The 230686-nt window shown below is 62.0% G+C and carries 191 protein-coding genes, 4 pseudogenes and 1 riboswitch (2 of these 196 running past the window's edge); of the genes and pseudogenes, 96 read left to right on the plus strand and 99 right to left on the minus strand.

From position 1 onward, the window contains the following. From betA to ACY8D3_RS17545, 4 genes are all read left to right on the plus strand, one after another. Positions 1 to 808, plus strand: the 3' portion of a protein-coding gene (gene betA, locus ACY8D3_RS17530) for a choline dehydrogenase (RefSeq protein WP_462380091.1). Its footprint begins 896 nt before the window's first position; the window shows 808 of its 1704 coding nt (coding positions 897-1704); its start codon lies beyond the left edge, outside the window; it ends in the stop codon at positions 806 to 808. Between the two features lie 108 nt (positions 809 to 916). Further along, positions 917 to 2332: a multidrug transporter subunit MdtD gene (gene mdtD / locus ACY8D3_RS17535; protein WP_462380092.1), complete on the plus strand. Its 1416-nt coding sequence runs from the start codon at positions 917 to 919 to the stop codon at positions 2330 to 2332. A 172-nt stretch (positions 2333 to 2504) separates the two neighbouring features. Continuing rightward, the gene (gene yccS / locus ACY8D3_RS17540; RefSeq protein ID WP_462380093.1) at positions 2505 to 4715 is read left to right on the plus strand and encodes a YccS family putative transporter; all 2211 of its coding nucleotides are present in this window, start codon (positions 2505 to 2507) and stop codon (positions 4713 to 4715) included. A 127-nt stretch (positions 4716 to 4842) separates the two neighbouring features. Next, positions 4843 to 6087 (plus strand): GGDEF domain-containing response regulator, encoded by a 1245-nt coding sequence (locus ACY8D3_RS17545; RefSeq protein ID WP_462380094.1) that lies wholly within the window; start codon positions 4843 to 4845, stop codon positions 6085 to 6087. A 30-nt stretch (positions 6088 to 6117) separates the two neighbouring features. Here ACY8D3_RS17545 and ACY8D3_RS17550 read toward each other — a convergent pair whose 3' ends face one another. From ACY8D3_RS17550 to ACY8D3_RS17610, 13 genes are all read right to left on the minus strand, one after another. Continuing rightward, entirely contained in the window at positions 6118 to 6477 is a 360-nt protein-coding gene (locus ACY8D3_RS17550) for a hypothetical protein (RefSeq protein ID WP_462380095.1), read from the minus strand. A gap of 289 nt (positions 6478 to 6766) precedes the next feature. Then, entirely contained in the window at positions 6767 to 7831 is a 1065-nt protein-coding gene (gene fba / locus ACY8D3_RS17555) for a class II fructose-bisphosphate aldolase (RefSeq protein WP_462380096.1), read from the minus strand. A 112-nt stretch (positions 7832 to 7943) separates the two neighbouring features. Further along, a complete protein-coding gene (locus tag ACY8D3_RS17560) occupies positions 7944 to 8270 on the minus strand; it encodes an MliC family protein (protein WP_462380097.1) in 327 nt (108 codons plus the stop codon). Between the two features lie 29 nt (positions 8271 to 8299). Next, complete coding sequence (locus ACY8D3_RS17565) at positions 8300 to 8485, minus strand: hypothetical protein (protein ID WP_462380098.1); 186 nt, start codon at positions 8483 to 8485, stop codon at positions 8300 to 8302. Between the two features lie 72 nt (positions 8486 to 8557). Beyond that, positions 8558 to 9718, minus strand: coding sequence for a phosphoglycerate kinase (locus tag ACY8D3_RS17570; RefSeq protein ID WP_462380099.1), 1161 nt, complete (start codon positions 9716 to 9718; stop codon positions 8558 to 8560). 23 nt (positions 9719 to 9741) lie between these two features. Continuing rightward, positions 9742 to 10785 carry a glyceraldehyde 3-phosphate dehydrogenase NAD-binding domain-containing protein gene (locus tag ACY8D3_RS17575; RefSeq protein ID WP_462380100.1) on the minus strand — a complete coding sequence of 348 codons (1044 nt, stop codon included), beginning with the start codon at positions 10783 to 10785 and terminating at the stop codon, positions 9742 to 9744. A 90-nt stretch (positions 10786 to 10875) separates the two neighbouring features. Then, a complete protein-coding gene (locus tag ACY8D3_RS17580; RefSeq protein ID WP_462380101.1) occupies positions 10876 to 11922 on the minus strand; it encodes an ABC transporter substrate-binding protein in 1047 nt (348 codons plus the stop codon). Positions 11923 to 11960: 38 nt separating this feature from the next. Beyond that, positions 11961 to 13082, minus strand: coding sequence for an NAD(P)/FAD-dependent oxidoreductase (locus ACY8D3_RS17585; RefSeq protein ID WP_462380102.1), 1122 nt, complete (start codon positions 13080 to 13082; stop codon positions 11961 to 11963). Next, a complete protein-coding gene (locus ACY8D3_RS17590; protein WP_462380103.1) occupies positions 13079 to 14440 on the minus strand; it encodes an FAD/NAD(P)-dependent oxidoreductase in 1362 nt (453 codons plus the stop codon). Before ACY8D3_RS17590 ends, ACY8D3_RS17585 begins: the two co-directional genes overlap by 4 nt. Beyond that, on the minus strand, positions 14437 to 14727 hold the full coding sequence (locus tag ACY8D3_RS17595; RefSeq protein WP_462380104.1) for a (2Fe-2S)-binding protein: 291 nt from the start codon (positions 14725 to 14727) through the stop codon (positions 14437 to 14439). The genes ACY8D3_RS17590 and ACY8D3_RS17595 overlap by 4 nt, the downstream gene beginning before the upstream one ends. A gap of 7 nt (positions 14728 to 14734) precedes the next feature. Then, complete coding sequence (locus tag ACY8D3_RS17600; protein WP_462380105.1) at positions 14735 to 15529, minus strand: ABC transporter permease; 795 nt, start codon at positions 15527 to 15529, stop codon at positions 14735 to 14737. A gap of 4 nt (positions 15530 to 15533) precedes the next feature. Beyond that, positions 15534 to 16382: an ABC transporter permease gene (locus ACY8D3_RS17605; protein ID WP_462380106.1), complete on the minus strand. Its 849-nt coding sequence runs from the start codon at positions 16380 to 16382 to the stop codon at positions 15534 to 15536. Next, complete coding sequence (locus tag ACY8D3_RS17610) at positions 16379 to 17401, minus strand: ABC transporter ATP-binding protein (RefSeq protein ID WP_462380107.1); 1023 nt, start codon at positions 17399 to 17401, stop codon at positions 16379 to 16381. Before ACY8D3_RS17610 ends, ACY8D3_RS17605 begins: the two co-directional genes overlap by 4 nt. Positions 17402 to 17640: 239 nt before the next feature. On the opposite strand from ACY8D3_RS17610, the gene ACY8D3_RS17615 reads away from it, so the two are divergent. Beyond that, positions 17641 to 18471 carry an IclR family transcriptional regulator gene (locus ACY8D3_RS17615; RefSeq protein ID WP_462380108.1) on the plus strand — a complete coding sequence of 277 codons (831 nt, stop codon included), beginning with the start codon at positions 17641 to 17643 and terminating at the stop codon, positions 18469 to 18471. Between the two features lie 41 nt (positions 18472 to 18512). Here ACY8D3_RS17615 and tkt read toward each other — a convergent pair whose 3' ends face one another. Beyond that, positions 18513 to 20510, minus strand: a complete 1998-nt coding sequence (tkt, locus tag ACY8D3_RS17620) for a transketolase (RefSeq protein ID WP_462380109.1) — start codon at positions 20508 to 20510, stop codon at positions 18513 to 18515. 193 nt (positions 20511 to 20703) lie between these two features. Between tkt and ACY8D3_RS17625 the strand changes: the two genes are divergently transcribed. The 3 genes and pseudogenes from ACY8D3_RS17625 to ligB form a co-directional block, all read left to right on the plus strand. Beyond that, positions 20704 to 21702: an ArsR/SmtB family transcription factor gene (locus ACY8D3_RS17625; protein ID WP_462380110.1), complete on the plus strand. Its 999-nt coding sequence runs from the start codon at positions 20704 to 20706 to the stop codon at positions 21700 to 21702. 13 nt (positions 21703 to 21715) lie between these two features. Next, complete coding sequence (metK, locus tag ACY8D3_RS17630; protein WP_462380111.1) at positions 21716 to 22906, plus strand: methionine adenosyltransferase; 1191 nt, start codon at positions 21716 to 21718, stop codon at positions 22904 to 22906. Positions 22907 to 23007: 101 nt separating this feature from the next. After that, positions 23008 to 24681, plus strand: a pseudogene (ligB, locus tag ACY8D3_RS17635) (NAD-dependent DNA ligase LigB); the annotation flags it as partial. A gap of 70 nt (positions 24682 to 24751) precedes the next feature. Here ligB and ACY8D3_RS17640 read toward each other — a convergent pair. Further along, entirely contained in the window at positions 24752 to 25141 is a 390-nt protein-coding gene (locus tag ACY8D3_RS17640) for an acyl-CoA thioesterase (protein WP_462380112.1), read from the minus strand. Positions 25142 to 25334: 193 nt separating this feature from the next. Beyond that, positions 25335 to 25419, plus strand: a riboswitch (S-adenosyl-L-homocysteine riboswitch). Positions 25420 to 25442: 23 nt separating this feature from the next. On the opposite strand from ACY8D3_RS17640, the gene ahcY reads away from it, so the two are divergent. Together ahcY and metF are read left to right on the plus strand one after the other, a co-directional pair. Beyond that, positions 25443 to 26852: an adenosylhomocysteinase gene (ahcY, locus tag ACY8D3_RS17645; protein ID WP_462380113.1), complete on the plus strand. Its 1410-nt coding sequence runs from the start codon at positions 25443 to 25445 to the stop codon at positions 26850 to 26852. 69 nt (positions 26853 to 26921) lie between these two features. Continuing rightward, a complete protein-coding gene (gene metF, locus ACY8D3_RS17650) occupies positions 26922 to 27770 on the plus strand; it encodes a methylenetetrahydrofolate reductase [NAD(P)H] (protein WP_462380114.1) in 849 nt (282 codons plus the stop codon). Positions 27771 to 27824: 54 nt separating this feature from the next. Here the strand turns inward: metF and ACY8D3_RS17655 are convergent, their stop codons facing one another. From ACY8D3_RS17655 to ACY8D3_RS17690, 8 genes are all read right to left on the minus strand, one after another. Further along, on the minus strand, positions 27825 to 28445 hold the full coding sequence (locus ACY8D3_RS17655) for a TetR family transcriptional regulator C-terminal domain-containing protein (RefSeq protein ID WP_462380115.1): 621 nt from the start codon (positions 28443 to 28445) through the stop codon (positions 27825 to 27827). A gap of 196 nt (positions 28446 to 28641) precedes the next feature. Next, positions 28642 to 29898, minus strand: a complete 1257-nt coding sequence (locus tag ACY8D3_RS17660; protein WP_462380116.1) for a NupC/NupG family nucleoside CNT transporter — start codon at positions 29896 to 29898, stop codon at positions 28642 to 28644. A 27-nt stretch (positions 29899 to 29925) separates the two neighbouring features. Further along, positions 29926 to 30342 carry a cytidine deaminase gene (locus ACY8D3_RS17665; RefSeq protein ID WP_462380117.1) on the minus strand — a complete coding sequence of 139 codons (417 nt, stop codon included), beginning with the start codon at positions 30340 to 30342 and terminating at the stop codon, positions 29926 to 29928. A gap of 1 nt (position 30343) precedes the next feature. Beyond that, a complete protein-coding gene (locus ACY8D3_RS17670; protein WP_462380118.1) occupies positions 30344 to 32047 on the minus strand; it encodes a bifunctional metallophosphatase/5'-nucleotidase in 1704 nt (567 codons plus the stop codon). Between the two features lie 17 nt (positions 32048 to 32064). Continuing rightward, positions 32065 to 32712: a MotA/TolQ/ExbB proton channel family protein gene (locus tag ACY8D3_RS17675; RefSeq protein ID WP_462380119.1), complete on the minus strand. Its 648-nt coding sequence runs from the start codon at positions 32710 to 32712 to the stop codon at positions 32065 to 32067. A 54-nt stretch (positions 32713 to 32766) separates the two neighbouring features. Beyond that, positions 32767 to 35073 carry a TonB-dependent receptor family protein gene (locus tag ACY8D3_RS17680; RefSeq protein WP_462380120.1) on the minus strand — a complete coding sequence of 769 codons (2307 nt, stop codon included), beginning with the start codon at positions 35071 to 35073 and terminating at the stop codon, positions 32767 to 32769. 38 nt (positions 35074 to 35111) lie between these two features. Then, positions 35112 to 35957, minus strand: coding sequence for an energy transducer TonB family protein (locus ACY8D3_RS17685; protein ID WP_462380121.1), 846 nt, complete (start codon positions 35955 to 35957; stop codon positions 35112 to 35114). A 5-nt stretch (positions 35958 to 35962) separates the two neighbouring features. Further along, positions 35963 to 36370, minus strand: coding sequence for an ExbD/TolR family protein (locus ACY8D3_RS17690; RefSeq protein ID WP_462380122.1), 408 nt, complete (start codon positions 36368 to 36370; stop codon positions 35963 to 35965). A gap of 346 nt (positions 36371 to 36716) precedes the next feature. Between ACY8D3_RS17690 and aphA the strand changes: the two genes are divergently transcribed. After that, complete coding sequence (aphA, locus tag ACY8D3_RS17695) at positions 36717 to 37376, plus strand: acid phosphatase AphA (RefSeq protein WP_462380123.1); 660 nt, start codon at positions 36717 to 36719, stop codon at positions 37374 to 37376. Between the two features lie 216 nt (positions 37377 to 37592). Then, positions 37593 to 39449, plus strand: a complete 1857-nt coding sequence (locus ACY8D3_RS17700; RefSeq protein WP_462380124.1) for a DEAD/DEAH box helicase — start codon at positions 37593 to 37595, stop codon at positions 39447 to 39449. A gap of 176 nt (positions 39450 to 39625) precedes the next feature. On the opposite strand, the gene ACY8D3_RS17705 is transcribed toward ACY8D3_RS17700, so the two are convergent. The 3 genes from ACY8D3_RS17705 to ACY8D3_RS17715 are packed head-to-tail and all read right to left on the minus strand — an operon-like array spanning position 39626 to position 45353. After that, on the minus strand, positions 39626 to 41062 hold the full coding sequence (locus ACY8D3_RS17705; protein WP_462380125.1) for an efflux transporter outer membrane subunit: 1437 nt from the start codon (positions 41060 to 41062) through the stop codon (positions 39626 to 39628). Beyond that, a complete protein-coding gene (locus tag ACY8D3_RS17710) occupies positions 41059 to 44196 on the minus strand; it encodes an efflux RND transporter permease subunit (protein ID WP_462380126.1) in 3138 nt (1045 codons plus the stop codon). The genes ACY8D3_RS17705 and ACY8D3_RS17710 overlap by 4 nt, the downstream gene beginning before the upstream one ends. Positions 44197 to 44210: 14 nt before the next feature. After that, positions 44211 to 45353, minus strand: a complete 1143-nt coding sequence (locus tag ACY8D3_RS17715) for an efflux RND transporter periplasmic adaptor subunit (protein WP_462380127.1) — start codon at positions 45351 to 45353, stop codon at positions 44211 to 44213. A gap of 190 nt (positions 45354 to 45543) precedes the next feature. Here ACY8D3_RS17715 and ACY8D3_RS17720 point away from each other — a divergent pair, with 190 nt between their 5' ends. Further along, positions 45544 to 46185, plus strand: a complete 642-nt coding sequence (locus ACY8D3_RS17720; protein WP_462380128.1) for a TetR family transcriptional regulator — start codon at positions 45544 to 45546, stop codon at positions 46183 to 46185. Between the two features lie 56 nt (positions 46186 to 46241). Here the strand turns inward: ACY8D3_RS17720 and ACY8D3_RS17725 are convergent, their stop codons facing one another. Both ACY8D3_RS17725 and ACY8D3_RS17730 read right to left on the minus strand, forming a co-directional pair. Next, the gene (locus tag ACY8D3_RS17725) at positions 46242 to 46817 is read right to left on the minus strand and encodes a YceI family protein (protein WP_462380129.1); all 576 of its coding nucleotides are present in this window, start codon (positions 46815 to 46817) and stop codon (positions 46242 to 46244) included. Positions 46818 to 46854: 37 nt separating this feature from the next. Then, positions 46855 to 47400, minus strand: coding sequence for a cytochrome b (locus ACY8D3_RS17730; RefSeq protein WP_462380130.1), 546 nt, complete (start codon positions 47398 to 47400; stop codon positions 46855 to 46857). Between the two features lie 169 nt (positions 47401 to 47569). On the opposite strand from ACY8D3_RS17730, the gene ACY8D3_RS17735 reads away from it, so the two are divergent. From ACY8D3_RS17735 to ACY8D3_RS17765, 7 genes are all read left to right on the plus strand, one after another. Continuing rightward, positions 47570 to 48976, plus strand: coding sequence for an adenosylmethionine--8-amino-7-oxononanoate transaminase (locus ACY8D3_RS17735; RefSeq protein WP_462380131.1), 1407 nt, complete (start codon positions 47570 to 47572; stop codon positions 48974 to 48976). A 39-nt stretch (positions 48977 to 49015) separates the two neighbouring features. Further along, positions 49016 to 49735, plus strand: a complete 720-nt coding sequence (locus ACY8D3_RS17740) for a 16S rRNA (uracil(1498)-N(3))-methyltransferase (RefSeq protein ID WP_462380132.1) — start codon at positions 49016 to 49018, stop codon at positions 49733 to 49735. Between the two features lie 138 nt (positions 49736 to 49873). Then, positions 49874 to 50866, plus strand: a complete 993-nt coding sequence (locus tag ACY8D3_RS17745) for an SDR family oxidoreductase (protein WP_462380133.1) — start codon at positions 49874 to 49876, stop codon at positions 50864 to 50866. A gap of 205 nt (positions 50867 to 51071) precedes the next feature. After that, on the plus strand, positions 51072 to 51587 hold the full coding sequence (locus tag ACY8D3_RS17750) for a sigma-70 family RNA polymerase sigma factor (protein WP_462380134.1): 516 nt from the start codon (positions 51072 to 51074) through the stop codon (positions 51585 to 51587). After that, the gene (locus ACY8D3_RS17755; protein WP_462380135.1) at positions 51584 to 52510 is read left to right on the plus strand and encodes a DUF4880 domain-containing protein; all 927 of its coding nucleotides are present in this window, start codon (positions 51584 to 51586) and stop codon (positions 52508 to 52510) included. The genes ACY8D3_RS17750 and ACY8D3_RS17755 overlap by 4 nt, the downstream gene beginning before the upstream one ends. A 69-nt stretch (positions 52511 to 52579) precedes the next feature. Then, the gene (gene metC, locus ACY8D3_RS17760; protein ID WP_462380136.1) at positions 52580 to 53746 is read left to right on the plus strand and encodes a cystathionine beta-lyase; all 1167 of its coding nucleotides are present in this window, start codon (positions 52580 to 52582) and stop codon (positions 53744 to 53746) included. 574 nt (positions 53747 to 54320) lie between these two features. After that, positions 54321 to 56795 (plus strand): TonB-dependent siderophore receptor, encoded by a 2475-nt coding sequence (locus ACY8D3_RS17765; protein WP_462380137.1) that lies wholly within the window; start codon positions 54321 to 54323, stop codon positions 56793 to 56795. Positions 56796 to 57187: 392 nt separating this feature from the next. Here ACY8D3_RS17765 and ACY8D3_RS17770 read toward each other — a convergent pair whose 3' ends face one another. The 4 genes from ACY8D3_RS17770 to dadA all read right to left on the minus strand — a co-directional run bounded on the left by ACY8D3_RS17770 (position 57188) and on the right by dadA (position 60624). After that, positions 57188 to 57736, minus strand: coding sequence for a cupin domain-containing protein (locus tag ACY8D3_RS17770; RefSeq protein WP_462380138.1), 549 nt, complete (start codon positions 57734 to 57736; stop codon positions 57188 to 57190). Between the two features lie 82 nt (positions 57737 to 57818). After that, positions 57819 to 58895 (minus strand): alanine racemase, encoded by a 1077-nt coding sequence (gene alr / locus ACY8D3_RS17775; protein ID WP_462380139.1) that lies wholly within the window; start codon positions 58893 to 58895, stop codon positions 57819 to 57821. A 102-nt stretch (positions 58896 to 58997) separates the two neighbouring features. Further along, complete coding sequence (locus tag ACY8D3_RS17780) at positions 58998 to 59348, minus strand: RidA family protein (protein ID WP_462380140.1); 351 nt, start codon at positions 59346 to 59348, stop codon at positions 58998 to 59000. Then, positions 59323 to 60624: a D-amino acid dehydrogenase gene (dadA, locus tag ACY8D3_RS17785; protein ID WP_462380141.1), complete on the minus strand. Its 1302-nt coding sequence runs from the start codon at positions 60622 to 60624 to the stop codon at positions 59323 to 59325. The genes ACY8D3_RS17780 and dadA overlap by 26 nt, the downstream gene beginning before the upstream one ends. Positions 60625 to 60774: 150 nt before the next feature. Here dadA and dadR point away from each other — a divergent pair, with 150 nt between their 5' ends. Together dadR and ACY8D3_RS17795 are read left to right on the plus strand one after the other, a co-directional pair. Next, positions 60775 to 61263 (plus strand): transcriptional regulator DadR, encoded by a 489-nt coding sequence (gene dadR / locus ACY8D3_RS17790; protein ID WP_462380142.1) that lies wholly within the window; start codon positions 60775 to 60777, stop codon positions 61261 to 61263. 88 nt (positions 61264 to 61351) lie between these two features. Continuing rightward, on the plus strand, positions 61352 to 62656 hold the full coding sequence (locus tag ACY8D3_RS17795) for an NAD(P)/FAD-dependent oxidoreductase (protein ID WP_462380143.1): 1305 nt from the start codon (positions 61352 to 61354) through the stop codon (positions 62654 to 62656). A 4-nt stretch (positions 62657 to 62660) separates the two neighbouring features. Here the strand turns inward: ACY8D3_RS17795 and ACY8D3_RS17800 are convergent, their stop codons facing one another. Continuing rightward, the gene (locus ACY8D3_RS17800) at positions 62661 to 63557 is read right to left on the minus strand and encodes a DMT family transporter (protein WP_462380144.1); all 897 of its coding nucleotides are present in this window, start codon (positions 63555 to 63557) and stop codon (positions 62661 to 62663) included. A 132-nt stretch (positions 63558 to 63689) separates the two neighbouring features. Here ACY8D3_RS17800 and ACY8D3_RS17805 point away from each other — a divergent pair, with 132 nt between their 5' ends. Further along, positions 63690 to 64565 (plus strand): helix-turn-helix domain-containing protein, encoded by an 876-nt coding sequence (locus ACY8D3_RS17805; RefSeq protein ID WP_462380145.1) that lies wholly within the window; start codon positions 63690 to 63692, stop codon positions 64563 to 64565. A 14-nt stretch (positions 64566 to 64579) separates the two neighbouring features. Here ACY8D3_RS17805 and ACY8D3_RS17810 read toward each other — a convergent pair whose 3' ends face one another. Continuing rightward, on the minus strand, positions 64580 to 64837 hold the full coding sequence (locus ACY8D3_RS17810) for a DUF1127 domain-containing protein (RefSeq protein WP_462380146.1): 258 nt from the start codon (positions 64835 to 64837) through the stop codon (positions 64580 to 64582). A 173-nt stretch (positions 64838 to 65010) separates the two neighbouring features. Here ACY8D3_RS17810 and ACY8D3_RS17815 point away from each other — a divergent pair, with 173 nt between their 5' ends. The 4 genes from ACY8D3_RS17815 to gloA all read left to right on the plus strand — a co-directional run bounded on the left by ACY8D3_RS17815 (position 65011) and on the right by gloA (position 69168). Beyond that, positions 65011 to 66432: an aminotransferase-like domain-containing protein gene (locus tag ACY8D3_RS17815; protein WP_462380147.1), complete on the plus strand. Its 1422-nt coding sequence runs from the start codon at positions 65011 to 65013 to the stop codon at positions 66430 to 66432. A gap of 110 nt (positions 66433 to 66542) precedes the next feature. Continuing rightward, complete coding sequence (locus ACY8D3_RS17820) at positions 66543 to 68075, plus strand: phospholipase D family protein (protein WP_462384425.1); 1533 nt, start codon at positions 66543 to 66545, stop codon at positions 68073 to 68075. 25 nt (positions 68076 to 68100) lie between these two features. Continuing rightward, on the plus strand, positions 68101 to 68562 hold the full coding sequence (locus tag ACY8D3_RS17825) for a metallophosphoesterase family protein (RefSeq protein ID WP_462384427.1): 462 nt from the start codon (positions 68101 to 68103) through the stop codon (positions 68560 to 68562). Between the two features lie 78 nt (positions 68563 to 68640). Beyond that, on the plus strand, positions 68641 to 69168 hold the full coding sequence (gloA, locus tag ACY8D3_RS17830) for a lactoylglutathione lyase (RefSeq protein ID WP_462380148.1): 528 nt from the start codon (positions 68641 to 68643) through the stop codon (positions 69166 to 69168). Between the two features lie 83 nt (positions 69169 to 69251). On the opposite strand, the gene ACY8D3_RS17835 is transcribed toward gloA, so the two are convergent. Continuing rightward, positions 69252 to 69800: a dihydrofolate reductase gene (locus tag ACY8D3_RS17835; RefSeq protein WP_462380149.1), complete on the minus strand. Its 549-nt coding sequence runs from the start codon at positions 69798 to 69800 to the stop codon at positions 69252 to 69254. A gap of 118 nt (positions 69801 to 69918) precedes the next feature. Here ACY8D3_RS17835 and ACY8D3_RS17840 point away from each other — a divergent pair, with 118 nt between their 5' ends. The 4 genes from ACY8D3_RS17840 to ACY8D3_RS17855 all read left to right on the plus strand — a co-directional run bounded on the left by ACY8D3_RS17840 (position 69919) and on the right by ACY8D3_RS17855 (position 73981). Further along, on the plus strand, positions 69919 to 71307 hold the full coding sequence (locus ACY8D3_RS17840) for a DUF2868 domain-containing protein (RefSeq protein ID WP_462380150.1): 1389 nt from the start codon (positions 69919 to 69921) through the stop codon (positions 71305 to 71307). 45 nt (positions 71308 to 71352) lie between these two features. Next, positions 71353 to 72732, plus strand: a complete 1380-nt coding sequence (locus ACY8D3_RS17845) for a GTPase/DUF3482 domain-containing protein (RefSeq protein ID WP_462380151.1) — start codon at positions 71353 to 71355, stop codon at positions 72730 to 72732. 55 nt (positions 72733 to 72787) lie between these two features. Beyond that, positions 72788 to 73453, plus strand: coding sequence for a bifunctional nicotinamidase/pyrazinamidase (gene pncA, locus ACY8D3_RS17850; protein ID WP_462380152.1), 666 nt, complete (start codon positions 72788 to 72790; stop codon positions 73451 to 73453). A gap of 111 nt (positions 73454 to 73564) precedes the next feature. Next, positions 73565 to 73981: a response regulator gene (locus ACY8D3_RS17855; protein WP_462380153.1), complete on the plus strand. Its 417-nt coding sequence runs from the start codon at positions 73565 to 73567 to the stop codon at positions 73979 to 73981. A 1082-nt stretch (positions 73982 to 75063) separates the two neighbouring features. Here ACY8D3_RS17855 and ACY8D3_RS17860 read toward each other — a convergent pair. The 3 genes from ACY8D3_RS17860 to ACY8D3_RS17870 form a co-directional block, all read right to left on the minus strand. Further along, on the minus strand, positions 75064 to 75858 hold the full coding sequence (locus ACY8D3_RS17860) for a thymidylate synthase (protein WP_462380154.1): 795 nt from the start codon (positions 75856 to 75858) through the stop codon (positions 75064 to 75066). Between the two features lie 74 nt (positions 75859 to 75932). Beyond that, on the minus strand, positions 75933 to 76748 hold the full coding sequence (gene lgt, locus ACY8D3_RS17865) for a prolipoprotein diacylglyceryl transferase (RefSeq protein WP_462380155.1): 816 nt from the start codon (positions 76746 to 76748) through the stop codon (positions 75933 to 75935). Between the two features lie 9 nt (positions 76749 to 76757). After that, positions 76758 to 77540 (minus strand): sulfite exporter TauE/SafE family protein, encoded by a 783-nt coding sequence (locus ACY8D3_RS17870; protein ID WP_462380156.1) that lies wholly within the window; start codon positions 77538 to 77540, stop codon positions 76758 to 76760. Between the two features lie 157 nt (positions 77541 to 77697). On the opposite strand from ACY8D3_RS17870, the gene ACY8D3_RS17875 reads away from it, so the two are divergent. Further along, a complete protein-coding gene (locus tag ACY8D3_RS17875; RefSeq protein ID WP_462380157.1) occupies positions 77698 to 78447 on the plus strand; it encodes an NRDE family protein in 750 nt (249 codons plus the stop codon). Positions 78448 to 78480: 33 nt separating this feature from the next. Here the strand turns inward: ACY8D3_RS17875 and ptsP are convergent, their stop codons facing one another. Further along, positions 78481 to 80760: a phosphoenolpyruvate--protein phosphotransferase gene (gene ptsP / locus ACY8D3_RS17880; protein WP_462380158.1), complete on the minus strand. Its 2280-nt coding sequence runs from the start codon at positions 80758 to 80760 to the stop codon at positions 78481 to 78483. A 9-nt stretch (positions 80761 to 80769) separates the two neighbouring features. Then, the gene (locus ACY8D3_RS17885) at positions 80770 to 81249 is read right to left on the minus strand and encodes an RNA pyrophosphohydrolase (RefSeq protein WP_462380159.1); all 480 of its coding nucleotides are present in this window, start codon (positions 81247 to 81249) and stop codon (positions 80770 to 80772) included. A gap of 169 nt (positions 81250 to 81418) precedes the next feature. On the opposite strand from ACY8D3_RS17885, the gene ACY8D3_RS17890 reads away from it, so the two are divergent. Both ACY8D3_RS17890 and ACY8D3_RS17895 read left to right on the plus strand, forming a co-directional pair. After that, on the plus strand, positions 81419 to 82075 hold the full coding sequence (locus ACY8D3_RS17890; RefSeq protein WP_462380160.1) for a histidinol-phosphatase: 657 nt from the start codon (positions 81419 to 81421) through the stop codon (positions 82073 to 82075). Positions 82076 to 82158: 83 nt separating this feature from the next. Continuing rightward, complete coding sequence (locus tag ACY8D3_RS17895; RefSeq protein ID WP_462384429.1) at positions 82159 to 83286, plus strand: MFS transporter; 1128 nt, start codon at positions 82159 to 82161, stop codon at positions 83284 to 83286. Positions 83287 to 83299: 13 nt separating this feature from the next. Here ACY8D3_RS17895 and ACY8D3_RS17900 read toward each other — a convergent pair whose 3' ends face one another. Continuing rightward, positions 83300 to 83827 carry an SgcJ/EcaC family oxidoreductase gene (locus ACY8D3_RS17900; RefSeq protein ID WP_462380161.1) on the minus strand — a complete coding sequence of 176 codons (528 nt, stop codon included), beginning with the start codon at positions 83825 to 83827 and terminating at the stop codon, positions 83300 to 83302. A gap of 156 nt (positions 83828 to 83983) precedes the next feature. On the opposite strand from ACY8D3_RS17900, the gene ACY8D3_RS17905 reads away from it, so the two are divergent. The 4 genes from ACY8D3_RS17905 to ACY8D3_RS17920 are packed head-to-tail and all read left to right on the plus strand — an operon-like array spanning position 83984 to position 88636. Beyond that, positions 83984 to 85171 carry a GAF domain-containing sensor histidine kinase gene (locus ACY8D3_RS17905; protein ID WP_462380162.1) on the plus strand — a complete coding sequence of 396 codons (1188 nt, stop codon included), beginning with the start codon at positions 83984 to 83986 and terminating at the stop codon, positions 85169 to 85171. Then, positions 85168 to 85845 carry a response regulator gene (locus ACY8D3_RS17910; protein ID WP_462380163.1) on the plus strand — a complete coding sequence of 226 codons (678 nt, stop codon included), beginning with the start codon at positions 85168 to 85170 and terminating at the stop codon, positions 85843 to 85845. The genes ACY8D3_RS17905 and ACY8D3_RS17910 overlap by 4 nt, the downstream gene beginning before the upstream one ends. Further along, positions 85842 to 88166 carry an ATP-binding protein gene (locus tag ACY8D3_RS17915; RefSeq protein ID WP_462380164.1) on the plus strand — a complete coding sequence of 775 codons (2325 nt, stop codon included), beginning with the start codon at positions 85842 to 85844 and terminating at the stop codon, positions 88164 to 88166. Before ACY8D3_RS17910 ends, ACY8D3_RS17915 begins: the two co-directional genes overlap by 4 nt. Next, positions 88163 to 88636 (plus strand): response regulator, encoded by a 474-nt coding sequence (locus tag ACY8D3_RS17920; RefSeq protein ID WP_462380165.1) that lies wholly within the window; start codon positions 88163 to 88165, stop codon positions 88634 to 88636. Before ACY8D3_RS17915 ends, ACY8D3_RS17920 begins: the two co-directional genes overlap by 4 nt. Positions 88637 to 88716: 80 nt before the next feature. Here ACY8D3_RS17920 and ilvA read toward each other — a convergent pair whose 3' ends face one another. Continuing rightward, entirely contained in the window at positions 88717 to 90231 is a 1515-nt protein-coding gene (ilvA, locus tag ACY8D3_RS17925; protein ID WP_462380166.1) for a threonine ammonia-lyase, biosynthetic, read from the minus strand. A gap of 187 nt (positions 90232 to 90418) precedes the next feature. Here ilvA and ACY8D3_RS17930 point away from each other — a divergent pair, with 187 nt between their 5' ends. After that, positions 90419 to 91153: an SDR family NAD(P)-dependent oxidoreductase gene (locus ACY8D3_RS17930; RefSeq protein WP_462380167.1), complete on the plus strand. Its 735-nt coding sequence runs from the start codon at positions 90419 to 90421 to the stop codon at positions 91151 to 91153. 863 nt (positions 91154 to 92016) lie between these two features. Here ACY8D3_RS17930 and garD read toward each other — a convergent pair. The 3 genes from garD to kdgD form a co-directional block, all read right to left on the minus strand. Next, entirely contained in the window at positions 92017 to 93573 is a 1557-nt protein-coding gene (gene garD, locus ACY8D3_RS17935) for a galactarate dehydratase (RefSeq protein WP_462380168.1), read from the minus strand. A gap of 259 nt (positions 93574 to 93832) precedes the next feature. Next, positions 93833 to 94876 carry a LacI family DNA-binding transcriptional regulator gene (locus tag ACY8D3_RS17940; RefSeq protein WP_462380169.1) on the minus strand — a complete coding sequence of 348 codons (1044 nt, stop codon included), beginning with the start codon at positions 94874 to 94876 and terminating at the stop codon, positions 93833 to 93835. Positions 94877 to 95038: 162 nt separating this feature from the next. Next, positions 95039 to 95950: a 5-dehydro-4-deoxyglucarate dehydratase gene (gene kdgD, locus ACY8D3_RS17945; protein WP_462380170.1), complete on the minus strand. Its 912-nt coding sequence runs from the start codon at positions 95948 to 95950 to the stop codon at positions 95039 to 95041. A 293-nt stretch (positions 95951 to 96243) separates the two neighbouring features. Here kdgD and ACY8D3_RS17950 point away from each other — a divergent pair, with 293 nt between their 5' ends. The 6 genes from ACY8D3_RS17950 (at position 96244) to ACY8D3_RS17975 (ending at position 101887) form a co-directional block, all read left to right on the plus strand. After that, positions 96244 to 97065: an NAD-dependent epimerase/dehydratase family protein gene (locus ACY8D3_RS17950; RefSeq protein ID WP_462380171.1), complete on the plus strand. Its 822-nt coding sequence runs from the start codon at positions 96244 to 96246 to the stop codon at positions 97063 to 97065. Between the two features lie 45 nt (positions 97066 to 97110). After that, positions 97111 to 97989 carry an SMP-30/gluconolactonase/LRE family protein gene (locus ACY8D3_RS17955; protein WP_462380172.1) on the plus strand — a complete coding sequence of 293 codons (879 nt, stop codon included), beginning with the start codon at positions 97111 to 97113 and terminating at the stop codon, positions 97987 to 97989. 54 nt (positions 97990 to 98043) lie between these two features. Further along, complete coding sequence (locus tag ACY8D3_RS17960) at positions 98044 to 99015, plus strand: TRAP transporter substrate-binding protein (RefSeq protein WP_462380173.1); 972 nt, start codon at positions 98044 to 98046, stop codon at positions 99013 to 99015. Between the two features lie 52 nt (positions 99016 to 99067). Then, complete coding sequence (locus tag ACY8D3_RS17965; RefSeq protein WP_462380174.1) at positions 99068 to 99592, plus strand: TRAP transporter small permease; 525 nt, start codon at positions 99068 to 99070, stop codon at positions 99590 to 99592. Then, positions 99593 to 100873: a TRAP transporter large permease gene (locus ACY8D3_RS17970; protein ID WP_462380175.1), complete on the plus strand. Its 1281-nt coding sequence runs from the start codon at positions 99593 to 99595 to the stop codon at positions 100871 to 100873. A 105-nt stretch (positions 100874 to 100978) separates the two neighbouring features. Continuing rightward, positions 100979 to 101887 (plus strand): DMT family transporter, encoded by a 909-nt coding sequence (locus ACY8D3_RS17975; RefSeq protein ID WP_462380176.1) that lies wholly within the window; start codon positions 100979 to 100981, stop codon positions 101885 to 101887. A 38-nt stretch (positions 101888 to 101925) separates the two neighbouring features. Here ACY8D3_RS17975 and ACY8D3_RS17980 read toward each other — a convergent pair whose 3' ends face one another. Then, positions 101926 to 102687 carry a FadR/GntR family transcriptional regulator gene (locus ACY8D3_RS17980; RefSeq protein ID WP_462380177.1) on the minus strand — a complete coding sequence of 254 codons (762 nt, stop codon included), beginning with the start codon at positions 102685 to 102687 and terminating at the stop codon, positions 101926 to 101928. Between the two features lie 170 nt (positions 102688 to 102857). On the opposite strand from ACY8D3_RS17980, the gene rpiA reads away from it, so the two are divergent. Continuing rightward, the gene (gene rpiA / locus ACY8D3_RS17985; protein ID WP_462380178.1) at positions 102858 to 103532 is read left to right on the plus strand and encodes a ribose-5-phosphate isomerase RpiA; all 675 of its coding nucleotides are present in this window, start codon (positions 102858 to 102860) and stop codon (positions 103530 to 103532) included. Positions 103533 to 103580: 48 nt separating this feature from the next. Here the strand turns inward: rpiA and ACY8D3_RS17990 are convergent, their stop codons facing one another. The 3 genes from ACY8D3_RS17990 to ACY8D3_RS18000 all read right to left on the minus strand — a co-directional run bounded on the left by ACY8D3_RS17990 (position 103581) and on the right by ACY8D3_RS18000 (position 106795). Then, entirely contained in the window at positions 103581 to 104507 is a 927-nt protein-coding gene (locus ACY8D3_RS17990) for an SdiA-regulated domain-containing protein (protein WP_462380179.1), read from the minus strand. A gap of 149 nt (positions 104508 to 104656) precedes the next feature. Next, positions 104657 to 105322, minus strand: a complete 666-nt coding sequence (locus ACY8D3_RS17995; RefSeq protein WP_462380180.1) for a fumarylacetoacetate hydrolase family protein — start codon at positions 105320 to 105322, stop codon at positions 104657 to 104659. Between the two features lie 81 nt (positions 105323 to 105403). Then, complete coding sequence (locus ACY8D3_RS18000; RefSeq protein ID WP_462380181.1) at positions 105404 to 106795, minus strand: FAD-binding oxidoreductase; 1392 nt, start codon at positions 106793 to 106795, stop codon at positions 105404 to 105406. Between the two features lie 173 nt (positions 106796 to 106968). Between ACY8D3_RS18000 and serA the strand changes: the two genes are divergently transcribed. Beyond that, the gene (serA, locus tag ACY8D3_RS18005) at positions 106969 to 108198 is read left to right on the plus strand and encodes a phosphoglycerate dehydrogenase (RefSeq protein ID WP_462380182.1); all 1230 of its coding nucleotides are present in this window, start codon (positions 106969 to 106971) and stop codon (positions 108196 to 108198) included. A gap of 267 nt (positions 108199 to 108465) precedes the next feature. Here serA and ACY8D3_RS18010 read toward each other — a convergent pair whose 3' ends face one another. Together ACY8D3_RS18010 and ACY8D3_RS18015 are read right to left on the minus strand one after the other, a co-directional pair. Further along, positions 108466 to 108789, minus strand: a complete 324-nt coding sequence (locus tag ACY8D3_RS18010) for a DUF2218 domain-containing protein (RefSeq protein ID WP_462380183.1) — start codon at positions 108787 to 108789, stop codon at positions 108466 to 108468. A 63-nt stretch (positions 108790 to 108852) separates the two neighbouring features. Further along, positions 108853 to 111021, minus strand: coding sequence for a TonB-dependent siderophore receptor (locus tag ACY8D3_RS18015; protein WP_462384431.1), 2169 nt, complete (start codon positions 111019 to 111021; stop codon positions 108853 to 108855). Between the two features lie 193 nt (positions 111022 to 111214). Between ACY8D3_RS18015 and ACY8D3_RS18020 the strand changes: the two genes are divergently transcribed. Continuing rightward, positions 111215 to 112192, plus strand: a complete 978-nt coding sequence (locus ACY8D3_RS18020) for a helix-turn-helix transcriptional regulator (RefSeq protein ID WP_462380184.1) — start codon at positions 111215 to 111217, stop codon at positions 112190 to 112192. A gap of 94 nt (positions 112193 to 112286) precedes the next feature. Here ACY8D3_RS18020 and ppk1 read toward each other — a convergent pair whose 3' ends face one another. Together ppk1 and hemB are read right to left on the minus strand one after the other, a co-directional pair. Next, positions 112287 to 114476 carry a polyphosphate kinase 1 gene (gene ppk1, locus ACY8D3_RS18025; RefSeq protein ID WP_462380185.1) on the minus strand — a complete coding sequence of 730 codons (2190 nt, stop codon included), beginning with the start codon at positions 114474 to 114476 and terminating at the stop codon, positions 112287 to 112289. A 179-nt stretch (positions 114477 to 114655) separates the two neighbouring features. Next, positions 114656 to 115669 carry a porphobilinogen synthase gene (hemB, locus tag ACY8D3_RS18030; protein ID WP_462380186.1) on the minus strand — a complete coding sequence of 338 codons (1014 nt, stop codon included), beginning with the start codon at positions 115667 to 115669 and terminating at the stop codon, positions 114656 to 114658. Positions 115670 to 115903: 234 nt separating this feature from the next. On the opposite strand from hemB, the gene ACY8D3_RS18035 reads away from it, so the two are divergent. Both ACY8D3_RS18035 and elbB read left to right on the plus strand, forming a co-directional pair. Further along, a complete protein-coding gene (locus ACY8D3_RS18035) occupies positions 115904 to 116458 on the plus strand; it encodes a DedA family protein (RefSeq protein ID WP_462380187.1) in 555 nt (184 codons plus the stop codon). A 38-nt stretch (positions 116459 to 116496) separates the two neighbouring features. Next, the gene (elbB, locus tag ACY8D3_RS18040) at positions 116497 to 117150 is read left to right on the plus strand and encodes an isoprenoid biosynthesis glyoxalase ElbB (protein ID WP_462380188.1); all 654 of its coding nucleotides are present in this window, start codon (positions 116497 to 116499) and stop codon (positions 117148 to 117150) included. A 63-nt stretch (positions 117151 to 117213) separates the two neighbouring features. Here elbB and ACY8D3_RS18045 read toward each other — a convergent pair whose 3' ends face one another. The 4 genes from ACY8D3_RS18045 to ACY8D3_RS18060 are packed head-to-tail and all read right to left on the minus strand — an operon-like array spanning position 117214 to position 120773. Next, positions 117214 to 117663, minus strand: a complete 450-nt coding sequence (locus ACY8D3_RS18045; protein WP_462380189.1) for a YaiI/YqxD family protein — start codon at positions 117661 to 117663, stop codon at positions 117214 to 117216. Between the two features lies 1 nt (position 117664). Further along, complete coding sequence (locus ACY8D3_RS18050; protein WP_462380190.1) at positions 117665 to 118297, minus strand: LysE family transporter; 633 nt, start codon at positions 118295 to 118297, stop codon at positions 117665 to 117667. A gap of 14 nt (positions 118298 to 118311) precedes the next feature. Further along, the gene (locus ACY8D3_RS18055; RefSeq protein ID WP_462380191.1) at positions 118312 to 118854 is read right to left on the minus strand and encodes a mechanosensitive ion channel domain-containing protein; all 543 of its coding nucleotides are present in this window, start codon (positions 118852 to 118854) and stop codon (positions 118312 to 118314) included. Beyond that, on the minus strand, positions 118854 to 120773 hold the full coding sequence (locus ACY8D3_RS18060; protein ID WP_462380192.1) for an ATP-binding cassette domain-containing protein: 1920 nt from the start codon (positions 120771 to 120773) through the stop codon (positions 118854 to 118856). The genes ACY8D3_RS18055 and ACY8D3_RS18060 overlap by 1 nt, the downstream gene beginning before the upstream one ends. An 80-nt stretch (positions 120774 to 120853) precedes the next feature. Here ACY8D3_RS18060 and ACY8D3_RS18065 point away from each other — a divergent pair, with 80 nt between their 5' ends. Further along, complete coding sequence (locus ACY8D3_RS18065) at positions 120854 to 121306, plus strand: TIGR02444 family protein (RefSeq protein ID WP_462380193.1); 453 nt, start codon at positions 120854 to 120856, stop codon at positions 121304 to 121306. Positions 121307 to 121474: 168 nt separating this feature from the next. Here ACY8D3_RS18065 and ACY8D3_RS18070 read toward each other — a convergent pair whose 3' ends face one another. The 9 genes and pseudogenes from ACY8D3_RS18070 to ACY8D3_RS18110 form a co-directional block, all read right to left on the minus strand. Then, positions 121475 to 122509, minus strand: coding sequence for an AlgP family protein (locus tag ACY8D3_RS18070; protein ID WP_462380194.1), 1035 nt, complete (start codon positions 122507 to 122509; stop codon positions 121475 to 121477). Between the two features lie 152 nt (positions 122510 to 122661). Further along, complete coding sequence (gene rsd, locus ACY8D3_RS18075) at positions 122662 to 123147, minus strand: sigma D regulator (protein WP_462380195.1); 486 nt, start codon at positions 123145 to 123147, stop codon at positions 122662 to 122664. Between the two features lie 240 nt (positions 123148 to 123387). Beyond that, on the minus strand, positions 123388 to 123879 hold the full coding sequence (locus tag ACY8D3_RS18080; RefSeq protein WP_462380196.1) for a disulfide bond formation protein B: 492 nt from the start codon (positions 123877 to 123879) through the stop codon (positions 123388 to 123390). 141 nt (positions 123880 to 124020) lie between these two features. Continuing rightward, positions 124021 to 125259 (minus strand): heme biosynthesis HemY N-terminal domain-containing protein, encoded by a 1239-nt coding sequence (locus ACY8D3_RS18085; RefSeq protein ID WP_462380197.1) that lies wholly within the window; start codon positions 125257 to 125259, stop codon positions 124021 to 124023. Further along, positions 125256 to 126461 carry a uroporphyrinogen-III C-methyltransferase gene (locus ACY8D3_RS18090; protein WP_462380198.1) on the minus strand — a complete coding sequence of 402 codons (1206 nt, stop codon included), beginning with the start codon at positions 126459 to 126461 and terminating at the stop codon, positions 125256 to 125258. Before ACY8D3_RS18090 ends, ACY8D3_RS18085 begins: the two co-directional genes overlap by 4 nt. Positions 126462 to 126472: 11 nt before the next feature. Further along, positions 126473 to 127240, minus strand: coding sequence for a uroporphyrinogen-III synthase (locus ACY8D3_RS18095; protein ID WP_462380199.1), 768 nt, complete (start codon positions 127238 to 127240; stop codon positions 126473 to 126475). After that, on the minus strand, positions 127237 to 128175 hold the full coding sequence (gene hemC / locus ACY8D3_RS18100) for a hydroxymethylbilane synthase (RefSeq protein ID WP_462380200.1): 939 nt from the start codon (positions 128173 to 128175) through the stop codon (positions 127237 to 127239). The genes ACY8D3_RS18095 and hemC overlap by 4 nt, the downstream gene beginning before the upstream one ends. A gap of 136 nt (positions 128176 to 128311) precedes the next feature. Further along, positions 128312 to 129058, minus strand: a complete 747-nt coding sequence (locus ACY8D3_RS18105; RefSeq protein WP_462380201.1) for a LytR/AlgR family response regulator transcription factor — start codon at positions 129056 to 129058, stop codon at positions 128312 to 128314. Continuing rightward, positions 129055 to 130142 (minus strand): annotated as a pseudogene (locus ACY8D3_RS18110) (sensor histidine kinase). The gene ACY8D3_RS18105 and the pseudogene ACY8D3_RS18110 overlap by 4 nt, the downstream one beginning before the upstream one ends. A gap of 396 nt (positions 130143 to 130538) precedes the next feature. Between ACY8D3_RS18110 and ACY8D3_RS18115 the strand changes: the two are divergent. Genes ACY8D3_RS18115 through ACY8D3_RS18130 form a run of 4 tightly spaced genes read left to right on the plus strand, consistent with a single transcriptional unit; the run spans position 130539 to position 134933 of the window. Beyond that, positions 130539 to 131345 (plus strand): PP2C family protein-serine/threonine phosphatase, encoded by an 807-nt coding sequence (locus ACY8D3_RS18115; RefSeq protein WP_462380202.1) that lies wholly within the window; start codon positions 130539 to 130541, stop codon positions 131343 to 131345. Then, a complete protein-coding gene (locus tag ACY8D3_RS18120; RefSeq protein WP_462380203.1) occupies positions 131342 to 133066 on the plus strand; it encodes a serine/threonine-protein kinase in 1725 nt (574 codons plus the stop codon). The genes ACY8D3_RS18115 and ACY8D3_RS18120 overlap by 4 nt, the downstream gene beginning before the upstream one ends. Before the next feature lie 15 nt (positions 133067 to 133081). Further along, positions 133082 to 133936: an FHA domain-containing protein gene (locus ACY8D3_RS18125; protein WP_462380204.1), complete on the plus strand. Its 855-nt coding sequence runs from the start codon at positions 133082 to 133084 to the stop codon at positions 133934 to 133936. Between the two features lie 31 nt (positions 133937 to 133967). Beyond that, entirely contained in the window at positions 133968 to 134933 is a 966-nt protein-coding gene (locus tag ACY8D3_RS18130; protein WP_462380205.1) for a ribonuclease Z, read from the plus strand. 13 nt (positions 134934 to 134946) lie between these two features. Here the strand turns inward: ACY8D3_RS18130 and ACY8D3_RS18135 are convergent, their stop codons facing one another. From ACY8D3_RS18135 to ACY8D3_RS18165, 7 genes and pseudogenes are all read right to left on the minus strand, one after another. Next, a complete protein-coding gene (locus ACY8D3_RS18135; protein ID WP_462384433.1) occupies positions 134947 to 135810 on the minus strand; it encodes a methyl-accepting chemotaxis protein in 864 nt (287 codons plus the stop codon). Then, a pseudogene (locus ACY8D3_RS18140) lies at positions 135802 to 136938 on the minus strand (methyl-accepting chemotaxis protein); the annotation flags it as partial. The pseudogene ACY8D3_RS18140 and the gene ACY8D3_RS18135, both read right to left, overlap by 9 nt. A 212-nt stretch (positions 136939 to 137150) precedes the next feature. After that, positions 137151 to 137930 (minus strand): transporter substrate-binding domain-containing protein, encoded by a 780-nt coding sequence (locus ACY8D3_RS18145; protein WP_462380206.1) that lies wholly within the window; start codon positions 137928 to 137930, stop codon positions 137151 to 137153. Between the two features lie 201 nt (positions 137931 to 138131). After that, entirely contained in the window at positions 138132 to 138785 is a 654-nt protein-coding gene (locus tag ACY8D3_RS18150) for a hypothetical protein (protein WP_462380207.1), read from the minus strand. A gap of 571 nt (positions 138786 to 139356) precedes the next feature. Beyond that, positions 139357 to 142431: an efflux RND transporter permease subunit gene (locus tag ACY8D3_RS18155; RefSeq protein WP_462380208.1), complete on the minus strand. Its 3075-nt coding sequence runs from the start codon at positions 142429 to 142431 to the stop codon at positions 139357 to 139359. Next, the gene (locus ACY8D3_RS18160; protein ID WP_462380209.1) at positions 142428 to 143519 is read right to left on the minus strand and encodes an efflux RND transporter periplasmic adaptor subunit; all 1092 of its coding nucleotides are present in this window, start codon (positions 143517 to 143519) and stop codon (positions 142428 to 142430) included. Before ACY8D3_RS18160 ends, ACY8D3_RS18155 begins: the two co-directional genes overlap by 4 nt. Further along, positions 143516 to 144592 carry an efflux RND transporter periplasmic adaptor subunit gene (locus ACY8D3_RS18165; protein ID WP_462380210.1) on the minus strand — a complete coding sequence of 359 codons (1077 nt, stop codon included), beginning with the start codon at positions 144590 to 144592 and terminating at the stop codon, positions 143516 to 143518. The genes ACY8D3_RS18160 and ACY8D3_RS18165 overlap by 4 nt, the downstream gene beginning before the upstream one ends. Positions 144593 to 145082: 490 nt before the next feature. On the opposite strand from ACY8D3_RS18165, the gene putA reads away from it, so the two are divergent. Further along, positions 145083 to 149027, plus strand: a complete 3945-nt coding sequence (gene putA / locus ACY8D3_RS18170; RefSeq protein ID WP_462380211.1) for a trifunctional transcriptional regulator/proline dehydrogenase/L-glutamate gamma-semialdehyde dehydrogenase — start codon at positions 145083 to 145085, stop codon at positions 149025 to 149027. A 282-nt stretch (positions 149028 to 149309) separates the two neighbouring features. On the opposite strand, the gene ACY8D3_RS18175 is transcribed toward putA, so the two are convergent. After that, on the minus strand, positions 149310 to 149792 hold the full coding sequence (locus ACY8D3_RS18175; protein ID WP_462380212.1) for an N-acetyltransferase family protein: 483 nt from the start codon (positions 149790 to 149792) through the stop codon (positions 149310 to 149312). A 130-nt stretch (positions 149793 to 149922) separates the two neighbouring features. On the opposite strand from ACY8D3_RS18175, the gene ACY8D3_RS18180 reads away from it, so the two are divergent. Next, entirely contained in the window at positions 149923 to 152358 is a 2436-nt protein-coding gene (locus tag ACY8D3_RS18180) for a mechanosensitive ion channel family protein (RefSeq protein ID WP_462380213.1), read from the plus strand. A 167-nt stretch (positions 152359 to 152525) separates the two neighbouring features. Here the strand turns inward: ACY8D3_RS18180 and ACY8D3_RS18185 are convergent, their stop codons facing one another. Beyond that, positions 152526 to 153074, minus strand: a complete 549-nt coding sequence (locus ACY8D3_RS18185) for a gamma carbonic anhydrase family protein (protein ID WP_462380214.1) — start codon at positions 153072 to 153074, stop codon at positions 152526 to 152528. Positions 153075 to 153200: 126 nt separating this feature from the next. Between ACY8D3_RS18185 and prlC the strand changes: the two genes are divergently transcribed. Continuing rightward, a complete protein-coding gene (gene prlC / locus ACY8D3_RS18190; protein ID WP_462380215.1) occupies positions 153201 to 155249 on the plus strand; it encodes an oligopeptidase A in 2049 nt (682 codons plus the stop codon). Continuing rightward, positions 155246 to 155539 carry a YheV family putative zinc ribbon protein gene (locus ACY8D3_RS18195; protein WP_462380216.1) on the plus strand — a complete coding sequence of 98 codons (294 nt, stop codon included), beginning with the start codon at positions 155246 to 155248 and terminating at the stop codon, positions 155537 to 155539. The genes prlC and ACY8D3_RS18195 overlap by 4 nt, the downstream gene beginning before the upstream one ends. Before the next feature lie 481 nt (positions 155540 to 156020). On the opposite strand, the gene ACY8D3_RS18200 is transcribed toward ACY8D3_RS18195, so the two are convergent. Beyond that, positions 156021 to 156554, minus strand: a complete 534-nt coding sequence (locus tag ACY8D3_RS18200; protein WP_462380217.1) for a DUF4946 domain-containing protein — start codon at positions 156552 to 156554, stop codon at positions 156021 to 156023. Between the two features lie 98 nt (positions 156555 to 156652). Further along, positions 156653 to 157444 carry an AraC family transcriptional regulator gene (locus tag ACY8D3_RS18205; RefSeq protein WP_462384435.1) on the minus strand — a complete coding sequence of 264 codons (792 nt, stop codon included), beginning with the start codon at positions 157442 to 157444 and terminating at the stop codon, positions 156653 to 156655. A gap of 76 nt (positions 157445 to 157520) precedes the next feature. On the opposite strand from ACY8D3_RS18205, the gene ACY8D3_RS18210 reads away from it, so the two are divergent. The 4 genes from ACY8D3_RS18210 to ACY8D3_RS18225 all read left to right on the plus strand — a co-directional run bounded on the left by ACY8D3_RS18210 (position 157521) and on the right by ACY8D3_RS18225 (position 162542). Next, entirely contained in the window at positions 157521 to 158519 is a 999-nt protein-coding gene (locus ACY8D3_RS18210) for a bile acid:sodium symporter family protein (protein WP_462380218.1), read from the plus strand. Between the two features lie 193 nt (positions 158520 to 158712). Then, positions 158713 to 159777: a PA0069 family radical SAM protein gene (locus ACY8D3_RS18215; RefSeq protein ID WP_462380219.1), complete on the plus strand. Its 1065-nt coding sequence runs from the start codon at positions 158713 to 158715 to the stop codon at positions 159775 to 159777. A 360-nt stretch (positions 159778 to 160137) separates the two neighbouring features. Further along, positions 160138 to 161091 (plus strand): 2-hydroxyacid dehydrogenase, encoded by a 954-nt coding sequence (locus tag ACY8D3_RS18220; protein WP_462380221.1) that lies wholly within the window; start codon positions 160138 to 160140, stop codon positions 161089 to 161091. 89 nt (positions 161092 to 161180) lie between these two features. Next, positions 161181 to 162542: an erythromycin esterase family protein gene (locus tag ACY8D3_RS18225; protein WP_462380223.1), complete on the plus strand. Its 1362-nt coding sequence runs from the start codon at positions 161181 to 161183 to the stop codon at positions 162540 to 162542. A 42-nt stretch (positions 162543 to 162584) separates the two neighbouring features. On the opposite strand, the gene ACY8D3_RS18230 is transcribed toward ACY8D3_RS18225, so the two are convergent. Then, positions 162585 to 163850 (minus strand): cation:proton antiporter, encoded by a 1266-nt coding sequence (locus ACY8D3_RS18230; RefSeq protein ID WP_462380225.1) that lies wholly within the window; start codon positions 163848 to 163850, stop codon positions 162585 to 162587. Between the two features lie 365 nt (positions 163851 to 164215). On the opposite strand from ACY8D3_RS18230, the gene ACY8D3_RS18235 reads away from it, so the two are divergent. The 4 genes from ACY8D3_RS18235 to ACY8D3_RS18250 are packed head-to-tail and all read left to right on the plus strand — an operon-like array spanning position 164216 to position 168957. Next, positions 164216 to 165754, plus strand: a complete 1539-nt coding sequence (locus tag ACY8D3_RS18235; RefSeq protein ID WP_462380227.1) for an MBOAT family O-acyltransferase — start codon at positions 164216 to 164218, stop codon at positions 165752 to 165754. 20 nt (positions 165755 to 165774) lie between these two features. Beyond that, on the plus strand, positions 165775 to 167682 hold the full coding sequence (locus ACY8D3_RS18240) for an HAD-IIIC family phosphatase (protein WP_462380229.1): 1908 nt from the start codon (positions 165775 to 165777) through the stop codon (positions 167680 to 167682). Beyond that, positions 167679 to 167930: an acyl carrier protein gene (locus ACY8D3_RS18245; RefSeq protein WP_462380230.1), complete on the plus strand. Its 252-nt coding sequence runs from the start codon at positions 167679 to 167681 to the stop codon at positions 167928 to 167930. Before ACY8D3_RS18240 ends, ACY8D3_RS18245 begins: the two co-directional genes overlap by 4 nt. A gap of 1 nt (position 167931) precedes the next feature. Continuing rightward, the gene (locus ACY8D3_RS18250; protein ID WP_462380231.1) at positions 167932 to 168957 is read left to right on the plus strand and encodes a hypothetical protein; all 1026 of its coding nucleotides are present in this window, start codon (positions 167932 to 167934) and stop codon (positions 168955 to 168957) included. Positions 168958 to 168974: 17 nt separating this feature from the next. On the opposite strand, the gene ACY8D3_RS18255 is transcribed toward ACY8D3_RS18250, so the two are convergent. The 3 genes from ACY8D3_RS18255 to ACY8D3_RS18265 all read right to left on the minus strand — a co-directional run bounded on the left by ACY8D3_RS18255 (position 168975) and on the right by ACY8D3_RS18265 (position 171851). After that, complete coding sequence (locus ACY8D3_RS18255; protein WP_462380232.1) at positions 168975 to 170186, minus strand: N-acetylmuramoyl-L-alanine amidase; 1212 nt, start codon at positions 170184 to 170186, stop codon at positions 168975 to 168977. 158 nt (positions 170187 to 170344) lie between these two features. After that, positions 170345 to 171187 (minus strand): glutathione-dependent disulfide-bond oxidoreductase, encoded by an 843-nt coding sequence (gene yghU / locus ACY8D3_RS18260; protein WP_462380234.1) that lies wholly within the window; start codon positions 171185 to 171187, stop codon positions 170345 to 170347. Positions 171188 to 171350: 163 nt separating this feature from the next. Then, positions 171351 to 171851 (minus strand): DUF2938 family protein, encoded by a 501-nt coding sequence (locus tag ACY8D3_RS18265; RefSeq protein WP_462380236.1) that lies wholly within the window; start codon positions 171849 to 171851, stop codon positions 171351 to 171353. A gap of 79 nt (positions 171852 to 171930) precedes the next feature. Between ACY8D3_RS18265 and ACY8D3_RS18270 the strand changes: the two genes are divergently transcribed. The 6 genes from ACY8D3_RS18270 to ACY8D3_RS18295 all read left to right on the plus strand — a co-directional run bounded on the left by ACY8D3_RS18270 (position 171931) and on the right by ACY8D3_RS18295 (position 177363). After that, complete coding sequence (locus ACY8D3_RS18270; RefSeq protein ID WP_462380238.1) at positions 171931 to 172380, plus strand: helix-turn-helix domain-containing protein; 450 nt, start codon at positions 171931 to 171933, stop codon at positions 172378 to 172380. A 20-nt stretch (positions 172381 to 172400) separates the two neighbouring features. Beyond that, positions 172401 to 172739: a hypothetical protein gene (locus ACY8D3_RS18275; RefSeq protein WP_462380240.1), complete on the plus strand. Its 339-nt coding sequence runs from the start codon at positions 172401 to 172403 to the stop codon at positions 172737 to 172739. 2 nt (positions 172740 to 172741) lie between these two features. Continuing rightward, positions 172742 to 172924: a DUF1289 domain-containing protein gene (locus tag ACY8D3_RS18280; protein ID WP_462380241.1), complete on the plus strand. Its 183-nt coding sequence runs from the start codon at positions 172742 to 172744 to the stop codon at positions 172922 to 172924. 475 nt (positions 172925 to 173399) lie between these two features. Continuing rightward, on the plus strand, positions 173400 to 175811 hold the full coding sequence (locus ACY8D3_RS18285; protein ID WP_462380242.1) for a glucose/quinate/shikimate family membrane-bound PQQ-dependent dehydrogenase: 2412 nt from the start codon (positions 173400 to 173402) through the stop codon (positions 175809 to 175811). Between the two features lie 205 nt (positions 175812 to 176016). Then, positions 176017 to 176550: a GNAT family N-acetyltransferase gene (locus tag ACY8D3_RS18290; RefSeq protein ID WP_462380244.1), complete on the plus strand. Its 534-nt coding sequence runs from the start codon at positions 176017 to 176019 to the stop codon at positions 176548 to 176550. An 81-nt stretch (positions 176551 to 176631) separates the two neighbouring features. Beyond that, on the plus strand, positions 176632 to 177363 hold the full coding sequence (locus tag ACY8D3_RS18295) for an SDR family NAD(P)-dependent oxidoreductase (RefSeq protein ID WP_462380246.1): 732 nt from the start codon (positions 176632 to 176634) through the stop codon (positions 177361 to 177363). A gap of 187 nt (positions 177364 to 177550) precedes the next feature. On the opposite strand, the gene ACY8D3_RS18300 is transcribed toward ACY8D3_RS18295, so the two are convergent. Beyond that, positions 177551 to 178084, minus strand: a complete 534-nt coding sequence (locus ACY8D3_RS18300) for a DUF421 domain-containing protein (protein ID WP_462384437.1) — start codon at positions 178082 to 178084, stop codon at positions 177551 to 177553. 483 nt (positions 178085 to 178567) lie between these two features. Here ACY8D3_RS18300 and ACY8D3_RS18305 point away from each other — a divergent pair, with 483 nt between their 5' ends. Further along, entirely contained in the window at positions 178568 to 178972 is a 405-nt protein-coding gene (locus ACY8D3_RS18305; RefSeq protein WP_462380248.1) for a hypothetical protein, read from the plus strand. A gap of 251 nt (positions 178973 to 179223) precedes the next feature. Here the strand turns inward: ACY8D3_RS18305 and trpA are convergent, their stop codons facing one another. Both trpA and trpB read right to left on the minus strand, forming a co-directional pair. Continuing rightward, positions 179224 to 180033 carry a tryptophan synthase subunit alpha gene (trpA, locus tag ACY8D3_RS18310; protein WP_462380250.1) on the minus strand — a complete coding sequence of 270 codons (810 nt, stop codon included), beginning with the start codon at positions 180031 to 180033 and terminating at the stop codon, positions 179224 to 179226. Beyond that, on the minus strand, positions 180030 to 181262 hold the full coding sequence (trpB, locus tag ACY8D3_RS18315) for a tryptophan synthase subunit beta (protein WP_462380251.1): 1233 nt from the start codon (positions 181260 to 181262) through the stop codon (positions 180030 to 180032). The genes trpA and trpB overlap by 4 nt, the downstream gene beginning before the upstream one ends. 121 nt (positions 181263 to 181383) lie before the next feature. Between trpB and ACY8D3_RS18320 the strand changes: the two genes are divergently transcribed. The 9 genes from ACY8D3_RS18320 (at position 181384) to ACY8D3_RS18360 (ending at position 190219) form a co-directional block, all read left to right on the plus strand. Further along, entirely contained in the window at positions 181384 to 182049 is a 666-nt protein-coding gene (locus ACY8D3_RS18320) for a DUF3592 domain-containing protein (RefSeq protein ID WP_462380253.1), read from the plus strand. 2 nt (positions 182050 to 182051) lie between these two features. Further along, a complete protein-coding gene (locus ACY8D3_RS18325; RefSeq protein WP_462380254.1) occupies positions 182052 to 182933 on the plus strand; it encodes a LysR family transcriptional regulator in 882 nt (293 codons plus the stop codon). Positions 182934 to 183202: 269 nt separating this feature from the next. Continuing rightward, complete coding sequence (locus ACY8D3_RS18330; protein WP_462380255.1) at positions 183203 to 184984, plus strand: ABC transporter ATP-binding protein; 1782 nt, start codon at positions 183203 to 183205, stop codon at positions 184982 to 184984. Continuing rightward, complete coding sequence (locus ACY8D3_RS18335) at positions 184981 to 185196, plus strand: KTSC domain-containing protein (RefSeq protein ID WP_462380256.1); 216 nt, start codon at positions 184981 to 184983, stop codon at positions 185194 to 185196. The genes ACY8D3_RS18330 and ACY8D3_RS18335 overlap by 4 nt, the downstream gene beginning before the upstream one ends. Before the next feature lie 907 nt (positions 185197 to 186103). Then, positions 186104 to 186532: a YbaN family protein gene (locus ACY8D3_RS18340; protein WP_462380257.1), complete on the plus strand. Its 429-nt coding sequence runs from the start codon at positions 186104 to 186106 to the stop codon at positions 186530 to 186532. A 60-nt stretch (positions 186533 to 186592) separates the two neighbouring features. After that, positions 186593 to 187027, plus strand: a complete 435-nt coding sequence (locus tag ACY8D3_RS18345; protein ID WP_462380258.1) for a MarR family winged helix-turn-helix transcriptional regulator — start codon at positions 186593 to 186595, stop codon at positions 187025 to 187027. A gap of 121 nt (positions 187028 to 187148) precedes the next feature. Continuing rightward, positions 187149 to 188456: an acyltransferase family protein gene (locus tag ACY8D3_RS18350; RefSeq protein ID WP_462380259.1), complete on the plus strand. Its 1308-nt coding sequence runs from the start codon at positions 187149 to 187151 to the stop codon at positions 188454 to 188456. Positions 188457 to 188546: 90 nt separating this feature from the next. Further along, a complete protein-coding gene (locus ACY8D3_RS18355) occupies positions 188547 to 189068 on the plus strand; it encodes a gamma carbonic anhydrase family protein (RefSeq protein ID WP_462380260.1) in 522 nt (173 codons plus the stop codon). 8 nt (positions 189069 to 189076) lie between these two features. Next, the gene (locus tag ACY8D3_RS18360; protein WP_462384438.1) at positions 189077 to 190219 is read left to right on the plus strand and encodes a glycerate kinase; all 1143 of its coding nucleotides are present in this window, start codon (positions 189077 to 189079) and stop codon (positions 190217 to 190219) included. Between the two features lie 17 nt (positions 190220 to 190236). Here ACY8D3_RS18360 and ACY8D3_RS18365 read toward each other — a convergent pair whose 3' ends face one another. The 5 genes from ACY8D3_RS18365 to gudD form a co-directional block, all read right to left on the minus strand. Then, on the minus strand, positions 190237 to 191178 hold the full coding sequence (locus ACY8D3_RS18365) for a 2-hydroxyacid dehydrogenase (protein WP_462380261.1): 942 nt from the start codon (positions 191176 to 191178) through the stop codon (positions 190237 to 190239). A gap of 21 nt (positions 191179 to 191199) precedes the next feature. Further along, positions 191200 to 192702, minus strand: a complete 1503-nt coding sequence (locus tag ACY8D3_RS18370; protein WP_462380262.1) for a tripartite tricarboxylate transporter permease — start codon at positions 192700 to 192702, stop codon at positions 191200 to 191202. Positions 192703 to 192713: 11 nt separating this feature from the next. Next, complete coding sequence (locus ACY8D3_RS18375; protein WP_462380263.1) at positions 192714 to 193211, minus strand: tripartite tricarboxylate transporter TctB family protein; 498 nt, start codon at positions 193209 to 193211, stop codon at positions 192714 to 192716. Between the two features lie 46 nt (positions 193212 to 193257). Further along, positions 193258 to 194223, minus strand: a complete 966-nt coding sequence (locus ACY8D3_RS18380; protein WP_462380264.1) for a Bug family tripartite tricarboxylate transporter substrate binding protein — start codon at positions 194221 to 194223, stop codon at positions 193258 to 193260. A 696-nt stretch (positions 194224 to 194919) separates the two neighbouring features. Continuing rightward, a complete protein-coding gene (gene gudD / locus ACY8D3_RS18385; protein ID WP_462380265.1) occupies positions 194920 to 196260 on the minus strand; it encodes a glucarate dehydratase in 1341 nt (446 codons plus the stop codon). Positions 196261 to 196634: 374 nt separating this feature from the next. Here gudD and ACY8D3_RS18390 point away from each other — a divergent pair, with 374 nt between their 5' ends. The 5 genes and pseudogenes from ACY8D3_RS18390 to ACY8D3_RS18410 all read left to right on the plus strand — a co-directional run bounded on the left by ACY8D3_RS18390 (position 196635) and on the right by ACY8D3_RS18410 (position 201986). Then, entirely contained in the window at positions 196635 to 197351 is a 717-nt protein-coding gene (locus ACY8D3_RS18390) for a FadR/GntR family transcriptional regulator (RefSeq protein ID WP_462380266.1), read from the plus strand. Next, positions 197348 to 197835, plus strand: a pseudogene (locus ACY8D3_RS18395) (class I SAM-dependent methyltransferase). Before ACY8D3_RS18390 ends, ACY8D3_RS18395 begins: the two are co-directional and overlap by 4 nt. A gap of 204 nt (positions 197836 to 198039) precedes the next feature. Next, positions 198040 to 199533 (plus strand): OmpA family protein, encoded by a 1494-nt coding sequence (locus tag ACY8D3_RS18400; protein ID WP_462380267.1) that lies wholly within the window; start codon positions 198040 to 198042, stop codon positions 199531 to 199533. A 15-nt stretch (positions 199534 to 199548) separates the two neighbouring features. Next, positions 199549 to 201147: a hypothetical protein gene (locus ACY8D3_RS18405; protein WP_462380268.1), complete on the plus strand. Its 1599-nt coding sequence runs from the start codon at positions 199549 to 199551 to the stop codon at positions 201145 to 201147. Next, positions 201144 to 201986, plus strand: a complete 843-nt coding sequence (locus ACY8D3_RS18410) for a hypothetical protein (protein WP_462380269.1) — start codon at positions 201144 to 201146, stop codon at positions 201984 to 201986. The genes ACY8D3_RS18405 and ACY8D3_RS18410 overlap by 4 nt, the downstream gene beginning before the upstream one ends. 390 nt (positions 201987 to 202376) lie before the next feature. Here the strand turns inward: ACY8D3_RS18410 and recD are convergent, their stop codons facing one another. The 3 genes from recD to recC all read right to left on the minus strand — a co-directional run bounded on the left by recD (position 202377) and on the right by recC (position 211084). Beyond that, positions 202377 to 204209: an exodeoxyribonuclease V subunit alpha gene (recD, locus tag ACY8D3_RS18415; protein ID WP_462384440.1), complete on the minus strand. Its 1833-nt coding sequence runs from the start codon at positions 204207 to 204209 to the stop codon at positions 202377 to 202379. Positions 204210 to 204216: 7 nt separating this feature from the next. Continuing rightward, on the minus strand, positions 204217 to 207762 hold the full coding sequence (gene recB, locus ACY8D3_RS18420; RefSeq protein ID WP_462380270.1) for an exodeoxyribonuclease V subunit beta: 3546 nt from the start codon (positions 207760 to 207762) through the stop codon (positions 204217 to 204219). A gap of 67 nt (positions 207763 to 207829) precedes the next feature. Continuing rightward, on the minus strand, positions 207830 to 211084 hold the full coding sequence (gene recC / locus ACY8D3_RS18425) for an exodeoxyribonuclease V subunit gamma (protein WP_462380271.1): 3255 nt from the start codon (positions 211082 to 211084) through the stop codon (positions 207830 to 207832). A 251-nt stretch (positions 211085 to 211335) separates the two neighbouring features. Here recC and ACY8D3_RS18430 point away from each other — a divergent pair, with 251 nt between their 5' ends. Together ACY8D3_RS18430 and ACY8D3_RS18435 are read left to right on the plus strand one after the other, a co-directional pair. Then, on the plus strand, positions 211336 to 213003 hold the full coding sequence (locus ACY8D3_RS18430; protein WP_462380272.1) for a Na/Pi cotransporter family protein: 1668 nt from the start codon (positions 211336 to 211338) through the stop codon (positions 213001 to 213003). Positions 213004 to 213218: 215 nt separating this feature from the next. Continuing rightward, a complete protein-coding gene (locus tag ACY8D3_RS18435; protein ID WP_462380273.1) occupies positions 213219 to 215432 on the plus strand; it encodes a putative bifunctional diguanylate cyclase/phosphodiesterase in 2214 nt (737 codons plus the stop codon). Position 215433: 1 nt separating this feature from the next. Here ACY8D3_RS18435 and ACY8D3_RS18440 read toward each other — a convergent pair whose 3' ends face one another. From ACY8D3_RS18440 to ACY8D3_RS18450, 3 genes are all read right to left on the minus strand, one after another. Continuing rightward, a complete protein-coding gene (locus tag ACY8D3_RS18440; protein ID WP_462380274.1) occupies positions 215434 to 216660 on the minus strand; it encodes a nucleoside recognition domain-containing protein in 1227 nt (408 codons plus the stop codon). Between the two features lie 480 nt (positions 216661 to 217140). Then, positions 217141 to 217302, minus strand: coding sequence for a DUF1328 domain-containing protein (locus ACY8D3_RS18445; RefSeq protein ID WP_462380275.1), 162 nt, complete (start codon positions 217300 to 217302; stop codon positions 217141 to 217143). Positions 217303 to 217550: 248 nt separating this feature from the next. Continuing rightward, complete coding sequence (locus tag ACY8D3_RS18450; protein ID WP_462380276.1) at positions 217551 to 217817, minus strand: hypothetical protein; 267 nt, start codon at positions 217815 to 217817, stop codon at positions 217551 to 217553. Positions 217818 to 218340: 523 nt separating this feature from the next. Between ACY8D3_RS18450 and algB the strand changes: the two genes are divergently transcribed. Both algB and ACY8D3_RS18460 read left to right on the plus strand, forming a co-directional pair. Further along, on the plus strand, positions 218341 to 219687 hold the full coding sequence (gene algB / locus ACY8D3_RS18455; RefSeq protein WP_462380277.1) for a sigma-54-dependent response regulator transcription factor AlgB: 1347 nt from the start codon (positions 218341 to 218343) through the stop codon (positions 219685 to 219687). After that, positions 219684 to 221483, plus strand: coding sequence for an ATP-binding protein (locus tag ACY8D3_RS18460; protein ID WP_462380278.1), 1800 nt, complete (start codon positions 219684 to 219686; stop codon positions 221481 to 221483). Before algB ends, ACY8D3_RS18460 begins: the two co-directional genes overlap by 4 nt. A gap of 53 nt (positions 221484 to 221536) precedes the next feature. Here ACY8D3_RS18460 and ACY8D3_RS18465 read toward each other — a convergent pair whose 3' ends face one another. Continuing rightward, positions 221537 to 222322: an N-acetylmuramoyl-L-alanine amidase gene (locus tag ACY8D3_RS18465; RefSeq protein ID WP_462380279.1), complete on the minus strand. Its 786-nt coding sequence runs from the start codon at positions 222320 to 222322 to the stop codon at positions 221537 to 221539. Positions 222323 to 222607: 285 nt separating this feature from the next. Here ACY8D3_RS18465 and ACY8D3_RS18470 point away from each other — a divergent pair, with 285 nt between their 5' ends. Further along, positions 222608 to 224026 (plus strand): DASH family cryptochrome, encoded by a 1419-nt coding sequence (locus tag ACY8D3_RS18470; protein WP_462380280.1) that lies wholly within the window; start codon positions 222608 to 222610, stop codon positions 224024 to 224026. Here the strand turns inward: ACY8D3_RS18470 and ACY8D3_RS18475 are convergent. Genes ACY8D3_RS18475 through ACY8D3_RS18485 form a run of 3 tightly spaced genes read right to left on the minus strand, consistent with a single transcriptional unit; the run spans position 224023 to position 227386 of the window. Further along, entirely contained in the window at positions 224023 to 225867 is a 1845-nt protein-coding gene (locus ACY8D3_RS18475; RefSeq protein WP_462380281.1) for a GGDEF domain-containing protein, read from the minus strand. The genes ACY8D3_RS18470 and ACY8D3_RS18475 overlap by 4 nt on opposite strands. A gap of 10 nt (positions 225868 to 225877) precedes the next feature. After that, a complete protein-coding gene (locus ACY8D3_RS18480; RefSeq protein WP_462380282.1) occupies positions 225878 to 226741 on the minus strand; it encodes an endonuclease/exonuclease/phosphatase family protein in 864 nt (287 codons plus the stop codon). Between the two features lie 15 nt (positions 226742 to 226756). After that, positions 226757 to 227386 (minus strand): thiol:disulfide interchange protein DsbA/DsbL, encoded by a 630-nt coding sequence (locus ACY8D3_RS18485; RefSeq protein WP_462380283.1) that lies wholly within the window; start codon positions 227384 to 227386, stop codon positions 226757 to 226759. Positions 227387 to 227602: 216 nt separating this feature from the next. Between ACY8D3_RS18485 and yihA the strand changes: the two genes are divergently transcribed. From yihA to ACY8D3_RS18500, 3 genes are all read left to right on the plus strand, one after another. After that, positions 227603 to 228229 (plus strand): ribosome biogenesis GTP-binding protein YihA/YsxC, encoded by a 627-nt coding sequence (gene yihA / locus ACY8D3_RS18490; RefSeq protein WP_462380284.1) that lies wholly within the window; start codon positions 227603 to 227605, stop codon positions 228227 to 228229. 562 nt (positions 228230 to 228791) lie between these two features. After that, the gene (locus tag ACY8D3_RS18495) at positions 228792 to 230222 is read left to right on the plus strand and encodes a glycoside hydrolase family 5 protein (RefSeq protein WP_462380285.1); all 1431 of its coding nucleotides are present in this window, start codon (positions 228792 to 228794) and stop codon (positions 230220 to 230222) included. A 439-nt stretch (positions 230223 to 230661) separates the two neighbouring features. Continuing rightward, on the plus strand, positions 230662 to 230686 hold the start of the coding sequence (locus ACY8D3_RS18500) for a carbonic anhydrase (RefSeq protein WP_462384442.1). 671 nt of this gene lie beyond the right edge of the window; 25 of the gene's 696 nt are visible here — the first part of the coding sequence; the start codon lies at positions 230662 to 230664; the stop codon falls past the right edge of the window.

Here is a 230686-nt window from a genome sequence, read left to right on the forward strand (position 1 = left end):
CCTGGAGATGTATCTCCAATACGCCTGCACGCAACCTGTATCGCTGTACCCTGCGCTCAAGATGCTCAATCAGCCAGGCATCGGCGCCCAGTGGCTGCTTGCCGGCACCGGCGTCGGCGCCAGCAACCAGTTCGAAGCAGGCGGCTTCATCCGGACCCGTCCCGAATTCGAGTGGCCGAATATCCAATTCCACTTCCTGCCGGTCGCCATCAACTACAACGGCAGCAACGCGGTGAAGGAGCATGGTTTCCAGGCGCACGTCGGCTCGATGCGTTCACCCAGCCGCGGCCGCGTGCATTTGAAGTCACTGGATCCACGCCAGCACCCAAGCATCCTGTTCAATTACATGTCGCATGAGCAGGACTGGCAGGAATTCCGTGATGCAATCCGGATCACCCGCGAAATCATGCACCAGCCGGCGCTCGACCCGTATCGCGGCGGCGAATTGAGCCCAAGCCTCGATTGCAGGACAGACGCTCAGCTTGATGCGTTCGTCCGCGAACATGCCGAAACGGCATTCCATCCCTCCTGCTCCTGCAAGATGGGAACAGACGACATGGCGGTGGTGGACGGCCAAGGCCGCGTCCATGGCATGGACGGCTTGCGTGTGGTCGATGCGTCGATCATGCCGGAGATCATCACCGGCAACCTCAACGCAACAACCATCATGATTGCGGAGAAGATCGCCGACCGCATCCGCGGCAAGGACGCGCTGCCGCGTAGCAACGCGCCTTACTACAAGGCAAACGGCGCACCGGTCCGCGGCACGCCTCTTCGTGGTGAGGATGCCCTTCGCACAGCGTCGTGATGAAAACGGCCGGGCCTTACCTGTGAGGCTCGGCCGTTTGATTTTGGCTGCGACGATTCGTCGCGAAAGGAGTCCAATGGGGGTTCCCGCAGCCATAACGTCCGACTGATGCCTATCGCGCTCGATCCCCGCACCGCCCGCCTCCTTCCCTGGCTAGTCGCGATCGCGTTCTTCATGCAATCGCTGGATGCCACGATTCTCAACACCGCGCTGCCCGCCATGGCCAGCGACCTCAATGAAAACCCCCTGCGCATGCAGGCGGTCATCATCGCGTACATGCTGACCGTGGCCCTGTTGATCCCAGCGTCGGGCTGGATTGCCGACCGCTTCGGTACCCGCAACGTGTTCTTCGGCGCGATCGTTGCGTTCTCGCTGGGTTCGCTGTTCTGCGCGGTCGCCCAGAGCTTCGACATGCTGATCGCGGGACGGATCATCCAGGGGCTGGGTGGCGCACTGATGATGCCGGTCGGCCGTCTGGTGGTGCTGCGCACTTACCCGCGGCACGAGCTGGTGCGAATCATGAGCTTTATCACCATGCCCGGTCTCGTCGGACCGCTGGTTGGGCCTTCGTTGGGCGGGTGGCTGGTCGAGTACGCCTCGTGGCACTGGATTTTCCTGATCAACCTGCCGGTTGGCCTGATTGGCTGCCTGGCCGTGCGGCGCTACCTGCCGGACCTACGTGGTCCTGAATCGTCTCGTTTCGATCGCTTTGGCTTCATTCTTTTCAGTGCCGCCATGGCCATGATCAGCCTGGCACTCGAAGGGCTAGGCCACCAGACGATGTCGCCGGTACGCATGACCATCCTGTTGCTGGCCGGCCTTGGCTGCATGGCCGCTTACTGGCTCCGCGCGGCACGACATGACCACCCGCTGTTCAGCCCAGGCCTGTTCCAGACCCGTACGTTCGCCGTCGGGATCCTCGGTAATCTCTTCGCGCGTCTGGGTAGCGGTGCGCTGCCGTTCATGGTGCCGCTACTCTTGCAGCTCGGCCTTGGCCATTCCCCTGCCAGCGCCGGCATGAGCATGATTCCCCTCGCACTCGCGGCGATGGCCATGAAGCCATTCGCCAAGCCCCTGATCGACCGCTTCGGCTACCGCCGTATCCTCACGGGCAACACGATCCTGTTGGGCATCCTCATCGCCAGCCTGGCGCTGGTCGGGTTTGGTTTGCCGTACGAATGGCTGCTGGTGCAACTGGCATTGCTGGGCGCCGTGAACTCGCTCCAGTTTACCGCCATGAACACGGTGACGCTCATCGATCTGCGCGACACCAACGCCAGCAGCGGCAACAGCCTCTTGGCGGTCGTGGTGCAGATCGCCATGAGCTTTGGCGTTGCGACGGCCGCTGCCCTGCTCGGCGGATTTGGCGAAGATCCGGGCCGCCCGGTGCTCGAAGCGTTCCAGCTGACACTGCTGTGCATCGGTGGGCTAACGGTCTTCGCATCAATCATCTTCCTGCAGCTACATCCGGTCGACGGTGGGCCGACGAGCCGGATAGACGAACGCAATGAGGTCGAGGGTTAGTGGCAGCAGGCATGTCATCTGCCTCGACTAAACTGCCCGGCAACGGTCACACCCGTTCGCAGGCTTCGGCCTCGACAAGATGTGCCCAATGCCCTGGTAAAAGCGTCTTTTGCCCAGACGACGCTATCCGCTTTGGGTATGCTGACCCCGTTGTATCGCAAGACAGGCCCGCATGAGCAAGACAGCAGCATTCGGCAAAACGCTCCGTGACCTGTGGGCACGGGAAAAATTCGCCTATGGCATCAGGGTGTTCCTGGCACTATCGGGCGCCATGGCGCTCGGCTGGCACCTGGACCGTCTCGCACTGGTCATCCCGCTGTTCCTCGGCATCATCGCCAGCGCCCTGGCTGAGACCGACGACAATTGGCGCGGCCGTGTGCAGGCCCTCCTCGTCACCCTCGTCTGCTTCGCCATCGCTGCCTTTTCGGTCCAGCTCCTCTTCCCCTATCCATGGCTGTTCGTCACAGGGCTCGCGATCTCCACCTTCGGCCTGACCATGCTCGGCGCTGTGGGCGAGCGCTACAATACCGTCGCCTACGGCACGCTGATCCTCTCCGTCTACACGATGATCGGGGTCGAGCATCGCGCCGAAACACAGGACAGCATTTGGCGCGAGCCGTTGCTTCTGCTCAGCGGGGCCGCCTGGTACGGGTTGCTTTCGGTCATCTGGTCCGCGCTTTTCGCGCACAAGCCCGTGCAGCATGCCCTCGCTGAACTGTTCCAAGAGCTCGGCACCTATCTGCGGCTGAAATCCGAATTGTTCGAGCCGCTGCGTCAGATGGATATCGAAGGTCGCCGCCTGGCGCTGGCCCAGCAGAACGGCAAGGTTGTAAGGGCGCTGAACAAGACCAAGGAAATTATCCTCAATCGCCTCGGCAATAGCCGCGACGGCACCAAGGTCAAGCGCTACCTTCGGCTCTACTTCATTGCGCAGGACATCCACGAGCGCGCCAGTTCGTCTCACTACAACTATGGGCAACTGACGGAAACCTTCTTCCACAGCGATATCCTGTTCCGGGCCCAGCGGCTGCTCAACCAACAGGGCCGCGCCTGCCAGGCGCTCGGCGTGGCCATCCAGACGCGCCAACCCTTCGAGCATAATCAAAGCGGCCAGGCCCTCGCCGACCTCCAGGCCTCGCTCGCCTTTCTACGAGAGCAGAGCAACCCCGCTTGGCGACGCCTACTGCGCTCGCTCGATGCCCTGGCAATGAACCTGAACACGCTCGACCAGAACCTGGCCAGTGCGCGCAATCCCGATGCGATGATCGATCAGCAAGACTCCAGCCTGCTTGACCGCTCCCCGCAGAACCTCAAGGAAGTGTTCGACCGCATCAAGCTAAACCTGACCCCAACGTCCCTGGTGTTTCGCCACGGCGTACGGCTCACCATTGCGCTCACGGCCGGCTATGGCGTCCTGCACTGGATCCACCCCGTACACGGCTACTGGATCCTCCTGACCACCGTTTTCGTCTGCCGTCCGAACTATGGCGCCACGCGCATCAGGCTAGGCCAGCGCATCATCGGTACCATCATTGGCCTCCTGGTCGGATGGGCGCTCATCACCCTCTTCCCAGACGCGCTACTGCAATGCCTCTTCGCGGTTGCCGCGGGCGTGGTGTTCTTCACCAACCGCGTGGATCGCTACACCCTGGCGACCGCCGCCATCACGCTCATGGTCCTGCTCTGCTTCAACCAGGTGAGCGATGGGTACGGCCTGATCTGGCCGCGCCTCGTCGATACCGTGATTGGTACGCTGATCGCGGGCCTTGCGGTCTTCCTGATCCTTCCGGACTGGCAGGGCCGACGCTTGAACGTGATGCTGGCCAACACCCTGTCGACCAATGCGCGGTACCTCGAAGCGGTGATGGCGCAGTACGATTCGGGCAAGCGCGACGACCTGGCCTATCGCCTGGCGCGACGTAACGCGCACAACGCGGATGCCGCCCTGTCCAACTCGCTTTCGAACATGCTGATGGAGCCTGGACACTTCCGCCGCGATGCGGACGCCGGCTTCCGTTTCCTCGTGCTGTCGCACACGCTGCTGGGCTACCTGTCGGCGCTCGGCGCCCACCGCGATGCACTGCCGGACGACGACGGCAGTGACGAGCTGATCGCGCGCGCCAGCACGTTCATCCTCAAAACACTCGACGAAATCGCAAACGGCCTGCGGAACGAGGCCACCATTGCCGTGCACAGTGACACCGAGGAAACGCTTGCCCTCGAACTCGAGCAGATGGCCGACGAGCTCCCCGAGAACCATCGCCTCGTGCGCACGCAGCTGGCGTTGATCTTGCGCCAGTTGGGGCCACTCCGTACGCTTGGGGTACTCTTGCAGAAAAAACAACCGAGTATCCGCGTTCCCAAGAACCTCCCGGCGCCTTGATCGCCACGTAACGCAAACACCCCTGCAGATTGGCAGGGGCTAGCCGATACACCGGAAGCGGGCCGACCTGCTTCGTATCATCTGCCCCCATATCCCGCCAGCCCACGGGCGCCTACGGAGTCATGCGGTGCGACACATTCTGGTTGTGGAAGACAGCCCTCTCGTCCTGAAGATACTAGGGCACATGTTTCGCCAGGAGCCCGGGCTTGAACCTGTGTTTTGCGCCTCCTACGGCGAAGCCGAGATCCTGTTGGACGCATCAGCGGAGCTGTTCTCCGCCGCTATTGTCGACCTTAACCTACCCGACGCGCCCAACGGCGAAGTCGTCGATTTAGTGCTCCAGCGCAACCTGCCGTGTGTCGTGCTTTCTGGCTCCTATGACGAGCACCGTCGCGATGCGTTGTTGGCGAAAGGCGTGGTGGACTACGTGCTCAAGGAAAGCCAGCACTCGTATGAATATGCCTTCCGCCTGCTGCACCGGCTCGAGAGCAATCGCACTGTTCGCATTCTCGTCGCGGAAGATTCGGAATCGACACGTAACCTGATCCGCCGCGTCCTGGCACCGCAGCGGTTTCAGATCATCGAAGCGCGAGATGGCAACGAAGCGCTGGAGATCCTGAAGGCGCAGCCGGACATCGACCTGCTTCTCGTTGACCACAGCATGCCTGGCATCTCGGGATTCGAGCTGGTCAAGCTGTTGCGCCAAAAGATGCGCCGCAATGACCTGATCATCCTCGGCCTGTCGGCCGATACGCGTGGAACCCTGAGCGCGCAATTCATCAAGCAGGGCGCGGATGATTTCCTACGCAAGCCCTTCTGCTCCGAGGAGCTCAATTGCCGTGTCATCTCTACCCTCGAACGCAGGGACATGATGCGCGCACTACGCCGCGCCGCGCAGTACGACTCGCTGACTGACTTGTATAACCGCCGCGCCTTCTACGAGCACTGCAATCGCCTCCTGCGTGATGCGAAGCGCGAAGGGCAGCGTGTCAGCCTCAGCATGTTGGATATGGATCTGTTCAAGGCCATCAACGACCAGTTCGGCCATGCAAGCGGCGATTCCGCACTGGTCGCGTTTGCGACCGCCCTGCGCCAGGCCTTCCCGAATGAAGTGATCGGGCGGCTAGGCGGCGAGGAATTCGCCATGCTCAGCCTGCAGTCGGGCAAGGATATCGCTGCGGCGCTGGACGGCTTGCGCAGGCACTGTGCGACGCTGCATTACGCAAACGAGGCGCCGCCACTGTCGTTCAGTGCGGGCGTTCAGGAGGACCAGGCGGAGGATTTGGAAGGACTGTTATATCAAGCGGACCGCTACCTGTATCAGGCCAAGCATCAAGGCCGTGGCCAAACGGTCTACGGCGGGTCCGCCTGAAGGCATGCCCCCGGTCGGGGGCATCGAAGCTTACTGCTGATTCTGCGTGCCGGTACCAGTACCTGTGCCAGGCGCTGGTGTAGTCGGCGTGTTCAAGTCGCCGCCTTCGGGTGCAGCGCCGCTGCCGGAGCCGGCCGGCGCATTGGGTGCCGGTGTCGCAGGCTCGGTCGGTGCGGTCGTGCCAGTACCGCCGGTACCCGTGCCGCCCGTACCCGTACCTGGAGCGGCAGGCTGCTGGGTCTCAGGCGCTGACGGTGCAGGGGTTGGCGCAGGCTGGGTGGCCTGATCGGTCGTGGTCGAGTTAGCGGGGGCCTGTGGCTCGTCCGGCCCGCCACAGGCTGCCAGTGAAAGCGCCAGTACGGGCGGAAGCAGTAGGGCGTGAATACGCATATGGGGTCTCCTCGTTTAGCTGGGCCGGCCTTCAGGCCGGAGTGCGGGTTTTCGCCCACTTGTGGTTGACCCGGTCACCTCCGCGAAAGTGCCCCGCGCAGCGAGACGCACATCTTGATTGTGTGTCCGGAGGTGTTCCTCTCATCGCCCGTACCCTACGCTGACCCAAACGCAGCGAACTTGCATCAGCGCACGCCAGGCCGGGCCTCCAACCTTGCGTAGCCTCATTCAAAAGCCGCCGGCCACACATAAAAAAACCCGCCGAAGCGGGTTTTTTGGTTCAACGCGATCAGTTGATCTTCGGATCGAGCTCGCCGCTGGCATAACGCTGGAACATCGCTTCGAGGGAGATCGGCTTGATCTTCGAAGCGTTGCCTGCAGTACCGAATGCCTCGTAGCGTGCAATGCAGACATCACGCATTGCGGTGACCGTCTTGGCCAGGTATTTACGCGGGTCGAACTCGCTGCGGTTCTTCGCCATGAATTCACGGATGGCGCCCGTGGAGGCCAGACGCAGGTCGGTATCGATGTTCACCTTGCGGACACCATACTTGATGCCTTCAACGATCTCTTCGACCGGCACGCCGTAGGTTTCCTTGATGTCGCCACCGTACTCATTGATGATTTTCAGCCATTCCTGCGGCACGCTCGAGGAACCGTGCATGACCAGATGGGTATCCGGGATGCGCTGGTGGATTTCCTTGATGCGCTGGATGGACAGCGTGTCCCCTGTCGGTGGCTTGGTGAACTTGTAGGCACCGTGGCTGGTACCGATGGCAATTGCCAGGGCGTCCACCTTGGTGGCCTTGACGAACTGAGCAGCCTCTTCCGGATCAGTCAGCAGCTGGCTGTGGTCCAGCGTACCTTCCGCACCTACGCCGTCTTCTTCACCGGCCATGCCGGTTTCGAGGCTACCGAGGCAGCCCAGTTCACCTTCTACCGAAACACCGCAGGCGTGCGCGAAGGCGACAGTCTGCTGGGTGACGCGTACGTTGTAGTCATAGTCGGACGGTGTCTTGCCGTCTTCACGCAGCGAGCCGTCCATCATGACCGAGGAGAAGCCAAGCTGGATGGAGCGCTGGCAGATGTCGGGGCTGGTGCCGTGATCCTGGTGCATGACGACCGGGATGTGCGGGAATTCTTCGACCGCGGCGAGAATGAGGTGGCGCAGGAACGGCGCGCCTGCGTATTTGCGGGCACCAGCCGAAGCCTGGACGATCACCGGCGAGTCGGTCTTATCGGCCGCTTCCATGATCGCGCGCATCTGCTCGAGGTTATTAACGTTGAAAGCCGGCACGCCGTAGCCGAATTCGGCGGCGTGGTCGAGCATCTGGCGCATGCTGATGAGTGCCATGGGGTCTCCTCTCCCGAATGGAGTCGTTAAGCGTCAAAGCCTGCCGTGTGGGCAGGCTGTATTCAAGTGTTCTTGTGTTAAACCGTTCGCTCGGCCTGGATGACGCGTCGCCTCATGGCGCTTCGCATCCACGGCCGACCATTGCATCGTTGGCAACCCAGTACACGAATCCCTGGTCACCCTGCGACTGGAAGGCGAGCATGCCGTCGCTATAGAAAACGCCGGAGGCGGCAGGTTCCTGACGCAGGCGATAGATCTCGTCGCGGCCTTCAAGCTTCACCTCGACGATCTCATGGTCGGCATCGGCAAACCGCCAGGCGACATCGCCCTGGCCGTCACATACCCAACGTACCCACTCCCCTTCCTCAGGAAACGTTTCACTCTGCCCGGCACAGCCTGCCAACAGGGCAAACGCTAGCAGGGCAATCGTCGATTTCATGCGTACTCCCAACAAGGACGGGGTATCCGTCAGCAACCCTGCCCACCGGTGGGCCAGGTGCGGTCACCCGTGCTCAACGCTTCGACCCGCTCCGAGTTTTGCGCGGTGGGGGCCATGGGCGGTGGCGGCGAAAACGCCTGGCAGGCCTCGTTCGACCCACCGCCGGCACAGCCAGCGAGCGTCAAGGTAACCAGAACAGCGGCAAATATACGCATGGCACGGTCCTCGATGACAGGTTGGTCCTGCCCGTTGGACCGTGCCGGTTCGCACGGGGTGCCCTAACGGGCTCAGCGGCTGCGGGTTTCCAGGATTTCCACCGCAGGCAATACCTTGCCTTCGACGAATTCCAGGAATGCACCACCGCCCGTGGAGATATAGGAAACGCGATCCGCGACACCATATTTGTCGATCGCCGCCAGTGTGTCGCCGCCACCCGCGATGGAGAAGGCCGGACTGTCCGCGATGGCCAGTGCCAGCGCCTTGGTGCCCTCGCCGAACTGGTCGAACTCGAATACACCGACCGGGCCATTCCACAGAATGGTCTTCGACGACTTCAGCAATTCGGCAAACTGAGCTGCCGTTTGTGGGCCGATATCGAGAATCATGTCGTCTTCGGCTACGTCGCCTACGGCTTTGACGGTCGCTTCGGCATCTTCCGCAAACGCCTTGGCCACGACCACATCAACGGGCAGAGGCACGTTCACCTTGGCGGCAATGGCCTTGGCGGTGTCGACCAGGTCGGCCTCATACAGTGACTTGCCGACGTTGTAGCCGGCCGCAGCCAGGAAGGTGTTGGCGATGCCACCACCGACAATCAGCTGGTCGCACAGCTGGCTCAGGCTATTGAGCACATCGAGCTTAGTAGAGACCTTGGAGCCTGCGACGATCGCAGCAAGTGGGCGCTCGGGCTGGTTAAGCGCCTTGCCCAGCGCGTCCAGCTCGGCTGCCAGCAGCGGGCCGGCGGCTGCGACCTTGGCGAACTTCGCTGCACCGTGGGTCGAACCCTGCGCGCGGTGGGCGGTGCCGAAGGCATCCATTACGAAGACGTCGCACAGCGCGGCGTACTGCTGCGCAAGCTCATCGGTGTTCTTCTTTTCGCCCTTGTTGAAGCGCACGTTCTCCAGCAGGACGACCTGACCAGGCTCGACCTTCACGCCATCGAGATAATCCTTCACCAGCGGTACGTCGCGGCCCAGGGCCTTGGACAGGTAGTCCGCAACGGGCTTGAGGCTGTCTTCTTCGCTGTAGACGCCCTCTTCCGGACGGCCCAGATGCGAGCAGACCAGTACCGCAGCGCCCTTCTCGAGTGCCAGCTTGATCGTAGGCAGCGAGGCGACGATGCGCGCGTCGCTCTTCACTTCGCCATTCTTGACGGGCACGTTGAGGTCCTCTCGGATCAGCACACGCTTCCCGGCGAGGTCGAGGTCGGTCATCTTCAAAATGGTCATGCGATCAGTCCTTTGCAAAGGAATTATTGTGAATCAGCGATGGCGAGGAGATGGTCCGCGACATCGAGCATGCGGTTGGCGAACCCCCATTCGTTGTCGAACCAGGCCAGCAGGTTTACCAGGCGAGGGCCTGATACGCGGGTCTGACTGCCATCGACAATGGCCGAATGCGGGTCATGGTTGAAGTCGCAACTGGCGTGCGGCAGCTCGGTGTAGGCCAGCAATCCCTGCAACGGGCCTTGTTCGGATGCGTCGCGCAGCATCCGGTTGATCGCGTCGGCCGTCACATCGGCCGCCATCTGCAGGGTGATGTCGAGGCAGGACACGTTGACCGTCGGCACACGAATCGCTTTGGCCTGTATTCGACCGCTAAGTTCCGGCAGGAGGCGCTCAATCCCGCGTGCCAGGCCGGTCGATACCGGGATCATCGATTGAAATGCCGAGCGCGTGCGACGCAGGTCAGCGTCGTGGAATGCATCGATCACCGGCTGATCGTTCATCGCCGAGTGAATCGTTGTGATGGACACATATTCCAGACCGATCTTCCGATGGAGCAGATCCAGCAGCGGCACGCTGCAATTCGTGGTGCAGGATGCCGCTGACACCAGGCGCTCGCGGCCTGTCAGCCTGTTATCGTTGATACCTTTCACGACGGTGGCGTCGATGTCCGCTTCGCTCGCCATGGGTTGGGATAACAGGAGCCGCGGCACGCCTGCCGCAAGAAACCGTTCCGCCTCGGCGCGCGTGGAATAGGCGCCGGAACACTCGAGCACCAGATCCACGTCCAGCGCTGCCCAGTCGATTGCCTCAGGCTGGCTTTCGCGCAGGACGGCCAAACGGCGCCCGTTCACTTCCAGCATCGCGCCATCGGCGCGCACCCGTCCCGGAAAACGCCCATGCGTAGAGTCGAATTGTGTCAGATACTCGATGGAGGCCATGTCCGCCAGATCATTGAGCGCAACGACCTCGAAGCCAGGCGGCGCCACCCGCTCATGCCAGGCGCGCAGCACGCAACGCCCGATCCGGCCATAACCGTTGAGCGCAACGCGATAGGGGCGTAAAGCCATAGAGCCGGTTCCCATCGTTCGATAGCAGCCGAATGCCGGCCGCGAGGGCCGGCAATTATGCGACGAAGCGTACGAAAATGGGAGGCGACATCAACGCTCGATAGTGCGATTCCACCGAGCGTTCCACTCAGGGCGAGCCTGGTTGATCTGGTCCCAGTCGATGACGATTGCGCTCTTTTGGTACTCCGCCATTGCCTCAACTTGCCCGCGTGTCTTGTCCGTCGTTGGCGTGTCCGGGTTGGAGGGGATCTGGTCGCCGTATTCCAGCGCCGCGGCCTGCGCCTCAGGAGATAGCAGGTAAGCGGCGAGCTTCTGGGCGAGGGATGGCGCCGTATTGTTGGCAATCACGCACTCGGCCACGTTCAGCACCACTGCGCCCTCTTTTGGCTGTGCATATTCAACGGGGACGCCGCGCATCTTTAACGCAGTGACTTGAGTCGGGGTGAGGGGAAACAGGGCGGCCTCGTTCGTTTGCACCATTTCAGAAATCTTCGCGGAACTGGGAATGTACTCCAGCACGTTCGGGCCAATTTCCTTCGGCCAGGCCTTGAATGCGGGCTCGACGTCCGCTTCGGTCCCCCCCTTGATCCGGTTATAGGCAAGGAATCCGTGAAGACCGAAACTGGAAGACGGCATCGACTGGAATACCAGCTTGTCTTCGTACTTGGGATCAGCCATATCCATCCACGATGTGGGCGGTGCCCAGCCCTCGGCTTCAAACATCTTCGTGTTGTAGGCAAGCCCTGTAACACCAATGCTTACGGCCGCTGCTTGGTCCTTGATCAGCGCCTTTTCGGGAATTCGCGAGAGCGGTTCACTTTTTTCCAGCGGCGCGCAGAGGCCCATGGAAATGGCGCGATACATCACCCCGTCATCGAGGAACATGACGTGCATCTGCGGATTGTCCTTGGCCGCCTGCACCTTCGCGAGGATATCCGCGGACGTGCCCGGCACTATTACGACCTTTACATCATTAGCCTTCTCGAAGGCCGGCAGTACCTGATCGGCATACAGCCGTTCCATGGTCCCGCCATTCATGCCCAGGTACAGCGTGCTTGCCGCGAACGCGGCGCCAGCTTGCGTAAGAACGGCGAGGCCGGCGAGACCGGTCAGTGCGGTGCGTTTAACGTTCCTCATGAAACGATCTTCCCTTGCTGATGGACGAAAGTGCCGCGTTAGGCGGCGGCTGGCTGAAACCGTTGAATCGAGAATGGTCCGATGGGTGTGTCAGTGCGGCCTGCGCAGACAAGATCGGCAAGAACTTCGCCAACCGCCGGGCCAATCTGGAAGCCACCGCCTGCAAAGCCGAAACCATGCAATAGCCTTCGACGTTTCCCGCTGAAACCGATGATGGGTTGCCGGTCTGGTAAGTAGCCTTCTGTTCCGCTCCAGGTCCTGATCACATGAGCGCCCTTGAGCATCGGGAATAGCGCGGCGGCGTCTCTCAACAAGGTGGTCAGAGTTTGCTGGCCAACACGCGCTCGACTATCGTCCAGTGCGAAACCCTGGCCTCCCCCGATGACACAGTTGCCGCGCGCGACCTGACGGGCATATATACCGCCGCCCTCTACACCGGTGCTCGCCGTCATGAAAACGGGCATGGGCTCGGTCACCAGCATGGCGGGATGGCCAGCGTGCATCGGCACCGGTTCGCCATATTGAGCGGCCAGTGAGGTCGCCCACGCGCCGGCGCAGTTAAGCAGCCAGCCGCTACGAATTTCTATCCCGGAACCAGTAGTGACTCGAAAGCCGTCGCCGTCATCGTCCACGTGCGCGACTGGCATCTGTTCGTGCACTATCGCACCATGACGACGGGCAGCGGCTGCGAATGCCGGAGACACCAAACGCGGGTTTGCATGGCCATCGCCGGGGCAGAGCGACGCACCGACTGCGGCGTCGCCCACCCATGGGAAACGTCGGCGTACGTCCTCGCGCGACAACAATTCCAGCTCCAGGCCGAAGCCCTGCGTCTCTTCTGCATAGCGTTCCAGCGATGCCATGTCCGCTTCACTACGTGCAAGCTTCAAATGGCCCGAACGAACGAACTCGCCATCGATGCCGATATGGCCGGGCAGATCATTCCAGACCTTGTACGCCCGCTGCGACAGCGGCAGCTGGGTCAGCGGGCGCCCCTGCCGGCGAACCCCGCCGAAGTTCACACCACTGGAGCGCGAGCCACAGAAATCCCGCTCCAACAGCACGACACCAACCCCACGTTTTCTCAGCGCGAGGGCAGCCGACGTTCCGACGATGCCGCCGCCTACGATGACGACGTCGGTATCGTGTACAGCGCTCATTCGTCGCACTCCATGCAAAACGGAATCGGCTTTATAGGGGCCTGCCCGCGCAGCCGGCCCACTTCATCGATCCGGCGACCACTCTCGCTGGCAATGATCTCGGCGGCGGCCGCGCCACACATTCGGCCCTGACAACGTCCCATCCCGACGCGGCAAAGCGCCTTGGCACGATTGATATCGATTGCACCATCCCTTACGACGGCACGAAGCTGCCCGACACTGATTTCTTCACAGCGGCACAGCATCAAGTCATCGAGTGCCTCGGCGGCCCATTGCTCGGGGAACGGGAATGCCCGCTCAAGGCCCTGGCGAAAGCGGCCGACGCGCGCCAACCCATGCTCAAGCGCCGCCACCCGGCCGGCATCGACCCTTTCACCGGCATCTTCGAGAAGCGCCAACGCGGCACGCTCGCCAGCCATTTCCGCTGCATCCGCGCCCATGACCCCAGCGCCGTCGCCTGCCAGGTAGACGTTTGCGGTACTGCTGCGGCCGGCCGGATCACGAAGCGGCAACCAGGCGCGATTGAGCGCACTCCACTCGAACTCGCACCCGAGGAGATCCGCCAGTTGCGTCTCGCTGCGCAGCGCATAGCCAAAGCCGAGGGCCGTACAGGGTGTACGGTGTTCGACGCCGTCGCGTACCCAACGCACGGCACCCACCTGCCGCTCACCCTGAACATCAAGTAACCGCGCCTTTTGTTCGACGGCTATGCCGCGGGCAAGCAACCAACTGCGGTAGTACAGACCTTTGGCCAAAGTAGCAGGCTGTTCGAGCATGCTGCCCACCGCAATGGTTTGCTGCATGAGGCTTGCATGGTCGAGAACGGCGGCGACGCGCGCGCCAGCCTTCGCATATTGATAGGCAACCAGATACAACAGTGGACCAGTACCTGCGAAGACGACCGGATCGCCAATCGCACATCCCTGAAACTTCAACGCGATCTGCGCAGCGCCCAGGGTGTACACGCCCGGCAAGGTCCAGCCTGGAACAGGCAGTACACGGTCGGTTGCGCCTGTCGCGATGATCAGACAGTCATACGCCACGCGCTCAAGGTGGCCATTGCACATGACATCAAGCGTGCCGTCTCCAGCGTTCCAGACGAGACTGTTCGGCCGGTAGTCGATTGAGCTCGACAACGCATCCGCGCAGCGATGCAGGGCTGTGGCTTTGCCGGCCTCGAAACCATAGAGCGCCTTAGCGGGGCGGGTAAATTCGGCAGGCGGCCTCCGATAGATCTGGCCTCCGGACCGAGCGGCTTCGTCCAGTAAGACCGGAACCCTTCCGTGGCGTACGAGCGTTTCAGCAGCGCGAACCCCAGCAGGCCCTGCACCAACCACAACAATTCGTGTTGCGTTCATAGATGGCGTCCAGGTTCGCGAACCACTTTCATGCCTGGCTCTACGAATGTTGCGCATGCCCGAAGGCGTCGGCCATCCGCAAGCCGCACCCAGCAATCCTGACAGGCGCCCATCAGGCAGAACCCTGCCCGAGGCTCAGCGCTGAAATCGCTGCCTCGCAAGGCCTCTGCCTGGCAGAGTACGGCTGTCAGTACCGTATCGCCCTTCAAGGCAGTGACCGGCTTGCCGTCGAGTTCGAATGCAACCTGGGGTCTGTCCCGCTCGGCCAGACGCTTCAACTGTGCCATGCCCACCTCACTGCTTGCCGACCAGCACCCGGTCCAGGCCGTAGACCCGGTCAAGTACGATCATTGTGGCTGCCGTCAATGCGATGACGAGCGCGGACACCGCAGCCATCATGGGATCGATCGATTCGGTCGCATACACATACATGCGCACCGGTAGCGTCTGGGTAGCAGGCGAGGTGACGAAGATCGACAGCGTCACCTCGTCGAAGCTATTGATGAAGGCCAACAGCCAGCCACCGGCTACCCCTGGCAGGATCATTGGGAGCGTGACCCGTAGGAACAGAGAGACGCGTCCCGCACCGAGCGACTCTGCCGCCTGCTCTGCACTTCGATCCATGCCCACCGCCGCGGCCAGCACAAGCCGCAGCACATACGGCGTGATAACCACCGTGTGGGCAAGGATCAACCAGCCGAAGCTACCCGTCACCCCTATCAGCGCGAACAGGCGGAGCATGGCGACGCCCAAAACGAGATGCGGAATGATGATCGGCGATAGAAAAAGCGCGTTAAGAAAATCACGGCCAGGAAAATACAAACGCGTAATGGCAAGCGCCGCCGGCACGGCGATAACCGTAGCGAGCGTTGCCGATGCGAAGGCCAGCGTCAGGCTGTTGTAGAACGCATCGATGAAATCAGCCCGTTCGAAAACTGCTCTGAACCAGCGCAGCGAAAATTCGGATGTAGGCAGGCTAAGCGTGTTCTCGGGCGTAAACGCAACCAGGCATACCACTACCATTGGCGCTAGCATGAACACGACGACGAGCCCGTGGAACGCCAGTGCGAGTGGACCGTTTCTGGACATAGGATTACCCCAGCGCCTTCTTGTATCGCCGCTCTAACAAGCGGTTCCATGACAGCATCACGATCAGATTGAGTACGAGCAGAAGAACGGCAATGGTCGCTCCCAGCGGCCAGTTCAATTCAGCTAGGTATTGGTCGTACACAAGCGTCGCAACCATTTTCAGCCGCCTGCCTCCGAGCAAGCCGGGGATGGCGAAAGAGCTGGCCGACAGGCCGAAGACGATCAGACTGCCGGAGAGCACGCCCGGCATGATCTGAGGCAATACGACCTTGCGCATGACCGTGGCCTGGCTCGCGCCGAGTGACAGCGCGGCCTGCTCGGCCAACGGATCGAGCCGCTGCAGAGATGTCCAGACTGGAATGACCATGAAGGGAAGCATGACGTGCACGAGCGCTATTACGACCGCGAACGGTGTGTAGAGCAGCTTCACGGGTTCGGCTCCAAGCGCTTGGAGCGCCTGATTGACCAACCCGTCGGCACCCAGAAGCAGGCTCCAGCCGAACGCGCGCACCACCACGGAGATCAGGAGTGGCGTCAAAATCAGGATCAGGAAGATCGAACGCCAAGGCGCGCCCATACGACTGAGGATGTACGCCTCGGGCACGCCGATTAGCACGCACAATAGTGTTGTCAGTGCGCTGATCCAAAGCGTCCGAAAGAAGATTTCAAGGAAGAATGGATCGCCGAACACCTCGGCGTAATGGCCAAGTGTGTATGCATCTGCGTCCACGCCCGTGTTGTAGTCGAACACGTTGAAGGACAGCACCAGTGTCAGCCCCAGCGGGATGATCAGTAGGCCTACGAACAGCGCAAACGCCGGCCCAGTCAGCAGATAGCCGCGATGCCAGTTCACGCGCGGGCCTCCTGCTCCAGGGGTCTCAGCAAATCGCCCGACCAGGTCAGTCCGACCCTTGACCCGTCGGGTAACGGCTCGCCGCCCTCGTTGGGTCTCACCACCGTGATTTGACCGAGAGGGGTATCCACCCGATACATCCATTGGCTACCCAGAAAGAAACGCGTCCGGATTTCCCCGTCGATTATTCCCTCTCCTGAGCGCGTTATCTGAATCTTCTCGGGGCGCAGGCTCAGCTGGCGCTCGCCCTCTCCCACCGCACACAACGACTGATTACCTGACGCATCCCGCTTGCTTTCAACGAGGTTTGCCTTGCCGACGAAGTCGGAAATGAAGCGCGTACGCGGATGCTCATAGAGGCGGTATGGCTCGTCGATCTGCGTGATGCGCCCAGCCTCCATGACAACCACTCTGTCGCTGATCGACAGTGCTTCCGATTGGTCGTGGGTCACCATGAGCGTGGTGATACCAACCTCACGTTGAATACGCCTGATCTCGAACTGCATTTCTTCGCGCAGATTGGCATCAAGGTTGGAGAGTGGTTCATCCAACAGGAGTACAGGCGGTCGAATTACTAATGCACGTGCCAGAGCAACTCGCTGGCGCTGCCCTCCCGACAGCTCACGCGGATAGCGATCGGCATGAGCGCCCAGTCGGACCAAGTCGAGGGTTTGCTGGACGCGTTGTTCCCGCTCGGCGCGTGCGACCTTGCGCATCAGCAGGCCAAACGCAACGTTGTCCGAGACCGTCATGTGAGGAAAGAGCGCATAGCTTTGGAATACGACGCCCAAGCCTCTTGAACTGGGCTTGGCATGGGTAATGTCGCGTCCGTCGAGCACAATCCGGCCTTCGGACACTTCTACGAAACCCGCGATCATCTGCAGCGTGGTCGTCTTGCCGCAGCCGGAAGGACCGAGCAAGGAAACGAACTCGCCCTTCTCTACGGCCAGATGAGTGCCCATGACGGCCGCCACGCCACCGTATCGCTTGGTGAGTCCTTCCAGGGATAGAAACGCCATTTCTGCATCCACCTCCGATCATCGGACGCGCCGAGGGCGCGACGGTTAGGGCAGTTTCGAAAAGGCAAAGCCATCGACTCTTCTGGTCGCTGGGCAGGACAGGCGGTGGATTTGTTATTCGAGTGGCCCGATGGACAGCAGAGTAGGCACACGCCTACGATGATCTCAACGCTAAATTTCACGTGGCGTTGTGTTTTTCATATTTATTTCGTCAGATGAAATTCGGAGCGCCTCTTCTAGTGACAGATTCCGCTGAAAGAAATAATGAAGCGACTTCGTCAGGACCTATTTCACGGGCTTTTAGCGTAATAAAAGCGCTGGCAGACACAACCGAAGGGGAAAAGGTGTCTCGGCTTGCCGAGCGTATCGGCCTTTCGCAGCCCACGGTTCATCGTCTGTTGCAGCAGCTGATCGAAGAAGGCATGGTCGAACAGGATGGACGCAGCAAACGTTATCGCCTTAGCCTCGAGCTTTTTGCGCTGGCTGCCAAGGCAGGGAATATCACCAACCTGCGCGATCTTGTCCGCCCGACACTGCTGCGGTTGTCAGCGTCATTGAATGATTCGTTGTTTCTGTTGGCCCGTAGCGGCTTTGACGCCATCTGCCTGGATCGCAGCGAAGGGCCTTTCCCGATTCGGACTTTTACGGGCGACATTGGCGGGCGAGTGGCGTTAGGTGTAGGACAGGGCAGCGTTGCGATACTGGCTTTTCTTCCAGAGGACGAACGCGAAGCGGTCATCCGCTACAACCTTCCTCGGCTGCGCGAGCTGCATCTGTACGATGAGGTGATGTTGAGGTCCGAAATCAACAAGGTCCGCGAACAGGGGTTCGCCTGTCGCAACACCGGCTTGCTGCAGGGCATGGCCGGTGCGGCTGTGCCAATCCTTGATCGCAACGGACACTCAGTCGCAGCGCTCAGCGTAGCGACCATCAGCGATCGGCTCGGTCCGGATCGTATGCCGACCGTCATCGAGTTGCTGAAAAGGGAAGCCAATGCGCTCACGCCGCGGATCAATCCATTTGACCCTTTGCTAAGGCGTCCCACGCGGATTTTCGGCCAAGCAGAATAAACAAAGCCGCCCGAAGGCGGCTTTGTTCTACGCGCGCAGGATCAGTCTTCCAGCAGTTCGTCAGCCACCGAGAGGATGTTCTCGACGGTGAAACCGAAGTGCTCGAACAACTGAGCCGCCGGTGCCGATTCGCCATAGGTGGTCATGCCGATGACGCGGCCTTCCAGGCCGACGTACTTGTACCAGAAGTCGGCGTGGCCGGCTTCGATCGCGATGCGGGCAGACACTTCCACCGGTAGGACCTTCTGCTTGTAGGCGGCGTCCTGCTGGTCGAATACGTTGGTCGAAGGCATCGACACGACGCGCACGCTCACGCCCTTCTCGATGAGCTTGTCGTAGGCCTGGATGGCCAGACCGACTTCTGAACCTGTGGCGATCAGGATGAGCTCAGGCTCGCCGACGCAATCCTTGAGAATGTAGCCGCCGTGAGCGATGGCTGCTTCGGTCTCGTGGTCGCGCAGGTTGTGCGGCAGGTTCTGACGGGAGAAGACCAGCGCGCTCGGGCCGTCCTTGCGCTCGATCGCGTGTTTCCACGCCACGGCTGCTTCGACGGCGTCAGCTGGACGCCAAGTGTCCAGGTTCGGCGTGTAACGCAGGCTGGCCAACTGCTCGACCGGTTGGTGCGTCGGGCCGTCTTCGCCAAGGCCGATGGAGTCATGCGTGTAGACGTGCAGGACGCGCAGCTTCATGAGCGCGGACATACGCACCGCGTTACGAGCGTATTCCATGAACATCAGGAAAGTCGCGCCATACGGTACGAAGCCGCCATGCAGGGCAATGCCGTTCATGATGGCCGTCATGCCGAACTCACGAACGCCGTAGTACATGTAATTGCCGGAAGCGTCTTCCTCTACAACCGGCTTGCAGCCTTTCCACAGGGTCAGGTTCGAACCGGCGAGGTCGGCCGAGCCGCCGAGCAGTTCGGGCAGCAGCGGGCCGAACGCATTCAGGCAGTTCTGGCTGGCCTTGCGGCTGGCGATGGTTTCGCCCTTTTCCGCAACGGCGCGGATGAATTCGGAGGCTTTTACCGCGAAATCATCCGGCAGTTCGCCCGCCATGCGGCGCTTGAATTCATCTGCCAGGCCGGGATGGTCAGCTTCATACGCGGCGAAGCGCTTGTTCCAATCGTTCTCGGCCACAGCGCCCTTGTCGCGGCAATCCCACTCGGCATAGATGTCTGCCGGGATTTCGAACGGGCCATGCGCCCAGTTCAGCTGCTTGCGAGTGGCCTCGACCTCATCCAGGCCCAGCGCGGCGCCGTGGCTTTCTTCCTTGCCCTGCTTGTTGGGCGAGCCGTAGCCGATGATGGTCTTGCAGCAGATGAGAGTCGGATGGTCACTCTTCTTGGCTGTCTCGATCGCCATGTGGATCTCATCGGCGTCATGGCCATCGACGTTACGGATGACCTGCCAGCCGTAGGACTCGAAGCGCGCCGGGGTGTCGTCGGTAAACCAGCCGTGGACTTCACCGTCGATGGAGATGCCGTTGTCATCGTAGAAGGCGATGAGCTTGCTCAGGCCAAGGGTGCCGGCCAGCGAGCAGACTTCGTGAGAGATGCCTTCCATCATGCAGCCGTCACCCATGAACACATAGGTGAAGTGATCGACGACGGTGTGGCCGTCACGGTTGAACTGGGCCGCCATGATCTTTTCAGCGACCGCCATACCGACGGCATTGGCGATACCCTGGCCGAGCGGGCCAGTGGTGGTCTCGACACCTGGGGCGTAACCGTACTCGGGATGGCCTGGGGTCTTGCTGTGCAGCTGGCGGAAGTTCTTGAGATCGTCGATCGACAGATCGTAGCCAGTCAGGTGCAGCAGCGAGTAGATGAGCATCGAGCCATGGCCGTTCGACAGTACGAAGCGGTCACGGTCGGCCCACTGCGGGTTTGTCGGGCTGTGCTTGAGGTAATCGCGCCAGAGTACTTCGGCGATGTCGGCCATGCCCATGGGCGCGCCGGGGTGGCCGCTATTGGCTTTCTGCACAGCATCCATGCTGAGGGCGCGGATGGCATTGGCGCGTTCGCGACGGCTGGGCATCGAAAAAGTCTCCTGCGGGGTACGGCATAGATAGAAAGGGCTGCTATTTTCGCCCAGGCCGGAAGCGGTAGCAAATACTCAATTACAGTCGGCATACGCGTCAGATGCGCGCAGGCTGCGGCCCGTGCCAATATCAAAACATTTTGATATTGAGATTGCCCGAAGCGAAACCGCCGTCTAGACTTCATTTCCCATGAACATGCGCGTTTCCTTAACCCGAAAAGACGCTGCTGAAACCCTCTCTGCCTTGTGCAAAGCCGGGGGCGATCCTTTGCGTCTCAATGTGTTACGGGCGCTGGCGAACGACTCGTTCGGCGTGCTGGAGCTGTCGCAGATTTTCGCCACCGGGCAATCGGGGATGAGTCATCACCTCAAGGTGCTCTCCCAGGCCGGCCTCGTGGCAACGCGTCGAGAAGGCAATGCCATTTTCTACCGTCGCGCCCTCCCCCGGGTCGACCAGCCCGGTAGCGCATTGCACACGGCCCTGCTCGATGAGGTCGACGGTCTCGAGCTTACGGCCAGCATCAGGGCCGGCATCGCTGCGGTGCAGGAACAGCGCGCCGCCGCCAGCCGCGAATTCTTCGCGCGCATGGCTGCAAAGTTCCAGGCACAACAGGATCTGATCGCCGGTCTGCCTCAGTACGGAGACAGCGTGTTGACGCTGCTAGACAACCTGCCTTGGGCGGAGCGTGCCACGGCGCTAGAGGTCGGCCCGGGGGACGGCGGATTTCTACCTGCGCTGGCCAAGCGATTCAGCGCAGTGACGGGGCTGGACAACAACCCGGCCATGCTCGAACTGGCGCGGCAACGGTGCCTGGAGCAGGGGCTGGACAATGTCGCGCTCAAGCTGGCCGACGCGCTCAATGATGAGGAGACGGCGGCAGACTGCGTCGTCGTGAACATGGTCCTTCATCATTTCGATCAACCCGAAGCAGCCGTTCAGCGGCTGGCAAGACTCGTGGCACCTGGCGGCGGTCTGCTGGTCACTGAACTGTGCAGCCACGATCAGGCATGGGCCCGCGAAGCATGCGGCGATGTCTGGCTGGGCTTCGAGCAGGATGACCTGGCCCAGTGGGCCGGTGCGGCCGGGCTCACACCTGGCGAAAGTCTCTACCTTGGTTTACGCAACGGTTTTCAGATTCAGGTTCGGCACTTCGCCAAGCCTGCCGAAGACCGCCTCACCCACCGGTAATAGGAACCGATAGATGAGCGAATACTCCCTGTTTACGTCCGAGTCCGTCTCCGAAGGGCACCCGGACAAGATTGCCGACCAGATCTCCGATGCAGTGCTGGACGCCATCATCACGCAGGACAAGCACGCCCGCGTGGCGGTCGAGACGCTCGTCAAGACGGGTGTGGCCATCATCGCCGGCGAAGTGACCACCAGCGCCTGGGTCGATCTCGAGCAGATCGTCCGCGACGTGATCTGTGACATTGGCTACACCAGCTCGGATTTCGGCTTTGACGGCGCCACTTGCGGTGTCATGAACATCATCGGCAAGCAGTCTCCCGACATCAACCAGGGCGTCGATCGCGCCAAGCCTGAAGATCAGGGCGCTGGCGACCAGGGCCTGATGTTTGGCTATGCCAGCAACGAGACTGACGTGCTCATGCCCGCGCCGATCCGCTTCTCGCATGCGATGGTCGAACGTCAGGCCGAAGCGCGAAAATCTGGCCTGCTGCCATGGCTGCGTCCGGACGCCAAGTCTCAAGTGACCTGCCGTTATGACGGCGGCAAGGTTGTAGGTATCGACGCGGTGGTGCTCTCCACCCAGCACAATCCGGACGTCAAATACAGCGACCTGCGCGAAGCCGTCATGGAGCTGATCGTCAAACATGTCCTGCCGGCCGAACTGCTGCACAAGGACACGCAGTTCCATATCAACCCGACCGGGCAGTTCATCATTGGCGGCCCCGTCGGTGACTGCGGGCTGACCGGCCGCAAGATCATCGTCGACTCCTACGGCGGCATGGCCCGCCATGGTGGTGGCGCGTTCTCGGGCAAGGATCCGTCCAAGGTTGACCGATCAGCTGCGTACGCAGGGCGTTACGTGGCGAAAAACATCGTCGCGGCTGGCCTCGCCGAGCGCTGTGAGATCCAGGTCTCCTACGCGATTGGGGTTGCCCAACCCACGTCGATCTCGATCAACACGTTCGGCACCGGTAAGATTAGCGACGAACGCATCGTGCAGCTGGTTCGCCAGCATTTCGACTTGCGACCCTACGCCATCACGACCATGCTTGATCTGCTGCACCCGATGTATCGGGCAACCGCGGCGTACGGCCACTTTGGTCGTACCCCGGAGCACCTCACGGTCGGCGATGACAGCTTCACAAGCTTTACTTGGGAGCGCACCGACAAGGTCGAGGCCCTCCGCGCTGACGCCGGTCTCTGACGAATTGATTCGGCCGGATTGGCCGAAGCGTGACCGCTGCCCGGAAGGCGCTACCGGACAGCGGCATGATGCGCAAAACAAACAACGACTGGAGAGCACGGATGCTCTACTCTCTTCGCTGGATCACGCTACTGGGCCTGATGGTGGCCGGCTCGCTATCAGCTGCCGATTGCCCATCGTTCAGTACTGCGCGCATCGAGCTATCCGCGCTTACCGAACAGCTGATCCTCTGGGACGATGCCTATCATCGACAGGGGACCGGCATCGTCGATGACGAGATCTACGACCAGGCGCGTGCCGATGCCGAGCATCTCCAAGCCTGCCTTGAACAACCCTTCGCGCTGCCAGCCCCACTTGAAACCTCGGCGGGCCCCGTCAAGCATCCGATTCCGCAAACGGGCCTGAACAAGGCTCGTAACAGCGGGGACGTCGCGGTGTGGATGAATAACCGCGACGACCTCTGGGTGCAGCCCAAGGTCGACGGTGTTGCCATCACTCTGGAATACGCCCACGGGCAGTTGATTCGCGCTGTCAGCCGAGGCGACGGCGAAACCGGACAGGACTGGACGGACAAGGCCCGCAACGTACCTGCAATTCCCAACGAACTAAACGACGACTCGCCTCGCCTCGTACTGCAAGGGGAGCTGTATTGGCGCTACGACGGGCATATCCAGGCCGACATGGGTGGCCGGCGGGCACGCTCCCAGGTGGCCGGACTCATGGCTCAGAACGCGCCCGCAGCGGAAGAACTCGCGAAGCTCGGGCTGTTCGTCTGGGATTGGCCGGAGGGCCCGGCGACGCAGGAAGCGCGTCTGGAAAAACTGTCACGTCTCGGCTTCCAGGAGAGCGTGGCACTGACCCAACGCATCAAGACACTCCAGGACATCGCCCATTGGCGCGAGCGCTGGTACCGCCAGCCGCTTCCCTTCGCAACGGACGGCATCGTGATTCGCCAGGCCGAGCGCCCGCCGGCCAGCCGTTGGCGCGCCGAGGCGCCCCACTGGGCCATTGCCTGGAAATATCCCTACTCAAAGGCGCTCGCGGAAGTCGAGAACATCGAATTCAACGTTGGACGAAGTGGGCGCATCACGCCGATCCTCAAGGTGAAACCCGTTGTCATCGATGATCGACGCATCGAGAGTGTAAGCCTGGGTTCGCTTCGTCGCTGGCAGGAACTCGACATCCAGCCGGGCGACCGGGTCGCTGTTGCCCTCGCCGGCCTGACGATCCCGCAGCTCGAAAGCGTCGTGCTGAAGCACCCCGGCCGCAACCCCATTCGTGCGCCGGAGCCGGGGACCTACCACGAGCTGAGTTGCTGGCAGCTCACACCGGGCTGCGAAAGCCAGTTCCTCGCACGGCTCGAGTGGCTAGGCGGCAAGCGCGGCCTGGACTTGAACGGCGTCGGGCCGGGCACGTGGAAGATGCTCATCCGTGCAGGCTCCGTAAACGACCTGCTGGACTGGCTGGAGCTACGTCCGGATGCGCTAATGACTATCCCTGGCTTCGAACGCTTCCGCTCCGAAGCATTCGTCGTCCAGGCGCAGAAGGCTCGTACTAAATCGTTCCAGACCTGGCTCCGCGCCCTGGGGCTGCCACCGACCGGCTCTGCCGAGCTGGGCGATGACTGGGATACCCTAGCCAACCGCTCTCTGGCGGATTGGCGCGCACAACCAGGTGTGGGACCCAAGCGGGCCGAGGCGCTCTATGCGTTCTTCAGGCATCCCGACGTCCTCGCTGTCAAAGAGCGCCTGGTCGGTCTGAACGTGAAAGGCTTCGGTGTGCGTGCGCATCACATGCGACGTCGAGCCACTGCCTGGCAGCCGTCGAAGGTCGACGAAGCCGCCGTCACTCCCTGAATTGATCCTCGATGTAGGTGATCTGCGTCTTGCCGTGCGCCGCGGGCTGGCCGTCTTCGCCCATGTTCACAAAGACCATCTTGTCGATCGTCAGGATGCTCTTGCGGGTGATCTTGTTCCGCACCTCGCAGCGCATGGTGATGGAGGTGCGTCCAAAATCGGTCGCGGTGATTCCAAGCTCAATGATGTCGCCCTGCCGGGCCGAACTCACGAAATTGATCTCGGAAATGAGCTTGGTCACGACACGCTGGCTGCCGAGCTGCACGATGGCGTAGATGGCCGCCTCTTCATCGATCCACTTCAGCAGGCTGCCGCCGAAAAGCGTGCCGTTTGGATTGAGGTCTTCGGGCTTCACCCACTTGCGGGTATGGAAATTCATGGGGCCTCCTTGAATAGCCAATCGTTGCGTTACATCTACATCCTGCGCCGGCTCGCTTCAATTGTCTCGTGAAGCATCTCAATAACCGTCATAGACGCCCGTCGGAACGACAGAATTACTTTGGTGCCCGCTTGGACCAAGCTATACTTCGACACGTTTCACATGGCCGGCGCAGTCCGGGCATGCCCGCCACCCGAGCGAGGGGCGCTGCAGCAGGCAATGACCTGTCAGGCTCGATCGGGGCGTTTCCCAGAACGCATCAACGGCGCCCATTCGCACATTACGAATGGAGACTCATTGCATGAGCGCTGTCATCACGCCTGCCGAATTCAACGACTTTAAAGTCGCCGACATCTCCCTGGCCGACTGGGGCCGCCGCGAGATCATCATCGCCGAATCCGAAATGCCGGCACTGATGGGTCTGCGCCGCAAATACGCGGGCGAGCAGCCCCTCAGGGGCGCGAAGATTCTCGGCTGTATCCACATGACCATCCAGACCGCCGTTCTCATCGAGACACTGGTCGCGCTGGGCGCCGAAGTGCGCTGGTCGAGCTGCAATATCTTCTCTACCCAGGATCAGGCCGCCGCAGCCATCGCCGCTGCCGGCATCCCTGTCTTCGCCTGGAAAGGCGAGACCGAGGAAGAGTACGAATGGTGTATCGAGCAGACCATCCTCAAGGACGGCCAGCCCTGGGATGCGAACATGATCCTGGACGACGGCGGTGACCTCACCCAGATCGTGCATGACAAGTACCCGCAAATGCTCGACCGCATCCACGGCATCACCGAAGAGACCACCACCGGCGTTCACCGCCTGCAGGAAATGCTGCGCGGCGGCACGCTGAAGGTGCCTGCCATCAACGTCAACGACTCGGTCACCAAGAGCAAGAACGACAACAAGTACGGCTGCCGTCACAGCCTGAACGATGCAATCAAGCGTGCTACCGACCACCTGTTGTCCGGCAAGCAGGCGCTGGTCATTGGCTACGGCGACGTGGGCAAGGGCTCGGCTGCCTCGCTGCGTCAGGAAGGCATGATCGTCAAGGTATCCGAAGTCGACCCGATCTGTGCCATGCAGGCCTGCATGGACGGCTACGAGCTGGTTTCGCCCTACAAGGACGGCATCAATGACGGTACCGACGCGTGCATCGATACCGCACTGCTCGGCAAGATCGACCTCATCGTCACCACTACCGGCAATGCGAACGTGTGCGACGCCGGCATGCTGAAAGCCCTGAAAAAGCGTGCGGTCGTGTGCAACATCGGTCACTTCGACAACGAGATCGATACGGCCTACACCCGCAAGAACTGGCACTGGGAAGAGGTCAAGCCGCAGGTCCACAAGATCCACCGCACCGGCAAGGACAACTTCGACCCGTCGAACGACGATTACCTCATCCTGCTCGCCGAGGGCCGCCTGGTGAACCTTGGCAACGCCACGGGCCACCCGAGCCGAATCATGGACGGCTCCTTTGCCAACCAGGTGCTCGCGCAGATCCACCTGTTCCAGGAGAAGTTCGCCGACCTGCCCGTTGCCGAGAAGACAGCCAACGTCACCGTCATGGTTCTGCCGAAGAAGCTCGACGAGGAAGTAGCCGCCGAGATGGTGAAAGGCTTCGGTGGCGTGCTCACTCGCATGACACCCGAGCAGGCTCGCTACATCGGCGTTGAAGTCGAAGGCCCGTTCAAGCCTGACAGCTACCGGTACTAATCGCGGCCGACGCACGCCGGGCAGGTTCATCCGCCCGGCATGCGCAGCCGATATGCGTGGTAAATGCACATGACATCGAACAATCCGCCGATCAGCTTCGAGTTCTTCCCGACCAAGACCGAGGCCGGGCATGAAAAGCTGATGGGCGTCGCGCGCCAGTTGGCCGAGCGCGGCCCCGAATTCTTTTCCTGCACCTATGGTGCGGGCGGCTCGACCCGAGACCGCACGCTCAATACCGTGCTGCAACTTGACGGTGAGGTGAGCGTCCCGACGGCCCCTCACCTCTCCTGCGTAGGCGACAGCAAGGCCGAACTGTTGGAATTGCTGGAGCTGTATCGGAGCAAGGGCATCCGCCGTATCGTCGCCCTGCGTGGCGACCTGCCGTCCGGCATGGGCCTGTCCAGCGGTGAACTGCGTTATGCGAACGAGCTGGTCGCCTTCATTCGCGAATCCACTGGCGATCACTTCCATATCGAAGTAGCCGCCTACCCGGAAACGCACCCGCAGGCGCGCAGCTTCGAGCATGACCTGGCGAACTTCATCAAGAAGGCCCAGGCCGGCGCCGACAGCGCGATCACACAGTACTTCTTCAACGCCGACAGCTACTTCTACTTCGCTGAGCGGGTACACAAGGCAGGCGTGGACATTCCGATCCTGCCTGGGATCATGCCCATCACGAACTACAGCAAGTTGGCGCGCTTCTCCGATGCATGCGGTGCCGAGATCCCCCGCTGGCTGCGCAAGCAGCTCGAAGCCTATGGCGACGATATCGCGAGCATCCAGGCGTTTGGCGAGCAGGTCATCACCGAGATGTGTGAGCGACTGATCCAGGGCGGCGTCCCGGGTCTGCACTTCTACACACTCAACCAGGCCGACCCCTGTCTGGCCATCTGCAACAATCTCAGCCTGGGCCGATAAGCGCCTCGGCTTGCTTCGACCGATCGACAAAACGTCGGTCGAAGCGCTCCTTCATCAGGGCGCCAGCCCGATTCCGCGCAAAATGACCGCCGTCACGGTTTGTACAGAGTGCTCGAACTGCTCGTCCGAAAGCGGGTGGCCGTCATTCAAGGACGTGACCTGGTGTTCAAAGTCCGCGTAATGCTGGGTAGACGCCCAGATCATGTAGAGCAAGGCCGAGGGCTCAACCGGCAGAATGCGCTTGTCCTCCACCCACTGGCGGATCTTGGCGATCTTTGTTTTCGCGCCTGCACCCAGATTTTCATCGAGTCGATCATGGAAGAGCGGCGCGCCGTGCATCATCTCGCCGGCCCATAACCGCGAGCCGTAGGGTCGGGTCCGGGAATGATTCATCTTCTCCCGAATATAACTGGTCAGCACGACGCCCGGGTCATCGAAGTAATGAAAGCAGGCGCCTTCCTTCTCCCAGAGCGCCAGCAGGTTGACCAGCACTTCACGGTACAGCTCTTCCTTCGTGGTGAAGTAGTAGTGAAGGTTCGAGCGAGGAAGGCCGACATGAGCGGCAATGTCCGCCATGGAAGTACCGGCATAGCCCTGCTCGGCAAAGACACGCTCGGCGGCGAGCAGGATCTTTTCGACATTCTTGCGACGAATCTCAATCTTGTGATTTGCCATATCCTGCCCCTGGCGCCCGCTTGAGTGACTGCCTGCCTATCCCACCGTACGCATGTCTACGCTGCAATACCGCAACGCACCGCATCGTCGGTACGCTCAGAAGACGCGCTTGCCCTCGATGGCGTCACGCGCCGCGCAAAGGGAGCTCGCTGGCTACCGACCACACGGCGAGTGCCGCCGCAAAAGCATCTCGGCGTTACAACGAAATGAACAGGCCGGCAAGCGCTGCGCTCATCAAGTTCGATAACGTACCGGCCGCAACCGCTTTCAGGCCAAGGCGCGCCACATCTGGGCGCCTCGAGGGTGCCATGCCGCCCAGACCACCGAGCATGATGCCGATCGACGCCAGGTTGGCGAATCCGCAAAGTGCGAACGTGATGATGACCTGAGCCCCTGCTGAAAGCGCCGCTGCGTCGGTACTGCCTGCCGCCGCCTGGGTGGCGGATGCGAAGTCCACGAAGGCGACGAATTCATTAAGGACCAGTTTTTCACCGATGAACCCGCCCGCCAGAATCGCCTCCTCCCACGGCACGCCGATCACGAAGGCCAACGGGGCAAACACATACCCCAACAGCCGCTGCATACTGAGGTCAGGGTAACCGGCCCAGGCTCCAGCCCATGCCAACACACCATTCACGAGCGCAATCAACGCAATGAACACCAGCAGCATGGCCCCGATGTTAAGCGCCAACTGCAAGCCACTCGACGCGCCCAATGCAGCGGCGTCGAGCACATTCGCCGGTTTGTCGGCCAGCCCGGCTGAGACCGCTTCGCCGGGTTCACTGGGGCGCTCGGTCTCCGGCTCGATCAACTTCGCCATCAGCAGCCCACCGGGCGCAGCCATGAAGCTCGCAGCGATCAGGTACTTGAGCTCGATGCCCAGGCTGGCATAGCCGATCAAGGTCGACCCGGCGACCGAGGCCATACCGCCGACCATCACGGCGAAGAGTTCCGAGCGGGTAAGCGTCGGCAGGTAGGGCCGGATGACCATCGGTGCTTCGCTTTGCCCGACGAAAATGTTCGCCGCAGCTGCCATGGACTCGGTTCGGCTGGTTCCGAGCAATCCGCGCAGTGCTCCGCCGATCACCCGTATAAGCCAGGTCATGATGTGCAGGTAATAGAGCACGGCGATGAAGGCACTGAAGAACACGATCAGGGGCAGCACTTGAATCGCGAAAACGAAGCCGCCACCCCCGAAGACTTCATACATGTGGTCACCGGCCAGACCGCCGAACAGAAAGGCGATGCCCTCCCGCCCGTAGTCCTGCAGGCACGCCACCGAAGCGGACAACCCACCTAAGACGCGCTGGCCCCAGGGGACATAAAGCACGAAGAGCCCGAGCGCCGCCTGAAGCACGAACGCGCCGATGACGGTCCGCAACCGGATGGCCCGAAGATCCCTGGACAGTGCCATGGCAAGCAGCAATAGCACCACAACGCCGATACAGCCCATTCGACGACTCCATACGTATGGCGTTGGTCAGCCTGGCAGGTGAAAAGCCCCGGGGAGCAAATCCGTCACCGACCATCGCCGGCTGGCCGTCGGGTCATACCCAAGACAGTACACCGGACAGTGGGGATGCATGAGTTCGGCCATCACCTGGCGGCACGCCCCGCAGGGCGAGATGACCGGGACATTTGGCGCGTACACCAGCATGGCGCGCAGCGCTGTTCGGTCGACGCCCTGACTGAGCGCTGAAAACAACGCGCTGCGTTCCGCGCAATTGGTCAGCCCGAAGGATGCATTCTCGACATTGCACCCGGCGACGATGCGACCATCATCCACCAGCAAGGCCGCGCCGACCGGGAAGGCCGAGTGCGGGCACCAGGCCCGCGCTGCAGCCGATTTCGCCACGCTCACCATTTCGTCATGAGTCGCCTGAGGCAGGCCGAGCACTTCAGCGCGTCCCGCTCGCCGTGCCGCTTACACGGCGTATACGTCCATCCGCCTGGGCGCGGCCCGCCGGTTTCCCGGCCTGATCACTCGCCTGAAGGTAGGTGATCAATGCTTCCAGGTCATTCAGTCCCGTATCCAGACGATTGCTTCCCTCGGTAAGGACCGTGAGACCGTCGCCCCCATCGGCCATGAAGGAGTTCACAGTGACGCGGTAGGAGGCATCGTCGCGTATCGGCGCGCCGTTCAGCATGACGCTTCCAGGCATGACACGCTGCCCTTCCGGACGTGCCGGATCCCAGCGATAGCGAAGGCTGGCCGATGGTTGCAGCGGATTGAAGCTATCTCCGCGCCATTGCTGCTCGAGCAATGCGCGCAATTGCTTGCCGGTAAGCGTGACGAGCGTCAGCCCATTGTTGAACGGCTGTATTCCAGCCACTTGCGCGTACGTAACCTCGCGCTGTCCTGGCTCAAGTACGATCCCGTCCCGTATGCCGCCCGCATTCATGAATGCGACCTGCGCCCCAAGCGGCTGTGTCGCGGCGAGTTGAGCGTCGGCTATGAGATTGCCCATTGGGGATTCGCCATCAGCGTTCACCTGCCGACTGACTTCGGTCGCGCCCAGACGCGCCACCGGCTTGCGTAACATGGCCTGGCTACGCTCCGCGACCTTCTCGGCCAAGGCTGCTACCGCTGGGTCAGCGGGATAGCGTGCCGGATCCACCACCACGTTTTCCGCTTCGACCGCGAGGAGCTGTTCGCCATTCGGATCCACGAGAAGCTTCACGTGTGTCATCAATCGGCCGTGGGCGCCGGCCTGGGTAACCAGTACATCACCCACCTGGCACAGGTAGCGTTGATGGCTGTGAGCGCTGAGCAGTACCTTGATGTGCGGGTCCAGCCGCTGGGCGATAGTGGCGATCTCGCCGCGCAGGTCGGTACACGGCGGCTGCTCGGTTGTTTCCGGCGTTGTTCCGCCCTGATGGACGACCGCAACGATCGCCTGAACGCCCTGTGCCAGCAGCGCTGGGACCTGGGCATTGATGGCCTCGGCTTCGTCGAGCGTTCTCATGCCGGTCATTGCGTCCCGCGAGACCATGGTGTCGACGCTTTCAAGCACGGCACCGACGAACCCAACCTTGACGCCGTGCACTTGCTCGACGTGATAGGCCGGAAAGAGCGGCTTGCCCGTCTGGCTGTCCACCAGGTTGGCGGCGAGGTACGGGAACTTGATGCCGGCATAGTTGGGTTCGAATTGGCACGCCTTGTCCGGGCGCGGCGAATCGCAGCCGCCTTCGATTTGCCGCATGAACTCGGCTCGGCCCATGTCCAGCTCGTGGTTGCCCACGGCTGATAGGCGCATGCCCATCATGTCCATGGCGCGAAGCGAAGGCTCGTCCGCCCACATGGATGAAATCGGCGGGCTGCCGCCTACGAGATCGCCGACGCCTACGAACAACAGCTCAGGGTCCTGTTTCCGCATTTCGGCCAGCAAGCCGCTGATGGCGGCGATCCCACCGGCCTTCATTTTCTGCGGCTGACCACTCGCGTCGAGGTAGGTCAGGTTGCCGGACTCGATGTAGCCATGGAAATCATTGAGCGCGACGATGTTGACCTCGACAGGCTCGTGGGTCCGGTGCTGGCTGCAGCCAGCAAGGAGGACAGCGGCGAGCAGCGTCAGGCGGCTCAACGGGCGGAGATGCGGCATGGCGTCGGTCGTCCTTGTCAGTGCGAGGGTTGCAGTGCACCCGGCGCGGTCGATGCCGCCACTGGCGCGTTTGAGGTGGCCCCCATGCCGGCGCGCAGCACCAGCATCTTCAGATAATCATTGATCAGCTCCAGTCGATCCTGGAGATGGCTATTGCAGACCAAGCCCACCAGGGCGATCGCGATACCGAGGCCGGTCGCATAAAGCGCCGTACCGATGCCGCGGGATACTTCGCCTGGGTCGGAGACGCCCGCATCCGCCAACGCCTTGAACGTATCGATAATGCCCAGAATCGTCCCGAGCAGGCCCAGCAACGGGGCGCCCGCCACGACGGTTTCCAGAATCCACAGCCCATGGGCCAGCTTGCCCCGCATCGAAATGTAGATCGCCTGCCCCAGGTCCTCCAGTTCATTGTGCGACGTCACGTGCTTGCGGCCGTCGAGCAGCTGACCAACCAGAGAAAGCGGCAGGCTATCGCGCTTGCGCACGGCCTCGGGTAACTCCTCTACCGAGCGAACGCGGCGGTGCATGGCGGCCTCCAGGGCGCGCGCATTGCGCAGGGTGTAGCCGAAGAAAATGGCACGCTCGATCACCACGAAGGCAGCTACCGCAGCAGCGGCATACATGATGAAGAAGGTGATGTCGTGCAGCAGGTCCATGTTCATGGGTCAACCTCGTCGAACGCGAAGAAACGGGGCCGGCAGGCCGGCCCCTCAGGCTCAGAAAGATGCTTCAAGCGATACGGCGACCGTGCGCTCTTCGCCGATGGTGTAGTACGGTGTGCTGGCACTGGCAAAGGCGCCGCCTGGGCCGTCATAGCGCTGCGAATTGAACTGAATGGTTCTTACCCCGGACAGATACTCGCGGTCGAACAGGTTGTTCACCGAAAGGCGGACCGTGGCGCTCTTCATCAGATCGCCGGACACGGGCAGGCGATAGCCCAGATTTAGGTCAACCAGTGTGTAGTGCGGAATGGACTCGTCGTTGGTGAGGTCGCCGAACTGGTTGTCGACGAACTTGCCGACGACATTTCCGTAATAACGGCCGTTGTCGTAGCCCAGGCTCAGGTTGAACAGGTTCTTGGGAACGCCCGTGATCTGTTTGCCCTTGGTGGGTAGGTTTACACCCGAATAGAGGGTGTCATTCTGTTGTTCGGCTTCGGTGTACGTGTAGGAGGCGTAATAGTTGAAGTTGTGAGGCAGCAGCCCGCTCCACTCCAACTCCACACCCCGGTTCTCCACGCTACCGACGTTCAACATCTCGTATTGGCCGTCCAGGTTCCGGCTCGAGACCTGGCGGTTGGTGTACTTGAGGTAGAACAGGGTCGCGCTGAGCGCCATGTCCTCACCATTGAAGCGCCAGCCCAACTCATGGTTCCAGGTCATCTCCGGATCGAGGCTGAGTGAATCGCCCCCGTTGTACAGGGCATAGTTCGGCGGGGTCCGCATGTTCCGGCTCAGGCTATAGAACACCTGCTGATCAGGGTTGAGCTGGTAACGGGCGCTGAAGCTGGGCAGAAGTTCGTTGTAATCCTTGCTTCGCTTCACCGGCGCGTCGTAGAGGCTCCCACGATTGTTGCCCTTGCGCTCGGTATGCTGATAAGCCAGACCACCAGTCAGCGTCAGATCCGGCGTGGCGTACCACGTATCCTGGATGAACAGCTTGTGCACTGGCGTGACCGTAAAGTAGTTACGCCCCTGCACAACGGCGCCATTGGCATCACGAACCTGATCGGAACCATGGTAATCAGCCCAGAGTTCAACAGGCGCCGCATCGGCCTTAAGCGGTATGAACGGCTGTGTCTGGCGCTGACGGGCACGCTCGTACCAGTAACCCACGTCGACTGTATGCTCGTCGTTCAGATTCCAGCTCAGGCGGGTATTGATACCGGGACGCCACGTCTCGGTCCAGGACGGCCGGTAGTAATAACCGCTGACCGGATTGCCGTCGCCCCTATAACCGTTGAAAGAATTCAGGTTGCCCAGGTCGTACACGCCACCGGCGTTGGAAGTACCGCTATTGAGCGATGCGGCGTTATTCGGGGCCCCGTAGCTGCCACCACTCGCCCAGTAGTAATACGGGGCTACCGTGAGCTGAAGATCGTCCCGCAGCTGGAAACGACTCGTTATGGCTGCTGAGAAATTCTCGAACGGGTTTCTTGAGGTCTTGTAACTTGCAGCTGAAAGGACAGGTTGCCCATCGAACGTACCGAACGCTGGCGCATCCGGGTAATCGAAACGGTGATTGGCTGAGAATTGTTCTTTACTGGCAGAGGTGTAGTTGTAATTTTCCTGCTTGTGATACTTGAAAATGCCATTGATGCTGTTGGCTTCGCCAAACTTGAACAAGCTGTTCAGTTCGACCTTTTCCGCATCCAGATCGCCCTTGCCTTTCCACTTGTCGCTCTGCGTCTTCGACGCCGAAATGTAGTTGCTCAGGCCATTGTGCTCGCCTGTGTTCAACCGTACGAAGGTCTTGCTCAGGCTGTTGCTGCCAAGCGTCTGCTTTGCGAAGACGCCAAAATCCTCGGTCGGGCGCATTGAAACTAGACCGATACTCCCGCCGCTTGCGCCGATGTTTGGCGCGTCGATGTCGGACCCGCCTTGGGTAACGAAGATTTCCTGCAGGTTTTCCGCATCGCCCAAGAGGTTCGGGTAGGACTCATAACTGCCCGAGTCGTTGATGGGGATGCCGTCCATGGTCATGCCGATCTGGTTTGCGCTCATACCGCGCATGGTGAAGTTGAAACCGGACAACCCGGACGCGTCATCGCTTGAGACGTTGATCCCAGGCGTATAGCGAAGCTTGTCGATACCGTTGCCGGTAGGGTTCATCTTTTCCAGCGCTTCCTTGGTCACGGTCGACCGCGCCCGCGGCGCTTCTTCGTGGACCATCCGGCCATTGCCTAGCGTCTGGCCGGTGACGTTCACATTCCCGACATCGGCGGTTTCCTGCGCAAGCCCTGCAGCCGTCCAGCTGCCGCAACCGGCGGCCAGCAGCATTACGAACATCCTGTTAAGCGTCATGTCGCCAGTTTCCTCTTGGATTTAGTGAAGGCAGATCTCTAAATGTCTTCCAGGCTGTAAACGAACGTCGCACTGAACCGGTACCGGTCGCTGCCTGCAAAGGCCTCCGCCGGGAAGGGCGCTACGCGCTCGATGCGTCGCAGACTGGTTTGCGCCGCACGGGTGAGCAGCATGTTCTTGGCCTTGGTCTCGATGCCGGAGTCCAGAACACGGCCACTTCTGTCCACGAGCAGCCAAACGACGACATTTCCTGTTGGCCGCTGAAGGGACGCTTCCCGCCCTCGCGGGTACTGCTTGTACTTGTCCAGTTCCGCTCGCAACGCCGTCAGGTACCGGGCTTCCGTGGCCGCGCCGTCGACCTTGGGCTTCGGCGCCGCCGGGGGTGCCTTTACCGGCTCTGCCGGCTTCGCCACTGGAGGTGACGCTGGCGCAGGTGCCGGCTGCGGCTTGGGCGGCGCGGGTTTGGGCGGAGCCGGTTTCGGCGGCACAGGCTTAGGCGCTACCGGCTTGACGGGCTCGGGTTTAGGTTTGGGTGGTTCTGGCTGAGGTTTCGGCGGTTCCGGAAGCTCAACGATCGGCTCCGGATCAGGCTCAGGCGGCGGTGGTTCCGGCTCTGGTTCGGGCTCTGGCTCAGGCTCTGGTTCGGGCTCTGGCTCAGGCTCTGGCTCAGGCTCAGGCTCAGGCTCAGGCTCAGGGACAATCTCCGGCTCGGGCTCCGGTGGGAGCAGATCCTCGGGATCGAGCAACGCAATCTCGACGGTACTCTCGTCGTAGCGCGGATCGATCTTCAGATCCGTTTTCATCGCGCTTTGTATGGCGACCGCGAGCAGGCACACCGCGGGCACGCAAGCGACTACTTTTCGGGAACGAAGCAGGAAGCTCATGACGTTCAGAGCTTGCGGGTGGCAATTGAAACGGAGGAAAACCCACTGCCCTTCAGCAGGTCCATGACAGCCACAAGCCGTCTAACTTCGACGCCTTCGTCACTGTTGAGAATGACAACCAGCTTTTCGCCGTTCTGCTCAAGGCCCTTGAGTCGGTCGACTAACACGTCCTGCTGAACGTCTGCGCCGTCGAGCTGCAAACGATCTTCCGTACCGAGCGTAATGATGGCTTTGTTCTGCGGCTTCAATTGTTGGGCGGTCGCTGCGCTCGGCAGCTGCGTCTTGATTCCCAGGGCCGGGATGACGTTCAGGCTGATCAAGACGAAAAACACCAGCAGGAACATCATCACGTCGATCATCGGAATGATTTCGATGTGGACGCGTTTCTTCTTTGGTTCATCCCAGGCACGCATGGCAGCTCTCCAGCAGTCGCAGCGACCCGCTTGTGCGGGCTCATCTGCCTTCGGAACGAGCGATCTTTAGCATTCCTGTCCCGAAAGGCAGGATCACGGTGCCAGCGTGATATGACGCTTTGGTTATGCGTACATGACAGAATGAATTCACTCGCAACAGGTCGAACGGCCTTCTCAAAGACCGGAAGAGGCGACGCCTTGAGTGTCTGCGGGCCTATAGGCAACTTCGATCAAGGGTGTTCTGCAAACTGTCACATCTGTCAGCTTTCATGGTCGGCCGCTGCTTGTGCCGGTGCCAACTGGATCGGCACTAGCGTATCCCGTGCTTACTGACAGGAACGTCCCCATGCGCGTACGTGCGTTGCCTCGACTGCTGATCTATATCGCTCTCTCATTCGCCAGCGCGGGGAGCTGGGCCCAGGCCTTGCCTGTCCAGGAACCCGAGATTCGCTGGATCGACATGATGGCACTGGAAGCGAGCCTTACCGACCAGCCACCCATGGCCGTCGGCTTCGATATCGATGACACCGTCCTGTTTTCAAGCCCGTGTTTCTACTACGGGAAGCAAAAGTATTCGCCTGGCACCAATGACTACCTGCGTAATGACGCCTTCTGGCAGGAACTCAACGCCGGATGCGACCGCTACTCGATGCCAAAGGACGTCGCGCGCCAGCTGATCAGCCTCCACCAGGCGCGCGGGGACAGCCTGTACTTCATCACGGCACGGCCGGAAACGACGGATGAGCAGGTCACCGAACTGGTGCAGAAGGCGTTCGCCATCACCGACATGCACCCGGTCGTCTTCACGGGCAGCTCGGACAAGACCGCCGCGATCCGCGAGACCCATCTCGCCATCTACTATGGGGACTCCGACTCGGACGTTCGCTCGGCCCTCAATGCCGGAGCCCGACCCATTCGCGTGATGCGGGCACACAACTCCACCAACAGGCCGATGCCCGTCAACGGCTCGCTGGGTGAAGAGGTGTTGGTCGGGTCGGAGTACTAGACCACAAAAGGTTTTGCGTTAAACGAACTGCCGTGTAATCCTGCAGTCGTATGACTGCGGGATATCTTTGGATATACTCCGCACTTCCGCCAGACTTGCGTCCGGATGCCGGCTCCTTCAGCCCGCAGGACCGGACGGGATCGCACCCTCAGCGTGCGATTCAAGCCAGGCTTCTATCCCTATTGGGCTTCGCCCATACATAAGACAGGATTGCCCATGTCCTTCGCATCCCTCGGTCTCTCCGAGGCTTTGGTCCGCGCCGTCGAGGCCGCGGGCTACACCGAACCCACTCCGGTGCAACAGCGGGCCGTTCCCGCCGTGTTGCAAGGCCGCGACCTGATGGTTGCTGCCCAGACGGGTACCGGCAAGACCGGCGGTTTCGCCCTTCCAGTGCTGGAACGCCTTTTCCCGGGCGGTGCACCTTCCGCCACGCATTCGTATACCGAAAGACAACCGCGAGTTCTCGTGTTGACGCCCACACGTGAGCTTGCTGCGCAGGTCCATGACAGCTTCAAGCTTTATGCACGGGACCTGCCCCTGCACAGCGCCTGCATCTTTGGCGGTGTTGGCATGAATCCCCAGATCAAGGCGATCGCCAAGGGCCTCGACGTACTCGTCGCCTGCCCAGGCCGCCTGCTCGACCTTGTTGGGCAAAATGCAGTCGACCTGTCCGGCGTCGAAGTACTCGTGCTCGACGAAGCCGACCGGATGCTCGACATGGGCTTCATTCACGACGTGAAGAAGGTCCTGGCGAAGCTTCCAGCCAAGCGCCAGAACCTGCTGTTCTCGGCAACGTTCTCGAAGGACATCACCGACCTCGCGAACAAGCTGCTGCACGAGCCCGAGCGCATCGAAGTGACGCCACCGAATACCACGGTCGAGCGTATCGAGCAGCGGGTCTTCCGCCTGCCGGCCAACCAGAAGCGCGCCCTGCTCGCTCACCTGGTCACCATGGGCGCCTGGGAACAGGTGCTGGTGTTCACCCGTACCAAGCACGGCGCAAACCGTCTGGCCGAGTACCTGAACAAGCAAAGCCTGCCCGCAGCCGCCATCCACGGCAACAAGAGCCAGAACGCTCGCACCAAGGCGCTGGCCGACTTCAAGGTCAACAGCATTCGCGTACTCGTGGCGACCGACATCGCCGCGCGTGGCCTGGACATCGATCAACTGCCCCACGTCGTCAACTTCGAGCTGCCCAATGTCGAGGAAGACTATGTCCACCGTATCGGTCGTACCGGCCGTGCCGGTCGCAGCGGTGAAGCCATCTCGCTTGTCGCGCCGGATGAAGAGAAACTGCTCAAGGCCATCGAGCGCCTGACCCGCCAGCAGATCCCCGCTGGCGACATGCAGGGCTTCGACGTCAGCAAGCTGGAAGTCGAGGCGCCCGAACAGCGCGAGCCTCGCGAACCACGGCAACCGCGTGGCGAGCGTAAGCCGCGTCAGCCCAAGAAAGCCGCTACACCCGAACAACGCGCGCAGCCAGCCGAAGCTGGAGCCACAACGGACGAGAACAAGCCGGAGCGCTCGCGCCGCCGCCGCAACCGTCGTCGCGGCAAAGGCGCCGAAGGTAGCGATGCTGCTGTCGCACCGAAGGCCCCCAAGGCTGCATCGGCTCCAGCGAACCGGGACCCGGAAGAGTTTCTGGATGACGAGTACGACAATTTCGGCAACCGCGCCGACTATGTCAGCCCGAACCAGAACACGGGGCGCCAGGGTCGAGGCGGCCCGAAGCCCGGCCGCAACGGCGCGAGCGGTCGTCCTGCCGCAGGTGGTCGCAACAATGCAGGCCCCAACGCAGGCGCGGGCACCGGTGCACCACGTGGTGGAAAGTCCAAGCCCCGCAACCCGTCGTCGCGTAACGGTGGCGGCAATGGGCAGGGTCGCGGCCAACGCCGTGCGGATACGCCAATGCGTGACACGTTTGCACGCGAGGCGCAGCCCCAGGAACGCCCCCAGCGTCAGCCGCTGATCGTCCGCAAGGGCGAACGCCTGCCGTCGCTCGAGCAGCTCGATACGCTTTCCACGGAGCGCAAACGCACCGAAAAACCAGCCCTGCTAACGCGTAATCGCTAAAGCATCCGGCTAGTGAAAAGGCCTGTATCGTTGGATACGGGCCTTTTTTATGAATGCCGATAAAGCGCCACTGCCCATACACGTTGGCAGCCGGTGAACGATTGCCCCCCGGGGGTATCGAGCGGCCAAAAAAAGCCCGACACGAAGTCGGGCTTTTTTTACAATGACATGAGCGGTTACGCGCCCGGAGAAGCAGCCGGAGGCGTCTGCTGTTGAGCGTCCCACCCGCCGCCCAAGGCGCGGAAGAGATCGATCTCGCTCGTCAGCTGGCTCAACCTGTCAGTGATGAGCTGCTGGCGTGCATCGAACAACTCGCGCTGCGCATCGAGCAGGACGAGATAACTGTCCACACCCGTACGGTAGCGGCGGTCCGCAAGATCATAATAGCCTTCGGTGCTCTCGACGAGATCCCGCTGGGCTTGTACCTGATCGACGTAGGTACGCCTCGCAGCGAGCCCATCCGAAACCTCCTGGAAAGCCCCCTGAATCGTGCGCTCGTACTCAGCCACGCGTACGTCCTTCTGCAGTTCAGCGTAACTCAACTCAGCCCTGAGTCGGCCTGCCGTGAAAATCGGCAAGCTGATCTGCGGCGAGAATGTCCAATACCCCGATCCACCATCGAACAGCCCGGATAGCTGGCTGCTTGCCGTACCGGCCGCTGCCGTCAGGCTGATGTTGGGGAAGAACGCCGCCCTCGCCGCGCCGATGTTGGCATTGGCCGCACGTAGCTGAAACTCGGCCTGCTGGATGTCAGGACGTTGCGTAAGCACGTTCGACGGCAGCCCGACCGGCAGCTGTGCGAGCTGCTGCGCGCCGAGGTCACGCTGGCGCAACAACGTCGGCGGCACGCTCTGACCCAGCAGCGTGTTGAGCGCGTTCTGATCCTGAGCAACCTGCCGCGTATAGCGTGCGACCGAGGCGCGGGCACGGTTGACTGCGGTTTGTGCCTGTCGTAGCTCCAACGCAGTGGCAACGCCGACGTCGTAGCTGCGCTGGGTGATGCCGAGGCTGTTTTCGTAGGTTTCCAGCGTGTCACGGCTCAGCCCCAGCAGAGCCTGATCGGCCTGCCACGTCAGGTAGGCGGTGGCCACACTTGAAACGAGGCTCACTTGCGTCGCCCGCTGCGCCGCCTCGGTAGCGAAGTACTGCTGCAGTGCCTGCTCGCTCAAGCTGCGCAGGCGACCGAACAGGTCGGCCTCCCACGATACGCCTAGCGTCGCACTGTACTGGCCGGTCGTCCGCGGTTCACCCGTGATACCGAGATCTCCCGGGGTGCGGGTGCGTGTACCAGCGCCATCTGCGCTAATCGAAGGCAACACCTGTGCACGCTGCACGCGATAAAGCGCCTGATACGACTGCACATTCAGCGCCGCGGCCCGAAGATCGCGGTTGTTCTGCAGTGCGACATCGATCAATTGCTGCAACGCCGGATCTTGGAAGAAGTCGCGCCAGCCAATCAGGCGTGCATCGCTGGGGGCCTGGGCGACCGGTGCATATGCCTCGCCCTGAGGCCAGGCGTCCGGCACCGGCGCTTCGGGACGTTGGTAATCAGGGATCATCGAGCAGCCACTGATGGCGGCGCTCAGACCCAACGCTATGAGTGACTTCCTCACGATGCCTTCTCCTCGTCGCCTTCGGCGGCCGGGCGCTTACGCTGGAACAGCGAGCTGACCATTACGTAGAACAACGGAATCCAGAAAATTGCCAGTACCAGGGCGGAGAGCATGCCGCCAATTACGCCGGTACCGATCGCATGCTTACTGCCTGCACCGGCACCGCTGGAAACGGCCAGCGGTACCACGCCGAGGATGAACGCCAGGGACGTCATCACGATCGGGCGAAGACGCATACGGCAGGCTTCCAGAGCGGCATCGAAGTACGACATGCCCGCCTCGTACTGCGCCTTGGCAAACTCGACGATCAGGATCGCGTTACGTGCTGAGAGACCAATAGTGGTCAACAGACCCACCTGGAAGAACACGTCGTTGGACAGGCCGCGCCCCCACGTCGCCAGTACCGCACCCAGAATGCCCAGAGGCACGACCAGCATGACCGAGAATGGAATCGACCAGCTCTCGTAGAGCGCTGCAAGACACAGGAACACGATCAGCAGCGAGATGGCATAGAGCGCTGGCGCTTGCGAGCCCGACAGGCGTTCCTCATAGGACAGGCCTGTCCATGAGTAACCCACCCCTGGCGGCAATTGCGAAGCAATGCGCTCGACTTCCGCCATCGCCTCACCCGAGCTGTGGCCGGGCGCTGCCTGGCCCAACAGCTCCTGGGCTCCTACACCGTTATAGCGCGCCAGCTTCGGCGAACCGTATGTCCACTCACCCGTGGCGAACGCATTCATGGGGACCATTTCGCCAACATTGTTGCGTACGTACCACTTGCCCAGGTCCTCCGGATTCATCCGCGCCGAAGCCTGACCCTGCAGGTACACCCGCTTGACGCGGCCCCGGTCGATGAAGTCATTGACGTAGGAACCGCCCCAGGCAATCGATAGGGTGCTGTTGATATCGGTGAGCGACACACCATGGGCCTGCGCCTTCTCGTCATCGATGATGAGCTGGAACTGCGGCTCGTCATTCAGGCCGTTCGGACGCGTACCCGTAATCACCGAGCTTTGAGAAGCCATGCCCAGGAACTGGTTACGCGCCTGCATCATCGTCTCGTGGCCCACGCCTGCGCGATCCTCAAGGAACAGATTAAAGCCCGTCGCGTTACCCAGCTCCATCACCGCAGGCGGAGCGAAGGCAAACACCATCGCATCCCGGAACGAGAAGAAGTGCTGCTGCGCGCGCTGCGCCAGGGCAAACACACCCTGCTCATCGGTGGTGCGATCGCCCCAGGGCTTGAGCATGATGAACGCCATACCCGAACTCTGACCCCGGCCGGCGAAGTTGAAGCCGGTCACGGTGAAGACCGAGTTCACGGTGTCTTTTTCTTCCGTCAGCAGGTATTCACGCATCTGATCGACGACCTGCTGCGTACGGTTGGCAGACGAACCGGCCGGCGTCTGTACCTGGGCGAACAGAACGCCCTGATCCTCTTCCGGCAGGAAGGAGGTTGGTACACGGGTGAAGGCCCAGGCCATGATGCCCACGATGACAAGGTACATGAGTACGAAGGTTACGCGGCGGCCCAGCACGTAGCGGACGCCACCCAGATAACGCTGTGACAGGTTGTCGAATGTACGGTTGAACCAGCCGAAGAAGCCACGCTTGTTCTCGTGGTGCTCGCTGTCGATAGGCTTGAGCATCGTGGCGCAGAGCGCTGGCGTGAAGATGAGCGCCATGATCACAGAGAGGGCCATCGCCGAAACGATGGTGATCGAAAACTGGCGATAGATCACACCCACGGAACCGCCGAAGAATGCCATCGGCAGCAATACCGCCGAAAGCACCACGCCGATACCAACCAGCGCGCCCTGGATCTGCCCCATGGAACGCTTGGTCGCTTCCTTGGGCCCCAGCCCTTCTTCACGCATGACCCGCTCGACGTTCTCCACGACCACGATCGCATCGTCCACGAGCAGGCCAATCGCCAGAATCATGGCGAACATGGTGAGGGTATTGATGCTGTAGCCAAACGCCAGGAGGATGCCGAAGGTTCCAAGTAGTACGACCGGTACCGCCAACGTCGGGATCAGCGTCGCACGCAGGTTCTGCAGGAACAGGAACATGACCAGGAAGACGAGCACGAAGGCTTCGAGCAGGGTGTGGACCACCCCTTCGATCGAAGCCGAGATCACCGGCGTCGTGTCGTAGGGGAAGACCGCTTCAACGCCCGGCGGGAAGAATGGCTTGAGCTCATCGACCGTGGCGCGGACTGCTTCCGCGGTGTCGAGCGCGTTCGCACCCGTTGCCAGACGCACCGCAATCCCCGAAGCCGGATTGCCGTTGTACTGGGCGCTGATGCTGTAGTTTTCGGCGCCGAGTTCGACGCGTGCAACGTCACGCAGCAGAACGCGCGAGCCGTCGGTGTTCACGCGCAGCTGGATCTTCTCGAACTGCTCAGGGGTTTGCAGACGCGTTTTGCCAATGATGGTGGCGTTCAGCTGCTGGCCCTGCACCGAAGGCAGACCGCCCAGCTGACCAGACGATACCTGGACGTTCTGCGCCTCGATGGCGCTGCGTACGTCGGTTGGGGTCATCTGGAAGTTGTTGAGCTTGTCCGGGTCCAGCCAGATCCGCATGGAATACTGAGCACCGAAGACCTGGAAGTCACCCACCCCCTGCGTACGGGAGATCGGGTCCTGCATGTTCGACACGATGTAGTCGGACAGGTCGAAGTTGGTCATCGCCCCATCAGTCGAAACCAGGCCAACCACCATCAGGAAGTTCTGCTGGAACTTGTTGACCCGCAGGCCCTGCTGCTGGACTTCCTGGGGCAACAGCGACATCGCCGCCTGGAGCTTGTTCTGCACCTGGACCTGCGCGATGTCAGGATTCGCGGCCTGATCGAAGGTCACGATGATCCGCATGCTGCCGTCGGAGTTGCTCTCCGAGCTGATGTAGCGAAGGTGGTCGATTCCATTGAGCTGCTGCTCAATGACCTGTACGACCGTATCCTGGACCGTCTGCGCCGATGCACCCGGATAGCTGACCTGAATGGATACCGCCGGCGGTGCGATGCTCGGATATTGGTTGACCGGAAGCTTGAGAATGGCGAGACCACCCGCAAGCATGATGATCAGCGCGATCACCCACGCGAAGATCGGCCTATCGATGAAGAATCTCGACATGTTCGTCTATCCCCTCAACCTTGCGGCTTTGCCGCAGCAGGTTGATTGACATTGGTAGCCTCGGACACAGTGACCTTGGCGCCGGGCTGAACGTATTGCAGGCCCTCCGTGATCACGCGATCGCCGGGTTTCAGGCCATCGCTGATCAGCCAGCGGTTACCGACCGCACGGTCGGTCTTCACGGTTCTCAGCTCGACCTCGTCGTTGGCATTGACCACCATCGCGGTGGCTTCGCCCTTCTGGTTACGCGTGATGCCCTGTTGCGGCACGAGCAGAGCCTCCTGGCGCACACCGGCCTGCAGTTCGGCGCGCACAAACATCCCTGGCAGCAGGACACGATCCGGGTTCGGGAACACGGCCCGCAGGATTACCGAGCCCGTGCTTTCTTCGACGGAAACTTCCGAGAATTCCAGCGTACCTTCGGGGCCATAGTTCGTACCGTCAGCCAGCACCAGCTTCACCTTGGCGCTGTTTTCGCCTGCACGCTCCAGGCGCCCTGCATCAAGGTCGCGACGCAGCGCCAGCAGGTCGGTGACCGACTGGCTCACGTCGACGTAGATCGGGTCGAGTTGCTGGATGGTCGCCATGGCCTGGGCCTGCCCGACGCTGACCAGTGCACCTTCAGTAACAGCCGAGCGGCCGATACGGCCGGCGATGGGCGCCATGACCTTCGTGTAGCGAACATTGATCTGCGCCTGGTCAAGGTCAGCCTTGGCCTGCAGGTAGGCGGCTTGCGCCTCGTCGAACTGCTGACGGCTTACGGCGCGGTCGGATACCAGCTGCTTGTAGCGTTGAGCGAGGGACTGGGCCGACGCAAGCGTCGCCTTGGCGCTGCTCAGTGTGGCCTGGTAGGTCGAGTCGTCGATCTGGTAGAGCTGCTGCCCGGCCTTCACCTCGGTGCCTTCCTTGAACAGCCGCTTCTCGATGATGCCGTTCACCTGAGGACGCACTTCTGCCATGCGGAATGCTGCGGTGCGCCCGGGCAACTCGGTCGTCAGCTCGAAGGGCTCGGCCTTGAGGGTCACGACGCCGACTTTAGGCGCAGGCGCTGCGCCTTGCTGTTGTTGGGGGGCCTCCTCCTGCTGGCCGCAGCCTGACAGGGAAAGAGCGAGAACGACAGCGGACACCAGTGCTATGGAAGCTGGCTTGATCGACATGGTTGACCTCGTTGAGACGAACTGAGCTGGGCGCGAAGGCGGGTGCTTGCGGAACGACCAGCGGACAGGGACGGCAGATTGACGCGAAAATATACTTACATGCATGATTGTTTGTAAACGCACTCGCGTTGCAAATATAGAACGACGTGTTGAACCCATCGAGTTCCGGCTCGATGCATTGAGTACTGCCATGGCCCGACGCACCAAAGAAGAAGCCCAGGAAACCCGCTCGCAGATCGTCGACGCTGCCGAGCAGTGTTTTCATGACAAGGGCGTTTCCCGTACTACGATGGCAGACATCGCCTCTGCCGCCGGGGTCACACGCGGTGCAATCTATTGGCACTTCGAGAACAAGACCGACGTCTTTCAGGCCATGCTCGATCGTCTGACGCAACCGCTCGAGCCGTTAGGGGAGGCAAGTCGAAACGAAGCCGAGCCGGACCCTCTCGGACGAATGCGCGAACTGCTGATGAAGCTATTCCATGATGTCGTCCATGACCTCAAGGCTCGGCGTATCCATGAGATCATCGCGCACAAGTGTGAATTGACCGATGAGCTCGGTGACCTTCGAAGCCAGATGGAAAACGAACGTCGGGAATGTGACCGGGAAATCGAAGCATCGTTGCGCAATGCGGTCAACAAGGGACAGTTACCTGATGACCTGAACATCCCGGTCGCTGCGTTTTGCCTGCACGGCTGCATCAGCGGCATGCTTGATCAGTGGGTGCTCATCCCGGATGCGTTTGATCTGGACCGATACGGCGCCCAGCTGGTGGACAGTTGTCTGGACATGCTCCGCCTAAGTCCTGCCCTTCGCCTGGCCAGACCCTGAACGCGCCGCCATGAAAAAAACCGGCCATAGGGCCGGTTTTTTCGTTTCCGTCTGGCTTACTTGCGCACGCCTTCAAAGGAAATGATGAGCTCCACTTCCTGCGATGCAGGGCCCAGGTCCTTCTCGATGTTGAAGTCCTTGAGCTTGAGGGTGGTAGTCCCTTCGAAACCCGCACGATGACCGCCCCACGGATCGCTGCCCTCGCCGATCAGCTTGGCGTTGATCACGACCGGCTTGGTCACACCGTTGAGGGTCAGGTCACCTGTTACGTCCGCAGTGCCTTCGCCGGTCGACTTGACCGCCGTCGACGTGAAGGTCGCGGTCGGGTTCTTGTCAGCGTTGAGGAAGTCGGCACTGCGGATGTGCTTGTCGCGCTCTGCATGGTTGGTGTCCACGCTGGCCGTGCGCAGGTTGACCGTGATCTTGCTGGCTTCAGGCTGCTTCTCGTCGAAGCTGAAGGTGCCATCGAAATCCTTGAAGGTGCCATACAGCCAGCTGTAGCCCAGGTGGCTGATCTTGAAGTTGACGAATGCGTGCTGGCCTTCCTTGTCGATCACGTAGTCGGCTGCCATCGCCTGACCGGCGAGCAGTGCGGAACCCAGGGCAAGTGCAGCGAGCGATTTCTTGAGCATGGTTTCTCCTCTGTCGGAAGCGCAGCTTCCTGGTGGTTCAGCGACCGAGCATGCGCACAAGCGTGCGGTCGCGATCAATGAAATGGTGCTTGATGGCCGCCAAGCCATGGGCGACCGCGAAAATCACGAGCCCCCAGGCAAGGTAGCGGTGGATGACGCCTGCGAGATCAGCTTGCGAGGCACCCTGGCTGACTGCGGCCGGAATGGTGAACCAGCCAAAGACCGATACGCCGACGCCATCTGCTGTGGAAATGAAATACCCGGCGAACATGACAGCCAGCAGCCCGAGATAAAGCAGCAGATGACCAGCCTTCGACGCGCGCCGGGTCATTACGCCGTGCGTTGCCAGTGCATTGGGTGCCGGACTGATATGGCGCCAGGCGAGCCGCGCTACCGTGAGGACCAGCAGCAGCATGCCAATGCTTTTGTGGATATCCGGTGCGCGGTGGTACCAGGTGTCGTAGTAGCCCAGACCTACCATCCAGTAACCCAGCGCGAAGAGCCCGAAAACGGTCAGCGCGGTTACCCAATGGAAGAGAATGGAGACAGTGCCATACCGGTCGGTGTTGTTACGCCAATGCATCGCAGCGTTCCCAAATTTCGATGCACTAAGCGTAGCCGTTAACCGATCGAAATAAAGAACAAAAATTCGCTATGAAACATCGATTTCCTGGATAGATTCGAGCCGCTCATACACCGCGGGAAACGGGCTGCTCTGCTACCCTGTCGCGCCCTGCCGTGCGGAGACCGCCATGAGCCAAAACGCCGACTGGATGCGACGCGACTTGAACGTGCTCTGGCATCCATGCACCCAGATGAAGGATCACGAACGCCTTCCGCTGATTCCGATCCGCCGCGGCGAGGGTGTCTGGCTTGAAGACTTCGATGGCAAGCGTTACCTGGACGCAGTCAGCTCATGGTGGGTCAACGTGTTCGGCCACGCCAACCCACTCATCAACGGTCGCATCCGTGACCAGCTGGACCAGCTCGAGCACGTCATGCTGGCGGGATTCAGCCATGCACCGGTCGTAGAGCTATCCGAGCGTCTCGTCGCCATTACGCCGACGGGGCTGGATCGTGTCTTCTACGCGGACAACGGCTCGTCGGGTATCGAAGTCGCGCTGAAGATGAGCCATCACTACTGGCTCAACAGTGGCAAGCCCGCCAAACGCCGCTTCATTACGCTCACCAACAGCTATCACGGTGAGACGGTCGCCGCCATGTCGGTCGGCGACGTCTCGCTGTTCACCGAAACCTACCGGGCGCTGTTGCTCGATTGCATCAAGGTACCGAGCCCGGACTGCTACCTGCGAGGCGAAGGGGAAAGCTGGGAGCAACACTCTCGGAAGATGTTCGAGCACATGGAGCAAGCCCTTGCCGAGCACGCCCACGAGACGGCAGCTGTCATTGTCGAACCCCTCATCCAGGGCGCGGGTGGCATGCGGATGTACCACCCCATCTACCTGACCCTGCTCCGAGAGGCATGCGACCGGTATGGCGTTCACCTCATCCACGATGAGATCGCGGTAGGTTTTGGCCGCACCGGCACGATGTTCGCGTGCGAGCAGGCCGGGATCACGCCGGACTTCCTGATCCTGTCCAAGGCCCTCACCGGCGGCTACCTGCCGATGGCCGCAGTGCTGACTACCGACACCATCTATCAGGCGTTCTACGACGAATACGAGACCCTGCGAGCATTCCTTCACTCGCACACCTATACCGGCAACCCGCTGGCCTGCGCCGCGGCGCTCGCGACCTTGGACATCTTCGAACAGGACAACGTGATCGAAGCCAACAAGGCACTTGCAGAGCGGATGCACGGCGCGACTGCGCACCTGGTCGATCACCCTCACGTGGCCGAAGTGCGGCAGACCGGGATGGCGCTCGCCATCGAAATGGTCAGTGACAAGGTCAGCCGCCAGCCGTATGCCTGGCAGGAACGCCGGGGCCTCGCGGTCTACCAGCATGCGTTGTCCCGCGGCGCGCTGCTGCGTCCATTGGGCAATGTGGTGTATTTTCTGCCGCCCTACGTGATTACGCCCGAGCAGATCGACTTCCTTGCCGAGGTCGCGACCGAAGGCATCGATATCGCAACGCGTCCGCGCGCGACGGTCAGCGTTACAACCGACTTCCATCCCGACCACCGCGATCCGGGTTAAGGCTGAGCCTTCCCATTCGCCAACCGTGACAGATCGACCATGCGCCTATCCCGCTTCTTCATCGACGCCCCGCTTTCACTTGGCGATGCCGCGCTGCCCGAGGCATCCGCGCATTACATAGGCCGCGTTCTGCGGCTGACCGTCGGCGACCCGGTACAACTCTTCGATGGAAGCGGTGACGAGTTTCAAGGGACTTTGAAAGAGGTTGGCAAGAAACACGTGATTGCCGAGCTGACCGAGCAGGTGCCCGGCTTGGAGGAGTCTCCTCTGAGAATCCATCTGGGCCAGGGGCTGTCACGCGGCGAACGCATGGATTGGGCAATCCAGAAAGCGACCGAACTGGGCGTTAGTGAGATCACACCCATCGTTTCTGACCGCTGCGAAGTTCGGTTGAAGGACGAGCGCGCCGAAAAGCGCCTGCAACACTGGCGGCAGGTAGCGATCAGCGCCTGCGAGCAGTGCGGACGCTCTCGAGTGCCGACGCTCCATTCCCCTGTCACGCTTGCCGAGTGGGCAGACGCTGTCGAGGCCGACCTCAAACTCGTACTACACCCTGTCGCCACGCCACTGACCGCGCATCCCCGTCCTTCGCAGCTTGCCTTCCTGATCGGCCCTGAAGGGGGCCTGACCGACGCCGAGGTAGCGCTGGCAGGCAGTAGCGGGTTTCTTCCCGCACGCCTCGGGCCTCGCGTGCTGCGCACCGAGACCGCGCCGGTCGTCGCATTGAGTGTCGCGCAACAGCTCTGGGGCGATTTCTAGCCCAAGCGCTGCACTGCCTGGCGAACCCAAGCGGCGGTGCTGCCGCCGGTCATTCCGGTAAATCGCCGCCACAATCCGACATGAACCGTCCGGATACGCCCGCGTTCCTAAAGCTAGTGCTTATTGAAGGAGCGTCTCATGTCACAACCCAAACCGACTGTCGTCATCACTGGCGCCACCGCGGGCGTCGGCCGCGCTACGGCTCGCCATTTTGCTCGTCGTGGCTACCAGATCGGCTTGATCGCCCGAAATGCGCGTGGACTGGACGAGACCGCTGCCGAACTTGAAGCGATGGGCGCCCGCGTGCAGAAGTGCTCGGTGGACGTATCCGACGCCGAAGCGGTTGAGCAGGCCGCAGACGCGATCGAGGCGGCACTCGGCCCTATCGATGTGTGGATAAACTCGGCGATGAATACGGTGCTCGCGCCGGTTCACGAAACCACTGCACAAGAGTATCGCCGTGTCAGTGAGGTCACCTACCTGGGGGCCGTTCACGGCACCCAGGCGGCCTTACGGCGCATGCGTGAGCGCAACCGCGGCACCATCGTCCAGGTCGGCTCAGCATTGGCGTATCGCTCGATCCCGTTGCAGTCGGCCTACTGCGCGAGCAAGGCTGCACTGCGGGGGTTCACGGATTCCCTGCGAAGCGAGCTGATTCACGATGAGAGCCCCATCCGCCTCACGATGGTCCACTTGCCGGGCCACAACACCCCGCAATTCGACTGGGCGCGCAACAAGCTCCCTTACAAGGCACAGCCGGTAGAACCCATCTATCAGCCGGAAGTAGCGGCCCGTGCAATCTACGATGCAGCACGCCGTGCACCCCGTGAGATCTGGCTTGGAAGCGCCACGCTGCAAACCATCCTCGGCAACTATGTCGCGCCGGGCCTCATGGACCGTCTGCTGGCTCGCAAGGCCTATGAGGGCCAGATGACGGAGCGGCCCGAGGCGGCCGACCGCCCGGATTACCTCGATGAGCCCGTGCCTGGCAAGCACCGCTGCCATGGGCGTTTCGACGCGTATGCGAAGGACCGCGCCATATCCGTTGATGCCAACAAAGTGGTGCCTACACTCATCGCGGGTGCTGGTATGGCGTTCTGGTTGGCGGGCCTGTTGATTCGTCGCCGCTGATCATTTAGGCGACCAGCGATCTGGCGGCCAGCGTCTGCAGCTGGCCGCCACGCCTTCACTCCCCTCCCCCCGCCTATCACCGCCAGGCAGCCCCGCCTCGCATCGCGTTCATGACACACCTTGGAATCGCGCCTGATAATACTTATCATTGGCGTTCAACTTCGATCGTCTACTCCCGAGCGATTTCCAATCAAGGCCGACTGTCATGCCCAGCCACGCCGTACTACAGCCCGACATTGGTCAGCTCTATGTGCAGCATCATGGCTGGCTGAGCCACTGGCTGCGGCGCCAGTTGGGCTGTACGGACCATGCCGCCGATCTGGCACAGGATACCTTCCTGCGACTGATGACCCGCGGCTGCGATACCTCGACACTGCGTGAGCCCCGTGCCTACCTGCACACCATTGCCAAGGGCCTGTTGGTCAATCACTGGCGCCGACGTGATGTCGAGCGTGCTTATCTCGAGGCGCTGGCCGCGATCCCTGAAGCCTGCGCGCCATCGCCGGAGGCACGGCTTTCGATCATCGAAACGCTGGTACGTATCGACCACATGCTCGCCGGCCTGCCGGACAAGGTGCGCCAGGCCTTCCTGCTTTCTCAACTCGACGGGCTGACGTATGCGGTCATTGCCGAACGGCTGGGTGTCTCGGAGCGGATGGTGAAGAAGTACATGGCGCGCGCGATGTTCGAATGCCTTCTCGTCGTGGATGACGGCGCGTGAGCGACGACCACCGCGTTCTGCGCGAAGCCGCACAATGGTTCGCGCTTTTGGCGTCCGGGCAATCCAGCGAAGGTGATCGCGATGCCTGGCAACGCTGGCTAGCCAAACCGGACCACGCGCAGGCCTGGCAGCGTGTGGAACAGATCAGTGGGCAGATGCGGCACCTGGCAGGCGGCAATACCGAGGCGGCCAACCGCGCCTTGAGCCGACAAGGAACAGGCCGCCGACACGCAATCAAGGCGCTAGGCGTGATGCTGGGTGGCGGTGCGCTGGCCTTGTCCACGGGTGGCGACCTGTTCTGGCAACGTCTGCAGGCCGATGCGCGCACCGCCGTTGGCGAGATGCGCCATCTGGAACTGCCCGGCGGGCTTAGCGCTTGGCTTAATAGCGACTCGGCGGTCGCTTTTCCGAACGAACACACGGTTCGGTTGTTGCGAGGCGAGGTGGCGCTGCAAACGACGGAGGCGGCTCCGCCATTATCGCTAAAGACTGCGGCTGGCCAGATGACCTTGGCCCCTGGTAGCCGCTGCTCATTGCGCGAACTGCCCCATGACAGCCTGCAGCTAAGCGTCTATCAGGGCAGCGCCAGGCTGGATCCGCCCCACCCGGAGATTATCAATGCCGGCAGGGGCGCTCGCATTGCTGCGAGCCGTGTCGAAGCACGGTTTGCGGCCGACATGGCACGTGAAGCCTGGATCAACGGCACGTTACTCGCCGAAGATCGCGCGCTCGGGGACGTCTTGGAGGACGTTGCCCGGTATCGCCACGGGTACCTGGGCTATGATCCCGACGTCGCTGCCCTGCGCGTGGTCGGTGCATTTCCATTGAAGGATACCGACTTGATCCTGGATGCACTGGCGGCAACCTTGCCCGTCCGGATCCATCGACTCCTGCCCTGGTGGGTATCCGTCAAGCCGGCCTGATGCGGACGGTGGGCAAGCCCCCGGCGTATTTTCCGCTAGCATGTCCCTGACAACCGACAGGAACTGCTCATGCCGAACGAGCGCAAACCTCACACCGACACCCGTATCGTCCACGCCGGACGCGATCTCGACAGCGGCGCCGGGCGGCCCGTCAATCCACCGGTGGTGCGCTGGAGCAGCGTACTGTTCGACGATCTGGACCACATGCGGAAAACCGAGGCGCAGGGCCAACTGAGCTACGGCGCCAACGGCAACCCAACCGCCCAGGCACTCGAAGCCTTTGTCACCGAACTCGAAGGCGGCCATGGGACACGCCTCTACGCCACGGGCTTGGCAGCCATCGCGCAGATGTTCCAAGCCTACCTGCGGCCAGGCGATCATGTGCTTATCACGGACGCCGTCTACGGCCCGGTACGTCGCCTGGCACGGGACTTTCTGGAGCCATTCGGCATCGAGTACAGCTTCTTCTCGACAGACGGCGCTGACGTCGAAGCGCGCCTGCAGCCCAAGACCCGCATGGTGTACGCCGAGGTTCCCGGGTCATTGGCCTATGAGATGTGCGACTTGCCCGCGCTATCAGCGCTGTGCAAGGCCCGCAATATTCTGCTGGCCGTCGACAATACCTGGGGTTCGGGCGTGATCTACCGCCCGCTTCAGCTGGGCGCCGACATTTCCGTTATGGCGCTCACGAAGTACATCGCCGGCCACTCCGACGTCATGATGGGCAGCGTAACGACGACCGCACATTGCTGGGAGCCGCTGGCTCGCATGAATACCGCCGTCGGCAACACGGTGAGCCCGGACGACGCGTACCTCGTACTGCGGGGCGCGCGCACCCTGCGTGCCCGCCTCGCGCTGCACCAGCAAAACGCGTTGAAGGTGGCGACGTGGCTACAGGGCCGCCCGGAAGTACTGCGTGTGCTCCATCCTGCCCTGCTCGATGATCCGGGCCATGCCCTATGGAAACGTGACTGCACTGGGGCGAATGGGCTGTTGAGTTTCGAGTTCAAGCAGCGCGATAACGCAATAATCGATCGCTTCGTTGCGGCGCTGACCCTGTTCGGCGTGGGCTATTCCTGGGGTGGTTACGAAAGTCTGGTCAGCGTCGTGACCACCCGCGGAACCCGCACCGTAGCGGACTGGAGCCAAACCGGACCGATGATCCGCCTACACATCGGGCTCGAAGATCCGGATGACCTGATCCACGACTTGGAACGGGCGTTCGCCGCGATCTGATCTCATCTGAATCCACGGTGGACTGCAAGGTATCTGTAGGGTGGAATCCCGAAGGGCTTCCACATTTGCCTCGAATGGCACGATCAAGATGGTTCGGCTCGGCGCCGGCAGCGCGTACCCTCGGGAACGTCGCCTATACCGGCTGACTACAGTTCCGGTGCAGGCCATTCGGTGGGTTACGCTTCGCTAACCCACCCTACGAGGCTGCGATCTGACCCATCTGAATCCACCGTGGGCCGCAAGGCTTCTGTAGGGTGGAATCCCGAAGGGCTTCCACCGTTTACCTCGAATGGCACGATCATGATGTTTCGGCTCGACGCCGGCAGCGCGTACCCTCGCGACCATCGCCTATACCTGCTGACTACAGTTCCGACGCCGACCATCCGGTGGGTTACGGTTCGCTAACCCGCCCTCCGTGACTGATCATCCCTTGATCCACGGTGGGCTGAGGCCCACCAGCCGGACGCCGGCGACACGGCTGGGATGCCGGGCGAAAAAATTCCGACTCTCGGGTTCCCCTTTTCATGTCTCGCTTGGCAATAGAGCAATCACTCCGATTGCCAAGGGAATTCCCATGCGTCGTATCCCCGTCCGCGCCCATGCACGCCATCATCTGACACGCGCCATTCGCGCCGCGCTCGTTGCGTTACCCTTCAGCGCTGTCAGCCTCACAGCGCTGGCTCAGGCGACACTGCCCTCTCAGCAGACCAGCGTCCGCGCCTACGACATTCCGGCGGGCCCGCTACCGGCCGCCCTGACTCGATTCGCGGCGGAATCCGGCGTGATGCTGTCGAGCCCGGCCACCCTAACGGCCGGCCAGCAGACAGCCGGCCTGGCGGGGGAATACAGCGTCACGGAAGGATTCGCGCGCCTGCTACAGGGCAGCGGCCTGCAGGCTATACGTACCGAGGGCGGCACGTGGACCGTGATCGAAGCGCCCGTCGCCCAGGACGCCGGCATGGAACTCGGACCGCTCTATGTCCAGGGTTCGCTGGGCAACGCACTGGGGTCGATGGAAGGTTTCAACGCCACGCACAGCAGCGTCGCCACCAAGACCAGCAAGGAAATCGCCAAGACCACGCAAAGCGTGTCGGTGGTTACGCGGGAGCAGATCGACCGACAAGGTTCTGAGACCGTCGCCGAAGCACTGCGCTACACACCCGGCGTATTGACGAATCCCTACGGCCACACCCAGCGCTACGATTACCTGGCACTGCGTGGCATCAATGATGGCTCGGTCGATAACATCATCATCGACGGACTGAAATCCATGGGCGATCCAGGTTCGTTCTCGACCCTGCAGATCGACCCGTTCTTCCTCGAACGTATCGACGTGCTTAAGGGCCCCTCCTCCGTGCTGTACGGCCGTAGCAACCCGGGCGGGCTGGCAGCGCTGACCACCAAGCGGCCCGAATTCGAAGCCAAGGGGCGCCTAGATGCGTCCTACGGCAGCAATGACACGAAAAATCTGGGTCTGGACTACACCGCACCCATCAACGACAACATCGCCTATCGACTGGTCGGCGTTGCCGAGGACGGTGACAGCCAAACGGACGGCGTGAAACAGACCCGCTACGCCGTGATGCCCAGCGTCACGCTGAATCTGAGCGACGACACGCAGCTCAACGTTTACGCCTACCTGCAACACGACCCCAACGGCGGCTATCACGGTAGCCTTCCGGCCTCGGGCACGATAGACAAGCGCAACGGCAAGCGGCTGTCGCAAAGCTTCTTCGAGGGCGAGAAAAGCATCGAGAACTTCAGCCGCACCCAGCAGATGGTGGGCTATGATTTCGAACATCGCTTCAATGACGTCTGGAGTGCGCGGCAGAACTTCCGCTATCTGGATGCGGAAACCGAGCTCGATCAGATCTGGCAAAGCGGTTATGTCGGGGACAGCAATGTGCTGCGCCGTGGTTACAGTGGCGGCGATGAAAAACTGCACGCCTGGATCGTCGACAACATGTTGCAGGCTGAATTCGAGACCGGCGCGGCCTCGCACACCGTGGTCATGGGTGTGGACTACCAGTATTCGAAGAACCGCATCCACAACAATTCGGACTACGCGACCATCGCCGGCCTGGATATCTTCAACCCGGTCTACGGCAACGTCGACCTCTCCAACGTGGCCCCGTCGGCAGACGCGCTACGCCGCCAGAAGCAGGCCGGCGTCTATCTACAAGATCTGGTCGAGGTCGATCGCTGGAATTTCTCCGCCGGTCTGCGCCAGGACTGGTACGACGTCTCCATTGACGACAATATCGTCGGCAAGGACGCAAACCGGGGCGAGAAGCTGAGCGGGCACCTCGGTGCGCTCTATACCTTCGATAACGGCATCGCCCCGTACATCAGCTATTCGACATCCTTCAACCCCACATCGAACTACTCCAGCGGCGCGCAAATCCTGGCACCAACCACCGGCAAGCAGTGGGAAGCCGGCGTTAAGTTCCAGCCCAACGGCACCGACGACCTTTATACCGTCTCGGTCTTCGACCTGACGCTGCAGAACCTGTACGCCAAGGAAAACGATCTCTCCACAAGTTCGTTCTACAAGGGTGTCGGTGAAGTGCGTTCGCGCGGCGTCGAACTCGAAGCGCGGGTCGACGTGACCGATGCGCTCCGACTGATCGGCAGCTATACGTGGAATGATGTCGAATACAGCAAGTCTTACTTCGCCTATGACGTTTCCGGAAACGTCGTCGACGCGAAAGGCAATACGCCCTACCAGACGCCAGAGCACATGGGCAGTGTCTGGGCGGACTACCGCTTCGATGACGGCCCTCTCGCTGGCTTTGGTGTCGGTCTCGGTGCCCGTTATGTCGGCAGCAGCTACGGCAACGATGCGCATGACTTCAAGGTGCCGTCCTACACGCTCTTCGACGCTGCGGTCAGCTACGACCTCGGCCGAGTCGGTCTGAAGGACACGACGATCCGCGTCAACGCGAACAACCTCACCGACAAGTACTACGTGGCGTCCTGCTACTCGGCGACCGCGTGCTACCTGGGCGCCGAGCGCAACGTCACGGCGACGGTGAGCCATTCGTTCTAAAGCGAGGGGCAGACGGAAAGGTGGATAAGCCGCAGGCGTGATCCACTGTTCACCGTTGTGGTCCATCGTTTGCGAATCCGTTCTTGAGTTCGTTCAGAACCGTAGAGCGGATTAGCCGCAGCCCTGCAGGGTGGGTTAGCAACGCGTACCCCACTGCAAGGATCGGCACCGCAAAGGCGAACCTCTGCCAAGCGTAAGGTGGTGCGGGCAACACCAGCACGGCTGGGCCTTCCCGTCGTGCTGGGTATCGGTTCGAGGTAAACGGTGGAAGCCCTTCGGGATTCCACCCGACGGTGCTGAAGCGGGTCAGCTGTAGGGTGGGTTAGCAACGCGTAACCCACCGCAACGATCGGCATCGCAAAGGAGGTTACTTAGGCCCGAAGGCGCCGATGTCAGAAATTCGCAGGCGTCGTGGCGCTGATCAGGCGGGCGGGGACATCGAAGGGGTTGCGAAACCGATGCGGCTGGTTGCTCTCGAAGTAATACCCGTCGCCCTTCTCCAGGATGTACACCTCACCGGCAACCGTCAGCTCCAGGCGGCCCTCGGTGACCATCCCCGCTTCCTGCCCTTCATGATTGAGCATTTCATCACCGGTGTCGGCACCTGGCGGGTACGTTTCGTCCAGAAAGGCGAACGCCCGGCTAGGATGCGCCTTCCCCACAAGCTTCATGGTAACCGTGCCGCTAGAGATATCGATCAGGTCGGTCGAGCGATAAACGACCTGAGGCTGGGTCTCCTGCTCCACATCCAGCGAAAAGAACTCGACCAGCGACATGGGAATGCCAGCCAGTACCTTCTTGAGCGAGCTCACGGAGGGGCTGACGCTGTTCTTTTCGATCATGGAAATCGTGCTGTTGGTTACGCCAGCACGCTTGGCGAGTTCACGCTGGGAAAGCCCTTTGAGCTTGCGAATGGCCTGCAGCCGAACACCTACGTCCAATAGCGGAGTCCCTCGGGGAGATGCAAATCAAGGAGCGGCGTATCATGGCACAGTGTTCAAGATTTTCAACACGACAGGCGTATCAGTCGTCGCCCTGATACGTGACCTGCACCCGCTTGAGATTGCAGAAAATCTCGTAGGGAATCGTCTCCGCCGCCTCCGCCACTGCGCTTGCGGGAACGTTGCGCCCCCAGAGCTCCACCGTCGAGCCCACACCGGCTCCGGGATGATCGGTCAGATCCACCGTCAGCATGTCCATGGACACCCGGCCAATCAACCGGCCGGGACGGCCATCGACGAACACTGGAGTGCCGGTTGGGGCATGGCGGGGATAACCATCCGCGTAGCCCATGGCAACGATGCCAACGCGCGTTGGCTTATCCGTGACGAAGCGCGCTCCATACCCCACAGGCTCACCCGCTGGCAGGTCTCGAATCGCGATGATCCGGGACTCGACCGTCATCACTGGCTGCAACCGGGCGGCGGCGGCTTGTGGCGCATCGAACGGTGTTGCCCCATAGAGCATGAGGCCCGGGCGGACCCAGTCGCTGGGGACGGTTGGCCATCCCAGGACAGCGGGTGAATTTCTGAGGCTTACTTCGCCTGGCAATCCGGCGCGAGCAGCCTCGAACGTAGCCAGTTGTTCGTCGGTACGCAGGCAATCCAACTCGTCCGCGCGGCTGAAGTGGGTCATCAGCACGATGTCACGGACCTTGCCGCTGCCGTTCAGTCGATCCCATACGTCGCGGTATTCGGCCGGATGGAAACCGACACGGTGCATACCGGAATCCACTTTCAGCCAGACGCGGATGGGCGTCTCGATGGCGGCACGCTCGATCGCCTCGACCTGCCAGGGCGCATGCACGACGATCCAGAGATCATGTGCCATGACCAATCGAAGTTCGTCGGCTTCGAAGATGCCTTCCAGCAACAGGATCGGTCGGGTAATGCCTGCTTCGCGCAGTTCGAGCGCCTCTTCGATCGCCGCCACCGCGAACCCATCCGCCTCGTCACCCAGCGCTTTCGCGCACCTGACAGCGCCATGGCCATAGGCATTCGCCTTCACGACGGCGAGCGCTTTCGCGCCACTCAGTTCACGGGCCAGACGATAGTTATGACGGAGCGCTTGGAGGTCGATAAGGGCGCGAGCGGGACGCATGGGGATTCTCGAACGTGAAGAAAAGGAAGGATAAGCGCAAAGCGCCCGGCAATGCCGGACGGCTTCTCCTACAGGGGCAGGCAGCCTGCCCCAGGGTCAGAGTCAGGGCAGGGCCGCGATGACGGTCATCTCGACCAGAACGTCAGGCGAGTACAGCTTGGCTTCGACGCACGCGCGCGCCGGGGACTTGCCCGCCGGCACCCAGGCATCCCAGACCTTGTTCATACCGTCGCGGTCATCGATGTCTTTCAGAAAGATCGTGATCGAGAGAATGCGTGTCTTGTCGGTCCCTGCTTCGGCCAGGAAGGCGTCGATGCTGTCGAGCGTAGCCTTCGTCTGGGCCTCGATGCCTTCGCTGTGATTCTCATCGAGCTGGCCGGCCAGATAGACGGTGCCGTTGTGGATAACGATTTCGCTCAGGCGCGGCTCAGTTCGCAGGCGCTGTATGGACATGCGGTTTCAACTCCTTGGTGGTGCCATATCGGGAAATATCCAGGCCTTCAGCGCTGATCTGAGGACGCTTCCGGGCAATGACGTCCGCCAGGAAACGACCCGAACCGCAGGCCATGGTCCAGCCAAGCGTACCGTGTCCGGTGTTCAGATACAGGTTCTTGAACGGTGTGGCGCCCACGATTGGCGTTCCATCCGGCGTCGCTGGGCGCAGTCCGGTCCAGAACGTCGCCTGGGAAAGGTCGCCGCCCTGGCCGTACAGGTCATTGGTAATCATCTCCAGCGTTTCACGCCGCTCGGGATTCAGAGACAGATCGTAGCCGGAAATCTCAGCCATGCCGCCCACCCGAATTCGCTGATCAAAGCGGGTAATGGCTACCTTGTAGGTCTCATCCAGAATAGTCGAACGCGGCGCCATGTCGGGATTCACGATCGGCACCGTCAGCGAATAGCCTTTGAGCGGATAGACCGGAGCGCGAATGCCCAGCGGCTTGAGCAACTCCGGACTGTAGCTGCCCAGCGCCAGTACATAGCGGTCCGCCTTTTCCAGGGTCCCGTCGATCCAGACACCGTCGATGCGGTCACCCGAGAACGCGAGGCGCTGGATGTTCTGCTCGAAACGAAATTCGACGCCCAATGCACGTGCCATCTCAGCGAGCCGTGTGGTGAACATCTGGCAGTCGCCGGTCTGGTCGTTGGGAAGGCGCAGCGCGCCGGCAAGCTTGTGCCGGACATGCGCGAGCGCAGGCTCGACGCGAGCGATACCGTCCCGATCGAGCAGCTCATAAGGCACCCCCGAGCGCTCCAGCACAGCGGTGTCCTTCGCCGCGGCGTCCACCTGCGCCTGCGTGCGGAACAGCTGCGTCGTTCCCAGCTGCCGGCCTTCGTAGCCGATACCGGTTTCGGCACGCAGTTCATCCAGGCAATCACGGCTGTATTCGGAAAGCCGAACCATGCGTTCCTTGTTCACGGCGTAGCGCGACGCCGTGCAGTTGCGCAGCATTTGAACCATCCACAGGTACTGATCCAGGTCCGCGGTCGGCTTGATGGCCAGCGGCGCGTGCTTGCGCTGCAGCATCCATTTCAATGCCTTGAGCGGCACGCCTGGGGCCGCCCATGGCGAGGCGTATCCGGGGGAAACCTGCCCCGCATTGGCAAAACTGGTTTCCAGCGCCACGCCAGGCTGGCGATCGACGACTACTACCTCAAAGCCGGCACGAGCCAGGTAGTACGCACTTACGGTGCCGATTACACCGCTGCCAAGGACCATCACACGCATCGATCGACTCCCACGACAGGTTATGTCGGATTTGGGGGTTGAATAGCAAAGTTATGGCTAGTGTAAAAAAGGCAACGCAGTGCTTTCGTTCGTATGTATGCGTATATTCGGGAGAATCTCTCGACTCAGACGCCTTTCTTGGAGACGCTCATGCGCACCCAGCATCAAAGCAAGCGTGAACTGGACCGGATCGACCGCAATATTCTGCGCATCCTTCAACAGGACGGGCGGATCTCCTTCACCGAACTGGGCGAACGCGTGGGCCTGTCCACAACGCCCTGCACCGAGCGGGTCCGGCGCCTGGAGCGCGAGGGCATCATCATGGGTTACCACGCGCGCCTGAATCCGCAGCAGCTCAAGGCAAGCCTGCTGGTCTTCGTCGAGATCAGCCTGGACTACAAGTCCGGCGACACCTTCGAAGAATTTCGCCGCGCGGTATTGAAGCTTCCTCACGTGCTGGAATGTCACCTGGTATCGGGCGACTTCGACTACCTGGTGAAAGCACGAATCAACGAGATGACCAGCTACCGCAAGCTGCTTGGCGACATCCTGCTCAAGCTGCCGCACGTCCGCGAATCCAAGAGCTACATCGTCATGGAAGAGGTGAAGGAATCCCTCACGCTGCCCGTTCCGGATTGAGCGCCGCCCTGGCACGCCGGTTGGCAAAGCCTGTGCCCGCGCCGTATGCTCGCGACGCCTACACCCCGCTCTTTTCAGGATTTCGATCATGAACGCCCGCGTCCAGACGCCTGCACGCCACGCGCCTTCCTATTACGCTGCCACCGCGAACCGCACCCTCGAGTGCCCCGCCCTGCAGGGCGACGTGACAGCTGACGTCTGCGTCGTCGGCGGTGGATTTTCCGGCCTGAATAGCGCCATCGAGCTCGCCCAGCGCGGGCTTTCGGTGGTGTTGCTGGAGGCACACGCCATCGGCTGGGGCGCCAGCGGCCGCAATGGCGGGCAGCTCATTCGCGGCGTGGGCCATGATGTTGAACAGTTCCGTGGGCAGATCGGCGACGACGGCGTACGCACCCTCAAACTCATGGGCTTCGAGGCGGTGGATATCGTCCGCGAGCGCGTCGAAACCCACGGCATCGATTGTGACCTGACCTGGGGTTACTGCGATCTCGCCAACAAACCCAAGCACCTGGATGGCTTCCGCGAGGACTACGAAGAGCTGCGCACCCTCGGGTACAAGCACCCGCTGCGGATGCTCGATGCCAACGAGCTGCGTGAAGTCATCGGCAGCGACCGCTATGTCGGTGGCATGGTCGACATGGGCTCCGGGCACCTGCACCCGTTGAACCTGGCACTCGGCGAGGCGGCGCTGGCTCAGTCGTTGGGCGTGCGCATTCACGAGCAATCGGCGGTGACGCGTATCGAATATGGAGCGAAGGTCGCCGTGCACACGTCAACCGGCGTGGTGCGTGCAGACACGCTCGTCCTCGGATGCAACGCGTACCTGGGCGACCTGCAACCCGAGCTGGGCGGAAAGGTGCTGCCGGCGGGCAGCTATGTGATAGCGACCGAACCGCTGAGCGAAGCGCAGGCACACGCATTACTCCCATCCAACATGGCCGTCTGTGATCAGCGCGTCGCATTGGACTATTTCCGCCTCTCCGCCGACCGACGTCTCCTGTTCGGTGGCGCCTGCCATTATTCCGGGCGGGATCCCAAGGACATCGCGGCCTATATGCGCCCGAAGATGCTGGCGGTATTTCCGAGCCTGTCGAACGGTCGCATCGACTACCAATGGGGCGGCATGATCGGTATTGGTGCGAATCGCCTGCCGCAGATTGGCCGCCTCCGCGAGCATCCGAACGTTTACTACGCCCAGGCCTACGCCGGACATGGTGTCAACGCCACCCACCTGGCCGGAAAGCTTCTGGCCGAGGCGATTACAGGCCAGCAATCCGGCCGCTTCGACCTCTTCGCCAAGGTTCCTCACCCGACCTTCCCGGGCGGCCGCCACTTCCGTTCGCCGCTACTCGCACTCGGCATGCTCTGGCACCGGCTCAAGGAGTTGCTCTGAGCCCTCAGCCGCGCGCAGGCAAGGGCACCGAAGAGCGGGGCTTGTAGAAGACCAATACGTTCCCGAGCATCACCAGTAGCAGCCCGATCAGTGCAGGCGGAGTCCACTGGTAACCCTCGACAAGGGCGGAAACGTTCAGGGCCACGACGGGGAAAAGCACCGTGCAGTAAGCGGCCCGCTCCGCTCCAATGCGTCCGACCAGCGTCAGGTAGGCGGTGAAGCCAATCACCGAGCCCGGAATGGCCAGGTACACCAGGGACCCCAGGTAACGCGCACTCCAGTCGATCTGCAGGTCGGCACCTCGGACGAGGCTGATAATGGCCAGAAGCACAGCACCGTAGAGCATCCCCCAGGCATTGGTGGAAAGCGGTCGCAAGCCCCGGGACTGCTGCAGGCTCGATAGCATGTTGCCGAACGAGAAGGACAGGGTCCCGCCGAGCGCCAGCAGAAAGCCGTAAAGCGTCTCGGCACGAAACGCCGGTCCACTCAGTTCTGGCCAGAACAGTAAAACCAACCCAGCCATGCCGAAGGCGCTTCCTCCGATGACCGTCGCTGCGATACGACGTCCGAAGAACAACCGCGCGTTGAAGGCATTCCAGACCACAGCTGTCGAGAAGATTACCGCGATGAGACCGCTGGACACCCATTGACTGGCTACATAGAAGCAGATGAAGTTCAGACAGAACAGACAGGCGCCCTGGGCCAGGCAGATGAAATGGCCGCGTCGATCCATGGGTTGCAGTGCGCCACGGATCAGCAGAAATGCGAACAGCACGATGGCCGCCAGTGCAAATCGATAGGCGATGGACACGGTGAGATCGACCACTCCAACCTGCCATTTGATGGCGATCCAGGTCGTACCCCAGATCAGCACGGTCACGAGATAAAGCGATAGGTTCATGAAGCGTCTCCGGTGAGAGAAGACAGTCTTCACCGGGACATCATCGCAGCGCTTGCAGGATCTTGCGCACATTGTCGTCGACAGGCTGGCAAACCGGTTCGGTCACGCTAGAGTGGCCACAGAGGTGCAGCCATGTCCGCCATTGAATCCCTTCAGATCTATTCCGCAATGAGCCAATCGCCGAACGCTCGCGTGGAGCAGCTTGCCGACCTGGGCGACGGTCTGCACGCGGTGCTGTGGACCAACCACGACGATGCCCGTGACTACCACGCGCCGAGCCACCACACCCTTTCATGCTACATCGATGACGGGCGCGGCACGTTCAGACGCGAAGCACCGACACAGAAAGGTGCGCCGGACAAGCTGTGCATCATGCCCGCCGGGCACTCCTCGTCCTGGATCGTGAATGGCCGCATCCGCCTGATGCACCTTTACTTCAGTCAGGAGCGCTTCGCGATGGGCAGCGTCAGGTTGCTCGATCAGGAGCCGCGCGAATTGCAATTGCGCGAAGGGACCTTCGTCGAGGACTCGCGCCAGGCGCAGCGCTTCCGCCAGTTGCTGAGCCTGCGCTGGAGTGAGCCAGGTGAGCGTGTGCTGACCAGCACCCTGGCCCACGAGATTGTCGATCAATTGTTGCTCACCCAAGTCAGACGAGCGCAGGCGCCGAGCGTGCGCGGTGGCCTTAGCCCGGCCGTCCGCCGACGCCTGCTCGACTTCATCGAACAGCATCTGGATGCGCCACTCACCCTGGGGGACCTCGCTGCGGTGGCTGCGCTTTCCGAATTTCACTTCGCGCGGATGTTCCGGGCAAGTGTCGGACTACCGCCCCACCGTTACGTGCTCGCCCGGCGTCTGGCACGTGCCAGCGAGGGGCTTCGCAAGCAGGATCTCTCCCTGAGTGACGTGGCGCTTGCCTGCGGCTTTGCGAGTGCTAGCCATTTCGCCAATCGCTTCCGCGCAGCCTTCGGTGTCACCCCGACGCAGTATCGCGCCGCGTTTCGCAGCTGATTCAGCACGCACGGTCAACGCAGCAGCCGCCAAAAAGGGCGGTAGGCCTCTTCCAGTGCCTGCTGGCGAGTCAGCCCTACATCCTTGAGCACCGCTTCGTCCAGCGTGCGCAAGGCGCGCCGGGTCGTCCAGCGCAACCAGAAGCGTTGCCAGATCGACACGGATGACCGAGTGGCGCTGGGTGCGCGCTGTGTGATGGGCTGAAGGCGTGCCGGAGCGGTCTGCTCGCGGCGCTCGAATGTCTGGAGATAGGCCTGATTGAGGTCGCTCATGGGTCGGTCCTTGCGTTTATCGACGGTCCTGACCATGATCGTCCTCCATACAGATTCGACACAGACTCAAGCATTCTTTTTAATTGCCATACAGATAGCGTGATTCACGATCTGAATGGCTTTTTTATGCGACATCTGTATGGTTCCTCCTCTCTTTTACAGACCATCGTTCCATGACCCGTTATCAGGCACTGGCCGACACACTGGCCGTTCGCATCCAGCAGGGGCTGTATCGCCCCGGTGATCGTCTGCCCTCGGTTCGCGCCCTGAGCATCGAGCATGGGGTCAGCCTCAGCACCGTCCAGCAGGCCTATCGCGTGCTGGAGGACCGCGCTTTGGCGCTGCCGCGGCCGAAGTCCGGCTACTATGTCCCGCCTGAGCGGCCCCTACCGGATTTGCCCCGCGTCATGCGCGGCGCGCAGCGGCCGGTGGAGGTGTCCCAATGGGAGCAAGTGCTCGAGTTGATGAGCGAAGAGCCAAGCGAACTGACCACACAGTTCGGCCGCGGCCGGCCCGACATCGACGGCCCGACGCTCAAACCCCTCATGCGCGCGCTTTCACGCTACGGTCGCCATCAGCACCTGAGCGGGCTCACCTACGGAAGCATCCAGGGTAACGCGGCATTGCGTGAGCAGATTTCGCGACTCCTTCTGGACTCGGGCGCGCAGGTGCCGGCGGAGGAGCTGATCATCACCAACGGCTGCCACGAGGCGCTGTCGACGGCCATCCGCGCGCTGTGCCTGCCGGGCGACGTGGTGGCGGTGGACTCCCCGGCGTTCCATGGGGTAATGCAGGCGTTGAAAGGTTTCGGCCTCAAGGCGCTCGAACTGCCAACCGACCCCATGGAAGGCATCAACCTCGACGCACTGGAGATGGCGCTCGAACAGTGGCCAATCAAGGTTCTCCAGCTCACGCCCAGCTGCAACAACCCGCTGGGCTACATCATGCCGGACCACAAGAAACGCGCCCTGTTGTCGCTGGCGCAGCGCTACGACCTTGCGATCATCGAGGACGACGTCTATGGCGATCTCGCCTACCGCTACCCTCGGCCGCGCACCATCAGGTCCTTCGACGAGGACGGCCGCGTCCTGCTGTGCAGTTCGTTCTCCAAGACCCTGGCGCCGGGCCTGCGCACTGGCTGGATCGCGCCGGGTCGGTATTACGACAAGGTGCTTCACATGAAGTACATGGGCAGCGGCCCCAGCGCCACCCTGCCGCAACTGGCGCTGACCGAATTCATCGATGGCGGGCATTTCGAGCCGCACCTGCGCCGGATGCGCCAGCAATACCAGCACAGTCGCGACCAGATGATCGGCTGGGTAACCCGCTACTTTCCAGAAGGCGCCAAGGCGAGTCGCCCCGAGGGCAGCTTCATGCTGTGGATCGAGCTGGACGAGCACTTCGACGCCTTGCGACTGAACCGCGAGCTGCGTCCACGAGGCATCCAGGTTGCACCCGGCAATATCTTCTCGGCAGCTGGCAAATACCGGAATTGTCTGCGCATGAGCTACGCCGCCCGACCGACCCCCGCGCTTGAGTCTGCAGTGCGTACAGTCGGGGAAACAGCGTCGCGGCTATTGGCTGAAATCGAATGAAACCGAAGCGGCCTGCTCGTCTGAAGCGCATCGCTGAATTTGCTGCGAGCGGCGGCGTCCAAGGTCCGATCCCCTTCCCTGGAGCAGGTATCTTGCCCGCACTCTGGTTGATGTTGGTGCTGGTTTTGCTCGGTGGCTGCAGCAGCGTCCAGCCCGTCGAACCCTCGCATGCCTTGCCTTCGGAGGGCACCTGGCTCGGCGACCGCGTACGCGAAGGGGCCGCTGAGCATATGAAGGGCTACTCCGGCGTGCGCCTGCTGGCAGACAGCACCGAGGCGTTCACCGCTCGTGCCGAGCTTGCCCGCCATGCCCAACACAGTCTCGACCTTCAGTACTACATCGTTCACGACGGGCTCAGCACCCGCAACCTCATAGAAGAAGTGCTCGCCGCAGCAGACCGCGGCGTGCGCGTGCGGATCCTGCTCGACGACACATCCGCCGATGGCCAGGACGCCGAGATCGCGCTGTTCGCGGCGCACCGGAACATTTCGGTGCGAGTCTTCAATCCGCTGCATCTGGGTCGTATCAGCGGCATGACGCGATCGCTCGGCCGCCTGTTGAACCTGAATCTGCAGCACAGGCGCATGCACAACAAGCTGTGGCTGGCCGACAGCGCAGTCGCCATTGTGGGCGGGCGCAACATCGGCGATGAGTACTTCGATGCCGAACCCCAGCTCAATTTCACGGACCTGGACCTGCTCGGCGCTGGGCCCGTTGCCAAGGACCTTGCCCAAAGCTTCGACGAATACTGGAACAGCTCCCTGAGCCTGCCAATCAAGCAGTTCGTCTGGCGCCGGCCGACCAAGAAGGAATTGCGCGAGAGCCGGTCCCTGCTCGAGGCGTCGCTTCAGGAGTCGCGCCGTGCAGACCCCGAGCTGTTCGAACGCCTCACCCATTACCGCGTCGAGCCAAAGCTGGCCACCTGGATGCAGGAGTTGATGTGGGTGCCTGCGCTCGCGCTATGGGATGCCCCTGCGAAGGTTCTTGCCAGCGACGAACCGGATCCACAACTGCTGCTCGCCACCCGACTTGCGGGGGAGATGGAAGAGGTCGAGCACGAACTCATGCTCGTCTCGGCCTATTTCGTGCCGACCCAGGCCGGCGTTGATTACCTGACGCGGCGCGCCGACGAAGGTGTCGCCATCAGCCTGCTGACCAACTCGCTGGAGGCCACCGATGTTCCCGCGGTGCATGGCGGGTATGCACCCTACCGTGCCGAGCTGCTCGCCCATGGGGTGAAGCTGTTCGAGTTGCGGCGCCAGGCCGAGCAGGAAGTGTCGTACAGCTATACCGGCGACTCCGAATCCTCGTTGCACACCAAGGCCGCGATCCTGGATCGGCAGAAGGTCTTCATCGGCTCGTTCAACTTCGATCCACGCTCGATGCTGTGGAACACCGAGGTCGGCGTGCTGGTGGACAGCAAGGCTCTCGCCGAGCAGGTGCGCAACCTGACACTCGAAGGTATGTCGCCAGCCTTGAGCTACCAGGTGCATCTGGACACCGACAAAAACGGCCGCGAGCGCCTGGTCTGGTGGACCGAAGAGCACGGCAAACCCTATCGCCTTACGCGCGAGCCCGGTGGGCTCTGGCGACATTTCAACGCCTGGATCTCACGGGCAATCGGCCTCGAACGCATGCTTTGATGGAGGCTCAATGAGTACCAATCGGATGACGGTTGGCGTAATCGCCGACACCCATGGCCTGATGCGCCCGGAGGCGATCGAGGCCCTGGACGGCAGCGACCACATCTTCCACGCCGGCGACATCGGTTCGCCTGAGATTCTTGATGCCCTCCGCAGCCTGGCGCCGCTCTGCGTGATCCGCGGCAACAACGATGACAAACCCTGGGCGGCCGACCTGCCTGACGCGCTCACGGTTGATCTGGCCGGCGTGCGGCTCCATATGCTGCACGACCGCAAGGAGCTCGATCGCTACCCGGCACCGGCAGGCACACAGGTCATCATTGCCGGGCACTCGCACAAGCCGCTGCTCGAATGGCGAGGCGACACCTTCCACCTCAACCCGGGCGCTGCGGGGCGCCGTCGCTTTCGCCTGCCGATCACCGTAGCCCGCCTGCTGATCGACGATGGCCGAATCGAGGCCGAGCACATCGATCTGCTCCCAACGTGATTCGCCGGGCAGCCGTCGACGGGAACCCTTAGAATGCCCCCCGCTCGAACCTTTACATCTGAAATCGGAGACATCGCCATGACCCTGGACGAACTGAACGCATTGCCTGGCGTGACCGGTGAACCGGAAGCCTTCACCCAGGATTACGTCTTCAACCACACCATGATCCGCGTGAAGGACATCGAGAAATCACTGGATTTCTACACCCGCGTGCTGGGCTTCACCCTGCTTGAGGTCAGCCGTCACCCGGACGCCGAGTTCGACCTGTACTTCCTCGCCCTGATCAAGGACAAGACCCAGATTCCGCTGGACGCCACCGAACGTCACCAGTGGCGCAAGTCGATCCCGGGCCTCGTCGAGCTGACCTACAACTACGGGACTGAAAAGGACCCTGAGTTCAGCTACCACAGCGGTAACAGCGACCCGCGCGGTTTCGGTCACCTGTGCGTCTCGGTCCCTGACATCAAGGCTGCGTGCGAGCGCTTCGAACAGCTGGGCGTGGACTTCCAGAAGCGCCTGACCGATGGCCGCATGCGCAGCATCGCATTCATCAAGGATCCGGACGGCTACTGGGTAGAAATCATCCAGTTCACCGAAGTGGAATGATCAACCAGCCGTCATAGGACGGTAGGAACGAAAAAGGCAGGCAACCCGTTGGGGTTGGCCTGCCTTTTTTTCGCCTTTGAGATTCAGCGCGCCCAGCGTTCGAATCGATAGGCCGGCCGGCCGTCCTCTGCTGGATGTTCCGCCTCGACCTTGCGCTGCCACCCCGACTCATCGAAAGCCGGGAACCAGGCATCCCCTTCGGGCGCCAGATCGACGCGGGTCAGGTAGAGCCGGTCCGCCAGCGGCAGCGCCTGCTCGTACAGCTGGGCCCCACCGATCAGCATCACTTCATCGACGCCTTGTTCTGCCGCCCATTCATCCGCGCGCGCACGGGCGTCCTCGACCGTCTGAAAGACCTCGGCGCCTTCGAGCGTGAGCCTCTGTTGACGGCTGACCACAAGATTCAATCGGCCGGGCAAGGGCCTGCCGAGCGAGTCCCAGGTCTTGCGCCCCATGATGATGGGCTTGCCCAGCGTCTTGGCCTTGAAGTAGCGCAGATCCTCTGGCAAGCGCCAGGGCAGTTGGTTGTCACGGCCGATGACGCGATTGCTCGCGACGGCCGCAATGAGAGCGAGGGGAAGTCGTGGTGTAGTCATGGCAGAAGGATATAGCAGCCTGGAATTGCGGGCCATGCGCGCATGATCGATCGGCTAGCGCTTTTTCGGGTCAGATGGGTATGGCGCACGGGGCTTTGCAGCGTAGCGCAGCGCCTGCGATGCTTCTGCCACTTCACCGTTTCCGAGATCCTGCGTGTCCGACCCCCTACCCTCGCATTCCATTCTCGACCGTATCTGGCTGACCGAAGCCGTGCGGCTTCGTGAGGAACACACCGGCCCACTCGAAGACAGCGAGGCCAATCGCCACGCCAACGCGCTGGGCGGCGATCTTGCCGAACGGATCGAACGCCGCGCGCGCTTTCTCGCCGAACGAGACGGCCAGGCCCAGGCGCTTCAGCATTGGCGCCAGGGCGCGCATCTGGCGCTCATCGCGTTGGCGTTGTTCGCCCTCGTTGCCGGCGCAGGCCTCGCCTGGTCAGCACTTGGCGACGGTGCGCGTCCCGTGAATGTGTTCTGGTCACTGGGTAGCTTGCTGGGCTTGCATGCGTTGACCCTGGCTGGCTGGTTGATCGGCTTCGCCGTCATGGGTGACAGTGGCGGCGCACTGGGCCGAACGTGGCTGTGGCTGAGCGGCAAGCTCGCCCGTGATGCCCAGGCGGTCCACATGGCGCCGGCGCTCATGCATACGCTTGGGCAACGCCGCCTGACTCGCTGGGGCCTTGGGGCGCTGGTCAACGGATTCTGGACGCTACTGCTGTTGGCCAGCCTGGCTGGCCTGTTGCTACAGTTCTCCGCGCGCCGCTACGGCTTCGTCTGGGAGACCACGCTTCTGGGCAGCGACACGTTCGTCGCGCTTACCCAGGCCCTTGGCTGGCTACCGGCGCAGATCGGTTTTCCTGTACCCGATATCGACGCCATACGCGCCAGTGGTGGCGAGATGGTTGCGGATGAAGGCGTTCGCCAGGCATGGGCCGGCTGGCTGGTCGGCGTACTGGTGGTCTACGGATTGGCGCCACGAGCGTTGCTGGCACTGCTTTGCATCGTGAGGTGGCGAAACGGCGTCTCCCGTTTGCGGCTGGATCTCGACGCACCGGGCTATCGTCTGCTGCGTGACCGTTTACAACCTTCGAGCGAGCGACTGGGTGTTTCGGATGACGCACCGGACGCCTTGCATGCCGCGCGCGCGGGCTCGCGAATAGGCGCCGCCGAAGGTGCGGTCATCGTCGGCATCGAGCTTGACGACGCGCACGCCTGGCCACCGCGCTTGCCGCCCAATGTCGTGGATGCCGGCATCCTGGACACCCGGGAACAGCGCCGCCAGCTGCTTGACGGGCTCTCGCGGCGGCCACCGGCTCGTCTGGCCATCGCCTGCGATCCACGCCGCTCACCCGACCGCGGCACTTTGGGCCTGATTGCAGAGCTTTCCCGGACAGCAGCCAATACGCACGTCTGGCTCGCGCTGCCCGAAGGCGTGCCAGCGGATCCCGCGCGGCTACTGGACTGGGAGCAGCGGCTTGCTGAGCTCGGCCTCCCCTATTCTCACGCATTGGCAGAAGCGTGGCTGGAGAACGTCAATGAGTGAGCACCTGGCCCATAGGCTCACAAGCCCCATTGTTCGGAGGCAATCATGAGTTCGCGCCGCCCTCTGAAACTTGCCGTGGTAGGTCATACGAATGTTGGTAAGACCTCCCTGCTGCGTACCTTGACCCGTGACACTGGCTTCGGCGAAGTATCACACCGCGCCAGCACAACGCGACACGTAGAAGGTGCGAGGCTCTCCGTCGATGGCGAGGCGATGCTCGAACTGTACGACACACCAGGCCTCGAGGATGCCATCGCCCTGCTCGACTATCTCGAGCGGCTGGAGGCCCCCGGCGAGCGCCTGGACGGGCCGGCGCGTATCGCACGGTTTCTCGACAGCAGCGAAGCACGGCAACGTTTCGAGCAGGAAGCCAAGGTTCTGCGCCAGCTGCTGGCATCCGACGCAGGGCTCTATGTCATCGACGCGCGCGAGCCGGTGCTTGCGAAATATCGGGATGAGCTGGAAGTCCTGGCCAGTTGCGGCAAGCCGCTGTTGCCGGTGCTCAATTTCGTTGCCGCCGAGACCCGCGAAGCCGAATGGCGCGATGCCATGGCCCGCCTCGGTTTGCATGCGCTTGTACGTTTCGACAGCGTGGCACCGCCGCTCGACGGTGAACGGCGCTTGTACGAGAGCCTGGCGTTACTCATCGAGACAGCGCGGCCCCAGCTCGAACGCCTGATCGTCGACCACGAAGCGCAGGCGGCCACCCGGCTGCGGGAAGGCCAACGACTGATCGCGGAGCTGTTGATCGATGCAGCCGCCTGCCGGCGCAGTGTAGCGACCGAGGCCGAGCAGGAGCGCGCCGCAATCGGTGCTCTGCGTGACGCCGTGCGCCAGCGTGAACAACGCTGCGTGGAAGCCCTGCTGCGGCTCTACGCGTTCAGACTGGACGATGCGTCGGCTGAGGACCTGCCCCTGTTGAACGGTCGCTGGGGTGATGACCTGTTCAATCCAGAGACGCTACGACAGCTGGGCGTTCAGGTGGGCGGCGGTTTCGCGGCGGGCGCAGCGGCGGGTGCGGGCATCGACCTCATGGTCGGCGGCCTGACCCTGGGTGCAGCCACTGTACTCGGCGCGCTGGCGGGCGGTGGCGCCCAGACAGCACGCCTTTATGGAAGCCGATTGCTCGGCAAACTGCGCGGCGAACGTGAGTTGACGGTGGATGATGCGGTCATTCGCCTGCTCGCCGTGCGCCAGCGCCAGCTTCTGGAGGCACTGGTCGCGCGAGGCCATGCGGCGGTACAGCGGCTGAAGCTCGAGGAGCCCGGCGAAGATCGGTGGCGGGAGGGCAAGATGCCAGAGGCAGTCCGTAGGGCGCGCGCGCACCCGGAATGGTCTTCACTCAATCCCGGCGCTCGCCTGGAGCACAGCGAACGTCGCGAGCAGATCATCGAGCTGGCGCAAGCCCTTGCCGCGGACACGTGATTGGCCCAGGTTCGTAGACACCCCAACCCATGCATCTATCGTCAGGGAGCGCGCCATGAATCCACGTTTCACCCGGTCTTCGACCGCGCTGGTCATCATCGACATGCAGTATGACTTCATGCCCGGCGGCGCACTCGCCGTCCCGGACGGGGACGCCATTCTGCCAACGGTGAACGCACTGGCTGCCGAATTCACGCATGTCGTGCTGACTCAGGACTGGCATCCGCAGAGGCATGTGTCCTTTGCGAGCGAGCACCCCCGCAAACAACCTTTCGAGCGGATCGCGCTGCCGTACGGCGACCAGACGCTCTGGCCGGACCACTGTATTCAGGGCAGCGAAGGCGCGGCGCTGCACCGTGATCTCCACGTTCCGCACGCTCAGCTCGTGATCCGAAAGGGTTATAACCCGCAGATTGACAGCTACTCGGCTTTTCTCGAGGCCGACCGCACCACGCCCACCGGGCTTACTGGCTATCTGCACGAGCGGGGTATCGAGACGGTCTACTTGTGTGGGCTGGCGCTGGATTTCTGTGTTGCATGGTCAGCGCTGGACGCCCGTGCGAGAGGCTTCAACACCTGTGTCGTCGAGGATGCTTGCCGAGCCATTGATCTTGCAGGCTCTGTTGAAGCGGCACGGCACGATATGCGCAACGCCGGTGTCCAACTGATACACAGCGATACGCTCCTACCCCCTACCCGTCACGCTAGGCCGCGCGACTGAGGTATTCATGGCGAATGGCACCATTCGTCGGCCGGCACGCCTGGCTACAGAATTTAGGTATGGGCGCGTCCCTCCAACCCAAGACGTGGAAAGATTAGAAAGGACTTGTACATGCTGACGACCTCCTCGACCGCCTCCGGCAACCGCACTGCGCCCTCGGTGCTGGTTGTGGACGACGAACCGGTCATTCGCGAATTCGTATGCGAGATCCTAGAAGGGGAAGGCATGACGGCGGTGCCCATGGACAATGCGGATTCCGCTGCGGCCTATCTGGGCGAACATGTCGAAGATATTGATGTGCTGATCACGGATATCCGTATGCCGGGCTCGATGGACGGTGCCCAGCTGGCCAATCTGGTGGCTGAAAAGTATCCGCAGATCCCGATCATCGTGATGTCCGGTTACGAGACGCCCGCCACCGCCAGCATTCGCTACAAGGTTCGCTTCCTACCGAAGCCGTGGTCGATTGGCCAACTGCTCGATTCTGTATCGGGCGTCGCGTACTCGGCCGTACCCAGCAGCAACTGACCTAAACCGCCTCGCAAGGCTTCGTCCACGACGGAGCCGCCTGCCTTGGGCATCTATGCGCCCGGATTTGCTACGGGTGCGGCTTCAATGGTGGAACGGCTATGCTCACGGTCCCTTCCTGCATTCAGGCGTGACGTACACCACGCATCAGCCTGCCGGAATCCATCGCCTACTCGATCTCATGACCAAGCCGTAGTTTCATGGAGTGGCGTGATCACGGCGCGCCTTCTTCGATGGCAACGGTTCCGAGGCACCTCGAATATGCCGCAATTGCCACATAAAAGTTTCCATAGGGACGATGGGAAACCGCGCAAACACGTGCGCTGAACAAGGCGGCACGGTTCGTAGCGAAGCTGTATGGAAGGAAGGAGAAACAGCTTTTTTGATCGCCACCCAAGGTGGCCCACCAGGTCCGCAGATCGTAGAAACAAAAAAGGGGGAAGCCTAAGCTTCCCCCTTTCTCTTCGTCACTATCGACGTCTCGCCGGCCATTTGTTCTTGTTGTTGCCGACCCTCCCATTCGGGAGTCAGTAGTTAACGGATTTGTTTGAACGCTGAACCCTTCATTCCGACTTGCCTGAGCTGCTCTTAGCAGTCTTGTTCTTTGCCAAGGTCGTGGGGAGAACCCCTCGAAGTGAACATCTCCAAATAGATCAGTTAGCTGCGTCTCCGCCTGTTGTCTTTATTATGCTGGAGCCGTTTCGTCTCGTTCTTATTGTCGTTTGCTGCTTGTTTTTGTTGTTGTGCTCGTAATAAAGCAGACGCCGTGCCAACTTTAATAAATACTTATTTTTCAGTAACTTAGAAAAACATCGATTACCCGAGCCCCATAAGATGTTGCGGGGTTGTTACCGTGATACCCGGCTATTGTTACGTTCTATGAGCCGATAGAGCGTTTAAGCGATACCGGTAACGCGCCGCTCTACCCAGCCGGTTTGAGGCAGGCGCAAAAGGAGGAGGTCGGATGCGTTGAACGCTGGCGGGCGGTCCGGCAAGTGGACATGAAGGTAGCGGCAGGAAAGGTGCAGCGGAGATGACCGATGCGCCAAGCCAGCGCATCGGTCCATCAGCAGGAAGGGACGTTAGACGGCGACAGGGGCCTTGATGTGGGGATGGGCTTCGTAACCCACGAGTTCGAAATCCTCGTAGGTGAACGCGAACAGATCTTTCACCGCTGGATTGAGCTTCATCGTAGGCAGTGGCAGCGGCTCGCGGGTGAGCTGAAGGTCGGTCTGTTCGATGTGGTTGGCGTACAGATGGCAATCACCGCCTGTCCAGATGAACTCGCCAGGCTGCAAGTCGCACACTTGGGCAACCATCAGCGTCAGCAACGCGTAGCTGGCGATGTTGAACGGTACGCCTAGGAAGATATCAGCCGAGCGTTGGTACAACTGACAGCTCAAACGGCCGTCGGCCACATAGAACTGGAACAGTGCATGACAAGGAGGCAGCGCCATCTCATCCACCAACGCAGGGTTCCACGCCGAGACAATTAGTCGTCGCGAATCCGGGTTGCGCCGAATCGCCTCCAACAGTCCGGTTATCTGGTCGATGCTTTCGCCGTTCGGTGCAGGCCAGGACCGCCACTGGTAACCGTAGACGGGTCCCAGGTCACCATTTTCATCCGCCCACTCATCCCAGATCGAAACACCGTTTTCCTTGAGGTAACGGATGTTGGTGTCACCTTTGAGAAACCACAGCAGCTCATGGATGATCGAGCGGACGTGACACTTCTTGGTGGTAACGAGCGGGAAGCCATCGGCCAGATTGAATCGCATCTGGTGGCCGAACACGCTGTAGGTGCCCGTGCCGGTTCGATCGGACTTGAACGTGCCCTGCTCGCGCACCAGGCGCATGAGGTCGAGGTATTGTTTCATCGATAAGCTCAACAGAATTCTGGAGGCATGGTAGGGAGGCGCCGCGCTTCACTCAAATCGCGGCGCCGACCGGTTCACTGGGGTTCCGAGACGCGCAGGTAAACACCACGCTTGTAGGCGTACGCCATCATGCCCAGGCCGATGAGGACCATCGGGATGCACAGGATCTGGCCCATGGTCACCCAGCCGAAGGCGAGGTAGCCAAGCTGCGCGTCCGGCACGCGGACGAATTCGACGATGAACCGGAAGATGCCGTAGCACACGGCAAACAGCCCGGTGACTGCCATGGTCGGGCGCGGTTTGCGAGAGTAGAACCAAAGGATGACGAACAGCGCGACACCTTCCAGCGCGAATTGATACAGCTGCGAGGGGTGACGCGGCAGCTGCTGGGGGTCACTGAACGGCGGGAAGATCATTGCCCATGGCAGATCGGTCGGCTTACCCCAAAGCTCAGCATTGATGAAGTTGCCAATCCGCCCGGCACCCAGGCCGATCGGAACGAGCGGCGCGATGAAATCCATCAGCTCGAAGAAGCTCTTGCCGTTACGTCGGGCGAACCACCATGTAGTCAGCAGCACCCCGATCATGCCACCGTGGAAGGACATCCCCCCTTTCCAGATCTCCAGAATCAGGGCGGGGTTGCCGAGGTAGGCCGGCAAGTCATAGAACAGCACGTAACCCAGGCGCCCGCCAACGATGACCCCAAGCGCCACCCAGAATACGAGGTCCGACAGCTTCTCCTTGGACCATTCGGGTGCGAATCTGGGCAGACGCCGCGAAGCCAACCACCACGCGCCACCGATGCCAATCAGGTACATCAGGCCGTACCAATGGATTTTCAGCGGCCCGATGGCTAACGCGACGGGGTCGATCTGCGGATAAGGCAGCATGATGAATCCTCAAATCAGGAAATTGAGCCCTACTGCGAACAGCAGCAAGGCAAAGAGACGCTTGAGCAGGCGCGGTGACAAGCGGTGCGCCAGCCGGGCACCAAAACGGGCAAAGAACATGCTCGTGATGGCAATGCCTGCCAAGGCGGGCAAATAGACGAAACCCAGGCTGTACTCGGGCAGCTGCGGGTTATGCCAGCCGACCGCGATAAAAGACAGCGCACCGGAAATGGCGATCGGCAGGCCACATGCCGAGGACGTAGCGACGGCGTGCGCCATGGGAAGACTCCGCCAGGCGAGGAACGGGACGGTCAGTGAGCCCCCGCCGATCCCGAAGATCGCCGACGCCCAGCCGATGACGGTTCCCGCGCCTATGAGCCCAGGTTTTCCGGGCACGTCTCGGCTGGCTTTGGGTTTGAAATCCAGCACCATCTGCAGGCTCATGCATAGTGCGAATACGCCGATGATCTTCTGCAGCAGCGGCCCCTGTATCTTCGAAGCCGTCAGGGCGCCAAGCGCACTGCCGATCACAATGCCGACCGTCATCCACAGGACCAGCGGCCAGCGCACGCCGCCGCGCCTGTGATGTTCACGGATCGCATTGATGGAGGTGAAGACAATGGTGGCGAGCGAAGTGCCGACAGCCAGCTGCGTCAGGATTTCCGGCGCGAACCCGTGTGCCGTGAAACCAAAGATCAGGACTGGAACGATGATGAGCCCACCGCCGACGCCGAAAAGACCGGCAAGCACGCCAGCGCAGGCGCCCAGCACCAGGTAGGTAAGAAACTCCATGGACCGGTCCGCAGAAAAAGCAGGATTCTAGCGAACTTCGAGGCGCAGCGGCACGCCCACCAGGCGTTCGTTCAGCTCGCCGTATGCCAGCGCTAACGATTGCGCAAGGCCGAACCTGTTACCGTCTGGACTTGTACTCGAATGGAGGAATCGCACCGTGTGCCTGATCGTATTCGCCTGGCAGCTCGATGCCGCACGACCGCTGGTGGTCGCTGCCAACCGAGACGAGTTTCATGCGCGCCCCGCGCGCCCGTTCGGTGCCTGGCCGGACCTGCCCAACATTCACGCCGGGCGCGACCTGGAGGCGGGCGGTACATGGATGGGCATCGGTAGCGGCGGTCGCTTCGCCGCACTGACCAATATCCGTGATCCATTACAGCCTGTCGGCACGCGTTCGCGCGGCGAGCTGGCCTCGGCGTATCTGGCTGGCGCAAGGAGCCCGGACGCCTATCTCGAGGGCGTAGCCAGCCGCCTCGACGACTACTCCGGTTTCAATCTACTGGTCGGTGACCGGGAGTCGCTCTGGCACCTCAACGCGCAAACCGGTACGCCACACAAGCTTGCCCCCGGCGTGTACGGCGTTTCGAACGCAGACCTGGACACCCCATGGCCGAAGCTTGCACGCAGCAAGTCAGCGTTCAAGGATGCCTGGCGGATGGAATCGACCGATGCTCTGTTCGCACTGCTAGCGGATCGAACCGTTCCGCCTGATGAAGCGCTTCCAAAGACGGGCGTGTCATTGCAACTCGAACGCTTGGTGGGCAGCACCTTCATCGTAAGCCCTGACTACGGGACGCGCGTAAGCACTGTGGTAGAACGCCATGCCGACGGCACCTGCCATGTGGAGGAGCGACGATTCGATAGGGAAGGCAAAACGGCGGGTATCGTCACCTGGGTCGGGCGCTAGGCGCCGCGCCCTTGGATGGCCTGATGTGAATGATCAGGCCTGGCCGCTGCCGCCAGCGTTGATCACACGTCCAAGCCCCATGTTGCGCAACGCCAATGTCAGTGCGCTATGGATAACCTGCGGGTTGTCGATGGTCATGAGCTGCTCAAGCAGCACACGCGCCTTCGACAGGCTCACCTGACGCAACATCCACTTCACTTTCGGCAGGTTGGTGGCGTTCATCGACAGGCTGTCGAATCCCATCGCCATCAGCAGCACGGCCGCCGCCGGGTCACCGGCCATCTCCCCGCAAATGCTCACCGGCTTGCCTTCGGCGTGTGCGCCCTGGACGACCAGCCGGAGGGCGTGAAGCACCGCCGGATGGAGGAAATCGTAGAGGTCTGCGACGCGCGGGTTATTACGGTCTACGGCCAGCAGATACTGCGTCAGGTCATTCGACCCCACGGACACAAAATCAACCTGGCTCGCCAATTCGCGGATCTGATAAACCGCTGCGGGTATCTCGACCATCATGCCTACAGGCGGCATCGGGATATCGACGCCCTCGTCTCGAACCTCACCCCACGCGCGGTGGATAAGGTGCAGCGCCTCTTCCAATTCGTGTGTGCCGGAAATCATTGGCAGCAGGATACGGAGGTTGTCGTAGCCTTCGCTGGCCTTGAGCATCGCCCGTACCTGGACGAGGAAGATCTCAGGGTGGTCCAGCGTCACGCGGATACCGCGCCACCCGAGGAAAGGGTTCTCTTCCTTGATGGGGAAGTAGGACAGCGCCTTGTCGCCACCGACATCCAGGGTACGCATCGTGACCGGCAGCGGATGGAATGCGGCCAGCTGCTCGCGGTAGATCGCCAGCTGCTCCTTCTCACTCGGGAAACGCTCCCGGGTCATGAAGGGGACTTCCGTCCGATACAGCCCGACCCCTTCAGCGCCTCGCTCCTGGGCCCGGGCCACATCGGCGAGCAGCCCGGTGTTGACCCACAGCGGCATCCGATGCCCATCGAGGGTCTCGCATGGCAAGGCACGCAGCGCATCCAGGCCGCGGTTGAGCTGACGCTCCTCCTCGACCATGTCACCGTATTGCCGACGCAGCAGCTCACTCGGGTTGGTGAAGATTTCGCCGTGATAGCCGTCGACGATGAGGTCGATGCCGTCGATCTTCGAGTAGGGCAAGTCCACGGCACCCATGACCGTCGGGATGCCCATGGCACGCGCGAGAATGGCGACGTGAGAGTTACTCGAGCCCAGCACGGACACCAGACCGACCAGCTTGCCTTCCGGGACTTCGCCCAGCATGGTCGGCGACAGCTCTTCGCTGACGAGAATGGTGTTGTCAGGGTAGGTCAGCGCCGTCTGGTGTGCCTGCTGCAACTGGGAAAGCAGGCGGCGGCCGATGTCCCGGATGTCCGATGCCCGCTCCCGCAGGTAGGCATCGTCCATGAGCTCGAAACGTTTGACGTGCTCGGTAACCACCTGGCGCAACGCGCCCTGGGCCCATTGGCCGCCCTTGATGATCTTGGTGACCTCACCGGCGAGCGACGCATCGTCAAGCATCATCAGGTAGACATCGAACAGCGCGCGCTCTTCGGGGCGGAGCTGGGTCTCCAGCTTCGAGGACAGCAGACGCATATCGGCGCGCACGCCTTCGAGTGCCTTTTGGAATCGAGCCAGTTCCGCGTCGATGTCCGTAACGTGGCGATCCGGCACCACTTCCAGATCCGCAGGCGGCAGAACGACCAGTGCCGTACCGACCGCCGCACCGGGCGAGCCCGGAACACCCACGAAACGCGCCTCGGAAATACCCTTGCCCTGCCGGCCCAGGCCGCGAATGGTACCTGTCGCCTCGGCGTGGGCAATCACGCCGGCGAGCTGTGCGCTCATCGTCACCAGGAAGGCTTCTTCACCTTCATCGAACTGGCGACGCTCCTTTTGCTGGACGACCAGAACACCCATCACGCGGCGGTGGTGGATAATCGGTGCACCCAGAAAGGAGGCATAGCGCTCTTCACCGGTTTCGGCGAAATAGCGATAACGGGGATGGCTGGCGGCGTCTTCGAGGTTGAGCGGCTCCTCGCGTGTGCCGACGAGACCGACAAGGCCCTCGCTCGGGGCCATGCTCACACGGCCGATCGAACGCTTGTTGAGGCCGTCGGTGGCCATGAGGACGAAGCGGCCCGTTTCCGGGTCCAGCAGGTAGACGGAGCAGACCTGGCTGCCCATCGCCTCCTTGATGCGCTGCACGATGATGCCCAGCGCCGAGGTAAGGTCCTTGGCGGAGTTAACTTCCTGGACGATCTTGCGCAGCGTACTCAGCATGCTCGGGTCTCAGTTCGCTACGGGGAGGCGAGGCGCCAGCTCCTTCAGCGCGCGACGGTAAACCTCGCGCTTGAAGGTAACGACCTGCCCGAGAGGGTACCAGTAGCTGACCCAGCGCCAGCCATCGAATTCAGGTTTGCCGGTCACATCCATGCGAACGCGCTGCTCGTCACCGACGAGCTTGAGCAGAAACCACTTCTGCTTCTGACCGATGCAAAGCGGTTGGCTATGGGTTCTGACCAGGCGCTGCGGGAGCCGATACCTGAGCCAGCCCCGGGTGCACGCCAGGATACGAACGTCACTGGCTTCGAGGCCAACTTCTTCGTTGAGCTCGCGGTAAAGGGCTTCTTCGGGAGACTCACGGTCGTGAATGCCGCCTTGCGGGAATTGCCAGGCGTCCTGGTTGATCCGGCGTGCCCACATCACCTGGCCCATGTCATTGGCGAGGATAATGCCCACGTTCGGACGGAAACCATCAGCATCGATCACGGCGCTCCCCCCTCGTAAACGCATGTTTCCGCATTGTTCCACAACAGTCGCGACACCGGCAAACCCGCTTGCGGGCCCGATGGGCAGGCTGCTCGAAAGGCGTTACGCTAACCGATTTCCACCCTTCGTTCCGCCTTTTATTTCGTTCATCTATCGGGAGTACCGAACCGTGCCATTGGCGATCTTTGATCTCGACAACACGCTGCTTGGAGGCGACAGCGACCACGCCTGGGGCGATTGGCTCTGCGAGCGCGGCATTCTGGACAGCGTCACCTACAAGACCCGCAATGACGCGTTCTACCAGGACTACCTCGCCGGCCAGCTCAATATCGAGGAGTACCTCAACTTCACGCTGGACATCCTGACACGCCACGATCGCGCCCAGCTCGACGCCTGGCATAAGGAATTCATGGCCGAATGCATCGAACCCATCATCCTGGCCAAAGGTGAAGCCCTGGTCGCCAAGCACCGCGATGCGGGCGACAAGCTGGTGATCATTACCGCCACGAACCGCTTCGTTACCGGGCCGATCGCGAAACGCCTGGGTATCGACACATTGATCGCCACCGAATGCGAAATGGATGGCGAGCGCTACACCGGTCGCATGACTGACATACCGTGCCTGAAGGAAGGCAAGGTCACCCGCCTGGCGCGGTGGATGGCCGAGCATGGCGAAACGCTCGAAGGCAGTTACTTCTACAGCGACTCGCACAATGACCTCCCGCTATTGGAAAAAGTCACTCACCCGTTTGCCGTGGACCCGGACGAAAAACTCCGGGCCGAGGCCGAAAAGCGCGGCTGGCCTGTCATCAGCCTGCGCGATTGAACGCCGCGCCGAAGGTCGAGAACCGAAACCGGGCGGTCATTGTTGTCGCCCTGGCCACGGGGCTTGCCCTGCTGGGCGACTCGATGCTCTACATCGCCCTGCCCGTCTATTGGCAGGAAGTGGGGCTCGACTCCCTCTGGCAAGTCGGCGCACTGCTCGCAGTCAACCGCTTCGTCCGCCTGCCCATCAATCCACTGATCGGCAGGCTTTACCATCGCATAACGCTTCGCACGGGCCTCTTGATCGCGGTCATCCTCGGTGCGATCAGCACACTGGGCTATGGCTTCGCGCAAGGCTTCATCGCCTGGCTGATCCTTCGCTCCATATGGGGCGTCGCCTGGTCACTGTTTCGTATCGGCGGGCTGGCGGCCGTGGTGCGCTGCGCCGACGAGGGTGAGCGCGGACGGGTAATGGGCCTGTATAACGGGCTCTATCGGTTGGGTAGCCTGGTCGGCATGCTCGTGGGCGGGGTTCTGGTAGTTGTGTGGGGCCTGCCTGCGCTGGCGTGGGCGTTCGGCATACTCACGCTTTTCGGTGTTCCGTTGATCCTGCTCGGATTCAGGCTCCCGCCGGCAACGGATGCACCCGCGCCGACATCGACGCACACCATTACACGACGCACCCCGATGTCACAGTGGCCGATCCTCCTCACCGGCGTCGGCATCTCACTACTCATCCCGGGCGTATTCACGTCGACCTTCAGTGCGCTCATCGCCCACCAGTACGGCACGACACTGGACCTGATTGGCTTCGTGATCGGCGCAACAGCCCTTTCCGGCATGCTGCAAGCCATACGCTGGATATGGGAACCCTGGCTGGGCACGCTGTTCGGGCACTGGTCGGACGGCCCGATAGGACGCCGCCCCTACCTCATCGTCGCGCTTCTGGTAGGCGCCGCCAGCTTTGCACCCATGGCGATGGGTATGCCGCTCGGGCTCTGGCTTGTCTGCACGCTGGTCCTGCTGCTGGCCTCAACTGCGCTGACCACACTCGCCGACGCCGCAGCCGCCGACACGGCGCGGCATGTGGGTGCCATTGGCTTCATGACACGCTACTCCATAGGGCAGGATCTCGGCGCAGCAGCGGGGCCAATTCTCGCCTACTTCCTCCTCCATCAGACGGGAGGGTTCGGGCTGCTCTATGGTGGCGGTAGCCTCCTGCTGCTCGGGTTGGGCGGCTATTGGTTGAGCCGCCCAGCCACGCCTCGCTGAGCTATAGCGGGGCTTATCGAGCCGCTTGCGCCTGCGCCGGAAGGACCTCAGGCATCGCGGAGGAATGGTGGTTGAGAATCCGCCATTCGCCGCCGGCACGTGAATACAGGAACGTGTAGCGCGCCTGGACGCTCTGGGCAGGCCCATCCGCTGGGGTGAGGTGGAAGGTATAGACGCCACTGTCGAGCGCGACGTCCGGCCCGAGCCTGCGGATTTCACGGTAGTTGATCTCGCCAACCGGCTTCAGCGGCAGGAAGTGATCGAAGTAGTCTTGGATCTCGGCGTTCGTCGTACGGACGCGGTTGGACACCGTGGGTTGAAGGACCGCATTACCGCTGTAGAGCGCCGCCACTTTCGCGGAATCTCCGGTCTGCAGTGCCTTGTTCCACTCATCGAACAGGGCGGCAATTTCGCGGTCTTGGGCATTGCTCGGTGCCTCGGCAACTTCGTCATAAATAAAGGGACTGGCCGGCTGGTCGGCAGAGGCCACTGGCAAAGCAAGCGCAAACAGTAGGCCGAGGGCAAGGGTGGGTTTTTTCATGGCATCGCTTTCCATACAGGTGACATCGGTACTGTGCCGCCCCCTGGATCGCGCGCCATCGGCCAAGTGGCGATACCCGCCTATGCCGATCGGCAGATAGGGCGCCTGTCCTTAAACCCGTTTTAATGAACCCCACCCTGCGCCTACGATTGGACCATGCCGTTATCTCAGCCACCCGAAAATGCGCTCGCACTGCGTAATCAATATCGCCAATGGGAAAGCCGCGCAGCCCGGCTGAGCCTGCTGGTCGACACCGGCCGGGAGCTGCCGTCCTTGCCTCCCGATGCCATGTGCGCTCAGGTCATGCGGCGGGCAGCCGCATTCTGCGCGATGGACCGAGGTGCCGTGCTGCGATGGGATGGGCATGGGCGGGACAGGCAAGTCGTTGCGCACTTCGGCCCGACCTCGCCTGATGCATGGCTGGCAGCCCTTAGCCCCGATATCAGTGCCATACGTGAGGCATGCTGCGCCCAGCGGGCCGACGCCGCGTTACCCGTATTGCTCCAGCTTCCGCTGAGCGGTGCGACGGGTGAGCCATTCGGGGTCGTACTGGTCGCAAGCCACGAGCCGATCAATCCGCCGGACGCAGAGGACCTCGAATCACTTCGTCTCCTGGCCACCGTACTGGCGACCCATTTGGAAAACGAGCGCCTCCAGGGCGATTTGCGAGCCCGGGAGCGGACCATGTCCGAACTGGTCCACCGATTGATGGCAGCGCAGGAAGATGAGCGCAGACGCGTCGCTTACGATCTGCACGACGGCGTTGCCCAAACCCTTGCCGGCCTTCACCAACATCTGCAGGGATACGCCGGCCGTTACCCCCCACAATCCACCGCCCAAGGCGAGGCGCTCAATGCCATTCTTGGATTGGCCCAGCGCTGCGTTCGGGAAACGCGACAGGCAATCGCGGGGCTGCGTCCACAATCGCTCGATGATTTTGGATTGGCTCATGCGCTCGACCGTGAAGCGGACCGCCTGCGGGAGGCTGGATTGCGCGTGACCTGGGAGAATCTATCGGATGCCCGCCTGCTCCCAGACGCGGAAATCACCCTTTTTCGAATCGCTCAGGAGGCCATCAACAACGTGCTCAAACATGCCGGCCCATGCCATGTCCGCTTGAGCCTGGCCATTGATGAAACCGACGTTGCGCTGCGCGTGCAGGACGACGGCCATGGCTTCGATTACCAAACCTCTACAGCGGCCTCCGGCGGCCATCGGTTAGGCCTTGCAGCCATGCGTGAACGCGCCACCCTGCTCGGCGGCAGCGTCGCCTGCCAGAGCGAGCCAGGACGTGGGACGCGCCTCGTTGCCCGACTACCGCTGACCAGACCGGAGACGCCATGACCCCACTCCGATTGGTCCTCGCCGATGACCATGAAGTCACCCGCGCCGGCTTCATCTCGATGCTCGAAGGCTGCGATGCGTTCGAAGTGATAGGCCAGGCGCCAGACGGCGATACTGCCCTGCGACTCTGCGAGTCCCTGAACCCTGACATCGCCATCATCGATATCCGTATGCCCGGCACGAACGGGCTCGGCGTGGCGCGTCTGCTGCAGCAACGCCAGCCGACGCTCAAGGTGGTGATGTTCACGATGTATGACAGCCCTGAACATCTGGAAGCCGCGATTGCCGCCGGCGCCGTAGGCTATCTGCTCAAGGATGCGACACGCGAGGAAGTGATCAGTGCGCTACAGCGCGTTGCCGCAGGCGAAGAGGCCCTGAACAGTGCAGTCAGCGCCCGTTTGCTGCGTCGCATCGCCGACCGGACCAGCAGCGGTGCGCCACCAAGCGCGGCGCTGACCAACCGGGAGCGGCAGGTGCTAGGCCTGGTCGCTGGCGGGTTCAGCAACCGTGAGATCGGCGAGAAGCTGGGCATCGCCGCCGGCACCGTCAAGGCACATGTGGAAAGGCTTATCGGCAAGCTCGGTGTCGCCGACCGTACTCAGGCAGCCGTTCGCGGCATTGCCCTCGGCCTGGTTGCGCCGCCGGATGCGGCCTGGCCGGAGCCGCCCGTGTGAAGCACAGACTCCATGAGCGCTGGGCGGACCTTCCCTTGCGTGGCAAGGCGCTGGTGGTCATTTCACTGCCACTGGTCATCCTGCTGCTGTCGCTGGTGTTGATCTATAGCACCGAGCGCCAGAGCGCCCAGGCCGAGGCCGACGTCCGTCGCGTACTCAAGGTCCAGGGTGATATCCAGGCCGTTCAAACCTCGCTGGCTGAAAGCGCCGCCAGTGTCCGAGGCTATCTACTGACCCGCCGTGACGACTTCCTGCCAAGTTACCTCGCCTCCATCCCGCACATACAAGCCGCGCTCGAGCGGCTCGACAAGAACATCCGCGACGCGGATGTGCGTAGTCACCTGGAGCGGATCCGCCCACTGATCGACCACAAGCTCGATGGCCTGGCCGTGCTCAGGGAAGGCGACATGCAGCAGGATCCGGAGCGGCTGACAGCGATCCTGATCGAGAACAAGCAGACGCTCGATGAGCTGCGGCGCGAGATCGCCGACATGCGTATCCGGGAAGACGCGCTGCTTGCCGAGCGCACCTCACAGGCCGCCGACCGGCGCCAGCAGTTGCTGCTCGCAACGATGCTTGCAGCGTTCTGCGGGCTGGTGGGCGCAATCGTCGCCGTCCTTTTGCTCTCGCGCGGGATCGTCAGCCGGGTGCATCTCGTTCAACGCAATGCGCGGCACCTGGCATTGGGCAAACCGCTGGAGCCTCGCCAGCCCGGTCATGACGAGATCGGCCGGCTCAGCGCCAGCCTGGAGGAAGCCAGCGAACGGCTTGCACAACGCGAGCGCGCCCTGCGCGACAACGAAGAGCGGCTGCGCCTGATCATCGAAGGGGTGCGTGATTACGGGATCTTCGCACTTGATACGGATGGCCGCGTGACGAGCTGGAATGCCGGAGCCGAGCGTATCAAAGGCTATAGCGAGCATGAAATCATCGGGCGTCATTTCTCGCTGTTCTACCCGCCCGAGGAATGCCCCGAGCATCCTCGCAATGCCCTGGACATGGCCGCGGAGAAAGGCCGGTATGAAGAGGAAGGTTGGCGGCAGCGCCGAGATGGCACACGGTTCTGGGCGAACGTGCTGATCACCGCACAGTACGATGCCAGCGGCACGCTGCGCGGCTTTTCCAAGATTACCCGCGACATCACCGATCGACGGGCGGCGGAGATCGAACTTCAGGCTGCACGTGAGGACGCTGAGAAGGCCAGCCAGGCGAAGAGCGAGTTCCTGTCACGCATGAGCCATGAATTGCGTACGCCGCTCAATGCCATCCTCGGCTTTGCACAGCTGCTCGACCTGGAGTCGCCGCGGCCGCAGGTCACGCACATCCTGCGCGCAGGTGAACACCTTTTGAACCTGATCAACGAGGTACTGGACATCGCGCGCATCGAGGCCGGCCGCCTACCGATTTCGTTGGAAGTGATCGACCTTCAGGCAATGCTCCACGAGGCGATGACGCTGATTTCCCCCCTGGCTAACGAAGCCAATATCACCTTGGCGCCATTGCCTGACGTACCGGAGGTCACGGGCGTCTGTGCTGACCGCCAGCGGCTGATCCAGGTACTGCTGAATCTGCTGTCCAACGCGGTGAAGTACAACCGGCCCGGCGGCGCCGTGCGGATTGAAGTGGCGCACCGTGGAAGTCGTGTCGAAGTGGCCGTGACCGATACCGGGCCGGGGATCAGCCAAGCCAGCATGGAGCGACTCTTCACGCCATTCGAACGCCTGGACGCGGACCCGTGTATCGAAGGCACCGGCCTGGGACTGGCCCTCAGCCGAAGCCTGCTCCAGGCCATGGATGGACAGTTGACCGCCTCCAGCGAGCCGGGCGTCGGCAGCCGCTTCAGCTTTACGCTGCCTGCAATGCCACTCCAGGCGCGCCCGGCAGACGCTGGGCCCAGGACCGTTCTTCCAATCGGTTCGTTGCCGGCTCCATCGTCCAGGCACGCTGAACGACGTGTACTGTGCATCGAGGACAACCTCGCCAGCCTTTCGCTCATTGAAACCCTCGTCCAGCGACGCGACGGCATCCACCTGCTGTCCAGCATGCAGGGCCAGCTGGGGCTGGATCTTGCGCGTAAGCACCGTCCTCATCTCATACTGCTCGACGCCCAGCTGCCCGATATGCCTGGCATCCAGCTACTGCAGCGCCTGAAGGCAGACGCCGCCACGCGTCATATTCCAGTTCTGGTGATTACGACGGACGCCTGCCCTACGCCTGACCGCGCGCTGCTCGAGGCAGGCGCCGAGGCCACCCTCACCAAACCCCTTCGCGTCCCGGCGTTCCTGGCGCTTCTGGACCATCATCTGCCGGAGCCTGCATGACACACGACTTCCGCATCCTCGTGATTGACGATCAGCGTCCTAACCTGGAACTGGTCGAGCAACTGCTCGCCCGGGAAGGACTGACTAACGTCCTAAGCAGCACCCAGCCCACCAAAGCACTCAGCCTGTACAACGGCTTCGAACCGGACCTGGTGATCCTTGACCTGCACATGCCCGAATTCGATGGCTTCGCCCTGCTCGAGCAGCTCAATCGGCGTATTCCGCCTACGGACTACGTGCCCATTCTGGTGCTTACGGCGGACGTGACGCGGGAAACGCGGTTGCGCGCCCTGGCGCTTGGCGCGAAGGACTTCATCAGCAAACCGCTCGACGCACTCGAGACGATGCTACGGATCTGGAATCTGCTGGAGACACGGGCGCTCTACAAGGCCCTGCGAAGTCGATTATCGACGGATGATCTGGAAGCGATCCTGCTGCCGCTGGCAGCGCAGCGGGCCGGTAATTACTGATACGCCCCATGCCATGACGCCGCGAGAGACGGGGCAGGCAGCGGCAGAGGGCCGTTTGCCACACCCCGCTGCGTCTGCGCTTATGCCAAGAACAGTCGGTAGGCCGGATTGTTCGTCTCGTCCCAGTAGGGATAGCCAATCTGCTCCAGCGCCATGGGTACGAGATGGCGCTCCTCTTCGGGCACCTGCATACCGGCAACCACGCGACCATCGGCCGAACCGTGGTTGCGGTAATGGAACATGGTGATGTTCCAACGGCCACCGAGCTTGGTCAGGAAGTTGAACAATGCACCCGGCCGCTCCGGGAATTCGAAACGCAGCACCATTTCTTCGCTGACCGCCTCGGAATGCCCCCCGACCATATGGCGGATGTGCAGCTTGGCCAGCTCATTGTCCGTGAGGTCCAACACTGGAAAGCCCTGCTCCCGCAGGTTGGCCACCAGGGTATCGCGCGGATCGTTTTCCGGATGCGTCTGCACCCCCACGAAGATGTGGGCCTCGCGATCGGTGTGGTAGCGGTAGTTGAATTCGGTGATCTGGCGCTTGCCGATGGCTTCGCAGAACGCCTTGAAGCTGCCTGGCCGCTCCGGAATGGTCACCGCGATAATCGCTTCGCGCTTTTCACCAAGCTCCGCCCGCTCGGCGACATGGCGCAGCCTGTCGAAGTTGACGTTCGCCCCCGAGTCGATGCCGACCAGCACCTGGCCGGTCACCCCTTCACGCTCGACGTACCGCTTGATGCCGGCAACTGCCAATGCACCGGCCGGCTCGGTGATCGAGCGGGTATCGTCATAGATGTCCTTGATCGCCGCGCAGATTTCATCGCTGCTGACAGTGATCACCTCATCCACATAATGGCGGCACAGCTCGAACGTATGCTGGCCGATCTGCGCGACCGCTACACCGTCTGCGAACAATCCCACTGATGGCAACACCACCCGCTCACCGGCTGCCATCGCCTGCTGCAGGCAATTGGAGTCGTCCGGCTCGACACCGATGACCTTGGTCTCAGGGTGCAGGTATTTGACGTACGCTGCAATACCGGCAATCAGACCACCACCCCCGACGGGGACGAACACCGCATCGATGGGCCCCTGGTGCTGACGGAGAATTTCCATCGCGACAGTGCCCTGCCCGGCGATGACATGGGGGTCGTCGTAGGGATGGATATAGACGAGGCCCTTCTCCTCGACCAGCTTGAGCGAGTGCGCCAGCGCCTCGGGAAACGCATCGCCGTGCAGCACGACCTTACCGCCGCGCGAGCGTACGCCCTGTACCTTGAGCTCCGGCGTGGTACGCGGCATGACGATGGTGGCTTTCACGCCCATTTGGCGAGCAGCGAGCGCAAGGCCCTGGGCATGGTTGCCGGCCGAAGCGGTCACCACACCCCGCGCCAGCTCTTCCGGGCTGAGCTGCGCCAGCTTGTTGTAGGCGCCACGGACCTTGAACGAAAAGACCGGCTGGAGATCCTCGCGCTTGAGCAGAATCTCGTTGCGCAGCCGCTCCGAGAGCTGACGCGCTGGCTGCAGCGGGGTTTCCACGGCGACATCGTAGACGCGCGAGGTGAGGATCTTCTTCACGTACTGTTCGAGCATGGCAGGCACTGCGGTTCGGTCGAATGGGGTCAGCGAGTGTAACGCCCCAAGCGTTGAGCGGCCACGGCAATGGGCCTACCAAACCGGCAATCGTCCGAACGCCTGTCGGCGGCTGGATCGGCGTGGTCGCACCGACCTTGGTTACGTGTAGATTGGTGGGAGGTCGTTCGCAGCCGAGGGCACATGCATGCAACAAAAGAAGAAGATCTTGCTGACGGGCGCGAGCCGCGGGATTGGTCATGCAACGGTAAAGCACTTCAACGCGGCCGGGTGGCAGGTCTTCACCGCATCCCGTCACGATTGGGTAGCCGAATGCCCGTGGGCAGAAGGGTTGCTGAACCATATCCACCTGGATCTGGAAGATATCGACCAAGTGGAAGCAACCCTGCCTTTGATCCGCGAAAAGATCGGCGGCCGGCTGGATGCGCTGGTGAACAATGCCGGTATGTCGCCCAAGGACGAGAATGGCGAAAGGATGGGCGTGCTCAAGAGCGACTATGCCACCTGGGTCAGCGTCTTCAACGTCAACCTGTTCTCGACCGCCCTGCTCGCCCGCGGGTTGTTCGACGAACTCAAGCTGGCGGGCGGTAGCATCATCAACGTGACGTCGATTGCGGGCTCCCGTGTTCATCCGTTTGCCGGTAGCGCCTATGCCGCCTCCAAAGCCGCACTCTCGGCGCTGACACGAGAAATGGCACACGAATTTGGCTGCCACGGCATACGCGTGAACGCGATCGCCCCGGGCGAGATCGACACCTCCATTCTTTCCAGCGGCACGGAACAGATCGTCGAGCGGGACATCCCGATGCATCGGCTCGGCAAGCCGGAGGAAGTGGCGTCGCTGGTTTATTTCCTGTGCAACTCAGGCGCGTCGTATGTGAATGGGGCGGAGGTTCATGTGAACGGCGGGCAGCACGTTTAGGCGGATGGAGCTCGAACGGTGAGGCAGGCTACAGTCCGCCAAAGGCTATGCCTGGACGCGAAGTCCATCTGTCACCGGGTTGGTTGGGCGTCTGGGCTTCGGACCTTACGGCCGTGAACAACCGTAGATCCGTAGGGTGGAATCCCCGAAGGGCTTTCACGGTTTACCTCGGGCAATACGCACCTCGGGGCGAGTGCCTGACCATAACGGCGTTGCCTGTACGACTGTTGAGCGCACGACGAGAGCTACCCGCTTCGGCACCAATCGCTCGGTGGGTTACGCGTCGCTAACCTACCCTTCAATGCTAAGAGCGGCAATGAAGAGTCTCTGCCGTTTTCACCCTGGAGCCGCGCAAGTACAGACGCCGCGTAATGGGGCCCTGTCAGGAGGCTGAGCGTAGGCGTTGCGTAGACGGTTGAGCGGCATGGATGCCGCGAGAGCGACGACGGGCCAGGACGGCCCGTGGGCGCGGGCCCTCGGAGCGGCGGTGAAGCGAAGGAACCCGAAACGAAGCAACGCGCAGTGCAGGGCCGTATGTCGGGGCGGCCTTCTTTTGGGTTAGGTTTTCTTGGCCGCTCAAGAAAAGGTAACTCGGCCGTAAGGGCCGAAATCCGAGCGTCCAAGCGACGCGGTAATGGATAGGCTTCAGCCCCGGAACCAGCGCCATCCGAGGACGAAGCCCACCTTACGATCTACAGCGACACCGAAGTTTCACCTGAGCCATAGCAAAGTAGAAGCCTTCGGGCTTCCGCCCTACCCAAGGCGCGCCCCTCGGCGCAAAACACCCGCGCGCCCCACCCGCCCTACAGCCCACGTCGGCACGGGACCTCGGTGGGCTAAACCCCACCCTCACCGCTAACCGATCACGTCACCGGCGCCGGATTGAACAGCGTCAAATCGTTATGCAGCCGATGCTTCTCAGCCCACGTCTGCTTCCGCCCACTCGCGACATCGAGATAAAGCTGGAATATCTCCCAGCCCAACTCATCCAGCGACAACCGCCCCGACGTCACCCGGCCCGCATCGACGTCAATGAGGTCCGGCCAGCGTTCGGCCAGCTGCGTACGCGTCGCAACCTTGATTACCGGCACCATCGACAGGCCATACGGCGTACCCCGGCCTGTGGTGAAGATGTGCAGATTCATGCCCGCAGCCAGCTGCAAGGTGCCGCAGATGAAATCGCTGGCCGGCGTTGCACAGTAGTACAGCCCCTTCCCGCGCACCCGCTCTCCAGGCGCGACCACACCGGCGATCGGGCTGGAGCCGGATTTCGCGATCGACCCCATCGCCTTCTCGACGATGTTGTTCAGCCCACCTTTCTTGTTGCCAGGCGTCGTGTTGGCGCTGCGGTCAGCACGGCCACGATCGAGATAGCGGTCGTACCAGTCCATTTCGCGGACGAGTGCTTCGGCCACGTCCTTGTTCGCAGCGCGCGGCGTCAGCAGATGGATGCCATCGCGCACCTCGGTGTTTTCCGAAAACATCACGGTCGCACCCGCGCGCACCAGCAGATCCGCGGCGATGCCGAGCGCAGGGTTGGCCGTAACGCCCGAGAAGGCGTCACTGCCGCCACACTGCATGCCAACGACCAGCTCGGACGCCGGGCATGTCTCGCGGCGCCGCTCATTGAGCACCTTCAGCCGCGCCTCGATCATCTCCATGATCTGCTCGACCATCCCAACGAAACCCGTATTGGAATCCTGCAGGCGGAACAGCCAGTCTTCCTCGTCCATGCCACTGGTGAGTTCATCACCCGGCATCAACTGACTCGCTTGCAACTTCTCGCAGCCCAAGCTGATGACCAGCGCCTGGCCGCCCAGGTTGGGGTTACGGCTGATGTTGTGCAAGGTGCGAATCGGAACCACGGCATCCGGTGCGTTGATCGCGACGCCACAGCCATAGCTGTGGGTCAGCGCGATCACATCATCGACGTTCGGGTATTTCGGCAGGATTTCCTTACGTACACGCTCGACGCAATGGTCAAGCACGCCGGTCACGCATTGAACGGTGGTGGTTACCCCCAGGATGTTGCGCGTGCCGACCGAGCCGTCCGGGTTGCGGAAGCCTTCGAAGGTATACCCTTCGAGCGGTTCGGGTGTCGGCGCCTTGAGCGTCGCCATGGGCAGATCGTCGAGTGCGGGTGCATCCGGAATGTTGATCAGCTGCTCGGTGACCCAGACGCCACGCGGGATGGGCTTCAGTGCATAGCCGATCACCGTGCCGTAGCGCACCACGGCGCCGCCTTCGGCAATATCAACCAGCGAGACCTTGTGGCTCTGCGGCACGGCTTCCAATGTAACCAGCCCGTCCGGGAATTGCCCGCCCGCCGACACGCCCTGCTCATTCACCACGATGGCGACGTTGTCGTCTGGATGAAGCCGGATGTAACGGGGTGAATCCTGGTGTTCGATCAACTGCATGAGTGTGTTCCTTTTTGTTATCGCATCAGGCTGAAGCGGGTGCGCCTGCCGGTGTAGACGGCGTACGCAATACGGGCAGGATGACAATGGATCCACTGTTCACGTTGCCGTCCTTCTTATGTGGCGGAGCATCAAGGTTCGATGATTGCGCAATCAATCAGATCTAAATCTTGGCTGCTCATGTAACTCAACACGGCGAGCTTACTCTGATTGCGCAATCATTCAAGATCGCTCTGACGAAAACCCTTGCACAGCCTGTTCAGGTGGTCGAGCGGTCGATAATGTGAAAACCGGTGTCATGGCGCAGCGGCACGGATGACGTGGCGTCACCGTTGAAACGCTGCAGCAGGGCCTCTGCGACAAGCGTTCCCACCCGAGTGCCGTCGACGCTGACCGTCGATAGGGGTGGATGAACATGCGCAGCCGCGGACAGATCGCCGAAGCCAAGGATGGCCAGCGAATCCGGGACGGCAATGCCGCGGCTCGCCGCCTCTGCCAATGCACCCTGCGCAACGGTATCGGAGCTACAAACGATCGCGTCGGGCTCGGCACCGCTGTCAAGCAACTGACGCAGGCCATCGCGGCCGCTCAGCAGTGTCGCGGGCGCCTTGAGCGTAGCAAAAGGGACTTCCTTGGCGCCGCGCGCGTGCAATTGATCGACGACCGCCCTGCCCCGCCGCAACGCACGCGCATCGTCCACAGAGATCACGGCAATGCGACGGTAGCCCTTGTCGACCAGATGGTCTGCCATGGCCTGTCCAACCTGCTCGTGCGAAAAGCCCACCTGCATATCAATTGGCTGGCTACTGAGGTCCCATGCTTCCACAACGGGAATTCCGGCCTGAACAAGGCGTTCTCGGCTTTGCTCGGTATGCAGCGTACCGGTGAGGACGATGCCGTCCGGCCTTCGCCCCAGGACAGCGCCCAGCAAACGCTCTTCCTGTTCGGCCGAGTAGCCTGTCAGGCCGATCATGCTCTGGTAGCCCGCCAGGGTAAGGCGGTCCATGAGTGCCTGAACGGTATCGGCAAAGATCGAGTGCGCAATGGTGGGTACGAAGATGGCAACCAGCCGACTACGGTTGGACGCGAGCCCACCGGCCAGCATGTTCGGAACGTAACCGGTGATCCGCACCGCCTCCAGCACCTTTTTCCGAGCTGCCTCGCTGACAATCTCGGGACGATGGAGCGCGCGCGATACGGTGATGGGCGACACCCCAGCAACCTTGGCGACATCGATGAGCGTAGGGCTGCCGGTAACGCCACGATCGACAGGCAGACTGGATTTGCCGGATTTCTTTGCCATGTGGGCCGCTGGGTCGGTAAGAGAACCTCATCTTACCGGCCCAACCGACCTCATGCAGCCATCCCGGGAAGGCGCGTCCTCCGCGGAAGGAGGATCAGCAGGAAGGGCTGCGCGAACACATCATCCGCCTCACCGGCACGGCAAGGCGGATGCGCGATTCGCTTACTGCGGGCCGAGCTTCTTCATCAGGTCGTGCAGCATCTCGACTTCTTCACCGGTCAGGTCGACCAGCGGGGCGCGGACCGGACCTGCGTCGTAGCCAGCCAGCTTGGCGCCAGCCTTGACGATGCTGACTGCGTAGCCGCCGCGACGATTGCGGATATCCAGGTATGGCAGGAAGAAATCATCGATCAGGCGGCCGACAGTTTCGTGATCTTCGGCTGCAATGGCCTTGTAGAAGTCAATCGCCGTCTTCGGGATGAAGTTGAAGACTGCAGACGAGTAAACCGGCACGCCCATGGCCTTGTAGGCAGCGGCGTAGACTTCGGCAGTCGGCAGGCCGCCGAGGTAGGTCAGGCGCTCGCCCAGGCGGCGGCGGATGGCAACCATCGGCTCGATCTCACCAACGCCGTCCTTGAAGCCGATCAGGTTCGGGCAACGCTCGGCCAGGATTTCCAGGCTCTCGGGCGTCAGGCGGCAGACGTTACGGTTGTAGACGACCACACCGAACTTGACCGACTTACAAACGGCCTCGATGTGCGCAACCAGGCCTTCCTGGCAGGTTTCGGTCAGGTAGTGCGGCAGCAGCAGGATACCAGCGGCGCCCTGACGCTCGGCTTCCTGAGCGAAGGCGATCGCCGTGCGGGTCGGACCGCCTGCGCCGGCAAGGATCGGAACCTGACCACGGCAGGTATCGACCGCGACGCGGACGATGTCAGAGAATTCCTTTTGCTCGAGCGAGAAGTATTCGCCCGTGCCACCTGCAGCGAACAGCGCGCTTGCGCCGTAGGGTGCCAGCCAATCCAGGCGACGCTTGTAACCTTCGGCGTTGAAATCGCCGTTCGCGTCGAAGTCAGTGACCGGGAAGGACAGCAGGCCAGAGGAGAGGATGGACTTCAGTTCTTGTGGGCTCATTGTTAGAAGACCTTATACAGGTGAGTGAACGACGACGTAGTTATACGTCATCGTACAACTACATAGCAAACCGTTTTTCTGCGCATGCCCGGTTTCCACTTCCGCATTCGACTAAAGTCGAAGTTATCGCGCGAAGGTAGAGTATTTCTGGCGTGTAGCGCAGCGCCAACAACCATTCAGCTGGCGCAATTGCTGCCAACGGCCCGGCTTATTGACATGGTATCCCCTCCGCAGACACTATTCCACAACGTCATACGACGACATATAACAAGCAAAACAATCGAGGAATGTTCATGGCCAATAGCGAGAACAGCGTCGTCTTCGAGCGGCTCCTGCTCACCGGCGCGGCCGGTGGGCTGGGCAAAGTGCTCCGAGAAGCCTTGCGTCCCTACGCGCGCGTCCTTCGCCTTTCCGACATCGCCGGTATGGCGCCAGCCGAAGGGCCACACGAAGAAGTGGTCACGTGCGACCTGGCCGACAAGGCCGCAGTCGATGCACTTGTCGAAGGCGTGGACGCCATCCTGCACTTCGGCGGCGTTTCCGTCGAACGCCCCTTCGAAGAAATTCTCGGGCCAAACATCTGCGGCACCTTCCATATCTATGAAGCGGCTCGTCGCCATGGCGTCAAGCGCGTTGTCTTCGCCAGCTCCAATCACGTCATAGGCTTCTACAAGCAGACCGAAACGCTCGATGCGAACTCGCCGCGTCGTCCCGACGGTTACTACGGCCTGTCCAAGTCGTACGGTGAAGATCTGGCCAGCTTCTACTTCGATCGCTACGGCATCGAGACTGTCAGCATCCGCATCGGCTCGTCGTTCCCCGAGCCAAAGAACCGCCGGATGATGCGTACCTTCCTGAGCTATCGCGACTTGACCGAATTGCTGCGCTGCTCCCTGACCGCCCCTAATGTTGGCCACACGGTCGTGTACGGCATGTCTGACAACGACGGGGTATGGTGGGACAACCATCTGGCAGCACACCTCGGTTTCAAGGCGCAAGACAGCTCACGTCCATTCAAGGACAAGATCGAAGCCCAGCCGCCACTGGCGCCGGACGATCCCAACGCCATCTACCAGGGCGGTGCCTTTACCGCCGAAGGCCCGTTCGAGAGCTGATCCCAGCCACCCGCGATCCATAAAAACACGAACAAGGACGCACGCATGCAAGCCGAACTCATCCTCGATGCGCGCAACGGCACGGGCGAAAGCCCGGTGTGGGAACCACGTGAAGGTGCGCTTTACTGGGTCGACATTCCTGCAGGCCGCCTACATCGTTGGAAACATGGCGTGCACGACACCTGGCAGGCCGATGAAATGCTCGCCTGCATCGCCCGTCACGCAAACGGGGGCTGGATCGCGGGGATGCAGTCCGGCCTGTTTCATCTTGCACCCAAAGCGGACGGCACGCTTGCCCACTCCCGCCTGGCTCAGGTCGAGCATGCCAAGGCTGAGATGCGCTTCAATGATGGTCGATGCGATCGCCAAGGTCGCTTCTGGGCCGGGACGATGCACACCGACATGGGCGCAGGGCACAGGGTTGGAAAGGTCTATCGCCACGTACACGGAGACGAAGCGCTCCCGTCGCAATTGGAAGATTTCATCGTACCGAACGGCCTGGCCTTCAGCCCGGACGGCAAAATCATGTACCTGTCCGACTCCCACCCCAGCGTGCAAATGATCTGGGCATTCGATTACGACACCGACACCGGCACGCCGCACAACCGCCGCGTATTCGTGGATATGAATGCCCACCCCGGCCGCCCTGATGGCGCAGCCATCGACGAAGATGGCTGCTACTGGATCTGTGGCAACGACGCCGGCCTGATACACCGTTTCACACCAGACGGCCGCCTCGACCGTTCACTCGAGGTGCCAGTGAAGAAACCCGCCATGTGCGCCTTTGGCGGCGCGGGTCTCGATACGCTTTTTGTTACTTCGATACGCCCCGGTGGGGATCTTTCCGATCAGCCCCTCGCCGGTGGCGTATTTGCTCTGAAGCCTGGAGTGCGTGGCCTGGAGGAGCCTTCTTTCATCGCCTAGCGCTAAAAAAATCGCGACACGGAAACACACAACAACAACACTGGAGAGCTCCTTATGTTTCTCAAACGCACACTATTGGCCGCGCTACCCCTGGCATTCAGCCTTGCTGCGTCGGTCCACGCTGCAACGACCCTGAAAGTCGCCGAGATTCACCCGGCCGGGTACCCAACCGTGGTCGCCATGGAGAACATGGCGAAGAAGCTGCAGGAAGCCACCAACGGCGAGATCACCTATCGCATGTTCGCAGGCGGCGTCCTGGGTTCGGAGAAGGAAGTGGTCGAGCAGACCCAGCTTGGGGCCGTACAGCTCACCCGCGTCAGCCTGGGCTCAGTAGGCCCGGTCGTTCCGGACACCAACGTCTTCAACATGCCGTTCGTGTTCCGTGACGTCGACCATATGCGCAAGGTCATCGACGGCGAGATCGGCCAGGAAATCCTCGACAAGATCACCAACTCGCAGTTCAACATGGTCGGGCTGGCATGGATGGAAGCCGGCAGCCGCTCGATCTACACCAAGAAGCCTGTCCGCAAGATCGAAGACCTCAAGGGCATGAAGATCCGCGTGATCGGCAACCCGCTGTTCATCGACACCCTCAACGCCATGGGCGCCAACGGCGTGGCCATGAGCACCGGTGAAATCTTCAGCGCCCTGCAGACCGGCGTGATCGACGGTGCGGAGAACAACTCCCCGACACTGCTCGAGCACAACCACTACCAGGTCGCGAAGTACTACACCCAGACCCACCACCTGATCCTCCCCGAGCCGCTGATGATGTCCAAGACCACTTGGGAGTCGCTGACGCCCGAGCAACAGCAGCTGGTGAAGAAATTCGCCCGTGAAGCGCAGATGGAAGAGCGCAAGCTGTGGGAAGAGAAGGAAAAAGCGAGCGACGAGAAGCTCAAGGCTGCCGGTGTCGAGTACATCGAAGTCGATACCAAGCCCTTCTACGACGCTACCGCTCCGGTCCGCGAGAAGTACGGCGCACCCTACGCCGACCTGATCAAGCGCATCGAAGCCGTCAAGTAATACCTCGAAGCGACGTGGCGGCGCCCTGCCGCCACGTCAACGGTGAAGTCTCATGAAAAACGTCGTACTGCGCTTTAATGATGTGGTCTACAAGGCCTGCATCTGGGTCGCGGGGCTGTCCATCGCGGTGATGGCCCTGATCATCCCGGTTGGCATTTTTTACCGTTACGTACTGAATGCCGGCCTGAGCTGGCCCGAGCCGGTTTCGATTCTCCTGATGGTGCTCTTCACGTTCATCGGTGCAGCCGCAGGCTACCGCGCCAATGCGCACATGGCCGTTGCAATGGTCAGCGACCGTTTGCCTGACAGCGTGCAACCCATCATTACCGTGTTCGTTCGGATCGCAATGGGCGCCATTGCGTTGTTCATGACCATCTGGGGCTACAAGCTCTGTGTGGCGACCTGGTACCAATACCTGGACAGCATTCCGTTCCTGCGCGTCGGGATTTCCTATGCGCCCATTCCGCTGGGTGGCGCCCTGACGCTGCTCTTCGTGATCGAGCAGCTGCTGTACGGTGATCAAAGCAAACGTCGCGCGGTGGATTACGAAGCCGACGATAGCAAGGAGGCCGTGTAAATGGACGCCGCCATTCTGTTGGGCAGCTTCGTCATTCTGATTATCCTGCGGGTTCCGGTGGCGTACTCGCTGGGCCTTGCGACACTCATTGGCGCCTGGTGGATCGAGATTCCCTTCCAGGCAGTAATGATTCAGATCGCCGGTGGCGTGAACAAATTCTCGCTACTGGCGATTCCGTTCTTCGTACTCGCCGGCGCAATCATGGCGGAAGGCGGCATGGCCCGCCGCCTGGTTGCGTTCGCAGGTGTTCTGATTGGCTTCCTCCGGGGCGGTCTCTCTCTGGTGAACATCACGGCATCCACGTTCTTTGGCGCGATCTCCGGTTCGTCGCTCGCAGACACTGCATCGGTTGGTTCGGTGCTGATTCCGGAAATGGAGCGCAAGGGTTACCCGCGTGACTTTTCCACGGCGGTGACCGTGTCGGGTTCGGTCCAGGCGCTGCTGACGCCGCCGAGCCACAACTCGGTGATCTACTCGCTCGCCGCCGGCGGCACCGTATCGATCGCGGCGCTGTTCATGGCAGGTATCGGCCCGGGGCTTCTGATGAGCGCCGTGCTGATGACGATGTGCCTGATCTTCGCCAAGCGCCGCAATTACCCCAAGGGCGAGGTCATTCCGCTCAAGCAGGCGCTGAAGATCTGCGTTGATGCGCTCTGGGGCATGATGACAATGGTCATTATCCTCGGCGGTATCATCTCGGGCGTATTCACGGCGACCGAATCGGCTGCGATCGCAGTGGTCTGGTCGTTCCTGGTGACGATGTTCGTCTATCGCGACTACAAATGGAGCCAGCTGCCTCTGTTGATGCACCGCACGGTGCGGACGCTGTCGATCGTGATGATCCTCATCGCCTTCGCTGCGAGCTTCGGCTACATCATGACGCTGATGCAGATCCCCTCGAAGATCACCACATTGTTCCTGACCCTGTCAGACAACCGCTACGTGATCCTCATGTACATCAACATCATGCTGCTGGTACTGGGCACACTGATGGACATGGCGCCGCTGATCCTCATCCTCACACCGATCCTGCTGCCCGTCGTCACCTCCATTGGGGTAGATCCGGTGCACTTCGGCATGATCATGCTGGTCAACCTGGGTATCGGCCTCATCACACCGCCCGTTGGCGCGGTGTTGTTCGTGGGCGCAGCAGTCGGCAAGGTGACCATCGAGCAGACGGTGAAGGCGCTGTTGCCGTTCTACGTCGCACTGTTCATGGTACTGCTGGCTGTTACCTATGTTCCGGCCATCTCGCTGTGGCTGCCTAGCGTCGTACTCTGATCGCACCATTTGGGGCGGGCGGCGCGCAAGCGCCCCCGCCCTTTTCTTTTCGCAACAAAAATACGGCAGCAGCGTCTGCCATAGCACAAGGAAAGTCAGCCCCCGATGTCTTCTCCTGCCTTGTTTCCCCGTTATGTCGCTGTCGCGCTCCTGGCACTGCTCGCCAGTAGCTTTGCAGGCAACCATGTAGCCGCCCGGATCGCGTTCGATAACGATACGGGTCTGCTCCTGGCCATTCTGTGTCGTTCCGGCGTGGCGATGGTCGTCCTGATCGGGCTTGTTCTCTGGCAACGCCAGCCTCTCGACCTGCCGCCCGGTGCATGGCGCTGGCAGTTGATACTGGGCCTGCTGATCGCCACCCAGAGCCTGTGCCTCTATACAGCCGTCGCGCGTATTCCCGTCGCGCTGGCTCTGCTGATCAACAACACCTTCCCGATCATGCTGGCGCTGTTGACCTGGGCACTCGGCGGCTCCGCACCGACCCGCAACGCGGTTTTCGTGATGACCCTGATCCTGGTTGGCCTGGTGCTGGCACTTGACATCCCGACGCGTCTGTCGGGATCGGAGCCCATGGGCCCGGAGTGGACACTCGGCATCGTTGCCGCCTTCGCGGCCGCACTGGTGTTCGCCGTCGCGCTGTGGATCACCGACAAGAAGCTATCAACCCTTCGCGGCTCGGTACGCAGCATGCTGACGTTGATCATCGTGTTCGGCAGCATGTCCCTGGCGGGTAGCGCCGACCTGGTGCCCGGCGGCATGTCCACGCCATCCACGAGCACGGGATGGATCGCCCTGGCGGCATTGGTCACCCTGTATGGCATTGCCTTTACGATGCTGTTCGTCACGGTACCGCGCCTGAATATGGCGCAGAACGCGCCCGTGATGAATGTTGAGCCAATCGTTTCGCTGTTACTGGGCTGGTTGCTTCTCGGTCAGGTGCTCAATGGCATGCAGCTGGCCGGCGGCGCGGTCGTACTCACCGGCATCGTGATCCTTACGTTGCGCAAGGCATGAGGATAGATTGAAGCGCTTTGCACCACGACAAAGGGCGCCTAGGCGCCCTTTGTTTCAGTCTCAGCCGTCTCATGGGCCTGACGAAGCCGCTCACGGCTATTGGTCAAGTGCAGGCGCATGGCCGCACGGGCGGCGTCTGCATCACGACGGGCGATTGCCTCGAAAATCTGCTCATGCTCGCGCGACAGGCGCAGCATGTACTGCTGCTGGTCGGCATGGGCAATGTGCGCTGAATTCAGGCGGGTACGTGGGATGATGCTCGTGCCCAGGTGCATGAGGATGTCGGTGAAGTACCGGTTACCGGTGGCCTTGGCAATGTGAAGGTGGAACTGGAAGTCCGCGGACACTGCGTCGCTGGCGTGTGCGGCCCCCTCGTTCATTACATCCAGCGCATCCCGGATCGCCTGTAGCTGTTCGACGGTGTGACGCTGGGCCGCCAGCCCGGCCGACTCGATTTCGACGCTGATACGGAATTCGAGCACCGCCATGACATCACGCAACGTAACGATGGTCGCCGGATCGATGCGGAAGCCACTGGGGCTCGGGATATCCAGTACAAACGTACCGATCCCATGGCGCGTCTCGACGAGCCCGGCCGCCTGCAGGCGTGAAATCGCCTCTCGCACGACCGTACGGCTAACCCCCTGCTCTTCCATGATCGCGGACTCGGTGGGCAGCTTTTCGCCCCGTTTGATCTGACCATCGCGGATACGCTGCGACAGCTCCGCCACCAACTCCTGAGCGAGGCTACGGTGTTTCTTACGCGGGCGCGCTTGCGGTTGCGGGACCTGAGTTTCCATGAGTCGAATCTGTGATAGGGGCGAAGCCAGCATAGTACCCTAAAGGCAACTTGTACGACGACCATGTGGCGACAGTTCGTCATCCATGGCCTTGGAGCGGGCCTTGGGGCGAGACCTCGTACAGCGCCACACACTATAATCCGCCGCTCTCTTCTCCCGTGGATCTCGACATGACTCAGGATCAGCTCAAGCAGGCGGTGGCACAGGCAGCCATCGACTACGTTCTTCCCAAGCTCGACAGCCGGAGCATCATCGGCGTCGGTACAGGGTCCACTGCGAATTTCTTCATCGACGCGCTTGCACAGCACAAAACCGAATTCGACGGCGCCGTCGCGAGCTCCGAGGCGACCGCGGCGCGCCTGAAGCAACATGGCATTCCGGTCTACGACCTCAACAGCACCAGTGAGCTCGAGTTCTACGTCGACGGCGCAGACGAGGCCGACGAGCATCTGCACCTGGTCAAGGGCGGCGGCGCGGCGCTCACCCGCGAGAAGATCGTGGCCGCCGTGGCCCGCACGTTCGTCTGCATCGCCGATGCGAGCAAGCGGGTCCCCGTTCTGGGTGCCTTTCCGCTGCCGGTCGAAGTCATCCCGATGGCTCGCAGCCACGTCGCACGCCAACTGGTGAAGCTTGGCGGTGACCCGGTCTACCGTGAGGGCGTGACTACTGATAACGGCAACATCATTCTCGATGTGCATAACATGAGCATCACCGACCCGGTGAAACTCGAGGCCGACATCAACGCCATCGTCGGCGTCGTGACCAATGGCCTGTTCGCAGCTCGTCCCGCGGACCTGCTGCTGTTGGGCACCGCGAATGGCGTAGAGACGCTCAAGCGCGACTGATCGCCCGTTGTTGCACAAGAAAGGACGCGTTGAGCGTCCTTTCTTTTTTCAGGGCCCCTTCTTCTCGAATCGATAGAAGAGGTTAGGTTCGCTAATTAGATACAACGCACCGTTGTTGTCCGTTGCTACCCCTTCGGCCTGGGGTATCGACTTCTCCAGCCCATGCTGGCCAGCCAACAGCGACAGCGAGCTGATCGGTTTGCCATCAGGTTCGAGCTCAAGCAATAACCGGGACTCGTCCGACAGCACGAGCAGATGCCCGGTGCGCTCGTCGTAGTCCAGACTGGACAGGTCCCGCACGAAAAGCCCGCGATCCCGATCGGCATCCTCGGTAACCGCTACGGAAACCGGAGCGTCGTTTTCGCTCAGGTGGGGAAAGCCTGTCACTTCATAAATGCGTACCGGATCGCGCTCCTTGGCCACCAGCAGACGCTTGTTGGTCCGGTCGTAGGCCAGGCCCTCGAATCCCTTGTTGCCATTCGTATCGATCCCGATCGCCAGCTGCTGGCGGCCGTCCGCATCAACGAACGTCGTGGCATCGTCGATCTGCACGTCGATCAGCGTTTGCGTTCGCTCGTCCGTGATGACGTACCGGCCCGGCGCGACATACTCAATGGCCTCCGGATCCTGGAATCCACGGAGCTCGATGCGGCGCAGAACCTCTCCCTCGAGCGAAAGCTCGACCAGGCTGACCGGATTGGCATTGGTGACGCTGAACAGCGTGTTGCGCTGCGGATCGTAGGTGAGCGCCGACAGGTTTTGCCCAACACCCTCTACGGGCCGCGCCTCGATCGTGACGCGATAGTCCGGGAGCCAGAGCGAGCGCGACCTCCAGGCCTCGGCGTTCCCGGACTCCGTCATGGTGAACCAGCCACGCTCGAAAAGCCTGAAGTGCTGTGCCGCAACGGCACCTGCCGCGATCACGAAAACGAGCGAGACGAGCAAAAGGCGACGTCGAGTTATGCGGATGGGCATTTAAGAACTACCGGAGGGAAACAATGGCGCGCATCCAAGCATGCGAACCTGAAAGGAAGCTTAAGAACGCTCAGGAGGGTTGTTGCGCTCGCCGAGACAGCAAGTCCGACGGGTCGCAGCGTGCGCCACGACCCGCCCGGACAAGGCGATCAGAGCACCTGGCTTTCGTACGCTTGTTGCCCTGCCAGCTGAAGAACCAGCTTGTCGTCGACGTTCAGTGGGCCCACGCCAACTGGCGTACCGGTCAGGATGACGTCACCGGCCTGCAATGAGAAGTGGCCGCTGATGTGCTGGATCAGTGGAAGGATCGGGTTGATCATGTCGCGGCTGTTGCCGTCCTGACGGACCTCTCCGTTGATGGTCAGGCGAATGCCGATGTCGGCCAGATCCTCGTAGCTGTCACCCGGAACGAATGGGCCCAGTACACAGGCGCCATCGAATGACTTGGCCGGCTCCCAGGGGTAGCCCTTCTCCTTCAACTTGCTCTGCACGTCACGCAGCGTCAGGTCGAGCGCGGGTGCGAAGCCGGAGATGGCATCACGCACTTCTTCCTCGGAGGGTTTGCGCGACAGGGGCTTGCCGATCAGTACGGCGATTTCGGCCTCGTAGTGGACCGAGCCACGGTCCTGCGGAATGGTGAAGCCGCCTTCCAGCGGGACCGTACAGCTGCCGGGTTTGATGAACAGCAGCGGCTCGGTCGGTACCGCGTTGTTGAGTTCCTTGGCGTGCTCGGCGTAGTTGCGGCCGATGCAGACGACTTTGCCCAGGGGATAGTGGATGCGGGTGCCGTCCGCATACTGATGCTGGTAACTCATGGCGACTCCTTCGTTGATGTTGTACGGATTTCGAACACGAGCCTGACGCAAGACAGGGAGCGGTCGCTCCCTGTCTTTTGGTCAGATGAATACCTTGCCCGGATTCATGATGCCATTGGGATCGAACGCCGCCTTGATGGCCTTCATGTAGGCGATTTCGGCTTCGGACCGACTGTACGTGAGGTAGTCCCGCTTGGTCATGCCCACGCCATGCTCGGCCGAGATCGATCCGTTGTACTTTTCGACCGTCTCGAACACCCACTTGTTGACGTTCGCACACTTGGCGAAGAACTCATCCTTCGACAGGTTTTCCGGCTTGAGGATGTTGAGGTGCAGGTTGCCGTCACCGATGTGGCCGTACCAGAGCACTTCGAAGTCCGGGTAGTTGGCCTTCACGATCGCATCGATGTCGGCGAGGAACGCCGGAACCTTGGAAACGGTTACGGACAGGTCGTTCTTGTACGGCGTGAACGGCGCGATGGTTTCGGAAAGGTCTTCACGCAGGCGCCACAGGTTGCGCAACTGCGTTTCGCTCTGGCTCATCACGCCGTCCAGCACCCAGCCCTGCTCGACGCAATGTTCGAATGTCGCCAACGCCTGCTCGGCGCGTTCTTCGGTGGTGGCCTCGAATTCGACCAGCGCATAGAACGGGCAACGTGTTTCGAACGGTGCAGGGATATCGCCGCGGTCGAGGATCTTGTCCAGGCCCTTGTCCGAGAAAAACTCGAACGCGGTAATGTCCATCTTGTTCTGGAAGGCGTGCAGCACCGGCATGATGGAGTCGAAATCAGGCGTACCCAGCACCATGGCCGTCAGATTGGTAGGCTGACGCTCCAGGCGCATCGTGGCCTCGACCACAAACCCGAGCGTGCCTTCGGCACCAATGAACAGGTGCCGAAGGTCATAGCCGGTGGCGTTCTTCAGGAGGTCCTTGTTCAGCTCGAGCAGATCACCCTTGCCGGTGACCACTTTCATGCCCGCGACCCAGTTGCGCGTCATGCCGTAGCGGATGACCTTGATACCGCCGGCGTTGGTGCCGATGTTGCCACCGATCTGGCTTGACCCAGCCGAGGCGAAATCGACCGGGTAGTAGAGGCCCTTGCCCTCGGCGAAATTCTGCAGCTGCTCGGTCACGACCCCGGGTTGGCAGACCACGGTGCGGTCGATGCCATTGAACTCGAGGATCTGGTTCATATAATCGAAGGAGACGACCACTTCGCCGTTCGCGGCGACGGCGGCGGCTGACAGACCGGTACGACCGCCGGACGGAACCAGCGCTACCTTATGGCTATTGGCCCAGCGGACAACGGCCTGGACCTGCTCTATCATCTTTGGAAAGACGATGGCTGAAGGCGCCGGCGGGTAGTGCTTCGTCCAGTCCTTGCCGTAGGTCTCCAGCGAGGATGCGTCCGTGAGGAGCTTGCCGGGTTCGACCAGGGTCGCGAGTTCGTCGAGCAGTGCTTGTTGGATCATCTTCTATCTCGAATCATTCATGGTCGCCCTGAGAACCATTCAGGTCGCAACCGAGCATTGAAAAAGAAAGCCATGCTAGCATACGCCCCCCGTGAAACGTGCGCTGCACGGCGTTTCGGGCGGCATGAATCGCCGAGCCTCCTTCCTCTCCTACCGACAAGGTTTTCACGCAGATGAGCAAGACCTCCCTCGACAAGAGCAAGATCAAGTTCCTTCTTCTCGAAGGCGTCCACCAGAACGCCGTGGACACGCTCAAGGCGGCCGGCTACACGAACATCGAGTACCTGAAGACGGCCTTGTCGGGCGAGGAACTGAAGTCGAAGATCGCGGATGTCCACTTCATTGGCATCCGGTCGCGCACCCAGCTCACCGAAGAAGTCTTCGATTGTGCCAAGAAACTCGTCGCGGTTGGCTGCTTCTGCATCGGTACCAACCAAGTCGACCTGAACGCGGCACGCGAACGCGGTATTGCCGTCTTCAATGCCCCTTATTCCAATACGCGTTCGGTGGCCGAGCTGGTCCTGGCTGAAGCCATCCTGCTGCTGCGCGGCATCCCGGAAAAGAGCGCTGCCTGCCACCGTGGCGGTTGGATCAAGAGCGCGGCGAACTCCTTCGAGATCCGCGGCAAGAAGCTGGGCATCATCGGCTATGGCTCGATCGGTACGCAGTTGTCCGTCCTGGCGGAAAGTCTGGGCATGCAGGTGTACTTCTACGACACGGTGACCAAGCTGCCGCTGGGTAACGCCACGCAGGTAGGCTCGCTGTACGATTTGCTGGGTATGAGCGATATCGTGACGCTGCACGTGCCCGAGCTGCCATCCACCCAGTGGATGATCGGCGAGAAGGAAATCCGCGCGATGAAGCAGGGCTCGATCCTGCTGAACGCCTCGCGCGGTACCGTCGTGAAACTGGATGCACTGGCTGAGGCGATCAAGGACGAGCACCTGATCGGCGCCGCGATCGACGTGTTCCCGGTCGAACCGAAGTCGAACGACGAAGAGTTCGAGAGCCCGCTGCGTGGCCTGGATCGCGTCATCCTGACACCTCACATCGGTGGCTCGACGGCCGAAGCGCAGGCGAACATCGGTCTGGAAGTGGCCGAGAAGCTCGTGAAGTACAGCGACAACGGCACCTCCGTATCGTCCGTCAACTTCCCGGAGGTGGCCCTGCCTTCGCACCCGGGCAAGCACCGCCTCCTCCACATCCACGAGAACATTCCGGGCGTGCTCAGCGAAATCAACCGCGTGTTCGCCGACAACGGTATCAACATTTCCGGTCAGTTCCTGCAGACGGACGAGAAGGTCGGTTACGTGGTCATCGATGTCGACGCTGAATACTCGGACCTCGCACTCGAGAAACTGCAGCAGGTAAAAGGCACCATCCGCAGCCGCGTACTGTTCTAAGCGGGGCACGGCAAAGAAAAAGGAGGCTTCGGCCTCCTTTTTTATTGACTCGATCTAGCATCATGGCGCCGGACTGAAAGCCATAGGATGCAATCCCGAAGGGCTTCCACCGTTTACCTCGTGCAACACGCCGAAGGACATGTCGCCCCAGTCGTTCGAGAGGTCAACACAAACAGCCCTCACCCGCGGCAGCTATTGTTGCAAGGCCGATCGTTTCGGTGGGTTACGCGTTGCTAACCCACCTTACAGTGGCGATGACCGATCGGCTTATCGCGCATCCATCGCAGGATGTGGGCCGTCCTGCCAGGGCACCTCGAGCGCCTCATCACCCGAGAAGCGGAACAGATGGTCGTCGATCACATGACGCATGCGAGCAAGCGCCTGCTCGCCGGGTACGCAACAATCGATAAGCAGGGCATCGTTGCTCACCTTCATGTCGCATTGCCCAAAGGGGAAATCGCCGTGGGCGGATAGGACGTCGTACGTTACCTCCACCTTGTGTGCGAAGTGCTTGAACAACCGCATCATGTTGCGGGACGCACGCGGCGTCGGCACGGTTGCATGAAATCGGATCAGGTTCGTATCGGTCACGCAGGCTCCACGATTTTCAGGTCATGAAAAAGGCGCCGTACGTTGCGGCGCCCTTTGGTAGGGTCAAAAGGAGGTGCTGATGCTCGTGAAGAACGTACGGCCCGGCTCGTTGTAGGTGTACGCCCCGGCCTCGCGTGCATTGCCTTCCCGGAACAGACGCTTGTCGAAAACGTTGTCTATGCCGGCGGTAATGCTGAGATTGTGTGTGAGCTCGTAGGTCCCGCTCAGACCAACCAGCGCATAAGGGGATACCTCACGACGCGCATTGCCTGTCAGCACATTGCCCTGGTAGTCGAGCTTGCCCGGCTTCTGACGGCCATACCACACCACGGAAGCCCGTAGCGAAAGCGGCTCGGTTGCCTGCCAGTCGAGGTTCGAGTTGACCGTGTATTCGGGAATGATCGACAGCGGCTCGCCGGTCTCCTTGTTCTTGGAGCGAAGCATGTAGGTGAAGTTGGTGTTCCAGCCGAGGGCGTCGGTGACGGGCACGTTCAGGGTGCCTTCGATCCCTTCGACGATGGCCTTCGGCACATTGGCCCACTGGAATACGTCCGCATTCGCGTACTGGTTCGCGGTACCGCCCACCGCACTGCCTACGATGCTGCGCCCTGCCTCGATCTTATTCTTGTAGTCGTTGCGGAAGTAAGTGATCCCGGCGACCCATCCATCACGATTGAACTCGATGCCCAGCTCCTTGTTGACGCTGGTCTCCGCATCCAGCTTGTCGCTCCCCTGAAGGTAGCAGGATCCCCCCGCACCCCAACATCCGGCGCCGCGGCTGTACAGCAGATAGTTCGGGTTGAGCTGATACAGGTTCGGTGCCTTGTAGGCCCGGGCGATACCCGCCTTGAGCGTGAAGTCCGAGCCGAGCGCCTGGGACAGGTTGAGCGAAGGACTCCAGTTCGTGCCGACCATGCTGTGGTGATCGACCCGAAGGCCGGGCGTCAGGATCGTCCCCGGGCGCAGCTCGAGGTTGTCTTCGACGAAGATGGATGCGATCCGCGCCGAGATATCGGTTGCACGGCCATTATCACTGATCCCCGGGACAGAGCCCGCCTCGGACGTGCTCTGAGTATTCGAGAAGGGATCGTCCATCTTCTGTTCGACCCATTCGGCGCCGACAGTGAGGACCTGGTCGACACCAAGGGACAGCGGCAGGTTGACCTCGCTGTGCGCGGTCGTGCTTTCCAGTTCGATCGTCCCGAAATTGTTGGCCGCCGTGATGTTGCCTTCCGGACCGCCCGCCAGGCCTTCTTCCAGCCGGCGGTTGCGCGTTTTTTCATACTGCAGGTAATTGAGCGTCGTACCGAAGGCCCAATCACCATGGTGGGTCAGTGCGAAGGTTTCGCGGTAGGTCTTGTTCGTGGAACGTCCTATCCAGGGTGCCCGAAAGGAGGTCAGCGCCGCCGACCCGCTGTTGTTCATGTTGTCGCCTGCATAGATATTGCCCTGGCGACTGAAGCCGGCCTCCAGGTCAATCGCCTGCTGGTCGTCCAGCCGCCAGGACAGCAAACCGTTGATGTCCTTGTTGCGCACACCCTCACGTCCGGCAGTCGCCCGGGAACCGGAATCGACGACATGACCTTCGTTGATGTCCTCGTCATCCATGTCGGTCTTGTTGAGATTGCCGTACAGCCGGTAGGACAGGTTATCGGTCAGCGGGCCGCTCAGGCCGAAGTTGATGCGCTTGCTCGCACCTTCCTCGCTGTGCTGCGGCACATTCATGTACACCGTTGCATTGCCGTGGTGCTCGGCGGTAGGGCCTTTGGTGATGATATTGATCACACCGCCAGCGGCGCCATTGCCATACCGCGCGGCGGCAGGGCCACGCAGAACTTCGATGCGCTCCACCTGATCGGCCGGAACCCAGTTCGTATCGCCACGGGTATCGCGATCGCCGCGCCAGCCATAGCGCACGGCATTGCGCGACGTGACGGGCTTGCCGTCCACGAGGATCAATGTGTTCTCCGGCCCCATCCCGCGGATGTCGATCTGCCGGTTGTTGCCCCGCGCGCCGGAGCCGCTGTTGCCGGTGAGATTGACGCCAGGTTGCTTGCGGATGATCTCCGAGAGGTCATTCGCCGGAGGCGCCTTGCGAATATCCTCCTGCGTGATGATGGAGACACCCGGGGCCTGTTTGAGCTCTTCCTCGGCCGTGCCGAGGACCTTCGTCTCCTCGAGCTCCAGACTGATCTCCTGCGCCCCAGCGGTGGCGATCCACCCCGTGCTCATCGCTACTGCTGCTGCCAGCGGTAAATAGGCCCACCCCGTGCGTTGCATGAATCCCTCCCGGTACATCGCGACCACTTATTGATAATGATTTGCAACAAGCTTTGAGGGTCGCTAGTCTTCCACACAACGGCGCGACGAAGGTTTGCGCCATCAAGCAAAAGCTTTGCGCCAACGGCCAGCGCCAGGAGGGTTCATGTGTGGGGGATGTTCACCCGTCAGTGCTGACGAACTCATGCGCCGCAGTGGCGGCAAGGCCCGGCCTGTCGATGGAGAAGCGAGCGGCGGTACGGCGCTGTTCGATGGCCATCTAGAATGGATTCGATTGCGCAGCGGCCTCGTCCTTCATTGTTCGGACTGCATCGAACTGCAGGACTTCACCACTGAAAGTCGCATGGAGCCCCGGTTGTCGTTCGTATTGTTCATGGAAGGTTGCAACCGGGTGAGCTATGGCGAAGAGCGCCTGGACTTCAGCGCCAAACGCTCACGCGAATCCGAATTCCAGGGCCTGGCCCTGTCCGTGCGTGAGCCCGTGTTGTTCAGACGACGGTCGACTCGGGGCACCCATGTCCGCAAGCTCTCGCTCTCGCTGGAGCCGGAATGGTTCGAGGCCGGCGGTCTGGACCTGCACGAACATGACCGCATCCTGCGCTTCAGCCAGGGGCACCTGAGCAAGCAGCACTGGCAGCCGTCCGCGCGTATCGCGGCTACCGCTGCACAATTGCTTGCGCCACCTCCCTATGAACCCCTGTTGCAACGCCTCTATCTCGAAAGCCGCGCACTTGATATCGCCGCGGACGCACTCGCCTGTCTGGGCGATACCCGCCAGCCCGAAGCCATGGGCTTGAGGCCGCATGAGCACCGGCGGCTTCTTCGCCTTCTGGAGCGGTTGGACAGCGGTGAGGCGGACGACTGGTCGCTTGAGATGATGGCACGCGACGCTGGCGTCAACGTGAACACGTTGCAACGGCAATTTCGGCAGATCAAAGGCACCACCCTGTTCGACTACCAGCGCGGGCGCCGGCTGGTTCGGGCTCGGGAGGCCCTCGAACGAGAGGGTGCGACCGTCGGCCAGGCGGCGTGGATCGCCGGCTATAGCAGCGCCGCGAATTTCGCTACCGCGTTCAAGCGCCGCTTCGGGATGACACCGCGCCAGGCCATAGGGCGGACATAGGCGCCCCGCGATCGGGTTCCACGCAAGGACTGTTTTCGAATCGATCGGCCGCCAATTGAAAAACAGCGCCGGGCTAAGCCGGCGCGCGAGTCGATCAGCGAACGGTCACCACTGGCATGCTCAGCCGCTCGAGCAGCGCCATCTGGGAGTTACGGGTGTTCTGGTTGCCGGTTGGCGTCTGCCGCTCATAGCTTCCGTCGGGCTGAAGCACCCATGCCTGCACGTTGTCACCCAGATAGAGCTCGAGCTCCTTCTTGACGCGCTGCGTGAGCTTCTTGCCTTCAACCGGGAAGCACGTCTCGACACGCATGTCGAGGTTGCGCTCCATCCAGTCGGCACTGGAAAGATAGAGCTTTTCGTCGCCGCCGTTGAGGAAGTAGTAGATCCGGCTGTGTTCGAGGAAACGGCCGATGATCGAACGCACATGGATGTTGTGGGACACACCCGGCACGCCCGGCCGCAGGCAGCACATGCCGCGTACGATGAGGTCGATCTTCACCCCGGCCTGGCTGGCCTTGTACAACGCGCGAATGACCTTGGCATCGGTCAGCCCGTTCACCTTGGCCATGATTGCCGCAGGACGCCCTTCCGCCGCCGCAGCCGCTTCGCGGTTGATCATTTCCAGCAGGTTTTTCTTCAGGGTGAAGGGCGCATGCAGGAGCTTCTTCATGCGCAGGGTCTTACCCATGCCGATGAGCTGATTGAACAGCTTGTGCAAGTCCTCGCAGAGGGCCACGTCGGCTGTCAGCAGGCTGTAGTCGGTGTACAGCTTGGCGTTACCGGCATGGTAGTTACCAGTGCCCAAGTGCGCGTAGCGACGCAGCTCCGAACCCTCACGGCGCAGGATGAGCATCATCTTGGCATGCGTCTTGAAGCCGACGACGCCATAAATGACCACGGCTCCGGCGGCCTGCAGACGGCTCGCCAGCTGCAGGTTCGACTCCTCGTCAAAGCGAGCACGCAGCTCGATGACCACGGTGACTTCCTTCCCGCTACGCGCTGCCTCGACGAGCGCATCGACAATCTCGGAGTTCGCGCCCGAGCGATACAGGGTCTGCTTGATCGCCAGCACGTTCGGGTCCTTCGCGGCCTGGCGCAGCAGGTCGATCACGGGGGTGAACGACTCATACGGGTGGAGCAGCAGGACATCGATCTTGCCCAGCACGTTGAAGAGGTTTTCCTTCTTCTGCAGCAGCTTGGGAATGGTCGGCGTAAAGGGCGGGTGCTGCAGCTCGGGATGGCTGTCCAGGCCGGTAATGCTGAACAGACGCGTCAGGTTCACGGGCCCGCTGACCTTGTACAGCTCGGGCTCCGACAAGCCAAACTGCTTGAGCAGGTAATCCGTCAGGTGTTGCGGGCACTGGTCGACCACTTCCAGGCGTACGGCATCGCCGTAACGGCGCGAGAACAGCTCGCCGCGCAGCGCACGTGCCAAGTCGTCTACGTCCTCGGTGTCCACCGAGAGGTCCGCGTTTCGGGTCAGGCGGAACTGATAGCAGCCCTTCACCTTCATGCCGTTGAATAGATCGTCTGCATGCGCGTGGATCATCGACGACAGGAAGACGTAGTTGTCACCTGCCCCGGCAATTTCCTCCGGCACGCGGATGATTCGTGGCAGCAGACGCGGCGCAGGAATGATCGCGAGACCTGAATCGCGCCCGAAGGCATCGATACCTTCGAGCTCGACGATGAAGTTGAGGCTCTTGTTTACCAGCAGGGGGAACGGGTGCGTGGGGTCGAGACCGATCGGGGTAATGATCGGGGCGATCTCTTCGCGGAAATACTTGCGCACCCACAGCTTGAGCTTGGGCGTCCAGTAGCGGCGGCGAATGAAGCTGATCTGATGCTTGGCCAGTTCCGGCAGCAGGACATCGTTGAGGATGCGGTACTGGCGATCGACCTGTTCATGAACCAACTCGCTGATCCGCACGAGCGCCTGGCTGGGCTGCAAACCATCCGCGCCCGCTTGCTCGCGTGCGAAGTTGATCTGCTTCTTCAACCCTGCGACGCGGATTTCGAAGAATTCATCCAGGTTGCTCGAGAAGATCAGCAGGAACTTGAGGCGCTCCAGCAAGGGGTAGGACTCGTCCAGCGCCTGCTCGAGCACACGAATGTTGAATTGCAGCTGGGACAGCTCTCGATGGATGTAGAGGCTGCTGTCATCGACGCTCGGCACACTTGCCAGCGGGACTTCCGGCCAGGCGGGCGGAGGCACCTCTACCAGCGTTTCGACTTGGGCCAGCGTCTGTTCCAGCGTGGTTTCGCTAAGTTCTTCGGTATTCATTGGCTTCCCCATCGCTCAGGGCCTCATTCCGTTTCGGGTGCGCCATGCCAGGCAGAGCCAAGCAGCATGGATCGCATTAATGGAGCAGCGCGGCCGGGGGCCACCGACGGATCGGTCTGGCCTGCCCCAGCCGCGCTGCGGATCGGCCTGATACCTTCGAGACGAAGCGAAACCAGACCTTAGCGCCCCTCTTTCATCATCTCGGCTGCACGCACGGCGAAGTACGTGAGAATGCCATCGGCGCCGGCACGTTTGAAGGCCGTCAGCGATTCGAGAATCACGGCTTCACTGAGCCAGCCATTCTGGATAGCCGCCATGTGCATGGCGTACTCGCCGCTGACCTGGTAGACGAAGGTCGGCACCTTGAAGGTGTCCTTCACGCGCCACAGGACATCGAGATAGGGCATGCCCGGCTTGACCATGACCATGTCGGCGCCTTCGGCGAGGTCCGCTGCCACTTCGTGCAGGGCCTCGTTGGTGTTGGCCGGATCCATCTGATAGGTGAACTTGTTGCCCTTGCCCAGGTTGCCCGACGAGCCGATCGCATCCCTGAACGGTCCGTAATAGGCGCTCGCGTACTTGGCCGAGTAGGCCATGATGCGTGTGTTCACATGGCCGGCAACTTCCAGCGCTTCGCGAATCAGCTGGATGCGACCGTCCATCATGTCCGATGGCGAAATGACCTGTGCGCCCGCTTCAGCATGGGACAGCGATTGCTTGACCAAGGCTTCGATGGTGATGTCGTTCTGGACATAACCTTCTTCATCGATGATGCCGTCCTGGCCGTGCGTGGTGTATGGGTCCAGCGCCACATCCGTCATGACGCCCAGCTCGGGGAATCGCTCGCGCAGTGCGCGAATGGCCCTCTGCACCAGACCTTCCGGATTCCAGGCCTCGGCACCATCGAGCGATTTGCGCTCGGTCGGAATGTAGGGGAACAGATCGATGACCGGAATGCCCAGCTCGACCCAGCGCTCGGCATCGATCAGCAACTGGTCGATGGACAGCCGCTCGACGCCCGGCATGGACGCCACGGGCTCGCGGCGGTTTTCGCCATCAAGAATGAAAACGGGAAGGATAAGGTCGTCGACGGTCAGCACGCTTTCCCGCACCAGCCGGCGCGAGAAGTCGTCGCGGCGATTGCGACGCAGGCGGGTGGCCGGAAACAGACGGTTGGCAGGCGTAAAACTCACGGCAGACTCCCAAGGCCCGCTACGCGGGCACGGTAACGAAAAGGTTTAAAGCAAGATTATGACGATTTGATGACTAAACGACTGCGCAGTGCGGCTACGCGTCACATCCACTGTGCGCCAAAACGCGCAATGCCGCTTGCAACAGAGCGTTCTAGCTCCGCCGTCCGGGCGTTTCGGCTTTTCCTCGCCCGGCCCAACGAATAGACTGCTCGCCTCTCTCTCGCGGTTGTGTCCATGCTCGAACAGATTCTCCAGCAGGTCGGCTATCCCGCCGTGATACTGGGTACCTTCATCGAAGGCGAGATGTCTATTCTACTGGCCGCCTGGATCGCGCTGCGCGGCTTTCTGGAAATTGAGTGGGTCATCGTCTGCGCATTCCTGGGCACATTTGCCAGCGACCAGCTCTGGTACTTCCTGGGACGCCGCCATGGCCGTCGCCTGCTTGCCCGGCGCCCTCGCTGGCGCGTCCTTGGGGACAAGGCGCAGGCCCTCCTGGCGCTTCACCCTGACCTGTGGGTGCTGTGCTTCCGGTTCTTCTGGGGCATGCGAACGGTGATGCCCATCGTGATTGGTCTCTCGGGTTACTCTTGGCGGCGCTATCTCATTCTCGACAGCATCGGCGCGATCATCTGGGCTGCCGCTCTAGCAATTGGCGCCTACAACCTGGGCTACGCATTGAAGGTGGTGCTGGGCGACTTCCACCGCTACCAGCTGTACCTCTTGGGCATTCTCATTTTGCTGGGCCTTCTGATCTGGCTGTATCGCCGCCGGCGGAATTCGCAGGAATGACCCTCGATCCACCCAACTGACAACACGGAGGAATCGCCATGAGCAAACGAATCGCCGTCATCCTGGCAGGCTGCGGGGTCTACGATGGATCCGAAATCCACGAGAGCGTCATCACGCTGCTGCGCTTGAACCAGAAGGGTGCGGTCGTGCAGTGCTTTGCACCTGACGTCGAGCAGATGCACGTGATCAACCACCTGACCGGCGAAGAGATGCCGGAGAAACGCAACGTGCTGGTCGAGTCCGCACGCATTGCGCGTGGTGAGGTGAAAGACGTCCGCGAAGCAGAGGTCGATGCGTTCGACGCGCTGATCATCCCGGGTGGGTTTGGCGCAGCGAAAAACCTGTGCGATTTTGCCGTGAAGGGCGCTGACTGCACGGTCCAGCCCGATGTGCTGCAGCTGGCCCAGGCCTTTGCCCAGGCGGGCAAGCCTGTCGGCCTGATGTGCATATCGCCAGCGATGGCGGCCCGTATCTATGGCGAAGGCGTGAACTGCACGATTGGCCACGATGCCGACACTGCGGCAGCGCTCGAACAAATGGGTGCCGTGCACAAACCCTGCGATGTCGGCGCCATCGTTGAGGACACCCAGCGCAAACTCGTGACCACCCCTGCCTATATGCTCGCGACGGGTATCGCCGAAGCGGCCAGCGGCATCGAAAAACTCGTCGATCGCGTAATCGAATTGGCCTGAGTCGCAACGACTCGATTGCCACGGGCGCGGCCAAAGAGAGGCCCGTCCGTGGCGGTTCTCTGCTCAGCTCATCAGGCGGGTAAGAATGCGGTCCAACCCATTGGCAAATGCCTGCCGGTCGCGATCGCCATAGGTGGACTGTCCACCCCCAACTTGGCCCTGCTCGCGCAGATCCGTGAAGAGATTGCGCGTCGCCAATCGATCGCCCATGTTGCGCTCGGTGAATTCCTGCCCCCTTGGGTCGAGGGCGGCAACGCCCTTCTTGACCAGCCGGTCGGCCAGAGGAATGTCGCTGCAGATCACCAGATCGCCCGGCTCGGCATGCTCGACCAGATGGTCGTCCGCTGCATCGGGCCCCGCCGGGACGACGATCAGGCTCACACAGGCGAACGGCGGTTTGGCGATCCCTTGCCCGGCGACCAGCACGACCTCGAACTTGCGCTTGAGCGCGAACTTGACGACTTGGTCCTTCGCCAACCGAGGACAGGCATCCGCATCGATCCAGACGCGCACCTCAGGCCCCCACCCGGCGAACGCTGGCCAGCAATGCTGCCGCCACACCGAACAGCCCGGCAAAGGTACGGTTCATCGCGCGCTGCTGCCGGGCACTACGCATGAGGCGAAGCACGCGCGACGCAAGCCCGGTGTAACCCGCCATGACGATAAGATCGACGATCACCATCGTAACCATGATCACTGCATATTGCGGGATCAGCGGCGCGTGAGGCTGTATGAACTGGGGCAGCACCGCGAGCATGAAGACGGTGGCCTTGGGGTTGGCCGCATTGATCAAAAAGCCACGTACGACCAGTGACGAAATGCGATCCGGAACGGCCTGTTGGGCCTCACCCTCGACATTCATGACCGGCGCGCGCCATTGGCGGACAGCCAGGTAGATAAGGTACAGCACGCCGAACCACTTGATCACCGTGAAGGCAACGCTGGACGTTGCAAGCAGCGCGCCGACCCCGGCCGCTACGACTGCGATTTGAAGCAGCAGGCCAAATTGCAGACCGATTGCCGTCCAGTAGCCTCGACGAAAGCCCAGGCGTAGGCCGCTGGCCATCGATGCAATGGCGCCCGCACCCGGCGACACGCTGATCACCCAGCAGGCTAGAAAGAATGGGAACCATGTGGCCAGAGACATAGGGACTCCGATGGTCAGCGCCAGCGGCGCACGGCTTTTTGGAAGAACAGCGTATTCGGGACCTGCACCAGCGCGCCAGCCCCTTCTTCGCTGACGTCTTCGAGCGTGACGTAGAACAGGTTGATCAGGAGCACGCGCCCCTTGATGCCGGGTTTGTCGGCTGTTTCCATGACCTCGACGGTGTCGCCCAAACGGAACGGCCCCATCGAGAAGATCAGGACCGCGCAGAACATGTTGGACAACACGCTCCAGATCGCGAAGAACGCGACCGCTGCCACGGCAGCGAAGCCGGTGAGCGCAGTCCACAAGACCTGCGCCGATACACCAAAGCGCTCGAGCACCAGCATGAACGCGCTGCCCATGATCAGCCAGCGCAACACGCCACGAAGCGGCAGCAATACTTCGCGAGGTAGCGTCGAATAGCGATGCCCCAGCCGGGTAATCGCACGCGTCACGATGCGCTGAGCCAGCCAGGCCAGCAGAATGATGAGCACCACCTGGCCGAAGCGTATCAGCGGCAAGCTCCAGGTCAGCAGCAGCTCCTCGTACTCCGCCATCAATTGGCTTCCTCCAGCTGACGCTGAAGCTCTTCAAGCGTCTCCAGCGCGACGAGCCAGGCTTCCTCCAACTCGCCTTCCTGCGTTTTCAGGCGCGCCTGCTGTGCCAGCAGGTCCTTAAGCTCATCCTTGCGAGCCGCGTCATAAATGCCGCTGTCGCCCAACCGCTCTTCAACGGCAGCGAGTGATTGCTGCACCTTGCCCAGCTCCTTCTCGAGCTTTTCGGCTTCACGCTTGTGTGGCGCCAGTTGCTGACGCAGCGCGGCAGCCGCCTGGCGCTGGGCGCGCTTATCGGTCTTGTCGACCTCGCCCGCCCCGCCGGGCGCGACGGAAACGGCTGCCTGACGGGCGCGGAACTCCAGTAGCCATTTGGCATAGTCCTCAAGGTCACCGTCAAAGGTCTGCACCCGCCCATCCGCGACAAGCAGAAACTCATCCGTCGTGCTCTTCAGCAAGTGGCGATCGTGGGATACCACCAGCACCGCCCCGTCGAAGTCCTGAAGCGCAAGCGTCAGTGCCAGGCGCATTTCCAGATCGAGGTGGTTGGTCGGTTCGTCGAGCAGTAGAAGATTCGGCTTACCCCAGGCAATGAGCGCCAGGGCCAGGCGCGCTTTCTCTCCGCCGGAGAAATTGGCAACGGCCTCGTCACAGCGATCCCCGCGGAAATCAAACCCACCAAGGAAATCGCGCAGGGTTTGCTCTCGCTCGCCCGGCGCAAGGCGCTGCATGTGCAGCAAAGGGCTGGCCTTTGGGTCGAGCGCATCGAGCTGGTGCTGAGCGAAGTAGCCAACCACGAGGTTTTCACCACGGCTCAGCTCACCACCCACCGGAGGCAGTTCGCCCGCAAGGGTCTTGATCAACGTTGACTTGCCCGCGCCGTTCGGCCCCAGAAGGCCAATGCGCGCACCCGGCGTCAACTGCAGCTTCACTTTCTCCAGCACGGCCCGGCCGTCATAGCCCAGGCGCCCCTCGCTGAGATCGAGCAAAGGGCTCGATACCTTGTCCGCTTCGCGGAAACTGAAGTCGAATGGCGAATCCACGTGGGCCGGGGCCAGCTCCTCGAGGCGCTCGAGTGCCTTGATGCGGCTCTGGGCCTGGCGCGCCTTGGTGGCCTTGGCCTTGAAGCGCCGAATGAAATCTTCCATGTGCGCCCGCTGCGCCTGCTGCTTCTCGTACGCTTGCTGCTGTTGAGCCAGCCGTTCGGCGCGGGTACGTTCGAACGCGGAATAGCCGCCGCGATAGAGCGTAAGCTTGCGTTGCTCAAGGTGGGCGACATGATCGACGACTGCATCGAGGAAGTCGCGGTCGTGCGAAATCAGCAACAGCGTCCCCGGATAGCCCTTCAGCCAGCCTTCCAGCCAAAGAATGGCGTCCAGGTCCAGGTGGTTGGTGGGCTCGTCGAGCAGCAGCAGGTCCGACGGGCACATCAGGGCCTGCGCCAGATTAAGGCGCATCCGCCACCCACCGGAAAAGTCGCCGACGCGGCGGTCCATCTGAACGGCATCGAAGCCCAACCCGGCGAGCAGCTTGCGCGCGCGTGCGTCGGCACTATAGCCATCGATGCTGTCGAATTCGCCGTGCAGTCTGGCCTGGGCCGTGCCGTCACCGGATGCTTCGGCGCTTTGCAGGTCGGCCTGGATACGACGCAGTTCAACGTCGCCATCGAGCACGTAGTCCACCGCCTGGCGGTCAAGCGTGTCGACCTCCTGGCGCATGTGGGCGATCCGCCAGTCGGGCGGCAGCTGGCAGTCGCCTGCATCCGGGCCGAGCTGGCCACGCAGCAGTGCGAAGAGGCTGGATTTTCCAGCGCCATTAGCGCCGATCAATCCGACCTTCTGGCCCGCATGGAGGGTGAGCTCGGCCGCTTCCAGCAGACGCTGGGGGCCACGTTGTAGGGTAAGGTTCTGAAGTCGAATCATAATGGCGGCGGATGTTAACAGGTTCCCCGGGGGCCATATCTTAGCGACAGGTTGCCCACTGCGGCGGATGGAATGAGCGAATGAGCGAACTTTGGGAATTTGCCTGCGAGACCTATGCCCACCCGGGCGTGGAAGCGGCCTGCCTGCAACTTCAAGAGCAAGGCAATGACGTCTGCCTATTGCTGTGCTGTGCCTGGCTTGGCAAACGGGGCGTTGCCTACGAGGCGACACGGCTTGCGGCGTTACACGCAATTGCCACGCCCTGGCGCCGCGAGGTGATCGAGCCCATGCGAGCCTTACGGCTGGCCTGGCGCGCAAATGCCCAAGCCGATGATGCACTCCATGCGCTGCGAGAGCAGGTCAAAGCGCTTGAGCTTCAGGGTGAAAGAGAACTCTTGGAGCGTCTCGAAAGGGCAGCAACTGCGTGGCCCCCATTCACTTCTGGCATGCAACCCTGGCTGGATGAGGCGGCCATATGCGAAACAGCCGACGCCCAGGCGTCGCTTGATACGCTGAAGGCAGCGGTGGGCTAACGGTTGGCTCCCTGACTGTAATGCCGCAGGAAGGGTGAATAAGCTGCCCGTGCCAGATTCGCTTTATGGCGCGCTCAGTGGTGGCCTACGTTAGCGGCCACCACCGGCAGACGACCCATACAGCTGCACTGGCCGGGACAGGCGTGACGCCGTCCCGGAAGCATCGCATCAGGCGTTGCTATCACTCGATTTCGTAGCGCCGGACTTGCCGGTCGCCTTGCTCGGGGTGCGGCTACGCTTGGCTGGAGCAGGCTTGGCCGCTGGCTCGGCGGCGGGCGTTGTGCCCTTCGCTCCATTGCTCGACGTGCTCGCTGCGGGGCGCGTCGCACGCTTCGCAGCGGGTTTGGCGGCAGGCTTTGCCGAAGGGGTTACTTCGGTAAGTCCGGCCGCGGCCGGCGCCTTTGCACGCGACTTGCGCGCCGATGAAGCCTTGGTAGCGCCAGCCGTGTTCTCGGCCGTTGCCGGCGCAGCCTTGGCCGTAGAAGCTTTCGATGTGGCCGTTTTCGCCGGGGCAGGCTTTGCAGCAGCGGCTTTAGACGAAGCAGGCTTGGCCTTGGACGAGCGGGCTGGTGCAGCGGCTCCGGTCGCGCCATTGGCAGCATTCGCTTCTTCACTGGCCTTCGATGCGGTCGTGGCGGCTTTGGAGGATGGCTTGGCGCCCGTGCTCTTTGCCCGCGACGAGGATTTGGTCGACGAGGCCGACGCGGTCTTGGCGGATCTGTTCTTCGCAGACGCGGGCTTCGCGTCGGCTTTGGAGGTCTTGGTCGCGCTACTGGCGCGCTTGGCCGAATCGGTCTCACGGCGCTGCAGCGCGTCGGCGGCCGCTGCCTTTACCTGATCAATGCCTTTGGCGATGGACAGCGTTTCCTCGGCATCACGCTTGAGCTGAGCGACGTAAGCAAGGGTATCTTCCTGGCGAGTCTTGAGGCTGGAAATCAGCCCTTCCAGCTCGGCAATGGATGCCTCGGCCTTGGCCCTTGCCTTGGCCTTGCCCGCCTGGATCGCTTGCTCCAATTTTTCACGGGCAGCATGAAGCTTGTCCTGCGCCTTGGTGCGCTGCTTCTCGTGGTCAGCCAGTATTTTCTCGGCGTCTTTCTGAGCAGAGGTGCACGCCTCTTCAAGATGCTCGAGAAGACTTTGGGAGAGTTGTTGCAGCAGATGGAGCGGAGTAGTGACGGGCGACGACTTCCTATTGGCCGGCATAGCGAGCCTCCTGACTGGAACAGGCCCCCATACTAGTCAACCCGTGAGTCCGCCGCCAGCGGGCGAAGCGGCCTGGCGACCGCACTGGCCAAAACCCCGATGGGGCGCCGATAGACGCATCGGAGCAAGGCCATGGATGGCGGAAGGCGTCGTCAAACGGACGCCTTGGGTGTCTCGGGTTCTGCTTTGGCTTCGGCGTGTGCCTTGTGCAGCACTTCGATGAGGCAATCTTCAAGCTCGAAGCGCTCTTGTAGCATCTGACCCAGACGCTTGAAGTTATCGCCGGTGCAGGCGCCGCCCGACTTGCCGTCGCACTGATCGTTGAATGCAAGTGCCGCTTCAGTGCTGACTTCGATGCGTGGGTAGATCTGGCGCGCAAACTCGATGCCACGCTTGTCGCCAAACGCCTCGGCTTCACCCAGCAGCTGCTCGTAGACTTCGAAGTGGCCTGCCGATACGTAGTCCAGCAGAAGCGCACAAAAAGCGTGTTGATCCTCGGCGGTTGCCGACGAGGTTTCGGCCTTGTCGTTCAAACCGGCATAAGCCCTGATGAGTTCGTGACGTTCCTGCAGCCAGCGATCGACCAGCTCGTTCACACCACCCCAGCGTTCCTGCGCATTCTTGCAGCTATCGAGCATATGACTTCTCCCCTACCTGACAGGTCGGCAATGCCGCTGCACGTTGGCAGTGGCGTTCATGGTACGGCCCACTACTTGGCGAGCCGCGTCCTGGTAACGGGACATCCCGGAGAGTAAGCCGGTGTCCGCCCGGCCCACAAGCCTGGCCATCGGAAACTGGTTACGGGATGTGGGCAGCATGTCATACGAACACAGATCGCCATCACTCGTTCAATCGACGGCGAATGGATTTGCCCAGGGTCAGGCGCGCCGTAGCAACAGGAAAGCGGACAAGAGGATGAAGCCGGCGAACGCAAGAAGGCTCCATTCCGCCACGCTCATTCCATAAAGGCTCCAGCTGACCTGCAGGCAGTCGGCGGACCCATCGAAAACGGCGCGGATCACCTGCCCAAGCGGTACCTCACCCAACATCCGGTCTAACGGCATCACACAGCCGGTCATCTGCTCGCTGGGAAGGTTCTGCAACCACACCTGGCGGCCCGCCGCGAGCGCGCCGAACCCGGAGAACAGAAGGCCGACTGCGCCGTATACGCGCATTCCGATCCTGCCCGGGCGTTGGACGAATGCACTCAGGCAGGTGACGGAAAACCCGGCCATACAGAAGCGCTGCACGAGGCACAGCGCACAGGGCGCAAGGCCGACGCCATGCTCAAGATACAAGGCCGTGCCGAGGCTTAATGCCGACACGACGAAACCGAGCAGGAACAACAGCGACTGGCCGGCTAAAGGCATGGGAACACCGACAGGGATGGGAGGCTTACGGTAGACAAAACCGGCCATGGCTTTCAAGCGACCTCATATGGGTGCGCTCATTGCTGCTTGAACTCGCAATCGGGCAGGTACACGCAGGAAGCCGTACCCGCCCGAGCCGGATCACACGCGCACCAGCGCTTGAGCAGGTTGGGCCGAGATGGGAAGGCGGCGGTCCATCAGGTCCAACCCCTCAACGAACAGGCGCTGACTGCGGTCATCTTCGCCGAGCTGTGCCAGTAGGCGTGCCAGCTCCGCACAGGTCTCGGGCTGGCGGTCGAAGCTGAGGCTGCTTTCGAGGTAATCGCGCGCCTTGCCCCACAACGTGCATTTCACGCACAGCCGCCCGAGGCAGCGAAGCAATACGGCGTCCGATGGATGCTCGGGCAACCAGCGCTCGGCAGCCTTCAGCTGCCCATTCGGGTCCCGGCTGCGCAGTGTGCCGTACAGCTCGACCAGCGGAACTGCATACTCGGCCTGAATCGCCTTGCGAAGGACGTGCTCAGCCTCATCATCGGCACCGAGCCGGTGCAGTGCGGTGGCGTAGCGAAGAACGAGGGTCGGGTCTTCGCGCAAGACTGGGGTAAGCTGCTTCCAGGCCTCGGTGAGTCGCGCCGGGGAGTCCAGTGAAGGATCAACCAGTACGCCATCGAGTTGCCCAGTCCAAGCCTGGCGTTCCAGGAGCTTCAACTCGTCTCCACCCAAGACTTTCTGTTTGCGCAGGGCTGGTAGCAACTCGATGACGGCCGGCCAGTCATCCTGGCGCTGATGCAGCTGCGCCAATTGACGCAACACATGGCGGTGGCTCGGATGGCGGCCGCGAAGCGCTTCGAGCGTCGCGCGCGCGCCCGCAACATCGCCTGCGGACTCCTGCAAATCGGCATGCGCCAGCTCAACGGCGAGCTCCGCCTTGGGCTGGCGCTCGCGGGCACGCGCCAAAAGCGCATCCCGTTCTTCCACTTGCCCCAACTCGTTCGCGGCACGCGCAGCACCGAGATAGAGCAACAGAGGCTGAGGATCGGCTTCGGCGGCGCGCTTTAGGTGGTTTAGCGCTTCAGGCCACCGCGCCTCGGACAGTTCGAGCATGCCCCGCTCGGCAGCCTTGCGTGTCCGGCGTTCCCTGTGGAAGCGCGACCAGGGGTTCACGGTTCGTCCCGACACGTACAACAGGCGCAGAGTCCAACGGATCAATACCAGCGCAACGAGGATAAGCAGCAACAGGCCAAGGAATACCCAAAGCGTCGATTCGTAACGGAACCCCTGGTAGGCGATCAGCACATAACCGCTATGAAGGCTCATGGCATAGCCCAGCGCGCCGATGAGCGCTGCCAGCACGAGCACGATCACCAGCACGCGAATCATGCGCCTTCCTCCGCCGGGTTGGTCTCGCTCTGCTCCGCATCAGGCTTGGCATCATTGCCGTTAGGGCGCTCGATGCCATTGTCGCTGCGTTCGCGCTCACGTACGTAGCGCTCCAGCCCCGTCAGCGCAGGCCGCAGGTCCGGCGTGTCGACTTCGACAACCTGATCGGAAAGCCCTTCCAGGCGCTCCGATAGCGACTCGACGGTTGGATTACGGGGGTCGAAGTAACGAGCGAGCACTTCACGCGCCTGTTCGATCGACTGTTGATAAATGGGCTGGCGCGCGTTCAGTGCGCCCCACTGTGCCTGTTCCAGCGCGAGGGAAAGTGTCAGGCGCACCTGAGACAGGGTCTGCCCCGCCAGTTGCGGGCGGATATCCTGATCGGCGTGCAGGTCAAGGCGAACGTATTGCGCCAGCGTGTCGCGCCAACGCTGCCAGTCCCACCAGGGCCGCATGGACGCGTCCATGGCAACCGCTTCGGATTGCTCATCGACCACGAACTCGGGGGCGACGGCTTGCAGGTCGTCCACTTGGCTGCGCAGGGCCGCAAGCTGCAGGTAGAGCCCGTTGCGGTCGGGCTTGGGCAGATTGCGAAGTGCTTCGATGACCTTGATCAGCTCGCCGCGCGCCGAGAACGCCAGTGGATCGTCCTGCACCCGAATGATGTCGTCGGCCGCCTGTAAAAGTGCGATCGCGCTGTTGATGTCCTGCAACGCGCTGAGGCGCAGCATTGCCAGGCGCACCAGATGCTCGGCCTCGGCCAGGCGCCAGGCCTCGCGGCTTTGCCCCATGATCTGAGAAAGCCCCTGCGCGAGGCTTTGTTGATCACCCTGAAGCGTCATCAGCAGCCGCCTTTGTTCCGCAACCTGATCTGCGGTGGGTAACCCGTCGACGCGGCGCTCGAGTTGCTGGCTGCGTTGTGCCTGTTCATCCGCCAGGCGCTGTGCTTCTTGTGTGGCGCTGGCCAGTTCGCCGCGCTGTGCATCGACCTTCGCGGTCGACTGGTGCAACTGCCACGCGCTCCAGCCGCCAGCCGCGAGCCCCAACACACCGACGAGCAGGGCCAGTCCAGCCAACCCGCTGCTACTGCGCTGCGCTGCGGGTGCGGGTGGAGGCGTCTCCACCTTCGGTGGCGGGGAGACAGGCGTCTCGTCTACAGGCTTCGAGGGGAGATCGTTCTTCTCGTTCGGCGTTTCGCTCACGTCACCTTCCTTTAGTCATCCGCAGGCCGATTGGTTGCCAGCGCTGCGAGCAACGCGTCGTTGGAGGCGCCGCCGCAATTCACGATAAATCCATGCCCCGCCGCGCGTGCCAGGTCGGCGACGCGCGCGCTGGGAACGAACAAGGTCAACTGGCTCAAAGAGGGCCAGGCATCGCCCGCCAGTTGCCTGAGATGCTCGAAACCCTGTCCACTGCTGACAACCAGGCCATTCAGGCGTTCCGCTTGGACGACGCGCCCCAGCTGGCCTTCCGGCCAGGCAGGCAAGGAGCGCTGATAGAGTTCGAGGGTATCGACCTTCACGCCACGCGCCGAAAGGCCTTCCTGGAGAGCCTCGCGACCGCCTTCACCGCGCAGGATGAGCACTCGCGAACCGGGTGCGGCCAGCGCGTCATTGAGTTCAGGCATCGCCAGCAGGGCTTCGCTGTCCGCGCCTTCGGGCCAGCAGGCATCGATTCCGTAGTCAGCAAGCGCGGCCGCGGTGCCGGAACCAACGGCGAACCAGCGCTGCTCCACGGGTAGCTGTGGCCAGTACGTATCGATACGCGCCAGGCCATATCGCGCGGCGGGCTTGCTGATGACGATGACCGCCGCGTACAGGTCCAGATCCATTACGACCCCGCGCTGCTCGGGCGTTTCGGCCAACGGCTGAATTGCCAGCAACGGCAGGCAGGCGCCGTGCACACCGTTCTCGTCCAGGAAGGCCGCCTGCGCCTCACATTCGGGCGTCGGCCGGGTCAGCAGCAAACGCCACGCGGTCATCGGACGGAGCCGTAGACGTCGTCGAGGACTTTCTGCGCTCCCAGCGCAAGCAAATCCTCAGCCACACGGATGCCCAGGGCTTCGGCTTCCGCGCGCGGCGCGCGCTGTTCCGCACGAAGCAACAACGTGCCGTCGGGCTGGCCCACCAGACCGCGCAACCAGAGGTCATCTCCCTCCAGCACCGCGTAACAGGCAATCGGCACCTGGCAGCCACCGTTGAGCCTGCGGTTGAGTGCACGCTCCGCCTCGACGCGCGCGGCGGTGTCGGCGTGATGCAGGGGTTCGAGAAGTGCGTGGATTTCATCGTCATCGCTGCGGCATTCGATGCCGACGGCGCCCTGCCCGCCCGCGGGCAGGCTGCTCTCCGGTGCGATCGAGTCACGGATACGGGCCTCGAAACCGAGGCGAATGAGGCCGGCGGCCGCGAGGATGATGGCGTCGTAGTCCCCGGCGTCGAGTTTGGCGAGCCGAGTGTTCACGTTGCCGCGCAGAAAACGAATTTCGAGATCCGGGCGCGTCGCCAGCAGCTGGGCCTGGCGCCGCAAACTGGAGGTACCCACAATGCTGCCGGCAGGCAAGGCATCGAGGGAGTCGAAGCGATTCGATACGAAGGCGTCGCGCGGGTCTTCGCGCTCGCAGATGCAGAACAGGCCGAGCCCCAACGGAAATTCCATCGGAACATCCTTCATGGAATGCACGGCAATATCGGCCTCGTCATCAAGCAGTGCCGTCTCCAACTCCTTCACAAACAACCCTTTCCCGCCGATCTTCGCCAATGGCGAGTCCAGCAGTTTGTCCCCCCGGCTCACCATGGGCACCAGGGAAACCTCGATCTCGGGGTGGGCAGCCAACAAACGGGAGCGCACGTACTCGGCCTGCCACAAGGCGAGAGCGCTCTGGCGAGTGGCGATACGGATGTGACGACGGGACGACATGGCGGTACTCGGGGAAAAGACCGCGGCATGATAGCAAGAAGGGCCAGGCTACCCGAACCCGGCTGACGCATTGCTGGGCCGCAGCCCGCGATGGGTGCGGGCTGCGCGCTCTGGAATGGGCCGCAGCGTTACCGGGTCAGAGCGTACTCATCAGCCGGCGAACACCTGCAACATGCCGCCGACTCACTGTCAGCGCATCGCCATTCAAGCCCCGCAGGAACAGCTGGAAATGCCCCAGCGGCGTGCGTTGCAGGCGCTCGATGCGCTCTCGTGCAACCAGCGCGTTGCGGTGGATGCGCACGAACCGATCACCGAATTCGTCTTCAAGCGACTTCAGCGGTTCGTCCAGCAGGACTTCACCATGGTCATGCCGGAGCGTGACGTACTTGTGGTCGGCAATGAAGTAGATCACTTGATCCAGCGGAATCAGCTCAATGCCTTTGCGGGTTCGGGCGCTGATGTGGCTACGCGGACCTGTGCCGGAATCGGCGGCTGGTCGCGTCAATGCGGCCAGCTGCACCCGGTTCGGGCGTTCAGCATTCTTTAGCGCTTCGGCGAGCGACTCGGAACGCACGGGTTTGACGACATATCCCACCGCACTGACCTGAAACGCTTCCAGGGCAAATTCGTCGTGCGCCGTGCAGAAGATCACGGCAGGCGGGGTATCGCGTTCGCACAGCTTGGCAGCGACCTGAAGACCATCCAGTCCGGGCATGCGGATGTCGAGCAACACTACATCCGGCTTAAGGGTGTCGATCAGGGTCAGCGCTTCTTCGCCGTTACTGGCAGCGGGCTCGAGGACACGGTAACCCTCGAGGTCACTCACCAGACGATTTAGACGCTCTCGGGCCAAGGGTTCATCATCGACGATCAGGACATTCATATAGCTCTGGCTTCCTGCGTTAGTCTCGCAAGGGGTAGCGTAGACGGGTAACGTGACGGCCATCACGGCGCTCTGAGGTGAGACTAGCCTCGCTTCCGAAAAGTGCCACAAGGCGAGCTTCGGTGTTCGGCAACCCCTGTTGCGTCCCGCGTGGTGATGCAGTTTTGACCACTTCGTCGTAAGGGTTACTGACCGTCAACTCAAAAAAACCGGCCACGATTCTCGCATCGACCTCAATGGTGCCTCCCTCGATCCTGGGTTGGATGCCGTGAAGTACGGCATTTTCCAGAAGTGGCTGCAGCGTTAGTTGAGGAATGCGTATGTCTGCCGGAACGCCCGATACACGCCAATCCATCCGCAACCGGTCACCACAGCGGTATTGCTCGATTGCGATGTAGCGGCGCGCCAGGGCCAGCTCGTCGCGCCAGGCCACCAGCGTATCCGGGCGAGCAAGGCTTGCGCGGAACAGATCGGACAGATCGAGCACTGCCTGTTCCGCCTTTTGAGGGTTTACAGCGATCAGGCTGGCGATGCTATTTAGGCTGTTGAATAGAAAGTGCGGCCTGATGCGCGCCTGAAGCGAAGCGATACGGGCATGCAGTTCCGCTTGTTGCTGGCGCCGCCACTGACTTTGTAAGTAAAAATAACGAAGCAGCAACGCTGACATGATGGCGGCGATAAGTCCATGCCGCACGTAGAGGTTCATCTCATCGACATGCTGCAGCGGACCGGCCAACTCGAGGTAATCGGCAACGGCGGTGCAGGAAACGGTCAGCAATACAACAAGCGCGACACAGCAGGGGCCTGCTACCGCAGGCCGCAACCTCGCCAGCCAAGGGCGCAACCGACAGAATAACGCTGCGGAAAGCAGCATGATCCACTGAACGAAAAGCGAGGTGAATGCCAGTCGTATCCAGTCGAACTCAGGCTGGCGGGCTTCGGCAAGCACCAGAACCAGCACGAGCAATTCGGCTGCAAGGACCAGTCCCAGCAGCGCTTCGGACTCGCAGAGCTCCGGAATGAAAAAGTCATCAGCCGGTGCAGGCTTCGATTTAAAGGACAACAACGAACGCAAACGCCGCATCAGCCACTACAGTCCAGGAAAAATTGACGAATGCCCACAGCGAAGTGCGGTTTTAAGCGCCGGTCCGAGGGTGCAGCGCAACGCAGTGCATCTTCACCGCGAATGGCGGTATCGACAAGCGGGCATGGTTCACGATGTGAATAAATAGTCATAGGCACTCCACAAGCCTTTGCCCGCACAGGACACGTGCCGCCTGTTAACGGGACACAGCCCACTCGGTCAGGGCAACGGAAACCTGCTTTTTTCAGCGTAGCGGATACCGGAGAAAAGTCCCGAACAAGCATGACACTCTGCACGAATCCCGTTGTCTATGCTCCGGTTCTCTCGATGCAATTCACGGTGCCTCCGTGAAGCATCGAAGCGTCGATCACCCGCACTACCGGACAGCTCTCACGGATGGCAGCACCTTCAGGGATTCCCAGACACTACGCCGCGCTCAGCGTCGCCGGTCGCGTCCGCGATCACAACGAGGACGCCGTGCTGTGCTGCCCGCAAGCGCGACTCTGGGCCGTTGCCGATGGCATGGGCGGCAAGCAGCGCGGCGAAGTCGCCAGCGAGCTGGCCCTTGAGGCGCTGCAGGCCGCCGTCAGCAGCGGCCAGGGGCTGCGCCGTGCCGTGCACATCGCGAATCTGGCCGTGTATGAGACCGGACGTGAGCGTGGCTTGGACATGGGCACGACGCTGGTTGCAATCCGCCTGGGCTCACGCCGGGACTACGAGCTGGCATGGGTCGGTGACAGCCGTGCCTATTGCGTCGGGCCGGCTCAGATCCGGCAATTGTCACAGGACCACAGCTGGGTCCAGACCATGATCGACGCAGGCCAACTGACACCGGAAGCCGCGCGCCGTGACCCACGCCGCAATATCGTGCTGCGCTGCCTGGGCCAAACGGTCGAAGGCTTCGACATTGGCTACGCCAAAGGCGAGCTTCAGGCAGGCGAATCACTGCTGCTGTGCAGCGACGGGCTCAGCGGCGAGCTGGATGACAGCGAGATACTGAACGTATGCCAGTCCGGCGAAACGCCTGCGGCCATGGTGCGTGAATTGATCGACAAAGCCGAAGCAGCCGGCGGGCGAGACAATATCTCCTGCATCGTGCTCGGCCCCAACATAACCACAACGAGCAATCTGGAGACAGCCATGCGTGCGCTTCTGCGACGGCTGATCCCGAGCCCCTCGAAAACGGACGACCCAAGGCCATGAGCGAACGGACACTCGAACTTCCAGGCTATGACGTACACAGCCTCTTGGGGCGTGGTGGCATGGCCGAGGTCTATCTGGCAACGCAGCGCTCCTTGCAACGCAAGGTCGCCATAAAGGTTCTGCTCAAGGGAGACGACGAGAGCTTTCATCAGCGCTTCATCCGTGAGGCCCATATCGTGGCGTCACTTCATCACCCGTCGATCATCACAATCCATGATGTTGGCGAGCTTGAAGATGGCCGACTGTACCTTGCGATGGAGTATGTGTCCGGTGGCGACCTGCGGCGCTACCGCGGCAAGGCCGTCTCACCCGGCCAGGCGCTGGAGATCGTCCGCGAAGTCGCAGAAGGTCTGGCAGTCGTCCACGATAATGGTTTGATCCATCGCGACCTGAAGCCGGCAAACATCCTTTTTCGCAATGACGGCACCGCGGTGATCACCGACTTCGGCGTTGCCAAGCGGCTAGAGCTGGACAGCGAGATGACGCAATTCGGCATTGCCGTCGGCAGTCCGGCCTACAGCAGCCCTGAGCAGGCTCGCTGCGAGGCGCTCGACGAACGCAGCGATATCTACAGCCTCGGTGTGATCCTCCTGGAGCTGCTCACCGGAACCAACCCGTTCAAGGGGCCTGGCTACAACGAAACGGTTCTTAACCAGGTGCAGCTCGATCCGCCACCGTTGACCGGCCGGCTTGCGCTCTACCAGCCGCTACTGGACAGAATGCTTGCCAAGGACCCGGCCGATCGTTTCAAGGATTGCGGTGAACTGCTGGCCGAACTCTACGAGTTCCAGGATGACAGCGTGCCTCACATTGCGCTGATGCCAACGGCCTCTCCAGACAAACCGAGCAAATCCCAGAGCGTTACCACGCCTCCCCCGGCTGCGAAGCCCGCCGTGCCGCGCAAACGGATGGCAGGCCGCGTCCGCCCCTCCACCATCGTGGCGTGCCTGCTCGCCATCATCGGCGTGGGTGCATTAGGAAGCGGGGGCTATTACGCGCAGCAGCGCTGGCAAATCTCCCACTACATCGAGCAAGGCAACCAGCGCTTCGCACAAGGCAAGCTCATCGAGCCCAGCGAAGACAGCGCGCAGCACTATTATCAGCTCGCCCTTGCGAAAGACCCGCGCAGCGCGGAAGCGAGCAGCGGCCTGCAGCGCGTCAAGAACGCGCGCATTGCTCAGATGCTCTGGATGGCAGAACAGCGGCTGGACGAAGGCCAACTGATGGAACCCGATGGCGACAGCGCGGAGTACTACTACCGCCAGGTTCTCACGCTCGCGCCCGGCCATGCCGGCGCTCAGGCCGGCCTGAATCGCCTGAACGATGCGCGCATCGCGCAATACCTGCAGCGCGGCGATGAGCGCCTGGCGAGCGGGCAATTGTTGCAGCCGGAGGAGGACAGTGCGGTCTATTACTACCGGCAGGTGCTGGACTGGGATCCGGAAAACCTCGAAGCCAGCGCAGGCCTGGATCGCGTTGCCCGAAAATTTGCCGACGAGGCGCGGCGCGCTTATGCGCGGCGCGAGTTCACACTGGCAAAGGAATATGTAGCGCAGGGATTGGAAGTGGATGGTGAGAACGCAGCTCTTGTCCGTTTGCAACAGGACCACGCCCAGCGCGTCCGAGCGAGCCAGACGCGCGTATCCACCACTCGGGCACCCGCCACCAATACCGTCTCCGACAATCCGGTCAAGCGGATCTGGAATCGACTCTTCAACTGATCAGGGCCGGTTCGGATGCTTAAGCTGCAATTCTCGGATAACCGTCAGGCGCCACTGTGGCTGGTGAAGCCATGCCTGACCCTCGGCCGTGATCCTCGCAACGATGTCGTGCTGCACGATGAAGGCGTCGACGACTTCCACGCGGAAATACGCGACGAGCTTGGCACCTACTACCTGTCCGACACCGACAGCCAGGGCGGCACATTCGTCAATGGTGAACGGGTGGAAGCCCGCTATGCGCTACAGGCCGGCGATCGCGTTCAGATCGGGGCCGCAGAGCTGCAATTGGTAGACCCGGTTCGAGCCGATAGCACACCCGCCACTGGCCGCTGGTACCTGCATGTGCTCAGCAGTGGCGAACATGAAGGGCGCAAGTATCACATCAACGGCACGATGACATTCGGCCGCTCCATCCGCTGCGATATGTGTTTCAGCGACATGGCGCTTTCGCGCCGGCACTGTGAGTTCTACCTGCGGGACGACATGCTGGAAATGCGCGACCTCGGCTCGGCCAATGGCGTGCTGCTCAACCAGCAACCCGTGGCCGCCGCCACTCTGAAGCCCGGCGACGAGCTGCAGATGGGATCCGTGACCCTGCTGGTCATCGGGCCCAAGCCACCCGAGATCGAAAGCACCGACGAGGATGCCACGCTGTTCATGCGCGCCGCTGACCTGCCGAAGACCGCGCCCCGCCCGCCATTACCCCGCAGCGCGCGACGTCGTTACCGGGTACGCCCGGCTGCACCAGACGCGGAGCCGATCTCGAATGAGCCCCCTGCCCCCACCAGCATCGCCACGATCGCACTTGTGGCCCTTTGTGCCGCGGCGGTGGTGACGGTGGTCGGCGCCGTCCTGGTATGGCTAAGCTAGGGAGACCCGTTCGTCCCGACACGGAGCACCCATGGATCTGATCTTTCTCGGCACTTCGGCCGGCACGCCGACCCGCTTTCGCAATGTCAGCGGCGTCGCCGTGCTGGAAGACGGCGGGCGTGACTGGCATCTGGTGGACTGCGGAGAGGGGACCCAACACCAGGTCCTGCGGACGCCCCTTTCGCTGCATAGCCTTCATACAATCTTTATCACCCATGTCCATGGCGACCATTGCTTCGGCCTGCCAGGCCTCATCGCCAGCGCGGGCCTGACCGGCCGCAAGCATGGCCTGAACGTCGTTGGGCCTGCTGCACTTGGCCCTTGGCTTGCGTCCACGCTCAGCGTCACGGCCTGCCACCTCCCGTTCGAGGTCAACTTCAGCCCAGTGGAAGACGGCGGCATCTGGACGAGCGAGCGGCTCCGAATCGATGCCTACCCCCTCTCGCACCGCGTACCGTCGCATGCCTACCGCTTTACCGAAGCGCGTCCGGACCCCCGGCTCGACGTGGCCCGACTGGACCGGGACGGTGTTCCGCGCGGCCCAGCCTGGGGACGGCTCATGAGGGGAGAAGATGTCGAAGAGGTGGGACGACAGTATCGCAGTGCCGATTACGTGCTGTTTGATCGGACTCCGCGGCGAATCATCGTTGCAGGCGACAACGACCGGCCAGACCTGCTGGCGGATGCCTGTGACAGTACCCACGTTCTCGTCCACGAAGCGACCTACACGCGGGAAATCGCCGAGCGCGCGGGCCGGGAAGCCGGGCACAGTGCGGCTGAGCACATAGCGACGTTCGCGGAAGATATTCGGCTACCTCACCTGATACTCACGCACTTCAGTGCGCGCTACCAACAGGGTCCGGGGCGGTCGCCGTCCATTGAGGCGATACGTGAAGAGGCCGCCGCCTGTTACAGCGGCGGCCTCTTCCTGGCCGAAGACCTGCAGCGCTACCACCTCGACAAGGGCGGCGCGCTGCATCAGGTCGACTTGAGCTGATACAGCTGGGTGTTTACACCCGGAAGCGGCTCACCATGGTTTGCAGCTCATTGCCCAGCCGTGCGAGCTCGATGCTCGAGGCGGCCGTCTCCTCGCTCGCAGACGCGGTCTGCTCGGAGATGTCGCGGACATTGATCACGCTGCGGCTAATCTCGTCAGCCACCGCGCCCTGCTGCTCGGCCGCCGCTGCGATCTGCTGGTTCATCGCCTGAATGTTCGAGACCTTCTGGGTGATCGCATTCAGTGCGGAGCCTGCCTTGCGGGTGAGCTCGACGCTGCTCTCGGTCATGCTGCGGCTGCTCTGCATGGTAGAAGCCACCTGCTGCGTACCCTGCTGAAGCCCGGCCACCAGTTGCTCGATCTCCTCTGTGGACTGCTGCGTACGCAGCGCCAACCCACGCACCTCATCAGCGACCACGGCGAAGCCACGTCCGGCCTCACCGGCACGTGCCGCTTCAATGGCAGCGTTCAGCGCCAGCAGGTTGGTTTGCTCGGCAACCGCCTTGATCACATCCATCACGCTGCCGATCTTGTTGCTCTCGGCTTCGAGCTTGGACATGGCTTCGGTCGAACGGGTCATTTCTCCGGCCAGACGCTCGATCTGCTGCGCGACCTGCGAGACAACCTGATCGCCCTGGCGGGCATCGGCATCAGCGGCGCTGGCAGCGTGGGAAGCCTCTTCTGCGTTGCGCGCAACTTCCTGCACGGTCGTCGCCATCTCGTGCATCGCCGTGGCGACCTGATCGGTCTCCACCTTCTGCGTATTGACGCCTGCGCTCGTCTGCTCGGTCACCGCGGAAAGCTCCTCGGCGGCACTTGCGATCTGGGTCACGCTGTCGCGGATGCCGGTGATCAGATCACGCAGCGTCGCGCCCATATCGGCAATGCCCTTCTGCAGCGCACCGATTTCGTCCTTGCGATCCACCTGATCGACATGAGACAGGTCACCGGACGCGTAGCGCCTTACAACCTGCATAGTCTCGGCCAAAGGCTGGGTGATCTGGCGAGTGATCAGCCAGGCCGCGAGCATACCGACCAGCAGTGCCGCCAACGTTACGCTGATCTGCAGCACCTTGGCATCATGGCTTTCGCTGTCGCGACGCTCGACCTGGATCTTGGTGAGCTCTTCGCTCAGGCGAACGATTTCATAACCCTGCTTGGTAAGCTCGGCACGGGCAGCGACCACGTCGCGATTGGCGGTGCTTGCCGCTCTGACGTCTGACAGATACTGGTCGAGCGCGGCCTCGATACGCCCCGCATCGGCGCGGCGCTCGTCTCCGAAGATATCCGGAATGCTGCGCACCAAGGAACGGGTCGTTTCGATCTGGCGCTCAACGGCAGCGGCAGCCTCCTCACCTGGGTTGCTGTTGTAGCCACGCATTTCGTAACGGACGGTCAGCCAGCTTTCACGTAGCTGTGCGATCGCACGATAGCTTGCCAGTCGATTCTCGTCATACGCTGGCATCTGCAGGACCGACTGGTAGATCGAATCGATCACCTCACCGGCAACCTTGGAAACATGCCCCATGTCCGCACGAGCATCGTTGCCGACGCGGTAAGCGTCGCGCATTTTCTGAAACGATATCCGGTAGGCATTAATCTGCTCCGCCTGCGCGGCGAGCAATGCGACATTGGCGGGACTGACGAAGGTGTCCTGCACCTTCTTGTGCTCGGCCGCGAACGTGTTTAGTGCCGCCTCAACCGCAGCGGCAGATTTCTCGTCACCGTTCGCCAGCATGAATTGCAGCCGCGTAATACGTAGGTTGGTCAGCGAATCATTCAACGCGCTGATCTGGTGCATCCAGATGCTGCGCTGGGAAACCGTGCCCAAACCGCTCCAGCTTGCAATGGCCAATATCAACGTTAGTGCGAGCACCAAACCGAAACCCAACGTCAACTTCCACGTGACGCTGATATCGGCGAACCACTTCTTCATCAGTATTTCCTTCGCTTTGGCATGAACGGCGCAAGGCGCCACCGCACGTTTATCGTCCGCTTGGCTCATGACTTGAGAGTCACAAGACGATCAACGTTTAATTGACGTCACATTCATGACGAACGGTGGAAGTTAGCTTTGCCAGATGCTTCAAGAAGGGAATCGGTTACACATAAAGCGAGGCGCGATCATTCAGTCCCACCTTATCCTTGGCAGGCTGAAAAAGACGCCAGGCAAAGAAAAGGCGCCAGAGCAGGCGCCTTCGATGCGAGCGGAACTGGCTAGGGTTTAACGGGCGCGAGGAAGCGATCTGCGATGGACTGATACTCCCCGGTCGCCTTGGCCAGATGCAGCCACTGGTCGACATAGCTCTTCCAGGCCACATCGTCGCGCGGCAACAGGAAGGCTTTCTCAATGTACTGCATCGGCGTTTCCGGATTCACTGCGCACAGGTCCGGATAGTGCTGACGTTGGTAACGCGCCTCGGACGCATCCGTGATCATCACGTCGGCCTTGCCATCGACCAACTGCTGGAAGATCGCCAGGTTGTCCTTCTCCAGCGTCAGCTTGGCCTCAGGCAGGTTCTTGTGGACGAAGGCTTCGTTGGTGCCGCCCGGTGGCTCCATCAAGCGAACGGAAGGCTTGTTGATCTGCTCGATCGTTTGGTAACGCGATACGTTTTCGCAGCGCACGAAAGGAATCTTGCCATCCAGCGCGATGGGGTCGCTGAGGAATGCGACCTTCTGGCGCTCCAGCGATACGGATACGCCGCCCACCGCAATGTCGCACTTGCCGGCCAGCATGTCGGGCGTCATGGTCTTCCAGGTGGTCGGCACCCAGTCAATTTTCACGTTCAGGCTCTTGGCGAGCGACTCGGCGAGAGAAACGTCGATCCCCTCGTAACCGCCGTCCTCTCGTTTGAAGGTGTAGGGCTTGTAATCGCCCGTCGTGCAGACGCGAAGCGCGCCGTCCTTCTGTACGCGGTCCAGATGGGAAACCGATGTCTCGGCCTGTACCAGTCCTGCGGCAAGCAGCAGGCCCGCTGCCAGTGCGATTTTCATTGTTATGTCCTTCGGTAGGCGTCGCGCACCCGTCGCGCGAACGGTCTCGGCCGTGTCGGCCGGACGACGAAACTACCGCTCCAGCGTGGACCGGACAAGACCCAGGGTTAGGCGGCGCTGTTCACGTACAGACGGGCCGGTGTTCGCCAGCGCACCGAGGTCAAAAGAGACTGACGCTTTGTCTCGCTTGCCACGCGGACGCTAGCGACTCTGACACATGCCTTCCCGCTCGGTCCTCAGCAGGCGTTCATTCGCGGTGGTCTGGCCGCGAAACGTGGCCAGGGCCACCGCATTCGATAGCGGATCGAACAGGTTCGCGGTCACGCCATAGCGATACACCTGGTACACATTGCGTACCGGCTTCACACCGGGGCAATTGTAGAAGTACCCGTATTCATAGCGGGTCTCGGTACGGCAGGCCTGCCTACCGGACGCATCGGTCCCGCAGTAACTGCGTGACACGGGCCCTTCGCAGAATCCCGGCCCCTGACACTCCATCCGCTCATCCCGGGTGATCTGCTCACCACGGCGCTCCGTCCACGCCACGCTGAGATCGAAGGGCAAGGCGTTGTCGTGCCCCTTTATCAAAAAGCTGTTGTCCGTATAAGCCGCCTTCGGGACCTTGCCTTCGAAACGGGTCGTCCCGCTTTCCAGCACCACTTCATTCGCAAAGATGACCGGCTTGGTGCCGAATTCCAGTGTGGCAGGCCCCGGCTTCAGCATCGCCAGCGTGCCCCCGGCCGCCTGGAGCCGGTTGGTGTCGGGAATCTGGACGTAGCCGTCGGCGGTATGGCCCGCACAACCTGCCAGGACGAACAGGCACAGAAGGACAGCGCATAAGAGTCTTGTTTTCATGAGGCGCTCAGGAGGGACGGCCGTAGCCGGAGGATACGGGCATTTTGATATGTGCCGAGTGGGAGCGTCTAGCGGGAAGGACGCCGCGAATGCGGCGACAGGCCAGCTTTGTCGGTGAGAACCCGAGAGCCGTAGGTGGAATCCCGAAGGGCTTCTACCGTTTACCTCGAACAATACCCACCCATGATACGGCGGTCGGGACGGGACGGCATTTATCCGCTGACCGTGCACGCACTCGAAGCTTCCCGCTGCGGCGCTAACCGTTTCGGTGGGTTACGCTTCGCTAACCCACCCTACAAGGCAGGCGGTGGTGGGCAGGCCTGAGTCAAAAGGGCCGTAGGGTGGAATCCCGAAGGGCTTCCACCGTTTACCTCGAACAATACCACCCATGATACGGCGGTCGGGACGGGACGGCATTGATCCCCGGACCGTGCGCGCACTCGAAGCTTCCCGCTGCGGCGCTAACCGTTTCGGTGGGTTACGCTTCGCTAACCCACCCTACAAGGCTGGCGGTGATGGATAGGCCTGAGTCAAAGAACGCCACCCTTGTATCTACGGCATACCATCAGACCTACTCCTCCTCACGATGATTACCGGGCCCCGAATCATCCTCCTTGATCCGATACCACGTCACATACAACGCCGGCAGGAACAACAACGTCAGCAACGTCGCGCTGAAAATGCCACCAATCATGGCGTACGCCATCGGCCCCCAGAACACTTCCCGGGCAATCGGGATCATGCCAAGCGACGCCGCGGCAGCGGTCAGCAGAATTGGCCGACGACGATGTTCGGTAGCCTCCACTACCGCATTCCAGGGCGAATCGCCGGCACGTTCGAAGGCATCGATCTGGGTCACAAGAATCACGGAGTTACGAATAATGATCCCGATGAGCGCCAGCACGCCCAGGATCGCAACGAACCCCAGTGGCGTCCCCGTCGGCACCAGCGCAATCACCACACCGATTAACCCAAGCGGGGCCACGCTCGCCACGAGGAACATCTTCTGCACACTGTGCAACTGGATCATCAGGAACGTCGCCATGAGGAACAGCATCAACGGCACGACGCTTGCGATCGGCCCCTGCGCCTTGCTGCTCTCCTCAACCGTACCGCCTGTTTGAATACGGTATCCATCGGGGAGCGAATCACTGAACTGCTTGATCTTGGGCCCCAGTTGGGTCACCAGGTCCGTTGGCTGGATATCCCCGATGATGCTGGCCTTGAGCGTAATGGTCGGCTTGCGGTCGCGTCGCCATACCAGCGGCTGCTCCAGGTCATAGCGCACGGTGGCAAAGGCCTTTAGCGGAATCGAGACGCCACTCGCGTTTGTGATCTGAAGGTTCTCGATGGTCTCCGGCGAGCCGCGCTCGGCTTCTTCCGCACGGCCGACCACGTTGATCAGGTAGATATCGTCCTTGACCTGCGTGACGGTCTGCCCGCTGACCACACCATTGAGCACGTTCGCCACGTCCTGCGAGGACAGCCCAAGCTGCCGTGCCTTGTCCTGCGCGACGTCGATTCGCAGCACCTTGCCTGGCTCGTTCCAGTCGAACACCATCTCGCCGATCTCAGGTTCTTCGTCGAGCAGACGTGCCAGCTCCAGCGTATGGGTGCGAACCTCGTTCACATCCGGCCCGCTGACGCGATACTGGACGGGGCGACCCACCGGCGGGCCCATTTCCAGCGGTTGCACGTAGCTGCCGATGCCGACGAATTCATCGCGCAGGCGTTGTTGCAGCTTCGGAATCAGGCGCTCGCGAGCCTCCAGATCCTGGCTGACGATGACCAGCTGTGCGTAGTACGGGTTTTGCAGCTGCTGGTCCAGCGGCAGGTAGAAACGCAGCGCGCCCTGCCCCACGTAGGTGCTCCAGCGACGAATATCCGGATCGCCCTCCAGGCTCGCCTCGAGCCGGTCGACCACACGCGCAGTCTCGTGAATCGAGGCGTACTGCGGCAGGTTCAGATCAACGAGGATTTCAGGGCGGTCCGATGAGGGGAAGAACTGGTTCTGCACATAACGCATGCCAAAGATCGACGCCGCGAACAGCAGCACGGTGACGATGATCGTGAGCCAGCGGTGACGCATGGCGAACAGCAGGCTACCGCGCGACCAGCGCGCGATTCGCCCCGGTTTGTCATGGTCCTTCGCCTTCATCTTCTTCGGCAGAATATGCACGGCGATCACCGGCGCAAAGAACACGGCAACGACCCATGACAACAGCAGCGCGATTGAAATGACGGCGAAGAGCGTGAACGTGTATTCGCCCGCCGAGCTGGCGTTCAGCCCGATGGGGACGAAGCCCGCCACTGTCACCAGCGTGCCGGTCAGCATGGGAAATGCCGTGGATTTATAGGCGTACGTCGCGGCGTCGTGCAGCGAATCACCCTTCTCCAGCCGGGTGATCATGACTTCCACGGTGATCATCGCATCGTCCACCAGAAGTCCCAGCGCGATGATCAATGCGCCAAGGGAGATGCGTTGCATGGTGATCCCGCTCATTTCCATGAACATGAACACCATCGCCAGCGTGAGCGGAATGGCGCAGGCCACAACCAGCCCGGCACGCAGCCCAAGGCTGACGAAGCTCACCGCCATGACGATCACCACCGCCTCGAACAGCGCGTGGGTGAAGCCGCTCACTGCATGCTCGACCACTTCGGCCTGGTCCGACACGGTATGGACTTCCACACCCAACGGCAGCTCGGCGCTCAAGGTATCCATGCGGTTACGCAGGGCCTCGCCAAAGGTCTGGATGTTGCCGCCATCGCGCATGGCGATGGCCAGCGCAATGGCAGGCTTGCCGTTATAGCGAAACTCCATGGTGGGCGGATCGACACGATCACGACGGACGGTTGCGATATCCGTCAGCCGATAGAAGCGATCATTCAGGCGCAGGTTGACCTGTCGAAGGTCTTCCTCCGACCTGAACTGCCCTGTGGTTCGCACCGAGATACGCTCGGGCCCCGCCTCGATCACACCGGCAGGTGTCGTCGCGTTCTGCGCCTGGAGGCTCTGGATGACCTGGTTCTGGTCGATGCCAAGGGCTGCGAGGCGCCGTGTCGAAAACTCCAGGTAGATCACCTCGTCCTGCTGGCCGACCATCTCGACCTTGCCCATCCCGGGCACGGTGCGGATGTCGGCGCGCACCTGTTCGACGTAGTCGCGCAATTGCCGGAAGGTCAGGCCATCGGCCGTGAAGGCGAAGATCGAGCCGTAGACGTCACCGAACTCGTCGTTGAAGGCCGGCCCCTGAATCCCCTGTGGAAAATCGCCGCGGATGTCATCGATCTTCTTGCGCACCTGATACCAGATGTCAGGGATGGCCCCGGCCTTGGTAGTGTCCCGCAAGTAGATAAGGATCGTGGACTCGCCCGGCCTTGTGTAACTCTTGGTGTAATTGAGCGAGTCCAGCTCCTCGAGCTTTTTCTCGATGCGGTCCGTAACCTGATCCAGCGTCTCTTCGACCGTGGCGCCCGGCCAGCGCGTCTGGACGACCATGGTCTTGATGGTGAACGATGGGTCTTCCTCACGGCCGAGGTTGAGGTAGGAATACACCCCCATCAGCAGTGACACGAACATCAGGTACCAGGCGAACGACTGGTGGCGGAGCGCCCAGTCCGACAGGTTGAAGCTGCCCTTCATGGCTGAACGCCCTCGTCCATTCGTACTTTCTGTCCCGGTTTAAGCAGGTTCACACCCGCGCTCACTAAACGATCCCCCTCCTTGAGGTCACCCTGAACCGCCATGCGATCTGCGTCACGGGCAAGCGCTTCGACGGGGCGTGCCTGGACCGTATAGGTGTCAGGATCGATGACCCAGACCTGCAACCGGCCGTCCACGTCCTGAACGGCACTGGTCGGCAACCACATCTGCGGCGGAATCGGCTGGCTTAGCGTAACGGTCACCGAGGTGCCCAGGTGGAACTGTTCGGGTGCCTCGTCCAGTGTCAGCCGCACACGTTGCGTGCGCGTGGCGGCATCGGCTTGTGGCGCAATCTCCCGCACCCGTCCGACGGTCCTGATCCCCGGCTCAAGCTGCGCGTTCACTGAAAACAACGCGCTTTCTTGAATACGCTCCGCGAGCGAGGCCGGCAGGTCGAACACGGCCTCCTTCACATCCGGCCGGGCCAGGGTCACCACTTCCTGCCCTGCCGCGACCACCTGCCCGACCTCCACATGCCAGGCATTAACGACGCTTGCGTACTCCGCGCGCAGCGTGCCGTAGCCGACGCGGTCTTGCGCCTGTCGTGCAGCGGCCCGAGTCTGGTCGAGTGCAGATTGTGCGCTGCTCAGCCGCGTGATGGCCTGGTCCAGTGCTGCCTTGGCTCCGACGCCCCGGTCGAACAGCTCCTGTTGTCGCCTGGCGTCTGCCTGGGCGTTGAGAAACTGCACTTCACTGCGAGCAGCATCGCCTTCGCGGGCACGCAAGGCATTCTGCTGGTCGGTCGGATCGAGCTCCGCCAACACGGTACCGGGTTGTACCTGGGACCCCACATCCACACGCCGCTGGGCAACTCGGCCACCGACACGGAACCCCAGGGTCGTTTCGTAGCGTGCCTGTATGGTGCCGGCGAAACGCCCTACCGTTTCCGCAGCCTGCGGTTGCACCTCGACATAGAGCACCGGGCGCACCGGCGGCTGAGGCGGCGGATCGTCAGAGCAACCTGCCAGGCTTCCGGCAAATGCGAGCAATACGGTCCAGCCGACCAGGCCATTGCGGAAGATCTTCATAGCGAAGACTCCCGCGATTGGGCGATCTCAACGCCCTGATCGGGGTGCAACAATTGTCCACCCGTGGTCACCACGCGTTCGCCGTCATTCAGCCCGCCGGTGATCATTACCTGCCCTTTCAGGTAGCGGCCCACGTCAACGACACGAAGGTTGGCGCGTCCCTCATCATCCAGCACCCAGACCGCCGGTTTGGCGCCAGACTTCGTCAACGCCGACCACGGCAGCGCGACGCTGGCGCGCGGCTGATAGTGCACGCTGGCGCTAACCGTCGACCCAAGCCGCATTTCCGCGGGCGGATCGATCAAGCCGATCTTGACCTGGATGGTGCCGGTCTGTTGCGAGATGGACGGTGTCACCTCACGCACCTCGCCACGCGCCGTCACGGAGGGGTCGTCCAGCAGCGCGACGTCGATGGTCTGCCCCTTCGGCACGGCGAGCAGGGATTCGTAAACATTGAAGACCGCGTCCCGCGCGCCATCCCGTGCCAGCTCGAAGACCGGAGCCGATGCCTGAACCACCTGGCCGACCTCGGCCTGGCGCGCCGTGATGACACCAGGCGCGTCGGCCTTCAGGTCGGTGTAACGCAACTGCTCCCGCGCGTCGGACAGCTGCGCCTCGGCAGCCGCCAGCGAGTTCTTGGCACCTCGCTGGCCCGCGAGTGCCGCATCGTATTCACTTCGGCTCGTATAACCCTTGGGCAACAACTGCTGCTGGCGCCACAGATCCGCGTCTGCCTGCTTGAGCCGCGCGCGTTCGGCTTGTGCCGATGCCTCGGCAGCGCGAAGGTTGTTGAGCTGATCCTGCCGATCAAGCCGTGCCAGAACCTGTCCGGCCTTCACCTCGTCCCCCACATCAACAAGGCGCTCGCCGATACGTCCGCCGACCCGGAAGGACAGCGGGGCCTGGATGCGCGCCTGTACATCGCCCGTCAGCGTGGCGTCGACGCTGTGCTGCTCGATACGAACGGTCTGGACTTCGACCCGAGGGATATATTCAGGGGGGGACGCGGTATCGCCACAGCCGGCCAACACAAGGACCAGCAGCACCGAGGCGCTGCGAATCGAGAGACGCATCAAGACTCCTTACTCGTCCAGGCGCCCGGTCGCCACCCAACGTGGCCAAGGGGTTAGCTGCCTGCATGCATGACTACACGTTGCCGAAGTCTGTTACATGCGGATTCAACTGAGACGGGGTTAACAGCATAGTGAGCATGCGACATATAGCAAAGCCCCGCGGTTCCTCGTCTGCAGCGAGCAAGCGAAGCGCCACATTTGTGACCGAACAGTCGGGTTTTTCGCTGCGCTGATCAGGACGTTCAGGCGAGGCCAGATACATGGCAGCGAGCACCTGAGGGGCCGTCAGGCAAAGCGGGTGCAACCCGCGAATATGAAGACCGAACGCCTCGGACGAAAAGCGGTTGCACCTAGTTGCACCTTTTCGTAGTTACCGTTAGCCTGCCGGCTGATCGCACGATGACCCGGCCTCTCTGCGTGCCTGCCCATCGCGCCATAACAAGCCAAAAAGAGGAGCGACGTACTCCTCCCTGCTCGACGAGGATCTCTCATGGCAGCCACTACCGTTGGTGTGAAACTGGACGATGCAACCCGCGACCGCCTCAAGCAGGCCGCGCAGACCATCGACCGCACGCCTCACTGGGTCATCAAACAAGCAATTTACAACTACCTTCAGCAGATCGAAGCAGGCAACGCCACCGTTTCTGCCTCCGGTACTGAAGATGCCGCCGACGAAGGTGAAGCGCCCGAAGCCAGCCACCAGTACTTTCTCGACTTTGCCGAGAGCATCCTCCCGCAGTCTGTGCTGCGCGCGGCGATCACCTCTGCCTACCGTCGCCCCGAGCAGGAAATGGTTCCCATGCTGCTCGAACAGGCGCGTTTGCCTGAAGCCACGGCGGACGCGGCACATAAGCTGGCCTACCAGCTGGCCGAGAAACTGCGTAATGCCAAGGGCGCCAGCGGCCGTGCCGGCCTCGTCCAGGGCCTGCTGCAGGAATTCTCCCTCTCGTCCCAGGAAGGCGTGGCACTGATGTGTCTGGCCGAAGCCCTGCTGCGTATTCCCGACAAGGGCACCCGCGACGCCCTGATCCGCGACAAGATCGCCAACGGCAAGTGGAGCGATCACCTCGGCAAGAGCTCGTCGATCTTCGTCAACGCGGCGTCCTGGGGCCTGCTGCTGACCGGCAAGCTGGTGTCGACCCATAACGAAGAGAAGATGTCTTCCGCCCTGAACCGCATCATCGGCAAGCGCGGCGAGCCGGTGATTCGCAAGGGCGTGGACATGGCCATGCGGATGATGGGCGAGCAGTTCGTCACCGGCGAGACTATTGGTGAAGCGCTGGCCAACGCCACCCGATACGAAGCCAAGGGCTTCCGCTACTCCTATGACATGCTCGGCGAAGCGGCGCTGACCGAAGAGGATGCGCAGCGCTACCTGGCGTCCTATGAGCAGGCCATCCACTCCATCGGCAAGGCATCGAATGGCCGCGGCATCTATGAAGGCCCTGGCATCTCCATCAAGCTGTCTGCCCTGCACCCGCGCTACAGCCGTGCGCAGTACGAGCGCGTGATGGACGAGCTCTACCCGCGTCTGCTGGGCCTGACCTTGCTGGCCAAGCAGTACGACATCGGCATCAACATCGACGCTGAGGAAGCCGACCGCCTGGAAATCTCGCTCGATTTGCTCGAGCGCTTGTGCTTCGAGCCCAAGCTGACCGGCTGGAACGGCATCGGCTTCGTCATCCAGGCCTACCAGAAGCGCTGCCCGTTCGTGATCGATTACGTGATCGACCTGGCTCGCCGCAGCCGCCACCGCCTGATGATCCGTCTGGTGAAGGGCGCCTATTGGGACAGCGAAATCAAGCGCGCCCAGGTCGAAGGACTTGAGGGCTATCCGGTCTACACCCGCAAGGTCTATACCGACGTTTCCTATGTGGCGTGCGCGCGCAAACTGCTGAACGCGCCGGATGCGATCTTCCCGCAATTCGCCACCCACAACGCCCACACGCTGGCGGCCATCTACCAGATTGCCGGCCAGAACTACTACCCAGGCCAGTACGAGTTCCAATGCCTGCACGGCATGGGCGAACCGCTGTACGAGCAGGTCGTGGGCAAGCTGGCCGATGGCAAGCTGAACCGTCCATGCCGGGTCTACGCACCGGTCGGCAGCCATGAAACGCTGCTTGCTTACCTTGTCCGTCGCCTGCTGGAAAACGGTGCCAACACCTCGTTCGTCAACCGCATTGCAGACCACTCGGTCTCGATCAATGAGTTGGTCGCTGACCCGGTCGTCGCGGTTGAGAAACTGTCCGCCCAGGAAGGCGGCGTCGGCCTGCCGCACCCGCGCATTCCGCAACCGCGTGATCTCTACGGCGCTGCGCGCCTCAACTCGAGCGGCATCGACCTCTCCAACGAACACCGCCTTGCCTCCCTATCCACTGCGCTGCTCACCAGTGCGATGCAGGATTGGAAAGCGCTGCCGATGCTCGGCGGCGCTGTCAGCGACGGCACCCAGGAGCCGGTCCGCAACCCGGCCGACCATCAGGACATCGTGGGTTACGTCCAGGAAGCGTCCGAAGCAGACGTCGACACCGCCCTGCTCGCTGCAGGTGCGGCCGGCCCGATCTGGCAGGCAACCCCACCCGCCGAGCGTGCCGCTATCCTCGATCGCGCCGCGGACCTCATGGACGCGCAGATCCAGCAACTGATGGGACTGCTGGTACGCGAAGCCGGCAAGACGTACATGAACGCAATCGCGGAAGTGCGCGAGGCCGTGGATTTCCTGCGCTACTACGCCCTGCACACCCGCGAGCATTTCGATAACGGTACGCATCGTCCGCTGGGGCCGGTCGTCTGCATCAGCCCGTGGAACTTCCCGCTGGCCATCTTCACCGGGCAGGTCGCCGCTGCGCTCGCGACGGGCAACACCGTGCTGGCCAAGCCGGCCGAGCAGACGCCGCTGATCGCCGCCCAGGCCGTCCGCATCCTGCTCGAGGCGGGCATCCCCGAGGGCGCGCTGCAACTGTTGCCGGGCCGTGGCGAAACCGTCGGTGCAAGGCTGGTCGGCGATGATCGCGTCAAGGGTGTGATGTTTACCGGCTCGACCGAAGTCGCCGGCATCCTGCAGCGCAACCTGGCCGGCCGTCTGGACGCAAACGGGAAGCCCGTTCCGCTGATCGCCGAAACCGGTGGCCAGAACGCCATGATCGTCGACTCGTCCGCCCTGGCCGAGCAGGTCGTCGTGGACGTGGTCGCGTCGGCCTTCGACAGCGCGGGCCAGCGCTGCTCGGCCCTGCGCGTGCTGTGCGTGCAGGAAGACGTCGCGGATCGCGTACTGACCATGCTCAAGGGCGCCATGGCTGAATACCGCCTCGGCAACCCCGAGCATCTGAACGTGGATATCGGGCCAGTCATCGACGCCGAAGCCCAGGCCAACATCCAGTCGCACATCAAGACGCTGCGTGAGAAGGGCCGCACCGTTCACCAGCTGTCGCGCGTGAACAAGTCCGAGACCCGCCGTGGCACCTTCGTGACGCCCACGCTCATCGAACTGGACAGCTTCGATGATCTCAAGCGCGAAGTCTTCGGCCCCGTCCTGCACGTGGTGCGCTTTGCTCGCAAGGACCTGAAGTCGCTCATGGACCAGATCAACGGCACGGGTTATGGCCTGACGCTGGGCGTCCACACCCGTATCGACGAGACCATCGCCCAGGTGGTGAGCCAAGCCCACGCCGGCAACCTGTACGTGAACCGCAACATGGTCGGCGCCGTGGTTGGCGTCCAGCCGTTCGGTGGTGAAGGCCTGTCGGGGACCGGTCCGAAAGCCGGTGGCCCGCTGTACATGTACCGCCTGCTGTCGACTCGGCCAGACGATGCCATCAGCCAGGCCTTCTCGGCGAGCGACACGAGCGCGACACTGGATTCGACCGCACGCAACGAACTGCAAAAGCCGTTCGCCGCCATGGTCGAGTGGGCTGCAGGGGGCAAGCGCACCGAGCTGACGGCCGCCAGCGAGCATTTTGCGAAGGAGACCCAGAGCGGCACCACGCGCCTGCTGCCCGGCCCGACCGGCGAGCGCAACAGCTACACCCTGCTGCCACGCGACGCCGTGTTGTGCCTGGCCGAAGAGCAGAACGACCTGCTGGTACAGATTGCCGCCGTGCTGTCTGTTGGCAGCCGCGCGGTGGTGCAGAAGAGCGCGGCAACCGAGAGCCTTCTCGGCAGCCTGCCAGCCGCTGTTCAGGCCCGCATCATCCGCGTAGCGGACTGGAAGCAGCCCGACACGCATTTCGAAGCGGTGCTCTACCATGGCGACTCGGACCAGCTGCGTGATGTCTGCCAGACAGTCGCCGAACGTAAAGGCCCGATCGTCAGCGTGACCGGCCTGTTCCGCGGCGAAACGGCCGTTCCGCTGGAGCGCCTGCTCATCGAGCGCTCGCTCAGCGTGAATACGGCCGCTGCCGGTGGTAACGCCAGCCTGATGACGATCGGCTGACCGTCTGCGGGCAAGCGAAAAAGGGGCGAAGTCGCAAGGCATCGCCCCTTTTTCGTAGCGACCACTTCTCAGTTGGAGCGGGCAGTCACTTATTGGACGCGGTAACGGCGGAAGCCCTTCGGGATTCCGCCCTACGAAAGCCGTCTGGCAACGCCGCACCCGTAGGGTGGGTTAGGCGCCTACGCTGCTGTCTCGATCACCACACCCTTCGCCGCGCCGTAACCCACCGACCTCGCGACACGCCTGCCAGCGACTGGTCTCGGCCTGACCAAACGCGGCTCGTCAAATCTTCCGGCTCATCACATAGCAATCGACCAGTCCAAGCGTCTTGTGACGGTAGGCCTGCGGCAGCGTGCCGACGATCTCGAAGCCATGCTTTTTCCATAGGGCGACGGCGACTTCGTTGGCCGAGACCACCGAGTTGTACTGCATGGAAAGAAAACCCAGCTCCTTCGCCACCTGCAGCGAGTGCGCACACAACGTGCCAGCGACGCCGCGCCCGCGTGCTGTGGGTGAAGTCATGTAGCCGCAGTTACAGACGTGGTCGCCTGGGCCGGCCGCGTTGGGTTTGATGTAGTAGGTGCCCAGGATCCGCCCATCCGCCTCGGCGACGTAGGTCGCGCGGGGCAGCTCGACCCAGAGCTTCCATGCCGCGACCCGATCCATGTTCGGGTCGAGCGCATAGGTTTCCTGGGCCTGCACGACATCGCGGATGATGGGCCAGACCTGGTCGAAATCCGCTTCGGTGATGGGTCGAATGTTCACGGCACTGCTCCTTCGTCGATCAAGCCCCGAAGCGTATCAGGCCACACGCGACGCGACACCGTCGGCACCGATGCGGATAAAACCGGCGGCGTGGGCACTCTCAGATCTGAGCCACTGTCCGGACACCTCCATGCGCCTGCTTCGCAGCCTATGCCTTTTCATCTCCTGTGCCCTGTTCCACGCGACCCTGTCCGCCGCACCGGCGGCTACCGATCACACAGTGACCGACGCCGACGTGCAGCGCGTCATCGACCTACTCCAGGATGATCAACGCCGGGCCGACGTGATTGCGGTACTCAAGGCGCTGGCCGATCCTGAACATTCCGCATCCAGTGCGGCCGAGGCGTCAGACGCCCCTGCGGCGGACGAGCAGACGACCGCACTCGTTCCGCTGGAAGAAGATGGCCTCATTGCGCGAACGCTTCAGCAGATCGGTACGTGGGCCGATGGGCTTGCTCAGCAGGGCCGTCAGCTTCGCCAGGCGGCCCATGCCTTGCCGGAGGGCTGGCACAGAGCCTTCGGCAGCGAAGCAGGCCGCCAACGCTTGCTCATGGCGTCGCTTGGGCTCGCGCTGGTCTTCGGCGCGGCACTGGCCGCCGAGTGGGCAGCCGCACGACCTATTACACGGCTGCGTCGGCGACTGGCAAATGCAGCGTCCCGTGATGTCCGGCTGGCGAACAGACCGGCGACCGGAAACGGTGAGATACCGCCCGGCCCGGCCACGGCAGCGACCCGCCCCAGTGCTGAAGGTGTCGCCCTGGTCCAGACCCAGCGCAATGGCGTAGAGGAATTGGAAGCCATACCCGTCGGCAACACCGCCGCGGCTGCCCCGCCAGAACCCACGCCGAGCGAAACGACGCCACCGCTGCCCAGTGCGACCGAACATTCCCTCGGGCCACTGCGTCGGCTGGTCTATGCGGCAGGTCGAATGTTGCTCGAACTCGTGCCAGTCGGTGTGTTTTTCGTTGTCTCGGCGATAGCGCTGCGCCTGTTGGAGGATTACAACCCCGCGCTATCCGCCGCCACAGGCATATTCGTCAACGCCTACCTGACGGCCCGCGTGACAATGATCGTGGTGCGTCTGCTCGTTTCGCCCTGTGGCGACAGCTCCGCCGTCATTCCCATGAGCGCAAGGCTTTCCGAGTTGCTGGAGCGCTGGACACGACGCTTCGTGACCACGGCGACATTCGGCATTGCGTTGGCCGAGGCCGCCTCGGTGTTGGGGGCAGGTGCAGATAATCGGGTGCTCGTACTCAAGCTCACCTCGCTACTGGTGCATGGGTTCGCCGTGGCGCTGATCCTGCACCTGCGTCGACCTGTGGCCGACGCGCTGCGGCCCGCTGAGGATGCTGCCGGGCTGCGCGCGGCGGCGCGACGCTGGCTCGCACAGGTGTGGTGGGTATTCGCTGCGGCCACCGTGCTTGGCGCCTGGCTGGTGTGGGCGATGGGCGTCGAAGACGGCCTGCCTCGTCTACTGGGCTTCCTGGCCGTAAGCGGCGCCGTCCTGGCCGCGGGCCGAATCGCGGCGATCCTGGCGCAAAGTGCGCTGGGTCGGCTCTTCGATGTGGACGCACCGCCAGAAGAGACAGCCTCAAGCTTTTCGCTTCAGCACTACTATCCGCTGGCCCGCAGCCTCACCTCGTTGCTGATCGGGCTCGGTACGCTGGTCGCACTGTTCCAGGCCTGGGGATTCAACGCCTTGGGGTGGTTCGCGCAGGACACCATTGGCCGCAGCCTGGTGTCGGCGGCATTGACCATTCTCATCGCCGCCGTTGGTGCATTGCTCATTTGGCAGTGGGCCAATTTCGCGGTCAATCAACGGCTCCAGCGCTGGACGCAACGGGGAGATGTCCTGCGTGTTGCCCGCTTACGGACACTCATGCCGATGCTGCGTACGGCCCTGTTCATCGTGATCTCACTGGTTGTGGTCCTTACTGCACTCAGCCAACTGGGCATCAACACGACGCCACTTTTGGCCGGCGCCAGCATCATTGGAGTCGCGTTGGGGTTTGGCTCGCAAAAGCTCGTGCAGGACTTCATCACCGGCATCTTCCTGCTCATGGAAAATGCAATGCAGGTGGGCGACTGGGTGACGGTCGCCGGCGTCTCCGGGACGGTCGAATACCTGTCGATCCGCACCGTGCGGCTGCGCGCGGGAGATGGCTCGCTCCATATCGTGCCGTTCAGCTCGGTCTCGACCGTCAACAACACCAACCGCGGCATTGGTAACGCCGCCGTGCGCATCAGCGTGGGCTACGACGTCGATGTCGAGGAAGTGATCGCCGAGATCAAGCAGATCGGTGCGGACCTCCGCGCGGACCCTGCCTTCAGCAGCCTGATCCTCAACGATATCGAGGTATGGGGCGTCGATGCCGTGGACGGCTCGATGGTGACTGTCGCAGGGCAGATCCGCTGTATCGACAAGGGCCGTTGGGGCGTACAGCGGGAGATGAACAAGCGCATCCTGCAACGCTTCCGCGAGCGCCAGATCGAGATCGCCAACCCTCGCACGACGTTGATCGTCCCGACCGAGCCGACGCCACCACCCAGGGAGCGACCGGCTTGATCGTGCCGCAGACGCGCACCGCCTACCTGGACCGACCGTAAAGCCTCAGCACTTCCCAGATCGGGCGCGTAGATCAAAAGCCGCAGGTTTCACCCGCCCTACTGCTGGACGCGAAATGCTCCGTAGGGCGGGTGACAACCCGCGTGGACGCGTGCTGCACTTCTGGGCTATTCCGCTCTGTCGAAGCCTTCCGCCAGATGCTTGTCCTTCAGCTTCACGTAGTTGCCGGCCGTGTAACTGAAGAAATTGCGCTCCTTGTCCGTCAGCGGGCGTGCCTGCTTCACAGGGCTACCCACATACAGATAACCGCTCTCCAGCACCTTGCCGGGCGGCACCAGCGCACCGGCGCCGATGATGACCTCGTCCTCGACGACCGCGCCGTCCATGACGATCGACCCCATACCTACCAGTACCCGGTTGCCGATGGTGCAGCCATGCAACGTGACCTTATGGCCGACCGTGACTTCGTCGCCGATGATCAGCGGGAAGCCATTTTCATTGAACGGACCCGCGTGGGTAATGTGCAGGACGCTGCCATCCTGGATGCTGGTCCGCGTGCCAATGCGGATGCGGTGCATGTCGCCGCGGATGACGGTCAATGGCCAGATCGAGCTGTCCTCGCCTATCACCACATCCCCCATGACCACAGCACTATGGTCGACGAACGCACGCGCGCCGAGTTGCGGGGTATGGGTTTCGAATTTACGAATCGTCACGATAGAACCCTCGTCAGGTCATTTTTGTCCGGATTGTAATTAACATGGACCGCACACGGGTTGTGAAACGTGCCTTGCGGCCCCATAACCCCTTTAATCGAATTCGAGCCTGAAGGTGTCTTTGCCGTGACTGCCGATAACCCACTGCTGCAACCGTTCGACCTGCCGCCCTATTCCCGCATCAAGCCCGAGCACATCGAGCCTGCAGTGGACACCATCCTTGCCGATAACCGCGCCGCGCTGGCCAGGCTCCTGAGTGAACAGGGTGCCCAGCCAACCTGGGACGGGTTCGTGCTCGCGCTGGATGAACTGGGCGAGCGCCTGGGCCGTGCCTGGAGCCCGGTAAGCCACCTGAACGCCGTCTGCAACAGCCCGGAACTGCGCAAGGCCTACGAGGCATGCCTGCCGAAGCTGTCCGAGTACTGGACCGAACTGGGCCAGAACCGCGATCTGTTCAATGCCTACCAGGCCTTGGCGACTGGACCGGAGGCCGCGGGTTACGACGTTGCCCAGAAGACCATTCTGGAGCACACACTACGTGACTTCCGCCTGTCGGGTATCGATCTGCCAGCCGACAAGCAGAAGCGTTACGGCGAAATCCAGATGCGCCTGTCCGAGCTGACCAGTACCTTCTCCAATCAGCTGCTCGATGCCACCCAGGCCTGGGTGAAGCACATCGAAGACGAATCACTGCTGGCTGGCATTACCGAAGCGGCCAGGGGCCAGATGAAGCAGGCCGCCGAAGCCAAGGGCCTTAAAGGCTGGCTGATCACGCTTGAATTCCCCAGCTACTACGCCGTGATGACGTACGCTGACAACCGCGCGCTGCGTGAAGAAGTCTATGCGGCGTACGCAACACGTGCATCGGACCAGGGCCCGAATGCCGGCCAGAATGACAATGGCCCGCTGATGAACGAAATCCTCGACCTGCGCCAGGAACTGGCCGGGTTGCTGGGCTTCGCCAACTACAGCGAGCTGTCACTGGCGAGCAAGATGGCCGAATCGACCGATCAGGTGCTGAGCTTCCTGCGAGACCTCGCCGTGCGCAGCAAGCCCTACGCCGAGCAGGACCTGAACGAGTTGCGCGCGTTCGCCGCCGAAAAGGGCTGCGACGACCTGCAGAGCTGGGACGTCGGCTACTACAGCGAGAAACTGCAGGAACAGCGTTACAGCGTCTCGCAGGAAATCCTGCGACCCTACTTCCCTGTGGATAAAGTCCTCTCCGGCCTCTTCGCAATCGTCCAGCGCCTTTATGGCATCGAGATCCGAGAGTTGAATGACTTCGACGGCTGGCATCCGGACGTTCGCCTCTTTGAGATCCTGGAGAACGGCGAGCACGTCGGCCGCTTCTTCTTTGACCTCTATGCCCGCGCCAACAAGCGTGGCGGCGCCTGGATGGACGGTGCCCGCGACAAGCGTCGGACCGGAAGCGGCGAGCTCATCAGCCCGGTCGCGAACCTGGTGTGCAACTTCACACCGGCGTCCAAGGGCAAGCCTGCGCTGCTGACCCACGACGAAGTCACCACGCTGTTCCACGAATTCGGCCACGGTCTGCACCACCTGCTGACCCGGGTCGAGCATTCCGGCGCGTCGGGTATCAACGGCGTGGCGTGGGATGCCGTCGAGTTGCCAAGCCAGTTCATGGAAAACTGGTGCTGGGAGCCCGAAGGGCTGGCGCTGATGTCCGGCCACTACGAGACGGGCGAGCCGCTCCCGCAGGACCTGCTGGACAAGATGCTCGCCGCCAAGAACTTCCACTCCGGACTGATGATGGTCCGCCAGCTGGAATTCTCGCTGTTCGACTTCGAACTGCACGCCACCCATGGCGACGGCCGCAGCGTGCTCGACGTCCTCAATGCGATCCGCGACGAAGTATCGGTAATGCGTCCGCCGGCGTACAACCGCTTCCCGAACAGCTTCGCGCATATCTTCGCGGGTGGCTACGCGGCGGGTTACTACAGCTACAAGTGGGCTGAAGTGCTTTCTGCGGATGCATTCTCGAAGTTCGAGGAAGACGGCGTACTGAATCCGGAAACGGGCCGCGCCTTCCGCGAGGCCATCCTGGCGCGTGGCGGTTCGCAGGAGCCCATGGTGCTGTTCGTGGACTTCCGCGGTCGCGAGCCGAAGATCGATGCCTTGCTGCGCCATCTGGGGCTCAGTCAGGAGGCCGCATGAGCGACACGCCGAACGTGACCAAGAAGCGCTTCATCGCCGGGGCCGTGTGCCCGGCGTGCAGCGCGCAGGACACGATCAAGATGTGGAACGTGGATGGCGTACCGCACCGCGAATGCGTGGCCTGCGGTTACGCCGATACGCTCGATGCGCGCGGCAATTCCGTCCCCAACGAATTGCCTACCCGGGTAAATGCCACCGCGCTCAAGCCCAAGAAGCCGGCTGACCCGAGCGTGAAGGCCGTACAGTTCTTCCCCAACCCCAAACTCAAGAAGCCCGACCCGGACGCCTGATCGGCCGGCCGGATCGCCTCAACGGTGGATAACGCTTGCAGCTATCCACCGTACGGGCTTCCCGCTGTGGTGTGCCGGGGTAGTTCAGTACTGTAGGGTGGGTTAGCGAAGCGTAACCCACCGAAGCGATCGACACGGCAACGAGCACGTTCGGCGTAGTTGCCTGTGCGCGCAACACACCCATGATCGGGGCGTCCTGGTGCGAGGTAAACGGTGGAAGCCCTTCGGGATTCCACCCTACGACACTGTGTCATTCTCCGAAGCAGGCGTATAGCCCACTACCCCGTAGGGTGGGTTAGTGACGCGTAACCCACCGAAGCGATCAGCACCGCAGCCAGAGAGCACACGTGTGGCACAGATCGCGCAGCAACGCGTGCCTTCATGGTCAAAGTAACGCGGGCGCACATTGTTCGTGGTAAACGGTGGAAGCCCTGCGGGATTCCACCCTACGACACTATCATCGAGCTAGCCCACAGCCGTGTTACGGCAGCTTCAGCCCTTCGCGGACTTGCTTGATTTCATCGGCCACCGCTTCGGCCTGATCGGCCGGCATGGCGAAGGTCATGGAATAGACAGCCGTGTCGCTGCGCGCCATGAGCAGGGACTGTCGCAGCACCGGCTTGCCCGCCTGACTGGCCGTGCAACTCACCTCTCTTGCAGGCAAATTACCAAGGTGCGTGTCCTGGGGCGGCTCACAAGCCGTCTGCAGACCCGACTGGGCGAAACCCAACTGCACGCCTTGGCGCATCTCCCGCAGCACCCGGTCCAGGGTTACTTCCTGCTGTGTCGGCAGGGGCAGGCGGGTCAGCTCGGCCACCACCGCCTGTTCGCCGTTGGGCTGTAGACGGAATGCACGCTGACGCTCGCCCTGCACGTTCGCTTCGAACGGCGAGTCCGGCGCAGGGACTTCTTCCTGCTGCCAGGTCTCGGGCCAATCGACATTGAGCGCCTCGGCATTGGCAGTGACGCTGATGGTTAACGCGATAAAAGCAAGGAGCTTTGCGCTAGCAGACATGAAGGTGCCGTTATGTGGGTAGAGGCGAAAGCGTGCCTGATCTGCCGTTATCGAAACAACGGCTGCTCCTGCATGAGACGCAGGTATTCGCAGACTGTTCAGCGCCGGAACAGCTCGCCCGGCGTTTCGCCGAATTGCTCTCGAAAAGCCGCGATGAAAGCGGACGTCGAATCGTAACCGAATGCCAGCGCAACATCGGTTACCCGCTCCCCCTGTTCGAGTGGAAGAAGCGCGCCCAACAGCCGCAAACGCTGCCGCCAGCCGCGGAAGGTCAGCCCCGTCTCGGCCCGGAACAGCCGACTCAGCGTTTTTTCCGACACGCCCAGCTGCACGCTCCAGGATTGCAGCGTCCGTGATGAATCCGGCTGTCGTTGCAGCGCCTGGCACAGGGTGTCCAACAGTGGGGACGTGGGCCATGGCAGCGAGTAGGCGACTTCATCCGCGGCCCTTAACTGGTCGAGCAATACGGCGACCAGTCGTCCATCAGCACCGGATTCATCGTAGGTTGGCGGAAGCTGGCTGAAACGCCGGATCAGCTCACGGGTCAGGGGGTCGATCTTGATGACCCGGGTGCGTGACGGTGCCCACCCTGTCACCGAGACGTCCAGGTAAAGGCTACGAATCTCGGCATTGGATGAGCTGAAGACTTCATGATCGACCCGCTCCGGCAACCAGATTCCGCGGTTGGGCAGCGCGACGAAACGCCCATCGTCCGTGCGCACTTCCAAAACCCCCTGGATGGCGTAGCTCAGTTGGACCCAGGCATGGTGATGCCGCGCGGTACCGGCGGGCTGGGCGAGGGACTCATTGCGCGCATAAACAGGCCGCGGCAATCGCCGGATCGAAGGAATCGGTCGCTGAAAGAGAGATTGTCCGTTTCGCGGCATCAGGCGGCCATCTGCCGTTAGCAGGAATAAGACCCGAAGGGTAGATTGCCTCGTTTTCCAACGCAAACATGGACACGCCATGGCTCGCCCACGCTTCCTTCCCGATAACTTCACCCTCGTTTTGCTGGGTACCGTCGCGATTGCCACCGTACTGCCCTGCAGCGGCCAGGCTGCCGAGATCTTCGCCTGGATAACGAATCTGGCCATCGCCCTGCTGTTCTTCATGCACGGCGCCAAGCTGTCCCGCGAAGCAATCATCGCAGGGGCGGGCCACTGGCGCCTGCACCTGGTGGTCTTCGCTTGCACCTTCCTCCTCTTCCCCCTGATTGGCGTCGCCCTCAAACCAGTGCTGGCGCCTGCGATCGGCATGGAGCTTTACCTGGGCATCCTGTACCTCTGTGCACTGCCGTCTACGGTGCAGTCCTCCATTGCCTTCGTCTCCCTGGCGCGCGGCAACGTGGCCGCTGCCATCTGCAGCGCCGCAGCGTCTAGCCTGTTCGGGATATTCCTGACGCCCGTCATCGTTGCGCTGACCATGGGCGTACAGGGCGACGGCGGCTCGACCCTCGACGCGATAGGCAAGATCACCCTGCAGCTGCTCGTGCCGTTCATCCTTGGCCAGATCGCCCGTCGCTGGATTGGCGCCTGGGTGTCGCGCAACAAGAACTGGCTCAAGTACGTTGACCAGACCTCCATCCTGCTGGTGGTCTACACCGCCTTCAGTGAAGCGGTGATCGGCGGCATCTGGTCTAAGGTTCCCTTGCTCGCGCTGGTCATACTGGCTGTTGTCTGTACCGTTCTGCTCGCTATCGTACTGGGCATTACCGCCGTTCTGGGCAAGAAGCTCGGCTTTAGCCTCGAGGACCGTATCACCATCCTGTTCTGCGGTTCGAAGAAGAGCCTCGCCACCGGCGTGCCCATGGCGCAGGTGCTGTTCGCCGGCGGTCCGCTTGGCATGATCATCCTGCCCCTCATGCTCTTCCACCAGATCCAGCTCATGGTGTGCGTGGTACTCGCGCAGCGCTATGCAAGGCGCCCCGAGGTGCCCGACACCCAAGCGACCTCGCCAGCCGCCTGATCACCGAGTCAGGACACATCGAACCCCACTGCAATGTAGGGGTTTTCCATCTTTCCGAACGCACGAAGCACACGGTTCCGCCGTTCCAGGCGGATCCCTGGGCGCGCGTCGAGCAGGCAGACTGACGCACGGGCTTGCCCCGCTGCTCCTTCACGGAATACTGTATGCGCATACAGCTATTCGAGCCACTGCCATGCCTGCCCCTCAGACGCCCATCCGCGGTCGTGGTACCGCGATCAATCCGCACAACCGCTTCGCGCCAACGCGCTCGGTAGCCGAGGATGATGGCTGGTACCAGGACGAAACGCCGGTCACCCGCGCGACTGAAGTCCGGCAGGAGACGGCCAAGACCATCATCGCGCGCAATCAGTCCCCGGACGTTGGCTTCGACCGATCGGTGAATCCGTACCGTGGGTGTGAACACGGCTGCGTCTATTGTTTTGCCCGCCCGAGCCATGCCTATTGGGACCTGTCGCCCGGCATCGACTTCGAGACCAGGCTGATCGCCAAGACCAATCTCGCCGACCGCCTCGAAGCCGAGCTGAGCAAACCCAACTACGTGCCGCAGCCTATCGCGCTCGGCATCAATACCGATGGCTATCAGCCCATCGAGCGCGAGTATCAGCTCACCCGCAAGGCGCTGGAGATATTGCTCCGCTATCGGCATCCGGTGAGCATCATCACCAAGGGCTCGCTCATTCTCCGCGACCTCGACCTGCTCGAACCGCTGGCCGAGCAGAACCTCGTCAGCGTGGCCTTCAGCCTGACCACGCTGGATGACGAACTCAAGCGCATCATGGAGCCCCGTGCCGCCTCACCCGGTGCAAGGCTGCGCGCCATGAAGACATTGCACGAGCATGGCGTGCCGGTACATGTGATGACGGCACCGATCATTCCGATGATCAACGACATGGAACTCGAAGCCATGCTGGAAGCTGCGCGCGATGCCGGCGCCCGAAGCGCCGGCTACGTCCTGCTTCGGCTACCGCATGAAATCGCCGATCTCTTCGAGGACTGGCTGCGCAATCACTTCCCGGACCGGGCCAACCACGTAATGAGCCTGATCCGACAATCCCGAGGCGGGAAGAACTACGACAGCCAATTCGGTACGCGCATGCGTGGCCAGGGCCAGTTCGCTGATCTGCTGGCCCAGCGCTTCAAGCTCGCCAAACGCCGCCTCGGCCTCGATGGTCGCGAATGGTCAGGGCTGGATTGCTCGCGCTTCGCACCGCCGGGCTCGCAGATGGGTCTGTTCTGACCAAATACGATGGCCGTGGCAGACGACGGCCCGTAGTTCCACCTTCAAAACTCCGCTACGGCCGGGCCGTGTTGGCCGTGCGGAGGGAATGCGTTGGCGAACGAGATCCCGATCCGAACGTACCGCGCGGACGCCGTCGAGATGTTCCGCAAGGACGGGCTCGGCCGGGTGTTCTTCGATGAGGAAGCGCTCGCGCGAGGAATGAAAGGGTACATCCTGTCTAAGTTCGAACCCCGCGACCCGGAGGCGATGCCCGACGGCGGGCGCCCCGATCTGAGGCGTTGGCCCAGACATCGGGATGAACCCTCGGCGCCTGGCATACTCCATTGCAACGAAACGCCCGACCGCTCAGGAGATTCCATGGCCACTGCTTCCGAACGTATTTCGCTGTTGATGATGGGCCCGCTGCAGCCAGCGCTGATCGAGCGCATCGAGCAGGACTACGATGTGCACCGCTATTGGGAGATGAGCGATGCGGATGCGTGGATTGCCGAACACGGCGAGCGCATCGAAGGTATCGTCACCAGCGGATCGTTTGGTGCGACAGAAGCGCTGATCAATCGGCTGCCGGAGCTAAAAGCCATCATCAGCTTTGGGGTCGGCTACGACAGCATTGACGTGGCAGCCGCTCATGCCCGCGGTGTGGTCGTGACCAACACGCCCGGCGTATTGGACGAATGCGTGGCCGATACGGCGTTTTCCATCCTGCTCGGACTGGGTCGTCGCATATGCGAGGCCGACCGCTTCGTACGCGCCGGCAAATGGCCAACGGATCGCTTCCCACTCAGCCACAGCCTGGCCGGCAAGACATGCGGCATCGTTGGGCTTGGCAACATCGGCCGCTCCATCGCCCGCCGCGCCGAAGCCTTCGGCATGAACATCGCGTACCACAACCGCCGCCCCCGTGAGGGTGTGCCGTATACCTACCACGAGACCCTGACCGGCCTGCTCGAGGCCGCGGACTACGCCATCGTGGTCGTACCGGGCGGCAGCGAGACGAATCACCTGATCGGCCAGACGGAGCTCGATGCACTTGGCCCGAAAGGCTATCTGGTCAACATTGCGCGTGGCTCGGTCGTCGACGAAGCGGCCTTGGTCAAGGCGCTGCAAACCGGAGCCATCGCAGGTGCCGCGCTGGACGTCTTCGCCGACGAGCCCAACGTGCCGTCAGCCCTCTTGGAACTCGACAATGTCGTGCTCACGCCGCACATCGGCAGCGGAACCCATGAGACCCGCCAGGCGATGGCGGATCTGGTCTACGACAACCTGCATGGCTTCTTCCGCCACGGGGTCCCTGTCACGCGCGTCCACTAGGCGCGCGGCATCCGTCGCCGGGCGGGAACAACCCCGCCCGGCACGCCCTCCGTCATGGATAACCCTGCGCTTTCCGCTGGAGGCTTCCCATGACCACGCCCGCCAAAGGTGTAATGCCCCGTTTCAACCGGCCCCGCGGCGATGGACCAGCAGCCGACCTCTCCACCCTGCTTCGGCAACACGCCGAGCCCTTGCCCGACATGGACAGCGACGCGTTCGGTGCACTGTTCGATCGATACGCCGATGCCAAGGTCGTGCTCATCGGCGAATCCAGCCATGGCACTGCCGAGTTCTATCGTGCGCGCGCAGCCATCACCCGGCGCTTGGTGGAACGCCACGGCTTCAACATCGTGGCTGCCGAAGCCGACTGGCCTGACGCCGCGCAGGTGGATCGCTGCGTACGTGATCTCGGGCCGTCCGCCTCGACCGACCAGGCATTTGCCCGATTCCCAACCTGGATGTGGCGCAATACCGAAGTCCAGGCCTTTGCTCACTGGCTCCGCAATCACAACCGTGCGCTGCCCCTCGAAGCTCGGGTGGAATTCCGCGGGCTGGATATCTACAGCCTGCGCAGTTCGATACGGGAAGTATTGCGCTATCTGGACGAAATCGATCCGGCGCTGGCGCGCGATGCGCGTGCTCGTTATGCCTGCCTCACGCCCTGGCAGGAGGACCCGGCGCTCTACGGCCATTTCGTCGAGCGCGGGTCTGAGCGTTCCTGCGAAGCAGGGGTCCTTGAACAGCTCAATACACTGCTGGAGAAGCGCCTGGAATGCTGTGTTGCGGATGATGAGCGCTTCTTCCAGGCCACCCAGAACGCGCGGGTGGTGCGGTCAGCAGAGCAGTATTACCGTGCCATGTATCGAGGCTCCGCTGCTTCCTGGAATCTTCGCGATCGGCATATGTTCGACACGCTGCAAGCGCTACTTGCCCAACGTGGGCCTGCGGCGAAAGCGGTGGTCTGGGCACACAATTCCCATATCGGCAACGCCGCCGCGACATCGATGGGCTGGGACGGCGAATTCAATATCGGCGAACTGTGCCGAACCGCCTATGGTGATGAAGCGGTCTTGATCGGCATGAGCACCGACCGAGGAGAAGTGACCGCGGCGGACGACTGGGACGGGAAGACCAGGACCAAGACAGTGTTGCCGTCACGTGCCGACAGCTGGGAACAGCAGTTTCTGGGGGCCGGCTTGCCCGCCTCACTCACCTGCTGGCGCGATCCGTCTCGCGCTGCACTGCGAGACGCATTGGCTGAGCCTCGTCTCGAACGCGCCATCGGTGTGATCTACCGCCCCCAAACCGAGCGCTATAGCCATTACTTCGAGGCGGTCCTGAGCGAGCAATTCGATGCGATGCTGTGGTTCGAAGAAACCCACGCACTCACTCCACTTCCTGCCCCCACCAGCAACAGCCGGGAAGGCGACACCTTTCCCTTCGGAGTTTGATGTGTCCGGGCGCGCCACCGACGCGCCCGGCTCCGACGGTCCTCAGTACCCGTGCCCCGTCGTGGACGGTGCCGTATTTCCACATACGCGTTTTACCAGCTTGCCGATCGTCAGCCCCTGTACGAGGATGGAGAACAGCACCACCAGATAGGTGAGGTTGAGGATCAAGTTGCGCTCGTCCCCGGCAGGCAGCGACAGCGCCAACGCCACGGAAATACCCCCACGCAAGCCACCCCAGGTCAGGATCGGCACCGTGCCCTTGGGCAACTCCGTCCGCCAGAAGCGCACCAGCAGCATCGGTGGCCCGACGGTAATGAATCGTACCGCGAGAATCAGTAGCGCCAGGCACAGGGCAATCTCGACGTAGAGCCAGCTGAATGGCAGCAGCACGAGTTCGAGGCCGATCAGTACGAACAATACGGCGTTCAGGATCTCATCGATCAGCTCCCAGAAGCTGTCGACGTTCTCACGTGTTTTCTCCGACATGCCGAACTCGCGCCCCTGGTTACCCATGATCAGCCCTGCCACCACCATGCTGATGGGGCCGGAGACGTGCAGGTAGGTTGCGAGCGTATAACCGCCGATCACCAGCGCCAGTGTGATCAATACCTCGACCTGGTACTGGTCGATGCTCTTCACCATTCGGTAGGCGATCCAGCCGATGAGCAGGCCGAACAGGATGCCACCCCCGGCCTCCTCCACGAACAGCCAAAGGGCTTCGCCCGCCGTCGGCACCTCCCCAGCCTGGACGACCGTGAGCAACACGCTGAAGACCACCACCGCAACGCCATCATTGAACAGAGACTCACCTACGATGGTGGTTTCCAGCGACTTGGGCGCACCGGCCGAGCGCATGATGCCGAGCACCGCGATGGGGTCGGTCGGTGAAATCAACGCACCGAAGATCAGGCAGTAGATAAGGTCAATGTTGAGCCCGAAGAAGCGGAACAGCCACCAGCTACCGAAGCCGATGAGAACGGTCGCGACCAGTACGCCACCGGTGGCGAGCAGCCCGATTGCCCAGCGGCGTTGGCGCAGATCCGACAGATTGATGTGCAGCGCGCCCGCGAACAGCAGGAATGACAGCATCCCGTCCATGAGCAGGTTCGAGAAATCGATTTGCGACACGATCGCTTCGATGCGTTGCTCCCAGCCTGGCAGCCCGAAGAGGGTCAGCACATGGAGGAGCACAGAACCGGCAAGCGCGATCGCCATGACTCCGATGGTGGGCGGTAGCCCGAGAAAGCGGTAGTTGACGTAAGCCAACACGGCCGTGAGCGTTATGAAGAGGGCGGCCAGTTCAAGCATGTGGGGTCCTGAATGATGTGTTTCTGGGTATTGAACAGCGGCAGCAAGCCAGGGGTTCCCGGCTTCTGATTCGAAGGTGATTGCCATCGGATTTCGCAGCGCCGCACGGCCCGGGGCCCCGGGATCGCCAGAGGCCGCAGCAGGCGGGCGTTTGCGCGCGCAAGCGAAACGGCGGAGCGGAACGCCCGCGTGGAACCACTCATCCGGTCGATGGCAAGCGGTCAATATTTTCGCAACTTTTCAGAAAAAGACCGAGTCTAGTCTCACGCTGTGCACAAGCTCGCAGAATGGCCACGTCATACAAGAATCAGAATTGGCCATCGCAGTCGCTGAGTTTCAAGGGATTGAATACTGAGGAGCAGGTCATGCTTTTCAACTCAGCTGTATTCATCGCGGGCTTTTTGCCGGCGGTGTTTCTCGGTTTTGTGCTACTCGCTGGCACCGGTCGCCAACGTCTCGCCGTTATCTGGCTCACCCTCGCCTCGCTGGTCTTCTACGGCTGGTGGAATCCCCTGTATGCCCCTCTGCTGGTCGGCAGCATGGTGTTCAACTTCCTCGTTGGCGGTTACCTGCGCCTGCACCCTTCTCGATACGTGCTCAGCCTCGGCATCCTCGCCAATGTCGCCCTGCTCGTTTACTACAAGTACACCGGTTTTCTGCTCGCGACGGTCGACAGTGCGCTCGGAACGGGATGGACCGTAGGCGACATCCTTCTGCCGCTCGCCATCTCGTTCTTCACCTTCCAGCAGATCGCTTATCTCGTGGACGCCCACGACGGTTCGGTCGATGAGCATGATTTCTTCAACTACTGCCTGTTTATCACCTTCTTCCCGCAGCTGATCGCCGGCCCCATCACCCACCACCGTGAGATGCTTCGCCAGTTTCGCGACCCGGACACCTTCCGCCCGCGTGTCGACCAGATTGCCCTGGGGCTGACGGTCTTCCTGCTGGGCCTGTTCAAGAAAGTGGTGATCGCCGACCCGCTCGGCGCGACAGCCTCGCCGGTTTTTGCGGCCGCCGCAGACGGCACCGCGCCCGCCTTCTCCGACGCCTGGACTGGCGCGCTCACCTATACCCTCCAGATCTATTTCGATTTCTCGGGCTATAGCGAAATGGCGATTGGCCTCGGCCTGATGTTCGGCGTGCGCCTGCCGGTCAACTTCGACAGTCCCTTCAAGGCGCACAACCTCATCGACTACTGGTCGCGCTGGCACATGACGCTGACGCGATTCCTGACCGCCTACATTTACAACCCTGTCGTGATGCGTGTGACACGCGCCCGCCTCGCCGCTGGAAAGCCGCTGCCAAAGCGCGGAAAGATGAGCGCCGGAACCTTCTTCGCACTCGTGGCCTATCCCACCATGCTGACCATGTTCATTTCCGGCGTCTGGCACGGTGCAGGATGGCAGTTCGTGGTCTTCGGCCTGCTGCATGGCTTTTACCTCGTCATCGCGCATGGATGGCGGGCCTGGAAGGCACGCCGCGGCTGGAAGCTCGACAGCGACCGGCTGATCCATCACGTCCCGGCCGTTGGCCTGACCTTCATGTCCGTCGTGGTTGCCATGGTGTTCTTTCGCGCTGACAGCGTGACGGCCGCGCTGGCCGTGCTGCAAGGCATGCTCGGCTTGAGCGAACTCACCAGCCGCCCGGACAAATGGGTGCTGCTTGGCATCGCCATCCTGCTCGGCTTCTGCTGGCTGGCACCGAACATCCAGCAGTGGATGCGCGGCATGCAGACCGCACTGGACGCACGCCCCCGCGACAACCTCTTGCTGCGCTGGGTACCGGTGGCTGGCTTCAGTGCCTCACCGCTCATTGGCCTCGCCGTCGGCGCCATGGGGTTCTTCGCGCTGGCAATCGCGTTCTCGGTGGCCCCGACGGAGTTTCTCTACTTCCAGTTCTGACCGATCACAGGGAGGTGAACATGGAACAGCTGCTCTGGCTGCCCGCGCATGAAGACCTTGGTGCCGCACTGAGCGCAGCCAAGCGCGAGACCGACCCCATGCAGCGGCTCGGCGAGGCCATCCGCCTGGCGGGTTACCGTCGTGATTTCACCCAGACCGCACGCATCGACCGCCTCGCGGCAGAAGCGCTGTCCGACATGGCGGCGCCAGGGCTCACGCCTCTACGTGTTGCCCTGCTCTCTTCACACACGGTCGACCATCTATTGCCCGCCATTCGAGTAGCAGGGCTTCATCGGCGGCTTGCACTATCGCTGCACGTGGCGCCCTACGGCCTGTACCGCCAAGTGCTGCTGGCAGAAGAGCCGGCGCTGTCGGCTTTCGCACCGCAGGTCGTCATGCTTGCGCTGGACGCACGTGACGCACCGCTGCAGTTGCCGTTGCACGCCTCTCAAGACGAGGTGGATGCCGCCATCGAAGCGCGAATCGAAGAACTGCGTCTATTGTGGCGCCGCGCGCGGGAGCGTTTCGCAGCGCAGGTGATCCAGCAGACGCTGGTTCCGGTCGACCCCTTATTGTTCGGTTCCTTCGAAGCACACGTGCCGGCCGCACCCCTTGCCGTGATCGAGCGGCTGAACCGTGCGATTCGCGAGGCCGCCCGTGCCGATGGCGTCCTGCTGATGGATCTTGCCTGGCAGGCCGCTGGGGGCGCCTACGGTAATGGCCTGGGTGACCCGGTGCGCTGGCACCAGGCCAAGCAGCTGGTAGGTCCGGAGCGTTCGCCGCTATACGGTGACCACCTGGCGCGTATACTCGCCGCCAGTGTGGGCCTGTCCCGCAAATGCCTGGTGCTCGATCTGGACAATACGCTGTGGGGCGGCGTTATCGGCGATGACGGGCTCGAAGGCATCGCGCTCGGCCAGGGCAGCCCAACCGGCGAGGCCTTTCTCGCGTTCCAGCGTTACGCCGCGCTGCTCGCTCAACGTGGCGTCATCATGGCGGTATGCAGCAAGAACAATCTGGACGTTGCCGAAGCCGCCTTTGCCCACCCGGAAATGGCCCTCAAGCGCGACGACATCGCGGCATTCATTGCCAACTGGGACGACAAGGCCGGCAATCTTCGGCGCATCGCAAAAGCGCTCAACATTGCGCTTGATAGCCTGGTCTTCGTCGACGACAACCCGGCCGAGCGCGACATTGTTCGCCGCGAGCTGCCGGAAGTGGCCGTACCCGAACTGCCCGACGATGTCGCCGAGTATCCCGCGCGAGTCGCCGCTGCCGGTTATTTCGAAGCGGTAGCATTCACGGCTGACGACACTGCTCGTGCGCAGAGTTATGCACAGAATGCCGCGCGTCAGGCGGAGCAGACCCGGGCGACCGACATGGACAGCTACCTGCGCGGTCTGCAGATGGTCGTGACCGCGAGCCCGATCGGCCCAAGCCAGCTGCCCCGCGCGACGCAGCTCATCAACAAGACCAACCAGTTCAACCTCACCACCCGGCGCTACAGCGAGCCGGATGTTCAGCGGTTCTCCGAGGAACCACGGCACATCGCCCTCGCCATTCGCCTTGCCGACAAATTCGGCGACAACGGCCTGATCAGTGTCGTGCTCGCACAGCCCTCTCCCGCCCTGGCGGCCGACGAGCTGCTCATCGACAGCTGGCTCATGAGCTGCCGGGTGCTGGGTCGCCGGGCCGAACACGCCGTGTTGAACGTGCTGGCCGACGCCGCGGCGGAAGCAGGCTACGGCGCATTGATTGGTGAGTATCGCCCCACACCGCGAAACGGCATGGTTGCCGAACACTACCCTGCGCTCGGCTTCGTTACGCATCCGGCGCCATCCGGCGCCGAGCCCGACGCGACCTTCTGGCGCTATCCCCTCACCCAGCGGCAAGCCGCCGCCCATCACATCGAGGTAATAAGGACATGACCGAAGCCCAGGTACTCGAGGCCCTCACCCCTGTCTTCCATGATGTCTTCGATGACGAAAGCATCGTACTGACACCCGAGACCACCGCCGACCAGATCGAAGGCTGGGACAGCCAGACTCATGTCCTGTTGATCGTTGCCGCCGAGCAGCGCTTCGGCATCAAGTTCAGGACGTCAGAGCTCGAATCGCTGAAGAACGTCGGCCACTTCGCCAACCTGATCCGGGAAAAACAGCCGAAGGTGAACTGACATGGACCGTCAAGCCGCAACGCCACGCGTCGCCGGGCGCGCCTATTTGCTGAGCCTGTTGCTCGGTATCGCCGGCGCGGTCAGTCTGTTCGCCCTCACGCTCACCTTCCTGGGGCACACCGGCAACCTGCCGCCACCCGCGTTCAGCAACAGCCTGTGCGTGGACGAGAAACTCAAATACCTGCGGGACCGGGGCCCGGCGGGCGATCCCAATCTGCTCGTCATTGGCTCGTCGGTTGCCTGGCGCCATGTGGATACAGGGCGCTTACGCGAGCAACTGCCTGACATACAACCGCTCAACGGTGCCTTCTGTGGCTTGAGTGCGCATCAGTCCACCTACGTCGCGGACTGGCTGATCGACCGTGAGCCCAGCATTCGCGATGTCGTGATGGTCGTCGATCCGCAGGACTTTACCGCTTGCAGCGCCAAGCCGGCAGCGGTGTTCGATCGGGAGGACGCGGACGACTACGTGTACGAGGGCGCGGTCCAGTGGCGGTACTACCTGCGCTATTTCGAACCGCGCTCGCTCGTGCGCAACGCCATCCGTGTGAAACACCAGCGTACTGATGAGCACAACTGGGATCCGCTGATCTTTACGGAGTATGGCGATGGCCCGCTCAACCCCGAAGGCGATCGCGGCCTGCACTATGCCGCTGCCAACCCGCTGGATGACGCGTGTTTCGGTGCCCTGGAAGCATTCGCCCGGGCGCAGCACGCGGAGGGCCGGAAGCTGCTGTTGGTATCCACGCCGCTGCACCCTGAGTGGAAACGCCGCTACGACCCAGCCGGGGATCTCCTCAGCCGTTTCGACCAGCGCCTGACCGCCGCACTACAGGGCACGAGTGGGCGTTACTGGAATGCCGACAGGGGCTGGACGGTGCCGGAGGATGCGTTCGTCGATGCCATTCACATGCGCTGGCCTGCGGCGCAGCAGTTCAGCGATGCCCTTGCGAGCAACCTGGGGGTAAGCGCACCTGCGCTACGTCCTGTGGGCAATGTTGCCGACGTGGCTCGCCTCACACCCTGACGGCGCCGAGCGAGGCGTCAACCGACGCTTCGCTCGTCCAGGCTTGCCAGGTAACTGCCTATCGGAGGGCGGGCACGGAAGTAGTCGTGCAGGCCGTCGAAGATCGCCCCTGCCACGACCTGCTGATGGCGTGCGGTCCGTAGTTTGCGGCAGTCCCTGGCGTTCGACATGAAGCCCGTCTCCACGAGGATCGAAGGGATGTCGGGGGATTTGAGGACCGCGAATCCGGCCTGCTCGACACGCTTCTGGTGCAAGTTGGTCACGCCCGACAACTTGCCGAGCACGTTCTTGCCCAGGTCCAGGCTGGAGGCGATGGTCGCATTCATGGACATGTCGAGGAGCACGTTGGCGAGCGCCTTGTCCTTGCCCTTGAGGATTTCCTCCGCGCCGATCAGGTCGACTTCATTTTCACGATTCGCCAGCCAGCGTGCCGTGGTCGACGTGGCGCCGCCTTCGGAGAGGGCGAAGACCGAGGCGCCTGAAGCCGCACGACGCGGGGCCGCATCGGCATGCACCGAGACGAACATGTCCGCATTGTATTGCCGGGCGAAATCCACACGCTTGCGCAGCGGCACGAAGAAGTCTTCATTGCGCACCAGCCGCGCCTTGAATCCCGGCTGACGGTTGATGCGCTTGGCCAGCTGCTGGGCGATGAGCAGCGCAACGTCCTTTTCGCGGTGCCCTTGCGGGCTCACGGCGCCCGGGTCGCGCCCGCCGTGGCCGGCGTCGACCACGACGATGATGTCGCGCCCCTTGCCCTGGGCTTTCGCCGCAGGCTTCGTTTCCTGCTGAACGATCGCCGCCGCTGGTGTATCGACAAGCTGACCCGCACCGGGATGCAGGTCGAAGACCAGCCGATGCCCGACCTGGTCCGCCGGGGCAAGGGCGAAACTGCTGAGCGTGGCGGGCTTGTTCAGCTCCAGCACGATGCGTGTACCACCCGCACGGGGCCCACTGCGAATGGCGCGGACCATCGTGCCATCGAGAGAAAGCCGATCCAGCGCGGTCGCAAGCTCTGCGTTCGTCAGGTCGATGACGATCCGGTCAGGCGACTGGAGGGAGAAGGTGTTGTAGGCGGTCGGTCCGGTGGTATCGAAGACCAGACGAAACTTTTCGGCGTCCTGCCAGACGCGGGCGTCACTGACGCGACGGGGTGCTGCAAAGACGTAAGGAACGGCAGGTAGGGCGATACCCGCGAGAATGGACTGAATAAGACGGCGGCGAATCATTGAAACCCTCGACACGCTTGAAACAAACCGCAACAAAATAACATTTCGAAGCTGTCAAAACGGTAAACGGGGGTTGCCCGTATTGCCCGGCGGGTGGCATTCCAAAGCGTTTCGGCCACGCTCGCGAGGGTCGCTACATGTGGCCGAATGCGTGACGATCAATCCAGGTCGGCGGCCGAATGGCGCTCCGGTGCCTGCTCGTCGTCCGCGCCCCAGGTCCGGTTGACCTTGCGCCCCCGAATCACGGCCGGACGCTCGGCGATTTCGGCTGCCCAACGCTGAACATGGGTGTATTCCTTCACGGACAGAAACTCTGCCGCTTCGTAAAGCCCGCCGCGCACCAGCACGCCATACCACGGCCAGATGGCCATGTCCGCGATGGTGTATTCCTCGCCGGCTACATAACGGTGCGTCGCCAGCTGGCGGTCAAGAACATCGAGCTGACGCTTGGCTTCCATTGCATAGCGGTTGATCGGGTACTCGAGCTTCTCCGGTGCATAGGCGTAGAAGTGGCCGAAACCGCCACCCACGAACGGCGCCGAACCCATCTGCCAGAACAGCCAGTTGAGCGTTTCGGTCCGGGCCGGGCCACTCTTCGGCAGAAACGCATCGAATTTCTCGGCGAGATGAACCAGGATCGAACCTGATTCGAACACGCGCACTGGCTCTGGACCACTGCGGTCGACGAGCGCCGGAATCTTCGAATTGGGATTGATATCGACGAAGCCGCTGGAGAACTGGTCGCCCTCACCGATGCGGATCAGCCAGGCATCGTATTCCGCGCCCGCATGGCCAAGCGCGAGTAGCTCTTCCAGCATGATGGTGACCTTCACGCCATTGGGCGTCGCCAGCGAGTACAGCTGGAAAGGATGTTCGCCGACCGGCAATTCCTTTTCATGGGTCGGCCCGGCAATAGGCCGATTGATACTGGCGAACGTGCCACCCGACGGCGCCGCCGGCTCCCAGACTTTCGGTGGTACATAGGCGGTTGTGTCATTCATGGCGATCTCCAGGCAGAAGGTGCTCAAGCACAGGTGGATGAGGCGCAATCACACGATACGACCATGTATCGAACCCCTGTATCCGCAAAGCCTGCCCTTCACGCCCCAGCGATACAACCGCCGCGTGTGCATTTGTACTATGCACAAGAACGATGGGAACGCCTCAACCGTGCAAGCCCAATTCGCGCAGCACCCGCGCGGACAGGTACAAGCCGACGCCGAACACCGCATGATTGGCCAAGCTGCGCAGAACGTTCGCTGTGGGTACACCGCGCCGACGCCCGGCCAGTCCCGCGCCCATGGCGGGCTGAACGATGATCAGCGGTGCCACCACGGTGAGCACGCCGACAAGCAATGCGGGGCCAGGCGTTGGCTCGGCGAGCCAGTGCCTGCCGGCGAACGTCAGCAACAGCCCGGCGAACGCAATACCAACGCCGTAATGGAGTGCCCAGCCAAGGGCGCGCTCTCCGCGAATGGGCGTCGCCTCGTTAATCGCATCATGGACGAACGTCCCGCTCGCGCAGTGACCGGCCCAGCGCCCAAGCAGCGCGAAGTCCATTACCGGCACCCCACGCCACCTCAACATCACCAGCCACGCATCCATCACCAATGTGCCGCCGATCCCCAGCCCGAATACCGCCGTTATCGCATTCATCATCTGCATAGCGTTGCCTCGCTCATTGACGAAAAGGTCGAGACACAGGAGGCTAAAGGCTCAAGTTAACTTGAGCGCAAGCACGGACATGGATATCGCCGACGTCAGCAAGCGCGCAGGCCTGCCAGCCTCCGCGCTACGGTTCTATGAAGAAAAGGGACTGATTCGTTCAAATGGCCGCAAGGGCGAACGCCGTCAGTTCAGACCCGGCGTACTGGACCGGTTGGCCCTCATCGCGCTTGGTCAAACGGCGGGCTTCACGCTCGACCAGATCCGCACCATGCTCGGGGAAGACGGGACGCCCGAACTCGACCGCAATCGCCTTCTGGAAAAGGCGGACGAAGTCGACGCCACCATCAAACGGCTACGGGCCGTCAGCAAGGGCTTGCGCCACGCCGCGGCCTGCCCAGCGCCCCGACATGCCGAATGCCCAACGTTTCAGACGCTCATGCGCAACGCCCTGCCCACAGCCGCGGCACCCCGCCCTAAAGGCGCAAAGCCGCGCTCCCCTTCATCAACAAATGGTCCGCGCCCGTGAACAAACGCGACGAAGCTCGAATGGAGCGTGCACTCGCCCGCTACCTGACCCAGGCCTGTGAGGCCGCCGAAGCTGAGCTGGTCGGCTTCAGCTGGCTGACGCACGAGGTCGACTATGCGCGTTTTCCACAGAGTCTTCAGGTCACCTGGATCTTCGAAACGGAGGCACAGAAGGATGCGATGCGGGGCGAGGACGTCGAGCGAATCCAGGCGCTGACCGGCGACGCGCTCCAGCAAGCAGGTGTCGACATGATGCCGCTGAAGGCTCCGGTGCATCTGGACAGTGAAGAAGCGTGCCGGCAAATCGACGGCGGCGATTGGTCCCGCCGCCTCGCTCGCCGGCTGGCAACGAGGCACTGAACATGGCAAAGGACATCGAGAACCCCTGCATATCGGTCTGCCAGCTCAGCGGTGACCTGTGTGTCAGTTGCGGGCGCACAAAGGAAGACATCCGCAAGTGGAAGCGCATGAAGCGCCCCGAAAAAATGGCTGCAGCCCAGCGCGCGGCGCAGCGCCTAAGAGCACTTCAGAAGAAAAAATCCTAAGCGTCCGCACGCCCTGAAGGCCCGTCGAAGGAACGGCCCAGACGACAGAAGAAAGTTACCGCACGCCTCTGCGCTGCGTGCCTAGCGGGCACCAGTATCCTCCTAGGCCCCCCGCGCGAAAGACTGCGCTAGAGCCGTCCGTGGAACACCCCACGAAACAAATCGCAATAGAGCGCCTTCCATCGCGAACTGCGACGGCTTGAGCATGTTCTATTGAGAGCATCGGCCGACGTCATCGCCATTCAGTACGTGTCGGCGCATTCGAGGCAACTCCGTGAAACCAGTCTACCCAGCGTGCGTTCGGGTCGGGCGGAATGCGTTCGCTTGAGAAGCATGGGTGGCCTGTCGGGGTGCGAGCGCACTTTATGAAGGCCCTCCAAATAGACCCACAGCGTAACGCCATCTGCCACGTCGGTAGCGACCGGAGTGATTCGAAGTTTTTCACTATTGATGGACTACATAAGAGAGGCACCTAATGGACCCTTCATCCACCCGGTCAGGATTGCGGACCTTCACCGTCGTTGTAGCGGCGCTGTTCGCGCTCGTTCTGCTGGTAGGCGGCGTATGGCTGGCCGCACTCGGCGGCTCGTACTACTACGCGATTACCGGCATCGTTCTGCTTGTCGTGGCGGTAATGCTCCGACAGCGATCATCCGGCGCGCTTTGGCTCTACGCCGCTCTAATGCTCGGCACCCTGATCTGGGGCCTATGGGAATCCGGTACGGACTTCTGGGCGCTTGTTCCACGGCTGGATATCCTTGGCTTGCTTGGGATCTGGTTGCTGATCCCGGCCGTCACCCGCGGCATTGGCGAGGGCTTGAAGGCGAGCAAGTCGGTCCTTTCCGTGACGCTTGCGCTGGCCATCGCCGTGCTTGTGTACTCCATCTTCAATGACCCGCAGGAAATCGAAGGCAGCCTGGCGTCGACACAACCCGAGCAGGCCCAGCCGATTCCGGGCGTGGACCCGGCAGACTGGCCGGCCTATGGCCGCACCCAGAATGGCACCCGCTACTCCCCGCTTGCGCAGATCAACGAAAATAACGTAAAGGACCTGGAAGTTGCGTGGACTTTCCGCAGCGGCCAGTTCAAGCGCGAGCAGGATTCGGGCGAAACGACCAATGAACTGACGCCGATCAAAATCGGCGACAACATGTATATCTGCACCACCCACCACACCCTCGTCGCGCTGAACCCGGCGACCGGTGAGGAGAAGTGGCGGTTCGATCCGGACCTGGATTCGCGTCCCTCTTATCAGCACCTGACCTGCCGCGGCGTGACCTATTACGATCAGGCCAACACCGAGGAATTCGCGGCCAGCTTCGCGAACCAGTCGGCGCCGGTAGAGACCAGCTGCCCCCGGAAAGTGTTCCTGCCCACGGGTGACGCACGCCTGTTCGCTATCAATGCGGACACGGGTGAGCGCTGCGCGGACTTCGCCGAGAATGGCGAGCTCGATCTCAAGAAGATGCAGCCCTACGCCTATCCGGGCGGCCTGCAGCCCACCTCGCCCCCTGTCGTTTCCGGTACCACGCTGATCATTGGCGGGTCGGTGACCGACAACTATTCGGTGCACGAGCCGTCGGGCGCCATCCGTGGCTACGACGTAAACACCGGCGAGCTGCGCTGGATCTTCGATACCGGCGCGGAAGACCCGAACGCCATTCCGGACGGTGGTGAAAAGCTCGTCAACAACTCCCCCAACGCCTGGGCACCGCTGGCCTATGACGCCCAAGCCGATGTGGTGTTCGTACCCACTGGTGTCGCCACACCTGATATCTGGGGTGGCCACCGCACCGAGAATATGGAGCGTTACGCGAGTGCCGTGCTGGCATTGAACGGCTCGACGGGCAAGCTGCTGTGGAGCTACCAGACCACCCGCCATGACCTTTGGGACATGGACGTGCCCTCGCAGCCGACCCTTGCCGACGTGCAAACCGAGTCGGGTGAAACGGTGCCGGCCGTCTATGTGCCGACCAAGGCCGGCAACCTGTTCGTACTTGACCGCCGCGATGGTCGTCCCATCGTGCCAATCAGCGAAATCAAGGTGCCGCAGGGTGCCGCCGAAGGTGACTGGGTCGCGGAAACGCAACCCCGCTCCGCACTGAACCTCACCTCGATCCAGACCTTGAGCGACAAGAACATGTGGGGCGCCACGATGTTCGATCAGATGGTCTGCCGCGTGATCTTCAAGCAGCTGCGTTACGAAGGCCAGTACACGCCGCCGTCCGAGCAGGGGACGATCGTCTTCCCGGGTAACCTTGGCGTCTTTGAGTGGGGCGGTATTTCGGTCAACCCGGATCGGCAGATCGCGGTGATGAACCCCATGGCCCTGCCATTCACCTCGAAGCTCATTCCACGCGGCCCGGGCAACCCCATGTGGCCGGAGAGCGATGAACGTGGCGGCACGGGTACCGAGTCTGGTGTCCAGCCGCAATATGGCGTGCCTTTCGGCGTGGAGCTGAACCCGTTCCTGTCGCCGTTCGGCCTGCCGTGCAAGGAGCCCGCGTGGGGCTATATCACAGGGGTCGACATGAAGACCCACGAAGTGGTGTGGCGCAAGCGCATCGGCACCATCCGTGACAGCCTGCCACCGATGCAGCTGCCACCGCTGAAGATCGGCGTCCCAATGCTGGGCGGTCCGATCTCCACGGCAGGTAACGTCATGTTCATCGCCGGCACCCAGGATAACTACCTGCGTGCGTTCAACGTCACCAACGGCGAGAAGCTGTGGGAAGCCCGCCTCCCGGCCGGCGGCCAGGCCACGCCGATGACGTATGAAGCCAACGGCAAGCAGTACGTCGTGATCATGGCTGGCGGCCACGGATCGTTCGGCACGAAGATGGGTGATTACCTGGTTGCCTACGCGTTGCCGGACAAGGCTGAATAAGCCTTAGCCGTACGAAAGAAGCCCGGGCCCGCCCGGGCTTCTTTCTTTGGGCTGCCTGCCTTTGCCACGGCGGCAGCCATGCGGGTCATGCGCGCAATAAACATGTTCCACGTGAAGCAAGGGCATTCGGGGGAGATATTGCCTCTCCATCACGGGGCGTGAAGGAAACGACGCAGCATGAAAAGCACGAGGACGGAGATAACGAATGATCGACGCGCCCATCCAGACTGAACGACTTCTCCTTCGGCCTTACCAACTGAGCGATGCACCTGCTGTCACTTCACTTGTGGGCGATGTACGCATTTCGGAAATGACGTCGAATATTCCCCATCCTTACACAGTGTCGATGGCGGCTGACTGGATCGCCCGGATATTGGCGCCTGCCTCGCCGGCTGTTACATACGCGGTTGTGGAAAGGCACAGTGGTCAATTGATCGGAACCGTCAGCTTTCCACGCGTGGTCGACGGCTGTGCAACGCTTGGCTACTGGATGGGCGTGGCTTACTGGGGCTTGGGCTACGCCACGGAAGCCATGTCAGCCCTGATGGAACATGCCCGCACGACACTTGGCATCCGTCATTTCGAAGCGATGCACATCGCCGAGAACCTGCGCTCCCGCAGCGTGATTCTCAAGCTCGGCTTGGTAGAGGTCGGTACACAGACGCGTGTTATCAAGGGCCGTGAACGATTGCTGGTCGTCTATCGGACCATGACGGTAGCCGACTCGGCCTTGGACTAAATCGCTGGCTCCGGTGTGGCTGGCTTGCCGCAGGGGCCTGGATGATTCGCTTGCGCTGTGAGACAACGGGCAGATCCGGACATGAAAGCCAAATCACCCATGGATACATCTACCAAACCCACCGCCGTTGTCGTTGGCGCCTCCAGCGGAATCGGCGAAGCCCTTGCTCGCAAACTGATCGACGACGGTTGGCGGGTCAGCCTGTTGGCCAGGCGAACGGACCGGCTGAAGGCCATGGCCGAACGCAGCGCGAGCACTACCGTGGCAGCGATCGACCTGTCCCAACCCGACACCGCCAACGCCGCTATGCCCAACTTCCTCGAAGGGCTTGGCCATGTGGATGTGGTTGTCGTCAGCGCAGCGGTCGGACATGTGAATCATGCGTTGGACTGGGCCATCGAAAAGGAAACGCTGATCGTAAACACCGTCGGCTTCGCCGCGATTGCGCAGGCGGCATTCAAGCATTTCGAAGCCCAGGGGCACGGCCACCTGGTAGGTATCTCCTCGATCGCGAAACTCCGAGCGAGCGGTGGCGCCGCTAGCTATGGTGCCTCGAAGGCATTTGTCTCCAGCTATCTCGACGGGCTAAGGGATCTCGCCCGTGGTCATCGCCTTCGTATCGACGTCACCGAGATTTGCCCCGGTTTTGTCGACACGCCGATGTTGAAGGCTAAAAAACCGTTCTGGGTAGTCTCCCCTACCCACGCAGCAAACCTTATCCACCGCGCGATCATCAAACGGCCCAAGCTTGCCTACGTCTCCCGCCGCTGGCGGTTGATCGCCTGGCTCCTCAAAGCGCTGCCTACTCGTTGAGTTAAATGCCCTTCGCCTGTCCGCGGATAGGTCGCCAAACGGTTAACCAAAGTGTCGCAAACCGCTCGAACCCAGTCCGGAGCGAGCTAGCACCGTAGGGTGAATAACTCGCAAAGCGATTATTCACCGTGCCTAAACACTCCCAGAATTCTGCCGCCCAGCGCTGCGAAAAGGCATTCCCGAGCAGCTATTCCATCGACGCCACGACCTGGTCTACATCCGATAACGCGGATGCTCCCTGCCCTGCACCCTTCTTCACGACACTAAAGCTCCCATCCGTCTCGAGCACCACCGCGTGGATATCATCCATCGCTGCATGCCCGCTGCTCCGTATGGCAGACCGTATCTCATCCTCGGTCACCCGCGAACGTCGCATGGCATCCCCGAGGAATCGCCCTTGGTAAAACAGCATCGCGGGCTCGCCCGTCACTGTTTCGCGCACCCAGCTCACCCGGACGCTGGTCCATGTCACGGCGTACTGCAGGCCGATCAACAGCGCGAACGCGAGCACACCCTCCGCCAGGGAGACATCGCTGTTCAGCAGGATGGTGGCAAAGGTGGACCCCAACGCAACCGTCACTACCAGGTCGAACGCATTCATCTTCGACAAGGTCCGCCGCCCCGACAGCCGCAACAACACGACCAGGCTGATATAGGCCAATACGCCTACTACCACCGTACGCACCAGCGTAGAGCCGCTACTGAAAAACATCCCTTCCACGTGAACCTCCGGACCAGCAAGTGTCCGGGGTAGACCGCGTATCGACGCACGCAATTGCATAGCGGGCTCGGCCGTGAAGCCAACCATGCCACCACCGTCACGCTTCATTGCGCTGCCCACGGCGGGTGTGGTCGCTTCCGTATTTTCGGGGCCGACTCTCCAAACCGACGACCGGCATTGGTGTGCAAGGCGGGCTGTTGCTCATCACGCGACAGCGATTCGATCTTCACCGAGGTAAACGGTGGAAGCCCTTCGGGTTTCCACCCTACGGCTCTACGGCCACGATGCGACCCTCGGCGCGAGGCAAACGTGTAGGCGGGTTGGCAACGCGTGACCCACCGAGACAATCGATCCCGCAACCTGGATTCAATGATGCTTCTGGGGTGCGTCGTATCCACTTCATGAATTTTGCTTTTCACCCGGACTTATCCGTCAGGTCGACGCTCTTAGATGAATTAGCGTGGGAGCAGCAAGGATAAGCCTGTGGATAGCCGTGGATTCGTATGGGCACACTTCAAGCTAAACGCGGAACAACGCCTTCGGGGCTTCAACTTTTTCGTCGTGCTTGCCATTTTTGCAGACGGTGGGGTGCTTGCCGCGCTGGAACGCGGCTTCTCGCCGGGGCTATTGATGCTGCTCGGTGCCTTTACCGTGATGCTGGCCGCCGTTTTCTGGCTCGTTGACGCACGAAGCAGGCGGCTGTTGCAGCTCACCATCACGGCATTGAAAGAAATCGAAGCCGAGTTTCCCGAGAGCTACCAACTCTTCGCCAACGATGCGCGCGGTCAGAACCCGATTATCAGCTACACCTTCGCGATCCGCGCGTTACTGCTCGCGCAGATGGGGTTCGGCGTCGGTGTAGTGATGTACGGCTTCTACCAATGGTAAGACTCCTGCGGACGCGGCTTCACCCGCTTGGTTAACCCGGAGGAAAGGCTGCGCTGTTTGGCGCCCTCTTGAGCGAAGAGGTTGCCATTCGTCGAAGGGCTTGATTGCGGGGGTGGTCTGACTCGGCCTCGTAACAAGCATTCTTAGCCACCAGATGGCTTGAACGCGTCCGACGTCGAAGCACCATTCTTCAGGCACAAAAAAAGCCGCTGCGCCCTTCTGGGCGACAGCGGCTTTTGACTCTCGGCTGATCAGCGGCGTGCGCTGCGTACACCCTCCGCCAGTTGGCTGCACAGGTTCAGTACACCATCGATAGCGTCCATGCGGCTCTGCGCCTTGGCGATCTGGTCGACCAGCGCGGAGCCAACAACGACGCCATCGGCCAGGCGGGCGACGTTGGCAGCGTGCTCGGGCGTGCGGATGCCGAAGCCGATGCACACCGGTAGATCCGTGTGGCGACGGAGACGGGCCACGGCCTGCTCGACATGCTCCATCGTTGCGGCACCGGCACCGGTTACACCTGCAACAGACACGTAGTAGACGAAGCCGGAGCTGCCGTTCAGCACCTTCGGCAGACGCTTGTCGTCGGTGGTTGGCGTGGTCAGGCGAATGAAGTCGATGCCCGCTGCCTGCGCCGGGTCGCACAGGTCAGCGTTATGCTCGGGCGGCAGGTCGACGATGATGAGGCCGTCCACGCCGCTTTCCTTGGCCTCCTCCACGAAGCGCGGCACGCCGTACTTGTGGATGGGGTTGAAGTAGCCCATGAGCACGATGGGCGTGGTGGTGTCCTCCTCACGGAAGGCCCGTACCATGCGCAGCGTGGCAGCCAGATCCTGCTTGTTGGCCAACGCACGGATATTGGCGAGCTGGATCGAGGGGCCGTCGGCCATGGGATCAGTGAATGGCATGCCCAGCTCGATCACGTCGGCCCCCGCCTTGGGCAGGCCTTTCAGGATGGCAAGCGAAGCGTCGTAGTCCGGGTCACCCGCGGTAAGGAAGGTCACCAGCGCAGCGCGCTTCTGCTCTTTGAGTTCGGCAAAACGGGTCTGCAAGCGGCTCATGCCTGGCTCTCCTTCTCGACTTCGGCACCCAGGTGGTGCATGACGGTTTGCATGTCCTTGTCGCCACGGCCGGACAGGTTGACGACCATCAGGTGATCGTTCGGCAGGCCCGGCGCACGCTTGAAGACTTCGGCCAGCGCATGGGAAGACTCCAGCGCCGGGATGATGCCTTCGAGGCGGCAGCACTGGTGAAACGCGGCAAGGGCTTCATCATCGGTGATCGAGGTGTACTCGACGCGGCCGATGTCATGCAGCCACGCATGCTCCGGGCCGATGCCGGGGTAATCCAGGCCAGCAGATATGGAATGCGCATCGATGATCTGGCCATCGTCATCCTGCAGCAGAAACGTACGGTTGCCATGCAGCACGCCGGGGACGCCGCCATTGAGGCTCGCAGCGTGCTGGCCGGTCTCGATGCCATGGCCCGCTGCTTCGACACCCACGATCTTGACGCTCGCATCATCGAGGAACGGGTGGAACAAACCCATCGCATTGGAACCGCCGCCAATGCAGGCGACGAGCGAATCAGGCAAACGCCCTTCCTGATCCTGCAGTTGGTCGCGGGTTTCCTTGCCGATCACGGCCTGGAAATCGCGCACCATGGCGGGATATGGGTGGGGCCCGGCGACCGTACCGATGAGGTAGAAGGTGCTCTCGACGTTGGTCACCCAGTCACGCAGCGCCTCGTTCATCGCATCCTTCAAGGTGCCGGTGCCTGCGGTGACCGGAATCACTTCAGCGCCGAGCAGCTTCATGCGGAAGACGTTCGCCTGCTGACGGTCGATGTCCGTGGTGCCCATGTAGATCACGCACTTCATGCCGAAGCGCGCCGCGACGGTAGCCGTGGCCACACCGTGCATGCCGGCGCCGGTCTCGGCAATGATCCGCTGCTTGCCCATGCGGCGGGCCAGGAGGATCTGGCCAATGCAGTTATTGATCTTGTGCGCGCCGGTGTGATTGAGCTCTTCGCGCTTGAGATAAATCTTCGCGCCGCCGCAGTGCTCGGTGAGACGCTCGGCGAAATACAGCGGGCTTGGACGGCCGACGTAGTCGCGCTGGAAATAGGCGAGCTCCTTGGCGAACTCAGGGTCCTGCTTGGCCTTTTCGTACTCATCCGCCAGATCGTGAATGAGCGGCATGAGCGTCTCGGCGACGTACTGGCCACCGAAGCCTCCAAAGAGACCATTGGTATCAGGGCCGGTGCGATAGGAATTCTGTGAACCAGACATGGCATGCATCCCGTGGTTTGGAAGGACAATAGGGCCAGTCTACGCCGTGATTCGGCGACCGAACATGGATAAAACCGCGTAGACGTGTGAGTTTTAATCAACTAAAAGGATAGAGTTGAAGATGAAGTTCGTATGGGTATTCGCTGTCGCAGGCATCGCTGCGCTCGCTGGCGCCGCTGCGCTTCAGCAGGCGAGGCTGAATGATCAAACGTTCATGGCAACCGCACAGGCGCAAGTGGTGGACCTACGCGACGGGTGTCCGACTGTTGAGTTTTATACCGATTCCGGCGCACCGATCCTTTACCGCAGCAACACCTGCAGCACGCCACCTGCGTTCGAGTACGGAGAAACGGTGAACGTCTTCTATGCACCTGAAAACCCTGCAAATGCCCGCATCGACAGCTTCGTCGAGAACTGGCTCGGCAGCCTGATCCTGGGCGGATTCGGCGCGATCGCCCTGCTCGTCAGCCTGCTCATCCTGATCCCCGCCATACAGGGTCGCCGTCGTGCCGTGGAATTGCAGCGCACGGGCCAGCCGGTGGAGGCCGATATCGTGGAAGTCAGCATGAACCGGATGCTCACGATCAATGGGCGCAGTCCCTGGAAAATCGTGGCGCAGTGGCAGGACCCTACCACTCGGAAGCTGCACGTCTTCAAGAGCCAGAATCTGTGGTTCGATCCCAGCCGCTTCGTGGCGGATCTCAAACAGGTTCGTGTATTCATCGACCGGAGAGATCCAAAGCGCTACAGCATGGACACCGGATTCCTACCTACCATCGCGAGGTGACCGTGCTGCCGTCCCTGAATGCCCTGCATGCCTTTGAAGCCGCCGCCCGCCTACTGAGCGTCAGCCGTGCTGCGGATGAGCTGCATGTCACCCATGGGGCAGTCAGCCGGCAGATCAAGACGCTCGAGAGTCAGCTTGGCGTACAGCTCTTCAGCAAGGAAGGCCGGGGGCTACGCCTGACCGAAGCGGGCCTGAGGTTACGGGACGTCGCGGGCGATGCCTTCGCCCGCCTGAATGATGTCTGCGATGACTTGCGCAAGCAGGACGCCAGCGCGCCCTTCGTGCTGGCCTGCCCGGGCAGCCTTCTGGCACGCTGGTTCATTCCGCGCCTGGACAGGCTTAATCGCGACCTACCCGAGCTACGCCTTCAACTATCGGCAAGCGAAGGTGAGCTTGACCCCCGCGGACCGGGTGTCGATGCCACCCTTCATTTCGCGGCGCCACCCTGGCCGGCGGACATGCAGGTCCACGAGCTTGCTGCCGAGCGTATCGGCGCCGTCATCAGCCCGCGTCATCCGCGCTACGCGGCGCTCGCCAAGGCGCCAATTACCGCGCTCTACGACGAGCCACTGCTTCATACAACCTCCCGCCCGCAAGCGTGGCCGCAGTTCGCGAACGCCTGCGGGCTGAATGCTGCGCGCCTCTCGCTCGGGCAGGGTTTCGAGCATTTGTATTACCTGCTGGAAGCAGCCACGACAGGCCTTGGCGTCGCGATCGCACCGCAAGAGCTGGTGGCCGATGATCTCGCTGCGGGGCGGCTTGATGCGCCCTGGGGTTTCGTCGAGACACGCGCACGTCTCGCCCTTTGGGTACCACAACGTCGTGCCGGACGGCGCGCCGAACAGCTCGCCCATTGGCTGCGCATCCAGCTCGCGCACGTCTGACGCGCGTTCCTGTCCGGACCCTCTAGCCTGCGCGTTACGCGCCGCTCCGATTCGACCGCCTGCACGCACGGAAGGAACCAGACCCGCCCTTGCACCTTCATAACCCATGAAGAGCGAGTCGAAACGCAGGGGCAGATGCGCCTACTGCGTCTCTGCTCGAATGAAGCTCACCTCAGGAGAAGATGCATGAGTCCGATTCCGCCGCGCAGACTCGCTGACTCGGCCCCCTCGTGGTACGCGGCGTTCCTGCTCGGCCATGGAGGTCGTGCATGAACGTCGCCGCGGTCAGCCCCCCGAAAGTCCTGCCGACTCGCCCTGTCGCCTTTCTCTGGCACTACGTCGTCCGCCGCCCTTGGCATTTCGGGGGCGTCTTCCTGCTGATCGCCGGGGCGTCCGCGTGTGGCGTGGCCGTCCAGTACGGCATGAAGCTGCTGGTGGATGCGATGGCCACCGACAACCGTGCCGAGGCCAGCGTCTGGTTCCCACTCGGCGTGTTCATTGGCCTCATCGTGATGGAGAACGCCTTCTGGCGAATGTCGGGATGGGCCGGCTGCCGGACCGTGATTGCAAGCTGCGTGGACCTGCGCGTCGACCTGTTCCGCTATCTGACGGGGCACCCGATGCGCTACTTCAGCGAGCACTTTGCAGGAGCGCTGGGTAACCGGATCACCGCCACCAGCAAGGCTGCCGAGGGTATTTATGGCAGCCTCGCCTGGCGCATCATGCCGCCCTGCGTTGATTTCGTTGGCGCCGTGCTCGTGCTGTTTACCGTGCACTGGTACATGGCCGTCGCGCTGATTGTCTTCGTTGCGCTGGTCGCAGGCATTATCGTTGGCTTCGGCATTCGCGGCCGCTACAAGCACCAGCGTTATGCCGCTCAAGCCGCCCGTGTCGGCGGCGAACTGGTCGATGTGGTCAGTAACGTCTGGACGATCAAGGCCTTCTCCGCTCGCGAGCGTGAGGCACAGCGCCTGTCCAACGAGATCGGCATCGAGGCCAAGGCGCACCGCCGCAGCTGGATGTATCTGGAGAAGGCGCGCGTCATTCACGATATCTGCCTTGCCCTGATGGCAGGCGGGATGCTGGTGTGGTCGGTGGTACTGTGGCGCGACGGTAATGTCACCGCGGGCGACGTGGTGCTCGTTAGCACCCTGACCTTCCGCATCCTCAATGGCTCCCGCGAACTCGCCCTCGCGCTCGTCGAGGCCGTGCAGCAACTTGGCGCCATCTCGGACACGCTGAAGATCGTGTTGCAGCCCCATGCTCTGGACGATCCGGAGCCGTCGATCGCCTTGCAGGAAGGCACGATCGAATTCAACAAGGTTGCGTTCAGCTACCCGGATGGCCGCCGCGTATTCGACCAGTTCAACCTGTACATTCCAGCCGGCCAAAAAGTTGGCATCGTTGGACCTTCCGGCGCGGGCAAGTCGACCCTGATCCAGCTCATCCAGCGACTGGACGATGTGAAAGGCGGCTGCGTGATGATCGACGGACAGGACATCAGGCAAGTGAGCCAGGACAGTCTCCGCAACCTGCTGGCAGTGGTTCCGCAGGAAGCCGCGCTGTTCAATCGGACCATCCTGGAAAACATCCGCTACGGCCGACCGGATGCGACCGACGAAGAAGTGATCGCAGCGGCGCGCCATGCGTACTGCGATACCTTTATCCGGGAGTTGCCAAAGGGTTACGACACCATGGTCGGCGAGCGCGGCGTCATGCTGTCGGGCGGTCAGCGCCAGCGGCTCGGTATTGCCCGTGCATTCCTGAAGGATGCGCCAATCCTCATTCTCGATGAGGCAACCTCGGCGCTGGATACCCATTCCGAAGCCGAGATCCAGGCCGCGCTGAACGACCTGATGCAAGGCCGGACCGTGCTCGCCGTAGCGCACCGACTGTCCACTCTCATGGGCTTTGACCGCATCGTGGTCATGCAACATGGGCAGATCGTCGAAGACGACAGCCCTGCCAACCTCCTGGCGGCAGGTGGTCTGTTCGCTTCCCTCTGGCAGATCCAGGGGGCCAGCTTCAAGCACGAGGCGCCGCGGCTATGAGACGGAAGCCAATAGCGTCCGAAGCGCTCGTATCGATCGGCTACGACGCGCGCCGGCAGGTCCTGGAAGTCGAGTTCGACGGCGGGGATGTCTACCGTTATCGGGACGTGCCAATCGAGGTGTACGAGACACTCTTGGCGGCGGAATCGAAAGGCACGTGGTTCAACCAGACGTTCAAGAGCCTGGGATTGGAGTACGAACAGGTGAACTGACCGGCGCGATCCCAGCATCCTCCCGCGCGAGGCGACGTCGCAGCACGGTCAGTCCGCGTTTAACTTTAGACGAGGCGCAAGCCACAGGACGTCACCAGCCTCTCGGCCCCACATTCCACCGCTGCGGCGGGCCGGGGCGTTGCCATCGGGGATTGCCGTAGGAAGGGCCGCCGTAGGCTGGCCCACGGTGGTAACCCTGATGGCCGTATCCACGGCGGCCGTATTCCGGATGACCGGCCCCCGGTTGGCCGGCCCCCGGATGGCCGTAACCCGGCTGGCGGTGGTTGGGCGGGCCGCCATAGCCAGGCGCACGGTGGCCCGGGTCTCGGAAGCCCGGCCGGTGAAAACCAGGGCCTGGGGGACCGCCTTGCCACCGATCATGTCCACGCCAGCCGGGTCTATGGGGCTGGGGACGATAATGGGAGCCGTAGCCGCCATGATAGCGAGGCGCGTCGTATCGGACGGGCGGTGGGCCCGCATTTACGCCGTAATTGAGGATGGGATAGGTCTGGACATTGATGCTTTGCGCGTGGGCCAGCCCGGCGACACACGACATCAAGGCAGCCAGCAGATAGCGTTGCATGAGCGACCTCCTGGTCGTCCGCGGAACCGCTTCGGGGACATCCAAGGGACAGCAATCGACGTACGATATTTGACCGCGCCGCGCACTTTTCATGTCCAGTTATGACAAGTGAGCTTGATATCGAGCGCTTTGCCCACCTTCGAAGCAGGCCGACCGGACCGCCACATCGCTTTCAGTCGTACAATGCTTGCTCCGGTTGTCGCTTGCTGAAACCATGCGCCAGCTGCCGTACCGCTTCTTTAGACGATTTCATGACGCCCTACTCGCCCGCCCCCTCCACGCTTGCCGCGTGCCAACATCCCGTGATGCCGGCGCGCGTTCGTCATGGCTGAGCGGTCGCGCCGGTTCAAGTGGCTGTGGCTGGCGGTTGCCTACCTGGCTATCGCCGTGGCGATGATCGGCGTCGTCGTGCCAGGCCTCCCAACGACGGAGTTCGTGCTGCTGGCGGCATGGGCGGCCAGCAAGAGCTCGCCACGCCTGGCCGCGTGGCTCGAGAATCACCGGTTGTTTGGGCCGATGCTGCGGGACTGGAAAGACGGAGGTCGTATCAGCCGCCGCGTGAAGATCACCTCTACCCTGACGATGCTGGCGGCATTCGCTTTCATGGCGCTGACGGTCTCCCATCGGCTGTCGGTCATCTGCACGGGCGTGCTCATGCTGATCGGCATGGGCTACATCTGGTCGCGTCCTGATCGCCGTCCTCCCGCGGACCCGCCGGACGATCATCCCAACGGCCCCGATGGTCACAGCTAAAACGCCCGCGCTCGCCCGTCCGACTTACACTAGCCCTTCTACCGCAACAGGAAACGCCCGATGTCCTCGAACAAGCTTCTGCTTGATCAACAGCTCTGCTTCGCGCTGTATTCCACATCGCTCGCGATGACGAAGCTGTACAAACCGCTGCTTGCTGAAATCGGGCTCACCTATCCGCAATACCTCGTGATGCTCACGCTCTGGGAGCGAGACGGGATCCTGCTGAAAACACTCGCTGACCGCTTGCATCAGGATTCCGGCGCGCTCACGCCCGTGCTCAAGCGCCTGGAAGCCGAGGGATATCTGGTACGCCGCCGTGGCGCGAGCGATGAGCGCAGCCTGTCCCTCGAGCTGACCGACGCAGGCCGCGCGCTCCAGCAGAAGGCGCTGCATGTCAACCAAGCCGTCGGCAGCGCGTGCGGCCTGGACGATTCGGAGATGAGCGAGCTGCGGGCGCGTCTGACCGCGCTTCGCAAGCGTTTGGAAGACGACTGAACGGCCAAGCGGAACCGTTCATCCCCTCGAAGCGAGACGACGGCGTGATCCAGGGTCCAAGCGATTGGGGCAACCGGGCATAATGTCGCCCCCTTAAAATGACCAGGCCCGCACTCGCTTCATGACAAAGCACTATTACGGCCTCGAGTGGCTCCGCTTTCTGATGGCGCTCTACATGGTGATCTACCATCTGGGCGGCCTCTATGGCGACGCGCCACAACTCTTCCGGCAGTTGGTCGGCATGGGTTTCTACGCCACCAGCACGTTCTTCCTGTTGTCCGGCTTTTTATTGGCCCACGTCTGCCTTAACGACCACGGCCAGATGAAGGGCAGCCCGAAAGGCTTCATTGCGCGACGACTGTGCAACCTTTACCCGATCCACGTGATCACGTTGATCATTGCGCTATCGCTCCTCTTCTTCCGCGAGTCCGTGGCCGAAGGGGTTTTCGTCTATTACAACCAACATCCGTACGCCCCGGTCGAGAGCACCTATGGCGAGGGCCTTCCGCCGCTGGGCTGGTTCGCGGCAGGTATGCACGTGGTGATGCAGTTCCTGCTGCTCCAGTCCTGGGAGCCGCGCTTCCTCTGGTTGAACGGCGCTACCTGGTCGATTTCTGCCCTACTCTTCTTCTATCTCCTGTTCCCGGTAATCGGCCCAAGACTGATGGCGGCGCGCCGCTGGATGCTCATTGGCTTCTCTGTCTGGGGCCTGTATCTACTCGCGCCCGCCGTGGCCACCTGGCTCGATGCCTACGACTACATCACTGTCGGCGTCATGCACCGTAACCCCATCGTCCGCCTGCCCGAGTTTCTGATCGGCATTCTGCTGTACCGCGCCATCAAGGAGCCTGCTGTCGAGGCGTGGGTGGCTCGCTACCGGTATGCGCTGATCGCGGTCGGCCTGAGCAGCCTGGCACTGGGCGCATGGCTGTTGAACGAGGATGGCAAACGCTGGTTCTACCTCGTCCACAATGGTCTGCTCACACCGTTCCAAAGCATGCTTTTGCTGGCCTGCACGACCTTCTCGGCGCCGCGCTCCGACTCGGTCCGCCACATCGCGCAACGGCTGGGCGAAGCGTCGCTGTGCATCTTCGCCATCCACACACCGCTGATTGGGCTGATTGCACCCTGGACGCGCCGCATCCTCACCTGGTTGGACGAAACCCAGGAGGCTGCCACCGACGTGATGAGCGATGTCGTGGAAGACATGATGAGCGAGGCCGTTGGCGATGCGATCACGCAGGTCACGATCCCGCTCTGGGCGTTGATCCCGCATCTGCTGTTCATCGTCGCGCTGGGCCTGATCTTCCAACGCTTCCTGATCGGCCCCATACGCCGCTGGCTCGAGAAGCGCCTGCCCAGTTCGTGGCAACCGCGCCGGCGTAGCGCTCATGTGGGGCCCAAGCCCCCAGGCGAGTCGAGCCGCTAGCGGCTGGGCAACGAAGGTACGCATGATATAAACAGGCTCATGAGGGGCGATCCGACACTCACAACATCCGCCCCGCCTGAGGAGCCTTCGATGAAATACCGTCTGGAAGACACACGGGTCGATGCCCATCCCGAGAGCTGGATTGCACCCAGCGCCGATGTGGTCGGCAAGGTGCGTCTCGATGAAGGCGCCAGCGTCTGGTTCGGTGCGGTGATCCGCGGCGACAACGAACTCATCCATATCGGCCGAAACAGCAACGTGCAGGACGGTGCGGTTCTGCATACCGACATGGGTTCGCCCCTCACGCTCGGCACCGGCGTCACCGTCGGGCATCAGGCCATGCTGCATGGCTGCGAGGTGGGCGATTACAGCCTGGTCGGCATCCACGCCGTCGTGCTCAACGGCGCGAAGATCGGCAGACACTGCATTATCGGCGCGAATGCGCTTGTCACCGAAGGCAAGGTTATTCCTGACGGTTCCCTGGTCATGGGTTCGCCGGCACGCGTGGTGCGAGAACTGACCGAAGAGCAGCGCCGCGGCCTTGAGGCAAGCGCCGCGCACTATGTCGACAATGCACGACGCTATGCGCGTGGCCTGGAGGCGGACGCATGACAACACCCATGAAGATCGTTATCGCTCCAGATTCCTTCAAGGACAGCCTGGGCGCACCAGGCGTCGCGGACGCCATCGCGGCAGGCGTCCGCTCCGTGTGGCCCGATGCCGATATCGTGTGCTGTCCCATGGCAGATGGCGGCGAAGGCACCGTCGAATCGGTGCTCGCGGCCGCTGGTGGCGAATGGCGGAAGACGCGCGTGGAAGGCCCTCGCGGCGACCCTATATCGGCGGCTTGGGGGTGGATTGCTGCCGAGCGCACTGCAATCATCGAAATGGCAACCGCCAGCGGGCTCATGCTGCTGACCCGCGAGCAGCGTGACGCAACCGTCACCAGTTCGATCGGTACGGGCGAGCTGATCCGCGCGGCCCTTGATGCCGGCGCGCAGCGGATCGTCCTGGGTATTGGCGGAAGCGCGACCAACGATGGCGGGACCGGTCTGCTTTCGGCACTTGGGATTCGCTTTCTCGACGCGGAAGGCAATGCCCTGCAACCGGGCGGCACCGCCTTGGCCCACTTGGCAACTATCGATCGCTCAGCAATCGATGCGCGGCTTGAGACCGTTCGGCTGGAGGTGGCCGCCGATGTGGATAACCCCCTGTGCGGGCCGCGCGGCGCATCACAGGTATTTGGGCCGCAGAAAGGGGCATCGCCCGAACAGGTACATGCACTCGATACCGCACTCGCACGCTACGCCGATGTCGCCGCGGCTACGCTGGGGCACGATGTCCGAGACTTTGCCGGCTGCGGCGCTGCAGGCGGTATCGGCTTTGCCATGAAGGCCTTCTTCGACGCCCGCTTTCGACCCGGCGTCGAGGTCGTGGCCGAGCTGACGCACCTGGATCAGGCCATGGAAGGCGCGGATCTGGTGATTACGGGTGAAGGGCGCATGGATGAACAGACGCTGAGTGGCAAGACGCCGATGGGCGTCGCGAAAGTCGCTGCGAAACGCGGCATTCCCGTGCTGGCAATAGCCGGCTCACTGGGCGACGGCTACGAGAAACTCTACGAACACGGACTGGTGGCTGCCTTCAGCCTCGTTCCCGGCCCGATGGCGCTCGCCGAAGCCTGCGAGCAGTGTGGCGCGCTGCTGCAGGCTTCGGCGCGGGACATTTGTAGGGTGTGGGCTGCGGGCGCTGGTCGTCATTAACGGCAGCGCCCAAGCTGTCAGAAGGCGGGTGTCTTCACCTTGCCTTCGCTGAAGAACCGCTCCAGATTCTCCAGGGTCAACGCCTCCATGGCAGCGCGCGTCTCGCGCGTACCACTGGCCATGTGAGGCGCAAGCACGACGTTGTCGAGCTCGAGTAACGCAGCGGGCACATTGGGTTCGTCTTCGAACACGTCGAGCCCGGCACCGGCGATCTGCCGTTCCGTCAGCGCCGATACCAGCGCGGCCTCGTCGACCACCAGGCCACGCGCCACGTTGATGAGATAACCCTCACTGCCCAGCGCCCGCAGTACATCGGCGTCGATGAGGTGACGTGTTTCAGCACTCCCTGCCACGGTCACGACGAGGAAGTCGCACCACTGCGCAAGGGCCCGCAACGAAGGCTCATGGCGGTAACCCACCCCGTCGACCGGACGACGACTGCAATAGGCGATTTCCATGTCGAAGCCGCTCGCACGACGTGCCACCTGCTGCCCGATCTGCCCGAGACCGACGATCCCGAGGCGCTTGCCGTACACGCTTGTTGTTAGCGGATAGCGTGCCTGCTGCCATTTGCCAGCGCGGACATAACGGTCCGCAGCGGAGAGGTGTCGCGCCACATCCAATACCAACGCGAAGGCCAGATCAGCGACACAGTCGTTCAGGGTGCCAAACGTGCCGGACACCTGAATGCCACGGTCCCGGGCGATAGACAGATCAATCTTGTCGAGGCCGACGCCACGACAGGACACTACCTTCAAGGCAGGCAGGGACTGCAGCAGATCGGCCGGCACGCCCGTGGGCGCTGCCGTCGCGATACCAACGATCCGATCGCCCTGTTCGCGAACCAGCGCCGCCTGGTCAGGCGCCTCCCAGCCGCGAATCACCTCGTAGCGCTCGGCCAGGTCGGCGTCCAGCTTCGGAGACAGGGCACACATTTGCAGAATTACAGGTCGAGTCATGGAATGGATCCTTTGTCTGCATCAGGCTGCATTGAGCGGCTGATGGGGCTTACGGAACTTGCGAATCTCTTTCACAGCGGTGACCGCAACGACGGCGAACGCCGCCAGCAGGGCGAGCCCGGAAATCGGTTCAGTGATGAACGGCAAGAAATCACCGCGACTACTCATGAGGCCGCGGCGCAGATTCGTTTCGATGATGGGGCCGAGGATGAAGCCCAGCAGCAGAGGCGTTGTTGGCAGATGGGCTTTCTTCATTACCCAGCCGAGAACGCCGAACGCCAGCATGCAACCCACGTCGAACAGGCGATTGTTGATGCCGTACGAACCGATGACGCAGAGCATCATCACCACTGGCAGCAAGATGTGCTTGGGTACGGACAGCACGCGCACGAACCCACGCATCAGGCCGAAGAGGCCAAACACCATCACCAGGTTGGCGACCACCAGCGCTGTGAAGATGCCGTAGACAAGCACACCCTGGGTCTCGAAGAGCATTGGGCCGGGCGTGATGCCGTGAATCATGAAGCCAGCCAGCAGGATGGCCGCGGTGTTGTCGCCAGGGATGCCGAGCGTCATGAGTGGCACGAGCGCGCCGCCGGTCGACGCATTGTTGGATGACTCGCTGGCAACCAGGCCGTCCGTGACGCCCGTACCGAATTTCTCTGGATGCTTCGAATACTTCTTCGCAGCGCCATACGCGAGGATATTGCAGACAGCACCGCCTAGCCCCGGCAGGATGCCGATGACCGTACCAATGACGGACGAGCGCAACCAATTGAGAAAGTGTCCCGCGCCCGCCTTTATGGAAAAGCCCATCTGCCGAAGGCTGAATGCGGCCGGCTTGACTGGCTTTTCTACCTTGCGCGACTCGGCCATCTCCAGCACCTGGGAGACCGCGAACAAGCCGATGAGGGCCGGCAGCAGGGAAATGCCTGCATCCAGTTCGCTCCAGTCAAAGGTGAAGCGTGGGAAGGCCGTGATCGGCGCCATCCCGACGAATGCGACCGTCAGCCCGAGACCCGCAGCAATCAGGCCACGTGCCAGTGACTCGCCACTGAGCCCCGCTACCAGCGTCAATGAGAACAGCGCAATGGCAAAGTATTCGTACGGCCCAAATTGAACGGCCACCTCCGCCAGCATTGGCGCCACGAGAAACAGCACGGCGAGGCTGAACAGACCACCAAAGAATGAACAGATGATCGAGACGGACAGCGCCTTCCCCGCCTCGCCTCGCGCGGCCATCGGGTGACCGTCGAAGGTGGTTGCCACCGATGATGGCGTACCGGGGATCTTCAGCAGCACGGCCGAGATCAGGCCGCCGGACGTACCCCCGATATAAAGGCCCATGAGCAGCGACAGGCCATCGACGGGCGACATCGCGAACGTCACGGGCAGGAACAGCGCCACGCCCATTGTGACGGTCAAGCCTGGGATTGCCCCAATGACGATACCTAGGAGCGTGCCACCGGTGATGAGTAGCAACGTCTGGAAATTCAGAACGGACAAAATGCCTTCGAGCAACATCGTTCACCTCCTCAGCCCAGCACGCCGGCGGGCAGGCTGACATCGAACACGTCGACGAATACGTAGTAGAAAAGGACCGCCGGTACCGCTGCGGAGAGCGCGAAGAGCAGATAGCGGCGACGATGCTGTTTGCAGAGGATGAGGATCTGCAGGAATACGTAGACGACTGACGCCAGCACGAAGCCCGCCGAGTCCAGTACTGCCACATAGCCGGTCATCAGTGCGATGCTCAGCACGACTGCGCCGATGCCACCTGACGTCTCGTCCTCCTGCGGCTCGGACCTGACGTGCGTGGCGACCGAGGTGTCGCGTCGCCAGGCGGCCCCTATCAGGGTGAGCCCCACCAACAGGAAAAGCGCGGCCGTCAGCTTGGGAACGAAGCCCGCTCCGACACCAATCGATGCGAAATCCTTTACGTCGAGACTGGCCCAGTACAGAACGACAGCCAATGCCAGCGACGCCAATCCTGTCAGCGCATCCAGCCGCTGACGCTCGTTGAATCCGAACATAGTGCCCCCTTGCGTAATGGAGCCCGGGATACGGGCTCCGCAACGATCACTTGGCGGTGAACAGCTTCTGGTACTGCTCGAGCGACTGATACTGAGAAGCGGCGTACTGCGTTGCTTCGTCCGGACCCATATAGGTGGGCGTCAGGTAGAACTTGCTCGCCTCGGCCTGGTACTCGGGATTTTCAACGACGCGCTTCACCGCGCCTGAAAAGGTATCGACAACCTCTTTGGGAGTGCCTTTAGGCATGGCAAAGAAGAAGAACTTGCTGAATTCCAGCGGGTGGCCTTGCTCGGCCGTCGTCGGCACGTCCGGGATCAGCGGGTTACGCTCCTCGGAGAGCAAGCCGAGATTGATGAAGTCGCCCGACGCGAAATAGTCCTTGGCGATGCCGTATTGCACGTTCGCGAGGTTGATCTTCTTTCCGCGCAGCGCAACGATCTTGGCGGCATTGCCGCCTACATCGACCAGCGTCATCTGGGCGCCGAGTTGCTCTTCCAGCGCCGCCCCCACCAGATGCGGGTAGCCGCCTGTCAGCATGCCGAACTCGACTTCGCCCGGGTGCGCTTTGGCATAGTCCACCATCTCGTTCATGGTCTTGTAAGGCGCGTCCTTGTGCGTCACAAGAACCGTGGTGTTATCCACTAGCGCGACGGCTACCATCTGAAATGCATCAAGCCCGAAATCCACAAGCCCGGCGAGCTTCGGCACCATGCCCTCCCCGTGGAAGAACAACGCGGTGTAACCATCGGGCTTGGCCGACATTACCCGCCGCATCCCGATGGTGCCGCCGCCACCGTCGACGTTGACCACGGCCAGCGACTGGCCGAGCTCATTCTCCAGATACTTATTGAACAAACGCGCGTTCACATCCGTGTCGCCGCCTGGCGCGATTGGCAGCACGACCTGAATCGGCTTCTTGGGATAGTCAGCGGCCTGGGCTACCACCGGTGCCAGTACGGCAGCGGTAAGCATCAGAGCCTTGGCGAGGGTGCGAATGGGGGAAAAGTGCATGTCGTTCTCCTTGTTATTGTCGATGCAAAACAGGTCAGCCACGGCCACGCGGCCCGGCCGATACAGCGGGGGCTTACAGGTGGTAGGAGGAAGTTCGGGGCAGACGCGAAAGGAGCGGCAGCCATGAATTGAGGGCAGCCGGAGAGCCAACGGTGCGTATAGACGGACTTGTCATAGGAACCTCGAAGTTATTTTTGTTGAGGTCAGATGATTGCGCTGTCATTAGACAACTCCACTAAAGCAGACATGCTTAGTGATTTCAATACCGGATCGGCAAATTCTTTCGGGCCAGCCGAAGGCTCTAGAACGGCGTTAAACGTATCAGCACGCGACAGCGGGCGGTCGACTGCAACATCGAAGTGGTCAGACAAGCTGAGGAAATCAGCAAATACCAACGGTCATTCAATGACCGCCAAACTGCATGTCCGAGCGCATTCCGAGCAGGCTCGTTGTTGGCATATTCATAGGCAATCGCGCATGGCTTGGCTTGAGCCAGCAGCGAGGCTGGGCATTTCCATTTGTCGGATCAGCCAAACTGGACCTAAGCCAGAAAAACCGCCTGGTAACGACTACCTGCCGCCAATGACGCGCACGGTGGGCTCCCACCCACCGGCTCGTCTGATAGCGCGAATGGTCACCTGGAAAAGCCTGACACGTACCTCGATACCATGCAGGCCTTTCGGATCAGGCTAGCTGTCAACGCACCAGGCACGGCTTCTTGTTATCGAACTTCCAACCCGGAACCAGGTACTGCATTGCCACTGCGTCATCCCGCGCGCCGAGGCCCATCGAGCGGTACAGCTCGTTTGCCTTGTTCAGCTGATCCATGTCGATCTCGATGCCCAGGCCTGGCTTTTTCGGCACCTGCACCATGCCGCCTTCGATTTTCAGCGGATCCTTGGTGAGGCGCTGACCGTCCTGCCAGATCCAGTGCGTGTCGATAGCCGTCACCTTGCCGGGCGCCGCCGCGCCAACGTGGGTAAACATGGCCAGGGAGATATCGAAGTGGTTGTTGGAGTGCGAGCCCCAGGTCAGGCCCCAGTCCGCACAGGTCTGTGCGACACGCACTGAACCCTGCATGGTCCAGAAGTGTGGGTCGGCCAGCGGAATGTCGACGGACTGCAGCGACAGCGCGTGGACCATCTGGCGCCAGTCGGTGGCGATCATGTTGGTGGCGGTTAGCAGGCCGGTTTCGCGGCGGAATTCAGCCATGACTTCACGACCCGAGAAGCCGTTCTCGGCGCCACAGGGGTCCTCGGCATAGGCCAGAACGTCGTGCTGGTCGCGGCAAAGGCGGATCGCTTCTTTCAGAGACCACGCCCCGTTGGGATCCAGCGTGATGCGTGCCTCGGGGAAGCGTTCGGCCAGGGCCGTCACCGCTTCGATTTCCGCATCACCTGCCAGCACGCCGCCCTTGAGCTTGAAGTCGTTGAAGCCATAGCGCGCATGCGCGGCTTCGGCCAGGCGGACGATCGCTTCGGGGGTCAGCGCCTCTTCATGGCGCACCCGGAACCAGTCATTGTCGGCATCCGGCTCGCTGCGATAGGGCAGGTCTGTCTTGGTGCGGTCGCCCAGGAAGAACAGGTAGCCCAACATTTCCACCGCATCGCGTTGCTGACCCTCGCCGAGCAGCGCCGCGACAGGTACGTCGAGATGTTGACCAAGCAGGTCAAGCAGTGCCGACTCCAACGCCGTAACGGCATGCACGGTGATGCGCAGGTCGAAGGTCTGCAGGCCGCGGCCACCAGAATCGCGATCGGCGAAGGTCTGGCGGACACGGTTGAGCAATTGCTGATAGCGGCCGATGGGTTGGCCGACAAGCAGGTCACGCGAGTCCTCGAGCGTCTGCCGGATCTTCTCCCCACCAGGCACTTCGCCAAGGCCGGTACGGCCGGCGCTATCCTTCAACAGCACAACGTTGCGGGTGAAGTACGGGCCATGCGCGCCGCTGAGGTTAAGCAGCATGCCGTCGTGGCCGGCCACAGGGACGACGATGACTTCGGTGATGACTGGGGTCTGCGACACAGGTGTATTCATGGGCGATTACCTGGATTTGTTGTTGTGAGGCGCTGATTCGAGAACACGCTATGACGTGTTAATCGCTGGCACTCATCATACAAGCTGGCCACGTATTGGCAATAGCCCCCTTTTCTTCTGTAAACCGCACGCTAAAAGCCCTAACCGGAGAATTGCTCTATAGCGACCCAAGTTTTAATGTCCCTCTGACGCCCGTCCGATTTAGAATCCATGCAGTTGTTAGACAAGACTGGTTTTAGTTGCACAGTGCGCCTTCGCCATGGGCTGGCCCGCATCGGCTTCTCGTCTGCTGTTCCATTGCCGGCATGCCGTGGAGCAGTCAAATGGCCACCCGCCAGTGTTAACCTGTGCACCTCAATTTCCGGGACCTGACGATGTCTTCATCTGCTTCGCCTGCTTCTCCTCGCCGCTCGCCTGGACTCGCTCATGAGATTGTCGCGGAGTTGACCCGCCGCATGGTCATGGGCACGCTCAAGCCCGGTGACAAGCTCCCATCCGAAAACGCATTGGTCGTCGAATACGGCGTGAGCCGCACGGTGGTACGCGAGGCCCTGTCGCGCCTGCAGGCCTCCGGGCTGGTCGAAACGCACCACGGCAAAGGCACCTTCGTCATCGAGCGACCTTCCCATTCCGGCCTGCGCCTGACCCACGAAACCGCGACCCATGTCCGCAGCATTCTTGAATTGCGTATTGGGCTGGAGAGCCAGGCGGTTGCGCTGGCCGCGGTCCGCCGGACGGACGCGCAGCTTGCCGAAATCCGCCAGGCGCTCGATGATTTCGACGTGCTCTCCAGCGCCGGCGACGACTGTGTCGAAGCGGACCGCCGCTTCCACCTGCTCATCGCCGAAGCAACGGGAAATCCGTACTTCACCGAGATCCTGTCCCACCTCGGTTCGGGCATGATCCCGCGGACGCGAATCAACGTGAACGAGCGGGGCGACAGCGACCTTTCCGGCCTGGCCCATCTCGCCAGCCTGGAGCACGAAGCCATCTACAACGCCATTCGCCGCCGCGACCCGGAGGCTGCACGGGCTGCGATGTGGACACACCTGACCAACAGCCGTGAACGCTTCACGCCGGAGCCCGAATGACCCGCATGCCCCACACCAGCCGCGAGACGCTGACGCACTACGGCAAGAACGCCACTGGTTTCCGCGAAAGCACGCGCGACCATGACGTTAGCCAGAACATCGATGCGCTGCTTCGCCACCTGCCGCGTGACGTGGTACTGGAAATACTGGATTTCGGCTGTGGGCCTGGCCGGGATCTGCAGACGTTTACGCCAATGCCTCGCTTTTCCACGTTCCCAGCGTCGAGCTTCCGCGCGTGCTGCGTGAACTGCACGCCACGCTCAAGCCTGACGGCGTGCTCTTCAGCTCCAACCCGCGCGGCGATAACCAGGAAGGCTGGCAAGGCGCCCGCTACGGCGTCTGGCATGACCTGGAGGCTTGGCGCGGTTACCTGACCGCCGCCGGCTTCGTCGAGCTGGAACACTACTATCGCCCTACAGGCCTCCCCCGCGACCAACAACCTTGGCTCGCAAGTGTTTGGCGCAAGATCGTCCTAGCTTCATAAGTACGAATCGAGAACGGTAATACCGATGGTGGCGCCCTAGGACGGGGCCGCCTCAAATCCGCCGTGCGCCCCCCCGGAGTACCTCGTCCGGCTAAAAAAGTTCCCCTGTAACGTGACGGACGTCGCGGTAGTGCTATATTTCCAACATTAGGAAACAAATCTTCATGGACGAGCGCTATGTGATTCACAGGTGTCTTGGGCCATATGAAAGGAGCCCAAGTGGAAAGGAAGCAGTCATACCCCGCATTCTTCTGCCGCGCCGCATTGGCGATTGCCATAACGGCCGGTACGTCCAGCTGCGCAACCATCGATAACTTCGCCCACGACAACAGCCGTACTACCAACTGCGTAGTAGGTGGCCTCATCGGTGCCGTTGCCGGAGCGGCCGTCGGGGCTGCGGCCAATGGTGACCGCGGCGCCATTATTGGAGGCATTGCCGGCGCAACCGCTGGTTGCGGTGCAGCCCTTGCCTACAAGGATCGTGTCGACCGGATCCGCAAAGTTGCGCAGGAGGAAAACCTCAATATTCAAGTCGAGACGCTGCGCACCTCCGGCAAGGGCGCAACGGCGTCAGATGAAGCTGGCATCGTGGCGCAGGTGGAGGATCAGGGCATGTTCCCTGTCGGCAGCGCACAGCTCACGGCTGAAGGGCGTCGGCAGGTCAGCAAACTGGCTGAGGCGTTCCAGGGGGACGGCAAAACGGCGATCCTGGTGGTCGGCCATACGGACGCAACCGGCAGCGCAGCGGGTAATCAGAAATTGTCCGAGCAAAGGGCCCGCGCTGTTGCGAGCATCCTTGCAGATCACGGCATTTCGAAAGAGCGGGTCTACTTCCAGGGCGCGGGTGCGTCACGTCCTGTTGCGGACAATACCGATCCAATGACCCGCGGAAAAAACCGCCGGGTAGAGATTGTCGAGGTCAATGACAGGTCCACGCTCGTCAAGCGTGTCAACGACGAGCGTAACAATCCCAAGTATCTGGCACATGGCACTTCCACGGAGGCGCCAAAGGCGCCGAGCCAGGCGCCCACGCGCGACAAGCCAGTGGCGAAGCGTGGCGAAACTCGGAAGAGCCCGACACCTGAAATCACGTCTGAGCAAAGCGTAACCAAGGCAGCCGTGGCGCGGATCGATTTCGGCGGGCGTTCTGCCAGTGCCACGCCCTGGACTTTAGGCCAGGCCGTCACTCCCAAGACAGGCGGGTTCTCCTTGATTTCCAGGGCTTACGCGGCGGAGATCCCCATGAGCAGCTGTCAGGCCGACGCACCCCGCGTGGCAGGTGACGCCATCAGCCTGGCAGACGGCAAAGCGCTCCAGACCCGTGAAACCGTCGACTACCTGCCTGGCTACAACAATCGCGTGTGGGCCAATGTCGTAAACGGCCACCTGGTCACCATCTCCCCGGTATCGATACTGCGGGACGCAGCGACGGTCGATCGACAGCCGTTTATTGAAGTGGTCAAGGATTACGCAAAAGGAAACCGTGCGGCGACCACGAAAACCAATGGCATTGCCAACACCTACGAAGGTGAGGATCGGATCCTGTATCGCGTTTTCCTCTCGGGAAGCGACACCCCGATTTCGTGCATGGATGTCGTGTTCAGCAAAGGCAACTCCCAGGCCATCGATGGCGCGCTGTTCTATCCGATGAGCAATGGCGACGCCTACACCGCAACGTTTGTACCTATCCGCACCTGATACACGAGGACACTCATGGAAGACTTCAGCCTGAGCGCGCTTACCGCGCTCGCGATGGCGAATAAGCTACTTACCAGCACGATCATCTCGACGCTGATCGCGCTGGTATTCATCAAGCTCTACTGGGACAAGGTGAGCTACTTCGCGATGCGCGCCTGGCACGGTTTTCCGGTTATCGGAACCGTGGCACGGCTAGCCCGCGATGCAACGACCGTCGGCAAAAGCGGATGGCTCACCAGCGAAACCACGCTGTGCAACAACTATTACGACTATTACAAGTCGGTTGGAACAGGCGGTCCCCACTACTACACGCAGTGCGAGTCCTACCTTAATACCATTGGCGAATCCAATCGCCGGGCAAGGCCAGCCTGGGTGCTGATCCTGATTCTCGCGCTCATCCTTTTCGAAGCCGTGGGTTTCGGTTATGTCCTGGGGCCTTTCGTCAATCGCGACGTGTCCGCCAACACCCAAAGTTATCTCGCCTGGGTCATCGCCTTCATGCTGTCGATCGCCTCGGCGGTCCTCGCTGAAGCGGCGGGTAAAGCGATCCGCCACAACGCCCTGGTCAGCAAGGCACGCCACTGGTGGGAACATGACAACGATGCCAACAAGGTAAGCCCGCTCAAGCAGGTGTTGCCTGCCGTCGGCATCAACCAGACCGACAGGGACGAGGGCGAAAAAGACTACATTCGCATCCTCGGCCGGCTGACCACCAACCAGTCGGTAACGCCGGCCCGCGGCTGGATCATTGCCTGCGTTCTGTGGGTCATCATCATTGCCTGTGCCGCGTTCGGTGTCCGCGCATACCAGCTCAAGAGCATCGAGTCCGACATGATCGGCAATCCGAGCGCCTTCGCTGAACAGACGTTCGAAAGCGCGAGTCCTTTCGAGCTGCCGGGCGAGTCCGCGGCCCTTAACGATCAATCCGCGAATCAGACGATCACAGACAAGATGGACGCGATCCGCAGTGCCTCGCTGATCACCTTCATCGTGCTATCGGTGATCTTCGTTGCGATCCAGGCGGTGAGTGTCTGGCTTGCCAGTATCTTCGATTTCGCAGGAAACGAGTCGCACAAGGCCTGGGAGACCACCCACAAATTCAATAGCGCCGAGCAGTACGAAAATTGGGCCCAGAACGAGCGCATCAAGATTGCAGCGCACGCTGACCACAAGCTCGGCATGCTGCAGATGAAGCTATCGAAGCGCGCGACCACGAATAGCGCTGTGCAAGCGACCTTGAATTCCGCCAACCAGCGTAATTTCAACGCGTTTGTAGAACTGCAGCGGCAGAGTGCTCATACGCATGCCACTCAGACGCCAGTGTCGGCCGCCGCTGCGCCAGCTTCACCGGCACCCGTCTCGCCTGTGGCGGTTGTCATGCCTGCACCTGAAGCCACGCCAGTGCTGCCTACACCGACCGAAGCCCCCGCGATTCCGGCGGCCATTGCGCTCAACAGCATGACGGATCCGCTCGATGCGCTGCGCAATAAAGACCTGACGGCGTACAGCGATGAACAGCTGAGCACGATTTGCAAAGCCAAGGGTTTCGATCTCGACGCGGTGCTGGCACTGCGCGCTGAACAACAATTGCTCAAGGACTTCGACACGGTATGAGGGCCTCCATACTCGGCTTTTTGGCTTGTGCCCTGCTGACAGCCCATCCCGTGGCACAGGCAGCGGAACGAAACGAAATCCCGGATTGCTATGGCTTCTCCAAAGTTGAAGCAAAGTACCGGGAGCCTGGCTCGGGCCGCGAACTGTTGGTGATCATTGACCAGACAGTTCCGCTCCCAGAAGCGCTTCAGAAGGCATCCTGGAACCAGATCATGCGCTTCGTTGCGCCTGGTGACAGGATCCGTCTTTATAGCTTTTCTGCGTTTCTTCCGAACCAGTACATGGAGTTGCGTTTCGCGGGCGAGCTCAACGCAGCGATCAGGCCGGAAGCCAGGAACGATATCGGCATGCAGACGCTGCGCAACTTCGACAAGTGCCTGGCGGAACAGCAAGCATTTTTCCGGAAGAAATTCGGGAAGGTGTTCGTTGATACGTTGCGCGAAGCTTCGGAGGAAGTGCCGCGTAGCGAAATTTTCCAGGCGATCCGAGCAGTCGGTAGCGACATGCAGAGTGACGGGGCAAATGACCGCGTCATCTTTCTGATTTCCGACATGCTGGAGAACAGCGACTTCGGCAGCTTCTACAGCAACAGCCGAATACGCGACCTGAACCCGGCGGCTGAACTCAACCGAGTAAAGGAAAAAGGCTTGTATGCGGACCTTCAGGGCGCGCGAGTCTATGTGGCGGGCGCAGGCCTGATCACCAGTGACATCAAGCAGGCCTATCGGTCCGGAAAGACGATGGACCTGCTACAGACCTTCTGGCAGGGCTATTTCGAAGGCTCGAATGCGACACTCTCAGCGTTCGGCACACCGAGCCTGAATGTGGATCTGAGATAACCGCTGCCGATGCGGTGCATCGGTTCACGCTAAGTAAAAAGCCGCCTATTGGTGGCTTTTTACTTTCAGTCCTCCCGGCTACCACAACCCAGTTGGCGGGTCGGCTAGCATCAGATTCCATCGTTTACCGCTGGTCGCGAACGCCTCTCAGCGAACTTCTCGAGTCTGTCGGAGGAAGGCGTCTGCACTCGCTCGCCCTTTCTCGATGAGTTTGCGCGGTTCCGGCGGAAGCCCTTCGGGATTCCGCCCTGCATAAGGCATTCGAGCGCCCGACCGATGGCGGCCCGATTCACGATAACTGCGAAAGCCTAGTCTTCCGTAGGGCGGATTAGCCGAAGGCGTAATCCGCCGCTCGCCGCGCACGCTGCCAGCGAACCCTGCCCCTGCGGCTCAGAAAAGATCCAGCTGGCCAACTTCTTCGGGGGCCGCGGCCGGTGTTTCACGCGGTGCGCCTACCACCCTTAGCCGCTCCGCAAGCCCGGATGCGCGCTCGGCACGGGTTATCACCGCATCGACCAGCCGCTCGGGAACGGACCAGATTTCGACGCGGCGTTTGGCCCGGGTGATGCCGGTGTAGAACAACGCGCGGGTGAGCAGCGGGCTGGGTTGGTCGGGCAGCGCGAGGAGCACCTCATCGAACTCGGAGCCCTGGCTCTTGTGAACCGTCATGGCAAACGCACAGTCGTGGCTGGGCAGGCGCGCCGGGGCGAAGTGACGATGGCCGTCTTCGCCTTCGAAGAACACGCGCAAACCATATTCGGTGTGCAGGCATAGGCCGACATCGCCGTTGAACAAGCCCAGCGCATAGTCGTTCTGCGTGATCATCACCGCCCGGCCGACATACCAGCGCTCGCGTTCCGGCAGGCGTTGCCGCCGCTTGAAGCGTATCTCCAACGCTTCATTCAGTGCGCGAATGCCCCACGGCCCCTCGCGCTGCGCCGCCAATGCCCGGAAGGCACCAAACGCGGAAAACGCATCCGTTGCATCCCCCGCTCGGGCGCGCTCGAGGTACGGCAGGTAGCCCTGTTCAAGACGGTCCAGCAATTCGGTCTGGATAGGCGAGGCCTGCCAATGCAGATCCGCCCGACCTTCCTTGAGCAGACGCTGTGTACCCGCCGCATCGCCCGCGTTGATGCGCCGTGCGAGCTCACCAATACCACTGTCGCCAGCGAAGCGATGGCTGTGGGTCAGCAGGACAACCGCATCGCCAATGACGGATCGCGGTGGGGCGACCGGAACGGTTTGTCCGGTCGCCTGCTCGAGCCCTTGCGCAGCGACTGCATCGAAGCCGCGACCTTCACACAGCTCGGCGAACACGGCGCCTGCTTCCACAGCGGAGAGCTGATCCTTGTCGCCCAGAAGAATGAGCCGTGCCGTGGCTGGCATCGCATCGACCAGCTTGGCCATCAGCGCCAGGTCCACCATCGACGCTTCGTCGACGATCAACACATCCAGCGCCAGAGGCCGTGCGGCGTCGTGCCGGACCTGCGGGCTGTCGCCACGGGCACCGAGCAGACGGTGCAGCGTCGACGCCTCTTCGGGCATCGATGCCTTGATCGAATCGCTGACCGGCAGGCTTGCCTTCGCATTGCGGATCGCCTCGGCCATGCGCGCCGCAGCCTTCCCTGTCGGCGCCGCCAGTCCGATTGCCAGCGATTCCCCACCGGGCTGCTCCAGCAGCGCGGCCAACAAACGCACAACGGTGGTGGTCTTGCCGGTACCTGGCCCGCCTGAAATGACCGAAAGTCTGCGCATGACCGCTTGCGCCGCCGCCAGCCGTTGCCAGTCCGGGCGCTGATCGGCATTGAAGGCGAACAGCCGCTCGAGGCTGTCCCGCAGGATAGGAGTGTCCACCCGCGGCCGCTCCGATGCGCGGGTCACGAGGGCATGTGAAAGCCGTTGCTCGTAGGCGTGATAGCGCGCCAGATACAGTCGGTCATGTTCGAAGACCAGCGGCGCGTAATGACCGCTGTGCCCCACGAGCCGCGAGCCCGTCAGGCTCCGCCGCCAAGCGTCGGCGGAGGGAAGTGCGAATGAATGTTCGGGCCACGGCCGAAGCCCGGCCCAGCGTGCGAGCGGCACGCAAACATCGCCTGCCGCAAGCGCCTGGGCCGCCAGCGCGGCCGATACGAGCACCAGCGGATCGCCTTCGGGATCGAGCCGTTGCAGGCTCTCCGCCAATGCGCGTTCAAGCGGCGAAAATGGCAGTTCGGCCCATGGAATGGGTGCCTTAGGCGCCATGGGAACCTCCCTGAAACAACATATCCAGCGCATCAAGGAGCGCGTCGCTTGGCCGTGCGAAGTGCACACCGGCTTCCGGCATGCCACGCAGGAACAAATACCATGCGCCACCGAGTTGGCCGTCCTCGAAATCGGCGAGCCGCTGACGCAGGAAGCGCCGCAGCGCGACCAGATAAATCAGGTATTGCAGGTAGTAGTGCTCGCCCGCAATGGCCTGCTGCAGCCGCTCACCGCCGTAGTAGCTGGCGTTTGGGCCCAACCAGTTCGATTTGTAGTCGAGGATGTACCACAGCCCCTCATATTCGAACGTCAGGTCGATAAAGCCCTTGAGGTAACCCTGCAGGCTGTCGAATGTCAGCCGCTCAGCTGCTACGCGAGCGACCGGATCCAGGCCCATCGCCGGGTCCGTGAGGATGGCGCGTAGTGCGTCCATATTGAGCCCACTGACCGGGAAGGTGAAACCGAGCTCGGGCAAACGACGTGTGGCTTCGAGCCGCGCCAGACTCAAGCCTCGACCATTGAGATCTGTTTGCAGCACACGTTCAAGATGTGCCCCGGCGGTGTCGCCCCACAACTCGGCATCGATACCGTGGGCGGTGAGTGCAGGTTCCACCAGGTCAGCCAGCGCCCCTTTTCCTCGGGCCCAATCCTCGAAGATGGCATGCAGGCACGTACCTGCGCGTGCTCCACGTGGAAACCCATAAAAACCCGGACCCGGTTCGCTCGCGTCTGGGATGAACAGGGTGTCTCGGTCGGGCGCCTCCATGTGCATTCCCGCGGCCAGCCCCGAGAAGCTGCCGATCCGCCAGTTACTCAGCAACACACGCGGCAATGTGGCCAGATCGCCTGGCCGTTCGGCACGCACGGCGCCGGTGCTGGCATGTTCCTCGGTTATGGGCACCTCCAGCGCCACGCCGCCCTCGCTGGCCAACACGAGGCTTTCCAGCTCCTGTTTCAGACCTAGTGGGGTTTGCGTCCGCAGATGTTCGGCCAGATCCGCCAACGCATCATCACCTGCACGGTTGCGCCCATGCAGCAGCCAGGCGAGCGCACTCGTGTGCAGCCCATCCTCCTTTAGCGTTCCATCCTTTTTCACGGCGCAGTCGATCGGCCCCCAATGCAACCAGAGCCGATCACGCGCCCGGGTCAGTGCGACATAAGCCAGGCGCAGCCGCTCGGCAAAGCGCTCCTGTCGGGCTTGCTGCCTGTATTCATCCAGTCGCTCGCTGCCCAGATCGAGCAGCGGCGCGCCCGCCTCGTCGTGGCACGTAATGTCTTCGTTCTGCCGGAGCAAGCCGCCATCCCAGAGGTAGGGACAGAACACCAGCGGATATTCAAGCCCCTTGCTCGTATGGATCGTGACGATCTGTACGCGCTCGGCATCGCTTTCGAGCCGAAGCAGCGCGTCCTCGCCGTGCAGATCGGATACACGCTGCGCCTGGAACCAGGCGAGCAGGCGCTCGAGCCCGGGCCTTTTGAGGCTCTCCGCCTGGAGCAGCTCGGCGAGGTGCAGCAAATTTGTCAGCCGACGTTCACCGTCCGGCCATTCCAGAAGGCGCTCGGCCACACCCTGCTCGTCCAGCCAGGCACGGAACACGCGCATGAACCCCTGCTGCTGCCACAGTGCGTGGTAACGCTCCGCCTGCTCCCGCTCCTCGTCCCAGGCGCGGCTGTCCGCTTCGCTCGCGGCCAGCTGCGTCGCATTGCGGCCTAGCAGACGAGAGCCGAGCGCATAGCGCAGCAAGCCCTCACGCCCCGGTTCGGCGTAGGCCGCAAGCACGGCCGCGAGATCCTGTGCTTCTTCGCTTTGCCAGACGCTTTCCTTGCCACGCCGCACGCTGGAAACACCTCGAGCGAGCAGCTCGGCTGCAATTTCGGCTGCCTGCCGGTGGTTCGACACGAGCACGGCAATGTTGCCGCCCTTGAGCGGCTCGCGGTTTTCGCCCTCGGCGAAATAGGCCTGCCCCTCGGCGCTGGCCGCCAGCAGCGCTGCTATACGCCGTGCCGTATCCACCGCCGCACGAGCGCCCGCCTCTCCCTTGCCCAGCGGCTCATCGTCGAGCCAGACAAGGGAAAGCGGCGCGTCCGAACCCGGCAGGACAAGCTGGGCTCGGGGCCGGTGGCTTGCGCCAACCCGAACATAGTCGAGGCCCTTTTCCGCGAAGGGCGAGGCCCGATCGAACAGCCCATTGAGTGCCGCGATCAGGCTCGGCGTCGATCGGTGGTTGGTGGCCAGGCTGTACTGGCGGGCAGCTTCCTCGCGGGCGCGCAGGTAGGTATTGAGGTCCGCCCCGCGGAACGCATAGATGGCCTGCTTTGGGTCCCCGACGAAGCAGAGGTCGCCCGGCTCGCCCGGCTGATAGATGCGCGAGAAGATCGCGTACTGGATCGGGTCGGTATCCTGGAATTCGTCGATCAGCGCGACCGGATATTGCTCCCGTAAGGCCTGTGCCAGTTGCGCACCGCCCTCGCCTTCCAGGGACTGCTGCAAGCGGTTGAGCAGGTCATCGAAGGCCAGCAGACGCTGCGCCGCCTTGCGCTCCGGCAGTTGCCTGTTCAACGCGTGCAGGAGACGTACCTGCAATGCGATCAGCCGCTGCTCGCCTACAGGAAGAGCAGCTTCGAGCGCCTCGGCCAGCGTGTCGAGGGCGCTGGCAAGTTCGCAAAGCGGCGCTTCATGCCCTTTCTTGCACGCTTTACTGAGGGCCGCAGCCCCTAGTTTCTGCAAACCGGGCGGTACGCTGAAGAGGCCGGCAATGTCGGTGAAATAGGCATCCAGTTCGGCCTGCCAACCCGCAAACTTCTCGCGTTTGTGTGTGGTTTGGCTCAACCCCTCATGGCCCGTGAGTGTCTCGATCCATTCCAGACCGGTACGGGACCAAAGAGCCGCTGCGTCCTGCCAGGCCTGCGTGAGCGAGGGCAGCTCTGGCGTTTCAAGCGAACTGGGCTCGACGCGCAGATAGGGTTTACCCAAATGCGGACGCAGACGCTGGCGCAGAGCCTGAGGGGTCATGCGCTTGTGTACGAGGAAAGCGGCCCACGCCGCATCGGCGTTTGCCAGTTCGTGCCGCCAGAGGTCGGCCACCAACGCATCGACGAGCTCGCGGTCATCCTGGGTCAGCTCGCTGTCAAAATCGCCTCCGGCATCGAACGCCGAATCCTGCAGCGCGCGCTGGCAGAAACCGTGAATGGTGAAGATCGCCGCTTCGTCGAATCCATGTACAGCCAGCAGCAGCCGTCGATGGCTCGCGGAATCCGGGTAGCGCGCATGAAGATCATTGAGCAGCGCATCCTTTCCGGGTCCGTTTTCATAGACATCCAGCAACTCGGCCAGGCGTCGGCGTATGCGTTCGCGCAGCTCGGCGGTGGCGGCCGTGGTGTAGGTCACAACGAGGATCTGCCCGACGTTGAGCTGCTTCTCCAACAGGAAGCGTGCGTACAGTGCGGTGAGTGTCCAGGTCTTGCCTGTGCCGGCGCTGGCTTCAATCAATGAACGGCCAACGAACGGTGATGTGAGGAGATTGAGGGCGGTCATGCGAGTGGCTCCTCGGTGTCTGGGCGCACATTGGCCAGGCCGGCCACTGGGGTAGGAATCGATGGCATCAGGCATCCTCCCCCGCTTCGTTCAACGCGTCCAACGCGGGCCCATACAGCGCCTCGGCCATGGCTTCGAATCGTTGATCGAGAGGGTCTACGCCGCGAAACGCCAACGCATTCCAGGGGTCGAGGCTTTCACCCACGAGGTAGTCGTTGCCCTGCCAGAGCACGCGCGCTTCCGTGCGGGCGGCATCGATGGGCTCCTTGCGACCGGGTTTGCGAAACTTTTGCGCGAAGCCGTGGCTGCTGCGCGGAAACACGGGAAGCGGCCGAACCAGGGCCTCGCGATAGGCCTCGATCCATGGCCTGAGCGCGCTGATCGGGTCGTCCACAGCGCCCAGGCGCCATTCGGATTTGGGTGATAGCAGCCGGCTGTGGCGCGCGATTCCGGGTTGAGCCGCTGCGTTGAGCATCAGATGCCGCAACCAGAACGGCGCGAGCTCCCAGGCACCCAGGTCACGCAGGCGGAAGTCGAACAGGCCGTCCGGCGTAACACCGTCCAACCAGCCATAAACGTGAACGTCATCGATGCGCAGGTCGATGAGTACAGGCTCAGGCGCCTGGTTTGGCCGCTCTTCCTGCAGCAATGGGGCAAACGCACGTATCGGACCACGAAGCTGGCCCCAGTAGGCCTGCCCAAGCTCACCCAGCGGCAACCAACCGGCCGCGGCCGCCACCCGCCGCTCTTCAGCCTCGCTCCAGCCCCGCTCGGCGGCCTCTAATGCCAACCGCCGGAGGCCGGTCAGCGCCGTGCGTTCCAGCTCGAACGGCTCATCACCTGGAAGCACATCCTCCTCATCCGGCAGACGCAGGCCGAGACGCTGCTCCAACAGAAAGCGCGTCGGATGGCGGAAGCAATGGACCAACAGGCTCGGCTCCACGGTCAACTCGGCATCCTCGGGCGGAGTCAGCTCGGTCACGAAGGCTACGGGTGCCGATTGAGGAGGCTCACTGAGCCGCTGTGCGGCCCGGTACCACGCGGCCGAATAACCCGTATGCGCACCGTCAGCGAAATTGGCCGACGCGAAGGGCTGCAGCGGATGCAGTACGCGGACACGGTCGCTGACCGTCTGCCCGTCTTCAGTTGCCGCCGTCAGATCGATGGCTTCAAGCAGCTCACTGACCAGCACGGAAGGCGGCAGTTCGGCGTTGTCACGCGGGTCGCGGCCGACATGGCTGAGGTAGAGGCCGTCGCGCGCAGAGAGGATGGTTTCGAGGAACAGATAGCGGTCGTCCAGACGTCTCGCACGATCGCCGCGGCGCGGTCGACGCGCGACCAGGTCGAACCCCGCCGCAGGTGTCCGACGCGGGAGAGCCCCGTCATCGAGGCCGAGCAGGCATACCCAGCGGAACGGCAAACTGCGCATGGGCACCATGGTGCAGAAGGTCACCGCGCCGGTGAGGAATCCGCTGGCGCCACTGTTCTGTTCCAGCGCCGCCGCCAGCTGCTGGCGCACGAGCGCCAGCTCGACGGGACGCTCTATGCCCGCCGCGCCGGCCTGTTCGGCCAGGCTTGCACACGCCTGGCTCAACATCAGCAAGATCTCGCCTGCTTCTCGTTCGTCGAACAGATCGTCCAATACGTGCTGGAGAACGGGGGTCCATTCCGCGAGGGGACGCGATGTCTGCAGCCGTTCGCAAAGACCCGCCAACCTTGAGACGAATGCATGGAACCGGCCCAGCAATTGCGCCTGCCCGCCTTCGAGCGCGTCGAGTGGGAGGTAATCACCAAGCAACGGCGGGGCATCGCCCGCCAACTGTGGGGGAGCGGTGAAACCGAGCAGCAGCCGGTCCAGCCCCTGGCGCCAGGTGTAGGCTTCGGTAGCGGGCAACCCGAGCTCCGTGCGATGGCGTGCGTCACGCCCCCAGCGAACCCCTGCTATACGCAGCCATTCGCGAAGGGTTACAAGATCCTCGGGCTCGATGCCGGCACGCCGGGCAATCGCCGGCTGCTCGAGCCAGGCCATGACTTCTTCAGCAGAGAACCGGCTCTCTGGCAGTGCCAGCAACTCGATGAACGCTTCGATCAACGGCAGCTCGGCGCGCGCACTGCGGTCGGCCAGGCTGAACGGAATGCGGGCATTGCGTGGCGCGCCGTCACGCGCTGCAAATACGGCCTCAATGAAGGGTGCGTAGCGTTCGATGTCGGGTGTCAGCACCACCACCTGATCGGGCGTCAGCGTAGGATCAGCAGCAAATCGGGCCAGCAGCTGGTCGTGCAGGATCTCCACCTCACGCAGGGCGGAATGCGCGACGTGTAATTCGATGGAGCGGTCGCTCGGCTGCCAGACCAGTCGCTCCTCGGGCCGGCGGGTTCTCAGCGTGAGCACATCATTCTGTAGCGCGTGCAGGAGGCTGTCGTCCTCGAGCGCGTCGTCGTCACTGTAAAAGCCGGTTTCGTCCGCGACGCTGGCGAACAGCGAATCGAAGAAATCGCGTCCTTGCTTGCCGAGGCTCGCGAGCAGCGGGTGGCCGACGTCCAGGTACCAATCGTCTGGATCCGTTTCCGGTTGCCGGGCCAGCTCGCGAATGTCTCGGATCTCGCCCCAGGCCTCGCGACTGGGGTTCAGGGCGAACAGGATGACATCCGTATGGCGGGCTAGCCCTTCGAGTACCCGCAAGTGGTGAAGCGGCAGGCTACTGATGCCGAACACCAGCAGGCGTTCCGGCAGGCTCGGGAGCGGTGTGTCCTCTGACAGACGTGCCAGCAGATCGCCGAGCAGGCGTGCGCGGTGTGGATGGCCGTCCTTGGTGAGCTCGCGCCAGAGCAGCGCCTGCCAAGGCTCGTCCAGGCCGAGGTCACAGGTCTCGCCACGCTCCCAGGCCGCCAGCCAGTCATCCCTGTAGAGCAGATACTGGTCGAAGACGTCCGCAATCTTGCCAGCCAGCGCGAAGCGACGGCGCTCGTCGCCGCCATCCAGATAGCGCTCCAGGCGCTCGGCCTGGGCAAGGTTGCCCGGCTCACACAACCAGTCGTAAACGCGCCAGGTCAGCGCCTGCGGGTTGAAGGCGGACTGTTCTGGCAGCGCGCCCAGTACATCCCGCGTCAGGTCCCACACGAAGCTGGCGGGCAGCTGTACCTGCAGATGCATGGCGATGCCTTCGGCGCGGGCGAGCTGCAGGGTCAGCCAGCGGCCGATCCCCTGACTGGGCACGACCAACCGCGCAGGCGCGAGAGGATCACGCTGGGGTTGTGCGAGCAAGCGGCTTGCCAGCATGCCGAGGGTTTCAAGATCAGGCGCGTGATAGAGACGGAACATGGAAGGGCTTCACTGCGGAGTCGAGCGGAAGATTACCAGTTGGCTGCGGCAGCGTCCGTCGCACCGGATGACAGCAACCGGGAACCCACTCGTCGAGTTGTCAGTCACTTTAATGAAACCGTCATGGAAATGGAGTAAGGCGCAGCACCCCAGGTGTCCCGGGTCTGGTCCCGCTCGCCACCTCCGATGGCTTTGCGCCTTGTCGACGGTTCGGCAGGCACTCCATGCATTGCTGTAAAGGGACCGTGCACATGCTCAACCTCCTGAACCTGCTATCGGCCGTGGCCCTGCTCATCTGGGGCACCCATATCGTCCGTACAGGCGTGCTGCGGGTGTACGGTACCCAGCTGCGCCGCACGCTCAACCGCAGCGTGCAGCGCCTGCCGCTCGCCTTCGTCGCCGGTATAGGCGTCACGGCCCTCGTCCAGAGCAGCAACGCGACCGCCTTGCTCACCAGCAGCTTCGTGAGCCAGGGACTGGTATCGCTTTCGCCTGCCCTTGCGATCATGCTTGGGGCGGATGTCGGCACCGCACTAATGGCCCGCGTGCTCACAATCGACCTCAGCTGGCTGTCGCCTTTGCTCGTACTCGTCGGTGTCGTTCTTTTCCTTGGCCGCAAACAGACACGCGCCGGGCAACTCGGCCGCGTCGCACTGGGCCTGGGCCTCATTCTGCTTGCGCTGCAAATGATCGTAGCTGCCGTGGAGCCGATCATCGATGCACGGGGTGTCCACGTATTGTTCGCCAGCCTGACGGGCGACATCCTGCTCGATACGGTCGTGGGTGCTCTGTTCGCCATGTTGTCGTATTCCAGCCTCGCCGCCGTACTGCTGACGGCCACCCTCGCGGCCGCGTCCGTCATATCGCTGGAAGTTGCATTGTGCTTGGTGATCGGTGCCAATATCGGTAGTGGCCTGCTTGCTTATCTCGGGACCGCGGGACAACCCCCGGCAGGGCGACGCGTCGCGTTGGGCAGCCTTTTATTCAAGGCGATCGGCCTGCTTCTGCTGCCCTTTCTCGATGACATCGTCGGCTATCTTCACGCCCTGCCCCTTTCTGCGAGTGAGTGGGTGATCGGCTTCCATCTGGGCTACAACGTCGTGCGATGCCTGCTGCAACTGCCGCTGGTCTCGCTCATGGCGCGGCTGTGTGAGCGTCTCCTGCCGGACCTGCCCAACGACGATGCCGCCAGCCGACCGCGACACCTGGACCCGTCGGCGCTGGATACCCCTGGCCTGGCGCTGGCCAATGCGGTACGTGAGACCTTGCGAATGGGCGACCTGGTCGAGCAAATGCTGGATGGCCTCCTGACGAGTCTACGGACCGGAGACCGCGCGCAGCGCAAGGCGGTCCGGCGCATGGATGACGACATCGATACCTTCTGCACTGCCATCAAGCTGTATCTGGCGCGCATTCCTCGGGAAGACCTGTCCGCCGAGGACAGCGAACGCTGGGCGCAGGTGTTCGAAATGGCGATCAACCTGGAGCGCGCCGGTGACACCATCGAACGCATGCTGGACGACCTGCACGCAAAGACGCACGGGCGAAACCTGGCGTTTTCCGAAACTGGCATGGAAGAGTTGGCCAAGCTGCAGCAGCAGCTCGTGGCCAACCTGCGCCTGGGCCTCGCTGTATTCATGAACGGCGACATCGACAGCGCCAAGCGGCTGCGCCGCGCCAAGCAGCGCTTCCGCATGCTCGAACGCCGCTATTCCCATACCCACGCCGACCGGCTTCACCAGCGCGTTGCCGAAAGCATCGAGACCAGCTCACTCCATCTGGACCTGATGAGCGACATGCGCCGCCTGAACTCCCTGTTCAGCACCAGCGCTCATGCGGTGCTGGAACTGAATGATACTTCCACGGCACGGAACGGCCACACCAAGCCCGTAGTGGATTTACCGCGCAGCGGCCATTGACGGCCATCAATACCAATGTGCCATCATTGCGCCAGAATACATCTATAGAGATTCGTGGCGCTCTGTTTTTTGACACATCCCGCCTTGTCCAGCGCGCTCACAGAAACACGAGCGCCTATCCATTGCCGCCTGATAGCCCGGACGACGCCGCTGACCGCAGCGGCAATCATCGTTGCGCTCTTTAACGATACGGAATTCGACAACAAGGAGTAGCTGTGGCTACCGATAGGATGCTTGGTGATCTGGTGCACCGGCTGGGTTTGGACCCGGCTGAATTGGCTGAACGTTGCAGATTACTGGAATGGACTGCACGCGATGCCTATCGGCTTTCGCAACTGGCTCCACACATGGGTGTCATTCACCGCACATTCGTCGATCATCTTTATCAACACCTTGGATCGTTCAAGGGCCCCTCGGCGCTATTCAAGAATCCGAACGTCCTCGGGCGCCTCAAGAAGAGCCAGCTCGATTACTACCATCGCCTGTGGCATGGCTCCTATGACGGTGACTATATCGATAGCCGGCTGCGCATCGGCTTGATACATCAGCAGCTCGGCGTCGAGATGAAATGGTATCTGGGTGCCTACCGAATGTATCTGGATCAGGTATTGGCCGAGCTGCCGATCGAGGAAGAACCCCGTGCAGTGTTCGCGAGCCTGCTGAAGATCGTGTTCTTTGACATGACGCTTGCGATCGATACGTACAGCGCGGCGCAGCGCAAAGCTACTGAAGACAGCGAAGCACGCTTTGCCCGGGCGCTCAGGGGCGCCAACGACGGCATCTGGGAATGGCACATCGAGCACGACCGGCTCTACGTATCAGAGCGCTGGGTGAGCATGCTCGGCATGAACCGGGATACGTTCGGTGAGACCAGTAGCGGCTGGTTCAATCGGGTCCATCCTGATGACCTGCCGGGGCTTCGGCAGGCTATCGACTCCCACCTTCGCGGGGAAACCGCCTTTCTTCGGCACGAATACCGTATTCGCCACGTGCGAGGCATCTATATGTGGGTCCAGGCCCGCGGTGTCATGGACGAAGAAAGCGGTGACCGACGCATCGCCGGCTCGCAAAGTGACATTGGTGCGAGCAAGTCGATCGAGGAACAGCTGCAGCACGCGGCGCGCCATGACCCGCTGACAGGCTTGGGCAACCGCCTTCGCCTGGAGGAAATTCTTGCCCAGACCCAGCAATACCTGAAAAGCCCAAGCGCTCGCGCAGCGGCCCTGCTCTTCGTTGACCTGGACCGCTTCAAGCTCATAAACGACAGCCTCGGCCACCACTACGGCGACCAAGTGCTGATCGAGGCAAGCCAGCGGCTACGCCGTTGTCTTCGTCCAGGGGACCACCTCCTGCGTTTCGGCGGTGACGAATTCGTTGTCCTGCTGATAGATCTGACGAAGCCAAGCGATGCAGAGCAGGTCGCCCAACGTATGCTGGATAACCTCTACATTCCAATGCACGTCAACGGCCAGACACTGGTCGTCAGTGCGAGCATCGGCATCACTGAATTGCTGCCTCAGGCCGATTCCGAGAGCGCGCTACAGGCAGCGGACTTGGCGCTCTACCGCGCCAAGCAGGCCGGCAAGGCTCAATTTGCCCGTTTCACTGATGACCTTCAGGCTGCCGCCAAGCGTCAGCTCGCGCTGGAAAGCGCGCTAGGGCAGGCACTCGATCGCAAAGAATACGTGCTCCACTACCAGCCGATCGTGAAGACCACCGCGAGCTTTCCAGAACTCGTAGGTGTAGAAGCACTCTTGCGTTGGCAACACGATGGCCGTCTCATTTCCCCACAGGAGTTCATTCCTTCCTTGGAGGAATCCGGTGAGATCGCACGGGTCGGCGAATGGGTACTGCGCGAAGCATGCCGACAAACCCGGGAATGGCAGGAGGCCGGCGAGGCGGGCCTGTACTGTTCGGTCAACCTGTCGAGCCGGCAATTGCAGCAGGACGATTTCGTGGGTCGCCTGGTGGCGACGCTGAATGAAACGGGGCTATCGCCTACGAGCCTGGTACTGGAGATCACGGAAACTCAACTGATGGACGATAGCGCGGCAACACTGGTGACGCTTCGCGCGCTCTCCAACCTGGGCATTCGCCTTGCACTGGACGACTTTGGTACCGGCTATTCGTCGCTGGGCTATCTCAAGCGTTTTCCGCTCAACATCTTGAAGGTCGACAAGAGCTTCATTCGCGGTACTCCAGACGACGCAGAGCTTTCGGTGATCAGCAGAGCCATCATCGGGCTCGGTCGCAATCTGGGTTTGGAGGTGGTAGCCGAAGGGGTGGAAAGCAAGGAGCACCTGAGCTTCCTGAACGCAGAGGGCTGCACCCTCGCCCAGGGCTACTGGTTCAGTCGGCCCCGACCTGCAGCGGACCTCCAACCGCTCTTTCTTGGGAAGGCTGCACTCGGCTCCAACGCTGCCGTGTGATTCAGCCGAAGAACCAGTAGCAAACCGAGATCGCGGCGACCACACCGACGAAATCCGCGAAGAGCGCACAACCCACAGCGTGGCGGGCCCGCTGGATTCCGACGGCGCCGAAGTAAACCGCCAGCACGTAGAAGGTCGTCTCGGTACTGCCCTGTACCGTGGCAGCCACCAGCGCGGGAAAACTGTCCACGCCTTCGGCGTTCATGGTCTCGATCAACATCGCCCGCGCGGCGCCGCCGGAGAAGGGCTTCACGAGCGCGGTCGGCAGGGCATCGACGAAACGGCTGTCCATTCCAAGGGATACGACAACCCACCGGATGCCCTCCAGCACGAAATCCAACGCACCCGAAGCGCGCAGGACACCCACCGCACAAAGCATCGCGACCAGATACGGCAGAAGGCTCTTGGCAACGTCGAACCCTTCCTTCGCGCCTTCGACAAAGCTTTCGTAGACCGGCACCTTGCGCAGGGCCCCGATGATGAGGAACAGGACGATCAGGCCGAAAAGCGTCAGGTTGCCCAGTAGCGACGACAAGGATTCGAGCGCAGCGGCTGACAGTCCCGCAAGCACCGCCATGAAGGCACCGAGCAGCAGAGCGCTTGGGATGAAATAGGCAAGCACGACACGGTCCCACAAACGCAAACGCTGCATCAGGGCAACGCTGATCAGGCCCGCGAGGCTCGAGCAACAGGTTGCAAGCAGGATAGGTAGAAAGACCATGGCCGGGTCCTGCGCGCCCTGCTGCGCGCGGTACATGAATATTGTCACCGGCAGGAGCGTCAGCGATGAGGCATTCAGAACGAGGAACAGAATCTGGGCGTTGCTGGCGACCGTGGCGCTCGGATTGAGCTCCTGCAGGGCGCGCATGGCCTTGAGCCCAATAGGCGTTGCCGCGTTATCCAGCCCCAGACCGTTCGCGGCGAAGTTCATTGTGATCAGGCCAAGTGCAGGATGGCCACGAGGGACCTCGGGCATGAGGCGGGCAAACAATGGGCCAAGTGCTCGCGCGAGCAGGTCGATGAGTCCCGCTTTCTCCGCAATTTTGAGAAAGCCGAGCCAGAGCGTGAGGGTCCCGAACAACAGGATCATGAGATCCACGGACAGCTTCGCCATCGAAAACAGGCTTTCGACGATGGCAGCCCAGATGCCCGGGTTACCGCTGAACCACTGGGCGAACCCTGCCAGCGCACCTACCAGAAAGAAACACAGCCACAATCCATTCAGCATTACCGGCCCCTTTTTGAAGTGCCGGGATAATAACCAGACACGTTCGACGGGTCACGGATGCGGAGCGGCGGTTGGTCGTTTTGAGGCTATACCGAACGGCACGCCTATCGAGAAACTGCTTGCTGGATTGTCTGCCTGCTGGAGCCTGCCGAAGGCAAGGCTCCAACTGCAGCACGCCCGACCCGGCCCGCTCGCGGAGGTACCCCTTGTACCCCTGGATCACTTCGACTCGCAAAGCAATCCGGCCCCATGGTCCGCCCCCTTGAAGGGCCCTACCAGCGAAGTTCCCTGCCCGCCCACCGAAGGCGTTCGGCGTAGCGAGTGAGAACCGTTGAAACAGCGATCACCGGGTAAGTAGAGCCACGGCCTATCTCGCGCTTCGTGTCACTCGGCCATGCACCACAACCGAATGACCTGGAATTAGGTTCGCCGCGTACACAAAACTACAGGGTGAGGTACGCGAAACGAACAAGCGCATCATCAGGGTCGGCGACGCCCGAAGATGAAGGACAGCACGAACAGCACCAGGAATACGACAAACAGTACCTTGGCGATACCCGCCGCCGTACCTGCCACACCACCAAAGCCCAGCACGGCAGCGATGATAGCGATCACCAGAAAGGTCAGAGCCCAGCTCAACATGGCATTTCTCCTATTATTGGAACCTGTAGTCTTTGGAGCCTAAACGGTAGGCCGTGGTTCACGGACGACTTACCGTCGATTGAAAATCTTTGATAGCGCGAGTACCGGCGGCACGTGTTGTGCCCGTATCGAGAGGCTCGTTCGTACGAAGCGTCGATAGAGCGGTCAGGTACGCTACGACGAGCCCAACGCCCGAAAGCAACAGCGATACTGCGAAGAAACCTATTGGCATCATCTGGAAAGCGACCTCAGAAGACCCAGCGCTGCTGGCGACGTGTTTCAGTGAAATCCTGACGCTTGTCAGCCTGCTGTAGGCTGACGTTGCCGAGGAACTGGGCGCCCTGAATCATTCGGGATTCGTAGGGAAGAATGTGCGTTGCGATAGAAGGCTTGGCAGTGTCGGCCGTTGCGGTAGCGCTATTCGGGAACTGATGGGCAGCGAGTGCTACCAATGCGAATGCTGCTGCAACCATAAAGCCTTTGTTGGCCAGTGCGCGGCTCTGCAAACGATTCATCCTGATCTCCTCGAATACTGATGTGGCGGTGCCAAATTCCTGCATTGCAACGGATATTGCAGAGGGCATGCCAGAAAACGTTCAGTATTTTCCCCTTATTTATCAATGACTTAAAAACGCGCCGCTTGAGAATGCCGGGTAAGCTGCACGATCGCCGTTTTTTGCCCCGTGCGTTTTGCACGACCGATGTATCGGCACTAATAGATAAGTTCCCTGCCAATGGTCGAGTCGCGAAAAATGATCGCTCGGCTCGGTGCGAGCACGTAGCCGAACCGCAACGAAAATGCGTTCGCCTTGCTGACTGTTGCATCAAGCGCACAATTTGCTGGTAACTTGCTGCCGCGCTAACGTCAGGCACGCCTAAAGCCGTTCGCATGCCATGAACACGCCGCTTTACCCGGCTCTCGTGCAACTTGCATGAGCGATACGGGACTAAGGAGTGCTCTCACAAGGAGCATTGCGCAGCAGACAACCGTATCGGCTGCCCTCGCACCACACCTCGCCTGCTGGAGATTTGATTACGATGGAAAACGCCGCGGAGAATCAGGGCCGTATCCTGTTGGTGGACGATGAATCCGCCATCCTGCGGACCTTCCGCTATTGTCTGGAAGACGAAGGCTACCAAGTGTCGACCGCCACATCGGCCGCTCAGGCCGAGGCGCTGGTCCACCGCCAGGTATTCGATCTGTGCTTCCTCGACCTGCGTCTCGGGGAAGACAGCGGCCTCGACGTGCTGCAGCAGATGCGCGTACAAGCGCCCTGGATGCGGGTCGTGATCGTAACGGCGCACTCGGCTGTCGATACTGCTGTAGATGCCATGCAGGCCGGCGCTGCGGACTACCTAGTGAAGCCCTGCAGCCCGGATCAGCTGCGCATGGCCGCGGCCAAGCAGCTGGAGGTGCGGCAGATGGCTGCACGGCTCGAAGCACTGGAAGGTCAGGTCACCAAACGTCGTGACATGCTGAGCTCGCATAGCCCGTCAATGATGGCCGTGCTGGAGACGGCGCGTCAGGTGGCCGATACCGACGCCAATATCCTGATCCTCGGTGAGTCCGGGACGGGCAAGGGCGAACTGGCCCGGGCCATTCACGGCTGGAGTCGTCGCTCGAAGAAGCCGCTCGTGACCATCAACTGCCCATCGCTTTCTGCGGACCTGATGGAAAGCGAGCTGTTTGGCCATAACCGTGGCGCATTCACGGGCGCGACCGAGAACACCCTCGGCCGAGTCAGCCAGGCAGACGGCGGTACGCTCTTTCTGGACGAGATCGGCGATTTTCCCATCGGTTTGCAGCCTAAATTGCTACGTTTCATTCAGGATAAGGAGTATGAGCGTATTGGCGACCCCGTCACCCGCCGCGCTGACGTGCGTATTCTGTCGGCGACGAACCTCGCGCTCGACGAGATGGTGCGCGAAGGCAACTTCCGGGAAGACCTGCTCTATCGCCTCAACGTCATCACCTTGAACCTCCCACCCCTTCGCGAGCGTCCAGAAGACATTCTGGACCTGGCGCAGCGGTTCCTGGCTCACTTCGTAAAGGATTACGCGCGTCCCGCTCGAGGCTTCAGCGCGGAAGCCGAGCGTGCACTCGCCACCTACCGTTGGCCAGGCAACGTCCGCGAGCTGCGTAACGTCATCGAGCGCGCCAGCATCATCTGCGCGAAGGAATGGGTGGAAATCAGCCATCTGGGGCTGGGCGAAGCCCCGTCCAACAATGCGCCTCGTGTAGGGGAAGCATTGAGCCTCGAGGAACTGGAACGTGCGCACATCGCAGCCGTCATGGCTTCGAGCGACACCCTGGACCAGGCAGCTCGAACACTGGGCATCGACGCCTCCACGCTTTACAGGAAACGTAAGCAGTACGGGCTATGAAACTCCCTAGAAAGCTGCCCATGAAGCTCAGGACGCGCCTCTTCCTGAGCATTTCCGCAGTGATCACGGTGGCGCTCTTCGGCCTGCTCATCGGCCTGGTGGGCATGCTGCAGATGGCCCGTACGCAGGAGAGTCTGCTGCAAAGCCACTATGGGGTAATCGAGAGCACACAACGCGTTCGCTACCTGGTGGGCAATCAGTTGGCGTCGCTGATCAACCGGCCTCAGGACCAGGAAGCGCTGCAGGAACAGCGGCGGGCAATCTACGACTACCTGGACAGTTCGATTCAGAGCACCACCGGTGAAGGGCGCGAGGCACTCGTCAGGGTTCGCAACGCCTATGACAGGCTGAGCGAGCGATTGGATGCCCCCGATGCGCAAGGGGCATTGCCCGGCCCTGACAGTCCAGGCTTTCCGGAGCTGTTCAGGGATGTGCGGGACCGGCTCACAGATACGCAGGAAAACGCACTCCAGCACATCCGCTCGCAAGGCATAGAGAGCCGTGAGCGCGCGACCCTGCTGTCCATCCTGCTAGGCACCGTGGGCCTGATGGTATTGGTGATTGGCTTCATCAGTGCCCACACCATGGCCCGTCGGTTCGTTGGACCAATTGAGAAGCTCGCCAAGGCGGCGGACCGTATTGGCCAAGGGGATTTCCAGGTCGTTTTACCGAAGTCGCCCATTGCCGAACTGTCATCGCTGAGCCGGCGCTTCGGCGTCATGGCCAGCGCTCTCCAACAATTCAACGAGACCAACGTCGCCGCGCTCAAGGGTGGCCAGCGCCGCTTGCAGGCCGTACTCGACTGCATTGATGACGGTCTCCTGATCATCGACCGCGACGGCAACCTCGAGCATGCCAATCCCGTCGCACAGCGCCAGCTGGCGTGGGAAACCGAGCATATCGGCGTGCGTCTGGGCGAGGCGCTTCACCATCCGGAACTGGACGAAGCTGTACAGCAAGTGCTGACCGACCAGACCAGGGAGGATCCGCAGGAGGACCTCGTGCTGGAGGTCGGGGGGGAACAGCGCTTGTTGGCTTGGCGCCTCATCCCGTTTGGCCAGCCGAGCGGCGAAGTCGAAGGCGCGGTCATGGTCCTCCGTGACGTCACTGATCAGCGTGCATTCGAGCGAGTCCGCAACGAATTCGTCCTGCGCGCTTCGCACGAGCTGCGCACCCCGGTCACGGGCATGCATATGGCGTTCGGGCTGCTTCGCGAGCGCGTTCATTTCCCGCCCAATGCACGGGAGCAGGATCTCATCGAGACGGTCGACGAAGAGATGCGTCGCCTCGTCAGGCTCATCAATGACCTGCTGAATTTCTCCCGCTATCAGACCGGCCAGCAAAAACTCGAGCTTTCAGCCTGCAATCCACTCGAACTGCTTCAGGACGCACGTGCACGCTTCGAGGCGGCTGCCGGCGAGCGCGGCACGTCGCTACAGCTGGAGGTGGAGGAAGGCCTGCCCATGCTGAACCTCGACCGGACGCAGATGGAGCGCGTGCTGGACAACTTGCTGACCAATGCCCTGCGGCATACGCCCGAGGGCGGACGGATCTGCCTGCAGGCTCGTCGCCATGGGGATCGGGTCATCATCAGCGTCGAAGACAGCGGCGAAGGGATTCCCTATAGCCAGCAGGCACGGATCTTCGAGCCTTTCGTCCAGGTTGGCCGCAAGAAAGGCGGCGCTGGCCTGGGCCTGGCGCTGTGCAAGGAGATCACCCGGCTGCACGGCGGTCGGATTGGTATCCACTCCCGCGTAGAGCACGGCACCATCATCTACATGGCGCTGCCCATCTAACCGACGCCGCCATGCCCGCTGGTGGGCCTGTTCACAACAGGCCCACCGTCATGTCAGCGCTTCGTGTTGTTCAGTACCCAAAGCATCGCGGCGGTTTCGGCATCCGCCTGCCCGTCGTAACGAGCTGGGCGGAAGCGCATCTGGAATGCGGCAATCACGTTTTTCGTCGCCTCGTCGAATTGCCCGTTACGCGGGACCTCATACCCGAACTGTGCAAGCTGCGTCTGGAACCAGCCGACATCCGGCACTTGGCGCTCATAAACGGCTTGTGCACGCGCCACGCTGGCGGCGTCTGGCCACAGCACCAGCCCTGCATCGGCCAGGCGCTTCCAGGGGAACGCGGCGCCCGGGTCCACCTTGCGCTGCGGGGCGATGTCGCTATGGCCAACGACGGCCTCCGGGCCGAGCCCCTGGCGCTGCATGATGTCCTTGAGCAGCAGGATCAATTGATCGATCTGCTCGTCCGAGAATGCATAGAAGGTGCGGTTGCCGGCGGCATCGACCGTGTAGCCCGGGTTCACCATTTCGATCCCGATCGAGCTCGAATTGAGCCAGGTGCGGCCCTTCCAGCTGCTTTGCCCGGCATGCCAGGCGCGGCGGTTCTCATCAATTAGGCGGTAGATTCTCGCCGGGTCCCGATCGATCAGATAGTGCGCGCTCACCTCGCCCTCGGTCAGCAAGTAGAGCGAGTTCTCGAAGTCGGTGCCGGTGTAATGGAGGACGATGACCTGTGAGCGGCTGTCATGATTCTTCGATGGGTGATCGGAGTCGACCTTGAGCCCCGCGCTGCAACCGGCGAGTACCGCGACAAAGCCAAATAGTGAAAGGATTCGGAACATGGGGATCGGGGGTCTCCGCAGGTGAATGGCGAACGTGACCTTGAAGGTTTACCGCAATGCGTGACGCTTCGCCAACGTGCAGCCGCCGGACAAGGGCGCACCTACGATACAGATTCTTACGGCAGGCAGGCGAGCCGCTCGGGTGCGCATTTGGCAACCGGCGATGTACATGGCCGTTCATCGGCTGACGCGAATCAGTTCACATTCTGTTGCTCTATATCCCCACGGGCCTTGTTTGCGCGGCATTTCTGCTGCCTGGCCAATAAGACAAGAATGAGGACTGCCATGCGGACGTTGCTCTGGTTCAAGCAGGACCTCCGGCTCGATGACCACCTTGCGGTCCGTCACGCCGCCGAGTCCAGATGTGCATTGCCACTGTATGTCCTCGATACGAGGCTGCTGAACCTCGCCAAGTCGGACAGCCATCGCATCGGTGTCCACCGGGCGCGCTTCCTCATGGAAGGCCTCGCTGCGCTGGATGGTGAGCTTCGTCAGCGCGGTTCTCGGTTGCTGGTGCTGGCCGGTGATCCCGAAGTCCTGATTCCCCAGCTCGTTTCACAACTGGCGCTGACCGAAGTCGTGACGCTCGAGGAGCATGCTCCTTCAGAAAAGGCTCGGGTGGACCGGCTGCGTGCCAAGCTGGGTGCGGCTGAGCTGAGGCTCTACCCGGCCAGTACCCTTGGCCTGCTTGATGGCGGTCCCGATCGCGAGACCCCGGCCCTATCGTCGTTCAGCCGCTTCGTCGCTGAAGTGGACCGCCTGCAGCCGACCTTCCAGCCGCTTGCAGCCCCCACAGAGATGCCTCCGCTGCCTGCACGCAGCCACGACCTTTTCGAACCCTTACCCACGCTCTCCCAGCTCGGCGTCGGCGAGCCACTTGCGTTCGCAAACAGCGCGTTCCCCTTCTCCGGCGGCGAGCCGGCTGCTCGAGCGCACTTGCACGACTACCTGTGGAAAACGGGGAATGTACGGCGCTACGAGGATGAGCATGAACTCATGCTTGGCGTCGAAAGCTCATCGAAACTTGCGCCCTGGCTGGCGCAGGGCAGCCTGTCGCCCCGCCGCGTCGCGGCGGAACTACGCCGCTACGAAGCCCAGGCAGGAGCGGATCCGTCGACCCGTTTGCTTTGGCGCAGCCTTCTCTGGCGTGAGTTCTTTGCATGGACGCTGCGACGCCATGGCGAGGCGCTCTTCCAGACCCGTGGTTTGAAAGCGACACGAAACGCCCCACGTGGTAATGATCAGCGGTTCGTGAACTGGTGCGAGGGCAGGACCGGCGTCCCCCTCGTCGACGCATGCATGCGCGAGCTGGCGTCGACCGGCTACCTCTCTCACGTGGCACGACGGATCGTCGCCAGTTACCTTGTTCGCCATCTCGAGCAGGATTGGCGACTTGGCGCCGAATGGTTCGAAGAGCACCTTCTGGACTACGAACCAGCCAGTAACTGGGGCAATTGGGCATTCATTGCGGCGGCCGCCATCGACCCACAACGGGCCCCGAGCTTCAATGTCATGCGTCAGGCGCGTCGCCACGATCCTCAGGCGGAGTATGTCGCGCGCTGGCTGCCTGAGTTGCAGAGCGTTCCGGCCGAGCTGCGTCATGTGCCGTTCCTGCTGAACGACACTCAGCGTGAATCGCTTCGTTATCCGTATCTTCAGGACATCCCGGCGGACTGGCATCCCTTCATGCCAACAGCGGCCTAAGCGCGCTCTACGCGGTTACGGCCGCTGCGCTTGGCCTGATACAGCGCCTGATCGGCGCGCTCGAAGGCCGCCTCTACGGTGTCCTCGCCTTCCAGCCAGGTGATTCCGGATGAGAAGGTAATGCTGACTGGCTGCCCCTTGAAATGGAAGGGGCAGCGCGCAACCTGCTCCCGCAGGCTATCAAGCAGCCGATGCCCTGCATCGATTGTCGTGGCCGGTAACAGCACGGCAAACTCCTCTCCGCCGAATCGAGCGATGAAATCCGTCTTGCGGAGTCGCTTCTGCAACTCTTGCGCGATGATCTTAAGGACCTTGTCACCCGCCAGGTGACCGAAATCATCGTTGATACGCTTGAAGTGGTCGACATCCAGTACCGCAACCAGTAAATCGCCGCCGTAGCGTTGCCAGCGCGCCTCTTCGAGCTCGGCCCGCTCGGTCCACGCCGCTCGGTTCGGAAGGCCCGTCAATGCATCGGTCAGGGCCTTGAGCCGTTGTTCTTCGAGATGGAGATGAACCGTCCTGGCTTCCTGCTCCATCGCCGAAACCCGCGCCATGAGGGTCTGCAGCCGTTCGCCAATCTCCTGCTCACGCTGATGGTTGCGCTGCTGGAATGTGTTCATGGTACCGAGAAGACCGTCCAGACGACTGTCCACGGTTCGCTTGAGTGACTCGAGATCGCTTGCTTGCTGAACGCTGGCCTGAAGATCGCTGACCTGCTCGCGCAGTTCGTCGTCCAGCGCGCGTGCGTCGCTGATGGACGCGCTGTAGTCCGTCTGTGTCTGGTTCAGGCCGCCCATGAACGTGGCCAGTCGCTCGTTCAGTTCGGCCAGATAGCGGGCGAATGCGTGATCGTTGTCGCCACTGACCGCCAGCACCAGGACGCCAAGGTCGTCGAGCAAGGGCACCAGCTCATACCAGTTGAGCCCGCCGCTTACTCGCGTTCGCAGCGACTCGGCCTGAGGCTTGAACTGCTCGGGCAGCGACAGCTCGTCCAACAGGCGCGTCAAGCTGGCCGCGATATGCGGCGCAACGGCGCTGTACCCCGGCTCGGGTGGCTGCGGCAGTCCGTAGGCAGGGTCGCCGGCGAGCTCGCTCGCTGCCTCTGGTGTAGGCGTCGCGGGCTTCTCGGCCACATCCACAGGGTCTACATTGTCAGCAGGTATCGCGCTCAGCACGGGTGGGTCGATCGGATCAGCAGAAGACACGCTCGGCTGAACAGCGTCCGCGGCCCCCTGACGCCCCGTATCGCTTGCTGTTGGTTGGGGCACAGGCGCCATGCCGGGCGCATTGTCTCCCGAGGGAGGCTCAGGCGGCGTAGCCGTATCGGCGGTGCCGAACAGCCGCTGCAGCAGCCCCGGGCGCGGGCCCACCTCACTCCTGACCCTGTCGAGCGCCTGCGCCTGAAGTCGGGCCAGCTCCGCAAGCAGTGCCGGCAATTCACTGCCCTGAACATCCTCGCGGCTTACCCGACGTGAAAACGACTTCAGGGGCTTGCTGACGTCGCGTGGCAGTTCGAGCGTCTGGAGCTGGCTTGCAATGGCCGTCAACGACTGCGCGACCATTTCCCCGCGCTGCTCACGGCGCTGCTCGGAGTCCAGTACCGCTTTCTCCAGGCGTGGAATGAGCGACGACAGCGCGGCGTCCATGCTTTCACTGCGCATGACGTTGCGCAGCTCCTTCATGCACTGGTCGACGGCCTTGTCGCTGCCTTCTGCCGCCAGACTGCTGCGTACGAGACCTCTTCGCAGCAAGTCCAACCGTGTTTCCCAGCGCTGCTCGATCCGCTCCTGCTGCTCGAGGCTCTCCAGATACTTCGTTTTCCAGCGCTGTTCTTCGCTCATGGCGTTCCCGCTACGCGGTGGTGACAGGGAGACTATCGTTGGCCCGCGGTCCATCCGGCAGGCGGATCTCGACAGCGACAGGGAGGTGATCTGAAATGGGCAGGGGAAGGACACCTACCTTGCCCAACGTGAGACCTGGGCTGATGAGGATGTGGTCGAGACAGCGCTGCGGGCGCCAGCTTGGGAATGTCGCTTGCGCTTGCGGTGCCAGCAGGCCCAGGTCGCGCAGCGGCGAGCGCTCCAGCAGATCGTTGGCATGGGTATTCATGTCCCCCATGAGGACCTGATGTCGGTAGCCACCGATCAGCTCACGGACGTACCCCAGCTGCAACGCACGCGTTTTGGCGCCCAGCGCCAGGTGCATCATCACCACCGCCACCGCATCGTCGCCTTCGCCGAAGCGCATGAGGATTGCACCGCGGCCCGGCGGGCCCGGGAGCGGATGATCCTCGAGTGCGGTTGGCTTCAGCCGACTCAACAGTCCATTGCTGTGCTGGGCGAACTTGCCCAGGTTGCGATTGAGTTGTTGATACCAATACGGAAAGGCGCCCAGCCGAGCAAGGTGCTCGACCTGATTGACATAGCTCGAACGCAGGCTGCCGCCATCGGCCTCCTGCAGTGCGACCACATCGTAGCCGGCGAGCAGTTGCCCGATCCGCTGCAGATTGTTTTTTCGACCGCTGTGGGGCAGCAGGTGCTGCCAGCCACGGGTCAGGTAATGGTGATACCCCAGGGTGCTGTTACCCACCTGAATGTTGAAGCTCAGCAGCCTCAACATCCCATCGGCCGGCAGGCCGTTATCGGTGCAGCTCGGATTGATGCGCGGGTCGCAACTGATGGCGACTCGCCTCTCGGTGCTCCATTTACGCAACATATCCATCGCCCCGCTTCACTTCGCGGCGCGCTCCTTCTCGATCAGTTGGTCGGCCACCTTCAGCGCACCTTCGGGCCCGCCTGCAGTGCCCAGGTCGAACAGGTATTTGCCATTGACGATCATGGCCGGGACACCCTGAATGCCATACGCCTCGATGAGTTTCCTGTCCTTCTCGATACGGCTTTTGACACCAAAGGAGTTGTAGGTTTTCAGGAACGCATCGCGATCGACACCCTGGCCAGCTAGGAAATTGGCCATTTCATCAGGCGTTGCCAGCTTCTTGCGTTCATTGTGAATGGCATTGAAGACTGCCGTATGGACTTTATGCTCCACACCCATGGCTTCGAGCGCTACGAACATCTGGCCATGCACGTCCCAGATACCGCCGAACAGGGCCGGGACACGAACGAACTTCACATCCTCTGGAAGCTTGTCGGCCCAAGGATTGATGGTGGGTTCGAAAGCGAAGCAATGCGGGCATCCGTACCAGAAGACCTCGACGACCTCAATCTTGCTGGGCTCGGACACGGGTACTGGGTTGCTCAGCTCGGTATATTCCTTGCCGGCCTGGATGTCCGCGGCAATCGCGGGCACACCAACGAGGCTCAGGCTGGCGAATACCGCACCGAAAAGCAGATTACGCATTGGGGTCTCCTGTTCAAGGGGTCCGCAGCCACAGGCTTGCGGGGTCGCGTTTCATTGTAGCGAGGCCGTGACAAGTGCAGAGCGAGTTTACAAACCTTTTAGGTTTTGACGCAGGCAACGGCATGAGTGGCCAATCGGCGACGACGAGTGACCGAAGCTTCCATCGCCACCCGTATAATGGCTGCCATTTGTCCAACCGGAGCGGAACCGGACCACATGTCATTCAAGAATCCGATCATCGGACTGTGCCAGCAGGCCTCATTCCTCATCAGCGCGGCGAAGGTCGACCAATGCCCCGAAGACGAGGGTTATGAAGTCGCATTCGCCGGTCGCTCCAACGCGGGCAAATCCAGCGCACTCAACACGCTGACGCATGCCAACCTCGCACGTACTTCAAAGACGCCGGGGCGCACGCAATTGCTCAATTTCTTTCGTCTGGATGACGAACGCAGGCTTGTCGACCTGCCGGGCTACGGTTATGCGAAAGTGCCGATTCCCCTGAAGCAGCATTGGCAAAACCACCTCGAAGCCTACCTGGGTAGCCGGCGAAGCCTGGTCGGCGTCGTGCTGATGATGGACATTCGTCATCCGCTGACCGAGTTCGATCGCATGATGCTCGACTGGGCGCAGGCAGGCCGTATGCCCTTGCACGTGTTGCTCACCAAAGCAGACAAGCTCGCCTACGGCGCGGCCAAGAACGCGGCCCTCAAGGTGCAGAAGGAAGTGCGTGAAAGCTGGGGGGACGTGGCCAGCGTACAACTGTTCTCTGCGCCGAAGCGTCTGGGCATCGAGGAAGCACAGGCCGTGCTGGCGCGCTGGATGGGGCTTCAGCCGGAAGCCTGACTTTTTCAGCAGGCAAAAAAAACCCCGAGCATCGTATGGGGAGGGGGGAGGCTCGGGGTTCAACTCCGGACCGCTAGGGCGGGGTCCAGATATCTGCCAACACTAAACACAGCAAAAGGAGCATCGAAAGGCTTGTCAGCCATTCCCTGTTTCTGACGGATCATCCAATAAAAAGTTCATCGGTTTTTTTACCGTCTTGCCCGAATAGAATCTGTGCAACCGAAGCGGTGACATCACGCTCATTCCGATCGCCGCCACCCAAGGCATCCGACGGACGGTAGCCTCCAGCGTGACTTAGCCTTTCCATGTAGTGCCGGTTCCTACTATGGCAGGTGGGACCTCAGCGCCGGCAATTCGAAAGATTCGTCTCCCATGGCTGACAGCCAATTCCTACCCTGTCATATCCAGTGGCGATTTGACTGCATTCTGTTATGTGGCACGTCTAGCATGGGCCATGAGCACCTGTTCTCATTCTTGAGAAAGACACAACTTTGTCGGAACCGTATCGCTGAGGATGGGTCGCTGTGGATGTCCATTCTCGGCCCACGCACAGGAGATCTTCATGATTCGAACGAAACGCCTCGGCCTCGGCCTTGGCTTGAGCCTGTTGCTGGCGGCTGCGGCCTCTGCACAGGAAGCGCCGCCAGAGCTGATCAGTATCAATGTCGCCGGAGCGGGCTTCGCCGGCCACGTGCTGCCGGGCAAGGAAGGCACGAATTACTTCTTCCCCAAGGACGGCTACTTCCAGAAGTGGGCAGACAAAGGCATCAAGACCGTCCGCTTCTCATTCAAATGGGAGCGACTCCAGCCCAAGGCAATGGGTGAATTCGATCAGGAGTATGCTGCACATATCGACAAGGCCATCAACCAGGCCGGCAGCGCCGGTATCAAGGTGCTGCTCGATATCCACAACTACGGGCGCTACTACGGTGATATCGTCGGCCGCGAAGTGCCGATCGATGCCTACCGCAACCTAATGGAGCGCATCGCACTGCGCTGGGGCAACAACCCGGCTGTCTACGCTTACGACCTTATGAACGAACCTTACGGCGATGCCGAAAAGTACTGGTTCGACATGGCCCAGGCGGGCATCGATGGCATTCGTCGCTATGACAAGCGCAACACGCTCTATATCGAGGGGCGCCGCTGGTCCTCGTCGTACCATTGGCCGAAATACAACGACGATCTGCTGGACCTGAAAGACCCGTCGAACAACATCGTCTATTCGGCGCACATGTATGTCGACAAGAACGCTTCCGGGCTCTACAAGGACAAGATCGGCACCAACGGTTTCGATCCGGATCCAATGGTCGGCGTCCAGCGCGTGAAGCCCTTCGTCGAATGGCTCGCCAAGCACGGCCAACGCGGCCACATCGGTGAATTCGGCGTGCCGTACGACGATCCGCGCTGGCTCGAAATCATGGACAACACACTCGCCTATCTTCAGAAGAACTGCATACCCCTGAGCTATTGGGCCGCAGGCAGTTACTGGGGCCGTAATTACCCCATGTCAGTCGAACCACAGGATGGCAAGGATCGACCACAGTGGAGCGTCCTGAAGAAATACCTCGGTACTGGCGGATGCTCGGCGATCGGCCCGAAAAGCGACGTCAGCGACAGCGGGCAGACCCCCAAACCAGAACTTGGTGGTAACAAGCCGGCCGGCCCGGTAAATCCAGTCAACCCGGTCAATACCGCACCAAGCACGCCGATGCCAACGCCGACACCGACGCCAACGAACACTACACCGGTAGCGGTTCTGCCGAGCCCGGCACCGGCCGCGCCGAGCACGCCAAGTACGCCGAGCACATCCCCCGACACGGGAGCGACGCCTGCCATCGCACCTGTCAGTAACCAGCCGGCTTCGGCGGGCACCGCCTCGGATCGCCCGGCGACTCGCGCAGAGCGCAACAGTAATGGCCCCCAGTGGGTCGGCAAGCAGGAGTGGGCTGGCAAGGAGACTCCGGCGTACCAGACCATCGGCGCGCAGTAATCAATAGGGGCGCCGCAATGGCGCCCCTGTTATTTCCGGGAATGTGCCATCTTCCGACCCATCATCTCTCGATCGCCTCCGGTCTCCCGCCTGCACGAACCCTACGTTAAGGCTTATGATCCAGACGCAACGGCTGGTTGCTGCCAGACGTGCCGTGCTCGACGCTTCGAGCGTCGCAACATGACGAAATCACGACAATGCCGTGCGTGCGGTGCGTTCGGAAACCTAAGTCCGGCGCAAACGTCTGCTCCAGAGTCTTATTCAGCTCGCGTAAGCGAACTGGCCCAGGCTCATGAGCGAGACGGCCGTGCAGTCGAACATTTCGCGCCGACCCAGAACGGGCTGTTTGGACCGGTGGACACACGTTCGCAGGTCACGCCCCCCTTCACGAGGAATGATCATGCCTGGTAATCAGCCGACTCCCGAGGAACTCGCCAAGATGCAAACAGAGACCGCCGAAGAGG

This window comes from Pseudomonas sp. Marseille-QA0892 (assembly GCF_054950135.1).

Coding starts and splice junctions, on each gene's coding strand:
- mdtD (WP_462380092.1), top strand. CDS start 917: ATGCCTATCGCGCTCGATCCCCGCACCGCCCGCCTCCTTCCCTGGCTA.
- yccS (WP_462380093.1), top strand. CDS start 2,505: ATGAGCAAGACAGCAGCATTCGGCAAAACGCTCCGTGACCTGTGGGCA.
- ACY8D3_RS17550 (WP_462380095.1), bottom strand. CDS start 6,477: ATGCGTATTCACGCCCTACTGCTTCCGCCCGTACTGGCGCTTTCACTG.
- fba (WP_462380096.1), bottom strand. CDS start 7,831: ATGGCACTCATCAGCATGCGCCAGATGCTCGACCACGCCGCCGAATTC.
- ACY8D3_RS17560 (WP_462380097.1), bottom strand. CDS start 8,270: ATGAAATCGACGATTGCCCTGCTAGCGTTTGCCCTGTTGGCAGGCTGT.
- ACY8D3_RS17565 (WP_462380098.1), bottom strand. CDS start 8,485: ATGCGTATATTTGCCGCTGTTCTGGTTACCTTGACGCTCGCTGGCTGT.
- ACY8D3_RS17570 (WP_462380099.1), bottom strand. CDS start 9,718: ATGACCATTTTGAAGATGACCGACCTCGACCTCGCCGGGAAGCGTGTG.
- ACY8D3_RS17575 (WP_462380100.1), bottom strand. CDS start 10,785: ATGGCTTTACGCCCCTATCGCGTTGCGCTCAACGGTTATGGCCGGATC.
- ACY8D3_RS17580 (WP_462380101.1), bottom strand. CDS start 11,922: ATGAGGAACGTTAAACGCACCGCACTGACCGGTCTCGCCGGCCTCGCC.
- ACY8D3_RS17585 (WP_462380102.1), bottom strand. CDS start 13,082: ATGAGCGCTGTACACGATACCGACGTCGTCATCGTAGGCGGCGGCATC.
- ACY8D3_RS17590 (WP_462380103.1), bottom strand. CDS start 14,440: ATGAACGCAACACGAATTGTTGTGGTTGGTGCAGGGCCTGCTGGGGTT.
- ACY8D3_RS17595 (WP_462380104.1), bottom strand. CDS start 14,727: ATGGCACAGTTGAAGCGTCTGGCCGAGCGGGACAGACCCCAGGTTGCA.
- ACY8D3_RS17600 (WP_462380105.1), bottom strand. CDS start 15,529: ATGTCCAGAAACGGTCCACTCGCACTGGCGTTCCACGGGCTCGTCGTC.
- ACY8D3_RS17610 (WP_462380107.1), bottom strand. CDS start 17,401: ATGGCGTTTCTATCCCTGGAAGGACTCACCAAGCGATACGGTGGCGTG.
- tkt (WP_462380109.1), bottom strand. CDS start 20,510: ATGCCCAGCCGTCGCGAACGCGCCAATGCCATCCGCGCCCTCAGCATG.
- ACY8D3_RS17625 (WP_462380110.1), top strand. CDS start 20,704: ATGAACATGCGCGTTTCCTTAACCCGAAAAGACGCTGCTGAAACCCTC.
- metK (WP_462380111.1), top strand. CDS start 21,716: ATGAGCGAATACTCCCTGTTTACGTCCGAGTCCGTCTCCGAAGGGCAC.
- ACY8D3_RS17640 (WP_462380112.1), bottom strand. CDS start 25,141: ATGAATTTCCATACCCGCAAGTGGGTGAAGCCCGAAGACCTCAATCCA.
- ahcY (WP_462380113.1), top strand. CDS start 25,443: ATGAGCGCTGTCATCACGCCTGCCGAATTCAACGACTTTAAAGTCGCC.
- metF (WP_462380114.1), top strand. CDS start 26,922: ATGACATCGAACAATCCGCCGATCAGCTTCGAGTTCTTCCCGACCAAG.
- ACY8D3_RS17655 (WP_462380115.1), bottom strand. CDS start 28,445: ATGGCAAATCACAAGATTGAGATTCGTCGCAAGAATGTCGAAAAGATC.
- ACY8D3_RS17660 (WP_462380116.1), bottom strand. CDS start 29,898: ATGGGCTGTATCGGCGTTGTGGTGCTATTGCTGCTTGCCATGGCACTG.
- ACY8D3_RS17670 (WP_462380118.1), bottom strand. CDS start 32,047: ATGCCGCATCTCCGCCCGTTGAGCCGCCTGACGCTGCTCGCCGCTGTC.
- ACY8D3_RS17675 (WP_462380119.1), bottom strand. CDS start 32,712: ATGAACATGGACCTGCTGCACGACATCACCTTCTTCATCATGTATGCC.
- ACY8D3_RS17680 (WP_462380120.1), bottom strand. CDS start 35,073: ATGACGCTTAACAGGATGTTCGTAATGCTGCTGGCCGCCGGTTGCGGC.
- ACY8D3_RS17685 (WP_462380121.1), bottom strand. CDS start 35,957: ATGAGCTTCCTGCTTCGTTCCCGAAAAGTAGTCGCTTGCGTGCCCGCG.
- ACY8D3_RS17690 (WP_462380122.1), bottom strand. CDS start 36,370: ATGCGTGCCTGGGATGAACCAAAGAAGAAACGCGTCCACATCGAAATC.
- aphA (WP_462380123.1), top strand. CDS start 36,717: ATGCGCGTACGTGCGTTGCCTCGACTGCTGATCTATATCGCTCTCTCA.
- ACY8D3_RS17700 (WP_462380124.1), top strand. CDS start 37,593: ATGTCCTTCGCATCCCTCGGTCTCTCCGAGGCTTTGGTCCGCGCCGTC.
- ACY8D3_RS17710 (WP_462380126.1), bottom strand. CDS start 44,196: ATGTCGAGATTCTTCATCGATAGGCCGATCTTCGCGTGGGTGATCGCG.
- ACY8D3_RS17715 (WP_462380127.1), bottom strand. CDS start 45,353: ATGTCGATCAAGCCAGCTTCCATAGCACTGGTGTCCGCTGTCGTTCTC.
- ACY8D3_RS17720 (WP_462380128.1), top strand. CDS start 45,544: ATGGCCCGACGCACCAAAGAAGAAGCCCAGGAAACCCGCTCGCAGATC.
- ACY8D3_RS17725 (WP_462380129.1), bottom strand. CDS start 46,817: ATGCTCAAGAAATCGCTCGCTGCACTTGCCCTGGGTTCCGCACTGCTC.
- ACY8D3_RS17730 (WP_462380130.1), bottom strand. CDS start 47,400: ATGCATTGGCGTAACAACACCGACCGGTATGGCACTGTCTCCATTCTC.
- ACY8D3_RS17735 (WP_462380131.1), top strand. CDS start 47,570: ATGAGCCAAAACGCCGACTGGATGCGACGCGACTTGAACGTGCTCTGG.
- ACY8D3_RS17740 (WP_462380132.1), top strand. CDS start 49,016: ATGCGCCTATCCCGCTTCTTCATCGACGCCCCGCTTTCACTTGGCGAT.
- ACY8D3_RS17745 (WP_462380133.1), top strand. CDS start 49,874: ATGTCACAACCCAAACCGACTGTCGTCATCACTGGCGCCACCGCGGGC.
- ACY8D3_RS17750 (WP_462380134.1), top strand. CDS start 51,072: ATGCCCAGCCACGCCGTACTACAGCCCGACATTGGTCAGCTCTATGTG.
- metC (WP_462380136.1), top strand. CDS start 52,580: ATGCCGAACGAGCGCAAACCTCACACCGACACCCGTATCGTCCACGCC.
- ACY8D3_RS17765 (WP_462380137.1), top strand. CDS start 54,321: ATGCGTCGTATCCCCGTCCGCGCCCATGCACGCCATCATCTGACACGC.
- alr (WP_462380139.1), bottom strand. CDS start 58,895: ATGCGTCCCGCTCGCGCCCTTATCGACCTCCAAGCGCTCCGTCATAAC.
- ACY8D3_RS17780 (WP_462380140.1), bottom strand. CDS start 59,348: ATGTCCATACAGCGCCTGCGAACTGAGCCGCGCCTGAGCGAAATCGTT.
- dadA (WP_462380141.1), bottom strand. CDS start 60,624: ATGCGTGTGATGGTCCTTGGCAGCGGTGTAATCGGCACCGTAAGTGCG.
- dadR (WP_462380142.1), top strand. CDS start 60,775: ATGCGCACCCAGCATCAAAGCAAGCGTGAACTGGACCGGATCGACCGC.
- ACY8D3_RS17795 (WP_462380143.1), top strand. CDS start 61,352: ATGAACGCCCGCGTCCAGACGCCTGCACGCCACGCGCCTTCCTATTAC.
- ACY8D3_RS17800 (WP_462380144.1), bottom strand. CDS start 63,557: ATGAACCTATCGCTTTATCTCGTGACCGTGCTGATCTGGGGTACGACC.
- ACY8D3_RS17805 (WP_462380145.1), top strand. CDS start 63,690: ATGTCCGCCATTGAATCCCTTCAGATCTATTCCGCAATGAGCCAATCG.
- ACY8D3_RS17810 (WP_462380146.1), bottom strand. CDS start 64,837: ATGAGCGACCTCAATCAGGCCTATCTCCAGACATTCGAGCGCCGCGAG.
- ACY8D3_RS17815 (WP_462380147.1), top strand. CDS start 65,011: ATGACCCGTTATCAGGCACTGGCCGACACACTGGCCGTTCGCATCCAG.
- ACY8D3_RS17820 (WP_462384425.1), top strand. CDS start 66,543: ATGTTGGTGCTGGTTTTGCTCGGTGGCTGCAGCAGCGTCCAGCCCGTC.
- ACY8D3_RS17825 (WP_462384427.1), top strand. CDS start 68,101: ATGACGGTTGGCGTAATCGCCGACACCCATGGCCTGATGCGCCCGGAG.
- gloA (WP_462380148.1), top strand. CDS start 68,641: ATGACCCTGGACGAACTGAACGCATTGCCTGGCGTGACCGGTGAACCG.
- ACY8D3_RS17835 (WP_462380149.1), bottom strand. CDS start 69,800: ATGGCCCGCAATTCCAGGCTGCTATATCCTTCTGCCATGACTACACCA.
- ACY8D3_RS17845 (WP_462380151.1), top strand. CDS start 71,353: ATGAGTTCGCGCCGCCCTCTGAAACTTGCCGTGGTAGGTCATACGAAT.
- pncA (WP_462380152.1), top strand. CDS start 72,788: ATGAATCCACGTTTCACCCGGTCTTCGACCGCGCTGGTCATCATCGAC.
- ACY8D3_RS17855 (WP_462380153.1), top strand. CDS start 73,565: ATGCTGACGACCTCCTCGACCGCCTCCGGCAACCGCACTGCGCCCTCG.
- ACY8D3_RS17860 (WP_462380154.1), bottom strand. CDS start 75,858: ATGAAACAATACCTCGACCTCATGCGCCTGGTGCGCGAGCAGGGCACG.
- lgt (WP_462380155.1), bottom strand. CDS start 76,748: ATGCTGCCTTATCCGCAGATCGACCCCGTCGCGTTAGCCATCGGGCCG.
- ACY8D3_RS17870 (WP_462380156.1), bottom strand. CDS start 77,540: ATGGAGTTTCTTACCTACCTGGTGCTGGGCGCCTGCGCTGGCGTGCTT.
- ptsP (WP_462380158.1), bottom strand. CDS start 80,760: ATGCTGAGTACGCTGCGCAAGATCGTCCAGGAAGTTAACTCCGCCAAG.
- ACY8D3_RS17895 (WP_462384429.1), top strand. CDS start 82,159: ATGCTCTACATCGCCCTGCCCGTCTATTGGCAGGAAGTGGGGCTCGAC.
- ACY8D3_RS17900 (WP_462380161.1), bottom strand. CDS start 83,827: ATGAAAAAACCCACCCTTGCCCTCGGCCTACTGTTTGCGCTTGCTTTG.
- ACY8D3_RS17905 (WP_462380162.1), top strand. CDS start 83,984: ATGCCGTTATCTCAGCCACCCGAAAATGCGCTCGCACTGCGTAATCAA.
- ACY8D3_RS17910 (WP_462380163.1), top strand. CDS start 85,168: ATGACCCCACTCCGATTGGTCCTCGCCGATGACCATGAAGTCACCCGC.
- ACY8D3_RS17920 (WP_462380165.1), top strand. CDS start 88,163: ATGACACACGACTTCCGCATCCTCGTGATTGACGATCAGCGTCCTAAC.
- ilvA (WP_462380166.1), bottom strand. CDS start 90,231: ATGCTCGAACAGTACGTGAAGAAGATCCTCACCTCGCGCGTCTACGAT.
- ACY8D3_RS17930 (WP_462380167.1), top strand. CDS start 90,419: ATGCAACAAAAGAAGAAGATCTTGCTGACGGGCGCGAGCCGCGGGATT.
- garD (WP_462380168.1), bottom strand. CDS start 93,573: ATGCAGTTGATCGAACACCAGGATTCACCCCGTTACATCCGGCTTCAT.
- ACY8D3_RS17940 (WP_462380169.1), bottom strand. CDS start 94,876: ATGGCAAAGAAATCCGGCAAATCCAGTCTGCCTGTCGATCGTGGCGTT.
- kdgD (WP_462380170.1), bottom strand. CDS start 95,950: ATGAGCCCACAAGAACTGAAGTCCATCCTCTCCTCTGGCCTGCTGTCC.
- ACY8D3_RS17950 (WP_462380171.1), top strand. CDS start 96,244: ATGGCCAATAGCGAGAACAGCGTCGTCTTCGAGCGGCTCCTGCTCACC.
- ACY8D3_RS17955 (WP_462380172.1), top strand. CDS start 97,111: ATGCAAGCCGAACTCATCCTCGATGCGCGCAACGGCACGGGCGAAAGC.
- ACY8D3_RS17960 (WP_462380173.1), top strand. CDS start 98,044: ATGTTTCTCAAACGCACACTATTGGCCGCGCTACCCCTGGCATTCAGC.
- ACY8D3_RS17965 (WP_462380174.1), top strand. CDS start 99,068: ATGAAAAACGTCGTACTGCGCTTTAATGATGTGGTCTACAAGGCCTGC.
- ACY8D3_RS17970 (WP_462380175.1), top strand. CDS start 99,593: ATGGACGCCGCCATTCTGTTGGGCAGCTTCGTCATTCTGATTATCCTG.
- ACY8D3_RS17975 (WP_462380176.1), top strand. CDS start 100,979: ATGTCTTCTCCTGCCTTGTTTCCCCGTTATGTCGCTGTCGCGCTCCTG.
- ACY8D3_RS17980 (WP_462380177.1), bottom strand. CDS start 102,687: ATGGAAACTCAGGTCCCGCAACCGCAAGCGCGCCCGCGTAAGAAACAC.
- rpiA (WP_462380178.1), top strand. CDS start 102,858: ATGACTCAGGATCAGCTCAAGCAGGCGGTGGCACAGGCAGCCATCGAC.
- ACY8D3_RS17990 (WP_462380179.1), bottom strand. CDS start 104,507: ATGCCCATCCGCATAACTCGACGTCGCCTTTTGCTCGTCTCGCTCGTT.
- ACY8D3_RS17995 (WP_462380180.1), bottom strand. CDS start 105,322: ATGAGTTACCAGCATCAGTATGCGGACGGCACCCGCATCCACTATCCC.
- ACY8D3_RS18000 (WP_462380181.1), bottom strand. CDS start 106,795: ATGATCCAACAAGCACTGCTCGACGAACTCGCGACCCTGGTCGAACCC.
- serA (WP_462380182.1), top strand. CDS start 106,969: ATGAGCAAGACCTCCCTCGACAAGAGCAAGATCAAGTTCCTTCTTCTC.
- ACY8D3_RS18015 (WP_462384431.1), bottom strand. CDS start 111,021: ATGAGCACGGGGTGGATCGCCACCGCTGGGGCGCAGGAGATCAGTCTG.
- ACY8D3_RS18020 (WP_462380184.1), top strand. CDS start 111,215: ATGTGTGGGGGATGTTCACCCGTCAGTGCTGACGAACTCATGCGCCGC.
- ppk1 (WP_462380185.1), bottom strand. CDS start 114,476: ATGAATACCGAAGAACTTAGCGAAACCACGCTGGAACAGACGCTGGCC.
- ACY8D3_RS18035 (WP_462380187.1), top strand. CDS start 115,904: ATGCTCGAACAGATTCTCCAGCAGGTCGGCTATCCCGCCGTGATACTG.
- elbB (WP_462380188.1), top strand. CDS start 116,497: ATGAGCAAACGAATCGCCGTCATCCTGGCAGGCTGCGGGGTCTACGAT.
- ACY8D3_RS18050 (WP_462380190.1), bottom strand. CDS start 118,297: ATGTCTCTGGCCACATGGTTCCCATTCTTTCTAGCCTGCTGGGTGATC.
- ACY8D3_RS18055 (WP_462380191.1), bottom strand. CDS start 118,854: ATGGCGGAGTACGAGGAGCTGCTGCTGACCTGGAGCTTGCCGCTGATA.
- ACY8D3_RS18060 (WP_462380192.1), bottom strand. CDS start 120,773: ATGATTCGACTTCAGAACCTTACCCTACAACGTGGCCCCCAGCGTCTG.
- ACY8D3_RS18065 (WP_462380193.1), top strand. CDS start 120,854: ATGAGCGAACTTTGGGAATTTGCCTGCGAGACCTATGCCCACCCGGGC.
- ACY8D3_RS18070 (WP_462380194.1), bottom strand. CDS start 122,509: ATGCCGGCCAATAGGAAGTCGTCGCCCGTCACTACTCCGCTCCATCTG.
- rsd (WP_462380195.1), bottom strand. CDS start 123,147: ATGCTCGATAGCTGCAAGAATGCGCAGGAACGCTGGGGTGGTGTGAAC.
- ACY8D3_RS18080 (WP_462380196.1), bottom strand. CDS start 123,879: ATGCCTTTAGCCGGCCAGTCGCTGTTGTTCCTGCTCGGTTTCGTCGTG.
- ACY8D3_RS18085 (WP_462380197.1), bottom strand. CDS start 125,259: ATGATTCGCGTGCTGGTGATCGTGCTCGTGCTGGCAGCGCTCATCGGC.
- ACY8D3_RS18095 (WP_462380199.1), bottom strand. CDS start 127,240: ATGACCGCGTGGCGTTTGCTGCTGACCCGGCCGACGCCCGAATGTGAG.
- hemC (WP_462380200.1), bottom strand. CDS start 128,175: ATGTCGTCCCGTCGTCACATCCGTATCGCCACTCGCCAGAGCGCTCTC.
- ACY8D3_RS18105 (WP_462380201.1), bottom strand. CDS start 129,058: ATGAATGTCCTGATCGTCGATGATGAACCCTTGGCCCGAGAGCGTCTA.
- ACY8D3_RS18115 (WP_462380202.1), top strand. CDS start 130,539: ATGGCAGCACCTTCAGGGATTCCCAGACACTACGCCGCGCTCAGCGTC.
- ACY8D3_RS18120 (WP_462380203.1), top strand. CDS start 131,342: ATGAGCGAACGGACACTCGAACTTCCAGGCTATGACGTACACAGCCTC.
- ACY8D3_RS18125 (WP_462380204.1), top strand. CDS start 133,082: ATGCTTAAGCTGCAATTCTCGGATAACCGTCAGGCGCCACTGTGGCTG.
- ACY8D3_RS18130 (WP_462380205.1), top strand. CDS start 133,968: ATGGATCTGATCTTTCTCGGCACTTCGGCCGGCACGCCGACCCGCTTT.
- ACY8D3_RS18135 (WP_462384433.1), bottom strand. CDS start 135,810: ATGGGCGCGACGCTGCGTGATCTGATCACCGGCATCCGCGACAGCGTG.
- ACY8D3_RS18145 (WP_462380206.1), bottom strand. CDS start 137,930: ATGAAAATCGCACTGGCAGCGGGCCTGCTGCTTGCCGCAGGACTGGTA.
- ACY8D3_RS18150 (WP_462380207.1), bottom strand. CDS start 138,785: ATGAAAACAAGACTCTTATGCGCTGTCCTTCTGTGCCTGTTCGTCCTG.
- ACY8D3_RS18155 (WP_462380208.1), bottom strand. CDS start 142,431: ATGAAGGGCAGCTTCAACCTGTCGGACTGGGCGCTCCGCCACCAGTCG.
- ACY8D3_RS18160 (WP_462380209.1), bottom strand. CDS start 143,519: ATGAAGATCTTCCGCAATGGCCTGGTCGGCTGGACCGTATTGCTCGCA.
- ACY8D3_RS18165 (WP_462380210.1), bottom strand. CDS start 144,592: ATGCGTCTCTCGATTCGCAGCGCCTCGGTGCTGCTGGTCCTTGTGTTG.
- putA (WP_462380211.1), top strand. CDS start 145,083: ATGGCAGCCACTACCGTTGGTGTGAAACTGGACGATGCAACCCGCGAC.
- ACY8D3_RS18180 (WP_462380213.1), top strand. CDS start 149,923: ATGCGCCTGCTTCGCAGCCTATGCCTTTTCATCTCCTGTGCCCTGTTC.
- ACY8D3_RS18195 (WP_462380216.1), top strand. CDS start 155,246: ATGAGCGACACGCCGAACGTGACCAAGAAGCGCTTCATCGCCGGGGCC.
- ACY8D3_RS18200 (WP_462380217.1), bottom strand. CDS start 156,554: ATGTCTGCTAGCGCAAAGCTCCTTGCTTTTATCGCGTTAACCATCAGC.
- ACY8D3_RS18210 (WP_462380218.1), top strand. CDS start 157,521: ATGGCTCGCCCACGCTTCCTTCCCGATAACTTCACCCTCGTTTTGCTG.
- ACY8D3_RS18215 (WP_462380219.1), top strand. CDS start 158,713: ATGCCTGCCCCTCAGACGCCCATCCGCGGTCGTGGTACCGCGATCAAT.
- ACY8D3_RS18220 (WP_462380221.1), top strand. CDS start 160,138: ATGGCCACTGCTTCCGAACGTATTTCGCTGTTGATGATGGGCCCGCTG.
- ACY8D3_RS18225 (WP_462380223.1), top strand. CDS start 161,181: ATGACCACGCCCGCCAAAGGTGTAATGCCCCGTTTCAACCGGCCCCGC.
- ACY8D3_RS18230 (WP_462380225.1), bottom strand. CDS start 163,850: ATGCTTGAACTGGCCGCCCTCTTCATAACGCTCACGGCCGTGTTGGCT.
- ACY8D3_RS18235 (WP_462380227.1), top strand. CDS start 164,216: ATGCTTTTCAACTCAGCTGTATTCATCGCGGGCTTTTTGCCGGCGGTG.
- ACY8D3_RS18240 (WP_462380229.1), top strand. CDS start 165,775: ATGGAACAGCTGCTCTGGCTGCCCGCGCATGAAGACCTTGGTGCCGCA.
- ACY8D3_RS18245 (WP_462380230.1), top strand. CDS start 167,679: ATGACCGAAGCCCAGGTACTCGAGGCCCTCACCCCTGTCTTCCATGAT.
- ACY8D3_RS18250 (WP_462380231.1), top strand. CDS start 167,932: ATGGACCGTCAAGCCGCAACGCCACGCGTCGCCGGGCGCGCCTATTTG.
- ACY8D3_RS18255 (WP_462380232.1), bottom strand. CDS start 170,186: ATGATTCGCCGCCGTCTTATTCAGTCCATTCTCGCGGGTATCGCCCTA.
- yghU (WP_462380234.1), bottom strand. CDS start 171,187: ATGAATGACACAACCGCCTATGTACCACCGAAAGTCTGGGAGCCGGCG.
- ACY8D3_RS18265 (WP_462380236.1), bottom strand. CDS start 171,851: ATGCAGATGATGAATGCGATAACGGCGGTATTCGGGCTGGGGATCGGC.
- ACY8D3_RS18270 (WP_462380238.1), top strand. CDS start 171,931: ATGGATATCGCCGACGTCAGCAAGCGCGCAGGCCTGCCAGCCTCCGCG.
- ACY8D3_RS18275 (WP_462380240.1), top strand. CDS start 172,401: ATGGAGCGTGCACTCGCCCGCTACCTGACCCAGGCCTGTGAGGCCGCC.
- ACY8D3_RS18280 (WP_462380241.1), top strand. CDS start 172,742: ATGGCAAAGGACATCGAGAACCCCTGCATATCGGTCTGCCAGCTCAGC.
- ACY8D3_RS18285 (WP_462380242.1), top strand. CDS start 173,400: ATGGACCCTTCATCCACCCGGTCAGGATTGCGGACCTTCACCGTCGTT.
- ACY8D3_RS18290 (WP_462380244.1), top strand. CDS start 176,017: ATGATCGACGCGCCCATCCAGACTGAACGACTTCTCCTTCGGCCTTAC.
- ACY8D3_RS18295 (WP_462380246.1), top strand. CDS start 176,632: ATGAAAGCCAAATCACCCATGGATACATCTACCAAACCCACCGCCGTT.
- trpA (WP_462380250.1), bottom strand. CDS start 180,033: ATGAGCCGCTTGCAGACCCGTTTTGCCGAACTCAAAGAGCAGAAGCGC.
- trpB (WP_462380251.1), bottom strand. CDS start 181,262: ATGTCTGGTTCACAGAATTCCTATCGCACCGGCCCTGATACCAATGGT.
- ACY8D3_RS18320 (WP_462380253.1), top strand. CDS start 181,384: ATGAAGTTCGTATGGGTATTCGCTGTCGCAGGCATCGCTGCGCTCGCT.
- ACY8D3_RS18330 (WP_462380255.1), top strand. CDS start 183,203: ATGAACGTCGCCGCGGTCAGCCCCCCGAAAGTCCTGCCGACTCGCCCT.
- ACY8D3_RS18335 (WP_462380256.1), top strand. CDS start 184,981: ATGAGACGGAAGCCAATAGCGTCCGAAGCGCTCGTATCGATCGGCTAC.
- ACY8D3_RS18340 (WP_462380257.1), top strand. CDS start 186,104: ATGGCTGAGCGGTCGCGCCGGTTCAAGTGGCTGTGGCTGGCGGTTGCC.
- ACY8D3_RS18345 (WP_462380258.1), top strand. CDS start 186,593: ATGTCCTCGAACAAGCTTCTGCTTGATCAACAGCTCTGCTTCGCGCTG.
- ACY8D3_RS18350 (WP_462380259.1), top strand. CDS start 187,149: ATGACAAAGCACTATTACGGCCTCGAGTGGCTCCGCTTTCTGATGGCG.
- ACY8D3_RS18355 (WP_462380260.1), top strand. CDS start 188,547: ATGAAATACCGTCTGGAAGACACACGGGTCGATGCCCATCCCGAGAGC.
- ACY8D3_RS18360 (WP_462384438.1), top strand. CDS start 189,077: ATGAAGATCGTTATCGCTCCAGATTCCTTCAAGGACAGCCTGGGCGCA.
- ACY8D3_RS18365 (WP_462380261.1), bottom strand. CDS start 191,178: ATGACTCGACCTGTAATTCTGCAAATGTGTGCCCTGTCTCCGAAGCTG.
- ACY8D3_RS18370 (WP_462380262.1), bottom strand. CDS start 192,702: ATGTTGCTCGAAGGCATTTTGTCCGTTCTGAATTTCCAGACGTTGCTA.
- ACY8D3_RS18375 (WP_462380263.1), bottom strand. CDS start 193,211: ATGTTCGGATTCAACGAGCGTCAGCGGCTGGATGCGCTGACAGGATTG.
- ACY8D3_RS18380 (WP_462380264.1), bottom strand. CDS start 194,223: ATGCACTTTTCCCCCATTCGCACCCTCGCCAAGGCTCTGATGCTTACC.
- gudD (WP_462380265.1), bottom strand. CDS start 196,260: ATGAATACACCTGTGTCGCAGACCCCAGTCATCACCGAAGTCATCGTC.
- ACY8D3_RS18390 (WP_462380266.1), top strand. CDS start 196,635: ATGTCTTCATCTGCTTCGCCTGCTTCTCCTCGCCGCTCGCCTGGACTC.
- ACY8D3_RS18400 (WP_462380267.1), top strand. CDS start 198,040: ATGAAAGGAGCCCAAGTGGAAAGGAAGCAGTCATACCCCGCATTCTTC.
- ACY8D3_RS18405 (WP_462380268.1), top strand. CDS start 199,549: ATGGAAGACTTCAGCCTGAGCGCGCTTACCGCGCTCGCGATGGCGAAT.
- ACY8D3_RS18410 (WP_462380269.1), top strand. CDS start 201,144: ATGAGGGCCTCCATACTCGGCTTTTTGGCTTGTGCCCTGCTGACAGCC.
- recB (WP_462380270.1), bottom strand. CDS start 207,762: ATGACCGCCCTCAATCTCCTCACATCACCGTTCGTTGGCCGTTCATTG.
- recC (WP_462380271.1), bottom strand. CDS start 211,084: ATGTTCCGTCTCTATCACGCGCCTGATCTTGAAACCCTCGGCATGCTG.
- ACY8D3_RS18430 (WP_462380272.1), top strand. CDS start 211,336: ATGCTCAACCTCCTGAACCTGCTATCGGCCGTGGCCCTGCTCATCTGG.
- ACY8D3_RS18440 (WP_462380274.1), bottom strand. CDS start 216,660: ATGCTGAATGGATTGTGGCTGTGTTTCTTTCTGGTAGGTGCGCTGGCA.
- ACY8D3_RS18445 (WP_462380275.1), bottom strand. CDS start 217,302: ATGTTGAGCTGGGCTCTGACCTTTCTGGTGATCGCTATCATCGCTGCC.
- ACY8D3_RS18450 (WP_462380276.1), bottom strand. CDS start 217,817: ATGAATCGTTTGCAGAGCCGCGCACTGGCCAACAAAGGCTTTATGGTT.
- algB (WP_462380277.1), top strand. CDS start 218,341: ATGGAAAACGCCGCGGAGAATCAGGGCCGTATCCTGTTGGTGGACGAT.
- ACY8D3_RS18460 (WP_462380278.1), top strand. CDS start 219,684: ATGAAACTCCCTAGAAAGCTGCCCATGAAGCTCAGGACGCGCCTCTTC.
- ACY8D3_RS18465 (WP_462380279.1), bottom strand. CDS start 222,322: ATGTTCCGAATCCTTTCACTATTTGGCTTTGTCGCGGTACTCGCCGGT.
- ACY8D3_RS18470 (WP_462380280.1), top strand. CDS start 222,608: ATGCGGACGTTGCTCTGGTTCAAGCAGGACCTCCGGCTCGATGACCAC.
- ACY8D3_RS18475 (WP_462380281.1), bottom strand. CDS start 225,867: ATGAGCGAAGAACAGCGCTGGAAAACGAAGTATCTGGAGAGCCTCGAG.
- ACY8D3_RS18480 (WP_462380282.1), bottom strand. CDS start 226,741: ATGTTGCGTAAATGGAGCACCGAGAGGCGAGTCGCCATCAGTTGCGAC.
- ACY8D3_RS18485 (WP_462380283.1), bottom strand. CDS start 227,386: ATGCGTAATCTGCTTTTCGGTGCGGTATTCGCCAGCCTGAGCCTCGTT.
- yihA (WP_462380284.1), top strand. CDS start 227,603: ATGTCATTCAAGAATCCGATCATCGGACTGTGCCAGCAGGCCTCATTC.
- ACY8D3_RS18495 (WP_462380285.1), top strand. CDS start 228,792: ATGATTCGAACGAAACGCCTCGGCCTCGGCCTTGGCTTGAGCCTGTTG.